Annotated in this window: 147 protein-coding genes, 1 tRNA gene, 4 pseudogenes and 1 riboswitch (1 of these 153 running past the window's edge); of the genes and pseudogenes, 77 read left to right on the top strand and 75 right to left on the bottom strand. The window is 61.5% G+C overall.

The window, feature by feature from the left end; genetic code table 11:
- The 4 genes from DTP52_RS20630 to DTP52_RS20645 all read left to right on the top strand — a co-directional run.
- Positions 1-1,618, top strand: partial view of an EAL domain-containing protein gene (locus tag DTP52_RS20630; protein WP_109754985.1) — the final stretch only. It extends 2,126 nt beyond the left edge of the window; the window shows 1,618 of its 3,744 coding nt (coding positions 2,127-3,744); its start codon lies beyond the left edge, outside the window; its stop codon occupies positions 1,616-1,618.
- A 15-nt stretch (positions 1,619-1,633) separates the two neighbouring features.
- Positions 1,634-1,710 (top strand) — tRNA-Ile (locus tag DTP52_RS20635).
- Between the two features lie 96 nt (positions 1,711-1,806).
- Positions 1,807-4,239 carry a DUF308 domain-containing protein gene (locus tag DTP52_RS20640; protein ID WP_256594271.1) on the top strand — a complete coding sequence of 811 codons (2,433 nt, stop codon included), beginning with the start codon at positions 1,807-1,809 and terminating at the stop codon, positions 4,237-4,239.
- A 36-nt stretch (positions 4,240-4,275) separates the two neighbouring features.
- A complete protein-coding gene (locus tag DTP52_RS20645; protein WP_018607342.1) occupies positions 4,276-4,737 on the top strand; it encodes an Lrp/AsnC family transcriptional regulator in 462 nt (153 codons plus the stop codon).
- Between the two features lie 22 nt (positions 4,738-4,759).
- Here the strand turns inward: DTP52_RS20645 and DTP52_RS20650 are convergent, their stop codons facing one another.
- On the bottom strand, positions 4,760-5,074 hold the full coding sequence (locus DTP52_RS20650; protein WP_109754986.1) for an XRE family transcriptional regulator: 315 nt from the start codon (positions 5,072-5,074) through the stop codon (positions 4,760-4,762).
- Positions 5,067-5,432 (bottom strand): type II toxin-antitoxin system RelE/ParE family toxin, encoded by a 366-nt coding sequence (locus DTP52_RS20655; protein ID WP_109754987.1) that lies wholly within the window; start codon positions 5,430-5,432, stop codon positions 5,067-5,069. The genes DTP52_RS20650 and DTP52_RS20655 overlap by 8 nt, the downstream gene beginning before the upstream one ends.
- A gap of 360 nt (positions 5,433-5,792) precedes the next feature.
- Between DTP52_RS20655 and DTP52_RS20660 the strand changes: the two genes are divergently transcribed.
- The 9 genes from DTP52_RS20660 to DTP52_RS20700 all read left to right on the top strand — a co-directional run bounded on the left by DTP52_RS20660 (position 5,793) and on the right by DTP52_RS20700 (position 16,196).
- Positions 5,793-7,475, top strand: coding sequence for an NAD(P)/FAD-dependent oxidoreductase (locus tag DTP52_RS20660; RefSeq protein ID WP_109754988.1), 1,683 nt, complete (start codon positions 5,793-5,795; stop codon positions 7,473-7,475).
- A 12-nt stretch (positions 7,476-7,487) separates the two neighbouring features.
- The gene (locus tag DTP52_RS20665; RefSeq protein WP_109754989.1) at positions 7,488-8,282 is read left to right on the top strand and encodes a carbon-nitrogen hydrolase family protein; all 795 of its coding nucleotides are present in this window, start codon (positions 7,488-7,490) and stop codon (positions 8,280-8,282) included.
- A 62-nt stretch (positions 8,283-8,344) separates the two neighbouring features.
- The gene (gene pqqF / locus DTP52_RS20670) at positions 8,345-10,786 is read left to right on the top strand and encodes a pyrroloquinoline quinone biosynthesis protein PqqF (protein WP_109754990.1); all 2,442 of its coding nucleotides are present in this window, start codon (positions 8,345-8,347) and stop codon (positions 10,784-10,786) included.
- A 170-nt stretch (positions 10,787-10,956) separates the two neighbouring features.
- On the top strand, positions 10,957-11,031 hold the full coding sequence (gene pqqA, locus DTP52_RS20675) for a pyrroloquinoline quinone precursor peptide PqqA (RefSeq protein ID WP_003177660.1): 75 nt from the start codon (positions 10,957-10,959) through the stop codon (positions 11,029-11,031).
- 80 nt (positions 11,032-11,111) lie between these two features.
- The gene (pqqB, locus tag DTP52_RS20680; RefSeq protein ID WP_109754991.1) at positions 11,112-12,023 is read left to right on the top strand and encodes a pyrroloquinoline quinone biosynthesis protein PqqB; all 912 of its coding nucleotides are present in this window, start codon (positions 11,112-11,114) and stop codon (positions 12,021-12,023) included.
- A 212-nt stretch (positions 12,024-12,235) separates the two neighbouring features.
- Entirely contained in the window at positions 12,236-12,988 is a 753-nt protein-coding gene (gene pqqC / locus DTP52_RS20685) for a pyrroloquinoline-quinone synthase PqqC (RefSeq protein WP_109754992.1), read from the top strand.
- Positions 12,985-13,260 (top strand): pyrroloquinoline quinone biosynthesis peptide chaperone PqqD, encoded by a 276-nt coding sequence (pqqD, locus tag DTP52_RS20690; RefSeq protein WP_109754993.1) that lies wholly within the window; start codon positions 12,985-12,987, stop codon positions 13,258-13,260. Before pqqC ends, pqqD begins: the two co-directional genes overlap by 4 nt.
- Positions 13,232-14,401 (top strand): pyrroloquinoline quinone biosynthesis protein PqqE, encoded by a 1,170-nt coding sequence (gene pqqE, locus DTP52_RS20695; RefSeq protein WP_109754994.1) that lies wholly within the window; start codon positions 13,232-13,234, stop codon positions 14,399-14,401. Before pqqD ends, pqqE begins: the two co-directional genes overlap by 29 nt.
- Positions 14,367-16,196, top strand: a complete 1,830-nt coding sequence (locus DTP52_RS20700) for a S9 family peptidase (protein ID WP_109754995.1) — start codon at positions 14,367-14,369, stop codon at positions 16,194-16,196. Before pqqE ends, DTP52_RS20700 begins: the two co-directional genes overlap by 35 nt.
- A 137-nt stretch (positions 16,197-16,333) precedes the next feature.
- Here the strand turns inward: DTP52_RS20700 and DTP52_RS20705 are convergent, their stop codons facing one another.
- From DTP52_RS20705 to bioB, 11 genes are all read right to left on the bottom strand, one after another.
- Positions 16,334-16,492 (bottom strand): YqaE/Pmp3 family membrane protein, encoded by a 159-nt coding sequence (locus DTP52_RS20705; protein WP_038436734.1) that lies wholly within the window; start codon positions 16,490-16,492, stop codon positions 16,334-16,336.
- 344 nt (positions 16,493-16,836) lie between these two features.
- Positions 16,837-18,615: an acyl-CoA dehydrogenase C-terminal domain-containing protein gene (locus DTP52_RS20710; RefSeq protein ID WP_109754996.1), complete on the bottom strand. Its 1,779-nt coding sequence runs from the start codon at positions 18,613-18,615 to the stop codon at positions 16,837-16,839.
- A 203-nt stretch (positions 18,616-18,818) separates the two neighbouring features.
- On the bottom strand, positions 18,819-20,615 hold the full coding sequence (locus DTP52_RS20715) for an acyl-CoA dehydrogenase C-terminal domain-containing protein (RefSeq protein ID WP_109754997.1): 1,797 nt from the start codon (positions 20,613-20,615) through the stop codon (positions 18,819-18,821).
- A gap of 92 nt (positions 20,616-20,707) precedes the next feature.
- Entirely contained in the window at positions 20,708-21,997 is a 1,290-nt protein-coding gene (locus DTP52_RS20720) for a GGDEF domain-containing protein (RefSeq protein WP_109754998.1), read from the bottom strand.
- 242 nt (positions 21,998-22,239) lie between these two features.
- Positions 22,240-24,045: a phenylacyl-CoA dehydrogenase gene (locus DTP52_RS20725; RefSeq protein WP_109754999.1), complete on the bottom strand. Its 1,806-nt coding sequence runs from the start codon at positions 24,043-24,045 to the stop codon at positions 22,240-22,242.
- Between the two features lie 275 nt (positions 24,046-24,320).
- Positions 24,321-24,617 carry a pyrroloquinoline quinone biosynthesis protein PqqE gene (locus DTP52_RS20730; protein WP_109755000.1) on the bottom strand — a complete coding sequence of 99 codons (297 nt, stop codon included), beginning with the start codon at positions 24,615-24,617 and terminating at the stop codon, positions 24,321-24,323.
- 119 nt (positions 24,618-24,736) lie between these two features.
- Positions 24,737-25,417, bottom strand: coding sequence for a dethiobiotin synthase (bioD, locus tag DTP52_RS20735; protein WP_109755001.1), 681 nt, complete (start codon positions 25,415-25,417; stop codon positions 24,737-24,739).
- On the bottom strand, positions 25,414-26,226 hold the full coding sequence (bioC, locus tag DTP52_RS20740; protein WP_109755002.1) for a malonyl-ACP O-methyltransferase BioC: 813 nt from the start codon (positions 26,224-26,226) through the stop codon (positions 25,414-25,416). The genes bioD and bioC overlap by 4 nt, the downstream gene beginning before the upstream one ends.
- Positions 26,219-26,950 carry an alpha/beta fold hydrolase gene (locus tag DTP52_RS20745; RefSeq protein ID WP_109755003.1) on the bottom strand — a complete coding sequence of 244 codons (732 nt, stop codon included), beginning with the start codon at positions 26,948-26,950 and terminating at the stop codon, positions 26,219-26,221. The genes bioC and DTP52_RS20745 overlap by 8 nt, the downstream gene beginning before the upstream one ends.
- Entirely contained in the window at positions 26,943-28,121 is a 1,179-nt protein-coding gene (gene bioF, locus DTP52_RS20750) for an 8-amino-7-oxononanoate synthase (RefSeq protein ID WP_109755004.1), read from the bottom strand. The genes DTP52_RS20745 and bioF overlap by 8 nt, the downstream gene beginning before the upstream one ends.
- 161 nt (positions 28,122-28,282) lie before the next feature.
- Positions 28,283-29,338, bottom strand: a complete 1,056-nt coding sequence (gene bioB / locus DTP52_RS20755) for a biotin synthase BioB (protein ID WP_109755005.1) — start codon at positions 29,336-29,338, stop codon at positions 28,283-28,285.
- A gap of 90 nt (positions 29,339-29,428) precedes the next feature.
- Here bioB and DTP52_RS20760 point away from each other — a divergent pair, with 90 nt between their 5' ends.
- The 5 genes from DTP52_RS20760 (at position 29,429) to rarD (ending at position 35,218) form a co-directional block, all read left to right on the top strand.
- Positions 29,429-30,169, top strand: coding sequence for a ComF family protein (locus DTP52_RS20760; RefSeq protein ID WP_109755006.1), 741 nt, complete (start codon positions 29,429-29,431; stop codon positions 30,167-30,169).
- A 56-nt stretch (positions 30,170-30,225) separates the two neighbouring features.
- Positions 30,226-30,990, top strand: coding sequence for a TOBE domain-containing protein (locus tag DTP52_RS20765; RefSeq protein ID WP_109755118.1), 765 nt, complete (start codon positions 30,226-30,228; stop codon positions 30,988-30,990).
- A 66-nt stretch (positions 30,991-31,056) separates the two neighbouring features.
- Positions 31,057-32,958: a PhoX family phosphatase gene (locus DTP52_RS20770; RefSeq protein WP_109755007.1), complete on the top strand. Its 1,902-nt coding sequence runs from the start codon at positions 31,057-31,059 to the stop codon at positions 32,956-32,958.
- Positions 32,959-33,128: 170 nt separating this feature from the next.
- Positions 33,129-34,103, top strand: a complete 975-nt coding sequence (locus tag DTP52_RS20775; protein ID WP_109755008.1) for a serine/threonine protein kinase — start codon at positions 33,129-33,131, stop codon at positions 34,101-34,103.
- A gap of 227 nt (positions 34,104-34,330) precedes the next feature.
- Positions 34,331-35,218, top strand: coding sequence for an EamA family transporter RarD (gene rarD, locus DTP52_RS20780; protein ID WP_109755009.1), 888 nt, complete (start codon positions 34,331-34,333; stop codon positions 35,216-35,218).
- Positions 35,219-35,432: 214 nt separating this feature from the next.
- On the opposite strand, the gene DTP52_RS20785 is transcribed toward rarD, so the two are convergent.
- Positions 35,433-35,954: a glycine cleavage system protein R gene (locus tag DTP52_RS20785; protein WP_109755010.1), complete on the bottom strand. Its 522-nt coding sequence runs from the start codon at positions 35,952-35,954 to the stop codon at positions 35,433-35,435.
- Positions 35,955-36,391: 437 nt separating this feature from the next.
- Between DTP52_RS20785 and DTP52_RS20790 the strand changes: the two genes are divergently transcribed.
- Positions 36,392-38,569: a malate synthase G gene (locus DTP52_RS20790; RefSeq protein ID WP_109755011.1), complete on the top strand. Its 2,178-nt coding sequence runs from the start codon at positions 36,392-36,394 to the stop codon at positions 38,567-38,569.
- 216 nt (positions 38,570-38,785) lie between these two features.
- Here DTP52_RS20790 and DTP52_RS20795 read toward each other — a convergent pair whose 3' ends face one another.
- Positions 38,786-39,232, bottom strand: a complete 447-nt coding sequence (locus tag DTP52_RS20795; protein WP_060740319.1) for a response regulator — start codon at positions 39,230-39,232, stop codon at positions 38,786-38,788.
- 260 nt (positions 39,233-39,492) lie between these two features.
- Here DTP52_RS20795 and DTP52_RS20800 point away from each other — a divergent pair, with 260 nt between their 5' ends.
- From DTP52_RS20800 to DTP52_RS20840, 9 genes are all read left to right on the top strand, one after another.
- Positions 39,493-41,427, top strand: coding sequence for a putative nucleotidyltransferase substrate binding domain-containing protein (locus tag DTP52_RS20800; protein WP_305490392.1), 1,935 nt, complete (start codon positions 39,493-39,495; stop codon positions 41,425-41,427).
- Positions 41,424-42,131: a PolC-type DNA polymerase III gene (locus DTP52_RS20805; protein WP_109755013.1), complete on the top strand. Its 708-nt coding sequence runs from the start codon at positions 41,424-41,426 to the stop codon at positions 42,129-42,131. Before DTP52_RS20800 ends, DTP52_RS20805 begins: the two co-directional genes overlap by 4 nt.
- Before the next feature lie 385 nt (positions 42,132-42,516).
- Positions 42,517-43,035, top strand: coding sequence for an RNA polymerase sigma factor (locus DTP52_RS20810; protein ID WP_109755014.1), 519 nt, complete (start codon positions 42,517-42,519; stop codon positions 43,033-43,035).
- Entirely contained in the window at positions 43,032-44,006 is a 975-nt protein-coding gene (locus DTP52_RS20815; RefSeq protein ID WP_109755015.1) for a FecR domain-containing protein, read from the top strand. The genes DTP52_RS20810 and DTP52_RS20815 overlap by 4 nt, the downstream gene beginning before the upstream one ends.
- Before the next feature lie 260 nt (positions 44,007-44,266).
- Positions 44,267-46,705, top strand: a complete 2,439-nt coding sequence (locus tag DTP52_RS20820; protein WP_109755016.1) for a TonB-dependent siderophore receptor — start codon at positions 44,267-44,269, stop codon at positions 46,703-46,705.
- Positions 46,706-46,871: 166 nt separating this feature from the next.
- Positions 46,872-48,002 carry a PepSY domain-containing protein gene (locus DTP52_RS20825; RefSeq protein WP_109755017.1) on the top strand — a complete coding sequence of 377 codons (1,131 nt, stop codon included), beginning with the start codon at positions 46,872-46,874 and terminating at the stop codon, positions 48,000-48,002.
- Entirely contained in the window at positions 47,999-48,178 is a 180-nt protein-coding gene (locus tag DTP52_RS20830) for a hypothetical protein (RefSeq protein WP_109755018.1), read from the top strand. Before DTP52_RS20825 ends, DTP52_RS20830 begins: the two co-directional genes overlap by 4 nt.
- Before the next feature lie 204 nt (positions 48,179-48,382).
- Positions 48,383-49,681 (top strand): MFS transporter, encoded by a 1,299-nt coding sequence (locus DTP52_RS20835; protein ID WP_109755019.1) that lies wholly within the window; start codon positions 48,383-48,385, stop codon positions 49,679-49,681.
- Between the two features lie 100 nt (positions 49,682-49,781).
- Entirely contained in the window at positions 49,782-50,411 is a 630-nt protein-coding gene (locus DTP52_RS20840; protein WP_109755020.1) for a glutathione S-transferase, read from the top strand.
- Positions 50,412-50,594: 183 nt separating this feature from the next.
- On the opposite strand, the gene creD is transcribed toward DTP52_RS20840, so the two are convergent.
- The 4 genes from creD to DTP52_RS20860 all read right to left on the bottom strand — a co-directional run bounded on the left by creD (position 50,595) and on the right by DTP52_RS20860 (position 54,820).
- Positions 50,595-51,968: a cell envelope integrity protein CreD gene (creD, locus tag DTP52_RS20845; RefSeq protein WP_109755021.1), complete on the bottom strand. Its 1,374-nt coding sequence runs from the start codon at positions 51,966-51,968 to the stop codon at positions 50,595-50,597.
- A gap of 177 nt (positions 51,969-52,145) precedes the next feature.
- A complete protein-coding gene (gene creC, locus DTP52_RS20850) occupies positions 52,146-53,564 on the bottom strand; it encodes a two-component system sensor histidine kinase CreC (protein ID WP_109755022.1) in 1,419 nt (472 codons plus the stop codon).
- Positions 53,564-54,244 carry a two-component system response regulator CreB gene (creB, locus tag DTP52_RS20855; RefSeq protein WP_109755023.1) on the bottom strand — a complete coding sequence of 227 codons (681 nt, stop codon included), beginning with the start codon at positions 54,242-54,244 and terminating at the stop codon, positions 53,564-53,566. Before creB ends, creC begins: the two co-directional genes overlap by 1 nt.
- A 69-nt stretch (positions 54,245-54,313) precedes the next feature.
- Positions 54,314-54,820, bottom strand: a complete 507-nt coding sequence (locus tag DTP52_RS20860; protein WP_109755024.1) for an ATP-dependent zinc protease — start codon at positions 54,818-54,820, stop codon at positions 54,314-54,316.
- Positions 54,821-55,175: 355 nt separating this feature from the next.
- On the opposite strand from DTP52_RS20860, the gene DTP52_RS20865 reads away from it, so the two are divergent.
- Positions 55,176-56,063, top strand: coding sequence for an acyltransferase (locus tag DTP52_RS20865; RefSeq protein ID WP_109755025.1), 888 nt, complete (start codon positions 55,176-55,178; stop codon positions 56,061-56,063).
- On the opposite strand, the gene DTP52_RS20870 is transcribed toward DTP52_RS20865, so the two are convergent.
- Positions 56,064-56,639 (bottom strand): DUF2780 domain-containing protein, encoded by a 576-nt coding sequence (locus DTP52_RS20870; RefSeq protein WP_109755026.1) that lies wholly within the window; start codon positions 56,637-56,639, stop codon positions 56,064-56,066.
- Between the two features lie 301 nt (positions 56,640-56,940).
- Between DTP52_RS20870 and DTP52_RS20875 the strand changes: the two genes are divergently transcribed.
- The 3 genes from DTP52_RS20875 to DTP52_RS20885 all read left to right on the top strand — a co-directional run bounded on the left by DTP52_RS20875 (position 56,941) and on the right by DTP52_RS20885 (position 58,415).
- Entirely contained in the window at positions 56,941-57,363 is a 423-nt protein-coding gene (locus tag DTP52_RS20875) for a DUF3757 domain-containing protein (protein ID WP_109755027.1), read from the top strand.
- Between the two features lie 98 nt (positions 57,364-57,461).
- On the top strand, positions 57,462-58,037 hold the full coding sequence (locus DTP52_RS20880) for a hypothetical protein (RefSeq protein WP_109755028.1): 576 nt from the start codon (positions 57,462-57,464) through the stop codon (positions 58,035-58,037).
- A gap of 165 nt (positions 58,038-58,202) precedes the next feature.
- Positions 58,203-58,415 (top strand): cold-shock protein, encoded by a 213-nt coding sequence (locus DTP52_RS20885; RefSeq protein WP_109755029.1) that lies wholly within the window; start codon positions 58,203-58,205, stop codon positions 58,413-58,415.
- Positions 58,416-58,585: 170 nt separating this feature from the next.
- Here DTP52_RS20885 and fdhA read toward each other — a convergent pair whose 3' ends face one another.
- From fdhA to DTP52_RS20930, 8 genes are all read right to left on the bottom strand, one after another.
- The gene (gene fdhA / locus DTP52_RS20890) at positions 58,586-59,785 is read right to left on the bottom strand and encodes a formaldehyde dehydrogenase, glutathione-independent (protein WP_109755030.1); all 1,200 of its coding nucleotides are present in this window, start codon (positions 59,783-59,785) and stop codon (positions 58,586-58,588) included.
- A gap of 188 nt (positions 59,786-59,973) precedes the next feature.
- On the bottom strand, positions 59,974-60,831 hold the full coding sequence (gene purU / locus DTP52_RS20895; RefSeq protein WP_039590651.1) for a formyltetrahydrofolate deformylase: 858 nt from the start codon (positions 60,829-60,831) through the stop codon (positions 59,974-59,976).
- A gap of 183 nt (positions 60,832-61,014) precedes the next feature.
- Positions 61,015-61,647 (bottom strand): sarcosine oxidase subunit gamma, encoded by a 633-nt coding sequence (locus tag DTP52_RS20900; protein ID WP_109755031.1) that lies wholly within the window; start codon positions 61,645-61,647, stop codon positions 61,015-61,017.
- A 160-nt stretch (positions 61,648-61,807) separates the two neighbouring features.
- The gene (locus DTP52_RS20905; RefSeq protein ID WP_109755032.1) at positions 61,808-64,825 is read right to left on the bottom strand and encodes a sarcosine oxidase subunit alpha; all 3,018 of its coding nucleotides are present in this window, start codon (positions 64,823-64,825) and stop codon (positions 61,808-61,810) included.
- Complete coding sequence (locus DTP52_RS20910) at positions 64,822-65,151, bottom strand: sarcosine oxidase subunit delta (protein WP_109755033.1); 330 nt, start codon at positions 65,149-65,151, stop codon at positions 64,822-64,824. The genes DTP52_RS20905 and DTP52_RS20910 overlap by 4 nt, the downstream gene beginning before the upstream one ends.
- A gap of 14 nt (positions 65,152-65,165) precedes the next feature.
- Positions 65,166-66,416, bottom strand: coding sequence for a sarcosine oxidase subunit beta (locus DTP52_RS20915; RefSeq protein ID WP_109755034.1), 1,251 nt, complete (start codon positions 66,414-66,416; stop codon positions 65,166-65,168).
- 21 nt (positions 66,417-66,437) lie between these two features.
- Positions 66,438-67,691 carry a serine hydroxymethyltransferase gene (gene glyA, locus DTP52_RS20920; RefSeq protein ID WP_109755035.1) on the bottom strand — a complete coding sequence of 418 codons (1,254 nt, stop codon included), beginning with the start codon at positions 67,689-67,691 and terminating at the stop codon, positions 66,438-66,440.
- A 315-nt stretch (positions 67,692-68,006) separates the two neighbouring features.
- Complete coding sequence (locus DTP52_RS20930) at positions 68,007-68,711, bottom strand: TraX family protein (protein ID WP_109755037.1); 705 nt, start codon at positions 68,709-68,711, stop codon at positions 68,007-68,009.
- A 195-nt stretch (positions 68,712-68,906) separates the two neighbouring features.
- Here DTP52_RS20930 and DTP52_RS20935 point away from each other — a divergent pair, with 195 nt between their 5' ends.
- Positions 68,907-69,947, top strand: a complete 1,041-nt coding sequence (locus DTP52_RS20935; protein WP_109755038.1) for a low specificity L-threonine aldolase — start codon at positions 68,907-68,909, stop codon at positions 69,945-69,947.
- A gap of 212 nt (positions 69,948-70,159) precedes the next feature.
- On the opposite strand, the gene gbcB is transcribed toward DTP52_RS20935, so the two are convergent.
- The gene (gene gbcB / locus DTP52_RS20940; protein ID WP_109755039.1) at positions 70,160-71,260 is read right to left on the bottom strand and encodes a glycine-betaine demethylase subunit GbcB; all 1,101 of its coding nucleotides are present in this window, start codon (positions 71,258-71,260) and stop codon (positions 70,160-70,162) included.
- Positions 71,261-71,544: 284 nt separating this feature from the next.
- On the opposite strand from gbcB, the gene gbcA reads away from it, so the two are divergent.
- Positions 71,545-72,840: a glycine-betaine demethylase subunit GbcA gene (gene gbcA, locus DTP52_RS20950; RefSeq protein WP_109755040.1), complete on the top strand. Its 1,296-nt coding sequence runs from the start codon at positions 71,545-71,547 to the stop codon at positions 72,838-72,840.
- A gap of 108 nt (positions 72,841-72,948) precedes the next feature.
- Here the strand turns inward: gbcA and DTP52_RS20955 are convergent, their stop codons facing one another.
- From DTP52_RS20955 to DTP52_RS21005, 10 genes are all read right to left on the bottom strand, one after another.
- On the bottom strand, positions 72,949-74,193 hold the full coding sequence (locus tag DTP52_RS20955) for a metallophosphoesterase (RefSeq protein ID WP_109755041.1): 1,245 nt from the start codon (positions 74,191-74,193) through the stop codon (positions 72,949-72,951).
- Between the two features lie 27 nt (positions 74,194-74,220).
- Entirely contained in the window at positions 74,221-76,089 is a 1,869-nt protein-coding gene (locus DTP52_RS20960) for a hypothetical protein (RefSeq protein WP_109755120.1), read from the bottom strand.
- A gap of 157 nt (positions 76,090-76,246) precedes the next feature.
- Entirely contained in the window at positions 76,247-79,699 is a 3,453-nt protein-coding gene (locus tag DTP52_RS20970; protein WP_109755042.1) for a GMC oxidoreductase, read from the bottom strand.
- A 997-nt stretch (positions 79,700-80,696) separates the two neighbouring features.
- A complete protein-coding gene (locus tag DTP52_RS20975) occupies positions 80,697-81,263 on the bottom strand; it encodes a GNAT family N-acetyltransferase (RefSeq protein ID WP_109755043.1) in 567 nt (188 codons plus the stop codon).
- Between the two features lie 332 nt (positions 81,264-81,595).
- Positions 81,596-82,366 (bottom strand): electron transfer flavoprotein subunit beta, encoded by a 771-nt coding sequence (locus DTP52_RS20980; protein ID WP_109755044.1) that lies wholly within the window; start codon positions 82,364-82,366, stop codon positions 81,596-81,598.
- 15 nt (positions 82,367-82,381) lie between these two features.
- Complete coding sequence (locus tag DTP52_RS20985) at positions 82,382-83,602, bottom strand: electron transfer flavoprotein subunit alpha/FixB family protein (RefSeq protein ID WP_109755045.1); 1,221 nt, start codon at positions 83,600-83,602, stop codon at positions 82,382-82,384.
- Positions 83,602-85,551, bottom strand: coding sequence for a dimethylglycine demethylation protein DgcB (gene dgcB / locus DTP52_RS20990; protein ID WP_109755046.1), 1,950 nt, complete (start codon positions 85,549-85,551; stop codon positions 83,602-83,604). The genes DTP52_RS20985 and dgcB overlap by 1 nt, the downstream gene beginning before the upstream one ends.
- Before the next feature lie 169 nt (positions 85,552-85,720).
- Positions 85,721-87,781, bottom strand: coding sequence for a dimethylglycine demethylation protein DgcA (dgcA, locus tag DTP52_RS20995; protein ID WP_109755047.1), 2,061 nt, complete (start codon positions 87,779-87,781; stop codon positions 85,721-85,723).
- A 15-nt stretch (positions 87,782-87,796) separates the two neighbouring features.
- Complete coding sequence (locus DTP52_RS21000) at positions 87,797-88,327, bottom strand: 4-vinyl reductase (RefSeq protein WP_003177589.1); 531 nt, start codon at positions 88,325-88,327, stop codon at positions 87,797-87,799.
- A 79-nt stretch (positions 88,328-88,406) separates the two neighbouring features.
- Positions 88,407-89,384, bottom strand: coding sequence for a dipeptidase (locus tag DTP52_RS21005; protein ID WP_030139307.1), 978 nt, complete (start codon positions 89,382-89,384; stop codon positions 88,407-88,409).
- Between the two features lie 235 nt (positions 89,385-89,619).
- Between DTP52_RS21005 and DTP52_RS21010 the strand changes: the two genes are divergently transcribed.
- Both DTP52_RS21010 and DTP52_RS21015 read left to right on the top strand, forming a co-directional pair.
- Positions 89,620-90,021, top strand: coding sequence for a lysozyme inhibitor LprI family protein (locus tag DTP52_RS21010; protein ID WP_109755048.1), 402 nt, complete (start codon positions 89,620-89,622; stop codon positions 90,019-90,021).
- Between the two features lie 57 nt (positions 90,022-90,078).
- Positions 90,079-90,495 (top strand): DUF3010 family protein, encoded by a 417-nt coding sequence (locus DTP52_RS21015; protein WP_109755049.1) that lies wholly within the window; start codon positions 90,079-90,081, stop codon positions 90,493-90,495.
- A 155-nt stretch (positions 90,496-90,650) separates the two neighbouring features.
- Here the strand turns inward: DTP52_RS21015 and DTP52_RS21020 are convergent, their stop codons facing one another.
- A complete protein-coding gene (locus tag DTP52_RS21020; protein ID WP_109755050.1) occupies positions 90,651-91,610 on the bottom strand; it encodes a GlxA family transcriptional regulator in 960 nt (319 codons plus the stop codon).
- A 193-nt stretch (positions 91,611-91,803) separates the two neighbouring features.
- Between DTP52_RS21020 and DTP52_RS21025 the strand changes: the two genes are divergently transcribed.
- The 6 genes from DTP52_RS21025 (at position 91,804) to DTP52_RS21050 (ending at position 97,301) form a co-directional block, all read left to right on the top strand.
- On the top strand, positions 91,804-92,748 hold the full coding sequence (locus DTP52_RS21025; RefSeq protein WP_109755051.1) for a choline ABC transporter substrate-binding protein: 945 nt from the start codon (positions 91,804-91,806) through the stop codon (positions 92,746-92,748).
- 70 nt (positions 92,749-92,818) lie between these two features.
- The gene (locus tag DTP52_RS21030; protein ID WP_109755052.1) at positions 92,819-93,706 is read left to right on the top strand and encodes a 3-keto-5-aminohexanoate cleavage protein; all 888 of its coding nucleotides are present in this window, start codon (positions 92,819-92,821) and stop codon (positions 93,704-93,706) included.
- Between the two features lie 158 nt (positions 93,707-93,864).
- The gene (locus DTP52_RS21035) at positions 93,865-94,830 is read left to right on the top strand and encodes an L-carnitine dehydrogenase (RefSeq protein ID WP_109755053.1); all 966 of its coding nucleotides are present in this window, start codon (positions 93,865-93,867) and stop codon (positions 94,828-94,830) included.
- A gap of 165 nt (positions 94,831-94,995) precedes the next feature.
- Positions 94,996-95,472 carry a thioesterase family protein gene (locus DTP52_RS21040; RefSeq protein ID WP_109755054.1) on the top strand — a complete coding sequence of 159 codons (477 nt, stop codon included), beginning with the start codon at positions 94,996-94,998 and terminating at the stop codon, positions 95,470-95,472.
- Between the two features lie 20 nt (positions 95,473-95,492).
- A complete protein-coding gene (locus DTP52_RS21045) occupies positions 95,493-96,656 on the top strand; it encodes a gamma-butyrobetaine dioxygenase (protein WP_109755055.1) in 1,164 nt (387 codons plus the stop codon).
- 381 nt (positions 96,657-97,037) lie between these two features.
- Positions 97,038-97,301, top strand: a complete 264-nt coding sequence (locus DTP52_RS21050) for a hypothetical protein (RefSeq protein ID WP_109755056.1) — start codon at positions 97,038-97,040, stop codon at positions 97,299-97,301.
- Between the two features lie 115 nt (positions 97,302-97,416).
- Here the strand turns inward: DTP52_RS21050 and DTP52_RS21055 are convergent, their stop codons facing one another.
- Positions 97,417-98,520: a GlxA family transcriptional regulator gene (locus tag DTP52_RS21055; protein ID WP_039590608.1), complete on the bottom strand. Its 1,104-nt coding sequence runs from the start codon at positions 98,518-98,520 to the stop codon at positions 97,417-97,419.
- A gap of 573 nt (positions 98,521-99,093) precedes the next feature.
- Positions 99,094-100,470 (bottom strand): L-serine ammonia-lyase, encoded by a 1,377-nt coding sequence (locus DTP52_RS21060; RefSeq protein ID WP_109755057.1) that lies wholly within the window; start codon positions 100,468-100,470, stop codon positions 99,094-99,096.
- A 425-nt stretch (positions 100,471-100,895) separates the two neighbouring features.
- Between DTP52_RS21060 and DTP52_RS21065 the strand changes: the two genes are divergently transcribed.
- The 12 genes and pseudogenes from DTP52_RS21065 (at position 100,896) to yccS (ending at position 118,415) form a co-directional block, all read left to right on the top strand.
- Complete coding sequence (locus tag DTP52_RS21065) at positions 100,896-101,843, top strand: choline ABC transporter substrate-binding protein (RefSeq protein ID WP_109755058.1); 948 nt, start codon at positions 100,896-100,898, stop codon at positions 101,841-101,843.
- 71 nt (positions 101,844-101,914) lie between these two features.
- The gene (choW, locus tag DTP52_RS21070; protein ID WP_003206355.1) at positions 101,915-102,760 is read left to right on the top strand and encodes a choline ABC transporter permease subunit; all 846 of its coding nucleotides are present in this window, start codon (positions 101,915-101,917) and stop codon (positions 102,758-102,760) included.
- Positions 102,757-103,935 carry a choline ABC transporter ATP-binding protein gene (gene choV / locus DTP52_RS21075; protein WP_109755059.1) on the top strand — a complete coding sequence of 393 codons (1,179 nt, stop codon included), beginning with the start codon at positions 102,757-102,759 and terminating at the stop codon, positions 103,933-103,935. Before choW ends, choV begins: the two co-directional genes overlap by 4 nt.
- Positions 103,936-104,274: 339 nt before the next feature.
- Positions 104,275-104,895, top strand: a complete 621-nt coding sequence (gene betI, locus DTP52_RS21080; protein WP_109755060.1) for a transcriptional regulator BetI — start codon at positions 104,275-104,277, stop codon at positions 104,893-104,895.
- A gap of 80 nt (positions 104,896-104,975) precedes the next feature.
- The gene (gene betB / locus DTP52_RS21085; RefSeq protein ID WP_109755061.1) at positions 104,976-106,448 is read left to right on the top strand and encodes a betaine-aldehyde dehydrogenase; all 1,473 of its coding nucleotides are present in this window, start codon (positions 104,976-104,978) and stop codon (positions 106,446-106,448) included.
- A gap of 217 nt (positions 106,449-106,665) precedes the next feature.
- Positions 106,666-108,369, top strand: coding sequence for a choline dehydrogenase (gene betA, locus DTP52_RS21090; protein ID WP_109755062.1), 1,704 nt, complete (start codon positions 106,666-106,668; stop codon positions 108,367-108,369).
- Positions 108,370-108,602: 233 nt separating this feature from the next.
- Positions 108,603-110,045, top strand: coding sequence for a TldD/PmbA family protein (locus tag DTP52_RS21095; protein ID WP_109755063.1), 1,443 nt, complete (start codon positions 108,603-108,605; stop codon positions 110,043-110,045).
- 14 nt (positions 110,046-110,059) lie between these two features.
- Complete coding sequence (locus DTP52_RS21100; protein WP_109755121.1) at positions 110,060-111,397, top strand: TldD/PmbA family protein; 1,338 nt, start codon at positions 110,060-110,062, stop codon at positions 111,395-111,397.
- 100 nt (positions 111,398-111,497) lie between these two features.
- Positions 111,498-112,934 (top strand): annotated as a pseudogene (gene mdtD / locus DTP52_RS21105) (multidrug transporter subunit MdtD); the annotation flags it as partial.
- A 317-nt stretch (positions 112,935-113,251) separates the two neighbouring features.
- Positions 113,252-114,589, top strand: a complete 1,338-nt coding sequence (dbpA, locus tag DTP52_RS21110) for an ATP-dependent RNA helicase DbpA (RefSeq protein ID WP_232199893.1) — start codon at positions 113,252-113,254, stop codon at positions 114,587-114,589.
- Between the two features lie 187 nt (positions 114,590-114,776).
- Complete coding sequence (locus DTP52_RS21115) at positions 114,777-115,955, top strand: NAD(P)/FAD-dependent oxidoreductase (protein WP_109755065.1); 1,179 nt, start codon at positions 114,777-114,779, stop codon at positions 115,953-115,955.
- A 276-nt stretch (positions 115,956-116,231) separates the two neighbouring features.
- Entirely contained in the window at positions 116,232-118,415 is a 2,184-nt protein-coding gene (gene yccS / locus DTP52_RS21125; RefSeq protein WP_109755066.1) for a YccS family putative transporter, read from the top strand.
- 160 nt (positions 118,416-118,575) lie between these two features.
- Here yccS and DTP52_RS21130 read toward each other — a convergent pair whose 3' ends face one another.
- On the bottom strand, positions 118,576-119,313 hold the full coding sequence (locus tag DTP52_RS21130) for an ABC transporter substrate-binding protein (RefSeq protein WP_109755067.1): 738 nt from the start codon (positions 119,311-119,313) through the stop codon (positions 118,576-118,578).
- 260 nt (positions 119,314-119,573) lie between these two features.
- Between DTP52_RS21130 and DTP52_RS21135 the strand changes: the two genes are divergently transcribed.
- Positions 119,574-120,026, top strand: a complete 453-nt coding sequence (locus tag DTP52_RS21135; RefSeq protein WP_109755068.1) for a GNAT family N-acetyltransferase — start codon at positions 119,574-119,576, stop codon at positions 120,024-120,026.
- 127 nt (positions 120,027-120,153) lie between these two features.
- On the opposite strand, the gene DTP52_RS21140 is transcribed toward DTP52_RS21135, so the two are convergent.
- The 3 genes from DTP52_RS21140 to DTP52_RS21150 are packed head-to-tail and all read right to left on the bottom strand — an operon-like array spanning position 120,154 to position 123,124.
- On the bottom strand, positions 120,154-120,450 hold the full coding sequence (locus tag DTP52_RS21140; protein WP_109755069.1) for a helix-turn-helix domain-containing protein: 297 nt from the start codon (positions 120,448-120,450) through the stop codon (positions 120,154-120,156).
- Between the two features lie 4 nt (positions 120,451-120,454).
- Positions 120,455-120,958 (bottom strand): M48 family metallopeptidase, encoded by a 504-nt coding sequence (locus DTP52_RS21145; RefSeq protein ID WP_109755070.1) that lies wholly within the window; start codon positions 120,956-120,958, stop codon positions 120,455-120,457.
- A 42-nt stretch (positions 120,959-121,000) separates the two neighbouring features.
- The gene (locus tag DTP52_RS21150) at positions 121,001-123,124 is read right to left on the bottom strand and encodes a bifunctional diguanylate cyclase/phosphodiesterase (RefSeq protein WP_109755071.1); all 2,124 of its coding nucleotides are present in this window, start codon (positions 123,122-123,124) and stop codon (positions 121,001-121,003) included.
- 321 nt (positions 123,125-123,445) lie between these two features.
- Here DTP52_RS21150 and DTP52_RS21155 point away from each other — a divergent pair, with 321 nt between their 5' ends.
- The 4 genes from DTP52_RS21155 (at position 123,446) to DTP52_RS21170 (ending at position 126,799) form a co-directional block, all read left to right on the top strand.
- A complete protein-coding gene (locus DTP52_RS21155; protein WP_109755072.1) occupies positions 123,446-124,111 on the top strand; it encodes a polysaccharide lyase family 7 protein in 666 nt (221 codons plus the stop codon).
- Positions 124,112-124,391: 280 nt separating this feature from the next.
- Complete coding sequence (locus DTP52_RS21160; RefSeq protein WP_109755073.1) at positions 124,392-125,060, top strand: polysaccharide lyase family 7 protein; 669 nt, start codon at positions 124,392-124,394, stop codon at positions 125,058-125,060.
- A 328-nt stretch (positions 125,061-125,388) separates the two neighbouring features.
- Complete coding sequence (locus DTP52_RS21165) at positions 125,389-126,057, top strand: polysaccharide lyase family 7 protein (protein ID WP_109755074.1); 669 nt, start codon at positions 125,389-125,391, stop codon at positions 126,055-126,057.
- Positions 126,058-126,514: 457 nt separating this feature from the next.
- Positions 126,515-126,799 (top strand): fructose-bisphosphate aldolase, encoded by a 285-nt coding sequence (locus DTP52_RS21170; protein WP_109755075.1) that lies wholly within the window; start codon positions 126,515-126,517, stop codon positions 126,797-126,799.
- Between the two features lie 955 nt (positions 126,800-127,754).
- Here DTP52_RS21170 and fba read toward each other — a convergent pair.
- From fba to tkt, 6 genes are all read right to left on the bottom strand, one after another.
- Positions 127,755-128,819 (bottom strand): class II fructose-bisphosphate aldolase, encoded by a 1,065-nt coding sequence (gene fba, locus DTP52_RS21185; protein ID WP_003177554.1) that lies wholly within the window; start codon positions 128,817-128,819, stop codon positions 127,755-127,757.
- Between the two features lie 243 nt (positions 128,820-129,062).
- A complete protein-coding gene (locus DTP52_RS21190; RefSeq protein ID WP_109755078.1) occupies positions 129,063-129,395 on the bottom strand; it encodes an MliC family protein in 333 nt (110 codons plus the stop codon).
- Positions 129,396-129,451: 56 nt separating this feature from the next.
- Positions 129,452-129,676: a hypothetical protein gene (locus DTP52_RS21195; RefSeq protein ID WP_109755079.1), complete on the bottom strand. Its 225-nt coding sequence runs from the start codon at positions 129,674-129,676 to the stop codon at positions 129,452-129,454.
- A 31-nt stretch (positions 129,677-129,707) separates the two neighbouring features.
- Positions 129,708-130,871: a phosphoglycerate kinase gene (locus DTP52_RS21200; protein WP_109755080.1), complete on the bottom strand. Its 1,164-nt coding sequence runs from the start codon at positions 130,869-130,871 to the stop codon at positions 129,708-129,710.
- A gap of 24 nt (positions 130,872-130,895) precedes the next feature.
- On the bottom strand, positions 130,896-131,951 hold the full coding sequence (gene epd / locus DTP52_RS21205; protein WP_109755081.1) for an erythrose-4-phosphate dehydrogenase: 1,056 nt from the start codon (positions 131,949-131,951) through the stop codon (positions 130,896-130,898).
- Positions 131,952-132,117: 166 nt separating this feature from the next.
- Complete coding sequence (gene tkt, locus DTP52_RS21210) at positions 132,118-134,115, bottom strand: transketolase (protein ID WP_109755082.1); 1,998 nt, start codon at positions 134,113-134,115, stop codon at positions 132,118-132,120.
- A 291-nt stretch (positions 134,116-134,406) separates the two neighbouring features.
- Between tkt and DTP52_RS21215 the strand changes: the two are divergent.
- Together DTP52_RS21215 and metK are read left to right on the top strand one after the other, a co-directional pair.
- Positions 134,407-135,401, top strand: a pseudogene (locus tag DTP52_RS21215) (ArsR/SmtB family transcription factor).
- A 19-nt stretch (positions 135,402-135,420) separates the two neighbouring features.
- Positions 135,421-136,611 (top strand): methionine adenosyltransferase, encoded by a 1,191-nt coding sequence (metK, locus tag DTP52_RS21220; RefSeq protein WP_003177547.1) that lies wholly within the window; start codon positions 135,421-135,423, stop codon positions 136,609-136,611.
- Between the two features lie 222 nt (positions 136,612-136,833).
- Here the strand turns inward: metK and DTP52_RS21225 are convergent, their stop codons facing one another.
- On the bottom strand, positions 136,834-137,454 hold the full coding sequence (locus tag DTP52_RS21225; RefSeq protein WP_109755084.1) for a LysE family translocator: 621 nt from the start codon (positions 137,452-137,454) through the stop codon (positions 136,834-136,836).
- A 206-nt stretch (positions 137,455-137,660) separates the two neighbouring features.
- Here DTP52_RS21225 and ligB point away from each other — a divergent pair, with 206 nt between their 5' ends.
- Both ligB and DTP52_RS21235 read left to right on the top strand, forming a co-directional pair.
- Positions 137,661-139,334 (top strand): NAD-dependent DNA ligase LigB, encoded by a 1,674-nt coding sequence (gene ligB / locus DTP52_RS21230; RefSeq protein ID WP_109755085.1) that lies wholly within the window; start codon positions 137,661-137,663, stop codon positions 139,332-139,334.
- A 90-nt stretch (positions 139,335-139,424) separates the two neighbouring features.
- Positions 139,425-139,820 (top strand): DUF1090 domain-containing protein, encoded by a 396-nt coding sequence (locus DTP52_RS21235; protein ID WP_109755086.1) that lies wholly within the window; start codon positions 139,425-139,427, stop codon positions 139,818-139,820.
- 38 nt (positions 139,821-139,858) lie between these two features.
- Here DTP52_RS21235 and DTP52_RS21240 read toward each other — a convergent pair whose 3' ends face one another.
- Complete coding sequence (locus DTP52_RS21240) at positions 139,859-140,308, bottom strand: cytochrome c (protein WP_109755087.1); 450 nt, start codon at positions 140,306-140,308, stop codon at positions 139,859-139,861.
- 125 nt (positions 140,309-140,433) lie between these two features.
- Between DTP52_RS21240 and DTP52_RS21245 the strand changes: the two genes are divergently transcribed.
- On the top strand, positions 140,434-141,621 hold the full coding sequence (locus tag DTP52_RS21245; protein ID WP_109755088.1) for a murein transglycosylase A: 1,188 nt from the start codon (positions 140,434-140,436) through the stop codon (positions 141,619-141,621).
- 152 nt (positions 141,622-141,773) lie between these two features.
- Here DTP52_RS21245 and DTP52_RS21250 read toward each other — a convergent pair whose 3' ends face one another.
- A complete protein-coding gene (locus tag DTP52_RS21250) occupies positions 141,774-142,157 on the bottom strand; it encodes an MAPEG family protein (RefSeq protein ID WP_109755089.1) in 384 nt (127 codons plus the stop codon).
- Between the two features lie 42 nt (positions 142,158-142,199).
- Positions 142,200-143,033: an EamA family transporter gene (locus DTP52_RS21255; RefSeq protein ID WP_109755090.1), complete on the bottom strand. Its 834-nt coding sequence runs from the start codon at positions 143,031-143,033 to the stop codon at positions 142,200-142,202.
- Between the two features lie 196 nt (positions 143,034-143,229).
- Between DTP52_RS21255 and DTP52_RS21260 the strand changes: the two genes are divergently transcribed.
- Positions 143,230-144,390, top strand: coding sequence for an MFS transporter (locus DTP52_RS21260; RefSeq protein WP_109755091.1), 1,161 nt, complete (start codon positions 143,230-143,232; stop codon positions 144,388-144,390).
- A 402-nt stretch (positions 144,391-144,792) separates the two neighbouring features.
- Positions 144,793-146,586: a patatin-like phospholipase family protein gene (locus DTP52_RS21265; RefSeq protein ID WP_109755092.1), complete on the top strand. Its 1,794-nt coding sequence runs from the start codon at positions 144,793-144,795 to the stop codon at positions 146,584-146,586.
- A gap of 37 nt (positions 146,587-146,623) precedes the next feature.
- Here DTP52_RS21265 and DTP52_RS21270 read toward each other — a convergent pair whose 3' ends face one another.
- Both DTP52_RS21270 and DTP52_RS21275 read right to left on the bottom strand, forming a co-directional pair.
- Positions 146,624-147,505 carry a formate/nitrite transporter family protein gene (locus tag DTP52_RS21270; protein ID WP_109755093.1) on the bottom strand — a complete coding sequence of 294 codons (882 nt, stop codon included), beginning with the start codon at positions 147,503-147,505 and terminating at the stop codon, positions 146,624-146,626.
- Positions 147,506-147,639: 134 nt separating this feature from the next.
- The gene (locus DTP52_RS21275; protein ID WP_072346269.1) at positions 147,640-148,041 is read right to left on the bottom strand and encodes an acyl-CoA thioesterase; all 402 of its coding nucleotides are present in this window, start codon (positions 148,039-148,041) and stop codon (positions 147,640-147,642) included.
- A 189-nt stretch (positions 148,042-148,230) separates the two neighbouring features.
- A riboswitch (S-adenosyl-L-homocysteine riboswitch) is annotated at positions 148,231-148,337 on the top strand.
- A 23-nt stretch (positions 148,338-148,360) separates the two neighbouring features.
- Here DTP52_RS21275 and ahcY point away from each other — a divergent pair.
- From ahcY to DTP52_RS21300, 5 genes are all read left to right on the top strand, one after another.
- Positions 148,361-149,770, top strand: a complete 1,410-nt coding sequence (gene ahcY, locus DTP52_RS21280; protein WP_109755094.1) for an adenosylhomocysteinase — start codon at positions 148,361-148,363, stop codon at positions 149,768-149,770.
- A gap of 191 nt (positions 149,771-149,961) precedes the next feature.
- Positions 149,962-150,807: a methylenetetrahydrofolate reductase [NAD(P)H] gene (gene metF, locus DTP52_RS21285; RefSeq protein WP_109755095.1), complete on the top strand. Its 846-nt coding sequence runs from the start codon at positions 149,962-149,964 to the stop codon at positions 150,805-150,807.
- Between the two features lie 81 nt (positions 150,808-150,888).
- The gene (locus DTP52_RS21290) at positions 150,889-151,971 is read left to right on the top strand and encodes a hypothetical protein (protein ID WP_109755096.1); all 1,083 of its coding nucleotides are present in this window, start codon (positions 150,889-150,891) and stop codon (positions 151,969-151,971) included.
- Between the two features lie 134 nt (positions 151,972-152,105).
- A complete protein-coding gene (locus DTP52_RS21295; RefSeq protein ID WP_109755097.1) occupies positions 152,106-152,885 on the top strand; it encodes an ABC transporter substrate-binding protein in 780 nt (259 codons plus the stop codon).
- Positions 152,886-153,146: 261 nt separating this feature from the next.
- Positions 153,147-155,009 (top strand): DEAD/DEAH box helicase, encoded by a 1,863-nt coding sequence (locus DTP52_RS21300; RefSeq protein WP_109755098.1) that lies wholly within the window; start codon positions 153,147-153,149, stop codon positions 155,007-155,009.
- Positions 155,010-155,254: 245 nt separating this feature from the next.
- Here the strand turns inward: DTP52_RS21300 and DTP52_RS21305 are convergent, their stop codons facing one another.
- The 3 genes from DTP52_RS21305 to DTP52_RS21315 all read right to left on the bottom strand — a co-directional run bounded on the left by DTP52_RS21305 (position 155,255) and on the right by DTP52_RS21315 (position 158,518).
- On the bottom strand, positions 155,255-155,851 hold the full coding sequence (locus DTP52_RS21305; RefSeq protein ID WP_109755099.1) for a YceI family protein: 597 nt from the start codon (positions 155,849-155,851) through the stop codon (positions 155,255-155,257).
- Between the two features lie 32 nt (positions 155,852-155,883).
- The gene (locus tag DTP52_RS21310) at positions 155,884-156,435 is read right to left on the bottom strand and encodes a cytochrome b (RefSeq protein ID WP_109755100.1); all 552 of its coding nucleotides are present in this window, start codon (positions 156,433-156,435) and stop codon (positions 155,884-155,886) included.
- Between the two features lie 334 nt (positions 156,436-156,769).
- Entirely contained in the window at positions 156,770-158,518 is a 1,749-nt protein-coding gene (locus DTP52_RS21315) for a flavin monoamine oxidase family protein (protein WP_109755101.1), read from the bottom strand.
- Positions 158,519-158,741: 223 nt separating this feature from the next.
- Between DTP52_RS21315 and DTP52_RS21320 the strand changes: the two genes are divergently transcribed.
- Positions 158,742-160,148 (top strand): adenosylmethionine--8-amino-7-oxononanoate transaminase, encoded by a 1,407-nt coding sequence (locus DTP52_RS21320; protein WP_109755102.1) that lies wholly within the window; start codon positions 158,742-158,744, stop codon positions 160,146-160,148.
- A gap of 199 nt (positions 160,149-160,347) precedes the next feature.
- Positions 160,348-161,067 carry a 16S rRNA (uracil(1498)-N(3))-methyltransferase gene (locus DTP52_RS21325; RefSeq protein ID WP_109755103.1) on the top strand — a complete coding sequence of 240 codons (720 nt, stop codon included), beginning with the start codon at positions 160,348-160,350 and terminating at the stop codon, positions 161,065-161,067.
- A 56-nt stretch (positions 161,068-161,123) separates the two neighbouring features.
- On the opposite strand, the gene DTP52_RS21330 is transcribed toward DTP52_RS21325, so the two are convergent.
- Both DTP52_RS21330 and DTP52_RS21335 read right to left on the bottom strand, forming a co-directional pair.
- Complete coding sequence (locus DTP52_RS21330) at positions 161,124-162,026, bottom strand: transporter substrate-binding domain-containing protein (protein WP_109755104.1); 903 nt, start codon at positions 162,024-162,026, stop codon at positions 161,124-161,126.
- Positions 162,027-162,047: 21 nt separating this feature from the next.
- Positions 162,048-163,289: a D-amino acid dehydrogenase gene (locus DTP52_RS21335; protein WP_109755122.1), complete on the bottom strand. Its 1,242-nt coding sequence runs from the start codon at positions 163,287-163,289 to the stop codon at positions 162,048-162,050.
- A 105-nt stretch (positions 163,290-163,394) separates the two neighbouring features.
- Between DTP52_RS21335 and DTP52_RS21340 the strand changes: the two genes are divergently transcribed.
- Positions 163,395-164,312, top strand: a complete 918-nt coding sequence (locus tag DTP52_RS21340; protein ID WP_109755105.1) for a LysR family transcriptional regulator — start codon at positions 163,395-163,397, stop codon at positions 164,310-164,312.
- 6 nt (positions 164,313-164,318) lie between these two features.
- Here the strand turns inward: DTP52_RS21340 and DTP52_RS21345 are convergent, their stop codons facing one another.
- Complete coding sequence (locus DTP52_RS21345; RefSeq protein ID WP_109755106.1) at positions 164,319-164,936, bottom strand: hemolysin III family protein; 618 nt, start codon at positions 164,934-164,936, stop codon at positions 164,319-164,321.
- A gap of 197 nt (positions 164,937-165,133) precedes the next feature.
- Between DTP52_RS21345 and DTP52_RS21350 the strand changes: the two genes are divergently transcribed.
- The gene (locus DTP52_RS21350; RefSeq protein WP_109755107.1) at positions 165,134-166,048 is read left to right on the top strand and encodes a LysR substrate-binding domain-containing protein; all 915 of its coding nucleotides are present in this window, start codon (positions 165,134-165,136) and stop codon (positions 166,046-166,048) included.
- Positions 166,049-166,166: 118 nt separating this feature from the next.
- Here the strand turns inward: DTP52_RS21350 and madM are convergent, their stop codons facing one another.
- The 11 genes and pseudogenes from madM to DTP52_RS31410 form a co-directional block, all read right to left on the bottom strand.
- Entirely contained in the window at positions 166,167-166,931 is a 765-nt protein-coding gene (madM, locus tag DTP52_RS21360; RefSeq protein ID WP_109755108.1) for a malonate transporter subunit MadM, read from the bottom strand.
- Position 166,932: 1 nt separating this feature from the next.
- Positions 166,933-167,349 carry a malonate transporter subunit MadL gene (gene madL, locus DTP52_RS21365; RefSeq protein ID WP_109755109.1) on the bottom strand — a complete coding sequence of 139 codons (417 nt, stop codon included), beginning with the start codon at positions 167,347-167,349 and terminating at the stop codon, positions 166,933-166,935.
- 66 nt (positions 167,350-167,415) lie between these two features.
- Positions 167,416-168,336: a malonate decarboxylase subunit epsilon gene (gene mdcH / locus DTP52_RS21370; protein WP_109755110.1), complete on the bottom strand. Its 921-nt coding sequence runs from the start codon at positions 168,334-168,336 to the stop codon at positions 167,416-167,418.
- The gene (locus DTP52_RS21375; protein ID WP_109755123.1) at positions 168,333-168,953 is read right to left on the bottom strand and encodes a malonate decarboxylase holo-ACP synthase; all 621 of its coding nucleotides are present in this window, start codon (positions 168,951-168,953) and stop codon (positions 168,333-168,335) included. The genes mdcH and DTP52_RS21375 overlap by 4 nt, the downstream gene beginning before the upstream one ends.
- Positions 168,950-169,753 (bottom strand): biotin-independent malonate decarboxylase subunit gamma, encoded by an 804-nt coding sequence (mdcE, locus tag DTP52_RS21380; RefSeq protein ID WP_109755111.1) that lies wholly within the window; start codon positions 169,751-169,753, stop codon positions 168,950-168,952. The genes DTP52_RS21375 and mdcE overlap by 4 nt, the downstream gene beginning before the upstream one ends.
- Positions 169,750-170,601 carry a biotin-independent malonate decarboxylase subunit beta gene (locus DTP52_RS21385; RefSeq protein ID WP_109755112.1) on the bottom strand — a complete coding sequence of 284 codons (852 nt, stop codon included), beginning with the start codon at positions 170,599-170,601 and terminating at the stop codon, positions 169,750-169,752. The genes mdcE and DTP52_RS21385 overlap by 4 nt, the downstream gene beginning before the upstream one ends.
- Positions 170,594-170,893, bottom strand: a complete 300-nt coding sequence (locus DTP52_RS21390; protein ID WP_003206454.1) for a malonate decarboxylase subunit delta — start codon at positions 170,891-170,893, stop codon at positions 170,594-170,596. Before DTP52_RS21390 ends, DTP52_RS21385 begins: the two co-directional genes overlap by 8 nt.
- Positions 170,893-171,768, bottom strand: a complete 876-nt coding sequence (locus tag DTP52_RS21395) for a triphosphoribosyl-dephospho-CoA synthase (RefSeq protein ID WP_109755113.1) — start codon at positions 171,766-171,768, stop codon at positions 170,893-170,895. The genes DTP52_RS21390 and DTP52_RS21395 overlap by 1 nt, the downstream gene beginning before the upstream one ends.
- Positions 171,769-173,439, bottom strand: coding sequence for a malonate decarboxylase subunit alpha (gene mdcA / locus DTP52_RS21400; RefSeq protein ID WP_109755114.1), 1,671 nt, complete (start codon positions 173,437-173,439; stop codon positions 171,769-171,771).
- A gap of 278 nt (positions 173,440-173,717) precedes the next feature.
- Positions 173,718-174,074, bottom strand: a pseudogene (locus DTP52_RS21405) (DUF6124 family protein).
- Between the two features lie 584 nt (positions 174,075-174,658).
- Positions 174,659-174,773, bottom strand: a pseudogene (locus tag DTP52_RS31410) (nucleotidyltransferase domain-containing protein); the annotation flags it as partial.
- 180 nt (positions 174,774-174,953) lie between these two features.
- Here DTP52_RS31410 and DTP52_RS21415 point away from each other — a divergent pair.
- On the top strand, positions 174,954-175,445 hold the full coding sequence (locus DTP52_RS21415; protein ID WP_109755115.1) for a hypothetical protein: 492 nt from the start codon (positions 174,954-174,956) through the stop codon (positions 175,443-175,445).
- 283 nt (positions 175,446-175,728) lie between these two features.
- Positions 175,729-176,238, top strand: a complete 510-nt coding sequence (locus DTP52_RS21420; protein WP_109755116.1) for a hypothetical protein — start codon at positions 175,729-175,731, stop codon at positions 176,236-176,238.
- The last annotated feature ends 823 nt before the right edge of the window (positions 176,239-177,061 follow it).

Genomic DNA, 177,061 nt, shown 5'->3' on the forward strand with positions numbered 1-177,061 from the left:
AGCCTTCACCGAAATCACCGGCTACAGCGAAACCGAAGCCTTGGGCCATACACCTCGGTTACTGGCTTCCGGCCTGCATGACAGCGCGTTCTATGCCGCGATGTGGCACCAGTTGACGGCGGAAGGTCACTGGCAGGGCGAGATTTCCAATCGGCGCAAGAACGGCGAGCTGTACCCCAGTTGGCTGACCATCAGCGCGGTGCGCAATCGGGATCAACAGATCACCCATTTCGTTGCGGTCTTCGCCGATATCTCCAGCCTCAAACATGCCCAGGCCCGGCTCGATTACCAGGCTCACCACGATCCACTGACCGGCCTGCCGAATCGCACGCTGTTCGAAAGCCGCTTGCTGACGGCCCTCAACAGCCAGCAGGAAAACGGCGGCCAGGGCGCGGTGCTGTTCTTGGACCTGGACCGCTTCAAGCACATCAACGACAGCCTCGGACACCCGGTCGGCGACCTGCTGCTCAAAGGCATTGCCGTGCGCTTGCGCGAGCAACTTCGCGACATCGACACCGTGGCGCGCCTGGGCGGCGACGAGTTCATCATCCTGCTGCCTGGCTTGCAGCAGCCCAGCGACGCCGAGCACATCGCCCAGAAACTATTGAACTGCTTTGCCGCGCCATTCCAGGCCGGCGAGCACGAGTTTTTCATCAGCGCCAGCATTGGCACCAGCCTCTACCCACAGGATGGCTGCGACGTCGCCACGCTGGTCAAGAATGCTGACGCTGCGATGTACCGCTCCAAGGCCAAGGGGCGCAACCGGGTGGAAAGCTACACCCGCGACCTCACCGCCCAGGCCAGCGAGCGCGTAGCCCTGGAACACGAGCTGCGACGGGCGATCGAGCGCAACGAACTGTCATTATCCTTCCAACCAAAAATCAGCCTCGTCGACAACCGCCTGGTGGGCGCCGAGGCGCTGATTCGCTGGACCCACCCGACATTTGGCGACGTACCGCCGGAACATTTCATCCCCCTGGCGGAAGAAAACGGCATGATCCTGCAAATTGGCGACTGGGTACTGGAACATGCCTGCCAGCAGTTAAGTGAGTGGAACAGCACCCATGACAGCCTGGGCCCTCTGTCAGTCAACCTCGCCGGCGCCCAATTGCGCCAGCCCAACCTGTTGGGACGTATCGAACAACTGCTGCGCGAACACCATCTCAAGCCAGGCTTGTTGCAACTGGAAATTACCGAAAACTTCATCATGAGCCAGGCCGAAGAGGCCCTGACGGTGCTGCACCAGTTGAAAAAGCTCGGTGTGCAATTGGCCATCGACGACTTCGGCACGGGTTACTCTTCCCTCAGCTACCTCAAGCGCCTGCCGCTGGACATCCTCAAGATCGACCAATCCTTCGTCCGCGGCCTGCCCGACGACCCCCACGACGCGGCCATCGTGCGGGCAATCATCGCCCTGGGCCGCAGCATGCAATTCACCATCATCGCCGAGGGCGTCGAAACCCTGGCCCAGCAGCAATTCCTGAGCGAAGAAGGTTGCGAACAGATCCAGGGCTACATCGTCAGCCTGCCCCTGGGCGCCGACGAGTTTGCCGCCACGTTTCTTCGTGTGACCGTATCGGATTTTTCGGATAGCACAGCCGAGAAACCGTCGCTATAATCCGCGACCTACTGAGGGCCTATAGCTCAGTTGGTTAGAGCAGAGGACTCATAATCCTTTGGTCCACGGTTCAAGTCCGTGTGGGCCCACCATCTTGAAAGCCGCGCATTGCGCGGCTTTTGCGTATCTAGCGTCCTCCCGCTAGCATCCTTCCCGCCGATACAATAAAAATCCCATCCCTCACCGAGATGCCCATCATCGCCAGCCCCAGCCTCCCGCGACTGTTTCTTGAACTGTTCTGGCAACTTGGCATCCTTCTGGTGCCGGCCTTTTTCGTCACCGTGCTGCCGCCCCCACTGGCTTTGCTGGCCGTGGTATTCCTCGGGCTGCTGATGGGCCTTGCTGCTCGCCTGGGCTTTTTGGCGATGGGCCGAGGCATTGCCCGGGTGACGGTCGGTGCCGTGTTTGGCCTAGGTTTCAGCCTCGGCCGGGCGCTGCCCGAGTGGTGGGGCATCTTGGTGGCGATCGTCGGCATCGTTGTTGGGCTCGCCTGCGTCAGTAGCTGGGAACGGCGCCTTGGGTTGGCGCCCGTTTCCAGCAAAGGGCCGAGTGCCTGGGGTGGAAACGAGCCGATGCTGACCCCTGAAGGCGAGCCAATCCGGGTCTTCAACCACGGCGAAATCGCCATGGGTGGCCCGACTTATTGCGACTATCTGTTCCCTGACGGTGTGCTTCTACAAGGCATTGGCTCCTCGGCAGTGTTCTCCAGCGACGGGCGCTACTTCGCCGCACCGGTACCGTCCCGGCAGGCATGGGGGCTGGTGGTCCTCGACCGTCAGCAACGCCAGCTGTACCGCTGCGCCGACAGCGAGCTCTGGGAGTTGGACGCTTTTGATCTCGACCTGCTGAGCGGACGACATAGCCCACTGGTGGATAACAGCGCTCGCAAAACCCGGCTCGATGAGCTGTTGCAAACCGCCAGCGTCACCCACCTGGTGCCTGTCGCCGATCTTTGGCTGGAAGCCGACTGGCATCCTGAGCCGACCTTCGAGCGGCGCTCCGCTAATGGCCAGCAGTGCCTTCAGGGCAATATTTCTTTGCCTTCGACTTTTCGCGACTTGCCCCAGCCACTGGATCCCCTGCATTCACCGCGCTATACCATCAGCATCAATGGACAACCGTCCGGCCTGTTGATGGCGGCAGACGCGCCGTTGATATGGAGCACCGATCAACGCGCGCTAGTGTGCCTGGCTCAGGAGCAAAGCGGTGACGCGGAGGGCGACCAGTATTGGTTGTGGCAGCTCGACATCGGCTGGCGCGTCCTGCCATCGCCCTGGGTGAGGAGTGTCGCGGAACCGTCCTTCTACTGGCATCAATTGCTGAGCCTCGACGCGGACCATGTACGTATCGGCGCGTACCTCGATTATCCGCGCCCAGGTTCCGGCCGTTACGGCTATCGCCTGGACAGCATCCACGGCGATACCGAAACCCAGGCCGGCCATGACGCCCAAGGCCGCGTACAGGTCGCTGAATTCAAACTGACCCGCATGGCCATTGCGTTGCCGTTGGACAGTCGAGGAGCACGCGGTGATGCGTTGATCGAGACACAGCCGATGCTAGATGGTGCCTGCGCTCAGTTGAGCTGGCTTGGCGACAATCGCGAAGGGCTTGGGGGCTATCGCTGTCAGATCGGTGACTGGCACTTGCCGGGAAGTTGGTTGTTGGACCACCGTGTCTCAGACTGCGGACGTTACCTCGCACTACTGCCCTTCGAAAACTCAACGACCGTGACCACCCATGGCGTGATTGCGGACACGAAGGATCGACGCCTGCTGGAAGGGCCGGCGATGTGGGTGGAACGCATCCTCGATTTTCGTGATGGCCAGCTGAGCCTGGCAGTGGTTGCCGGTCGACTTGACCAGGACCTGGAGGGCAGCGCGCTGCAACGTTTCAATGTCCAGGCGCCGCAGAACGGTAGCGCCAACGCCACTTCGTTCTTTCATCCCGACGAGCGATCCCGGTTGTTCTACGACACCGTGGAACTGCAGGTAGTCGATTCACAGCTTCAGAGAATGCCACCCTGGCGCCTGGTGGATCGTCCGCAAGCCGCCAACGCCGAAGGGGACTTCATCCAGCCTGCACCCGACCACCGGGACGCCGCCTGGTTGTTCGGCAGCGAGACGGAATATGCAGACAGTTGGGTACGCGCGCAGACGCCCCGGCTCGGAGGACACCTGCTGACAGCTTCAGGCTGCGCGCTGGTCGACCTGGCACCGTCGATGATCTGGTCGACGGATAGCCGTTATCTGGCCCTGACCTGCATGGCGACCGATGTGACAGAACAGTGTGGAAACTATCGAGGCTGGCAATTGCTGCTCCTGGATATCCAGGAGCACACGTTGCGGGTGCATCCGCAGTGGCTGGGCAAGCGGCCGCTGTTTGAGAGTTTCGACGACGAACAGCTGCATGTACGCTGCTTTGAGCGTGATTGGGAAGCGCCAGACGATGACGACCCAGGCTCTGTGCAGTCGTTCCCGCGGGCTCTACTGTTGCAGTTGCCCACCGAACAATTGGTTTGCCAGGACGGTTTATGGCTCAGGCCGTCACAGATACACCTGGCCCATGCCTGGCGAACGCTGGCTTTACCTGCCATTGGCTATTTCCCACGTGAGAGCCTGTAACATGTTCGCTATCGAATGCCCGCGCCGGAGCCCACTTTGACTGACACCCGCCCTCCCGTTCTCGACGAAATCGACCGACAACTGATCGCGGCGCTGCAAATCAATGCACGGGAAAGCGTCGCCATGCTTGCCCGGCAGCTAGGCATCGCCCGCACGACCGTGACCTCACGGTTGGCGCGGCTGGAAAAAACCAAGGTGATCACTGGATACGGCGTGCGCCTGGGGCAGCGGGTGATAGACGGCGGTTTGCAGGCCTATGTCGGTATCAAGGTTCAACCGCGCTCCGGCAAGGACGTGCTGCGGCGCTTGAGCGCCATGGCCCAGGTCCAGCAGTTGTGCGCGGTCAGCGGTGAGTTCGACTATGTCGCCTGGCTGCGCACGGACTCGCCGGAGCAGCTGGACCAGTTGCTGGACCAGATCGGCAGCGTGGACGGTGTGGAGAAGACCACTACGTCGATCATCCTCAGCAGCAAGATCGATCGGGGCCAGCCCGTCTAAGCCCAGCAGGGAACAACGTCAGTTACTGTGTTTGATGGGCGAAGTTTTCGATCCTGACCTGCCCCTCCGGGAAGGTCGCGATAATCTCCAATTCCCCCCCCATGGCGCGGATGTAATTTCGTAGCGTACTGATGTACATGTCGGTACGGCGTTCCATTTTCGAGACTGCCGCCTGGTTGATATGCAGCGTCTTGGCCAAAGCATCCTGGCTCAGCTCCTGCGCCTGACGCAACTCGTGCAACGGCATTTCTGCACGCAGTTTCTGATACAGAGTCTCTGCACGAGCCCGGGAGTCAGGCGAACGACGTGCAATCAAGTCGGAAAATTTCTTAGCCATTGTCAAAGCCCTCTCTCTTCAATGCTTCCAGATGCTCGTCATAGAGACGTTCAGCCAAAGGCACACATTCCTGATACCAACGGTCCTGGCCGGTTTTGTCTCCCCCGATCAGCAGGATGGCGCAACGGCGTGGATCAAACGCATAGAGCACACGATAAGGCCTACCTGCGTGTTGTACTCGTAACTCACGAAGGTTGCCATGACGCGAGCCCTTGATATCACTGGTGTGAGGAAAACCCAGATGCGGCCCGGCATCGCCAAGCAGCATCACCGAGGCCTGCACTGAATCTTGCTCGGTCTCACTGAGACAGCTCCACCACATCTCAAATTCGTCGGTGTATTCAACGTCCCATTTCATTCAAATATGCCACCCAGGATATATAACCTCAAGGGAATAATCTTAGGAGATTCGGTGGTAGCTGCTCCTGTTGATCGCACAGACAATTGTTAAGGTAAGTTTCCGCGGGAGCGAGCGTGCTCGCGATGGCGCTGGTTCAGCCACATCTTCATGACTGACAGGCCGCTAGCGCGAGCAAGCTCGCTCCCACAGAGAACCTGTTTCGTCATTACGATTCATCAATACGTCAAAGCGACTGAAAACCGCTCAAAACGACGACATATTGTGTCTTATTAACGTGTTCCACCCTCCCTAGAATGGCTGGCATCTTTCCTATACTCAGACGCGAAGGCCGCGTCGAGTCGCCCATCAAGGTCAGCCATGAACAAGAACAATCGCCACCCAGCAGACGGTAAGAAACCCATCACCATTTTTGGCCCGGACTTTCCTTTCGCCTTTGACGACTGGATCGAGCATCCGGCTGGCCTGGGCAGTATTCCCGCCCACAACCACGGTACGGAAGTGGCGATTGTCGGTGCCGGGATCGCCGGCCTGGTGGCGGCGTACGAGCTGATGAAGCTCGGCCTCAAGCCCGTGGTCTACGAGGCGTCGAAGATGGGTGGGCGCCTGCGCTCACAGGCGTTCAACGGTGCCGAAGGGGTGATTGCCGAGCTGGGCGGCATGCGTTTTCCGGTGTCATCCACTGCGTTCTACCATTACGTCGACAAGTTGGGCCTGGAGACCAAACCGTTTCCCAACCCGTTGACCCCGGCGTCCGGCAGCACGGTCATCGACCTGGAAGGCCAGACCTATTACGCACAGAAGCTGGCGGATCTTCCAGCCCTGTTCCAGGAAGTTGCCGATGCCTGGGCCGATGCCCTGGAAGATGGTGCGCGCTTCGGCGATATCCAGCAGGCGATCCGCGACCGCGACGTGCCGCGCCTGAAGGAACTGTGGAATACCTTGGTACCCTTGTGGGATGACCGCACGTTCTACGACTTCGTCGCCACATCCAAGGCATTCGCCAAGCTCTCGTTCCAGCACCGCGAAGTGTTCGGCCAGGTCGGTTTCGGCACGGGCGGCTGGGATTCGGACTTCCCCAATTCGATGCTGGAAATCTTCCGCGTCGTGATGACCAACTGCGACGACCACCAGCATCTGGTAGTCGGTGGCGTCGAACAGGTGCCCCACGGTATCTGGAACCACGTGCCGGAACGCTGTGCACACTGGCCAGAAGGTACCAGCCTGAATTCTCTGCACCTGGGCGCCCCACGCAGCGGTGTGAAGCGCATTGCCCGCGCCACCGATGGACGTTTCAGCGTGACCGACGTCTGGGAAAACACCCGCGAATACGCCGCCGTGCTGGTCACCTGCCAGAGCTGGCTGCTGACCACCCAGATCGAATGCGAAGAGGCGCTGTTCTCGCAAAAAATGTGGATGGCCCTGGACCGCACCCGCTACATGCAATCGTCGAAGACGTTCGTGATGGTCGACCGGCCGTTCTGGAAGGACAAGGACCCGGAAACCGGCCGCGACCTGATGAGCATGACCCTGACCGACCGCCTGACCCGTGGCACCTATCTGTTCGACAACGGGGACGACAAGCCGGGGGTGATTTGCCTGTCGTATTCCTGGATGAGCGACGCGTTGAAAATGCTGCCCCATCCGGTGGAAAAACGCGTGAAGCTGGCCCTCGATGCCCTGAAGAAGATCTACCCCAAGGTGGACATCGCCGCGCGCATCATCGGCGACCCGATCACCGTGTCCTGGGAAGCCGACCCGCATTTCCTCGGCGCCTTCAAGGGCGCCCTGCCTGGCCACTATCGCTACAACCAGCGCATGTATGCGCATTTCATGCAGGACGACATGCCGGCCGAACAACGCGGGATCTTTATCGCCGGTGATGACGTCTCATGGACACCGGCCTGGGTCGAAGGCGCGGTACAGACCTCGCTCAATGCCGTGTGGGGGATCATGAAACACTTCGGCGGTGAAACTCACGCCGAGAACCCGGGTCCAGGCGATGTATTCCATGAGATCGGTCCGATCGCCCTGCCCGAATAAAAGGAGTTGTTGATGCGTGTAGCCCTCTATCAATGCCCACCGCTGCCACTGGATCCGGCCGGCAACCTGCAACGCCTGCATCAGGTGGCGCTGGAAGCCAGGGGCGCCGATATACTGGTGCTGCCGGAGATGTTCATGACCGGCTACAACATCGGCGTCGACGCGGTGAATGTATTGGCCGAGGTCTACAACGGCGAGTGGGCGCAACAGATCGCCCGCATTGCCAAGGCCGCCAGCCTGGCGATTGTCTATGGCTACCCTGAACGCGGCGAAGACGGCCAGATCTACAACGCGGTGCAACTGATCGACGCCCAAGGCGAACGACTGGCCAACTACCGCAAGAGCCACCTGTTCGGTGACCTCGATCACGCCATGTTCAGCGCCGGCGACTCGGCGCTGCCTATCGTCGAGCTCAACGGCTGGAAGCTCGGCCTGCTGATCTGCTATGACCTGGAGTTCCCGGAAAATGCCCGACGCCTGGCCCTGGCCGGTGCCGAGCTGATCCTGGTGCCAACCGCCAATATGCAACCCTACGAATTCATCGCCGACGTCACCGTGCGTGCCCGAGCCATCGAGAACCAGTGCTTCGTGGCGTACGCCAACTACTGCGGCCACGAAGGTGAATTGCAGTATTGCGGCCAAAGCAGCGTCGCCGCACCGAATGGCAGCCGCCCGGCGCTTGCCGGGCTGGATGAGGCCTTGATCGTCGCTGAACTGGACCGCCAACTGATGGAAGACTCCCGCGCCGCCTACAACTACCTGCACGATCGCCGCCCTGAGCTTTACGGCGAGCTGCACAAACATTGATAGAGGATTGAGAAAGGCCCCTGATCCGCTAGCATGAGCGCATCTTTGTCCTGGAAGCGCTCATGCCGGCCCCCGACTCCCTCCGCCCCCACACTGAAACCCTGGCCAATGGCTTGCGGGTGACGTTGCGTCATGACCCCGCCCTCAAGCGCAGCGCTGCGGTACTGCGAGTCGCAGCTGGCAGCCATGATGCGCCCCTGGCCTGGCCGGGATTGGCGCATTTGCTCGAGCATCTGTTCTTCCTCGGCACCGAGCGGTTTCCCGTCGGGGAGAACCTGATGGCCTACGTGCATCGCCACGGCGGTCAGCTCAATGCGCGCACCAGCGAACGCACCACGGATTTTTTCTTCGAATTGCCACCCGCAACCTTCGCCGACGGACTGGAACGACTGGGGGACATGCTCGCCCAGCCACGCCTGGACGAAGCCGATCAGTTGCGCGAACGAGAAGTGCTGCACGCAGAGTTCATTGCCTGGTCCCAGGATACGGCAGCCCAGCGACAGCTCGCCCTGCATGACGGCGTGTCGGCGACCCATCCGCTGCGGGGGTTCCATGCCGGCAATCGCGACAGTCTCGCGGTGGCGCAAGCCGAATTCCAAACGGCATTGCACGATTTCTACCGCAGCTTTTACCGCAGTGGCCAGATGACCCTGAGCCTGGCCGGCCCGCAAAGCATCGACACCTTGAAAGCCTTGGCGGAACAGTTCGACAGCCACATACCTGCCGGCGGAGCGGTTGCCAGGCCAGCACCGCCAAAGCTTATGGCGTCGTCCCAGAGGAGTTATCAACTGGCCCGCGAAGGTTGTCTTGACCTGCTGTTCGCCTGCGAAGATTTGCCCGTCGCCTCGCCTCAAGCCTTGGATTTTCTCTGTACATCACTGAACTCCAGCAAACCGGGAGGCCTGCTCGACACATTGCGTCAGCGCAACCTGGCTGACAGCCTCAAGGCCAACGCGTTGTATGAATTTGCCGGGCAAGCGCTGCTGCACATTGAAATCAAGCACGACAATGTTCAAGCAGCGGCGCAAATCCAGCCGTTGTTGCACGACTGGCTGGGGTTCTTTGCCGCCCAGGACGACTGGGCGCCGTTGCGCCAGGAGTTCACCGCACTGCTGCTGCGTCGCCAGGAAACAGGATCAGCCTTGCAGTTGGCCCGCTGGGACTGCGAAGGGCGTGACGGACCGCTGCTGGCAAACGACCTCGTGAGGCTCAGAGAAATCCTCAAGCAACTGCACTCCGCCGATCAGGTCACGCAGCAATGGCAACTGCCCGCGCCCAACCCGTTCCTGCACACCCCAAGCCAAGCACCTCGCGCCGGGCTGATACGCGGCCAGACCAGCGCCCATCGCGGCTTGCGAACTTTTGCCCAGGACCGCTCCCGAGGCCGACGGGAACGCTCGCCCATGCAGTTCAGCCAGGCGCTGCCGGATAACGGTCGTGAAGGCGCGGTGTACCTGCGCTGGCAACTGACGACCCAGGCACCGCTCGACTTTCAAGCCAGGCTCGACCGACACCTGCAGGACGTGCGTGAGGATGCTGGCCAGGCCGGTGTGGACGTCAGCTTCGAGTCCTGCGCCAATCAATGGCTACTGAAACTGGTCGGCTTGCAGACTCCGATACCGTTGGTGCTTGAACACGTTCTGACGAAGCTCGCGCAACCGCTACCAATGGCCCTGGCTGCTCATGAGCCCCCGCCGATACCGATTCGACATTTGTTGAAGGCATTGCCGAATCACTGCCGGCGCAACCGGCAATCGCCAGCGCTGCCATTGCCCGACAGCGATCAAAGTGTGTGGACAACGGCCCGATGGGATGGGCTGTCTATCGGTCTGTCGGCGGCCACCCAAGGGGCATTGGGCCCCGCATTGGCCAGGGTGCCGGGCATCGCGGGCGAGGAAATCAGCCTGGCGACGGAATCTCGCGGGCAACGCATCTGGAATACGCTCAAGACTCACGGGGAAGAACCGGCCGTGCTGCTGTTTTGCCCGACGCCCACCCCGGCGCTGGCCGACGAAGCCGCCTGGCGGTGGCTGGCACAGCTGTGTCAGACGCCGTTCTACCAGCGCCTGCGAGTCGAGTTGCAGTTGGGCTATGCGGTGTTCAGCGGGCTGAAGCAGATCGACGGGCAAACCGGGATGTTATTCGGCGTCCAATCACCCAACCTCTCGGCGACGCAACTGAGTGCCCACATCGAGCAATTCCTGGCCGGGTTACCGGCGCTGATCCAGCAGCTCGACGATTCATCCCTGGCCCGCCAGCGGCAAGCGCTTGCCGCCCAACTCCAGAGTACCGCCCTGCCCTTCGCCCAGGCCGCCGAACTGCTCTGGCAAGGCAAGCTGACAGGCCGCCCGTCGGATTATCTCGAGCAACTGTCCGATGCCATCGTGAGCCTGGATCGCGCCCAGCTAAAGGCAGCCGCCCAGTGTCTGATCGATGCGCAAGGAGGATGGTGCTGCCTGAGCAACGGAGCCTGCCCGGGGGAAGGTTGGCAATCGGCGCAGTGATCATTGCAGCCGCTGTAATGAGCTTTCTTTGAGAATCGCGGCGAACGAATATGTCAGATTTAGTAACATAGGCGCCTAAGCATCTGAACATCTCCGAACGGAGGTGGACTATATGTATAGGTCTCACCCGTTCCATCTAACGAAAGCAGCCCAACCAAAGGAGTATTTCCATGTCCTGGTCCAAACCCGCATATATCGACCTGCGTATCGGTTTCGAAGTCACCATGTACTTCGCCAGCCGTTGAATGCTGCAGGCGCTTAAGCACGCAGCACTACGCCTCGGTCAGCCGAGGCGTTTTTATTTCGGTTTGCAGATGGAGCAGCCATGTTCGTCCAGATTCTAGGTTCTGCCGCCGGTGGCGGTTTCCCCCAGTGGAACTGCAACTGCGCCAATTGCGCAGGTTTTCGCAACGGCAGCCTACGGGCCCAGGCGCGCACCCAATCGTCCATAGCCCTTTCCGATGACGGCGTGAACTGGGTGCTGTGCAACGCCTCTCCGGACATTCGCGCCCAGCTCCAGGGCTTCGCCCCGATGCAGCCAGGCCGGGCGCTGCGCGACACCGGCATTGGCGCCATCATTCTGATGGACAGTCAGATCGACCACACCACCGGCCTGCTCAGCCTGCGTGAGGGCTGCCCACATCAAGTCTGGTGCACCGACATGGTCCATGAGGACCTGAGCACCGGCTTTCCGCTGTTCAACATGCTGACCCACTGGAACGGTGGGTTGAGCTGGAATCGCATCGAGCTCGACCAGAGCTTCACCATCCCGGCCTGTCCGAACCTGCGTTTCACGCCGTTGCCATTACGCAGCGCCGCCCCACCCTATTCACCGCACCGCTTCGATCCGCACCCGGGCGACAACATCGGCCTGATCGTCGAAGACCTGCGCACCGGCGGCAAGCTGTTCTATGCCCCGGGCCTGGGCAAGGTCGACGGACAGTTGCTGGAGATTATGGCCGGCAGCGATTGCCTGTTGGTGGACGGCACGATGTGGGACGACGATGAAATGCAGCGCCGTGGCGTCGGCACGCGCACCGGTCGGGAAATGGGCCACCTGGCACAAAACGGTCCCGGCGGGATGATCGAAGTGCTGGAGCAGTTGCCCTTGCCGCGCAAGATCCTTATCCATATCAACAACACCAACCCGATTCTGGATGAAGACTCACCCGAGCGGGCTGAACTGGTACGCCGAAAGATTGAAGTGGCTTACGACGGAATGAGTATTGAGTTGTAGGAAAGGCGGAACCAATGTGGGGGTGAGCTTGCAGTGTGCCAGTCAAGATTGACGCTGGCTGACAGAACGCTATCGCGAGCAGGCTCGCTCCCACAGTAGTCCGAGTCGTACTGGATATCTGACTCACAGCAAAACCAGTGTGGGAGCGAGCTTGCTCGCGATGGGGCCAACCCTGACGCCACAGAACCCACGGGCATTTCCCGGAGACCGAAATGACTGACACCCCCCTGTCCCCCACCGAGTTCGAAGCGGCCCTGCGCGCCAAGGGCACGTATTACCACATCCATCACCCGTATCACGTGGCGATGTATGAAGGCCGCGCCACTCGCGAGCAGATCCAGGGTTGGGTCGCCAACCGATTTTACTATCAGGTGAACATCCCGCTCAAGGATGCCGCGATCCTGGCCAACTGCCCGGATCGGGAGATCCGTCGCGAGTGGATCCAGCGCCTGCTCGACCATGACGGCGCGCCCGGCGAGGACGGTGGTATCGAAGCCTGGCTGCGGCTGGGCCAGGCGGTGGGCCTGGATCCCGATCAACTGCGTTCCCAGGAACTGGTGCTCCCGGGTGTGCGTTTCGCGGTGGATGCTTATGTCAACTTCGCCCGCCGGGCCTGTTGGCAGGAAGCCGCCAGCAGCTCGCTGACCGAACTGTTCGCCCCGCAGATCCACCAGTCGCGCCTCGACACTTGGCCGCAGCACTACCCGTGGATCGACCCGACCGGCTACCAATACTTTCGCACCCGTCTGAGCCAGGCCCGGCGCGATGTGGAACATGGCCTGGCGATTACCTTGCAGCACTACACCACCCGCGCCGGGCAGGAGCGCATGCTGGAGATTCTCCAGTTCAAACTGGACATCCTTTGGAGCATGCTCGACGCCATGAGCATGGCCTACGAATTGAACCGTCCGCCCTACCACAGCGTGACCGCGCAACGGGTGTGGCACAAAGGGATCGCCTTATGAGTTTCGACCGCAGTAAAACCCCGCGCTGGCGCCCCGGCTATCGCTTCCAGTACGAACCGGCACAGAAGGGCCACGTGCTGCTCTATCCTGAAGGCATGATCAAGCTGAATGACAGCGCGTCGCTGATCGGCGGTCTGATCGACGGCGAACGGGATGTCGCGGCCATCATCGACGAGTTGGCCAAGCAGTTCCCGGACGTGCCGGAACTCGGTGACGACATCGAGCAATTCATGGAGGTCGCCCGTGCACAGCACTGGATCGAACTTGCCTGAGACCACCGGGCTGCCACCCAAGCCTGAAGTCGGCCTGCCGCTGTGGCTGCTGGCGGAGCTGACCTATCGGTGCCCGCTGCAATGCCCGTATTGCTCCAACCCGTTGGATTTTGCCGAGCAAGGCAAGGAGCTGAGCACCGAGCAGTGGTTCAAGGTCTTTCGCGAGGCCCGAGAGATGGGCGCCGCGCAATTGGGCTTTTCCGGCGGTGAGCCGCTGGTGCGCCAGGACCTGGCCGAACTGATTGGCGAGGCGCGCAGGCTGGGTTTCTATACCAACCTGATCACCTCCGGCATCGGTTTGACCGAACAGAAAATCAGCGACTTCAAAAAGGCCGGCCTGGACCATATCCAGATCAGCTTCCAGGCCAGCGACGAGCAGGTGAACAACCTCTTGGCCGGCTCGAAGAAAGCCTTCGCGCAAAAGCTGGAAATGGCCCGGGCGGTGAAGGCTCACGGCTATCCGATGGTGCTGAACTTCGTGACCCATCGGCACAACATCGACAAGATCGACCGCATCATCGAGCTGTGCATCGCCCTGGAAGCCGACTTCGTCGAGCTCGCCACCTGCCAGTTCTACGGCTGGGCACAGCTCAACCGCGTCGGCCTGCTGCCCACGCGGGAGCAATTGGTACGGGCCGAGCGCGTCACCAACGAATACCGCGCCAAGCTGGAAGCTGAAGGTAATCCGTGCAAGCTGATCTTCGTCACGCCGGACTACTATGAAGAACGCCCCAAGGGCTGCATGAACGGCTGGGGCAGCATTTTCCTCACCGTCACGCCGGACGGCACGGCATTGCCCTGTCACGGCGCCCGACAGCTGCCGGTGCAGTTTCCCAACGTGCGCGACCACAGCATGCAGCACATCTGGTACGACTCGTTCGGCTTCAACCGTTTCCGCGGTTATGACTGGATGCCCGAACCGTGTCGCTCTTGCGACGAAAAAGAAAAGGACTTCGGCGGCTGTCGCTGCCAGGCGTTCATGCTGACGGGGGACGCGAGCAACGCCGACCCGGTGTGCAGCAAGTCCGAACACCACGGAGTGATCCTTAAGGCGCGCGAAGACGCCGAGCACGCTACGCAAACCATTGAGCAACTGGCCTTCCGCAATGAACGAAACTCGCGCCTCATCGCCAAAGGCTGACCCTTTCAGCGCCGCCCAGGCCGTGGCCGCCGGCACCGACTTCGCCGAACTGCAGGTCGGGCCCCTCGGCTTGTTCTGGAATGAATACCGTCCCGAAGACGGCGCCTGCCGGATCTGGCATTGGCAAGATGCCAAGGCCCGCCGCCTGACACCGGACGGGTTCAGCGTACGCAGCCGGGTCTATGAATACGGCGGTGGATCGTTCTGCCTGAGCCATGACGGTGTGTTGTTCATCAATGAAGCCGACCAGCAGCTGTACCACCAATCCCTGAATGACGAGCAGCCTGTGGCGCTGACCTCGGGTGACTGCCGCTATGGGGATCTTGGCTTCGCCGACGGCCAGGTATTGGCGGTGGAAGAACAGGCCAACCAGCATCGCCTGGTGTCGATCGGGTTGGCGGATCATCAGCGACATCTGCTGGCAGAAGGCGCGGATTTCTATGCATCGCCGACCGTGAGCCCGGACGGCCGGCGGCTCGCCTGGATTGAATGGAGCCGCCCGCACCAACCCTGGACAGCAACGCGGTTGATGCTGGCCGAGCGCACTGCCCAGGGTTGGGGTGAGCCGCGCTGTGTGGCGGGCAACGATGGCGAGGAGTCCATCCAGCAGCCGCGCTTCGACGCGTCCAGTCGCCTTTACTGCCTGACTGATCGCGGTGGTTACTGGCAACCCTGGATGGAATCGCCTCAAGGCCTGCAAGCACTGCCCTCCGCCCAAGCCGATCACGCCCCGGCGCCATGGCAACTGGGTGGCCGTACCTGGCTGCCGCTGGACGAACACACCTACCTGGCGAGTTGGACCGACGCGGGTTTCGGACGTCTGGGCCTGTGCCACAGCGACGATGCCGATGAGGACTTCACCGGCACCTACACCCGCTTTCGCAGCCTGGCGCTGGATGAAAGGTTCATCTACGCCGTTGCCGCCTCACCGACCAGCCCATCGGCGATCATAAGCATTGAGCGCCATAACCACGCAGTGGCAGTGCTGGCCGGCGGCGTCGCGCCGTTGCCCATCGAACAGATCAGCCCCCCTCGAACCCTGCGCTATCCATCCGCGTCGGGTGACGCCCACGGGTTCTTTTACCCGGCCATGAATGCACCCGCGAAGCCGCCATTGGTCGTGTTCATCCACGGCGGCCCCACTTCGGCCTGTTATCCGTTGTTCGATCCGCGTATCCAGTATTGGACCCAACGTGGCTTTGCCGTCGCCGACCTCAACTACCGTGGCAGCAGCGGTTATGGCCGAGCATATCGACAGGCGTTGCATTTGAATTGGGGCGTGGTCGATGTCGAGGACGCTTGTGCAGTGGTCGCGTATCTCGACGAACAGGGCCTGATCGACGGTCGTCGCGCATTCATTCGGGGCGGCAGTGCCGGTGGCTACACGACCCTTTGCGCCTTGGCGTTCCACGATGTGTTCCGCGCCGGCGCAAGCCTCTATGGTGTCAGCGACCCTGTCGCCCTGGGGCGTGCCACGCACAAGTTCGAAGGGGATTACCTGGATTGGCTGATCGGCGACCCACAACAGGACGCCGAACGCTACCGCGCGCGTACGCCGCTGCTGCATGCCGATCGAATCCGCGTACCAGTGATCTTTTTCCAGGGCGAGCTGGATGCCGTAGTCGTGCCGCAGCAGACCCGCGATATGGTCAGTGCGTTACAGGCGAACGGCGTTACGGTCGAGGCGCATTACTATCCCGATGAGCGTCACGGCTTTCGCAAGGCTGCGAACCAGGCGCATGCGCTGGAGCATGAATGGTTGTTCTATCGCAGGGTGATGGATAGCCCCACATAGGGGAAATGCAAAATCAATGTGGGAGCGAGCCTGCTCGCGATAGCAATGGTTCAGTCAACATCTCCGAGACTGATAAACCGATATCGCGAGCAGGCTCGCTCCCACAGGTTTCCAACCAGCCTATTAATCATGCCGGTTCAGCGCTTGGCGATGATGTACACCGCATGCACGATGCCGGGGATGTAACCCAACAGGGTCAGCAGGATATTCAGCCAGAAGGCCCCGCCAAAACCGACCTGCAGGAAAACCCCCAGTGGCGGCAGCAGGATGGCGATAATGATTCGAATGATATCCATGGATAACTCCTGATTGGCGATGGCTACGTTGCCACATAGCTCATTGACCCACGACCGCTCGTCAGGGTTCAGTGAAAAACAACCAGGATGGGTGGCCGAACGGCCAAATCCGATAACGACAAAAAACGCAGGCAAAAGAAAACCCCGCCGAAGCGGGGCTTTGCAGACTGTTTCCCTGACATCCCTTTCACTCCGCCTTCCTGGCAGAATCCTACGTGTCCGTGTTGTTGCTCTGCGCATCCTGCGCGACGTCCATGTGAAGTAGATTAGCCCTGGATCCAATCTACTGATAGAGGGAAAATGCCAGCACATTGTGTAAGCGTTTGCTTACACAATGTCAGCTTTTAGAACTGCCCGGGCTCCAACAGGAACAGCGACTCGCTGCCCGCTTTCACCGAAGCACTCAGCGAGTGGATACGTGGCAGCAGACGGGCGAAGTAGAACCGTGCCGTGCCCAGTTTGCTCGCGTAGAAATCATCCTGGCTTTCTTTGCCCAAGGCAGCCTTGGCCATCAGTGCCCACATGTAGGCATAGGCGGTGTAGCCAAATGCCTGGAGATACTCCACCGACGCCGCGCCGATTTCGTTCGGGTTGCTCTTCGCCCGATCCAGCAGCCATTCAGTCAGTTCATCCAACGTACCGACCGCATCGTTCAGCGGCGTGGTGAACTCCGCCAGATCGCTGCTAGCGGTGGCGGTGAAGTGGCGGATTTCATCGGCAAACAACTTGTAGAACGCACCGCCGCTGCCGACGATCTTGCGCCCTACCAGGTCCAGCGCCTGGATACCGTTGGTGCCTTCGTAGATCTGGGTGATACGCACATCGCGCACCAGTTGTTCCTGCCCCCATTCACGGATATAGCCGTGGCCGCCGAAAATCTGTTGGCCGTGGACCGTGGTTTCCAAGCCCAGGTCGGTCAGGAAAGCCTTCGCCACCGGTGTTAGCAACGCCACCAAGTCCTCGGCGCGCTTACGGGTGGCAGGGTCCTCACTGAACTTGGCAGTATCCAATTGCATCGCCACGTAAGTGGAGAATGCCCGGCCACCTTCGTTCGAGGCTTTCATGGTCAGCAACATCCGGCGCACGTCGGGATGGACGATGATCGGGTCGGCGACCTTGTCCTTGTTTTGCGCACCGGTTGGCGAGCGGCTTTGCAGGCGATCACGGGCGTATTCGACGGCGTTCTGGTAGGAACGCTCACCGGAGGCCAGGCCTTGGATACCCACGCCCAGGCGCTCGTAGTTCATCATGGTGAACATCGCCGCCAGGCCTTTGTTCGGTTCGCCTACCAGGTAACCCACGGCTTCGTCGAAGTTCATCACGCAAGTGGCGGATGCCTGGATACCCATCTTGTGTTCGATCGAGCCGCAGTTGGCCGGGTTGCGTGCGCCCAGGCTGCCATCGGCATTGACCATGAACTTGGGCACCAGGAACAAGGAAATGCCTTTCGGGCCTGCCGGCGCGTCCGGCAGTTTCGCCAACACCAGGTGGATGATGTTCTCGGTGAGATCGTGTTCGCCGCCAGTGATGAAAATCTTCGTGCCGCTGACCTTGTAGGAGCCGTCGGCCTGGGGTTCGGCCTTGGTGCGGATGATTCCCAGGTCTGTACCAGCATGAGGCTCGGTCAGGCACATGGAACCGGCCCAGATACCGGCGTACATGTTCGGCAGGTACGCCGCCTTCAGCTCTTCGCTGGCATGGGCATTGATCGACAGGCAAGCGCCGGCGGTCAGCATCGGGTACAGACCGAAGGACAGGCTGGCGGAGTTGACCATTTCCTCGACCTGGGCCGAAACGGCCTTGGGCATGCCCATGCCGCCGTACGTCGGATCACCGCCGACACCGACCCAACCGCCTTCAGCGTAAGTCTTGTAGGCCTGTGGAAAACCTGCCGGCGTGGTGACGGCACCGTCAGCCCAGTGGCAGCCTTCTTCGTCAGCGGCGCGGCTGAGGGGGGCGATGCTTTTGCTGGTGACTTTGCCGGCTTCTTCAAGGATCGCTTCGACCGTTTCAGCGTCCACGGTGTCGGCCAGCGCCGGCAGTTGGGCCCAGAGTTTCGCGACCTCGAACACTTCATTGAGGACGAAGCGCATATCGCGCAGGGGCGCTTTGTAGTCAGCCATGGCAAACCTCGCAGGATCTAAACAGTTGGTTCGTATGAAAACGGTTTTTGCAGTGGCTGGAGTGTACCTCAACAACTTTTAAGACACATAGGGTCAACCCATGACCGTTTTGTTATTTTTAGTCACAGCATATGCTGAGGGATTTGCCGTGGCGAGGAAGCTTGCTTCCACTGGGATGGAGCAGCTCTCTCGCCACGGTTCAGTCAGAGAGCAAACAACTCCGCTGGCATCTTCATCAAGCAGTCACTTCCAGCCTCGATGGCGGCCCGATGGGCGGTCGTGCGTGGCAGCAGGCGCTTGAAGTAAAACTCGCAGGTGACCAGTTTGCCCCGGCAGAAATCCCCATCGCCGTTGCCACCGTCGAGTTGCGCCTGGGCCACCAAGGCCATGCGCAGCCACAGGTAGGCCAGGATGATGTAACCGCTGTACATCAGATAATCCACGGAGGCGGCACCCACTTCGTCCGGGTTCTTCATGGCCGCCATGCCGACCCGGGTAGTCAGCTCGCCCCATTGCTGGTTGAGGCCGTCGAGTTGCGCGACGTAATCCTTGAGCTGCGGATGTCCGGCATTCGCAGCGCAGAATTTGTGGACGATTTTAGTGAAGCCACGCAGCAGCTTGCCCTGGCTGCCCAGCACCTTGCGCCCCAATAGATCCAAGGCCTGGATGCCGTTGGTGCCTTCATAGATCGGCGCAATGCGACAGTCACGCACCAACTGCTCCATCCCCCACTCGCGAATGAAGCCATGGCCGCCGAACACTTGCATGCCGTGGTTGGTCACCTCCAGCCCGGTGTCGGTCATGAAGGCCTTGCAGATCGGGGTGAGGAACGCCAACAGGTCCTCGGCGTCCTGGCGGGCGGTTTCGTCCGGGCTCAGATGGGCGGTGTCGAGCAGTTGCGCGGTGAAATACGTCAGCGCCCGGTTGCCTTCGTTGAAGGCCTTCATGGTCAGTAACATCCTGCGCACATCGGGATGGACGATGATCGGGTCGGCGACTTTTTCCGGCGCCTTGGGACCGGTCAGCGCGCGCATCTGCAAACGTTCGTTGGCGTATTTGATCGCGCCCTGGAAGCTCGCTTCTCCCAGGCACAGGCCCTGCATGCCAGTGCCGAGCCGGGCATGATTCATCATGGTGAACATGCAGTTGAGGCCTTTGTTCGGCTCGCCGATCAGGAACCCCTTGGCTCCATCGAAATTCAGCACGCAAGTGGCCGACGCCTTGATGCCCATCTTGTGTTCGATCGAGCCACAGGAAACGCCATTGCGCGCCCCCGCCTCACCCGTGGCGTCGGGCAGGAACTTGGGCACGATGAACAACGAGATGCCTTTGGTCCCAGCGGGGGCGTCCGGCAACTTGGCAAGCACCAGGTGGATGATGTTATCGCTCATGTCGTGTTCGCCGGCGGAAATGAAGATCTTGCTGCCGGAGATCGCGTAGCTGCCGTCGGCCTGGGGCGCGGCCCGGGTCTTGATGATGCCCAGGTCGGTGCCGCAGTGGGCTTCGGTCAGGCACATGGTGCCGGTCCACTGGCCGGAGGTGAGTTTGCTCAAGTAGGTCTGTTTCTGTTCTTCGGTGCCATGGGCGTGAATCGCCGACATGGCGCCGTGGGTCAGGCCCGGGTACATGCCCCAGGAGGTGTTGCTGGAGCCGATCATCTCGCTGATGACCAGGCCCAGGGAACTGGGCAGGCCCTGGCCGCCATACACCGGGTCCGCCGCCAGCCCATGCCAGCCGCCCTCCACGTACTGTGCGAAAGCCTGCTTGAAGCCTGTAGGCGTGGTGACTACGCCGTTGTCGAAATGGCAACCTTCTTCGTCACCAGAGCGATTGAGCGGCGCCAGCACGTTCTCACAGAATCGGGCGCCTTCCTCGAGGATCGCGCTGACCATGTCCGGGCTGGCATCGTTGGCACCCAGTTCGGCGTAACGGCCATGGAAATCGAAGACGTGATCGATCAGAAAGCGCATGTCGCGCAAGGGGGCTTTGTACTCGGGCATGGTGGTTTTCTCCGGTAGCAGATCGTTTCCAACCTACTGCCGGCCACCCAAGCCCACAATCACAGTCCAGACGCTGAATGCGCCGTCATCACTCAACCCGCGGCGGCGTCCATGCGCACCGCGCCACGGCGGTTCTGCCCGAAGGCGATCACACAGTTACGCCCCGCGCCCTTGGCGTTATAGAGCGCCTGGTCGGCGGACTTGAGCACTTCTTCGGGTGTACGTTGTTCAACGCGTTCGGCCACGCCGATGCTGACGGTCACCGATACGCTGGACGCACCGGCGCCAGAGCGACGCTGACGGCCTTGTTGATCGTCCTGGGGACGGCTGTCGGGATTGCGCAGCTGGATGGCGTACGTCTCGATGGACTGGCGGATGACTTCCAGATGGGGCATGCACTCGTCGATGGTCTTGCCCGCGAACACCAGGGCAAATTCCTCCCCGCCATAGCGATACGCCCTGCCGCCACCGCCGATCTTCGACAGTTTGCTGGCGACCAGGCGCAGCACCTGGTCACCCACATCGTGACCATGGGTGTCGTTGAATTTCTTGAAGTGGTCTACGTCACTCATCGCCAACACATAGTTGCGCCCCAGGCGCTGCATGCGCTCGTTCAGCGCCCGACGCCCCGGCAGGCCGGTGAGCTCGTCACGGAAGGCCATTTGGTAGGCCTCGTGAGCGACCGCAGCGGCGATCATCAACATCACCTGGCTGCACATGATGTTCAGGGTGAACGGCAGGATGAAAGTTTTCGGCAACATCCAGAACAACCCGAGCAACCCCACCAATTGCGCGGCATGCAATGGCCGGGGGTTGCGCCAGTATTGCCAGGCCAACAGCAGGAACACGGCGGCGAACATTGGGTAGGACAATTGGATCAGGCTCATCCAGGCGCCGTGCAACGCGGGCCAGCGGATCTCCGAAAGCCACAACAGCAAGGCCTGGGGAAAACTCTGCTCCAGGGCCAATGCCACGCTGCCAAAGACCAGCAACACCGCGAACCGCGCCACCATGTCCTGGAACAGATGAGTGCGCTCCTGCCACGCCGCGAACAACCCGAACAACAGTGGCAACAACAGGCAGACAAGATGGAATACCACAGCGGCGTCTTCGCGCACCTTGCCGTTATCGCGGTAGAAGTCGGTCTGGGTATCCAGGAGGAAATAAGCGATGTATACCGTGACCATCAGAAACAGTTCACGTTGACGTCGGTAGACGGCGCAGTACGCCCCGCCCAGCAATAACACCAGCGTCGGAAGAACGTTGAACAACGAGGTGAAGAAAACGTTGAGATCCTTGACGTAGGCAGCCGCAAGTCCCGCCAGCAAAAGCAGTAACGATGGTAGGAAATGGCTTAGACGTACAGCGGAAGAACGCGGCAAGGGTAAAGCTCCGACCCGGCTGAGCAAAGATGGCATTGTGCCTGCAACTGGAGCAGTAAGGCACGCTGGATGTGACAGATGTCACACTGCCACCCCTGTAACGGCAGGAGGGAATGTTTTCTTAGGTGCTGTTTGATGAATGTTTTTCGAAATATCTCAAGATCCCACAGGGAGATTTAGGCGAACATGAAAAAGCCGCTGCTCCCGAAGAAGCAGCGGCTTTTGGAAGAACCGCGTGAGGCTTAGTAGCCCAGCGCGAAGTCCTCTTCTTTCATGTCCATCAGGTTGTTGGCGCCCGACAGCATGGCTGCCACGTGGGTACGGGTGCGCGGCAGGATGCGCTGGAAGTAGAAGCGCGCGGTCTGCAGCTTGGCGGTGTAGAAGGCTTCTTCGGTAGTACCGGCGGCGAGTTTCTCCGCAGCCAGGCGTGCCATGTCGGCCCAGAAATAGGCCAGGCAGGCGTAACCGGAGTACATCAGGTAGTCCACCGATGCCGCACCGACTTCCTCGCGATCCTTCATGGCCGCCATGCCGACCTTCATGGTCAGCTCGCCCCATTCCTTGTTCAGCGCAGCCAGGGGTTCTACGAACTCCTTGACCGCTTCGTTGCCTTCGTTGCTCTGGCAGAACTTGTGGACGATCTTGGTGAAGCCCTTGAGTGCCTCGCCCTGGGTCATCAGCACTTTACGGCCCAGCAGGTCGAGGGCCTGGATGCCGGTGGTGCCTTCGTACAGCATCGAGATACGGCTGTCGCGAACGTTCTGCTCCATGCCCCACTCAGCGATGAAGCCGTGGCCGCCGTAGATCTGCACGCCATGGTTGGCCGATTCGAAGCCGACTTCAGTCATGAAGGCCTTGGCGATCGGCGTCATGAACGCCAGCAGCGCATCGGCTTTTTTCTTCTCTTCTTCATCTACGCCGTACTTGACGATGTCGACCTGCTTGGCGGTGAAGTAGACCATCGCCCGATTACCTTCGGCGAAAGCCTTCATGGTCAGCAGCATGCGACGCACATCAGGGTGCACGATGATCGGGTCGGCAGCCTTTTCCGGTGCTTTCGGGCCAGTCAGGGAGCGCATTTGCAGACGATCGCGGGCATATTTCAGGCCGCCCTGGAAACCGATTTCGGCGTGGGCCAGGCCTTGCAGCGCGGTGCCCAGGCGTGCGGTGTTCATGAAGGTGAACATGCAGTTCAGGCCTTTGTTCGCCGGGCCGATCAGGTAACCGGTGGCCGCGTCGAAGTTCATCACGCAAGTGGCGTTGCCGTGGATGCCCATCTTGTGTTCCAGGGAACCACAGCTCACTGCGTTGCGCTGACCGATGGAGCCATCGGCGTTAGGCAGGAATTTGGGAACGATGAACAGCGAAATGCCCTTGGTGCCGGCGGGAGCGTCCGGCAGGCGAGCCAACACGATGTGGACGATGTTGTCGGCCATGTCGTGTTCACCGGCCGAAATGAAGATCTTGGTGCCACTGACCTTGTAGGAACCATCGGCCTGAGGCTCGGCCTTGGTGCGCAGCATGCCCAGGTCGGTGCCGCAGTGCGGTTCGGTCAGGCACATGGTGCCGGTCCATTCGCCGGAAACCAGCTTGGTCAGGTAAGCCTCTTGCTGCTCAGGCGTGCCGTGTTCGGAAATGGTGTTCATCGCGCCATGGGACAGGCCTGGGTACATGCCCCAGGACCAGTTGGCTTCGCCGACCATTTCGCTGACCGCCAGGCCCAGGGACTCCGGCAGGCCTTGCCCGCCGTGCTCGACGTCGTGGGCCAGGCTTGGCCAGCCGCCTTCGACGAATTGCTTGTAGGCTTCCTTGAAACCGGTCGGGGTCTTCACGCCGGACTCGCTCCAGGTACAGCCTTCGATGTCGCCCACGCGGTTCAGCGGAGCTAATACCTGCTCACAAAACTTGGCGCCTTCTTCGAGAATGGCGTCAACCATGTCCGGAGTTGCATCCTGGCAAGCCGGAAGGCTCTGATAATGCGCTTCGTAGCCAAGCAGTTCGTCACGAACGAAGCGAATATCACGCAAGGGGGCCTTGTAGTCAGGCATAGCGATAAACCTCTGCTGATGTAACCGGGAATGAACGACCGCGTGGATTTGTTGTAGCGGTCAAACAGTTGTTTGAAACATACGTTTACGCCCAAATCTTGTCAAGCGCCGATCTTTTGCCATTCGTCATCAGCTTGGGAAAAATGTCGGACACGGAAAATCCATCGCACTGAAGAACTCGCGGTGTGCGTAGGAAATATTAGTTGAGCAATAAGACGTTAGAGACAAGAACGCCGCGAATAATCGCGGCGTTTTCGTAAATCTGAAGAACAGGATCAGGCGAAGGTATCGATCAACGTACCGAGCATTTCGTCGGATGCCTTGGCCACGCTCACACCCAGTTGCACCTGGAACTTGCCTTGGGACAGTTCGACCACGTTTGCGGCCTGGTCCGACTGTTGGCTGCGATCCACCGAACGCAGGCGATCAACCTGCACTTCGGACGACTGACTGGTGACCGAGCGCTCGATCGTGGTGTTGGCAATCTGGCCGGCCGCCTGATCGACACGGTTCTGCCCTGTCTGAATCGTACTCAGACCGGCATAGAACGCGGTGTTTCCTGAGATTTCCATGGCAGAGCTCGTCTTCTTGAAGGGTCGACAGTGGCCATTGAACCAGAAGCCTGCGGAAAAGGCCCGACAAAAACACTAATGGCACAGTGCCGCGTCATAGGCAAAACCTTGGCGTGGTTTCAGTCCAGCAGGTCCAATTGAAGGTGTTCGGCCACGGCTTCGGCCGTCACGCTTTGGATTCGTGCCACCCGGCCCAGGCAAGGCGCCGGAAGTCGCTCGGCCAAGGTTGCCAGGTTTTCTTCCAGGCGCGAGGTGGCCGGGTCGATGATGTTCGCGACCCAACCGGCAAGCTGCAAGCCATCACGGGCGATCGCCTCGGCGGTCAACAACGCATGGCTGATGCAGCCCAGGCGCACGCCCACCACCAGAATCACCGGCAAGCCCAGCGCTATCGCCAGGTCGGAAAGATTGTCCTGGCCGGCCAGCGGCACTCGCCAACCGCCCGCACCTTCGATCAAGGTGAAATCGGCGCCCAGCGCCAGCACTTCGCGCATCGGGCCTAGCAACGACTGCACCGTCAACGCAACGCCCGCCTCCCGGGCAGCCAAGTGCGGCGCTATTGCCGGTTCGAACGCCACCGGATTGACCTGTGCATAAGTCAACGGTATCGAGCATTCGGCTAGCAAGGCCAAGGCATCGGCATTGCGCAGGCCCTTGGGTGTCACCTCGCAACCGGAGGCCACGGGTTTGCCAGCGGCGGTACTCATGCCAGCCTGCCGCGCAGCATGCAGCAGGCCTGCCGCGACGGTGGTCTTGCCTACATCGGTGTCGGTGCCGGTAATGAAATAGGCCTGGCTCATAGCGGTTTCTCCAAGACGGCGTAGACCACCTGATAGGTCGCGGGCAACCCCTGCGCCTGTCGAAACTGTTCGTAGGCTTCAACCAACGCCAGGATCCTCGCCCTGCCCGTCAACCCACCGGGCCGGCCAGAGTTCAGATTGTGGGCGCCCAAGGCTTTCAGCTCGTGGGTCAGGCTGCGCACATCGGAGTAATGCAACACATGGGGACAATTTTCAAGACTGAGAACATGCAGCCCGCTGGCCGCGCACAACTGTCGATACGTCTCGAATGCGCGGAAACGGTTGACGTGTACCAGGCCATCCACCTGACGCCAACTGTCGCGCAATTCGTACAAAGTGCCCACACAAAGGCTGGTAAAGGCAAAAACCCCACCCGGTTTCAATACACGATGAGCCTCACTCAGCACCGAGGCAAAATCCGCGCACCACTGCACCGCCAGGCTGGAGAACACCAAATCGCAACTCGACGCCTGCAAGGGCAGTCGCTCCGCGTCGCCGGCGACAAAATGCGCAGCTCCGCCCTGGGGACGAGCATGGTTGAGCATGCCTTCGGCGATATCCAGTGCCAGGCCGGTCGTCTCGCCGAAACGCGCGCCGAGGGCCCGGGTGAAATAACCGGTGCCGCAACCCAAGTCCAGCCAACGTTGTGGGATAAACGAAGATGGCAAGCGCCCGAGCAACTGTTGGCCCACGTCGCGCTGCAACTCGGCCACGCTGTCATAACTGGCTGCAGCCCGGGAAAACGAAGCCGCCACCTGGCGCTTGTCGGGCAAGGCACCGGGTAATTTGGGAAGAGACAAATCAGTCATCACCGGACTCATGCAAAAAAGCCTGGATCGCCCCCGCCACACCGTGCGGGTCCTCCAGAAGGAATCCGTGACCGGCCTGTTCGATCAGACCGATTTCGACATCCGGCAGCAAGACCAACAACTCACTCGCGGCTTCAGCCGGTACCAGGGCATCGAGCCCGGCAAACAGATGCAGTTGCGGACCGCGAAAGCTTTGCAATGCCTGACGGGTGTCCAGTTGCACCAGCAGTTCGAGCCCGGCCATCAATACCTCGGGCGAAGTACTCGGTGCACCGGCCAATAGCAATCGCGACAATCCACGCGGATCACTGCAGCCCTGGGCGCATAGCAAACTGAAACGCTTGAGGGTCTGGCGTGGATCGGCGGCACACCCGGCGAGAAAGCCATCGAAGGTTTCAGCGGCCATTGCACTCGGCCATTGCGCATGGGCGACGAACGAGGGATTGCTCGCCAAGGTCAGCAAGCCGCAGCAGCGCTCACCGCGCCGCGCCGCCAGCGCCGAAGCCAGCATGCCCCCCAGGGACCAACCGCCCAGCCAGACATCCTGGGGCACGGCGGCGTCCAACTCCTCGAGCCATTCATCGAGGTCGCTCGATGTCAGTGCCGGCAACGGCTCGATTTCCACCCGCAGATGTTCGTCGAGACCTTGCAGCGCCGCCGCCAATGGCTCAAGCGGCGAAATACCCAAGCCCCAACCGGGCAGCAGTATCAGTCGATCACGCATGGCTTGGCTCCGGTCCCAGTTGGGCAAAACACTCGGCCAGTGCATTCAGCAATAGCTGCACCTGGGCTTCGCTGTGGGCGGCGGTCAGGGTCACGCGCAAACGAGCGCTGCCGGACGGTACGGTGGGCGGACGGATCGCCGTGACCATCAGCCCGCGCTCACGCAGCATCTGCGACAAACGCATCGCCCGCCCCGCATCACCGATCAGGATCGGCTGGATCGGCGTGAAGCTGTCCATCAATTGCAGGCCGATCTGTTCGGCGCCGTGACGGAACTGGCGGATCAGCACCTGCAAATGTTCACGCCGCCAATGCTCGCTGCGCAGCAGTTCGAGGCTCTTGAGCGTGGCACAGGCCAGGGCCGGCGGTTGGCTGGTGGTGTAGATATAGGGACGCGCGAACTGGATCAGGCTCTCGATCAGTTCCTCACTGCCGGCCACAAAAGCGCCGGCGGTGCCGAAGGCCTTGCCCAAGGTGCCAACCAGCACCGGCACGTCATCCTGGCTCAAGCCAAAATGCTCGACGATACCGCCACCATTGGCACCCAGCGGGCCAAAACCGTGGGCATCGTCGACCATCAGCCAGGCGCCCTTGGCCTTGGCCGCACGGGCCAGTGCCGGCAGGTCGGCGATGTCGCCGTCCATGCTGAATACGCCATCGGTGACCACCAGGGTATTGCCAGTGGCTTTCTCCAGGCGATTGGCCAGGCTTTGGGCGTCGTTGTGCAGGTAACGATTGAAGCGCGCACCGGACAACAGCCCGGCGTCGAGCAACGAAGCATGGTTGAGGCGGTCTTCCAGCACGGTATCGCCCTGCCCCACCAGCGCGGTGACCGCGCCGAGGTTGGCCATGTAGCCGGTGGTGAACAGCAGCGCCCGTGGGCGGCCGGTCAAGTCGGCCAAGGCTTCTTCCAAGGCGTGATGTGGGCCGCTGTGGCCAATCACCAGATGGGAAGCACCGCCACCGACGCCCCACCGAGCCGCCCCGGCGCGCCAGGCCTCGATCACCTGCGGATGATTGGCCAGGCCCAGGTAATCGTTATTGCAGAAAGCCAGCAACGGCTGGCCGTCCACCACCACTTCCGGGCCCTGCGGGCTTTCGAGCAACGGGCGCTGGCGATAGAGGTTTTCGGCGCGACGGGCAGCCAGGCGTGCGGCGAGATCGAAGGGCATGCAGGCCTCAACTATTTAAAGACTGGCCAAAAACCTTGTGGGAGCGAGCCTGCTCGCGATAGCGGTGTACCAGTCGACACAAATGCTGAAGGTTCCATCGCCATCGCGAGCAGGCTCGCTCCCACAGTTTCTTGCATTCCAATCAGGGAATCGGTGAGCAATCAAACAGCGGCGTTGTAGAACTGCTCGCTACTCTTCTGCTCCACCAGCGCCTGCTCAATCGCCGCCTGGTGCACTTCATCGGCATGTTCTTCCCGGGCTTCGGGCTGGATACCCAGGCGGGCGAACAACTGCATGTCCTTGTCGGCTTGCGGGTTGGCGGTGGTCAGCAGCTTGTCACCGTAGAAAATCGAGTTCGCACCGGCCAGGAACGCCAAGGCCTGCATCTGCTCGTTCATCGCTTCACGGCCAGCGGACAGGCGTACATGGGATTGGGGCATCATGATCCGCGCCACGGCGAGCATGCGGATGAAATCGAACGGATCGACATCCTCGGCATTCTCCAGTGGCGTACCGGCGACTTTGACCAGCATGTTGATCGGCACCGATTCCGGGTGCTCCGGCAGGTTCGCCAGTTGGATCAGCAGGTTGGCGCGGTCGTCCAGGGACTCGCCCATGCCGAGGATGCCGCCGGAGCAGATCTTCATCCCCGAATCACGCACATAGGCCAGGGTTTGCAGGCGCTCGCTGTAGGTGCGGGTGGTGATGATGCTGCCGTAGAACTCCGGCGATGTGTCGAGGTTGTGGTTGTAGTAGTCCAGGCCGGCCTGGGCCAGCGCTTGGGTCTGGTCCTGGTCGAGGCGGCCGAGGGTCATGCAGGTTTCCAGGCCCATGGCCTTCACGCCTTTGACCATCTCCAGCACATACGGCATGTCCTTGGCCGACGGATGCTTCCAGGCCGCGCCCATGCAGAAACGGGTCGAACCGATGGCCTTGGCACGCGCGGCCTCTTCGAGGACCTTCTGCACTTCCAGCAATTTCTCTTTATCCAGCCCGGTGTTGTAGTGACCGGACTGCGGACAATATTTGCAATCTTCCGGGCAAGCGCCGGTCTTGATCGACAGCAGCGTGGAAACCTGGACGCGGTTGGCGTCGAAGTGCGCGCGGTGCACGGTCTGCGCCTGGAACAGCAGGTCATTGAATGGCTGGACGAAGAGTGCTTTGACTTCGGCCAAAGACCAGTCATGACGCAGGTTGGCAGTGGTGCTGGCGCTCATGGGCATTTCCTTGATTATGCTTGGCTGGCGCCTGGGGGATGGAATACCCACAGGCGCGACACGGATGTTCGGCATATTTAAGGAAGAGTCATGCGCTGTCAACCACGTTACAACGGACCGGTTTACATCTGGTTAAAAAACAAACAATTCTGCTTATTGTGCGGCGAAAGCACCGACACACCACAGCCTATCTGCACACCGTGTGAAAGCGAACTGCCCTGGCTTGGCGATCAATGCCGCGTCTGCGCATTGCCGCTGCCCATGGCCGGACTGCGTTGCGGACAATGTGCCTCGCAACCGCCGGCCTTCGAGCGGGTCCTGGCACCCTGGGCCTACGACTTCCCGGTGGACAGCCTGATCACCCGTTTCAAGCATCAGGCGAAGTGGCCCCTGGGCCGGCTACTGGGCGAACTGCTGGCCCAATCGCTGCAGCATCATTTCGACGAAGGCCTGGAACGGCCCGACGCACTGGTACCGGTACCACTGGCGACCCGGCGCTTGCGCCAGCGCGGTTTCAATCAGGCGGCGCTACTGGCCCGCTGGCTCAGTGGACCGTTGGCGATCCCTTGCCAAGAAAACCTGCTGCGACGCACCCAGGACACCCCCGCCCAACAGGCCCTCGACGCCAAGGCACGACGGCGAAACCTGCGCCAGGCCTTTGCCCTGGCGCCCGAGGCCGCGTTGCGCAACCGTCACCTGGCGTTGGTCGACGATGTGCTCACCACCGGTGCCACTGCCCAAGCACTGGCGGCCCTGTTGCGCGATGCCGGCGCTGCGCGGGTCGATGTGTACTGCCTGGCCCGCACGCCGAAACCCGGTGAGCCGGCTTGACGTGCCGCGCCCAAGGCGCCAACGTCCGCTCATAGCCTTGCATGCAGTTTTCCGTCATGTCCTTGCCCACGCTTCTGACCCAGCACATCGTTCGGCGACCTCAACGCATCGCCCTGTTGCAGCACATCGCCGAACAGGGCTCGATCACCCGCGCCGCCAAGAGCGCGGGCCTGAGCTACAAGGCGGCCTGGGATGCCATCGATGAATTGAACAACCTGGCGGACCAACCGTTGGTAGAGCGCAGCGTCGGCGGCAAGGGCGGTGGCGGCGCCAAGTTGTCGGAGGAAGGCCTGCGCGTGCTGCGCCTGTATCAGCGCTTGCAAGCGCTGCAGGCCCAACTGCTGGAAGCGAGCGAGGACGCCGGCGACCTGGGCCTGCTCAGTCGCCTGATGCTGCGCACCAGTGCCCGCAATCAATTGCATGGCAAGGTCCTGGGCATCGAGGCGCAAGGGCACAACGACCGGGTACGCCTGGAGCTGGCCCGGGGCCTGGTCATCGAAGCCCAGATCACCCACGACAGCACCCTGCGCCTGGAGCTGGATACCGGCACCGAAGTGGTGGCGCTGATCAAGGCCGGCTGGCTGGAATTGCACCCTGTCGAGCAAGCGGAAAAACCGGGGACCAATACACTGCGCGGCATGATCGAGCAGATCGACGCCGCCCAGGACGGCCCCAGCGAAGTGCGCATAGGCCTGCCCAATGGCCAGACGCTGTGCGCCCTGGCTGAGCCGCTTCAGTTGCAAGCGCAGAAACTGGCAGCCGGCTCACCGGTGCAAGTGACGTTTTCGCCAACAAATGTGCTGCTCGGCACACCGCTGTAGCACGCTGCAACAATAGTTTCATCGACCCGCTTTAAGGTGACTGCCAAAACCAGCAGGGAGCCTGAGATGAGCCTATTAGAAGAAAACCAATCCACCGACCTGGAAAAGATCGTCGGCCTGAGCCGTCGCAGCTTCATCAGCGCCGGCGCCCTGTGCGGCGCGGCGATGTTTTTGGGCGGCAACCTGCTGAGCCGCAGCGTCCTGGCCGCCGCCGTGAGCGAAGGCAACAGCAAGCTGCTGGGCTTTAACAGCATCGCCGCCGCCACGGCCGACACCATCACCTTGCCGCCGGGCTACAAATCCTCGGTGCTGATCAGTTGGGGCCAGCCGCTGCAGAAAAATGCCCCGGCCTTCGACCCCAGTGGCAACGGTACTGCCCGCGCACAGGAAGTGCAGTTCGGCGACAACAACGACGGCATGAGCCTGTTCCCGTTCCCCGGCGACAATAACCGGGCGCTGATGGCGATCAACAACGAATACACCAATTACCGCTACCTCTTCCCCCACGGCGGCCAGCCGCAGTCGGCCGAAGACGTGCACAAGGCCCAGGCCAGCGAAGGGGTCTCGGTGATCGAGGTCCAGCGTCGTCGCGGCCAGTGGCAGTTTGTCCAGGAATCGCGCTACAACCGCCGGATCCACGGCAACACGCCGATTCGCCTGCGCGGCCCGGCCGCCGGCCACGACCTGCTGAAAACCAGCGCCGACAAGAGCGGCAAGAAAGTGCTGGGGACTTTCCAGAACTGCGCCAACGGCATGACACCCTGGGGCACCTACCTGACCTGCGAAGAAAATTTCACCGACTGCTTCGGCAGCAGCAAGTCCGATTTGCAGTTCGATGAAGCGCAAAAACGCTACGGCGCCACCGTCACCAGCCGCGAGATCAACTGGCACCTGTTTGATCCGCGCTTCGACCTGGCAAAGAACCCCAACGAACTCAATCGCCACGGCTGGGTGGTCGAGATCGACCCGTTCGATCCGCAATCCACCCCGGTAAAACGTACCGCCCTGGGCCGCTTCAAACACGAAAACGCCGCCCTGGCGCAGACTAATGACGGTCGCGCCGTGGTGTACATGGGCGACGATGAGCGCGGCGAGTTCATCTACAAGTTCGTCAGCCGCGAACGCATCAACCCGCGCAATGCCAAGGCCAACCGTAACCTGCTGGACCATGGCACCTTGTACGTGGCGCGTTTCGATGCCGGCGACGGCAACCCGGACCATCCCAAAGGCAAGGGCCAGTGGATCGAGCTGACCCATGGCAAGAACGGTCTCGACGCCAGCAGCGGCTTCGCCGACCAGGCCGAAGTGCTGATCCATGCGCGCCTGGCCGCCAGCGCCGTGGGTGCCACCCGCATGGACCGCCCGGAGTGGATCGTGGTCAGCCCGAAAGACGGCCAGGTCTATTGCACCCTGACCAACAACTCCAAGCGCGGCGAAGACGGTCAGCCGGTGGACGGGCCGAACCCTCGGGCCAAGAACGTATACGGGCAGATCCTGCGCTGGCGCACCGACCGCGACGACCACGCCTCCAAGACCTTCTCCTGGGACCTGTTCGTGGTCGCCGGCAACCCAACGGTACACGCTGGCACGCCGAAAGCCGGGTCGTCCAACATCAACGCGCAGAATATGTTCAACAGCCCCGATGGCCTGGGCTTCGACAAAGCCGGGCGGCTGTGGATCCTTACCGACGGTGACTCCAGCAACGCCGGGGACTTCGCTGGCATGGGCAACAACCAGATGCTCTGCGCCGACCCCAACAGTGGCGAAATTCGCCGCTTCATGGTCGGGCCGGTGGGCTGCGAAGTCACTGGGATCAGTTTTGCGCCGGACCAGAAGGCCTTGTTCGTCGGGATCCAGCATCCGGGGGAAAACGGCGGCTCGACCTTCCCTGAGCACCTGCCCAACGGCAAGCCACGGTCATCGGTGATGGTGATTACCCGGGAAGATGGCGGGGTCATCGGCGCCTGATAGGACCTCATCGCGAGCAAGCTCCCACAGGGATCGGCGGTACAACCGAAGATCCACTGTGGGAGCGAGCCTGCTCACGATAGCGTCAGCACAGCCACCACCTATCTGCCTCCGTCTGCGCTACCATGCTGGGTCGGACGCGGCAGCCCTGCCGCTGCGCAGGAGTCAGCATGTCCCATCCGTTTGAAACCCTCACGCCCGACCTGGTACTCGATGCCGTTGAAAGCATCGGCTTTCTCAGCGACGCCCGCGTGTTGGCCCTCAACAGCTACGAGAACCGTGTCTATCAGGTCGGTATCGAAGATGCCGAGCCGCTGATCGCCAAGTTCTATCGCCCCCAGCGCTGGACCAACGAAGCGATCCTGGAAGAGCACAGTTTTACCTTCGAGTTGGCCGAGTACGAAGTGCCCGTGGTAGCGCCGCTGATCCACAACGGCACCAGCCTGCACGAACACGCCGGGTTTCGTTTCACCCTGTTTCCCCGTCGCGGTGGCCGGGCGCCGGAGCCGGGCAATCTGGATCAACTCTATCGCCTGGGGCAATTGCTCGGGCGCCTGCACGCGCTCGGGGCGACCCGCCCGTTCGAGCATCGTGAAGCCTTGGGCGTGAAGAATTTCGGCCATGACTCGCTGGCTACCGTGCTGCAAAGTGGTTTCGTCCCCCGCGCCCTGCTGCCGGCCTACGAGTCGGTCGCCAGGGACCTGCTCAAGCGTGTCGAAGAGGTCTACGCCGCCACGCCCCATAAGAACATCCGCATGCACGGTGACTGCCACCCCGGCAACATGATGTGCCGTGACGAGGTCTTCCACATCGTCGACCTCGACGACTGCCGCATGGGTCCGGCGGTGCAGGACTTGTGGATGATGCTCGCCGGCGATCGCCAGGAATGCCTGGGGCAGTTGTCGGAATTGATGGATGGCTACCGTGAGTTCCACGACTTCGACCCGCGTGAACTGGCGCTGATCGAACCGCTGCGCGCCCTGCGCCTGATGCATTACAGCGCCTGGCTGGCGCGACGCTGGGACGACCCGGCCTTCCCGCGCAGCTTCCCGTGGTTCGGCAGCGAACGTTACTGGGGCGACCAGGTACTGGCACTGCGCGAGCAACTGGCGGCGCTCAATGAAGAGCCGTTGAAGTTGTTCTGATTGGGCTGGGCTCCAAAAATCACTGAAGCCCTGTGGGAGCGAGCCTGCTCGCGATGGCGACAGAACAGTCACCATTTATTTATGTTGACCGACACATCGCTATCGCGAGCAGGCTCGCTCCCACAGGAGACCTGCGGCGAAGCCGATTCCCTTACAAGGTTCACAGCACAACCAGACAAATCTCCTTACAATCACCCCTTTGTTAGCTGCCTAAGCAAGGATTCTGCATGCAAGCCGCCAACCCGCGTCGCGGGTACATCCTGGGCCTGAGTGCCTACATCATCTGGGGACTGTTCCCGATCTACTTCAAGGCCATCGCCAGCGTGCCATCGGTGGAAATCATCATCCACCGCGTGCTGTGGTCGGCCTTGTTCGGCGCGGCGTTGCTGCTGGTCTGGAAACACCCCGGCTGGTGGCGCGAACTGCGGGACAATCCACGACGCCTGGCGATCCTCGCCTTGAGCGGGACGTTGATCGCGGCCAACTGGCTGACTTACGTCTGGGCGGTGAACAACGAGCGCATGCTCGAAGCCAGCCTGGGTTACTACATCAACCCACTGGTGAACGTACTGCTGGGCATGCTGATCCTCGGCGAGCGCCTGCGCCGCATGCAATGGCTGGCGGTAGGGTTGGCGGCGGTCGGCGTGGCGCAGCAGGTCTGGCAAGTGGGCAGCCTGCCGTGGGTGTCGCTGGTGCTGGCACTGACCTTCGGTTTTTATGGATTGATCCGTAAGCAGGCGCCGGTCAAGGCATTGCCGGGGCTGGTGGTGGAAACCTGGATGCTGGTGCCGATCGCCATCGCCTGGTTGCTGTTCAACCCCACGGCCACCAGTGCCCAGGCCGCGTTCTGGACCACCTCCGAAGCCTGGTGGCTGGTGGCGGCTGGCCCCGTGACGCTGGTTCCGCTGGTGTGCTTCAACGCCGCGGCGCGGCATTTGCCCTACACCACCCTAGGGTTCCTCCAGTACATCGCACCGACGCTGGTGTTGTTGCTCGCCGTGCTGCTGTTCGGTGAGCACCTGTCGTCCAGCACACTGGTGGCGTTTCTGTTTATCTGGGCTGGGCTTGCGGTGTATAGCGTCGATGCCGTGATCAGCATGCGCCGGCGCAGCTGATCAAAAAACGTACAAACCTCCACAGGCCACGCCAGACGTGGCCTGTGCTTATCCGTCCCAAGGTTATCCACAACGTGATCCCCGCCGTTTGTGTACAAGCCCTTGAAAACTGATGATTTTTTGACCACTCTCCGCAGAACCCCGGCGACCCTGGGCTGGAGCCGGGTCTCTACAGGTTATCCACAGGCAGGCGCAGTTTTTTCTTGGATAACCTTTATTGCGCTTCGTCGCTGAGCTTGAGTTCCACCATCAACTCATCGGCCAGGGTCTCCAGGCGTTCCTGCAAGGTGTCCAGCGACAGGGTCAAGGGCACCCCAAGGGTCGCTTCGGCGTGGAACAGCAACTCGTTGCTCATCGGCGCCGGACGAACCTGCGTCACCAGGCGTTCGACGTTTACCCCCTGTTCACTCAGCAATCGGGTGATATCACGCACGATGCCGGGACGATCATTGCCCACCAGTTCCATGGTGATGGGTTTCCAGCTACAGGTTTCTTCCAGGCTGCTTTCGGCAATCAATACGCGGATGCCATGGGCCGACAGCCCCTGCAAGGCTTCGATCAACTCTTCGTGGACTTCGGCCGGGGCGCTGAGCCGCAGGATCCCGGCAAATTGCCCCGCCAGTCGCGACATACGGCTTTCCAGCCAGTTACCGCCGTGCTCGGCGATGCAATCGGCAATGCGCTCGACCTGCCCGGGTTTGTCCGGGGCGAAAACAGTGATGACCAGATGGTCCATGGCGCGGCCCTCTTGTTGTGGAAGAAACAGTATAGGCAGCAGACCGTGAGCCTGAGGATTTATACCTGACCACTGTGGGAGCAAAACATCGTGTACAAACATTCAGATTTATCTGGAACAATCTGTCTGTTTTTTGAGAACATCCTGTGCCTCGTCGTGACCGTACTGCTTTAGTCGGTCGCGGAACGACGCAATTAGTCTAATTTTCACAAGCGCAATTGATCATGTAGTATGCCGCAGCAAGCACTACATAATGTTGTACCGATGTCTGCTTAAGGCCAGTCGCATCCCTGAAAAGCCCCGTCAGCAAGGCTTAACACCCAGCCGCCAGCGATGGCATGTACTGGTTCCGGGGTTTGTGGTTTAAATGTCCCGAGGCTTCATTGTCAAAATCGAAGAGCTGAAAAGCGAAATAGCTGAGCAGAGTGAGGCAAGCAATGACTGAACACGTTCAAGTCGGTGGCCTTAAGGTCGCCAAAGTCCTGTTCGACTTCGTGAATAACGAAGCCATTCCCGGAACCGGCCTCACCGCCGACGCGTTCTGGGCCGGTGCCGACAAGGTCATCCACGACCTGGCGCCGAAGAACCAAGCCCTACTCGCCAAACGCGACGATTTCCAGGCGCGGATCGACGCCTGGCACCAGGCTCGTGCCGGCCAGGCCCACGACGCCGTGGCTTACAAAGCCTTCCTGCAAGACATTGGATACCTGCTGCCAGAAGCGGCGGATTTCCAGGCCACGACGCAAAACGTCGATGACGAAATCGCCCGCATGGCCGGCCCGCAACTGGTGGTGCCGGTGATGAACGCCCGCTTCGCCCTCAACGCATCGAACGCCCGCTGGGGTTCGCTGTATGACGCGCTGTACGGCACCGACGCCATCAGCGAAGCCGACGGCGCGGAAAAAGGCAAAGGCTACAACAAGGTTCGCGGCGACAAGGTCATCGCCTTCGCCCGCGCCTTCCTCGACGAAGCGGCGCCCCTGGCGGCCGGCCCCCATGTCGATTCCACCGCGTACAAAATCGTCGACGGCAAACTGGTGGTCACCCTCAAGGGTGGCAGCAACAGCGGCCTGCGTGACGATGCCCAGTTGATCGGCTTCCAGGGCGATGCCTCGGCACCGACCGCCGTGCTGCTGAAGCACAACGGCCTGCACTTCGAAATCCAGATCGACGCCACCACCCCGGTCGGCCAGACCGACGCCGCCGGCGTCAAAGACATCCTGATGGAAGCCGCCCTGACCACCATCATGGATTGCGAAGACTCGGTCGCCGCCGTCGATGCCGATGACAAAGTGGTGATCTACCGCAACTGGCTCGGCCTGATGAAGGGCGACCTGGCTGAAGAAGTCGCCAAGGGCGGCCAGACATTTACCCGGACCATGAACCCCGACCGCGTCTACACCAGCGTCGACGGTTCGAGCGTGACCCTGCACGGCCGCTCGCTGTTGTTCGTACGCAACGTCGGCCACCTGATGACCATCGATGCGATCCTGGACAAGCATGGCAACGAAGTGCCGGAAGGCATCCTCGATGGCCTGGTCACCAGCCTGGCGGCGATCCACAGCCTCAACGGCAACACCTCGCGGCGCAACAGCCGCACCGGCTCGGTGTACATCGTCAAGCCGAAGATGCACGGCCCGGAAGAAGCCGCGTTCACCAACGAGCTGTTCGGTCGTGTCGAAGACGTGCTGAACCTGCCGCGCAACACCCTCAAGGTCGGGATCATGGACGAGGAGCGCCGTACCACGGTCAACCTCAAGGCCTGCATCAAGGCCGCCAGCGAGCGCGTGGTGTTCATCAACACCGGTTTCCTCGACCGCACCGGCGACGAAATCCACACCTCCATGGAAGCCGGCCCGATGGTGCGCAAGGCGGATATGAAAGCCGAGAAGTGGATCGCCGCGTATGAAAACTGGAACGTCGATATCGGCTTGAGCACCGGACTGCAAGGTCGCGCGCAAATCGGCAAGGGTATGTGGGCGATGCCGGACCTGATGGCGGCGATGCTTGAACAGAAAATCGCCCATCCGATGGCCGGTGCCAACACCGCGTGGGTTCCGTCGCCGACCGCGGCCGCGTTGCACGCGCTGCATTACCACAAGGTCGACGTGTTCGCTCGCCAGGCCGAACTGGCCAAGCGCGCCCGCGCTTCGGTGGACGACATCCTGACCATCCCGTTGGCGGTCAATCCGAACTGGACGCCGGAGCAGATCAAGAACGAACTGGACAACAATGCCCAGGGCATCCTTGGCTACGTGGTGCGCTGGATCGACCAGGGCGTTGGCTGCTCCAAAGTGCCGGACATCAACGACATCGGCCTGATGGAAGACCGTGCGACGCTGCGTATCTCCAGCCAACACATCGCCAACTGGCTGCGTCACGGCATCGTCACCCAGGACCAGGTGATGGAAAGCCTCAAGCGCATGGCGCCGGTGGTAGACCGTCAGAACGCCAGCGACCCGCTGTACCGGCCGCTGGCGCCAGACTTCGACCGCAACATCGCCTTCCAGGCGGCGGTCGAACTGGTGATCGAAGGCACGAAGCAGCCTAACGGCTACACCGAGCCGGTGCTGCACCGTCGCCGTCGTGAGTTCAAGGCAGCCAATGGGTTGTGATTGAGCGATAGACACGCGACACACAAAAGCCCTGATCTCTCGATCAGGGCTTTTTCATTTGCACGACCTGACTGCTTTTGTGGCGAGGGGATTTATCCCCGCTGGGCTGCGAAGCGGCCCTCAATTCTGCGCAACGATACGATCCGATGGCGAGCGCTTCGCACTCGAACGGGGATAAATCCCCTCGCCACAGGTTTCATGCATGGCAGGGAAATCTTAAAGATCCATCCCCAACTCATGCTTGACCAACCCCAACAGCTTGTCGGTATCGATCGGCTTGAGCAGAAAGTCCACCACGCTCAAGTGCATGGCTTCAATGGCATCCTTCACGTCGGCATCGCCCGACACGATGATAATCGGCAGCGCCGCCCGCTCCGACTCGCGCACCAGGCGGACCAACTCCAGGCCATCGACATTGCCCATGCGCAGATCGGTGATCAGCAGGCCTATCGATGGCTTGGTTTCCAGCATCTTGAGCGCCGTTTCGCCACTGGCAGCGGTCATGCAGTGAATCCCGTCCAACGCCAGGATCTCCGACAGCAGCTCACGAGCGTCCTTGTCGTCATCGACGATCAAGACGCGCTGCGGCGGCAGGTCAGGTTCCAGCATGACGGCACTCAGCGCCTCGCGCTCGGCGTCACTCAAAATATCGTGGTCGGACATGGTGCTCTCTACGTTCTTTAAATCGATCCCCTGGCACAGTGGTCAGACATCGTTCTGCGGCGCTTCAATGTGCACTTCGTCGGATTTTTTTCCAAGAACATTTAATGAAGATTTTTCCGACGCCTGGCGTAGGACTTTTCCGTAAGCCTGCCCCGTATGCAGCGACCTAGACTTACGTCCAATGGGCACCCCGCGCTGAGGGGCCGACCATGGCAGAACAGATCCGACCACAACAATTCGAAAAAGACTGCGTAATGGTTATGAAAAAAGCGGACGCCTTCATCCAGGCAGGGAAAACCGCGGTGTTGCAAAACATCCAGGGGACGCTGCAATTTCTCCAACGCTTTCCCCCGTTCAACCAGATGGAAAACGCCCACCTGGCCTATCTGGTGGAGCAATGCCTGCTGCGCTTCTACGCGCCGGGCGAAACCATCATCAAACCCGCCGACGGCCCGGTGGAGCATTTCTACATCGTCAAGCAAGGCCGGGTGGTAGGCGAACGTCCGCACACGGCCAAAGGTGGCACCGAAACCACCTTCGAAATCACCACCGGCGAATGTTTCCCCCTCGCCGCGCTGCTGGGCGAACGGGCCACGCGCACCGAGCATCGGGCCGGCGAAGACACGTTCTGCCTGCAACTGAACAAACAAGCCTTCATCAAGCTGTTCGCCCTGTCTGGCCCGTTTCGCGACTTCGCCCTGCGCGGGGTCAGCAGCTTGCTCGATCAGGTCAACCAACAAGTCCAGCAAAAGTCCGCACAAACCCTGGGCACGCAATATTCCCTCAATACGCGGTTGGGTGAACTGGCGATGCGTCATCCGGTGAGTTGCAGCCCGGACACCCCGCTGCGCGAAGCCGTGAAGCTGATGCACGAGCAACAAGTCGGCAGCATCGTGGTGGTGAATGAGCAGAAAACCCCGGTGGGAATTTTCACCTTGCGCGACCTGCGACAGGTGGTGGCCGATGGCTCCGGGGATTTTTCCCAGGCCATCGTCGGACACATGACCCAGGCACCGTTTTTTCTCTCGCCGGACCACAGCGCGTTCGACGCGGCCATCGCCATGACCGAGCGCCACATCGCTCACGTCTGTCTGGTCAAGGATCATCGCCTGTGTGGCGTGGTATCGGAGCGCGATCTGTTTTCCTTGCAGCGCGTCGACCTGGTGCACCTGGCCCGAACCATTCGCAGCGCTCCCAGGGTAGAGAACCTCGTGGCCCTGCGCGGCGAAATCGGCCAGTTGGTGGAGCGCATGCTGGCCCACGGCGCCTCGTCAACCCAGATCACCCACATCATCACCTTGCTCAACGATCACACCGTGTGCCGCGTCATCGAGTTGACCCTGGCTGACAAAGGCGACCCGGGGGTGCCGTTCAGTTGGCTGTGTTTCGGCAGTGAAGGCCGGCGCGAGCAGACCCTGCACACCGACCAGGACAACGGCATTTTGTTCGAAGCGCGGGACGCCGCCCATGCCGCGCAGATCCGCGGCCTGCTGCTGCCCATCGCCCAGCAGATCAACCAGAGCCTGGCCCTGTGCGGCTTCACCTTGTGCAAGGGCAACATCATGGCCGGCAACGCCGAGCTGTGCCTGTCCCGCGCCGAATGGGCCCGGCGCTTTGCGGCATTCATTCGCGAAGCGACGCCGGAGAACTTGCTGGGCTCCAGTATTTATTTCGATCTGCGGGTGGTCTGGGGCGACGAGCAAGGCTGCGAGCAGTTGCGCCGGCAGATCCTCGATCAAGTGGCCGATAACCGCTTGTTCCAGCGCATGATGGCCGAGAACGCGCTGCGCCATCGCCCGCCAGTAGGACGCTTCAGGGATTTCGTTCTGAGCCGCAAGAATGGCGAAAAGGCCACGCTGGACTTGAAAGTGCAAGGCCTGACGCCCTTCGTCGACGGCGCCCGTCTGCTGGCCCTGGCCAACGGCATCGAAGTCAACAATACCCTGGAACGCTTGCGGCAACTGGTCGTCAAGGAAGTGATCGAACCGCTCGATGGCGCGGCCTATGAAGAGGCCTATCACTTCATCCAGCAGACCCGCATGCAACAACATCAATTGCAAACCCGCGAGAACCTGCCCTATTCCAATCGCGTCGACCCTGACAGCCTCAATCACCTGGACCGGCGCATCCTGCGCGAATCCCTGCGCCAGGCCCAACGCCTGCAAAGCAGCCTGGCGCTGAGGTATCAGTTGTGAGCATTTTTTCCTGGCTGCGCCCGGCTCAGCCGCTGTTGCCGCAGATGTTGCAGCAGCGCCTGGAGCGCCTGCCCGCCCCCTCGCCGTTGGATGAACGCAGCTTACGGGAACAGCGCTGGGTGGTGCTGGACCTGGAAACCACCGGCCTGAACCTGAACAAGGATCAGGTTCTGTCCATCGGTGCGGTGGTCATCGAAGACGGCGCGATCGACTTCAGCCAGCAGTTCGAACGCACCCTGCAATGCGACAAGCAGAAACTCGGGCCGAGTGTGTTGATCCACGGTCTGGCGCCCAGCGCCATTGCCGCCGGCAGCGACCCGGCCGAGGCGCTGCTGGCGTTCATGGAGTTCGTGGGCGACAGTCCGCTGCTGGCCTTTCACGCGCCATTCGACTCCCACATGCTCGGGCGCGCCTTGAAAGACTACCTGGGCTATCGCCTGCAGCATCCGTTTCTCGATGTGGCCGACCTGGCGCCGATGCTTTGCCCCCAGGCCAATCTGCGCAAGGCGGGTCTGGATGAATGGATCGACTGGTTCAAGCTGCAAGTCTTCGACCGCCACAACGCCAGTGCCGACGCCCTGGCCACCGCCGAACTGGCGCTGATCCTGTTCAGCCGTGCCCGCCAGCAGCAGATCCACAGCCCGCTGGACCTGCAACAGCGCCTGGGCCAGTGGAAACGGCGCCAGCAGGCGCCTTCGCTCTAAATCCTCTGCTCCGAGGGTGGTTTACCTGTGGGAGCAAGGCTTGCCCGTGATGCAGGCGACTCGGTTTGGCTCTCAAACCAGGCGATACCATCGCGGGCAAGCCTTGCTCCCACAGACTCATTAGACCCACAGATCAGGTCCCGACCAGCACCAATTGCTTTCCCGCCCCCGCCTCTGCCACAATCGCGAACAATTCTCGTTACTTAAAACATCGGTGATGCTTCGTGTCGTCAGTCCCTAGTGTCCGGTCTCGCAAGTACCGTCCCTTTTTTGACGAGTGGCGGCTGTCGTCAGGCAAGGCGCCGCGACGAGTCATAGCCTGCTATGGCGAGGAGCGGCAACGCAGCATGACGGCAGCCGACGCCGTCAAAAAGGAACGGTACTTGTGAGACCGGACACGACTCCTCATAGTGATTTGGTTGGTGCGTTGTACCGTGACCATCGCGCTTGGCTATTGGGATGGCTGCGCCGCAACGTGGCGTGTGCGCAACGGGCCGAGGACCTGAGCCAGGACACCTTTGTGCGCTTGCTGGGTCGCGAGGAGCTGAAGGCACCTCGCGAACCGCGGGCGTTTCTGGTAGCCATCGCCAAGGGCCTGCTGTTCGATTACTTCCGTCGAGCGGCATTGGAGCAGGCTTACCTCACCGAATTGATGCTAATCCCCGAGGCCGAGCAGCCCTCGGTGGAAGAACAGCAAATCATCCTGGAAGACCTCAAGGCCATCGACCGCCTGCTGGGCAAACTGTCGAGCAAGGCTCGCGCAGCCTTCCTCTATAACCGCCTCGACGGTCTCGGCCACGCCGAAATCGCCGAACGCCTGGGGGTTTCGGTACCGCGGGTGCGGCAGTACCTGGCCCAAGGCATTCGCCAGTGCTACATCGCACTTTATGGTGAGCCGACATGAGCCAGGCCCACGCCAAACCGGTCTCGGCCAGCGTGCTGGACGCCGCCATTGCCTGGCAATTGTCGCTGGACTCGAGCAGCCCTCAGGAGCGCGAAGCCTTCGCCCGCTGGCATGCCGCCGACGAAGAACACGCCCGGGCCTGGCAGCAGCTGGGCATGCTCGACCAGCGTTTCAGCGTCGCAAGTGGACCGGCGCGGGCCGCACTGCTGCAATCGCGGGTCAGCATTCGCCGGCGGATCCGCAAGGTGGGCAGCGGCCTGGCCAGTGTTATCGCGGTCATCGGCCTGGCGTTGTTTGCCGGAGATCGTTACCTGCCGCTGGATTACTGGCTGGCCGACCAGCGCACCGCCACTGGCGAACAACGCACCCTGCGCCTGGTCGATGGCACGCTGATCAACCTCAACACCCACAGTGCGCTGGATGTGCGGTTCGATGACAAGCAGCGCCGCATCGTCCTGCAGGAAGGCGAGATCCTGGTAGAAACCGGCCACGGCGACCCGCGCCCGTTCATCGTCGAGACCCGCGAAGGCAACCTGCGCGCCTTGGGCACACGGTTCCTGGTCAGGCGTGAAGACGAAGGCACGCGCCTGAGCGTGTTGAAGTCCGCCGTGGCGGCACACCCGCAGGCCGCGGACACGGAACAGATCCTGCGTGAAGGCCAACAAGTACTGATGCGCCGCGACGGCCTCGGACCGACCATTGCCTTGCCCCCCGGCGCCGATGCCTGGACCCGCGGCATGTTGGTGGTGGACAACGCGCGCCTCGAAGATCTGGTCCATGAACTGGGGCGCTACCGACGCGGCTACTTGGGTGTCGCCCCTCAAGTGGCAGACCTGCGCATCACCGGCAGCTTTCCATTGCATGACACCGACCTGGCCCTGACTGCCCTGCTGCCGAGCTTGCCGGTGCAGATCGAGCATCACACGCGATGGTGGGTGGTGGTTGGACCGAGGGCCGAGGCCAAGCCTTGAGGAATCTTGCGTCAGTGGTGACCTAATTGCGAGCAGGCTCGCTCCCACAGTGGAGCGGTGTTGTACACAAAGCAGCGGCTCACTGAAGATCAACGGTGGGAGCGAGCGTGCTCGCGATGAGGCTAGTAGCCTCAACACAAAGCCAGGCAGGGCACCGGGCCCCAAGCTGAATCTAAATTATTTTCATCCAACCCTATCACTTTTCAATTTTCATCCGGCACCCAGGCAATTGAGAAATATTTCCATTCAGGAGCCGCCGTATGTCCCGCCCGCTAGACACCCTGTTGCGCCCCAGCCTGCTGGCCGTTGCCATTGCCTTTGCCGTTCCTCTCGCCAGCGGCCCGCTGCTGGCCGCCGAACAGGCCACGAGCGTGCGCACCTACAACCTGCCCGCCGCGCCACTGGCCAGCACCCTGAACCAGATCGCCAGCCAGGCCGGCCTCGCGCTGAGCCTGAATCCGTCCCTGGCTTCGGGCAAGACCTCGGCTCCGGTCCAGGGCCAGTTCGACGCCACCGGCGCATTGCGCGAGGCCTTGCGCGGTACCGGCCTGCAATTGGAGCAAAGCAGCGCCGGCACCTACAGCCTGGTGGCCGTGCCTGAAGGCGTGATGGCCTTGCCGGAAACCAGCGTGATCGGTGCCGGTGTCAGCGAAACCGCGTGGGGCCCGACCGAAGGTTACGTCGCCACCCGCACCGCCGCCGGTACCAAGACCGATACGCCGATCGTCGAACTGCCGCGCTCAGTCTCGGTGGTCACGCGCCAACAAATGGAGGACCGTTCTGTCCTCAACCTCAATGACGCCCTGCGCTACACCGCTGGCGTGCAGAGCAGCGGCTACGGCTCGGATTCGCGCAATGACTGGCTGCTGGTTCGCGGCTTCGTGCCGACTCAGTTCCTCGATGGCCTGCCGCTACCCAGGGGCAACTACATCACGCCGAAAATCGAGCCCTGGAACCTTGAACGCATCGCCGTACTGCGTGGCCCGGCCTCTTCGGTCTACGGCCAGACGCCACCTGGCGGCATGTTGGACATGGTCAGCCGTCGCCCACAGGCCGAAAGCAGCAACGAGGTCGAGTTGCAGGCCGGCAGCTACGAACACAAGCAGATCAACTTCGACAGCACCGGCAAAGTCGATGACGAAGGCCAGTTCCTCTATCGGCTCAGCGGCACCGTGCGCGACAGCAATTCCCAGGTCGATCACATCCCGGACAAGCGCTACAACCTCGCACCGAGCCTGACCTGGAACATCAACGACGACACGCGCCTGACCTTCCTGTCCCAATACACCCGCGACGACACTGGAATCACCGGGCAATTCCTGCCGCTGCAAGGTACCAAGCTGTCCTCGCCGTCGGGCAAGATTTCCCACCACAAGAACCTCGGCGACCCGGACTGGGAATTCTACGACCGTACCTACTACGCCCTCGGCTATGCGTTTGAACATCGCCTGAACGACACCTGGCAGTTCCGCCAGAACCTGCGCTACACCAAGAGCGACCTGGAAACCCAGGGCATCTCCGCCGGCGGGCAATTCTGGCCGGCGGGTCCTGATGAAGCGGTGAGCGCCGATGGCACGGTCAAGCGCAGCGCCAGTGTCGTCGACGAAGACATCAGCCAGTTCGCCGTGGACAACAACTTCCAGGCCGATTTCCAGACCGGCGCCCTCAGCCACACTTTGCTGCTGGGCCTGGACCACCAGCGCTCCAACAGCAATTCGCGCTGGTTGTGGGGTTCGACCGGCGTGCCGACCAGCAACATCCACAACCCGATCTATGGACAGGATTTCTCCAACGTCCAGTACTTCACCATGTACGACTACAACCAGAAGACCAACCAGACCGGCCTGTACGTCCAGGATCAGATCGCCCTGGACAACTGGCGCCTGACCCTCGGCGGTCGTGAAGACTGGATTCACACCGGCACCGAATTCCACAACCAGAACAACGTAACCAACACCCAGCGCGACAAGAAATTCAGCGGCAACGCGGCGTTGAGCTACGTCTTCGATAACGGTGTGACGCCCTACATCTCCTTCGCCCAGTCGTTCCAGGCGGCGGCGGGCTCGACCGTCAACAGCACCGAAGCGTTCAAACCCACCGAAGGCGAACAATACGAAGCGGGAATCAAGTACCAGCCACCCGGCACCAAGACTCTGCTGACCGCTGCGGTGTTCGACCTGACTCAGAAAAACAACTCTGTCACCGAAAACAACGTCACCCGCCAAGTGGGTGAAGTACAGGTGCGCGGCCTGGAGTTGGAAGCCTCAGGCGACGTGACCGACAACCTCAAGCTGATCGGTTCCTACACCTACAACGACAGCGAAATCACCAAGGGCACGACAGCGGAAAAAGGCAAGCGCATGGCCCAGGTGCCGCGTCACCAGGCCACCGCCTGGGCGGACTACACCTGGCATAACGGCCCGCTCGACGGTTTCGGCGTCGGCGCTGGCGTGCGTTATGTCGGCGACACCTACGGCAACACCACCAACACCGACTGGGGCCATGTCGGCTCCTACACCGTGTATGACGCCTCGGCCCATTACGACCTGGGCCGTTTGAACAAGACCCTCAAGGGGGTCACGGTAGCGGTGGACGCGAAAAACATCTTCAACAAGGACTACCTGTCCACGTGCGACGGCTTCTACTGCTACTACGGCGACCAACGCAACGTCGTCGCCAGCGTGAATTACAAATGGTAAACGGTTAGCATTTGCATACCCGCTTCAGCGGGCACTCTGTGGGAGCAAGGCTTGCCCGCGATGGAGACGACTCGGTTTCTGAAGGACCGCATCGCCTGTTTCGCGGGCAAGCCTTGCTCCCACAGATACCCATCGCCACAAGGTGTCCTTTACATCCGGATCGCTCATGAAAAGCAAAACCATTCGCCGCTGGTCCTTCGTCCACACCTGGACCAGCCTGATCTGCACGGTGTTCCTGCTGATGCTGGCGATCACCGGGCTGCCGTTGATCTTCCACCATGAAATCGAACACCTGCTGGGCGACGCCCCCCAGCTCAGGGAGATGCCGGCTGACACGCCGCCGCTGGACCTGCAACAACTGGTGGAAAAAGCCAAGGCCCATCGCCCTGGCGAAGTGGTCCAGTATTTTGGCTGGGACGAGGACGAGCCCAACGGCGTCATCACCATCATGGCGCCGACACCGGGCACCGAACCCAATTCCTCCCACACTTTCATGCTCGATGGGCGCACCGGCGAGGCCCTGGAAATGCCCTCGGCCAATGGCGGCTTCATGATGGTCATGCTGCGCCTGCACGTGGACATGTTCGCCGGATTGCCGGGCAAATTGTTGCTGGCATTCATGGGGTTGTTGTTCGTGATTGCCATCGTCTCCGGGGTGATCCTGTACCTGCCGTTCATGCGCCGCTTGAAGTTCGCCACGGTGCGCCAGGACAAATCCACGCGCCTGCGCTGGCTCGACCTGCACAACCTGATCGGCGTGGTCACACTGGTGTGGGCGCTGACCGTCGGCGTTACCGGCGTCATCGCCGCGTGCGCCGACCTGATCATCGCCGCCTGGCGCAACGACAGCCTCAGCGCCATGATCGAACCCTACCGCAACGCCCCGCCGCTGACCCAACTGGCACCGGCCACCCGTTTGCTGGACATCGCCAAGGACGTCGCGCCGGGCATGGCGCCCAGCTTCATCGCCTTCCCCGGCACGCTGTTTTCCAGCGAACACCACTACAGCGTGTTCATGAAAGGCAGCACCCACCTGACCTCGCATTTGCTGACGCCGGTACTGGTCGACGCCAGCACCCTGGAGGTCACCGCCGTGGCCGAACGGCCGTGGTACATGGACGTCATGAGCCTGTCGTTGCCGCTGCATTTTGGTGACTACGGTGGCCGGCCGATGCAGATTTTCTGGGCCACCCTCGATGTGCTGACCATCATCGTCCTCGGCAGCGGCGTTTACCTGTGGCTGGTGCGGCGCAAGGCGGCCAAGCGAGCAAGCGTTGTCGCGGAGGTCGCTTCGTGAGGCCTCGACAGTCGAGTTTCTGGAAAGTGTTTGGCGTGCCCATGGTGATCGGCGTTCTTTGCGCGGCAGGGTTGTTCAGTGCCTTGCTGGGTGACGGTTTGTGGGACGCCGTCAGTTGGCTAGGGTTGGGTATCCCTTCTGTGTTGGCGGTGTGGGGCTTGGTCCCGCGCCGCTGAGTCATCCGGGCGTGCATTGACCAGATGCACGCCCTCCTCTCTTCGTCATACGACAACTGCGGACACGCGGGTTAATTCCAGCCGCCCAGACTCTGACATATTTATTGACAAATTAATCCTTGCACTCCTATAAAGGCGCACGTTGTACGACAACTTACAACATGACATGCGACACCAAATCCAAAAATAATCGATGGTGAAGTGATGAAAATCAAAGGCATCCGCTGGTGGATGGTTGGCCTGGTCACGGCCGGCCTGATGGTCAACTACCTGGCTCGCAATACCCTCTCGGTGGCCGCTCCGACCCTGATGAGCGAAATGAACATCTCCACCGAGCAGTATTCCCACATCGTCGTGGCCTGGCAGATCTGCTACGCGCTGATGCAACCGGTGGCCGGCTACATCATTGATGCCATCGGTACCAAGATGGGTTTCGCCATTTTCGCCTTCGCCTGGTCCATCGCCTGTGCCGCGGCGGCCATGGCCTCGGGCTGGCAAGGCCTGGCGTTTTTTCGTGGTTTGCTGGGCCTGACCGAAGCCGCCGGGCTGCCGGCCGCGGTAAAAACCTCTACTGAATGGTTCCCGGCCAAGGAACGCTCGGTGGCCATCGGCTGGTTCAATATCGGCTCCTCAATCGGCGCCGTGCTGGCTCCGCCACTCGTGGTCTGGGCGATTCTGAACAGTGGTTGGGAGCTGGCGTTTCTGATCGTTGGCGGCCTGGGCGTGGCCTGGACGTTCCTCTGGCTGATCTTTTACAAGCATCCGCGCGACCAGAGGCTCTTGGGCGACACTGAGCGTGATTACATTCTCAGCGGCCAGGAAGCCCACTTCCAGGATCCGACACCGAAGAAAGGCAGCTGGAAACGCATCATCGCCAGCCGCAACTTCTACGCCATCGCCAGCGCCCGGATCCTCTCCGAGCCGGCTTGGCAAACGTTCAACGCCTGGATCCCGCTGTACCTGATGACCGAGCGGCACATGAACATCAAGGAGATCGCAATGTTCGCCTGGCTGCCGTTCCTGGCGGCCGACCTGGGTTGCGTGCTGGGTGGTTACCTGAGCCCGTTCTTCCATAAATACTGCAAGGTGTCGCTGTTCACCTCGCGCAAAATGGTCCTGCTGTTCGGTGCCTCCTGCATGGTCGGCCCGGCGTGCATCGGCCTGGTCGCCAGCCCCTACACCGCCATCGCCCTGCTGTGCATTGGCGGCTTTGCTCACCAGACTCTATCCGGAGCGCTATACGCCATCACGTCCGATTCCTTCGGCAAGAATGAAGTCGCCACCGCCACCGGCATGGGTGGGATGTTCGGTTACCTCGGTGCAGCGGCCTTCACCCTGCTGTTTGGTGTGATGGTGACAAAGATCGGCTACAGCCCGTTGTTCGTGCTGCTGGCGATCTTCGACGTGGTCGCCGCGTTTATCGTCTGGACCGTCGCCCGGGAACTCAAGCAACAACCGGCGACATCGGCACCGGCGCCGCAGGCCCTGCAACCAACCGCCTGATGCATGGCGCGACTGAGCCTCTTCGCCCGGGTCGCGCCTGCCTTGTGCGCGGCTGGACGCGCTATGCTGCGCAACAAGTCCCACTGATCGAGACACTGCCATGTCCACCCCCAGCATGACGTTGTTCCACAACCCCGCTTCACCCTTCGTTCGCAAGGTCCTGGTGCTACTGCACGAAACCGGCCAGCAAGACCGCGTGGCGTTGCAACTCAGCCAGCTCACGCCGGTCAAGCCGGACCGGGCCCTGATCGATGACAACCCATTGAGCAAGATCCCGGCCTTGCGCCTGGCCAACGGCAGTGTGATCCATGACAGCCGCGTCATCCTCGACTACCTCGACCATCAGCACGTCGGCAACCCGTTGATTCCCCGGGACGGAGCCGCCCGCTGGCGGCGCCTGACCCTGGCCTCCCTGGCCGATGGAGTCATGGATGCAGCGGTGATGATCCGCTACGAAACCGCCCTGCGTCCTGCGGAAAAACACTGGGACGAATGGCTCGATGCGCAGCGGGACAAGATTCGCCGGGCCCTGGGCCTGCTCGAAGCCGAGGCGATTGCCGAACTGGCCTGCCATTTCGACGTGGCCTCCATCAGCGTGGCCTGCGCCCTGGGCTACCTGGACCTGCGCCATCCGGACCTGGAATGGCGCAAGGCCAATCCGCAGCTGGCGGCATGGTTCGCCGAAGTGAGCTTGCGGCCTTCGATGCTCGAGACGGTGCCCAGGGTTTAGATTTGCATTGACCGTTCCGCCCTCATCGCGAGCAGGCTCGCTCCCACACTTGATCGTGTCGCCCTTTGTGGGAGCGAGCCTGCTCGCGATGGCAGCGCACCGGATCCACAGGAAACAACCCGGCAATCCGCATCACCAACACCTCTCGTAATTGCCGGTCCTCACGCAACCCCAACGACCGGCTCATTTCACCTCTCCCAAGTCAAAGCTCATGGCAGCGGCCGACTTCGACCCAACCCCGTACCAATCCAGCTTACGGGTCAACACCATGAATACGCCCAACAGGCCGAACAGCAACAGCGACCCCATCAACAGCGCATAGTCCTCGGCGCTCAACAAGCCATAGAGCAAGCCGTACAACCCTGCCAGCCCCACCGAAAACCCCAGGCCGTGGCTCACGCTACGCAGCACATGGCAGACATAAAACCCGATCAGCACCACACAGGCACTGGCCGACACCAGGTACGCCAGGGTGAAGCCGATGTGCTCCGACAGCGACAACAGCAACAGGTAAAAGAACGCCAGCGCCACACCCACCAAGGCGTACTGGACCGGGTGCACCGCCAGGCTCTTGAGCACTTCGAAAAGGAAGAAGCCGGCGAATGTCAGGGCGATGAACAGCAGCGCATATTTGATTGCCCGGTCGCTCTTGAGGTACTGGTCCACTGGGTCGATGAAGCTCACGCCGAAGGCGCGACTGCGGAACGCTTCGCAACTATCGCTGGGTTCGCAGGCTTGCAATGTTTCCAGGAGGTTGGTGGAGAAAAACGACGTCTGCCAGTCAGCGCTGAAGCCCTGCTCATTGATCTCACGATTGACCGGCAGGTAGTTGCCGATAAAGCTTGGGTGGGGCCAGTCGGCCGACAGGTGCACCTTGGTGGACTTGCCCACTGGCAGGACCTGGAACTCGCCAGTGCCTTGAAGGCGCAGGTCAAAACCGAAGGTCAGCTCAGGGCCACCCTGGGCGGTGATCATCGGCAGCGGCACATGCACCCCCTGCCCCAGCCAGCCGAGCCGAGAACCGGGCAGGAAGTCGACGGTCTGCTGGTTCAGCGTCAGGGTCAGCGCGTTCTCGATGCCACGAATATCGCTGATCCCCACGCTCAGGTACGGTTCATCGAAACGGTAATCGGCAAAGTCCTTGGCAGCGATACCGTAGCGCTCCGGCACCTTGAAACGGCCATCGATCCGGTTATCGGCGTGGAACAACCGCGCTTCGTAGATCCCCCGGGCACGGGTTTCAGTGCGGACCTGGCCGTCGAGCTCGAACTCTTCGGGCAAAAAATACAACTCGCCCGCCCGCTCGACGGTTTCCAGAAAACGCACGCCGGTTTTCTCGTTGGTGTTCCAGACTTTCACGCTCTTGCGAAACGGCACCACGATCATTGGCCCGATCAGTTGCTGGCTGTAGCTGGAACTGCGGGCGATATCCTGCAACACACCGTCGCGCAGCTCCTGGCGCTCGTCGATGAGGCCGTTGATCATCAACAGCGGGATCATCAGCAAAAGAATCAGTAGGGCAATCATGCCCAGTTTTATGGCGAGGCTGCGGTTCATGTGGGGCTCTCCCTGTTCGAATGAGGGAGAGTCTGGGGTGGTTGTGTGCTGGGCTTATGGAGAGATTATGGAGATTGTGTGGAGACTGGACGGCCCCCTTCGCGAGCAAGCCCGCTCCCACAAGGACTGCACTGAACCTGTGGGAGCGGGCTTGCTCGCGAAGGCCACGCCTCGGTTTCAGGGCAACCGCAACACCACCTCGACCCCACCCTCGACATTGCCAATCCCGAACTCCCCTCCATGCAACTGCACCACCTCCTCCACAAAGTTGAGCCCCAGGCCGGTGCTCTTGCGACCGCTGTCCGGCCGCGGCAGGGAGTAAAAGCGCTCGCTCAAGCGTGGCAGCGCATAGTCGGGAATCGGTGCGGCCTGATTGAACAGGCGAATCTCGACACGATTGCCGCTGCGCTCGGCGCTGATGCGTAGCAGACCGTTGACGGGGGTGAAGTCCAAGGCGTTTTCCAGCAAATTGCCCAAGGCCTGGCGCAACAGGAACGGCTCGCCGGTCAACGCCAGATCGGCAGCAATGCGCTGTTCAACGCTCAACTGGCGACTTTCGATCCAACCGCCGCGCGCTTCCAGCAACTCATCCATCAACGCCGCCAGCGGCACCGCGACTTCTTCTTCCAGCCCCTGGCGCTGCTCGATCTGGGCCAGGTTCAGCAGCCGTTCGATCAACTGCTGCATGCGCACGCTTTCGGTGCCGATGTTACTGACAAAGCGTTGGTGCTGGGCGGCAGGCATATCGCTTTGCAGCAGCTCGGCGGCACCGCGAATCGCCGCCAGCGGACTCTTGAGCTCGTGGGTCAGGGTATGCACGTAACGCTCGACGTAAGCCTTGCCTTCGAGCTGGGTACGCATGTGTTCCACGGCGCCCGCCAGTTGCTCGAACTCGCCGCCGCGATAATGCGGCACTTCCACCCGACGCCCCTGGCTGACTGCCTGGGCATAGGCCGTCAACCGTCGCAGCGCCGCGCTGAGCCACCAGGACAGCAAGCCGCCCAGCAACAGACCCAGGGCCACCAACCCGGCGCCATACGCCAACAGTCGCCGCTCGGTGCGATCGACATAAGGCTGCAATGAACTGTTGGGCTTGGCGACCGTGACGACACCGATGATCCGGCCGTTGTCGCGGATCGGCGCACCGACATGCATCACCGAAGACGTGGGGTCATCCGGATCGCTGCGGCTCGAACGGGCGCCGTAGTGGCCGCGCAGAGTCAGGTAGACGTCGTTCCAGCGCGAATAATCCTGGCCCACCGCCACACCACTGGAGTCGAGCACCACGATGCCCTTGGCATCGGTGACATAGATGCGGTGGCTGACCTGGTTCTTCGGCAAGCCCCAGATCGTCGCCGCCGGCTGGCGCTCGCCGTAGGCCTTGAGCAATTGCGGCCAACGATTCTGGTTGAGGGTGCCGGCCTTGAAATCGTCCCGCAGGATCTCGGCCATCAGGTTGGCCGTGTCCACCAGGGTTTCTTCAGTGGACTGGCGCACGCCAGGGCGGATTTCCTCCATCACCGTGTTGAGCACGAAATAGCCGGTCAGGGCGATAAACAGCACATACACCAGGAAAATCCGGATCCCCAGAGACATCAGCTGTGCCCCGGGCTGTAGCTGTAGCCCAGGCCTCGATGGGTCTGGATCGGTTCGGCCTCGGCCCGGACCAGGCGCAACTTGGCACGCACGCTCTTGATGTGGCTGTCGATGCTACGCTCGTAGCCAGCATCGCTGGCCACGCCCAGGGCGTCGAGCAGTTGTTCGCGGCTGAAGACCCGTTCAGGTTGTTCCAACAGACAGTTGAGCAGGCGGAATTCATGGCGGGTGAGGTTCAGCGGTTTGCCGCGATAGCTGATTTGCACGCGATCGGCATCGACCTGGAACAGCGCCATGCCCGGCTCCATCAGCGGTCGCGGCGCCACACGCTTGAGGATCGCCCGGACCCTGGCCGCCACCTCGCGGGGGCTGAAAGGCTTGACCACATAATCGTCGGCACCGATTTCCAGTCCCACCACCCGGTCGATCTCAGCATCCCGGGCTGTCAGAAAGATGACTGGAACGTCGCTGAAACGTCTGAGATTTTTACAAGTCTCGAATCCGCTGATATCCGGCAGGCCCACATCGAGGATGATCAGGTCCGCCGGCGTGCTTTTCTGATGCTCGAGGGCGGCAGCGCCGAGGCTCAGCCAAGTGGTGTCGAACCCCTCCCCTTGCAGGGCAAACACCAGCGTATCGGCAATGGCGGCTTCGTCTTCGACAATCAGGATATGAGGCATGGCTTGCGAGCCCGGCAATAAAGTTGCCGGAACGGTGCCCCAAGCCTCGGGGCACGTCAATCGGGGAAATCAGCAGTCGGGCTTGTCTGCGGTGAAGCGGCGGGCCGGGTTCACCGCTGCGCCGAACTCGCGCAGGGCCTTGGCGCCGATCAGCAATGGGTAGTTGAAGCTGCTGCGGTCGGTCAGGTTGACCTCCACCGTGCGCTTGACGTTGCCCAGGCACAGTTCCAGGTCGACCACGGGGCGCTTGGTTGGCGCGATTTTTTCGTCGTCGTCTTCATCTTCTTCGGAACGGGTCTTGATCTTGCTGATGCGGGCGATCTTGTGTTCGTAGACCTTGTTGCTCGCATCCTTGGTCGCCAGGCGGAATCGCACCCAATCATCACCGTCGCGGGTAAAGGTCTCGATGTCCTTGGCCGACAGCGAGGCAGTCAGCGCACCGGTGTCCATCTTGGCCTTGAGCACTTCGCCGCCGATTTCCGGCAACGCGATGTATTCATAGCGCCCGTACAGGGTCGGCTCGGCGGCCAGCACTGGAAGGGCTATCAGGGAAAACAGGGCGAGGACTGACTTCATGGAGTTAGGGCTTCCATTGTGGGAGTGGGGTTTTAGACCGTGGCTGCTGAATTCGTTCGGTTGATTTCGATAGCAATGGCTAAGAGAAACGCCAGCCAAGCGCGACCTCTGTGGCGAGGGGATTCATCCCCGCTGGGGTGCGAAGCGCCCCCTGAGAGCCTGACATCTCGGTACACCTGGCTATTCGAGTTGACTGTTTTGGGGTTGCTTCGCAACCCAACGGGGATGAATCCCCTCGCCACAAAAAGCCAGCCCAGTTTAGCCAAGCCCAAGTGAAACTTTCGTCCACACCGATTTGGCCTACCGCCCGAAGCTTGCTTATCATGGCCCGCCCACCCGTTTGCAAGAGTCATCTATGCGCCGCCTGCTCACCGGCTGTTTCGTCACCCTGCTGCTGTTGCTCAACACCCTGGTGCTGTTCGGCCCGCTGATGGTGTTCGCACTGCTAAAACTGGTCCTGTCCGGGCGTTTTCGCGACTACGCCTCGTGGGCGGTGATGTGGATCGCCGAAACCTGGGCCGAGATCGACAAGCTGATCTTCGCCCTGTGCATCCCCACCCGCTGGGACATCCGTGGCGGCGCGGACCTGCGCGGCGATACATCCTACCTGGTGATCAGCAACCACCAATCCTGGGTCGACATCCCCGCCCTCGTCCAGACCCTCAACCGACGCACGCCATTCTTCAAGTTCTTCCTCAAGAAAGAGCTGATCTGGGTGCCGTTTCTGGGGCTGGCCTGGTGGGCACTGGACTACCCATTCATGAAGCGCTACACCAAAGCCTTCCTGGCGAAAAACCCGGAGCTGGCCGGCAAGGACCTGGAAATCACCAAGGCCGCCTGCGAGCTGTTCAAGCGCCAACCGGTCACCGTGGTCAACTACCTCGAAGGCACGCGCTTCACCGCCGCCAAAAGCCAACAGCAACAGTCACCCTTCACCCACCTGCTCAAGCCCAAGGCCGGTGGCGTGGCGTTCGTGCTGGCGGCCATGGGTGAACAACTGGACGCGGTATTGGACGTGACCGTGGTTTATCCGCAAACGCGCATTCCCGGGTTCTGGGACTTGATCAGCGGCGCGGTGCCCCGGGTCATCATCGACATCCAGACCCGCGAACTGGACCCGGCGTTGTGGCAGGGCGATTACGAAAATGATCCGGTGTTTCGCCAGTTTGTTCAGGATTGGGTTAATCAGCTCTGGATGGAGAAGGATCGGCGTATTGCTGCCTTGCGCAACGAACGCGCCTGATCAGACGCCACTGCCAGCCCCCCAAATACCTCCCAGATTCTGCAACAACGAACTACCCACCCCCTGCTGGCCAAGGTACTGCAGGATGACCGGGGCAAACTGCCCGATCATGCCGCTGTCCATGCCCAGCGCGCTGAAGGCGTTATTCAAGTCATTGGTGTCCTTGACGTTACCCAGCAGCCCGTCGAGCAAGGCGTTTTTGTCCGATCCGCCACCGAGCAAGCCGCCCAGGCCGTTGAGCCCGCCGATGGCGCTGTTGCCGGCGATCTGATCGAGACCTGGCACGCTTTTGCTCAATTCCGAGAACTGCGGTTCGCTTAGCCGGTTCTTCGCCAGCCCCAGCATCGCACCGGCACCGCCGATGGCCTGTTCCGGGGTGATCTTGAGGTCCGAGCCCAGGGTATTGAGCAACCCGGCGGCTTTCGGTGCAGCGGCCACGGCGCCGTCCTTCTCACCTGAGTTGCCCTGCATCGCCGACATCACATTAGCCGCATCGCTGAGGCTGAACTGCGCGAAAGCCGGGCTGGCGGCCAGTGTCAACAGGCAAGACAGTGCAAAACCGCGTGAAACCTTCATCCGGGACATCCTCTTGAGCATGAAAAAGCCGCTCTTAAAGAGCGGCGTGAAGCGTGCGTTGGACTTGCGCGGACGGCGATTGTTCCTAAACGTATTACATGAATGGCCGATAGCCATTACAGAAAAATCCTCAGTGGTCGTCAGAAACGTCTGATTTACCGAAAACTGCGTCTTTTTATATAGCCAAAAGTTACCAAATATCCATACACAGTTCTAAATTGACATAAATGACAGCCAACATTGACAGTAGCCCGCCCGACCGAAGCCGTGAATCGTTGAACTGAGCCCTGGAGCCTGGCACATGAAAAAAATACTGGCTGGAGGCGCGGTCTTGCTTTTGCTGATCATCGGCCACGTCCATGCCGGTGAAATAACATGCCCCGCCGTCACTGACATTCACAGGGATATTGAATCGCTGGAAGACGTTTACACCGTCGGGGAGCGGGAAGAGCGTGAATGGAAAAGCGAAAGCCTGGTGGAGGTGGTCGACCCGACCTCGTTGCAGTTCGAAGGTGCCGAATACGTTATTCATGAGGACGATGGGGACGAACAGACAGCCCCCCGTGCGACCATCACGTGCAGATACGGGGCGATCAATCTGAAGTTGGACGATCAACAAATCCTGGAACCGGCTTTTTCAAAGTGGATGAGCAATCGCTGCGAAAGCCCGGATACCCGAATGTGCAGGTTGATGGACGGCGACTACTTCAACTTGATCTATTGATCGGCAATGGTAACCGCGTCACTGTTCCAGCACCGCCGCTCACAGCCCTCACCTGCACCATTACCGTACAGTGCGGCTTCCTCCAGCAGAGTTTGCCCATGAACGTGAAAGTCGGCGGCGCCACCCTCGCGGTCATCCTGACCGGCATGCTCATCGCCCTGGGTGTCAACGAATGCCAGCGCGGCCCGCTGAACCCGGAACTGGCCGATGGCACGAGTGAAGAGCAGAAGACCTGGCTGACCATCGAACACCGCATCAAGCGCTCTGACCCGGCCCTGACCGAGGTAAGCCGCGATCAACAAGCGCTGACCGTGCTTTACCGTCCAGGCGCTTGCGCGGAGGACTGCGAGCCCTGGGTCCCGCACATGCTGCGCGTTGTCGGCCACGGCCTGGCAGCGCTCAATGGCGCACCAGAGGGCAAGCAATACACGCAAGTGACGGTCAAGGCGCGACTGCTGACCGATGATGACGTGGAACTGGTCTATGACATGCCGGGCTTCGACGCGATCAAGACGCAACAGGATGGCTACGTCACTTTTGCCAGCATGCCCCGCAACCTGAAATTCAGCGGCGATGCCCTGGCCCAAGCGCAGAACTATTGCCAAGGCCCTAGCGCCAAAGGTTTCTACCCTGAATTCTGCGAACGGGTCGAGACCGCAACTGCCCAGCAGTAACCGTGGCGAGGGAGATTGCTCCCGCTCAAGTATTGCCTACTGTCAATGTTGACAGTAGGCAGCCGTCCATACGGCCTCTAAGCTCAGTCGTGACAACGAAAACAAGGCTCTGGGCAAACCACAGTCCCTGCGCCTTTCTTCATTCGGGCAAGCAGGACAATAAAAATGAACGACCGAATCAAAGGAACCGTTAAATGGTTTAACGATGCGAAAGGCTATGGCTTCATTACCTGCGGCAAAGGAGGCGAGGAACTGTTCGTTCATTACTCGGCGATAGCCGGCGAGGGTTATAAAACGTTGAAACAGAGGCAGACCGTTTCGTTTGAAATCGAGAAGGGGGATAAAGGCATGCAGGCCACGAGAGTGACGCCGGAATAAACGATCCGGGAGCCATCCTGAGGTGGGTGAGCGGTTGACTCCTTGTATGTTCGGTAACGTGCCAGCTATCACCTCGATCAAAAACGCTTCAGTCCTGGAAAGCCGCCGTCTGTAGGGCTGAATAAAAAGGGCGACATCTCTGTCGCCCTTTTTCCGTCTTGCCTACAACGTTATGCCGCACTGAACAACTTATGCGGATCAATCACAAACTTCTTCGGCACGCCCGCATCGAACTCGCCATAACCCTTCGGCGCGTCATCCAGGCTGATCACCTGTACGCCAACGATTTCAGCAATGTTGATGCGGTCCCACATGATCGCCTGCATCAGTTGGCGGTTGTACTTCATGACTGGGGTCTGGCCGGTGTGGAAGCTGTGGGATTTGGCCCAGCCCAGGCCGAAGCGGATGCTCAGGCTACCCATTTTGGCTGCTGCATCGACGGCGCCCGGGTCTTCGGTGACGTAGAGGCCAGGGATGCCGATTTTGCCGGCGACGCGGACCACGCCCATCAAGGAGTTGAGCACGGTGGCCGGGGCTTCGTGCTTGACGCCGTCATGGCCGTGGCCGCGGGCTTCGAAGCCTACCGCATCGACGGCGCAATCGACTTCCGGTTCGCCCAGCAAGGCAGCGATCTGTTCGTGCAGCGGGGTGTCCTGGGACAGGTCGGCGATTTCAAAACCCTGGGCCTTGGCGTGAGCCAGGCGGACCGGGTTGACGTCACCAATGATCACCACGGCGGCACCCAGCAGGCGCGCGGAGGCAGCGGCCGCCAGGCCAACCGGGCCGGCACCGGCGATGTAGACGGTGCTGCCAGGGCCAACGCCGGCAGTGACGGCGCCGTGATAGCCGGTCGGCAGGATGTCGGACAGGCAGGTCAGGTCGCGGATTTTCTCCATGGCCTTGTCGCGATCCGGCAGCTTCAGCAGGTTGAAGTCGGCGTACGGCACCAGCACGTATTCGGCCTGGCCGCCGGTCCAGTCGCCCATGTCCACGTAACCGTAGGCACCGCCGGCACGGGCCGGGTTGACGCTCAGGCAGACGCCTGTGTGTTGCTCCTTGCAGGAACGGCAGCGCCCGCAAGCCACGTTGAACGGCACCGACACCAGGTCGCCGATTTTCAGGTTCTCGACGTCGCTGCCCTTTTCGATCACTTCACCGGTGATTTCGTGACCCAGGACCAGACCGGTCTGGGCAGTGGTACGGCCGCGCACCATGTGCTGGTCGGAGCCGCAGATGTTGGTGGAGACCACGCGCAGGATGACACCGTGCTCAATCTTCCTGCCGCGCGGGTCCTGCATTTTTGGATAGTCGATTTTCTGTACTTCGACCTTGCCGTTGCCGAGATACACGACACCACGATTGCCAGACATGCTTTCACCTCGCTGTTGTTTTTATGGAACTGCGTTGCCCAGGCAGGCAGCGCGTTGATTGCTCGGGTAGTGCTTGTGTCTTGTTTCTTTGTTGTCTGTGAGGGCCTCTTCGCGAGCAGGCTCGCTCCCACATTGGATCTTTGTGTGCTCCCCTATTCCGTGGGAGCGAGCCTGCTCGCGATGTCGGCCTAAAGAACGACAGTACGATTGGCGTTCAAGAACACCCTTCGCTCGATGTGATAGCCCACGGCCCGGGCCAGGGTCAGCCCTTCGATGTCCCGCCCCTTGGCGATCAAATCCTCGGGATAGTGACTGTGGTCCACCACTTCCACGCCCTGGGCGATGATCGGGCCTTCGTCCAGGTCGTTGTTGATGTAGTGCGCCGTGGCACCGACCAGTTTCACGCCTTTGTTGTAGGCTTGGTGATATGGCTTGGCGCCCTTGAAGCCCGGCAGCAGCGAGTGATGGATATTGATCGCCTTGCCGTCGAGCTTGCGACACAGCTCCGGCGACAGCACTTGCATGTAGCGGGCAAGGATCACCAACTCGGCACCGGTGTCTTCGATCACCTGCCACACCTGTCGCTCCTGGGCCGGCTTGTCGTTCGGGTCCAGGGGGAAATGGTAGTAGGGAATCTGGTGCCAGTCGGCCAACGGCTTGAGGTCGGGGTGGTTGGAGACCACGGCCACCACGTCCATGGACAACTGGCCGATGCGCTGGCGGTAGAGCAAATCGTTGAGGCAGTGATCGGCCTTGGAGACCATGATCACCACTTTGGGCCGGTAGTTGGGTGGCGTCAGTTCGAAGACCATGCCAAAGGCTTGCGCGCGTTCGGCCAGGCCGGCACGGAAGTTTTGCTCGTCAAAACCGTCGGGCTGGCGGAACTCCACACGAATGAAAAAACGCGCCGAGAGCCGGTCGTCGAAGGAATGGTGCTCGGTGACATAGCAGCCCTGCTCGAACAGAAAGCGCGTCACCGCGTCCACCGTGCCGAGCACGCTGGGGCAGTCGGCGGTCAAGATCCATGTATCCGGGGCGCGGCTCATTGCGGTGACTCCTGTTTGTTATGGATAACCCCCCGGCCGTACACAGAACCTGTGGCGGAGGATTTATCTGTGGGAGCAAAGCTTGCTCGCGATAAAAACAACGCGGTCTATCTGGAACTCAAGCGCCTGTATCGCGAGCAAGCTTTGCTCCCACAGTTCTGCTTCCACAAGGACTGCAGTGTTTCAGGCCTGGACGCTCAAGCCATACTCAGCCGCCGCATCCTGCAACCACAACCACCAGTAATCGGAGAAGCTGCGGCGGATCACCAGTTCCCAGGTGTCTTCGCCGGTGTGGCGGATCACCAGTTGCGACTTGGCGAACACCGTACCCACGGCCTTGCCCACCGGGAAGTTGCTTGGGTGTACATCGTAGCTGGTGGATTTCATCAGCACGTCGCGCACGTTCGGGCCGGACAGTTCGAGGATCTGCTGGCCGCCGCTGACGTTGACGATCTGGATGTGCAGATCGCCCAGCGCTTCACGCAGTTTTTTCTCGGCAGCGAACTCTTCGCCACTCGGCACCACCAGCAGCCACTCGTCCGGGCCAAGCCATTGCAGGCTGGTCTCACCCTTGACGATGACGGCCAGGGCACCGGGCAATTCCAGGCCCAGGGCCTTGTGCACGCCGGCTGCGAACGCCGGGTCGTGGCCATCGCCACGAATGGTCAGGTGACCCAGGAGTTTTTTCTCGCGCACGGTCACACCGGCGTTCTTGCGGCCCTTGCCCACCAGGCTGGCGAGGTCGGCATGGTGCAGCGACGACTCGGCCTTGGCCCCGGTGGTTGGGCGTTGTTGGTACACGTTGACTGCGGTCATATGGAGCACCTGTCTGAATGCTTGTTCGACCTGCCGGTGTGTGGTGCTGTGGGAGCAAGGCTTGCCCGCGATGAACGATAACTCGGTCTTACGGCTACCGTGTCGCCTGCATCGCGAGCAAGCTTTGCTCCCACACGCCCCTCACCACAGGGCTTAAGTGTTAAATATTCTGCCGGTCGCCTTTCGGATCGAAGAACACCGAAGAAACGATCTCTGCCTCGATCACGCTGCCGTCGGCCAATGGTGCGAAGACGCGCTCGCCCATCCGCTTGAGGCCCCCCTTGACCACACCCATGGCAAATGAATAACCCAGGGAGTTGTGGGCATAGCTGGAAGTCACGTGGCCAACCATGGTCATCGGGATCGCCTGCTTGGTGTTGAACACCAGTTGCGCGCCTTCCGGCAGCCAGACATTCGGGTCAATCGGCTTGAGGCCCACCAGTTGCTTGCGGTCTTCGCGCACGCAATCTTCGCGATTCATGCCACGCCAGCCGATCCACGAGAACGGTTTGGTCCGGCCTACGCACCAACCCATGTTCAGGTCGTCCGGGGTCATCGAGCCGTCGGTGTCCTGGCCGACGATGATGAAACCCTTCTCGGCCCGCAGCACGTGCATGGTCTCGGTGCCGTACGGGGTCAGGTTGTACTTCTTGCCGGCCTCGACGATCTGCTCGAGCACGCCCATGGCGTAGTCGGCTTGCACGTTGACTTCGTACGACAGCTCACCGGTGAACGAAATGCGGAACACCCGCGCCGGCACGCCGCCCACCAGGCCTTCTTTCCAGGTCATGAACGGGAAGCCGTCCTTGTCCAGGTCGATGTCGGTGACTTCGCTCAGCAGCTTGCGACTGTTGGGGCCCGACAGGGTCATGGTCGCCCAGTGGTCGGTGACCGAGGTGAAGTACACCTTCAGGTCCGGCCATTCGGTCTGCTGGTAGATCTCCAGCCATTGCAGCACGCGGGCCGCACCGCCGGTGGTGGTGGTCATGATGAAGTGGTTCTCGGCGACGCAGGCGGTCACGCCATCGTCGAACACCATGCCGTCTTCTTTGCACATCAGGCCGTAGCGGGCCTTGCCCACGTCGAGCTTGGTCCAGGCGTTGGTGTAGATGCGGTTGAGGAACTCGCGGGCATCCGGGCCCTGGATGTCGATCTTGCCCAGGGTCGAGGCGTCCAGCAGGCCGACGCTGTCGCGCACGGCTTTGCATTCGCGCTTCACGGCGGCATGCATGTCTTCGCCGTTCTTCGGGAAATACCATGGGCGTTTCCACTGGCCGACGTCTTCGAATTCGGCACCGTTCTTCACATGCCAGGCATGCAGCGCGGTGAAACGTACCGGTTCGAAGATGTGCCCACAGTGCCGGCCGGCTACCGCGCCGAAAGTCACCGGCGTGTAGTTCGGGCGGAACATGGTGGTGCCCATCTGCGGGATGCTCACGTTCAGCGAACGAGCCGCGATGGCCAGACCGTTGACGTTGCCCAGTTTGCCCTGGTCGGTGCCGAAGCCCAGTGCGGTGTAGCGCTTGACGTGTTCCACCGACTCGAAACCTTCGCGGGTGGCGAGCTCGATGGCGGCGGCGGTGACGTCGTTCTGCAGGTCGACGAATTGCTTCGGCGCCCGTGCGGTGGCTTTTTCGTGCGGTACCTGGAACAGCGCCAGGGTCGGCTCTTCGTGACGGCTCAGGGCTTTGGGCAATACGCCCTCGACCGCTTTGAAACCGGCTTCGCTGGCTGCGCGCACGCCGCCTTCAAAACCGTCGGCCAAGCTGTCGCCGAGGCTGTAGACGCCATTCACGCCGCCGACACACACGCGCTTCTGCGGTGCTTCGCCCGGTACGAAACCGAGGATGTCTTCACGCCAGATCGGCTTGCCGCCCAAGTGCGAAGCCAAGTGAACCACCGGGCTGTAGCCGCCAGAGCTGGCGACCAGGTCGCAGTCCAACCACTCGCCGGGGCTGGTGACTTTGTGGGCGCGGACATCGATCGCGGCGACACGTGCCCCGGTGACGCGCTTGCTGCCACGCGCCTCGATCACGGCGCTGCCGGTGAGAATGCGGATGCCCTTGGCACGCGCCTCTTCCACCAACGCACCCCGTGGGTTGCTGCGGGCGTCGGCAACGGCCACCACTTGCAGGCCAGCGTCGAACCAGTCCAGGGCCACGCGATAGGCGTGGTCGTTGTTGGTGCTCAGCACCAGTTTCTTGCCCGGTGCCACGCCATAGCGGCGCACGTAGGTGGAGACCGCGCCGGCCAGCATGTTGCCCGGCACGTCGTTGTTGCCGTAGACCAGCGGGCGTTCGCAGGCGCCGGTCGCCAGCACCACACGCTTGGCGCGGACACGGTTGATGCGCTGGCGCACCTGGCCGATTGGCGCACGGTCACCGAGGTGGTCGGTGAGGCGCTCGTGAATGGTCAGGAAGTTATGGTCGTGGTAACCGTTGACCGTGGCACGCGGCAGCAGTACCACGTCCGGCATCGACTTGAGTTCAGCGACAACAGCGGCCACCCATTCGGTCGCCGGCTTGCCGTCCAGGCTCTCGCGGGAGTCGAGCAGGCTGCCGCCGAACTCTTCCTGCTCGTCGGCCAGGATCACCCGTGCGCCGCTGCGGGCCGCAGCCAATGCCGCAGCCAGGCCAGCAGGGCCGGCGCCGACAATCAGCACGTCGCAGTGACGGTTCATGTAGTCGTAGGTGTCCGGATCGTTCTCGGTCGGCGAGCGACCTAACCCTGCGGCCTTGCGGATGTACTTCTCGTAAGTCATCCAGAACGATTGCGGGTACATGAAGGTTTTGTAATAGAAGCCCGGCGGCATCAGCTTGCCGCCGACCTTGCCGAGAATCCCCATCATGTCGTTGTTCACGTTCGGCCAGCCGTTGGTGCTGGTGGCGACCAGACCCTGGTACAGCGCCTGTTGCGTGGCACGTACGTTAGGGATTTGCGTGGCTTCGGTGGCGCCGATCTGCAGCACCGCGTTCGGCTCTTCGGCACCGGCGGCGAAGATGCCGCGCGGGCGGGAATACTTGAAGCTGCGACCGATGATGTCGACACCGTTGGCCAGCAGTGCAGCGGCCAGGGAATCGCCTTCGAAGCCTTTGTAGGTCTGGCCGTTGAAGGTAAAGCTCAGCACTTTGTTGCGGTCGATCCGTCCGCCGTTGGACAGGCGATTGATCTGGCTCATACCTTCTCTCCCAGAGCCTGTGCGGCCGCTTTCGGACTGTCAGCCTTGTCGGTGAATTGCGGCTTTTGGCCGATCTTGTAGGTTTCGAGAATCTCGTAGGTCACGGTGTCGCGAGTCGCGTTGAAGTACTGGCGGCAACCGGCGGCGTGAATCCACAGCTCGTGGTGCAGGCCGCGCGGGTTATCGCGGAAGAACATGTAGTCGCCCCACTGCTCGTCGGTGCAGGCGTTGGGGTCCAGCGGACGCGGGATGTGCGCCTGGCCGGATGCATGGAATTCCTCTTCGGAGCGCAGTTCGCCGCAGTGAGGACAGAAGATGTGCAACATAGGGATTTCTCCTGTTAGTGGGCGACGGCAGCAGCGCCGTGTTCGTCGATCAGTGCACCGTTGTGGAAACGGTCGATGGAAAACGGCGCGGCCAGTGGGTGCATTTCACCCTTGGCCAGGCTTGCAGCGAAGACGTTGCCCGAGCCCGGGGTGGCCTTGAAGCCGCCGGTACCCCAACCGCAGTTGAAGAACATGTTCGGCACCGGGGTCTTGGAGATGATCGGGCAGGCGTCCGGCGTGGTGTCGACGATGCCGCCCCACTGGCGGTTCATGCGCACCCGCGACAGCACCGGGAACATCTCGACGATGGCCTGGATGGTGTGCTCGATCACCGGGTACGAACCACGCTGGCCGTAGCCGTTGTAGCCGTCGATACCGGCACCGATCACCAGGTCACCCTTGTCGGACTGGCTGATGTAGCCGTGCACGGCGTTGGACATGATCACGCTGTCGATGATTGGCTTGATCGGCTCCGACACCAGCGCTTGCAGCGGGTGGGATTCGATCGGCAGGCGAAAGCCCGCGAGCTTGGCCATGTGCCCGGAGTTACCGGCCGTCACCACGCCGACGCGCTTGGCGCCGATGAAGCCTTTGTTGGTTTCCACACCGATGCATACGCCGTTTTCCTTGCGGAAACCGATCACTTCGGTCTGCTGGATCAGGTCCACGCCCAACGCGTCCGCCGCCCGGGCAAAGCCCCAGGCCACGGCATCGTGACGGGCCACGCCGCCGCGACGCTGGACGGTGGCGCCCATCACCGGGTAGCGGGTGTTTTTCGAACAATCCAGGTACGGGATCTCGTCGGCCACTTGCTTGGCGGTGAGCAATTCACCGTCCACGCCGTTGAGGCGGTTGGCGCTGACGCGACGCTCGGAATCACGGATGTCCTGCAGGGTGTGGCACAGGTTGTAGACGCCACGCTGAGAGAACATCACGTTGTAGTTCAGGTCCTGGGACAGGCCTTCCCAGAGTTTCATCGCGTGTTCGTACAGGTGCGCCGATTCGTCCCACAGGTAGTTGGAACGCACGATGGTGGTGTTGCGCGCGGTGTTACCGCCGCCCAGCCAGCCCTTCTCGACCACGGCCACGTTGGTGATGCCATGTTCCTTGGCCAGGTAGTAGGCGGTCGCCAGGCCATGCCCGCCACCGCCGACGATGACCACGTCGTAGACTTTTTTCGGCGTCGGCGTGCGCCACATCCGCTGCCAGTTTTCGTGATGGCTGAGAGAGTGTTTGAAGAGGCCGAAGCCCGAATAGCGTTGCATAGTCATTACTCCAAAACCGACTCAGCGATAAACCGGGAAGTCCGCGCACAGGGCCGCTACTTGCTGGGCAACGTTGGCCTCGACATCGGCATCACCGAGGTTGTCGAGGATGTCGCAGATCCAGCCGGCCAGCGTGACGCACTGGGTAACCTTGAAGCCGCGGGTGGTCACCGCCGGGGTGCCGATACGCAGGCCCGAGGTCACGAACGGCGATTGCGGGTCGTTCGGCACGGCGTTCTTGTTGACGGTGATGTGGGCGCGGCCCAGGGCGGCATCGGCGTCCTTGCCAGTCAGGCCCTGACGGATCAGGCTGACCAGGAACAGGTGGTTATCGGTGCCGCCGGACACTACATCGTAGCCGCGCTTGATGAACACGCCAGCCATGGCCTGGGCGTTATCGATCACTTGCTGCTGATAGGCCTTGAAGCCTGGCTCCGCCGCTTCCTTGAAGCACACCGCCTTGCCGGCGATCACGTGCATCAGCGGGCCGCCCTGGGCACCCGGGAATACCGCGGCGTTGAGCTTCTTCTCGATTTCTTCGTTGGCCTTGGCCAGAATCAGGCCGCCACGTGGACCGCGCAGGGTCTTGTGGGTGGTGGTGGTGACCACATCGGCGTACGGCAGCGGGTTCGGGTACAGACCAGCGGCGACCAGGCCCGCGACGTGAGCCATGTCGACGAACAACAGGGCACCGACCCTGTCGGCGATCTGGCGGAAGCGTGGGAAATCCAGGGTCTTGGAGTAAGCGGAGAAACCGGCCACGATCATTTTCGGCTTGTGCTCGACCGCCAGGCGCTCGACTTCGTCGTAGTCGATCAGGCCGGTGGTGGTGTCGATGCCGTATTGCACCGCGTTGTAGAGCTTGCCCGAGGACGACACCTTGGCGCCGTGGGTCAAGTGACCGCCGTGGGCCAGGCTCATGCCCAGGATGGTATCGCCAGCCTGCAGCAGGGCCAGGTACACGGCGCTGTTGGCCGAAGACCCGGAGTGCGGCTGGACGTTGGCGTAATCGGCGCCGAACAGTTGTTTGGCGCGCTCGATGGCCAGGGCTTCGACTTTGTCGACGTGCTCGCAGCCACCGTAGTAGCGCTTGCCCGGATAGCCTTCGGCATACTTGTTGGTCAGGCCGCTGCCCTGGGCCTGCATCACGCGCTTGCTGGTGTAGTTCTCTGACGCGATCAGCTCGATGTGATCTTCCTGGCGTTGCTCTTCGGCGTTCATCGCCGCCAGCAGTGCATCATCGTAGCCTTGGATTTGGTCTTGCTTGCTGAACATCGCGTCTCTCCCAGCGGCGGCGGTGCGCCTTTCGTCTCGGTGAGGCACGGACCGTTCGGTCGTGCCCTTTGGATGCGATGGTATGGCTGGCGCAGGCATGTCAAATGCCTATGGACGCCACGCAAAGGTGCGTTTACGACATGCGCTCAAAGAGTCGGAGAGCAAGGGCTGCGGGATAGCACTGTGGGAGCAAAGCTTGCTCGCGATCCAGGCGCCTCGGTTCATGGGAGACCGCGTCGCTTTCATCGCGGGCAAGCCTTGCTCCCACAGGCATTGTTCCCACAGCTTTGCTCCCAAAATGCTGCTCCCACAGGGCTATGCGGCGATCTGGCGAACCGCGAGCAACAGCAAAAAATGCGCGGGATACAGACCGTAGGCCCAGCGCCGCATGGGCGGTGGATGAAAACGACCAGCCTGTCGTAAAAGCATCAACCCAAGCCATGGCGCGATCAGGCAAGCCACCAGGCCCCACAACGCCACCCCATCCCCCAGCCATGCCGCGCCATACAACACCCGCCATTGGTTGGCCGCCACGCAAACCAGCCCCGGCAACAAGGCCATGTACAAGGGACGCCTGAAGACCAGCAGCATCGCCAGCGGCAGCAGCACGCCAAAGAAGCCGAACATCAGCTGCGACGAAAACAGCGCCGCCAGCAGCAACGCCGCCACGGCCAGGCATCGGGCTTCCAGGGTGGGCGTTTGCCAACAACGCGCCACAAGCAACCCGAGCACCAGCGTCGGCATGACGTTCAGTGTGGAAGGGTCGAGAATGAACAAGCGGTAGGGGATCTCGCTGACGGCACTGAATAACAGCAGCCAGCCCAAGTACCGCCATGGAGCAGCGCTGGCACCACTGCGCGCCAGGTTCGCCGCCATCGCCAAGCAGAACCATGGGAACGCCAACCGCCCCGGCACATAGAGCAAATCGACGGAAAAACCGACATATCGCAGATGATCGAAGACCATCGACAAAAGCGCCAACCACTTGAGCAGGTCCAAGGCACCGTCACGCCTGCTCATGAGTAAAGCGACTCGATGACCTTGTGATTTCCTGACAGAAACATCCGGTGTGTTCCCTCGCTAATCTTGGGTAAAGTGCGCACCAGTATCGACCACGGCGCTGTGGACCCAAGCACGCCGAACCTTGGAACGCCCCATCCGGGCGTTCCGCCAGGGATCTCTTTATCCAGGACTCTCTATATCAGGAGCAAGGCCATGACCGACAAGAGTCAACAGTTCGCCAGCGACAACTATTCCGGCATTTGCCCCGAAGCCTGGGCGGCCATGGAAGAAGCCAACCAGGGTCACCAACGCGCGTACGGCGACGACGAATGGACCCACCGCGCAGCGGATGATTTCCGGGCCTTGTTCGAAACCGACTGCGAAGTGTTCTTTGCGTTCAACGGCACGGCGGCCAACTCCCTTGCCCTGTCCTCGCTGTGCCAGAGTTATCACAGCGTGATCTGCTCGGAAACCGCCCACGTCGAAACCGACGAATGCGGCGCACCGGAATTTTTCTCCAACGGTTCCAAGCTGCTGGTGGCGCGCACCGAAAACGGCAAGCTGACCCCCGAGTCGATCCGCGAGATCGCCCTCAAGCGCCAGGACATCCACTACCCCAAGCCACGGGTCGTGACCCTGACCCAGGCCACGGAAGTCGGCAGCGTCTACACCCCGGATGAAATCCGCGCCATCAGCGTCACCTGCAAGGAACTGGGGCTGAACCTGCACATGGATGGCGCGCGGTTTTCCAACGCCTGCGCCTTCCTCGGCTGCTCCCCGGCCGACCTGACCTGGAAGGCCGGCGTGGACGTGTTGTGCTTCGGCGGCACGAAAAACGGCATGGCGGTGGGCGAAGCGATCCTGTTTTTCAACCATGACCTGGCCGTGGATTTCGACTATCGCTGCAAACAGGCCGGGCAACTGGCCTCGAAAATGCGCTTCCTCTCCGCGCCCTGGGTCGGCTTGCTGCAGAACCAGGCCTGGCTCAAGCACGCCCGCCACGCCAACCACTGCGCCCAATTGCTGGCGGAACTGGTCAGCGACATTCCCGGCGTGGAACTGATGTTCCCGGTCCAGGCCAACGGCGTGTTCCTGCAACTCTCGGAGCCAGCCATCGCCGCACTGACCGCCAAGGGCTGGCGCTTCTACACCTTCATCGGCAAGGGCGGCGCACGCTTCATGTGTTCATGGGACACGGAAGAGGCGCGGGTAAGGGAATTGGCGGCGGATATTCGGGAAGTGATGGCGGGCTAGGAAGACAGGCTCAAAGCCTGCCCAGCCCATCTGTGGAAGAGGTCTATCTGTGGCGAGGGGATTTATCCCCGCTGGGCTGCGAAGCAGCCCTAAAACCTGCGGATGCGGTGTATCAGGTTAACCGAATTGACTGCTTTGGGGCCGCTTCGCGGCCCAACGGGGATAAATCCCCTCGCCACAAGATCTTCAGCGCCCACCAGTGAGAGTGCTGATCAAAACTCGATCCGCACATCCCCCTTCGGCACGCTGCAGCACGACAGGATGTAACCCTCGGCCTCGTCGTCTTCGGTGATCCCGCCGTTGTGGTCCATTTCCACTTCCCCGCCCAGCTTCAACACCTTGCAGGTGCCGCAGATGCCCATGCCGCAGGCCTTGGGGATCATCATGCCGAGCTTGGCGGCGGCGGCGTGTACGGTTTCTCCCGGTCCCACGCGGATGCTCTTGCCCGAGGAGGTGAACTCCACCAGGTGCAGGTCTGCCGCATCGACTTGCGGAGCGTCAGCCGCTTGTTCGGCCTGTTCCACGGCGTCGGCGCGAGCTTCCGGTGGCGTGGCGCCGAAGGACTCCTCGTGGTAACGCTTCATGTCGTAGCCGGCGGCTTCCAGCAGGCGCTTGACCGCGGTCATGTACGGGGTCGGGCCGCAACAGAACACTTCGCGTTCGAGGAAATCGGGCACCATCAATTCCAGCATCTTGTGGTTCAGATAACCGCGATACCCGGCCCAGGGCTCGCCCAGGCCATGTTTTTCACAGATCAGGTGCAAGCTGAAGTTGTCGATCCGCGACGCCATGTGTTCCAGCTCGCGGTGGTAAATGATGTCCTTGGGCGAGCGGGCGCTGTGGATGAAGGTCATGTCGACATTGGCGTTGGTGTCGTAGAACCAGCGAGCCATGGACATGCACGGCGTGATCCCCACGCCACCGCTCAGGTACAGGACTTTCGGGCTCGGGAAATCGATGGCGTTGAACAACCCCACCGGCCCGTGCACCGCCAACTCCTGGCCTTCATGCAGGGTGTCGTGCAACCAGTTGGACACCTTGCCCCCCGGCACGCGCTTGATGGTCACCGAGAAACTGTAGGGCACCGACGGCGAGCTGGAGATGGTGTAGGAGCGCATGATCGGCTGGCCTTCGATTTCCAGCTCCAGGGTGACAAACTGCCCCGGCTTGAAAAAGAACATGATCGGCTGGTCGGCCATGAAGCAGAAGGTGCGCACATCCCAGGTTTCCTGGATGACTTTGACGCAACGTACGATATGTCGGCCATTGGCCCAGGTCTGGGTCGTGACCGGGTTCAGGAAATTATTGGACATGCTGATCTCCACGGCCGACTGCCGGCCTTCATGATGGCGATTGTGCGCAGGCGCCTGGGTGACCATTTACCTATCTGCGACATTCACATACTTATCGCGACCAGCCCCCAACTACCGGGGCTAGCGCGTCGGGAACAGATTGGGCCATGTCGCCCATGGATAAGGTTGCGCCCCTGCGCGGCCCCACACTCGCCTCAACAGACAAACACAATTTTCTGCCTTGCGTAGCACAACCGATCAGCCACTTTTTTGATGGTCACGTAGAGGGCCATGAGGATAAAACGATGGACGTCACCACCACCCTGAGCCTGGGCGATCCGCTGGAACCCGCACGCAAGGCCACCGCACAGATGCTGCAGGAGCGCGAGCGTACCTTCTCGCTGCCACAACCGTTCTACTCCGATGAGCGCCTGTTCGATATCGACATGCAGGAAATCTTCCAGAAAGAGTGGTTGATCGCCGGCATGACTTGCGAAATCCCGGCCAAGGGCAACTACCTGACTCTGCAAGTCGGCAAGAACCCGATCATCGTCATTCGTGGCGCCGACGGCGTGGTGCATGCTTTCCATAACGTCTGCCGCCACCGTGGTTCGCGGCTGTGCACCAGCGACAAGGGCAAGGTCGCCAAGCTGGTCTGCCATTACCACCAGTGGACCTACGAGCTGGACGGTCGTCTGCTGTTCGCCGGTACCGAGATGGGCGCCGACTTCGACATGAAGCAGTACGGCCTCAAGCCCGTGAACGTGAAGACCTCTGGCGGCTACATCTTCATCAGCCTGGCCGAGAACCCGCCGGCCATCGATGACTTCCTGTCGACGCTGAACCATTACATGGAACCGTACGACATGGAGAACACCAAGGTGGCGGTGCAAACCACCTTGATGGAAAAGGCCAACTGGAAACTGGTGCTGGAAAACAACCGCGAGTGCTACCACTGCGGCGGTTCGCACCCGGAACTGCTCAAGACCCTGCTGGAATGGGACGACGTCACCGACCCACGCGCCGACCAGGCGTTCAAGGACCATGTGGCCGCTTCCGCCGCCGCCTGGGAAGCCGAGAAGATCCCTTACGCCCACGCCAGTTTCGGCCTGCGTAACCGCATCGTGCGCATGCCGCTGCTCAAGGGCACCGTGTCGATGACCATGGACGGCAAGCAGGGCTGCGCCAAGCTGATGGGGCGCATCAAGAACCCGGACCTGGGCTCGATGCGCATCCTGCACCTGCCGCACTCGTGGAACCACTGCATGGGCGACCACATCATCGTGTTCACCGTGTGGCCGATCAGCGCCCAGGAAACCATGGTCACCACCAAGTGGCTGGTGCACAAGGACGCGGTCGAAGGCGTGGACTATGACGTGGCACGCATGCGCCAGGTCTGGGACGCCACCAACGACCAGGACCGTCGCCTGGCCGAAGAAAACCAGCGCGGTATCAACTCCACCGCCTACCAGCCAGGCCCGTACTCCAAGACCTATGAGTTCGGCGTGGTGAACTTCGTCGACTGGTACAGCGAGCGCATGCTCAACAACCTCGGGGCCGAACCGGCACCTTACCTCAAGGGTGTTCCAGTCCAGGGCTGACAACTAAAAGCATCGCGAGCAGGCTCGCTCCCACAAGGGATCTTTGGCACACCGAAGATCAAATGTGGGAGCGAGCCTGCTCGCGATAGCGGTCTCCCATTCACCCGATTACTGTGAAGACCACCGCACCGAACCATCCTCCCCATAAAACGTCTCGACAATCTCCTCCCCTTTCAGTTGCACCTTCACATACCCATTCAACACCCGCAGCGGATACGCCTCGTCTCCCGCCAACTGGGTTTCCGACCACAACACCCGCACATGCCCGTTCAGCTCGCTGGTGGTGCCATAGGGAATCGCCCCGTGCCCAGCGCAACGCGCATGCAATCCGCCTTGCGGCGCATAGCAGATGCCGTTGTGCAGATGCCCCCAATACCAGTAATCCGGCTCGCGCCCCAGGGCGTCGCACACCGGTTGGTAAAGTGCAGTCTTGTTGTGCCCGGAAATATCGAAGCCCTGGTGATGACTGAGCACCATCAGCTTCTTGCGCTTGGGCAGGGTTTTCATCCACTCGATCTGCTGCGTATTGAGAGTGCCGTCCATGTACAGGTTCATGGCGTCCGAGGCATAGGCAGTGTCCAGGCCGACCACGAGCCAGTCGTCGTTGTACAAGGCGAAGTAGCTGGTGCCTTGTTGCACCGGGAAACGCTTGGCCAGTTCCTTGAAATAACCGTGGGCACCGCTGTACATCTCGTGGTTGGAGTTGAGGGTGAACGAGCCCTGCTTGCCCTGGGGCCAGCCGGCCATGTCGACGTCTTCCTGGGAATGGGTCCCGGCGTAATACACATCGCCCAGGTGGATGGTGAAATCGGCCTCGGCCAGCTGCATCTGATTGGCCACGGCCACCGCCGGTGCGTGACTGTCGAAAGGCCCGGTGCCCCAGTCGCCGGCAATGGCCAGCACCACGTCGCTGTCCATTTTCACCAGCGCCGGGTTGGTGGCGAACGTTGCGTGATGGCGCAGGTTCTCGATCCACTTGAGCAGCGCCTCGCTCCACAACAGGTCCAGCAGTTCCCATTTGCGACAGCCGAGCAAGGTGCCGTCCTTGAGTACCTGAGTAGGGAGCTCGGCGACGGTTTGCGGCAAGGGGCTGGGATTGCCGATCTTGAGGATCGACAAGCCATGGGCCAGTTCCCACGGTACGGCCGGTTCATCGTCCGGCAGCTCACCATGCTTGATGACGTATTGCGCCTGGTCGTGACCTCGCTGCAGCAGCTTGACGATGGCCTCGAACTCTTCGGGTTCGAGCTCGTTGACGAGTTTCTGCCAGGACATTTCCAGCCGCGTGACCAACCCGTGCAGGCGGACCTTGACCTTGTCGAACTCATGTTCCCAATGGTGCAGTAATGACATGTGAACGCTCCTTCGCAATGCCCCGGGCTACAGGGTCTTCATGAATTCGATCAGGGCTCGCTTGTCGACGTCCGACAGCTGCGTGCCATACAGGTGGCCGCCGTTGTGGTTGCCTTCCAGGCGGGTGTCGTATTTGAAATCCGCCGACGCCTTCATTTGCGCGCCGCTGGTGATGAAGCCGACCTTCTCCTGGTCGTAGATGTCGGAGCCGGTGTAGAACACCTGCGGACGTTGTTCCGGCGCTTGCAGCAGATCCCACAGGGTCGGCACCGAGCCATTGTGCAGGTACGGCGCACGCAGCCAGATGCCGTCGGTAGGCGTGTTGCTGTAGTTCTGGGTCTTGCGGTAGGCGCCGAAGTCGAACGGTGGTTTCTTGAAGCCGTGGAACGCTGCCACCAAGCCCGTGGTGAAGGAGTTCAGGCGATGGGGATCGGTGCCCAACTGGTCGATGTTGGTAGTGACCTGGCCGGTGTCGCTGCGGCCGAAGTCATGGCAGCCGGCGCAGTTTTTCTCCCAGATCGGCTTACCTTGGGCGACTTTGGCCTGGTCCAGGGCGAACGGCCAGGCCGGGGCCTTATGGCCCAGCAGCCAGTTGGTCACCCGGTTGAAACTCGGCGGCAGCACCGATTCCGGCGTTGCGCCCACGGCCATGGCCGCTGCGTAGTTGCGCTCGTGGATCTTGTTGTTATTGCCGTCCCAATGCAGGTACATCGACTCGCGGGGCTTCTGGTTCCAGACCTGCGGCAGATCCACGGTGCCGATGGTGGAGTCATCCGGGAAGCCGAACACCACCATTTTGGTCGGGTTGAAGGTGTCGGTCCGCCCAGGGCCTTGGGCCGGACGCAGTTTCTGCCAGGCGTAGGACTGCTTCTGCTTGAGCAGCGCGCTCTTGGCCATCGGGATGATCAGGTAACGGTTGTAGAGCTTTTCGAAAAACCCCAGTTGGAACTTGCTGTTGATCGCCGCCATGACCGCATCGGGGGTGAATTTCGGGTCGCTGGCGCAATCGTAGGCGAACCACTGGAAGGCTTGCAGTTGCAAGGTATTGGCCGGCGCGCTGGCGACCGGAATCGCTACGTCACTGGCATTGGCCCGGTAGGAACCGGTATGGCACAGAGCGCAGTTGGGCTCCACGGTGGGGTAGCCGAGCTGCCGCTTGGCCATGCCGATGGGCAGGTCGTTGCCGTTTTCATAGAGGAAACCGAACACCTCGTAACCGCCCGGCTTGGGCAGTTTTTCCGGGCACATCTGCGGCAGTACGGCAAACAGGTAATAGGGAATCCGCGCCTCGATGCCCAGGCCGATGGCGGCGTATTTGTAATGGTCTTCGTCTGAGGCGAAGTCCGGTTGCGGCACTTCCCGGATCATCTGGTACCAGGTCTGGTAGCCAATGAAACCCAGCAGCGCTACCACCAGCAACGTGCCGACCTTGAATCCGTGGCTCTGCCAGCGCAGCGCCCAACCGGCGCGCCATTCCCGCCACCCGGCGCAAAGCAAGGCCAGCGGACGATTGACCTTCGGGCTGCCCAGGTACAACAGCACGCCCAGGATCAGGAACATGCTCAGGTCGCCCATCAACATCGGCACGAACAACGAGCCCTGGTTGTTGGTGTTGATCAGGTAGATCCAGAACACCACCGCCACCAGCCGCGACAGCACGCACAACCACGAATGCACCACGAAACGTGGCGCGTTGAACCCCGAGGGCATGTAGAACAGGCTGATCCCCACCAGCAACATGCCGGCGTTCTCCAGCCAGGGATCGGACAATACGGGTGGCAGGCCGATCATGGACGTCAGCAACGCCGGCGCGAACAGCGCCGGGATCGCGAAGAACATGTTCATGACAATCCCGACCCAGATGATGCGTTGGAACCAGCGGATGTAAGTGTTCATGGGCATCCTTTTTCCTTATTCCTGACTCGCCACAAAACCCATGTGGCGAGGGAGCTTGCTCCCGCTGGGCCGCGTAGCGGCCCCCAAGACTTCAAAAGCGACGACTGCTTCGCAGCCGAGCGGGAGCAAGCTCCCTCGCCACGGGTCAGTCGCGACTTCAGCCCAACGCGGTCTTCTCCAGGTGCCCAAGGATGATCGGATACACATCCACCACCGCATCCTTGCCGAACATGCAGTCGATGTGACCGTACCCCGGCACTTCATGGCGGCTGAACAACTGCGGGCCATGCATCTCGCACAGTCGCTCGTAGGTCTTGAGGGTGCTTTGCGGCAGGTAGCACTGGTTGTCGGCGCCGCTGATGAAGCAGATCGGCAGCTTCAGCCGATCGAAATGCGGCATGTAGACGTCATTGCCCTTGAAGTCCACCAGATGCCCCTTGCGCACGATCAGCGCCAAGTGCTCGAAGGTCTGAATGTTCGACTCGCCGAACAACTCATGCAGGTTGTCGTGCAGGGTTTCGTTGAGGGTGTCGTGGCGGTACAGCGACGCATACATGAAGGTGATGCGATGGCAGACCGGGTTGGTGCAATAGCCCTGGGCCTCGATCCGGGCATAGCCGTTGAGGGCCTTGTCGTAGAGTTTGTTGAACCAGCTTTCCTTGGTGTCGGCGTAGGCCGTGAGGGACTTGATGCCGATGGCATCGAGCATCCCCGGCAAGTGCAAACCGGCCTTCAACCCGGTGGCGGTGGCGACCACCGTGTCGGCGGCGATCTGCGAGCAAACCACCGAACGCACCCCTTGCAAGCCTGCCAGCATCGACATGAAGAACGTCGTCGCGCCATAGCAATGCACCACGCACTGCACGTCACGGGCCAGGGTCGCTTGCTGGATCTGCTCGATGGCGGCCTTGAAATCGTACTGGGCCACCTGGTCGCCGTTCCATTCATGCTTGCTGGCCGGCAGCAGGATACTCACGCGCAAATCCAGCAGCCAGACGTCGTACTCGTACTTGCACAGGTACTCCAGCAGGTTGGTGTGGATGGTGTCGGTGGAGAAAATATTCGAGCCCACGCCCAGGCCATGGACCAACATCACCGGGCCTTTGGTACCGGCCTGGTAACGGGTCAGGCGCAACTCGACGTTGTCTTCGGTCTGGAAGAAATGCACCACCGGTGCCGGCGCAACCAACGGCCGTTTCAAGCGGGGCGGCGCATCCGGGTTGAAGTAGACGTCGCCGGCGAAAACCCCGCCGTAGCTTTCCCACAGGATCCCGGCGAAGAACTTGCCGAACCGCGCCAGTGCCTCCACACGCTCACGCTCGTTACGGGCGTTGAGCACTTTCATGGTGGTCATCTGCTTGGCGAAGTCGGCCGGCAGAATGTGCATCACCCCGGAGCCGATCACCGCGCCGGTCTTGTCCGGCCCGCGATAGAGCGTGACGTAAAGGGTGCTGGTGTCGTGCCAGATGTTCAGCACACCGTTGTCCTCGGGCACGGTCTTGAAGGCGCTGAAGTAATAATCGCTGCCGTCTTCGGCGGTCAGCTTCATGTCGTAGTTCATGTGCCGCACGCCAACCTGCTCCTGGTACTGCTCGAACAGATTGAATACGCCGTTGCTGGCGACCAGCGGCTGCGACGACAGCAGCGGTGCATCGAGGGTGCCCACCAGGGTCGCGGCGTGCTCCGGTTCCTTGATCAGGCGATTGAGGTCGGCGGCAGTGATGGTCAGGGTGAATTCGATCGGCGAGTTGTCGGCCTTGCCCCGCTTGGCCGCCGCTTCGTACAGGCTGAGGTCGGTGCCCTGGGCTTGGGTGAAGGCGGTAGAAAAGTAGCCCTTCATGGTTTCGGTGAATTGCACGCCGAGTGTCGGCGCCGCCACGGGTTTGCTCGGGGCCGAGGGCAGCGTGTAGTCAATGATCCAGCCCCGATCCGCCGCCAGCAGTCCCATGTTGCGCTCGCTCACCGCCGAGATGGTCAACAGTGGGTTGACCGCCAGGGACGTCGGGATCACTGCGCCGTCGCTCACGTACAGGCCTGGGTAGACATCGGTACCGCTGGCGCCACTGAACACCTGGCCCTTGTGGTTGACCACTCCTTGCGTCGCATCTTCGCCCATCACACAACCGCCCAACGGGTGGACCGAGACGATGCTGTGCTTGAGCAGCTTGGTCCAGATCGGATTCTCGACCCAGATCCCACCCAGGGCCTTGGTGCTCTGGTGCAGGCGTTCATTGCCGAGGGTGACGTTTTCCTGTTCGCCGACGCCTGGCCAATCGATGCGCAGTTGGTCCTTGTTATCGAGCAGCATGCGGCCCTTGGCGTTGTCATGGCTCATGATCAGGTAGGTCTGCATGTTATGCAGCGCACCATGGTAGGGGCCGCGCAGGAAACTCTCGGCTTCCCGGCCCTTGTACTTGAGGCTGGCACCGAAGCCGGTATCGGTGGGCACGCCGATCATCCCGGCGAATGCCGCCATGCTCGGCACCATGGCTGAGCCAAGGGCACCGGGAATCGAACCTTCCTCGATGACCATGCGGCTGCGCCAGTCGCCTTCGGTACGCATGTCGATGATTGAGGTAATGCACGGTCCCACCGGTTCCAGCTCCTTGGCCGAATGGGCGCCAAAGCCGATGCCGTTGATGACCTGGTCGCAGTTGTGGCCGAAACCGAGGATGTCGCCATTGCCGCTCATGTTCTCGCCCAACTGGCTGGACATCGACAGGCCCTTGTCTCGCGAGCGCAACATGATTTCGGTGGAACCCAGGGTACCGGCGGACACCACCACGATATCGGCCCGCACGAACAGGGTCGGCGCCGAGAACATCTCGCGGCCACTGTCCAGGTATTGGAAGTGCACGATCCAGCCATCGCCGTCGCGTTCCAGGTGCCGCACCTCGGCCTGGCAGAAAATCTCTGCGCCGTGGTTCCAGGCATCCGGCAGGTAGTTCATCAGCGTGGTGTTCTTGGCCTTGTTGTTACAGCCCGAGACGCAATCGCCACAGCCATTGCAGGGCAACTGTTCGACGCCGACGTGGTTGAGGTTGTTGGGCAGCTTGTCGAAGGTCACGTTGATCGGCGGCTTGTAGAAATGCGCGCCTTGCTTGAGGTAGTCGGCCGACTTCTTGTGGGCGTCGAGCTTGGGCAGGTTCGGCTGCGAAGCCGGATAAGGATTGGGCTTGAGCATCTCCCGGGCCCGGGCGTAGCCGTCCTTGAGCAGCGTGTCGCGGTGTTCGCGCACCGCCTGGGGCCAGCGCGGGTCCTCGAACACACCGGGCTCCGGCTCCAGCGCAACGTTGGCATTGATCAGCGAAGTGCCGCCCAGGCCACAACCGACCACCACGTTCTGCTGGGCGTTGACGTGCAGGTCGAACAGCCCGGTACGCGAACCGATGTGCCCATCCGGGTCGTGGACTTGCAGTTCCTCGGTGGCCGCCACCAGGGTGTTGGGGTATTCGCCGGGCTGGATTTCCCGGCCACGCTCCAGCAGGCAGACCTTGCGCCCGGCCCTGGACAGGCGCGAGGCAGCAATGCCACCACCGTAGCCGGAACCGATGACGATCACGTCGTAGTGCTCCTGGATATCACTGATGGGGGTCGAGATCCGTGTCATGTTCAAGTCCTCTCAGGCAGATGGGGCAACTCTGCGGTTGCCTGCAAATCGACAGGCGCACGAACGCCTGGCCACCGTCCCTTGCAGGGTCCGGCGGCAGTCAGCGGTGCTACAGGGGGAAAACCCGGGCGCTATAGACGCGCACGCTGATTGGCGGCGCGTCGATGAATGCGTTTATGTAAAGAGGTGGGAGATGCCGGGACACAGGTCACCGGTGAGAGCGGGTGCAAGCGGGGGGCCTTGCTATCCATCATGTGTTCTCCCTGAACCTGATGTGGATAAAGTGCGATGTCCTTGTGCCATGGAAGTGAAGACAGCCGACAGACCCTCGTCAAGGGTGTGCCTTAGAACTGTATGAAATTTGATCTATCGCGATTTGCGCTATGCAAACCGTGGCTTGTAGCGTTCGGCGAACAAGTTATCCACACGACCACCCACAGCAAATGGGGACAAGTGTGGGTATGCCCGGTATTTTTTCAGCGACAAAGTGAATAAAAACCGTGACTTATGGACAATGATGGTTTTTCCGGGCTGCCGGTTGCTTTTTGATCAATTGCCTGCAAGCCTTTCCCAACAAGGCCTTTAGAGGTAAGCGAACACCTTATCCACAGAAGAGCCAACAGTGTTTGGGGGTAATTTTGACGATTCTGTGGAAAACCCTTTGGACGGCTTGTAAAGCGGGGTTTTCCCGGGGTTTTCCTGATAAAAACGGCCAATCGATCATTTTATGATCAATCCACTGAACGCCCCGGCCCGTATGGCTTGCAGCGTAGAGCGAACATCTTATCCACAGAAGCGCCAACAGAGATTGGGGGCAAGTTGGTGCTGGAACTGCCTCTTACTCACAGATAAAAACCAATAAAAACCGTGGGTTAGGCTGACTGTTTTTTGAGCGAAGGCCTGCAGGGCCTGATTTGCATGGGGTGCAGCGAGGGGCGAACAGGTTATCCACAGAGGCGCACACAGGGATTGTGGGTAAGCAATCCTCCTGTGGGTCTCAAGGCCGATGCATGAGGTACGCCTCCCCCGTCACCCGAATCATTGGATGCGGGACAACCTGACAGGTCTTGACGATGCCAAAGCCATGGCGCTCATAGAACCGGCGGGCGCCGGTATTCGCGGCGTAGTCGATCAGGCTCAGGCCGTTGAGCGCCAGTTGATCGGCCCGCTGTTGCGCCCGTTCGAGAAAGCGCGCGCCGAGGCCCTTGTTGCGCCAGCCTTCATGCAGGGCCAGGCTTGAAATGTAGAGGGTATCGGGGACTTCCATGTCGGCGTAGGGCGCCAGGATCGGATCGGTGGTGGGAGTTGCCAGCGGATCATCACGTGTCACATAACAATGCATCATGCCGATGACCCGTCCGCCGGCTTCTGCGATAAGGCAGTTCTGATAGGAAAAATCGACATCCTCGCGGGCATAACGAGCAGCACCCACGTCCAGCAAGTCCTGCCCTGGCTCCGCTAATTGGCTCCAGATGTAATCCGATGCGCCCTCTGAGGAAATCCGGAACAAACGAGCGATCTCCCGGGTATCCGTGGGCAAGGCTGGACGAAATTCAACTTCCATTGATATGGCTCCTTTGGCTGACAAGCGGTTTTCTTACGCGCAGGTTTGAGGCGCGGCAACACGTCGGGACAGCGGTTTTATGGCTGGATGTTGCGGCAGGTCAGGTTGATCGTTTTTTAAGCGAAGGCTCGAAAGGCCTGATTGGCGCGGTGTCCGGGTAGGACCGAACAGGTTATCCACAGAGGCGCGAACAGGGATTGTGGGTAAAAACCGCAACACCTTGTGGGAGTGAGCCTGCTCGCGATGAGGCCATGCCAGTCAACATGGATGTGAATGTAAGACCGCTATCGCGAGCAGGCTTGCTCCCACAAGGGTTTGTGGTGAGCCTGGATTTAGCGAACCACCCCTTCCTCCACCAACAACTTGAGAATCGCCTCGGCCCCCGCCTCCGCGCTCACGCCCTTGAGCACTTGCCCGCCTCCGCCACTGGCCTTGGCCGTGGCGGCTTTCATGCGGTCGGCGCCGCTCTTGGCCTTGATCACTTTCAAGCGTTTGGGCCGTGGTTTGGCCGGTTGCAGGGTTGCCACCGCCAGCAGGGTGTCGTCGATCACCTCGACTTCCTCGGCATGCAACGCCCCACGCCGGGCCGGGCCGTAGGCGCTTTGCCGAGGTTTTGGCGCAGCGTTATCCACAGTGGCCAGAAACGGCAGGCGCACTTTGAGGCGTCGGCGTTGCCCACGCGGCAAGGCTTGCAGCACCAGGGCCACGCCGCCGTCGATGGACTCGACCTGAGCGAGCCCAACCACCAGCGGCCAACCCAGATTCTCGGCCAGCAGGAACGGCAACATGCCCGAGCCTTCGCCGGTTTCCGCCTGGCTGCCGGTGAGCACCACTTGGGCGCCGGCGTCACGCAGGTAGTCAGTCAGGGCTGGCAACGCATCAGCGCCGACGGGGTTTTCCAGGACGTGGAGTTCGTCCAGGCCCATGCCCAGGTAAGCCCGCAGGGCCGGTTCGGCCACGTCGCCTGCGTGCAGCACTTGCAGGTCATTGCCAGCCAGTTGCAGGCCCAGCTCCACGGCCCGGGCGTCCTGTTCGGCACGGCGGGGCCGACCGGAGGTGGGGTGAGCGCCGATGGACACCAGGCTGATCACTTGAGTACTCATGATTGAATCCTTAGCTTAAGCCGCATCGCGCTTGGCTTCGTTGCGGTAAGCCTCTACCGCCGCGATCAAGGCCTGGAGAATCGCCGCGCTGTCGCCGATCACCGACAGGTCTGCCCGTTTGATCATGTCGCAGCCCGGGTCGAGGTTGATCGCCACCACTTTGTCGCAGGCACCGATACCTTGCAGGTGCTGGATCGCCCCGGAAATCCCCACGGCCACGTAGACCCGCGCCGTGACCCAGGTGCCGGACGCGCCGACCTGACGGTCGCGAGCCATGAAGCCGTCGTCCACCGCCACCCGCGAAGCGCCTTCGGTAGCGCCCAGGGCCGCAGCGGTCTTGTGGAAAAGCTCCCAGTCCTTGACCCCGTTGCCGCCGGAGAAAATGAATTCGGCCTCGGCCATTGGGATCGCCCCCGGGTCCACCGCCACCGCGCCAAGATCCTCGATGCGCGACAAACTGCGCGCCACGCTTGTGGATAACTCCACCGGCAGGGCTTCGTGACGGGTTTCGCTGACCGGCTCGGCGCATTCGGCCGCTGCCAGGATCAAGCGCGCCAAGGGTCGGGCCAAGTCTTGCAGGCCCGCGCCGGCACGGCCGATGCATTCCTCGCCCTTGACCTGCCAGACCCGCGTCGCCGGGCGTTCGCCCAGGGCCGCGGCAAAACGCCGGCCCAGTTCGCCGCCACCGGTGCGGCTGTCGGGCAGCAGCCAATGGCGTGGGTTGAATTGGTTATCCACAGCCCGAAGGCCTTGCACCCGTTGTTCCGGTGCATAACCGCTGAATTCCTCGCCTTCCAATACCAGCAAGCGGTCGACACCGGCCGTGGCGAAGGCGTTTTCCTTGTGCTCGCCGAACACCACCGCCAGCACCGCGCCTTCCGCGCCGGCAAGCTGATGGGCCAGGCCCAACAGGTCGCGGTCGTGGCTGCTGAGACGGCCACCGACCATGTCCGGAACGACACAAATGTGGAACGCCGGTTGCGGTACTTGATGCAGCGGCAGTTGCACTTCGGTGGCGGCGGTACGTTTGGTCGCCCCCCCCTGCTGGGCACCGCTACGGTCGATGCGCTTGATGCCGTTGGGGCCGATGAAACCGACGCCATGAACGTTCTTGCGAATGACGCCGTTCGGCCCCATCCAGCTGTGCTGTACCGGTTGCATGGCCGCATGCAACGGGTGCAGGCGGTTGCGGGCGATCCACTCGGCGCGAGGGTCGCGGCGGATGATGTCGCTCATTAATGCACCTCCGCGGGTTCACGTTTGGCTGGGGCCACGGGCTTGCTCTGGGCCGCGTCTTCCAGCAGCGCATCGGCCACCAGTTCGGCGATGTCCTTGATCATCGGTCGAGGTTCGACCACACCTTCAAGCATCGCGGTGCATTGTGGACAACCCACGGCCACCAGCTCGGCACCGGTTTCGCGGATGTCTTCCATGCGCATGTCGGGGATCCGCTGCTTGCCCGGGATGTCGGTGATCGGCGCACCGCCGCCACCGCCGCAGCAACGGGAGCGGAAACCGGAACGCTGCATTTCCTTGACCTCGATACCCAGCGAACGCAGTACTTGGCGCGGCGCCTCGTATTCGCCGTTGTAGCGGCCCAGGTAGCACGGGTCGTGATAAGTCACGCTGTCGCCCTTGTGCTGGCCAAGGTTCAGCGCGCCGGCGTCGATGATTTCCGCCAGGTAGGTGCTGTGGTGTTGCACCAGGTAGTTGCCATCGAAGGCGCCGTATTCGTTTTTCAGCACGTGGAAGCTGTGGGGGTCGCAGGTGACGATGCGGTTGAAGCTGTACTTGGCCAGGGTCTGGATGTTGCGTTTGGCCAACAGCTGGAAGGTCGCTTCGTCACCCAGGCGCCGGGCCACGTCGCCGCTGTCGCGTTCTTCGAGGCCAAGCACGGCGAAGTCGACTTTCGCGGCTTTGAGCACTTTGACAAAGGCGCGCAGGGTGCGTTGGTTGCGCATGTCGAAAGCACCGTCGCCAACCCAGAACAGCACGTCGGTGGATTTCTTTTCGCTAAGCAGATTGAGGTTCAGGTCCGCCGCCCAGTTCATCCGTCCGCCCGGGGCGAAGCCGCCCGGGTTGTCGGTGGCGATGAGGTTTTCCAGGACCTCGGCGCCCTTGTTCGGCGTCGCGCCTTTTTCCAGGGTCAGGTGCCGGCGCATGTCGACGATGGCATCGACGTGCTCGATCATCATCGGGCATTCCTCGACGCACGCCCGGCAGGTGGTGCAAGACCACAGGGTCTCGGCGTCCACCAGGCCGTTGACGATCGGCTGGTGCGGATTGCCGCTGTGTTCGCCCACCGGTTTACCCGGATACGGGCTGCCGGCGAATTTCGCATCGGTGCCGCCGGCCAGGCCGACGACCATATCCTGGATGAGTTTCTTCGGGTTCAGCGGCTGGCCGGCGGCGAACGCCGGGCAAGCAGCCTCACACTTGCCGCACTGCACGCAGGCGTCGAAGCCCAGCAGTTGGTTCCAGGTGAAGTCCTTGGGTTTTTCCACACCCAGCGGTGCGGCGGGGTCGTTCAGGTCCAGCGGCTTGAGACCGGTGGAACGGCCACCGCCAAAGCGCTCGGCACGGCGGTGCCAGGCCAGGTGCAGGGCCCCGGCGAAGGCGTGCTTCATCGGCCCGCCCCAGGTCATGCCGAAGAACAATTCCGAGACGCCCCACAGCACACCGACACCCAGGATCGCCGCCACCAGCCAACCGCCGAAGTTCTCCGGCAGGATGCCCGCCACCGGCAGGGTCACCAGGAAGAATGACGCCGAGAAGGCCAGCAGGCTTTTCGGCAGGCGCATCCACGGTCCCTTGGACAAACGGGCCGGCGGATTGCGTCGACGCAGGTAGACGAAGATCGCACCGACGAACATCACCGCCGACATCAACAGCAACGCGTAGCCGAGCCAGCGGTTATGCAGGCCAAAGCCGTGGACCAGGATCGCCAGCACCACCGACGCCACCGCACCACCGGCCGTGGCCACGTGGGTATTGGCAATGTATTTGTCCCGCGCCACCACATGGTGCAAATCCACCATGTAGCGCTTGGGCATGGCGAAGAGGCCGCCGATCAGGTCGACCTTGGCCGGTCGGCCCCGGCGCCACATGTTTACCCGCCGCAAGGCGCCGAGGACAGCGAGGCCCAGGGCAGCGAACAGCAGGATGGGGAGAAGGGTGTTCAGCATGGTGAAGCTCCCAAAGACCTCAGGTCTTGCAGGCACAGAAACCTGGATGTCTTGCTCGATTCCTGTGGGAGCAAGGCTTGCCCGCGATGCAGTCGACTCGGTCAGTCAGATGCTGCGCGTCGCATTTTTCGCGGGCAAGCCTTGCTCCCACAGGGTTATCCACAAGCCGTTAGAAATCCTTGCACAACCGCAGGGCGTCGTAGATGGCAGCGTGGGTATTACGCTGGGCCACGCAGTCGCCGATGCGGAACAGCAGGTAGCCCTCGCCGCTCTGCTCCAGGCACGGTTGGGGCTTGATCGCGAACAGGGCTTCGACGTCGATCTGGCCCTTGTTGCGCGACCCTTCCTTGAGCGCGTAGTAGATTTCTTCGTCCGGCCGCACGCCGTTTTCCACCACCACCTGGTCCACCACACGTTCTTCCTTGGCACCGGTGTATTCGTTCTCCAGCACCGCCACCAGCTTGTCGCCTTCGCGGTAGACCTTCTCCAGCATCATGTCCCCGGTCATGATCACTTCCTTGGGGTACATGCTGCGGTAGTAGGTAGGGAACGACGTCCCGCCAATCGCCACGCCCGGCTTGATGTCGTCGGTGACGATCTCGACCTGGCTGCCCTTGTCGGCGAGGAAGTCGGCCACCGACATGCCGGTGAACTCGCAAATGGTGTCGTAGACCAGCACGTTCTTGCCTGGCGCGACCTTGCCGTCGAGCACGTCCCAGCTGCTGACCACCAGCCCTTCGGCGGCGCCCCAGTGCTCGTTCTGCTCCAGGTTCGGATGCCCGCCGACAGCCAGTACCACCACATCTGGACGCAGGTCCATGATGGTCGCCGCATCAGCCGCCACGCCCAGGCGCAGGTCGACTTTCAACCGCGCCAGCTCCAGTTGGAACCAGCGGGTGATACCGGCGATCTGGTCCCGTTGCGGAGCCTTCGAGGCCGTGGTGATTTGCCCGCCGATGAATTCTTTCTTCTCGAACAGGGTCACGTCGTGCCCACGTTCGGCGGCCACACGCGCCGCTTCCATCCCGGCCGGGCCGGCACCAACGACCACCACCTTGCGTTTCGGCCCGGTGGACTTCTCGATGATGTGCGGCACGCCCATGTATTCACGGGACGTCGCGGCGTTCTGGATGCACAGCACGTCCAGGCCCTGGTACTGGCGGTCGATGCAGTAGTTGGCGCCGACGCACTGCTTGATCTGGTCGATCTGGCCCATCTTGATCTTGGCGATCAGGTGCGGGTCGGCGATATGGGCGCGGGTCATGCCGACCATGTCGACGTAACCGCCCTCCAGGATCCGCGTGGCCTGGTTCGGGTCCTTGATGTTCTGCGCGTGCAGGACCGGGACCTTGACCACTTCCTTGATACCGGCGGCCAGGTGCAGGAACGGCTCCGGTGGATAACTCATGTTCGGGATGACGTTGGCCAGGGTGTTGTGGGTGTCGCAACCCGAGCCCACCACGCCGATGAAGTCCAGCATGCCGGTGTCATCGTAGTACTTGGCGATCTGCTTCATGTCCTCGTGGGACAAGCCGTCCGGGTGGAATTCGTCACCGCAGATGCGCATGCCCACGCAGAAGTCGTCACCGACCTCGGCACGCACGGCTTTCAACACTTCCAGGCCGAACTTCATCCGGCCTTCGAAGGTGCCGCCCCATTCGTCGGTACGCTTGTTGACCCGCGGGCTCCAGAACTGGTCGATCATGTGCTGGTGCACGGCGGACAGTTCGACACCGTCCAGGCCACCGGCCTTGGCCCGGCGCGCCGCCTGGGCGTAGTTGCCGATCACCCGCCAGATTTCTTCCGGCTCGATGGTCTTGCAGGTGGCGCGGTGCACTGGCTCACGCACACCGGATGGCGACATCAGCGTCGGCCAGTTGAAACCATCCCAGCGCGAGCGCCGGCCCATGTGGGTAATCTGGATCATGATCTTGGCGCCATGCTTGTGCATGGCGTCGGCCAGGTTCTGGAAGTGCGGGATGATGCGGTCAGTGGACAGGTTCACCGAACTCCACCATTCCTGCGGGCTGTCGATGGCGACCACCGACGAGCCACCGCAAATCGCCAGCCCGATGCCGCCCTTGGCCTTTTCTTCGTAATACTTCACGTACCGGTCGGTGGTCATGCCGCCGTCGGTGGCGTAGACCTCGGCGTGGGCGGTGCTGAGCACGCGGTTGCGGATGGTCAGTTTGCCGATCTGGATCGGCTGGAACATTGCTTCAAAAGCCATGGCGCAATCCTCGACTTACAACGGCTTGACGATGAACAGGCCGTCGTCGTGGCCTTCTTCGGAACCGCCATAGACCTGTTCGGCCACGGTGCGGATCTTGCTGCCGCGAGCGGCCAGGATCTGGTCCATGGCGCCGGCGAACCAGCCGGTGAACATGTAGTCGACCTTGCGCCCGACCTTGCCGTACACATAGACGAACGCCGAGTGTTCGAGCTTGACGCTGGCGGTGCCTTTGTCCAGGTCGATGTCCTGGATCTTGAACAGACCCCAACCACGCTGGGACAAGCGCTTCATGTAGTGCTCGAACACCGCGACACCTTCCAGGCCATGGCATTCGGCTTCTTTTTCACACCAGTGCCAGGCGGATTTGTAGCCGGCCTTGTAGAGAATCTCGGCATAGGCGTCGGCGCCCAGGACTTCCTCGATGCCCATGTGGTTGTTGACGAAGAAGTGACGCGGCACGTACAGCATCGGCAGGGCGTCGGAGGTCCAGACACCGGTTTCGCTGTCGACTTCGATAGGCAGTTGCGGGGCGATCTTGGCCATGAAAACTTGACTCCGGAAATTCGTGGTATTGCCTGCGGCGCAGAGGGCCGCAGGTAGAGGATTAGCGGTGCGGTGGCGGTTACTCGCCCCAGACGTCCTTCAAGACGTTGACCCAGTTTTCGCCCATGATCTTGCGCACCACCCGCTCAGGATGGCCGCGCTTGAGCAGCGTCTCGGTGAGGTTCGGGAACTCGCCCACGGTGCGGATGCCCAGGGGGTTGATGATCTTGCCGAAGCTGGTCAGACGACGGGCGTAGCCCTTGTCGTGGGTCAGCATTTCGAAGAAATCCTGGCCGTGGCCCTGGGTGAAGTCGGTACCAATGCCGATGGCGTCTTCGCCGACGATGTTCATGGTGTATTCAATGGCTTCGGCGTAGTCGTCGATGGTCGAATCGATGCCCTTGGCCAGGAACGGCGCGAACATGGTCACGCCAACGAAGCCGCCGTGGTCGGCGATGAACTTCAGTTCCTCATCGGACTTGTTGCGCGGGTGCTCTTTCAGGCCGGACGGCAGGCAGTGGGAATAGCAGACCGGCTTCTTCGATTCGAGGATGACTTCTTCGGAAGTCTTGGAACCGACGTGGGACAGGTCGCACATGATGCCGACCCGGTTCATCTCGGCGACGATTTCACGGCCGAAGCCCGACAGGCCGCCGTCGCGCTCATAGCAACCGGTGCCGACCAGATTCTGGGTGTTGTAGCACATCTGCACCACACCCACGCCGAGCTGCTTGAAGATCTCGACGTAGCCGAGCTGGTCTTCGAAGGCGTGGGCGTTCTGGAAGCCGAAGATGATGCCGGTCTTGCCTTGTTCCTTGGCGCGACGGATGTCGGCGGTGGTTTTCACCGGGATCACCAGGTCACTGTTCTCGCGGATCAGTTTCTGGCTGGCAACGATGTTGTTGATGGTGGCCTGGAAACCTTCCCACACCGACACGGTGCAGTTGGCTGCGGTCAGGCCGCCCTTGCGCATGTCTTCGAACAGGTCGCGGTTCCACTTGGCAATGATCAGCCCGTCGATAACGATGCTGTCGGCGTGCAATTCGGCTGGGCTCATCAGGCAGTCCCCTTTTGTCAGCGATTCATGCGCCGAATCGTGTGCCGGCGCTTTGGGGCCAGCATATGCCTGAGGGCCGTGGCGACCGGGTGCAAAAACGACAGGGGAATTGCCGAAAGCGTCAATCCGCGACAATGGGCTATGCCCGGCCCACCCTGCCCGTCTGTTCTTTACCCGACGCTTGCGCCAGAATCCGCTGCATCACTGGCTTTCACTGGACTCGAGCGGCGACGCAATGAAATCAATCTTCCTGGCTTTGGCACTGATCAGCACCGTCGCACACGCGACCGAAGACACCGAACCCAACCCCTGCGACGCCGTGGAAAACGACGTCCAGACCCTGGCCTGCTCGGCCTACGGCAAAACCGCCGCCGAACAACTGCTCAATGAAAACCTGCAAAGCCTCAACGAACGCCTGCAAACCCGCTACGCCAGCGACAAGGCCCAACTCAGCGACATCACCGCCAAGATCAAGAACGCCCAACAGCTGTGGCAAAAACAGCGCGACGCCGACTGCGCCATCGCCGCCTTCCCGGCCAAACCCGGCAGCGAAGCCTACAAAATCGCCGAAAACGACTGCATGGCCCAGGTGAGCGACGATCGGTCGGAGTTTTTGGAGTCGATAGGGCAGGAGTGATGCGTCAGGAGCCGTTCCGCGCGGTAAGCTGCGCGCATCATTGGTAAAGGGACTCACATGAAAACCTGCGGCATCGAAATCAAAGGCAGCGAAGCGATCATCGCCGTGGCCTCGCTGGATCAACAGACGCTGACCCATATCGTCCTCAACACCAAGAAAATCGCCCTGGACGACGATGACGAAGCCGCCAACGTCAAGGCCTTCGCCGCTCAGGTGCGGGCGTTCGTGGTGGATAACGGTATCGAACGCATCGCCATCAAGAAGCGCAGCAAGAAAGGGGAATTCGCCGGAGGGCCGACGACGTTCAAGATCGAGGGGGTTTTCCAGTTGCTGGAGGGCTGCGAGGTGACGCTGCTGTCGCCGCAGACCATCAATGCGCAGAGCAAAAAGCATGACTTCGCCCTGCCGGCGACGCTGAACAAGTATCAGCATGAGGCTTATAAGGCAGCATGTTCGGCGCTGGTGAAGAAATAGATCTTTCCAACCGGACACAGTACCTGTGGCGAGGGAGCACCCAGGCTCCTGAGCATCTTGGCCACCACCTCCAACTTCGAATCGGTGAGTTTTATACTCAATTATGACGACAGGTATAATTTATAGTCGCGAGCATAATTGAGTATAAAACCCTGTCAAACCAGCTCCCGTCCATCCCCCTGCCGCCGCCGATCCTCCCGTGGGCAGCGCGCGAACCGTGCCCGATAGCTGCGAGTGAAGTACGACGGTGACTCAAAACCGCAGGCAATGCTCACTTCCAGCACGCTCATGTCGGTCTGACGCAGCAATTGCCGGGCCTTTTCCAGGCGCAAGCGCAGGTAGAAATTGCTCGGGGTGTCGTTCAGGTGCAGGCGGAACAGCCGCTCGAGCTGGCGGCGGGTAACGCCAATGGACTCGGCCAGTTCAAGGGTACTCAGGGGCGGTTCGCTGTGAGTTTCCATCTCGCCGATGACGTGCACCAGCTTCTTGTTGCGAATGCCGTAGCGGCTGGCGATTTCCATGCGCTGGTGGTCTTTGCGCGGCCGGATGCGCCCCAGCACGAACTGTTCGCTGACCTGGATCGCCAGTTCCGAACCATGGGCCTGGCCGATCAGATCAAGCATCAGGTCGATGGACGCAGTGCCGCCGGCGCAGGTGATGCGGCGGCGATCGATTTCGAACAGTTCCTGGGTCACGCTGAGCTGTGGATAAGATTCCTTGAACGCCTCGATCGCTTCCCAATGCAAGGTCACGCGGTGCCCTTCCAACAGGCCCGCCTCGGCCAGGACCACGCTACCGGTGTCGATGCCGCCGAGGGTCACGCCTTCATTGTCCAAACGATGCAGCCAACGCTCCAGGGCCGGGGTGGCGAATTTCAGCGGTTCGAACCCCGCCACCACCCAGAGCGTCGCGCCCTTCTTCAATGGCTCCAGTGCAGCATCGGCGTTGACCGACATGCCATTGCTCGCCAGCACCGCCCCACCATCGGCGCTCAGCACATGCCAGCGGTACAGCTCGCCACGAAAACGATTGGCGACCCGCAACGGCTCGATGGCCGAAATGAAGCCGATGGCCGAGAAACCCGGCATCAACAAGAAGTAGAAATCCTGGGACATGGAGCGCACTCGGTTGACGGGCAGCGTGCGGACCTTGATACGCCAGTTGCAAGCGACGTTCAAGCGTACAGGTCGCTGCAGTGCAAGAGCACGTCGCCGCTGTGCGTTTTGCCCCGCCCGAGGCTGCGTAACTTGGCATCACCGGCGCGCAGACTCCGGGCCCCATAACAATAAGCTGCCGAGGAACCTGACAATGAAACGACTGATCAGCTACTGCGTTCTTGCACTCAGCGCTACCCAACTCCTGAGCCCGGCCGCCATGGCAGCCGAGCCCGCCGCGTGCCAGAACGTGCGCCTGGGCGTGGTCAACTGGACCGACGTCATCGCCACCAGCGCCCTGACCCAGGTGATGCTCGATGGCCTCGGCTACAAGACCAAGCAAACCAGCGCCTCCCAGCAAATCATCTTCGCCGGCATCCGCGACCAGCGCCTGGACCTGTTCCTGGGCTACTGGAACCCGCTGATGACCCAGACCATCACCCCGTTCGTCGAGGCCAAGCAGGTCAAGGTGCTGGAACAACCCAGCCTCAAGGATGCCCGCGCGACCCTGGCCGTGCCGACCTATCTGGCCGACAAGGGCCTGAAGACCTTCGCCGACATCGCCAAATTCGAAAAAGAACTGGGCGGCAAGATCTACGGCATCGAGCCTGGTTCCGGCGCCAACACCCAGATCAAGGCGATGATCGCCAAGAACCAGTTCGGCCTGGGCAAATTCCAGCTGGTGGAGTCCAGCGAGGCCGGCATGCTCGCCGCCGTGGACCGCGCCGTGCGCCGCAAGGAAGCCGTGGTGTTCTTTGGCTGGGCACCGCACCCGATGAACGTCAACGTGCAAATGACCTACCTCACTGGCAGTGACGACGCTCTCGGCCCGAACGAAGGCATGGCCACCGTATGGACCGTCACCGCGCCGGACTACGCCCAGCAATGCCCGAACGTTGGGCGCTTGCTGAGCAACCTGACCTTCACCGCCGAAGACGAGAGCCGGATGATGCAACCGCTGCTCGATCACAAGGACCCGCTGGAGTCGGCCCGGCAATGGCTCAAGGATCATCCGCAAGACAAGCAGCGCTGGCTCGAAGGCGTGACCACCTTCGACGGCAAGCCCGCTGCCGACAACCTGAAGCTGACCAGCAACTGATCAACCTTTATCCCCCTGCGCAGCACCCATGGCTGCGCAGTGACTCATCACGCCTGAAGGAATCCGCACCATGAACCACGACGTCATCATCACCTGCGCACTCACCGGTGCTGGCGACACGACCGCCAAGAGCCCGCACGTGCCGGTCACCCCGAAACAGATCGCTGCCGCCGCCGTCGAGGCGGCGAAGGCCGGGGCCACGGTGGTCCACTGCCACGTTCGCGATCCGCAGACCGGCAAGTTCAGCCGCGATGTGGCGCTGTACCGCGAAGTGATGGAGCGCATCCGTGAGGCGGACGTCGACATCATCGTCAACCTCACCGCCGGCATGGGCGGCGACCTGGAAATCGGTGCCGGCGAACGACCAATGGAGTTCGGCCCCAACACCGACCTGGTGGGGCCGTTGACCCGCCTGGCCCACGTCGAAGAGCTGTTGCCGGAAATCTGCACCCTGGATTGCGGCACCCTGAACTTCGGCGACGGCGACACCATTTACGTCTCCACCCCGGCGCAACTGCGGGCCGGGGCCAAGCGCATCACTGAACTGGGGGTCAAGGCCGAGCTGGAGATCTTCGACACCGGCCACCTGTGGTTCGCCAAGCAACTGATCAAGGAAGGCCTGCTGGACAACCCGCTGTTCCAACTCTGCCTGGGCATCCCGTGGGGCGCGCCGGCTGACACCACCACCATGAAAGCCATGGTCGACAACCTGCCGGCGGATGCCGTGTGGGCCGGCTTCGGCATCGGTCGCATGCAAATGCCGATGGCCGCCCAGGCGGTGCTGCTGGGAGGCAACGTAAGGGTCGGGTTGGAAGACAACCTCTGGCTGGACAAAGGCGTGCTCGCCACCAACGGCCAACTGGTGGAGCGCGCCAGCGAAATCCTCAGCCGCCTCGGGGCGCGGGTGCTCACCCCGGCTGAGGGGCGCAAGAAAATGGGACTGACCCAGCGCGGCTGACCAAACACTTATCTCCCCCTAGGGACACAACCTGTGGGAGCAAGGCTTGCCCGCGATGACGGTATGTCAGTCGACATCCCTGTTGAATCTACTGCCGGCATCGCGGGCAAGCCTTGCTCCCACAGGGGATCACCGAACTATTTTTTCAGGACATCACTATGAGCTTCATCACCGACATCAAAACCTTCGCCGCTTTGGGCAGCGGTGTGATCGGCAGCGGCTGGGTCAGCCGCGCCCTGGCCCATGGCCTGGACGTCGTCGCCTGGGACCCGGCACCCGGCGCCGAAGCGGCGCTGCGCAAACGCGTCGCCAACGCTTGGGGCGCGCTGGAAAAACAAGGCCTGGCCCCTGGTGCTTCGCAGGATCGGCTGCGCTTTGTCACGACCATCGAAGAATGCGTACGCGACGCCGATTTCATCCAGGAAAGCGCCCCCGAGCGCCTGGAATTGAAACTCGAGCTGCACGCCCAGATCAGCGCCGCCGCCAAGCCGAACGCGCTGATCGGTTCCAGCACATCGGGGCTGCTGCCGAGCGAATTCTACGAAGGCGCCACCCACCCGGAACGCTGCGTGGTCGGCCACCCGTTCAACCCGGTCTACCTGTTGCCACTGGTGGAAGTGGTGGGCGGCAAAAACACCGCGCCCGAGGCCGTGCAGGCGGCGATGCAGGTGTACGAATCCCTCGGCATGCGGCCACTGCACGTACGCAAGGAAGTACCCGGTTTCATCGCCGACCGCCTGCTCGAGGCGCTGTGGCGCGAAGCCCTGCACCTGGTCAACGACGGCGTGGCCACCACCGGCGAAATCGATGACGCGATCCGTTTCGGTGCCGGCTTGCGCTGGTCGTTCATGGGCACGTTCCTGACCTATACCCTGGCTGGCGGCGATGCCGGCATGCGGCACTTCATGGCCCAGTTCGGCCCGGCGTTACAGCTGCCGTGGACCTACCTGCCAGCGCCGGAGCTGACCGAGAAACTGATCGACGACGTAGTGGACGGGACCAGCGCGCAACTGGGCAGCCACAGCATTTCGGCCCTGGAGCGCTATCGTGATGATTGCCTGCTGGCGGTGCTGGAAGCGGTGAAGACCACCAAGGCCAAGCATGGAATGGCCTTCACCGAGTAACCCCTGGCTTTTTGGGGCCAGCCTATCTGGCCTCATCGCGAGCAGGCTCGCTCCCACAGGGGATTTTCTGGGTGAAATAATAGTGTTCACACCGCCAAATCCCTGTGGGAGCGAGCCTGCTCGCGATAGCGCCAGCCCAGTCACCTCAATTGTCGGACCTGAATCATGCCCACCCTCACCACCTACCAAACCCGCATCCTCCCGGAATGGGTCGATTACAACGGCCACCTGCGCGATGCCTTTTACCTGCTGATCTTCAGCTACGCCACCGACGCGCTGATGGACCGGCTCGGCCTGGACAGCCAGAACCGCGAGGCCAGCGGCCACTCGCTGTTCACCCTCGAACTGCACCTCAATTACCTGCACGAAGTGAAGCTCGACGCCGAAGTGGAGGTGCACACGCAAATCATCGGCCACGACGCCAAGCGCCTGCACCTCTACCACAGCCTGCATCTGGTCGGTGGCGATAAAGAGCTGGCCGGCAACGAGCAAATGCTGCTGCACGTCGACCTGGCCGGCCCGCGCTCGGCGCCCTTCACGGAACCGACCCTGGACCGCCTCAAAGCCCTGCTCGACCAACAAGCCGACCTGCCGACTCCGGCGTACATCGGTCGGGTCATCGCCCTGCCTCCCGCCCGATAAGCCTCGAACAGGAGATCGCCATGAACACCGCTGCCGCTTTTGCCGACTTCCGCCGTTATCCCCTGATCTTCGCATTGACCGCCGCAAGGCCCTTGGCCGACCGGGTGCAAGTCACCTGGGCCGACGGTCGGACCAGCCCCTTTCATCATCAATGGCTGCGGGACAACTGCCCTTGCCCCCAATGCGTCTACAGCGTCACCCGCGAGCAGGTGCTGGAGATCATTGATGTACCCGAAGACTTGGCACCCGCCGCAACCCGCCTCGACGACGAAGGTTGCCTGTGCGTGGATTGGCAGGACGGCCACCAGAGCCGTTTCGACCCGGGCTGGTTGCGCGCCCATGCCTACGACGACCAATCCCGGGCCGAACGCCTGGCGAACAAGCCCAAAAGCCAACTATGGCGACGTGATCTGCAATTGCCGGTATTCGACTACCGGACGCTGATGGACGATGCCGATGCCTTGCTGCAATGGCTGCTGGCGGTGCGCGACATCGGCCTGACCCAAGTGCGCGGCGTGCCCACCGAACCCGGTTCGCTGAAGCTGATCGCCCAGCGCATTTCGTTCATCCGCGAAAGCAACTTCGGCGTGCTGTTCAATGTGCAATCCAAGGCCGATGCCGACAGCAACGCCTACACCGCTTTCAACCTGCCGCTGCACAGCGACCTGCCAACCCGGGAGCTGCAACCGGGGTTGCAGTTCCTGCATTGCCTGGTGAATGACGCCGAGGGTGGCGAAAGCATTTTTGTCGACGGTTTCGCCATCGCCGAGGCCCTGCGCCAGGAAGATCCCGAGGCCTTTGCTGCGCTGTGCGAAATCCCGGTGGAGTTTCGCAACAAGGACCGCCACAGCGACTACCGCTGCCTGGCGCCGATCATCGCCCTGGATGCCCTGGGACAGGTTGCGGAAATCCGCATGGCGAACTTCCTGCGCGGGCCGTTCGACACCTCGGTCGAGCAGATGCCCAGGCTTTACCGCGCCTATCGCCGCTTCATCGCCCTGACCCGCGAGGCACAATTTCGTTTGGTACAGCGCCTCGAACCCGGCCAGCTTTGGTGCTTCGACAACCGCCGCACCCTCCATGCCCGCAACGCCTTCGACCCAGCCACCGGGGCCCGGCATTTCCAGGGGTGCTATGTGGATCGGGATGAGTTGTTGTCGCGGATTCTGGTGTTGCAAAGGTAGACCGCGTCATCGTTCATCGCGAGCAGGCTCGCTCCCACAGGGTTCTGTGCCGTTCACAAAATTCAATGTGGGAGCGAGCCTGCTCGCGATAGCGGTCTTTCCGGCAACCCATCTCCCCCCGATTCACCGAGGCAAAAAAATCCCCGATCAAGCCGTGACAGGATCGGGGCAGGTGCGTTACTGGAGGAGCTGTCGCGCGAGGGTGACCAAACCATCGTGAATCAGCTTGGAGTCAGTGTGCCCAGTCCAGGCCCGTGCAAGTTAGCCGAAAACGACGCCTCCATAGTCATTCATGACATGGCGACCATTTGCCCTTGCCGCCGCTTCGGGTGGCTACCAGAATCGAGACACGACCCCAATCCCTGAACAAGGAAAAGCGTCATGATGTACGCCGATTTGATCGACCAGGAAGACCTGCTGGGCCACCTCAAGGCCCTGGGGCTGCAAATACCCAGCGGCTCCACCGCCGAACAGGCGTGCGAGTGCGCGGTACGTGGGCTGGACAGGGCCCGCGCCAATGATTTGCGGCGCATGGTCAAGGACATGTACACCAGCAGCGCCACCATCCTGCCGGCTGTGCGTCAGGCGATCGATAAGCAGCTGTTGCCGGCTCTGATGGAGTATCAGCAGAACCACAGCGGCTGATAAACCAAATCGCGAGCAAGCTTTGCTCCTACGGATCTCCGGGGAGCACGCTGTCTACTTCACCCAGAAGACTTCCCGTGGGAGCAAAGCTTGCTCGCGATGAAGGCGCCTCGGTCTAGAGCCTCACACTGGCAAACGTCGACTCATTGCGCGCCTGGCTCAACGCCGACAGCGGGCCTGACAGCGGCGACAGCACCAGCGCCTGTGGCAGCGGCATCATCGCCACCTGTTGCGTGGTGTTGGAGCCTACGCGTTCGTCACGCGGTGGAATGCCGAAGTATTCGCGGTAGCACTTGGAGAAGTGCGGGGTGGAGACAAAGCCGCACACCGAGGCCACCTCGATGATCGACATCGGCGTCTGCTTGAGCAGTTGCCGCGCGCGAATCAGCCGCAACTTGAGGTAATAGCGCGACGGCGAGCAATGCAGGTACTTCTGGAACAGCCGCTCCAACTGACGGCGGGACACGGCGACGTACACCGCCAGTTCGTCCAGGTCGATCGGCTCTTCGAGGTTGGCTTCCATCAGCGCGACGATTTCCTGCAACTTCGGCTGGTTGGTGCCGAGCATGTGCTTGAGCGGCACACGCTGGTGATCCTGCTCGTTGCGGATGCGCTCGTAGACAAACATTTCCGAGATCGCTGCCGACAGTTCGCGACCGTGATCGCGGCTGATCAGGTGCAGCATCATGTCCAGCGGCGCGGTGCCGCCAGAGCTGGTGAAACGGTTACGGTCGAGGGTGAACAGACGGGTGCTCATCGAGACCCGAGGGAAGGCTTCCTGCATCGCCGCCAGGCATTCCCAGTGCACGCTGCAATCGAACCCGTCCAGCAGGCCGGCGCAGGCCAGGGCCCAGCTGCCGGTGCAGACCGCACCGAGGCGACGGGATTGACGGGCCTGGCTCTGCAGCCACGACACGTGTTCACGGGTGACAGTGCGCTGGATGCCGATGCCGCCACAGACGATGACAGTGTCCAGGGACGGCGCCTTGTGCATGGAGGCGTCGGGGGTGATCTGCAAACCGTCGCTGGCCCAGACCTGGCCGCCATCGACGGTGAGGGTGGTCCAGCGATACAGCTCGCGACCGGACAATTGGTTAGCCATGCGTAGCGGTTCTACCGCGGACGCCAGGGAAATCAGCGTGAAATTGTCCAGCAGCAAAAAGCCGATGGATTGAGGCGCACGGTTCTGGGGTTGAGCCCCGGAGTTGGACGTCGTCATCGCGGTATCTCCTCACACAAAGCGGGTAATGGCCTCAGGCGGAGGCTCTTGTTATTGCCATCATTCTCTTGCCGAGACGGGGCTTTATCGGGATAGAGCAATTGCCATGCCTAAAATTGAATGCGTGTTCAATAAATCCTGAAAACGACATCGCGGCCTGTCTATATAAGGCGTGTGTCGAGTGCGGGTTATAAGCGCCATCAGTGGCGGCAGGCACCTGTCACAGCGGGCTGTGAGCAGATCGGTAGCACTTGTGGGAACTGGGCTGCGCCGCTTGCGCGACGAGTATCACCACAGGTACGGACGACGGACGGTCGAGGGGCGTATGGAGGCAAACCCGACAACCGGTGTCTTGTCTGTTTGCGACGCGCTAAAAGGTGGCGCGTTTGCGGATGGGTGTTCATTTTACGAGCGATTTTCGATCTCGTGAATAAAGGGAATCTGTGTGGGAGCAAAGCTTGCTCGCGAGGACAGTATGTCTGTGGACATCCATGTTGAGTCCACTGCCGCCATCGCGGGCAAGCCTTGCTTCCACAGGGTCCCTCTTGTCACAAAGGGTTGTGCGAACGCAGCTCAGCACTCCACCGCACTGACCGCCAAGCCGCCGCGCGAGGTCTCTTTATATTTGTCATGCATGTCGGCACCGGTATCGCGCATGGTGCGGATCACCCGGTCCAGGGAAATGAAATGCTGGCCATCCCCGCGCAGAGCCATTTGCGCGGCGTTGATGGCTTTCACCGCGGCAATCGCGTTGCGCTCGATGCAGGGCACCTGCACCAGGCCACCCACCGGGTCGCAAGTCAGGCCCAGGTTGTGCTCCAGGCCGATTTCCGCCGCGTTGCACAGCTGTTCCGGCGAGGCCCCGAGGATCTCCGCCAGGCCTGCCGCCGCCATGGCGCAAGCCGATCCCACCTCGCCCTGGCAACCGACTTCGGCACCGGAGATCGACGCGTTCTTCTTGCACAGGATCCCGACGGCCGCCGCACCGAGGAAATAATCCACGACGTTGGCATCGGTGACCGCTTCGCTGAATTTCATGAAGTAATGCAGCACCGCCGGAATGATCCCCGCCGCACCGTTGGTCGGCGCCGTGACCATGCGCCCACCGGCGGCGTTCTCCTCGTTGACCGCCAGGGCGAACAGGTTGACCCATTCCATGGCACTGAGGGTCGAGCCAATGACATTGGGTTTGTTCAGCTCTTGCAGGCTGCGGTGCAACTTGGCCGCACGCCGGCGCACATTCAAACCGCCGGGCAGGATGCCTTCATGCTTGAGGCCCTGTTCGACGCAATCCTGCATGGCCCGCCACAGTTTCATCAGGCCGCTACGAATCTCATCCTCGGAACGCCAGACCTTTTCGTTGGCCAGCATCAACTCGGCCACCCGCAAGTTGTGGGTACGGCACAACTCAAGCAATTCTTCGGCGCTGGAGAAATCGTAAGGCAGCTCAGTGCTGTCCAGATCCACTACGCCGCTGGAGGCCTGGGCCTGATCGACGACAAAGCCACCGCCAACCGAGTAATAAGTGTCACGGTGAAGTTCGCCGTCGGCGCCCTCGGCCACCAGGGTCATGGCATTGGGATGGAATGGCAGGTTCTCGTCGATCAGGCGCATGTCCCGGGACCAGATGAACGGCACCGGCAGGCGACCGTCGAGCAGCAAGGTATGGGTTTCGCGCAGCCGCTCGATACGCGGGCCGATCTGCGACGGGTCGATTGCGTCCGGCCACTCGCCCATCAAGCCCATGATCACGGCGTTGTCGCTGCCGTGACCGATACCGGTGGCCGACAGCGAACCGAACAACTGCACCTCGACCCGACGCACGTCATTGAGCAGGGCCTTTGCCTTCAGTGTTTCAACGAACAGCGCCGCCGCACGCATGGGGCCCACGGTGTGGGAGCTGGACGGGCCGATACCGATTTTGAACAAGTCGAAAACGCTGATTGCCATTGCCGATAACCTCCAGAACAGGCACATCCGGGCGCAGGAGCGTCCGGTGACGGAGCTGCTACGCTCAACGCCGGGATGGCCGCATCATCCGGTTTTTACCTGGGGGCCCGACGTCTGACACCGACGCAATCATGCCTGGCAGCGCCGCCCCTTCCCGACCCCGGTTTTGCGCCGTTTTTCTGCGTGTCAGAGGTCCTCCAGGGGCGGAAAAAATCTGTAAACGACGTCACCAACACTGGATGCGACCATCCCTGTACTGGATACGACCCACCCTGTAGGCGTCAGATTTGCACTGGTACATGATCGGTTACGGCTCGTTTGCAAGGCCGCGTGTCAGAGAGTGCCCACGCGCCACCAACCGCAACATCCAATTAAGCGCGGTTGTCCTGACAGGACACTGCCGATAAAACACCAGGAGTCCACCCATGAAAGGTTCCACGTCGTTGTTGTTGGCCGCCATGCTGAGTCTTCCGATGCTGGCCAACGCTGCTGAACCCGAACAGTGCAAAACCGTCAACTTCTCCGATGTCGGCTGGACCGACATCACCGTGACCACCGCCACCACCAGCGTGGTGCTCGACGCTCTGGGCTACAAGACCAAGACCACCATGATTTCCGTGCCGGTGACCTACAAGTCCCTGGCCGACGGCAAGAACATGGACGTATTCCTCGGCAACTGGATGCCGACCATGGAAAACGACATCAAGGCCTACCGCGAAGCCGGCACCGTGGACACCGTGCGCACCAACCTCAAGGGCGCCAAGTACACCCTCGCCGTGCCCCAGGCCTTGTATGACAAGGGCCTGCACGACTTCGCCGACATCCCCAAATTCAAGAAAGAACTGGACGGCAAGATCTACGGGATCGAACCCGGCAACGACGGCAACCGCCTGATCCAGAGCATGATCGAAAAGAACGCCTTCGGCCTGAAAGACGCCGGCTTCAAAGTCGTCGAATCGAGTGAAGCGGGCATGCTCTCGCAGGTTGACCGCGCCGCCAAGCGTGGCACCGATGTGGTGTTCCTCGGCTGGGCGCCACACCCGATGAACACCCGCTTCAAGATCCAGTACCTGACCGGCGGCGACGACTTCTTCGGCCCCGACTTCGGTGCCGCGACCGTGGCAACCAACACCCGCAAGGGCTACAGCCAGGAATGCAGCAACGTTGGCCAGCTGTTGAAAAACCTGGAGTTCACCGTCGACATGGAAAGCACGCTGATGGGCAACGTGCTCGATGACAAGATGAAGCCTGAGGCCGCCGCCAAGGCCTGGCTGAAGAAAAACCCACAGGTACTCGATACCTGGTTGGCTGGCGTGACCACCATTGACGGTAAACCTGGCCTGGAAGCCGTGAAAGCCAAACTTGCGCAGTAACTGCTTATGTTATGCCGGGCGGGTTCGCTCGCCCGGGCTGTTTATTCCCTTGCATGCGGACGTTCACTACCATGCTCATTGATCAGAAAATACCTTTAGGCCAGTACATCGCCGGCTTCGTTGAATGGTTGACGCAACACGGCGCCAGCACATTCGACGCAATCGCGCTGTTCCTGGAAACGATGATTCACGGCGTGACGTTTGCGCTGACCTGGTTCAACCCGTTGGCCCTGATCGGCCTCATCGCGCTACTGGCGCATTTCATCCAGCGCAAATGGGGCCTGACCGTATTCGTCATCGCGTCTTTCCTGCTGATCCTCAACCTGGGTTACTGGCAAGAGACCATGGAAACCCTCGCCCAGGTGCTGTTCGCGACCCTGGTTTGCGTACTGATCGGCGTGCCGCTGGGCATTGTTGCCGCGCACAAGCCGATGTTCTACACCCTGATGCGCCCGGTACTCGATCTGATGCAGACCGTACCGACCTTCGTTTACCTCATTCCTACCCTGACCCTTTTCGGTCTGGGTGTGGTCCCGGGCCTGATCTCCACGGTGGTGTTCGCGATTGCCGCGCCCATCCGCCTGACCTACCTGGGCATCCGCGACGTTCCGGACGAACTGATGGACGCCGGCAAAGCCTTCGGCTGCTCCCGTCGCCAACTGCTGTCGCGTATCGAACTGCCCCATGCGATGCCGAGCATCGCGGCCGGTATCACCCAGTGCATCATGCTGTCGTTGTCGATGGTGGTGATCGCCGCGCTGGTGGGTGCCGATGGCCTGGGCAAACCCGTGGTCAACGCACTGAACACCGCTGATATCGCCCTGGGCTTCGAAGCCGGCCTGGCGATCGTATTGCTGGCGATCATGCTCGACCGAATCTGCAAGCAACCCGACGCCAAAGTAGGGGGTGACGCATGAGCATAATTCGTTTTGAAGACGTTGACGTGATCTTCGCCAGGGATCCGCGCGAGGCCCTCAAGCTGCTCGACCAGGGCATGACCCGCAACGAAATCCTGAAGAAAACCGGACAAATCGTCGGCGTGGAAAAAGCCAGCCTGGACATCGAGAAAGGCGAAATCTGCGTGTTGATGGGCCTGTCCGGCTCCGGCAAATCCAGCCTGCTGCGCTGCATCAACGGCTTGAACACCGTCAGCCGCGGCAAGCTGTTCGTCGAGCACGAAGGCCGGCAGATCGACATCGCGTCCTGCACCCCCGCCGAACTGAAGATGATGCGCACCAAGCGCATCGCCATGGTGTTCCAGAAGTTCGCCCTGATGCCTTGGCTGACAGTGCGCGAGAACATCAGCTTCGGCCTGGAAATGCAGGGCCGCCCGGAAAAGGAACGGCGCAAGCTGGTGGATGAAAAGCTTGAGCTGGTGGGCCTGACCCAGTGGCGCAACAAGAAGCCCGACGAGTTGTCCGGCGGCATGCAGCAACGGGTCGGCCTGGCCCGCGCCCTGGCGATGGACGCCGACATCCTGCTGATGGACGAACCCTTCTCCGCGCTCGACCCGCTGATCCGTCAGGGCCTGCAGGACGAACTGCTGGAGCTGCAACGCAAGCTGAGCAAGACCATCGTGTTCGTCAGCCATGACCTGGACGAAGCCCTGAAGCTGGGCAGCCGCATCGCGATCATGAAAGACGGCCGGATCATCCAGTACAGCAAGCCGGAAGAAATCGTACTGAACCCGGCGGACGACTACGTGCGCACTTTCGTCGCCCACACCAACCCGCTCAACGTCCTCTGCGGTCGCAGCCTCATGCGCACCCTGGACAACTGCAAGCGCATCAACGGTTCGGTGTGCCTGGACCCGGGCGGCGACTCCTGGCTCGACCTGGCCGAGGGCAACACCATCAAGGGCGCCCGGCAGAACGGCGCGGCGCTGGACCTGCAAAACTGGGTACCCGGCCAAGCCGTCGAGGAACTGGGCCGCCGTCCGACCCTGGTGGACTCCAACATCGGCATGCGCGACGCCTTGCAGATCCGCTACCAGACCGGCAACAAACTAGTGCTCCACGATAATCAGAAAGTCGTCGGGATCCTGGGCGACAGCGAGCTGTACCACGCACTGCTCGGCAAGAACCTGGGCTGAGCCCACAGACAAAAACGCCGCGAGATGTTCGCGGCGTTTTTGTTTGTGTGGTGCTAACGGCTAACAACTCTGGGGCTGCTTCGCAGCCCAACGGGGCGGTGCGACGTTTCGCTAAATCCCCTCACCACAACAGTATTCCAGCTATCAAGCGCATTAAGCCTACATGCCAACCGACGAGTGTTATAAAGACATCCCCAAAAGTCCTCGCCCCGGTAAACAGCGACGACTTGTCATAGAATTTATTTTTTGTTGATTGAACGTTCAATCAAAACAAAATAGACTGGCTTTCATTCCGGCAAACGACATTCGTGCGCCGGATGGCCTAAGGAGATGTGCTAGATGCCCAAGGTCGGTATGCAACCCATCCGCCGTCAACAATTGATCGAAGCCACGCTGCAAGCGGTCGATCAGGTCGGCATGGGGGACGCCAGCATTGCGCTGATCGCCCGTTTGGCCGGTGTTTCCAACGGGATCATCAGTCACTACTTTCAGGACAAGAATGGCCTGATCGCGGCCACGGCCCAGTACCTGATGACTGTCCTGAGCGAGAACGTCACCGCGCGCCGCCAGGCGCTCGAGGACTCGAGCCCACGGGCTCACCTGAAGGTGATCATCGAAGGCAACTTCGACGCCAGCCAGGTCAACGGCCCGGCAATGAAAACCTGGTTGGCCTTCTGGGCCACCAGCATGCATCACCCGTCATTGCACAGGTTGCAGCGGATCAACGACCACCGCCTGTACTCCAACCTGTGTTGCCAGTTCCGCCGCGTGTTGTCCCTCGATGAGGCCCGCAGCGCGGCACGGGGCCTGGCCGCGCTGATTGACGGTTTGTGGCTGCGCGGAGCGCTGTCGGGAGACGCGTTCGATACCGCCCAGGCGCACCGGATCGCTTACGAATACATGGATTTCCAACTGGCCAAGGCAGGGGTATCAGAGCACACAGAACCGCTCGGCTCCTGAACCGTCGCCGAACCGCGTAGTCAGCTATAGACGACACGCTCGGTGGCCAGCCAACCACTTTATGCACTTGCGAGGACTTTATGGCCCGTTTCGAACTGCAAAAACTCTACATCGATGGCGCGTACAGCGATGCCAGCGGCGATGCCACTTTCGAAGCCATCAACCCTGCCAACGGTGAAGTTCTTGCCCAGGTGCAGCGCGCCACGTTCGAGGACGTCGAGCGCGCCGTGGTCAGCGCCGAGAAGGGTCAGAAGGTCTGGGCCGCCATGACCGCCATGCAGCGTTCGCGCATCCTGCGTCGCGCGGTGGAAATCCTGCGCGAGCGCAACGATGAGCTGGCCGCCCTGGAAACCCTCGACACCGGCAAGGCTTATTCCGAAACCCGCTATGTCGACATCGTCACCGGCGCCGACGTGCTGGAATACTACGCCGGCCTGGTGCCTGCCATCGAAGGCGAGCAGGTGCCGCTGCGCACCACGTCGTTCGTCTACACCCGTCGCGAGCCCCTGGGCGTGGTGGCCGGTATCGGCGCGTGGAACTACCCGATCCAGATCGCCCTGTGGAAATCCGCCCCGGCCCTGGCAGCCGGTAACGCGATGATCTTCAAGCCGAGCGAAGTCACCTCGCTGACCACCCTGAAACTGGCCGAGATCTACACCGAAGCCGGCGTTCCAGCGGGTGTGTTCAACGTACTGACCGGCAGCGGCCGCGAAGTCGGCACCTGGCTGACCGAACACCCGCGCATCGAGAAAATCTCCTTTACCGGCGGCACCGACACCGGCAAGAAAGTCATGGCCAGCGCCTCGAGTTCTTCGCTCAAGGACGTGACCATGGAACTGGGCGGCAAGTCACCGCTGATCATCTTCGACGATGCCGACCTGGATCGCGCCGCCGACACCGCGATGATGGCCAACTTCTACAGCTCCGGCCAGGTCTGCACCAACGGTACCCGCGTGTTCGTGCCGAGCCACCTCAAGGCCGCCTTCGAGGCCAAGATCGCCGAGCGCGTGGCGCGCATCCGCATCGGTAATCCAGAGGACGAAAACACCAACTTCGGCCCGCTGGTGAGCTTCGCCCACATGGAAAGCGTGTTGGGCTACATCGAGAAAGGCAAGGCCGAGGGCGCGCGCCTGCTGTGCGGCGGCGGGCGCTTGACCGACGGCGAATTGGCCAAGGGCGCGTTCGTCGCTCCCACCGTGTTCACCGACTGCACCGACGAGATGACCATCGTGCGTGAAGAAATCTTCGGCCCGGTGATGAGCATCCTCACCTATGAAACCGAAGAAGAAGTGATCCGCCGCGCCAACGACACCGACTTCGGCCTGGCCGCCGGCGTCGTCACCCGCGACCTGAACCGCGCCCACCGCGTGATCCACCAGCTCGAGGCCGGTATCTGCTGGATCAACGCCTGGGGTGAATCGGCGGCTGAAATGCCGGTTGGCGGCTACAAGCAATCGGGCGTGGGCCGGGAGAACGGCATCAGCTCGCTGAACAACTTCACACGCATCAAATCGGTACAGGTCGACCTGGGCGATTACACGTCGGTGTTCTGATCCGACATGAGGCCTTGAGTGAACGCCGTTGTGGCGAGGGGATTTAGCGAAACGTCGCACCGCCCCGTGGGGCTGCGTAGCAGCCCCTCTCAAGCCCCCCTCATTCTTCAGACAAACCCAGTCGCTGATTTACGACTGTTGCGCAGCCGAACGGGGATAAATCCCCTCGCCACAGGCAACCGCGACCTGAACCCAATTCAAAAAGAGGGTGCATTTCATGTCCCAAGAATTCGATTACATCATCATCGGTGCCGGCTCGGCCGGTAACACCCTGGCCACTCGCCTGACCGAGGATGAAGGCGTCACCGTCCTGTTGCTTGAAGCCGGCGGCCCGGACTATCGCCTGGACTTCCGCACGCAAATGCCCGCCGCCCTGGCCTTCCCGCTGCAAGGCCGGCGCTACAACTGGGCCTACGAGACCGACCCGGAGCCGCACATGAACGGCCGTCGTATGGAATGCGGGCGCGGCAAGGGCCTGGGCGGTTCGTCGTTGATCAACGGCATGTGCTACATCCGCGGCAACGCCCTGGACTATGACAACTGGGCCAAGCTGCCGGGCCTGGAGGACTGGACCTACCTGGATTGCTTGCCGTATTTCCGCAAAGCCGAAACCCGTGACATCGGCCCGAATGACTATCACGGCGGTGATGGCCCGGTCAGCGTGACCACGCCCAAGGCCGGCAACAACCCGCTGTTCCACGCCATGGTCGAAGCCGGCGTGCAGGCCGGTTACCCGCGTACCGAAGACCTCAACGGCTACCAGCAGGAAGGTTTCGGCCCTATGGACCGTACCGTCACGCCCAACGGCCGTCGCGCCAGTACCGCGCGCGGTTACCTGGATATCGCCAAGAAGCGCTCGACCCTGACCATCGTCACCCACGCCCTGACCGACAAGATCCTGTTCGAAGGCAAGCGCGCGGTCGGCGTACGTTACCTGGTGGGCGCGGCCGAAGAGCGCGTCGAAGCCCGGGCACGCAAGGAAGTGCTGCTGTGCTCCGGCGCCATCGCCTCGCCGCAGATCCTGCAACGCTCCGGCGTCGGTCCGGCCAAATTGCTGGAAAGCCTCGACATCCCGGTGGTCCACGACCTGCCAGGCGTCGGTGAAAACCTGCAGGATCACCTGGAACTGTACCTGCAATACGCCTGTACCCAACCGGTCTCGCTGTACCCGTCGCTGCTCTGGTACAACCAGCCGGCCATCGGTGCCGAATGGCTGTTCAACGGCACCGGCATTGGCGCCAGCAACCAGTTCGAGGCTGGCGGTTTCATCCGCACTCGTCCGGAATTCGATTGGCCGAACATCCAGTATCACTTCCTGCCGGTGGCGATTAACTACAACGGCAGCAACGGTGTGAAGGAGCACGGTTTCCAGGCACACATGGGCTCCATGCGTTCGCCGAGCCGTGGGCGGATCCAGGCCAAGTCCAAGGACCCACGCCAGCACCCGAGCATCCTGTTCAACTACATGGCCACCGAACAGGACTGGCAGGAGTTTCGCGACGGCATCCGCCTGACCCGCGAGATCATGCAGCAGCCGGCGCTCGATCCGTTCCGGGGTCGCGAGATCAGCCCGGGCATCGAGGTGCAGACGGACGCGCAACTGGACCAGTTCATCCGTGAACACGCCGAAACCGCGTTCCACCCGTCCTGCTCGTGCAAGATGGGCACCGATGACATGGCGGTGGTGGACGGCGAAGGCCGCGTGCATGGCATGCAAGGGTTGCGCGTGGTCGATGCCTCGATCATGCCGATCATCACCACCGGCAACCTGAACGCGCCGACGATCATGATCGCCGAGAAAATCGCCGACAAGATCCGTGGCCGCAAACCCCTGCCACGCAGCACTGCGCCGTACTACGTGGCTGGTGATGCGCCGGTGCGTGGTAAGCCGATGCGTGAAGTGGGGCCTATGGCGCAGTAAGACATCACACCGCCATCGCGAGCAGGCTCGCTCCCACAGGAGGATTGGTGGTGGCCGCAGATTTTGTGGTCACCAAAGATCCACTGTGGGAGCGAGCCTGCTCGCGATGGCACCCGACCTGGCATCGTAAATCCCCATCTTCCTTGATCCCTCCCCCACCCCAGGCCTACTCTAGAGCCACCGCGTCAATACGCCACACGCCGCTGCACCGCCACTCCAGACAAGGAGGTTCCATGTTCGACTTCCACCCCCGGCTCAAGCAGCGTTTTGCTGCCTTGCGCACGGGCGCTGAATTCTTTTCCCTGCGTTACGTGCGCGAGTCCGGCCAGCACTTGTCGGTGCGCAAGAATGTCGCCGAACCGCCCAGCCTAAGCCGTGATGAAGGTGCGATGCTCACCGCACGGGTCAACGGGGTCGAGGCGTATGCCGCTACCAACGACCTGTCCCAGGCCGGCCTGCAAGCGGCGCTGGAACAGGCCGAACGACACGCTCGCGGGCTCAAGCCCCACGCCCTGCTCGACCTGCGCGAGCAAGCGGTGTCCAGCGACCGCGCTGATTACTTCTCGCCGAATTTCGACCAGACCTTTCCTGCCCTGAGCGACTGCTACCAATTGCTCGGCGACGAATCGGCCGCAGTCCCCCAGGACGAACGCCTGGTGAACTGGCAGGCCAGCATCGGCCTGACCCAGGTCGAACAGATCTATCTCAACAGTGCCGGCGCTGAACTGCGCCAGGCCCAACGCTTCATCTACCCGGCCCTGGAAGTCACCGCCTTCGACGGCCACGACAGCCAGACCCGCACCCTGGGGCGGGAAAATTTCGGCCAGCAAGGCGGCTTCGATGTGATCAGCCGCTGCGGCCTGATCGGTGCCGGGCTGAAAATCGCCGATCAGGCCTTGCAACTGCTGATGGCGCCGAACACGCCGCAAGGCCCCCGTGACCTGCTGCTGATGCCCGACCAGATGATGCTGCAGATCCACGAGTCCATCGGTCATCCGCTGGAACTGGACCGCATCCTGGGAGACGAGCGCAATTACGCTGGCACCAGTTTCATCAAGGCCAGCGACTTCGGGCATCTGCAATATGGCTCCAGCCTGCTGAACGTCACCTTCGACCCGGATATCCCCGAGGAATTGGCCAGCTACAGCCATGACGACGAGGGCACTGCCGCCAGCAAACAGTTCCTGATCCGTGATGGCCTGCTGCTGCGGCCATTGGGCGGTGCGCTGTCGCAATTCCGCGCGGGCCTTGCCGGTGTCGCCAACAGCCGCGCCTGCGGCTGGAATCGTCCGCCCATCGACCGCATGGCGAACCTGAACATCGAACCTGGCGACCAGCCCCTGGAGCAACTGATCCAGGGCACCGAGCACGGCGTGCTGATGCGTACCAACCGCTCCTGGTCCATCGATGATGCCCGCAACAAGTTCCAGTTCGGCTGCGAGTGGGGCCAGTTGATCGAGAACGGCGAGCTCAAGGGCGTGGTGAAGAACCCCAACTACCGCGGCATTTCCGCGCAGTTCTGGAAGAGCCTGCGCGCCGTGGGCGATGCCAGCACCTTCCAGGTCCTCGGCACGCCGAACTGTGGCAAGGGCGAACCGAACCAGGTCATCCGCGTCGGCCATGCCTCGCCGGCCTGTGTGTTCAGCAACGTTGATGTGTTTGGGGGAGATGCCTGATGAGCTCCGAAAATATGAGCACCGTCAAGAATCAGGCCGAGGCATTCAAGGTTTTGGTCGACTGGCTGCGCGCTGCGCTGCATGAGCCTGAACAGTTCACCCTCGGCTACGCCGCCGAGTCCTCGGCCTTCGTGCGCTTCAACCACGGCAAGGTGCGCCAGGCCGGGCAGGTGCAACAGGCCAATGTCAGTTTCAAACTGATCGACGACGGCCGCCACGCCGACCTGCAGATCACCTTGTCCGGCAACACCGAGACCGATCTGCAACGCCTGGCCGAAGGCCTGCAACAGCTGCGCGAAACCTTGCCGTTGCTGCCCCGCGATCCGTATCTGCTGCTCAACCCCAACCACTGGCAGAGCCATAACGTGCAGGACCATCCGTTGCCGGATACCGAGCAGGCCGTGGCTGAAATCACTCGCGCCGCCGCAGGCCTGGACCTGGTGGGTTTCTACGCCGCCGGGCCCATCAGCCGAGGCTTCGCCAGTTCCTCGGGCGCGTTCGGCTGGCATCAGGCCAACAGCTTCAACTTCGATTTCAGCCTGTTCCATGAAAACGGCCAGGCAGTGAAAGCCAGCTACGCCGGGCATGCCTGGAGCAGCGAAGGATTTGCCCGGCGCTTCGAGCAGGCCCGCGAGCAATTGGCGTTTCTCGGCCGCCCGCTGCGCACGCTGGCGCCCGGCGAATACCGCGCCTACCTGGCACCGGCCGCCCTGGAAGAAATCATGGGCATGCTCAGTTGGGGAGGATTCTCGGCCCGGGCGATTGCCAGCAAGCAGAGCCCGTTGCAGAAGTTCTACGCCAACGAAGCCAGCCTGAGCCCCGACGTATGGCTGAGCGAGCAGGTCAGCGGCTCCTTGAGCCCGGCGTTTTCCGACGAAGGTTATCCCCGCGATGACCTGGCGCTGATCGCCAGGGGCACGGCCAACGCACGGCTGGTCAACTCCCGCAGCGCCGCCGAATACGGCCTCGCCGCCAATGGCGCCAGCAGCTACGAGTACCCCACCGCGCTGGACATGCAGGGCGGGCAACTGGCGCAAAAAGACATCCTCGAACAACTTGGCACCGGGCTGTACATCAGCAACCTCTGGTACCTGAACTACTCGGACCAACCGGCCGCCCGCCTGACCGGCATGACTCGCTTCGCCACGTTCTGGGTCGAGAACGGCCAGATCGTGGCGCCGGTCAGTACCATGCGCTTCGACGACAGCGTCTACAGCCTGCTCGGCTCACAACTCGAAGGCCTGACCCGGGAGCGGGAACTGCTGCTCTCGGCCAGCACCTACAGCCAGCGGGCCACGGCTTCGATGCTGTTGCCGGGGGCGCTGGTCAAGCGGTTGACCCTGACCCTGTAAAAAGCATCGCGGGCAAGCCTTGCTCCCACAGGATGTGCGCCATGCATGTGGGAGCAAGGCCTGCCCGCGATGAAGCCACCATCAACACCGGACACAAACAAGAGGTCCCATGCCCAACCGCGCACCGCTCGACGCCGTCACCGCCCGCTGGCTTCCTTGGGTCGTGGCAATCGCCTTCTTCATGCAGTCCCTGGACGGGACCATCCTCAACACCGCCCTGCCCGCCATGGCCAGTGACCTGGCGGAAAACCCGTTGCGCATGCAGGGCGTGATCATTGCCTACATGCTCACCGTGGCGCTGCTGATCCCTGCGTCGGGCTGGGTCGCCGACCGCTTCGGCACCAAGAAGATTTTCTTCGGGGCGATCCTGTTGTTCAGCTTCGGCTCGCTGCTGTGCGCCCTGTCCAATTCGTTGAGCATGCTGATCGGTGCGCGAGTCATCCAGGGCCTGGGCGGTGCATTGATGCTGCCGGTGGGCAGGCTGGTGGTGCTGCGGGCGTACCCGCGCTCGGAGTTGGTGCGAATCATGGGCTTCATCACCATTCCCGGCCTGCTCGGCCCGCTGATCGGGCCGACCATGGGCGGCTGGATGGTGGAATACCTGACCTGGCACTGGATCTTCATCATCAACCTGCCGGTGGGTGTGATCGGCTGTTATGCGGTATGGAAGTTCATCCCCGACCTGCGCGGCAGCGAGCGAACGCGGTTCGATGGGTTGGGGTTCCTGCTGTTCGGCGCGGCGATGGTGCTGATCACCATTGCCATGGAGGGCCTCGGCGAACTGCACCTGCCGCACCTGCGGGTGATGTTGCTGCTGTTCGGCGGCATGGCCTGCCTGGCGGCCTACTGGCTGAGGGCCGGGCACGTCGAGAACGCGCTGTTCCCACCGTCGCTGTTCAAGACCCGGACCTTCGCCGTGGGCATTCTCGGCAACCTGTTCGCCCGCCTGGGCAGCGGCGCCCTGCCGTTTCTGGTGCCCTTGCTGCTGCAAGTGGCCCTGGGTTATTCACCGTCCCAGGCCGGCATGAGCATGCTGCCCCTGGCGGCGGCGGCAATGGTCGCCAAGTCCGTGGCCCGGCCGCTGATCGAACGCCTGGGCTATCGCATCGTCCTGACCGGCAACACCCTGGCCCTGGGCCTGATGCTGGCGAGCATGGGCCTGGTCAGCGAACAGACGCCGTATTGGCTGCTGCTGGCGCAACTGGCGGTGCTGGGGGCAATCAACTCGTTGCAATTCACCGCGATGAACACCGTGACCCTGATCGACCTGGACGACGCCAGTGCCAGCAGCGGCAACAGCCTGTTGTCGGTGGTGGCGCAACTGTCCCTGAGCCTGGGCGTGGCCTGCGCCGGCGCCTTGCTCGGCGGCTTCACCGCCCAGGTTGGCAACGACGGGGTGGAGACGGTGCTGGGGGCGTTCCAGCTGACGTTCGTGACGGTGGGGATCATGGCGATGCTGGCGGCGACGATTTTTTCCCAGTTGTCGAAACAGGATGGGCGGCGGGTCAAGCGGCCGGATGAGCATATCGAGCATTAAGCCGAGCTCGGCGAGCTTTTGTGGCGAGGGGATTTATCCCCGCTGGGTTGCGAAGCAGCCCCAGAGCTGTCACCTCGGTAAGACAGGCAGAACGTATTCACTCTTTTGGGGGCTGCTGCGCAGCCCAGCGGGGATAAATCCCCTCGCCACAGATTGAACACCCGCCACAGTTGTGATCGGCCAGAGGCCCCACAGCTCGTCCAGAACTTTCGAAGAAAGTGGCACGAGGCTGCTACACTGCGCGACATTTTGTTTTGCAGGCCAGTCCCGTGACCACCATTGCCACCGCTTTTAATACTTTGCCGCTGTCCGCCGCCATGCTGGCTAACCTCGAATCACTCGGTTATGCCCAGATGACGCCGATCCAGGCGCAGAGCTTGCCGGTGATTCTCAAGGGCATGGACCTGATCGCCCAGGCCAAGACCGGCAGCGGCAAGACCGCGGCCTTCGGCATCGGCCTGCTGAACCCGATCAACCCGCGTTTCTTCGGCTGCCAGGCACTGGTGATGTGCCCGACCCGCGAGCTGGCCGACCAGGTCGCCAAGGAAATCCGCCGCCTGGCCCGCGCCGAAGACAACATCAAGGTCCTGACCCTGTGCGGTGGCGTGTCCTTCGGTCCGCAGATCGCCTCCCTGGAACACGGCGCCCACATCATCGTCGGCACGCCGGGACGCATCCAGCAACACCTGCGCAAGGGTTCACTGGTGCTCGACGGCCTCAACACGCTGATCCTCGACGAAGCCGACCGCATGCTCGACATGGGTTTCTACGACGCCATCGAAGACATCATCCAGCAGACCCCGGAACGCCGCCAGACACTGCTGTTCTCCGCCACCTACCCGGTGGGCATCAAGCAACTGTCGTCCAAGTTCATGCGCAACCCGCAGCAAGTGAAGGCCGAGGCGTTCCACTCCGACGCGCAGATCGAGCAGCGTTTCTACGAGATCTCTCCCGAAGAGCGCATGGACGCGGTGGTCAAGGTGCTGGCGCATTTCCGCCCGGCCTCCTGCGTGGCGTTCTGCTTCACCAAGCAGCAGGTCCAGGAAACCGTCGACCATCTGACGTCCAAGGGCATCTCCGCCGTCGGCCTGCACGGCGACCTGGAACAGCGTGACCGCGACCAGGTGCTGGCGATGTTCGCCAACCGCAGCACCTCGGTGCTGGTGGCCACCGACGTGGCGGCCCGCGGCCTGGACATTGATGCCCTGGACATGGTGATCAACGTCGAACTGGCCCGGGACTCGGAAATCCACATCCACCGCGTCGGACGCACCGGTCGCGCCGGCGAGAAAGGCATCGCCATCAGCCTGGTGGCGCCATCCGAAGCCCACCGCGCCCAGGCCATCGAGCAACTGCAGAAGTCGCCCCTGAGCTGGGACCAACTGGACAACCTCAAGTCCCAGGGCGGCGGCCCGCTGCTGCCAGCCATGAGCACCCTGTGCATCGGCGCCGGGCGCAAGGACAAGGTCCGCCCCGGCGACATCCTCGGTGCCCTGACCGGCGAGGCCGGCATCCCCGGCGCCCAGGTCGGCAAGATCGCGATCTTTGATTTCCAGGCCTACGTGGCCGTGGAGCGCGGCATCGCCAAACAGGCCCTGCAACGCCTGAACGATGGCAAGATCAAGGGCCGGTCGTTGCGGGTGCGGATCCTGTAATCCAATCGCCTGACAAACAGAGATCAAACTGTGGGAGCGAGCTGTGTGGGAGCAAGGCTTGCCCGCGATGAAAACGCCGCGGTCTCTTGAGGACTCCAGCGCCTGGATCGCGAGCAAGCTTTGCTCCCACACAGCCCGCTCCCACAGTGGTTTTCGGTGAAATTAGAATTTGTGAGAGGACACCGTTTTGCGCTCTACCGAAGTCGTGATCATTGGCGCTGGCGCCGCGGGGTTGATGTGCGCGCTGACCGCCGCCGCGCGCGGGCGGCAGGTGATGTTGCTGGACCACGCCAACAAGGCTGGCAAGAAAATCCTCATGTCGGGCGGTGGACGCTGCAATTTCACCAACATGTACACCGAGCCGGGCAATTTTCTCTCGCAGAACCCGCACTTCTGCAAGTCGGCCCTGGCCCGCTACACCCAATGGGACTTCATTGCCCTGGTGGCCAAGCACGGCGTGCCTTATCACGAGAAAAAGCTCGGCCAGTTGTTCTGCGATAACAAGTCCAGCGACATCCTCGGCCTGCTGCTCGATGAATGCGACCAGGCGGGCGTCAACCTGCACCTGGACACCTCGATCACGCAGATCGAAAAAACCGACGGCGGCTACCTGCTGCAAACCACCCTCGACACCATCGCCTGCCAATCCCTGGTGATCGCCACGGGCGGGCTGTCGATCCCGACCCTGGGGGCGACCGGTTTCGGTTACCAGGTGGCCAAGCAGTTCGGTCACCAACTGCTGCCGACCCGTGCCGGGCTGGTGCCGTTCACCATCACCGACCAGCTCAAGGCGCTGTGCACCGAGCTGTCAGGGACATCGGTGGATTGCCTGGTGAGCTGCAACGAGCAGAGCTTTCGCGAGAACATCCTGTTCACCCATCGCGGCCTGAGCGGTCCGGCGATCCTGCAGATTTCCTCGTTCTGGGAGCCGGGGGACACGGTGCAGATCAACCTGCTGCCTGACCACGACGTTCCGCAATGGCTGCAACAGCAGCAGGCCGAACGCCCCAACAGCGAACTGAAAACCCTGCTGGGCGAGCTGTTCACCAAGAAAATGGCCAACCTGTTGGCCGACACCTGGTTCGTCTCCAAACCCATGAAGCAATACACCCACGCGGAACTGGCGGACATCGCCGAGAAACTGGCATGTTGGAACCTCGTCCCCGCCGGCACCGAAGGCTACCGCACCGCCGAAGTCACCCTGGGCGGCGTCGACACTCGGGAAGTCTCGTCCAAGACCATGGAATCACTGAAAAGCCCCGGGCTGTATTTCATTGGCGAAGTGCTGGACGTCACCGGGCACCTGGGCGGGTTCAACTTCCAGTGGGCGTGGGCTTCGGGATACGCTGCCGCGCAATACGTCTGAGCCCAATCGATGCTGAGCCTGCTTTTGTGGCGAGGGAGCTTGCTCCCGCTCGACTGCGCAGCAGTCGCAAAACAGGCACCGTGCTCTATCTGAAAGAGCGCGCGTAGACCAAAGGGGCTGCTTCGCAGCCCAGCGGGAGCAAGCTCCCTCGCCACAGATAAAGTGGCCTCAGGTGTCCCCCGGAACACTTTTTGCTGTCAGATGTGATCGCCGCCATTGCGTCGGCGTCATTACTGCCTCAATTTAGCGTCATTGCCCGTCAGGCCCGTGCACTTCATGTCATCGAACTCGTTTAGCCAGTCTTTGCGTCGCCTTTGGGCGTTGGATAAGTTCAGTTATAGCGTGCGGGTGTTCATCGCCCTGACCGGCAGCATGGGGCTGTGCTGGTATCTCGATGAGATGGCATTGCTGATCCCCCTGTTCCTGGGCATCATCGCCAGCGCCCTGGCCGAGACCGACGACGGTTGGCAGGGCCGCCTCAACGCGCTGGCCGTGACCCTGGTGTGTTTCACCGTCGCGGCGCTGTCGGTGGAGTTGCTGTTCCCCTACCCCGTCCTGTTCATCATCGCCCTGGCCCTGGCGGCCTTTGGCCTGACCATGCTCGGCGCCCTGGGTGAGCGCTATGGCGCCATCGCTTCGGCCACGTTGATTCTTTCGGTCTACACCATGATCGGCGTGGACCAGCGCGGTGGCGCGGTCACCGACTTCTGGCATGAACCCCTGCTGCTGGTCGCCGGTGCCGCGTGGTACGGCTTGCTGTCGGTATTGTGGCAGGCATTGTTTTCCAACCAACCGGTGCAACAAAGCCTGGCGCGGCTGTTTCGTGAGCTGGGGCGCTATTTGAAACTCAAATCGTCGCTCCTGGAGCCGATCCGCCAACTGGACATCGAAGCCCGACGCCTGGAGCTGGCCCAGCAAAACGGCCGGGTGGTCGCTGCACTCAACAGCGCCAAGGAAATCATCCTGCACCGCGTGGGCAACGGCCGGCCCGGGTCGAAAGTCAGCCGCTACCTGAAGCTGTACTTCCTGGCCCAGGACATCCACGAACGCGCCAGCTCTTCGCACTACCCCTACAACGCCCTGGCCGAGGCCTTCTTCCACAGTGACGTGCTGTTCCGCTGCCAGCGCCTGCTGCGCCAGCAAGGCAAGGCCTGCCAGGCGTTGGCCGAGTCGATCCAGCTACGCCAGCCGTTCGTCTACGACGACACCTTCGCCGAGGCGCTCAACGACCTGCACGCCTCCCTCGAACACCTGCGCATCCAGAGCAACCCGGCCTGGCGCGGCTTGTTGCGTTCGTTGCGGGCACTGTCGGTGAACCTTGCCACCATGGACCGCCTGCTCAGCGACGCGAGCAACCCCGACGCCCTGGCCGACGCCACCGACAGCAGCCTGCTCGACCGCTCGCCGCGCAGCCTCAAGGATGTCTGGCTGCGCTTGCGCACTCAGCTCACGCCCACCTCGCTGCTGTTCCGCCATGCCCTGCGCTTGCCCCTGGCTCTAAGCGTGGGTTACGCCGTGGTGCACATGATCCACCCGTCCCAGGGCTACTGGATCATCCTCACCACGCTGTTCGTGTGCCAACCCAACTACGGTGCCACCCGGCGCAAGCTCGGCCAACGGATCATCGGCACGGCCATCGGCCTGACGGTGGCCTGGGCGTTGTTCGATCTGTTTCCCAACCCACTGGTGCAATCGAGCTTCGCCATTGCCGCCGGGGTGGTGTTCTTTACCAACCGCACGACCCGCTACACCCTGGCAACTGCCGGGATCACCATCATGGTGCTGTTCTGCTTCAACCAGGTGGGCGACGGCTACGGGCTGCTGCTGCCGCGGTTGTTCGATACCCTGCTCGGCAGCCTGATCGCCGGGCTTGCGGTGTTCCTGTTCCTGCCCGACTGGCAAGGTCGGCGGCTGAACAAGGTGTTGGCCAACACGCTGACCTGCAACAGCATTTACCTGCGCCAGATCATGCAGCAATACGCCGCCGGCAAAAGCGACGACCTGGCCTACCGCCTGGCCCGGCGCAACGCCCACAACGCCGACGCCGCGCTGTCCACCACGTTGGCGAACATGCTCATGGAGCCGGGGCATTTCCGTAAGGAAGCCGATGTGGGGTTCCGCTTCCTGGTGCTGTCCCACACGCTGCTCAGTTACCTGTCCGGCCTGGGTGCCCACCGAGGCACCGAACTGCCGGCGCAGGTACGCGAGCAACTGATCGACGGTGCGGGGGTGAAATTGGCGGCAAGCATCGACGAAATTGCCCAGGGCCTGGCGAGTAAAACGCCGATTGTGGTCCAAAGCGACGAGGAGGAGGCCCTGGCCAATGAGCTTGAGCAGATGCCCGATGAAATCGACGAAGGCCAGCGCTTGGTGCAGACGCAATTGGGGTTGATCTGTCGGCAACTCGGTCCATTGCGGACCTTGGCGGCGCATTTGGTCAAGGACACCAGCGAGGCTTGAGGCTTGAGGCTTGAGGCTTGAGGCTTGAGGCTTGTGGCGGTTAGGCGGGCCTCATCGCGAGCAGGCTCGCTCCCACAGTGGATTGTTGGCGTACATAGACCTTGTGTTACAGCAGGTCCATGTGGGGGCGCGCCTGCTCGCGATAGGGGCGGCTCAGGCCCTACATCCCATGTGCCTTCAACAACCGCGCATAACTCCCATCCGCCTTCATCGCCGCGATCTCCCGGTCAAACCCGGCCACGATCTGCTCATGCTCCGGGCTCTTCAGGCTGACCAGGATGTGCAGGCTGTTTTCACTCAATGGCTTGGGCAGGAATTCCACGGCGCTACGCACCTTGGCCGATTCGCGGGCCAGGTAATAGCGCGCGACGTATTCGTCCTCCAGGGTCAACTTCACGCGGTCGGCCGCCAGCATGCGCACCGCCATCGCGAAGTTGTGCACAGGAACTTTCTGCATTTGCGGGTCTTCGTCGAAGTCCTTGGAATAGGCATAACCGCGGACCACGGCGATGGGATAGGCGTGCAGCTGTTGCAGGCTGTCGAACTGGATCGATTCGTCCTTGCGCTTGATGAAGCGCACGCGGTTGAGCAGGTATTCGGCCGAGAACTGGCCGATTTGAGTGCGCTCCTCGCTGTACCAGGCGTTGACCAGCACGTCATAGCGGCCCTCGCTGATACCCAGCATCGCCCGGGCCCAGGGCACCTGTTCGAAGTCCGTGGCATAGCCGGCCCGCGCCAGGGCCGTGGCGACGATATCAGTCGCCAGGCCGCCATTGACCAGCGTGGAATCGGTAAAGGGTGGCCAGGCATCGGCGACCAGACGCAGCTTTTGCGCGCAAGCCTCGTAGCTCAGCAACAGCAACCCGATCAATGCAAGAGCTCGATGCAATCGCGGCATGCCAAACATCCTTGACGGGTTCAAAGCCCGGTTTGTTTTTAGCCGAAACCCAACGGATATCCTCAGACATCCGGTCCTAACATTAGCTCATTGCAACCGCTACGCAGCGCTGTCACGAAGATTACACAAAGAAGACAACGCCGCGACAGGGGAATGATGGCATTTTGGTCTTTGTCACAGATTTTCCAGCCACCCGAGGAAAGAGACTTCCGGGCAAAGCACGCTTAATATCGGCATCAGGTTCTTCAGGAAATTCCAAAATGGATATCGAATGGGTCTGCAAACATCACAGTGACCTGAGCAAGGAGCAGCTGTACGCCATCCTCAAACTGCGTGCCGAGGTGTTTGTCGTCGAACAGAACTGCGCCTACCCGGACGTCGATGGGCTGGACCTGGAAGGCGACACCTGCCATCTGATGGCCTGGCAGGACAACCACCTGGTGGCCTACCTGCGTTTGCTCGATCCGCACTCGCAGAACAGTGACGTGGTGATCGGACGGGTAATCATCGCACCGCAAGCGCGCGGCCAGGGACTAGGCCACACACTGATGGAAGAGGCGCTGAAGCAGGCCGAGAAACATTGGCCCGGCACGTCGATCTCATTGTCGGCCCAGGCGCATTTGCAGGGGTACTACGGGCGGTATGGGTTTGAGGTGGTGGGTGTGGAATATCTGGAGGATGGGATTCCACACATCGGTATGCATCGGCCCTGAGAATGCTTTCGCGAGCAGGCTCGCTCCCACAGTGGATCTTCAGTGAACACAAAATCTGTATACGAAGATGAATAAAATGTGGAAACGAGCCTGCTCGCGAAGGGGCCCGCACCGACACCGACATAACTCAGGGATACTCCAGCACCGCCTTGATCCGCTGCAAATTCCCCTCGATCCACCCCCGATCGATCGCCCCCCAATCGCGAATCCGATAACGCCCGGCATGATTGCGTGCGCCCTGCTCCTGCTCGAACTCACAAATGATATCCAGGTCAGCCAGCGCGGCGACGGTGTCCTGGGCGGTGCGCCGTGGCATGCCGGTGGCTTCGGTGAGAGCCGGGATGTTGCTGGCCACGCCGCTGTCGATCAGGTACGCCACATACAAACGACGGTAGAAGCTGGTCTTGGTCTTGCTGACGTCCATCGGGTCATTCCTTGTGGGGTTGCAGGTCCCGCCAGGTCAGGTACACCCGCAGGTCGAATTCCAACTGGTGATAGCCCGGCAGCATGTGCTCGCAGAGTTGGTAGAACGCCTTGTTGTGGTCCGACTCCTTGAAGTGCGCCAGTTCGTGCACCACGATCATGTTCAGGAACTCGGGCGCCGCGTCCTTGAACAGCGCAGCGATGCGGATTTCCTTCTTGGCCTTTAGCTTGCCGCCCTGCACCCGCGATACCGCCGTGTGCAGGCCGAGGGCGCGGTGGGTCAGGTCCAGGCGATTGTCGAACAGCACCTTGTCGATGGCTGGCGCGTTACGCAGGTATTGCTGCTTGAGATCCAGCGCATAACTGTACAGAGCCTTGTCGCTCTGGATCGGATGCCGCCCGGGATAGCGCTGTTGCAAGTAATCGCCCAGACGGTCCTGGGCGATCAATTGCTGCACTTGGGCTTGCAGGGCGGCGGGATAGGCCTGGAGGTATTTGAGCGCGGTCATCAAGAGGCAACACTGTCACAAGAGGCCGCTAGTGTAGCGAATTCAGGCCTGCACCGCGCTCCAGTCGAATGGTGTGGCGAAGGCATTGGTGTCTTCGGCCATCAAGGGCCGCGCCACGAGGAACCCCTGCACGTACTCACAGCCATGGGCCTGCAACCACCGATATTGCTCGTGGGTTTCCACCCCTTCGGCAATCACCCGCAAGCCCAGTTGCGTACACAGGTCGATCACCGAGGCGGCCAACGCGGCATCCCGGGGCGACCCTGGCAGGCGGGCAATCAAGTGTCGGTCGAGCTTGAGCGTATCGAGCTCAAGGTCGCGCAGATGGGTCAGTGAGCAAGGCCCCGAACCGAAGTCATCCAAGGCCACGCGCACCCCGAGGTGGCGCAGCAGGCGCAATTGCTTTTGGGTTTCATCGGGATTGCGCATCAGCGCGTCCTCGGTCACCTCGACCTCCAACTGTCGAGGCTTCAAGGCATGGCGTTCCAGGACCTGGCGCAACTCGGTCACCAGGTTTGGCATGCCGAACTGAGTACTGCTCAGGCTCACTCCCAACACCAGGTCATCAGCGAACAAGCGCTCCCAGACTTTGCGCTGGGCAGCGCTGCGATGATAAATCCAGCTGCCCAGCCGACTGATCAACCGCGCCTCTTCCAGCAAGGGCAGGAACAGGCCCGGCGGAACATCGCCGACGCTGGGGTGCTGCCAGCGCAACAACGCCTCGAACCCGCGAATCCGCCCGTCGACGATACTCACCTGCGGCTGGTAGACCATATTGAAATCGCGATTCTCGATGGCCGAGCGCACGCTCTCTTCGAGCATCAGCCGTGAACGGGCTCGACCGTTCATTTCGTGGTCGTAAAAACGGTATTGCTGGCGACCGGCACGCTTGGCTTCGTACATGGCGATATCGGACGCCCGCAGCAACCCATCGAGATTGGCGCCACAATCCGGGTACGTCGCGATACCGATGCTGGCCCCCAGGGCCACGTCCATGCCTTCGATCTGCTGGCAGATCGCGACTCGCTCGATAAGCTTCTCTGCGATCTTGGCCGCCTGCTCGGGAAATTCCAGGTCCAGCAGCGCCGTGAACTCGTCCCCGCCCAGCCGCGCCAGGATATCGAATGGCCGCAGGCACGCCTTCAACTGCTCCGATACCCAGCGCAATACCCGGTCGCCGGCATCGTGCCCCAGCGAGTCATTGACCCGCTTGAAGCCATCGAGGTCCAGGTACAGCAGCACCCAGTTGCTCTCCAGTCGCTCGCTGCGCATCAACAGGTTTTCCGCGGTCTGGTAGAACCCGCGGCGGTTGAGCAATCCGGTCAGCGGGTCTGTGACAGCCTGGTATTCGAGTTGCTGATGCAAGTGGCGCACCACGGACATGTCCTGGAGTGTCACCACCATCGCTTTCTGCTCCGAGGGCAACGGCGCACAAGACAAGGCCACCGACACCTGTTGGCCGGGTGCAGTGCGCAGGACTGCATCATGCAAACGCCAGGTTTCACCACGACGGTAGGCGTTGTGGATATCGGAATCGATCCATTCGGGGATGTGCGGTTTCTGCAGGAAATCCAGGAACGGCATGTCCTGCAAATGCTCGGCGGTGGCATTGAGCAAGCGGCAGGTCGACGGGTTGGCGAAACGAATACACCCATTCTCATCCACCACCAGGATGCCTTCGGCGGCGTTGTCCAGCACCGAGGCGTTGAAAGCCCTGGCCGCTTCGAGATCCTGGCTCAGGCGCTGCAAGGCCCGGCGATTGCGCTGGTGCTCGAGCAACGCCTGGACCTTGGGCTTGAGGATCTGCGGATCGAAGGGTTTGAACAGGTAATCCACGGCGCCACTGGCGTAGCCCTTGATCACCGCATCCTGGGATTGTTCGTTGGCGGTCAGGAAAATGATCGGCGTGAGCCGCGTGCGCTGGCTGCCGCGCATCAGGCGCGCCACTTCGAAACCGTCCATGTCGGGCATCTGCACATCCAGCAGAACCAGGTCGATGTCATGTTCGAGCAGCAGGTTAAGCGCCTCGACCCCCGAGGACGCGGTCATGACTTGCCAATCCTGACGCTGCAACAAGGCTCGCATGCTGAGCAGGTTTTCAGGGTAATCATCAACAATCAAAAGGACAGAGCTGTCTTCGCCGAGCGGTGGTTGCGCGCATTCCATGCTGCTTCTCTTATCGGGCGCCACGTCCGTTTTTACGTAGCAAAGCGGACAAATACTGTCCCCTCACTCTAGACCGGGATTTTGAAAAGCAGTAGGTGTCAACGCGCCATCATCCAGGCAAAGCCCGAAATAGCCGACTAACGGTCACCCTCCTCGGGCACAGAAACTGCAAAGACATCTTCGACAGACAATTGACGTCAGTCATCCGCCGGACGGTTATCAAAAAATTTCCCTTCTGCGTGATTAATCCGCCCACAAGCTCGGGCTAGAGCCTCTCGTTGGGCGTTCAGCATTTTCACTCCCGTTACGTAGGATCCGATCATGATTGATCTCGCCACCTGGAACCTGAGCATCCCCGAAGGTAGCCCACCGACGACCATCGAAACCTCTCAACTGGTGCAAGGGTTCCAGAACCAGTATTTCCATGCCGACTCCGGCACGGTGTTTTTCTGGGCACCGGTAACCGGCGCCACGACCGCCAATGCTATTTATCCGCGCAGTGAACTTCGTGAAACCTACAGCAACGGTACCTTGCGCAATTGGCTGTACTCGGCGGCGGACAACAAGCTGGCTGCCACCCTGGCCGTCAGCCAGGTGCCCAGCTCCGGCAAGGTCGTCATTGGTCAGATCCATACCAAGGACAGCACCAGCCCCCTGGTGAAGCTGGAATACCAATACAAGACCTACAGCTCCACCGGCAACATTGTCGCCAAGGTGCGCATGCGCCCCGACGACGAATCGGGTCAAGTCATCACCATCGCCACGGGCATAAAGCTCAACCAGTCCTTCTCTTACCTGATCCATCTCAGCCCCGCCGGCGTCCTGACCATCAATGGTGCGGGTTACCAGTGGAGCTCCCCCATCAGTTCCACTTGGAGCGACAAGCCGCTGTACTTCAAGGCGGGCGTGTACGTGCAGGACAACACCGGTTATCCCACCGAAGGCGGGACCGTGACGTTCAGCCTGCTGGATATCGATCACCTCTAGACGCTTTGCGGGGCGCCAGGGCAGCAACGCAATGCTGCCCGCCCACGCGACCCTATCAATTCGAAATCGTTCAGTGCGAGCTTGAAACTGCCGACTAACGGTTGCCTATCCAGGCACAGATGCTGCAAATGACCTATTCGACGAACAATTGACGTCAAACATCCGCCGGATGGTCATTCAAAAATCTCCTTCCTGCGTGATCAACACACCCCAAATGCTTGGAGTAGAGCCTCCCGCTTTGGTCCTCAGCACTTTTACGCCCGTTACGCAGGATCCGACCATGATTGATCTCAACACCTGGAACTTGAGCATCCCCGAAGGCAGCCCGGCAATGACCATCGAAACGCCGCGGCTGGCGCAAGGCTTCAAGGACGAATATTTCCATTCCGACACCGGCACGCTGTTCTTCTGGGCGCCGGTGACCGGCACCAAGACTGCAAACGCGATTTATCCGCGCAGCGAACTGCGGGAAACCTACAGCGACGGCACCCTGCGCAACTGGCTGTATCCGGCGGCGGACAACATCCTGCGTGCCGCCGTCACCGTCAACCAGGTGCCCAGTAGCGGCAAGATCGTGATCGGTCAGATCCACACCAAAGACAGCACCAGCCCGATGGTGAAACTGGAGTACCAATACAAGGCCTACAGCTCCACCGGAAATATCGTCGCCAAGGTACGCATGCGTCCTGATGACGAAACGGGCCAGGTCATCACCATTGCCACCGGCGTGAAGCTCGACCGCAGCTTTACCTACATGATCCACCTCAGCCCGAAGGGCGCGCTGGGCATCAGTGCGGCGGGTTACAACTGGAGAACCACTATCGACCCGTCCTGGAAGGTCAAACCGCTGTATTTCAAGGCGGGCGTGTACGTGCAGGACAACACCGGCTACACCACCGAAGGCGGAAAGGTGACGTTCAGCCAGCTGGATATCGACCACAACATCTGATCGCTTTTCCTGGCGCCATGGCAGCACGGATGCTGCCTGTGCCCTCCCTCACCCTTGGATATTCGCGCCTCAAGCGCCATCGAACACAGGCCGTGTGTGCGGTGCCATATCGCCATCGTTCAAAAAAATTCCGCTTTAACCGACTAACGGTCACTTGTCTCGGGCACCAAACCGGCAAACGCCACTCTGACGGTCTGCTGACGTCAACCCTCCGCCGGACCCACGTGGAAAACGTTCGATCCCGCTTCCTCCTGGCGCCAGCGAAAGCGCGTCCTAGAGCCTTCGGCTGTGGCGTAAATCATTTCTTATGTACAGAAAGGATCCGAGCATGGTCGATCTTGCAACCTGGAACTTGAGCATCCCCGAGGGCAGCCCGCCGAAAACCATTGAAACGCCTCGGCTGGTGGATGGGTTCAAGGATAAATATTTCAACTCAGAAGGCAGCACGGTGTATTTCTGGTCACCGGTCACCGGCACCAAGACTGAAAACGCGATTTATCCGCGCAGCGAATTACGAGAGACTTATAAAGACGGCACCTTGCGCAATTGGTTGTATCCCGATGCCGACAATAAATTGAGCGCGACCCTGGTGGTCAACCAAGTCCCCAGCAGCGGCAAGATCGTTATCGGTCAGATTCATGCCAAGGACAGCAGCAAGCCCATGGTGAAGCTGGAGTACCAATACAAGGATGCCAGCAACACCGGGGACATTGTCGCCAAAGTGCGCATGCGCCCCGATGATGACGAAGGTCGGGTCATTACCGTCGCCAACGGTGTGAAACTTAATCAGGCCTTCAATTATCGGCTCCACCTCGACCGTACCGGTGACCTGGGCATCACTGCGGCGGGTCGTAGCTGGTACACCACCGTCAGCGCCAAATGGAAGGTCAAGCCGTTGTACTTCAAGGCTGGGGTGTATGTGCAGGACAACAGCGGCTATACCAGCGAAGGTGGGAAAGTGACGTTCAGCAAGCTGGATATCGATCACAACACTTAAAAAGTGCTTCCGAAAATCTCGTAGGAAACATCCCCTTGTGGCGAGGGGATTTATCCCCGCTGGGCTGCGCAGCAGCCCTCTCCTTTCGTCAGACCTACCGCATGCGCCGGTTTTGCGGCGGCTGCGCTCCAGAGCGGGGACTAGCTTCCTCGCCACAAGAGCCCGGTGCGTCCTACAGGTCGATTTTGGCTTCGAGAATCTCCTCTATAGTTCGGTGGGTCTGCTGGCTTTGGTCGGTGGGCAAGGGTTTCGCAGCCCCAGTGAGTTAGAATCACGACCGTCAAAAATCGGCGTAGGGGCATCCTGCCTACGTTCGGCTTTTTATGGCGGCTGTGTGTGGGAGATCTTCGGGTCTGCCGGGTGCTAACTCCTCGGTCTGCGAACCCGCACATGGCTGCCACCCATTTGTTTCGCAGCAAACAGTGGCAAATACTTTTTCTTGAGTTAGAGGTTTGTCATGAAAGCCGAACAATCGCTTAGTCGCTTCACCCCTCTCACCCCGATCGCCACCACCCAACCTGTCCTGTTCATCGACAAAACCGTCCCGCTAACAGAGCTTCACGCCTGTGCCAGCGAGCGCCTGCATGCCACCCTCGATTACTTGACGCTCATGGCCTGCGCCAGCCTGCGAGACTCGGCCGCCAGCGACTTCAATACCCTTACCAATGTGGCTCGGATCCTGGTCCAGGATGTCACCGACGTGTTTGGCGTCATTGAACAGCGCGGCCTCGAAGACCAATAAAGATCCCTGTGGGAGCGAGCTTGCTCGCGATAGCGCTGGATCAGCGGCAGAGATGTTGGCTGACACGGCGCTATCAAGATCTGTGTGTATATCCGTTGCTGCGGTAACGGCCACTTAGGGTTCCGCTCTTACAGCGGGTCACTTTCGAAAAGCGCGAAAGTAACCAAAGCGCTCCTGCCCCACCACTCGGTGCCTCGCCTAGGCTCGGCATGCCCTCACTCCGGCATTGCTCCGTGGGCCCGCCGCGAAGGGCCATCCATGGCCCAGCGCGGCTATCCCGGCATCCATGCCGGGATGCCCACTGCGCAATGCCTGCGTTCGGCCATCGTGGTTAACGGGGCGCCAAAATCTACGTCCATCGCGAGGCGGCCTGATAGCCGGCCTGGCTCTTGTGGGGTGTACACCCATCAGACCTGTTTGGGCTGGACCTGTTTGAGCAGGACCTGTGGGAGCAAAGCTTGCTCGCGAGGCGGCCTTATAGCCGACCTGCTCTTGCGGGTGTACCCAGTCCAATTGTGGGAGCGGGCTTGCTCGCGAAGGCTGCGGTACATTCAGCATTGATGCAAGCAGGCCCACCGCTTTCGCGAGCAAGCCCGCTCCCACAGGAGAAACGCAGTCCCACCAAGAAACAGGTCGGCTATAAGGCCGCCTCGCGGTGGACGTAGATTTTGGCGCCCCGTTAACCACGATGGCTGAACGCAGGCATTGGGCCATGGATGGCCCTTCGCGGCGGGCCCACGGACCAATGCCGGAGTGAGGGCATGCCGAGCCTAGGCGAGGCACCGAGTGGTGGGGCATAAAGCGTTTTGCTTACTTTTGCGCTTCTCAAAAGTGAGCCGCTGTAAGAGCGGAACCATAAGTAGCCGTTACCAAAGAAACGGATATACACACAAAACCCTGAAGCCCAAAAAATAAAAAACCCGCATCACTGCGGGTTCTTTAATAACGCGAAAGCTTAGTTAACCTTAGCGTTCAACTCACCTTTCAGATACCGCTGATACATCGCTTCCAACGAGATCGGCTTGATCTTGGAGGCGTTGCCGGCAGTGCCGAACGCTTCGTAACGCGCGATGCACACGTCGCGCATGGCCGTCACGGTCGCGCCGAAGAACTTACGCGGATCGAATTCGCTCGGGTTGGTCGCCATCAAACGACGCATGGCACCGGTGGACGCCAGGCGCAAATCAGTATCGATGTTGACCTTGCGCACGCCGTACTTGATGCCTTCGACGATTTCTTCAACCGGCACGCCGTAGGTTTCCTTGATGTCGCCGCCGTACTGGTTGATGATCGCCAGCCACTCCTGCGGAACCGAGGAAGAACCGTGCATCACCAGGTGGGTGTTGGGGATGCGCTTGTGGATTTCCTTGATGCGGTCGATGGCCAGCACGTCGCCGGTAGGTGGCTTGGTGAACTTGTAGGCGCCGTGGCTGGTGCCGATGGCGATGGCCAGGGCGTCGACCTGGGTCTTCTTGACGAAGTCCGCGGCTTCTTCCGGGTCGGTCAGCATCTGACTGTGATCCAGCACGCCTTCGGCGCCGATGCCATCTTCTTCACCGGCCATGCCGGTTTCCAGCGAGCCCAGGCAACCCAGCTCACCCTCTACCGAAACGCCGCAGGCGTGGGCCATGGCGACGGTCTGCTGGGTGACGCGTACGTTGTACTCGTAGTCGGTCGGGGTCTTGCCGTCTTCGCCAAGGGAACCGTCCATCATCACCGAGCTGAAGCCCAGTTGAATGGAGCGCTGGCAGACGTCAGGGCTGGTGCCGTGGTCCTGGTGCATGCACACCGGGATGTGCGGGAATTCTTCGATCGCCGCCAGGATCAGGTGACGCAGGAATGGCGCACCGGCGTATTTGCGGGCACCGGCCGAAGCCTGGACGATCACCGGAGAGTCAGTCTTGTCAGCGGCTTCCATGATGGCGCGCATCTGCTCAAGGTTGTTGACGTTAAAGGCTGGAACGCCGTAGCCGAACTCGGCTGCGTGGTCCAGCATCTGACGCATGCTGATAAGTGCCATTGTGTCTCTCTCCCGGTCGAGGGTCGTTAATCGTGCCAGCCTGCCGGAGCGGCGGCGGCTATTCAAGTCATTGCGGATCGGGGGTGACCCCGGCCTGCGTGTTCGGTGAAACAAAATCTCGAAACTATAGAGGCCCCTGTGGGAGCGAGCCTGCTCGCGATGAGGGCCTAACAGTCAACATCTCTGGCGCCTGATACATCGCTATCGCGAGCAGGCTCGCTCCCACATTGGCTATCTATTGAATCAGTCAGCCTTACAGCCACGCCCAATCAAGTCATTGGTGGCAACCCAGTACACCAGGCCTTCCTCACCCTTGACGTGAAACGCCAGCATGTCATCGCTGTACAGCGAACCTTCGGCTCCCGGCTCAAGCTTGAGGCGATAAACCTTATCGGCACCGCCCAGGCGTACGTCGACTTCCTTGCGGGCCGCATCGGCGTAGCGCCAAAGCACCTTGGCCTCGCTGTCACAGGTCCAGGTCGTCCAACCTTCAACAGGTTCGGCGGTGTGCAAGAAGTCCAACTGCGCACAACCACCCAGCAATGCCAACGCCACGACGGCGATCAAGCCTTTCATCCGTGTTCCTCGACTGACGGCACACGCCGCCAGCCCTGAGTTAAGAGTCAGACCCGTCAAGGACAACCATGTTCCTTGACCGGGGTTTGCGTCTCGTATTTGTCCAGGCCATCCGGTCCGGAACGCTTGTTCAGCACCGGGTTGGTCTCGGCCTGCCAGTCGGCCTGGTAGCAGCCCTCTTCAGGCGCCGGCGTCCCGGTTTCCGGGGCCGTTGCCTTTGGGCTGCTCGAACAGGCCACCAACATCGTCGCGGCCAGCAGCAACGTGAACGTCTTGACCATCAGAACACTCCTTTGCCTGGTCAACGCAGCGTCAGGCCTTGGCCCGGCTTTCCAGGACTTCCACGGCAGGCAGCACTTTACCCTCGACGAATTCGAGGAAAGCACCGCCACCGGTAGAAATGTAGGAGATCTGTTCGGCCACGCCATATTTGTCGATGGCCGCCAGGGTGTCGCCGCCACCGGCGATGGAGAACGCAGCGCTTTCGGCGATGGCCTGGGCCAGCACCTTGGTGCCGTTGCCGAATTGGTCGAACTCGAACACACCGACCGGACCGTTCCACAGGATCGTCTGGGAGGATTTCAGCAGTTCGGCGAAGTTGGCCGCGGTTTGCGGGCCGATGTCGAGGATCATGTCGTCCTCGGCCACGTCAGCGATCAGCTTGACGGTGGCGGTGGCACTTTCGGCGAATTCCTTGGCCACGACCACGTCCACTGGCAATGGCACGCTGACCTTGGCGGCAATTTCCCGGGCGGTGTCCAGCAGGTCCGGCTCGTACAGGGATTTGCCGACCGGGTGACCGGCAGCGGCGAGGAACGTGTTGGCGATGCCGCCACCGACGATCAACTGGTTGCAGACCTGGCTCAGGCTGTTGAGCACGTCCAGTTTGGTGGAGACCTTGGAGCCGGCAACAATGGCGGCCATCGGCTGGGCCGGCGAACCCAGGGCCTTGCCCAGTGCTTCCAGTTCGGCGGCCAGCAGCGGGCCGGCAGCGGCGACTTTGGCGAACTTCGCCACGCCATGGGTCGAGCCCTCGGCGCGGTGGGCGGTGCCGAACGCGTCCATCACGAACACGTCGCACAGGGCAGCGTATTGCTGGGCCAGTTCGTCGGCGTTCTTTTTCTCGCCCTTGTTGAAGCGCACGTTTTCGAACAGCACGACATCGCCGGGCTTCACGTCCACACCACCCAGGTAGTCAGCGACCAGTGGCACGTCACGGCCCAAGGCACGGCTGAGGTAATCGGCTACCGGCTTGAGGCTGTTTTCCGCCGAGAACTCGCCTTCGGTCGGACGGCCCAGGTGGGAGCAGACCATCACGGCCGCGCCTTTTTCCAGGGCCAGCTTGATGGTCGGCAGCGAAGCCAGGATACGCGCGTCGCTGGTGACGACACCGTCCTTGACGGGGACGTTGAGGTCTTCGCGGATCAGTACGCGCTTACCTTGCAGATCGAGGTCGGACATCTTCAACACGGTCATGGGTCGCAATTCCTGGGTAACTGTTTAGAGAGCAGGTTTTTTAGAAGCGGTTTGCAGGTAATGCTCGGCAACGTCCAGCATTCGGTTGGCAAACCCCCATTCGTTGTCGAACCAGGCCAGGATGTTCACAAGCCTTGGCCCGGAAACACGGGTCTGGCTGGCATCGACGATGGCCGAATGCGGGTCATGGTTAAAATCACAACTGGCGTGAGGCAACTCGGTGTAGGCCAGAAGGCCTTTGAGCGGGCCGCTGGTGGCGGCTTCGCGCAGGATCCGGTTGACCTCGGTGGCGTCGGTATCGCTCACGGTCTGCATCGTGATATCGAGGCAGGACACGTTGACCGTCGGCACCCGCACGGCTTTGGCCTGAATTCGCCCGGCAAGTTCCGGCAACAGCCGTTCAATGCCGCGCGCCAGACCAGTGGACACCGGAATCACCGACTGGAACGCCGAACGAGTGCGACGCAGGTCCTCGTGGTGATAGGCGTCGATCACCGGCTGGTCGTTCATCGCCGAGTGGATGGTGGTGATCGACACGTATTCCAGGCCGATTGCCTGGTCCAGCAGGCGCAACAGCGGCACGCCGCAGTTGGTGGTGCAGGACGCGTTGGACACCAACAGCTCGTCGCCGCTCAGGCAATCCTGGTTCACACCGTAGACGATGGTGGCATCGACATCCGCCTCGCTGGCCATTGGCTGGGAGAACAACACCCGTGGCGCACCGGCCGCGAGGAAGCGCTGGCCGTCTTCGCGGGTGTGGTAGGCACCGGAGCATTCGAGCACCAGGTCGACGTCCAGGGACGCCCAGTCGATGCCTTCGGGGGTGGCACTGCGCAGGACTTTCACGCAGTCGCCATTAATATGCAGACAATCGCCCTCGACCCGCACTTCACCGGGAAACCGGCCGTGGGTGGAGTCAAAGCGTGTCAGGTATTCGATGCTGGCCATGTCGGCCAGATCGTTGATGGCCACGATCTCGAACCCGGCCTTGGCCCCTCGCTCGAACAACGCACGCAAGACGCAACGACCAATCCGGCCGTAGCCGTTGAGTGCAACTTTGTAGGGACGCGGTTGGGGCATGGGGGTTCTCTGACCAGGGTTAATCCATGGAAGCGCTGGATGTTCCGCACTCATCGCGGGCAAGCCTTGCTCCCACAGGATGGCATTTTCCCAATGGGAGCGTGCACATCCTGTGGGAGCAAGGCTTGCCCGCGATGGCATCAGAACAGGCGATACATTCCTGGACTTAGTCTTCCAGCAGCTCTTCAGCCTGACCCAGGATGTTCTCCAGGGTGAAGCCGAACTCCTCGAACAACGCCGGCGCAGGCGCCGATTCGCCGTAGGTGGTCATGCCGATCACGCGGCCTTCCAGGCCCACGTACTTGTACCAGTAATCGGCGTGAGCAGCCTCGATGGCGATCCGCGCACTAACCTGCAGCGGCAACACCGCTTGCTTGTAGCCGGCATCCTGGGCATCGAACACGCTGGTGCAAGGCATGGAGACCACACGCACGTTGCGGCCCTGGGCGGTCAGCTTGTCGTAGGCCTGGACGGCCAGGCCAACTTCGGAACCGGTGGCGATCAGGATCAGTTCTGGCTCGCCGATGCAGTCCTTGAGCACGTAGCCACCGCGGGTGATGTCGCCGATCTGGTCGGCATCACGGTTCTGGTGCTGCAGGTTCTGGCGGGAGAAGATCAGCGCCGACGGGCCGTCGTTACGCTCGATGGCGTACTTCCAGGCCACTGCCGATTCCACCGCATCGCATGGGCGCCAGGTGTCCAGGTTCGGCGTGCAGCGCAGGCTGGCCAGTTGCTCGATCGGCTGGTGAGTCGGGCCGTCTTCGCCCAGGCCGATGGAGTCGTGGGTGAACACGTAGAGCACGCGTTTTTTCATCAGCGCCGACATGCGCACGGCGTTGCGGGCATATTCCATGAACATCAGGAAAGTCGCGCCGTACGGCACCAGGCCGCCGTGGAGAGCCACGCCGTTCATGATCGCGCTCATGCCGAACTCGCGCACGCCGTAGTACATGTAGTTGCCGCTGGCGTCTTCGGCGCTGACGCCTTTGCAGCCTTTCCACAGGGTCAGGTTGGAGCCGGCCAGGTCGGCCGAACCGCCCAGCAGTTCCGGCAGCAATGGGCCGAAGGCGTTCAGGGTGTTCTGGCTCGCTTTACGGCTGGCAATGGTTTCGCCCTTGGCGGCGACTTCAGCGATGTAGGCCGAGGCTTTTTCGGCGAAGTCGGCTGGCAGCTCGCCGCTGAGACGACGGACCAGTTCGTTTGCCAACTCAGGGAATTCGGCGGAGTAAGCCGCGAAACGCTGGTCCCACTCGGCTTCGAGCGCACGACCTTTTTCCTTGGCATCCCATTCGGCATAGATGTCGGCCGGGATTTCGAACGGACCGTGGTTCCACTTCAACGCGGCGCGAGTCAGGGCGATCTCCTCGGCACCCAGTGGCGCGCCGTGGCAGTCTTCCTTGCCTTGTTTGTTCGGCGAACCGAAGCCGATAGTGGTCTTGCAGCAGATCAGGGTCGGCTGGGCGCTCTTGCGGGCCGTCTCGATGGCGGTCTTGATCTCTTCCGGATCGTGACCGTCGACGTTGCGGATCACCAACCAGTTGTAGGCTTCGAAGCGCTTGGGGGTGTCGTCGGTGAACCAGCCTTCGACTTCGCCATCGATGGAGATGCCGTTGTCGTCATAGAAGGCGATCAGCTTGTCCAGGCCCAGGGTGCCAGCCAGGGAGGCGACTTCATGGGAAATGCCTTCCATCATGCAGCCATCACCCAGGAACACGTAGGTGTGGTGATCGACGACGTTATGCCCTGGGCGGTTGAACTGCGCCGCCAGGACTTTTTCGGCCAGGGCAAAGCCCACGGCGTTGGCCAGGCCCTGGCCCAGCGGGCCGGTGGTGGTTTCCACGCCTGGGGTGTAGCCGTATTCCGGGTGGCCCGGGGTGCGGCTGTGCAGCTGGCGGAAGTTCTTCAGGTCATCGATCGACAGGTCGTAGCCGGTCAGGTGCAGCAGCGAGTAGATCAACATCGAACCGTGGCCGTTGGACAGCACGAAGCGGTCACGGTCGGCGAACGATGGGTTGCTCGGACTGTGCTTGAGGTAGTCGCGCCAAAGCACCTCGGCGATATCCGCCATACCCATGGGGGCACCGGGATGGCCGCTGTTGGCTTTCTGCACGGCATCCATGCTGAGGGCACGAATGGCATTGGCACGCTCACGACGGCTGGGCATCGCTGTTCTCCTGCGGGTATTGAATCGAGAATGAATAAAACGAAACTGAAAAAGGCGAGCATTTTCCCTCACCCACCCGCCCCGGGGCAATGACAGATAGTCATCCTTGGGCGTTTTTCCGGTGGATAAAGTCGCATTCACCAGGTGAAACCTTTCCGCTGGTGGTTTGTAGAGTCAAGCACGGGTGGAGAAGTGCCATTTATCGAGCAATATCAAAACTTTTTGATATTGAACTTGCGATGATCCAAACCCCTCACTAGACTGCTTCACCATGAAACAGACTGCCTCATCATGAACTTACCCGCGCCCTCCATTCGCCATGACGACTGCGATGAGCTAGCGGCCCTTTGCAAGGCCGGCGGCGATCCGTTGCGGCTCAATGTATTGCGCGCCCTGGCCAACGACTCGTTCGGCGTGCTGGAACTGGCACAGATCTTCGGCATCGGCCAGTCCGGCATGAGTCACCACCTCAAGGTCCTGGCCCAGGCCGACCTGGTGGCGACCCGTCGGGAAGGCAACGCCATTTTCTATCGCCGCGCCCTGCCCCACAGCGATCTGCTGGGTGGCAAGCTGCACGCGGCGCTGCTGGACGAAGTGGACGCGCTGCCCCTGCCGACCGACGTGCAGGCTCGCATCGCCCAGGTACACGGGCAACGGGCCGCCGCCAGCCAGGACTTCTTCGCACGGGTCGCCGAGAAATTTCGCGCCCAGCAGGACCTGATCGCCGGCTTGCCGCAGTACCGCGAAAGCGTTGTGGCGCTGCTCGACAAACTGAGCTTCGAACCCGCGGCCACGGCGATCGAAGTCGGCCCCGGCGATGGCGCCTTTCTGCCGGAGCTGGCGCGACGCTTCAGCCAGGTGACGGCGCTGGACAACAGCCCGGCCATGCTCGAACTGGCGCGCCAGGTTTGCGAGCGCGAGGCCCTGGCTAATGTCAGCCTGCAACTGGCCGATGCACTGGATGGCATGAGCCTGCAGGCCGACTGCGTGGTATTGAACATGGTGCTGCATCATTTCGCCGCGCCGGCCGACGCACTCAGGCACATGGCCGGCCTGCTGCAACCGGGCGGCAGCTTGTTGGTGACGGAGTTATGCAGCCACAACCAGAGCTGGGCCAGGGAGGCCTGCGGCGATCTCTGGCTCGGGTTTGAACAGGACGACCTGGCCCGCTGGGCCACCGCTGCGGGCCTCGTGCCCGGGGAAAGCCTCTATATAGGCTTACGTAATGGTTTCCAGATCCAGGTTCGCCACTTTCAGCGGCCACTGGCGACACTCACCAACGGTAACTTGTAGGAAAACATCGAGATGAGCGAATACTCCCTTTTCACCTCCGAGTCCGTGTCTGAAGGGCATCCGGACAAAATCGCCGACCAGATTTCTGATGCGGTGCTGGACGCCATTATTGCTGAAGACAAGTTCGCCCGCGTGGCGTGCGAGACTCTGGTGAAAACGGGCGTGGCGATCATCGCCGGCGAAGTCACTACTTCGGCCTGGGTCGATCTGGAACAGATCGTCCGGGACGTCATCCTGGGCATTGGCTACAACAGTTCCGACGTCGGCTTCGACGGCGCGACCTGCGGCGTGATGAACATCATCGGCAAGCAGTCCCCCGACATCAACCAAGGCGTCGATCGGGCCAAGCCTGAAGACCAGGGCGCGGGCGACCAGGGCCTGATGTTCGGCTATGCCAGCAACGAGACCGACGTACTGATGCCGGCCCCGATCACCTTCTCGCACCAGTTGGTTCAACGTCAGGCCGAGGCTCGTAAATCCGGCCTGCTGCCTTGGCTGCGCCCGGACGCCAAGTCCCAGGTGACCTGCCGCTACGAAGGCGGCAAGGTAGTCGGTATCGATGCCGTCGTCCTGTCGACCCAGCACAACCCTGATGTGTCCTACAAAGACCTGCGCGAAGGCGTGATGGAACTGATCGTCAAGCACGTGCTGCCTGCCGAGTTGCTGTCCAAGGACACCCAGTTCCACATCAACCCGACCGGCCAGTTCATCATCGGCGGCCCGGTGGGCGACTGCGGCCTGACCGGGCGCAAGATCATCGTCGACAGCTACGGCGGCATGGCCCGTCACGGCGGCGGTGCGTTCTCCGGCAAGGACCCATCGAAGGTCGACCGTTCGGCGGCCTATGCCGGGCGTTATGTGGCCAAGAACATCGTGGCCGCCGGCCTGGCCGAGCGCTGCGAGATCCAGGTTTCCTACGCCATTGGCGTGGCGCAGCCTACGTCGATCTCGCTGAACACCTTCGGCACCGGCAAGATCGGCGATGACAAGATCATCAACCTGGTCCGCGAAGTGTTCGACCTGCGTCCATATGCCATCACCACCATGCTCGACCTGCTGCACCCGATGTACCAGGACACCGCCGCCTATGGTCACTTCGGTCGTACGCCGCAGACCAAGACCGTGGGTGACGATACCTTCACCACCTTCACCTGGGAAAAGACCGACCGCGCCGACGCCCTGCGCGCCGCTGCCGGCCTGTAACACCCACGTGTAAAGAAAAGCCCCTGGCGACTTGATCGCCAGGGGCTTTTTCATGCCTGGTGCTTGACCACTCAAAGGGTAAATTCATACCGGGGCCTTGTGACGATGGAATTTATCTGTGGGAGCAAGGCTTGCCCGCGATGAGGACAACTCGGTCCCTGTGGTAATGAGGCGCCTGTATCGCGGGCAAGCCTTGCTCCCACAAAATTCCCTCGCCGAAGCTCAAGATCGCCGCGCCACCAGCAAAAACGAAGCCGCACTGGCCAACAAGCCCGCACACAGCCGATTGAACAGCCGCTTGCCACTGGGCCGGGCGAACAACCGTCGCGCGTAAATCCCCATGTAGCAATACAACCCGATGGCGATGCACTCCAACGCCAGGAACAGGCCACCCAGCACGGCGAATTGTTGGGTGACGGTGCCTGTACGGTCGACGAACTGCGGCAGGAACGCAGTGAACAACAGGATCGCCTTCGGATTACCGATCGCCACCAGGAACTCCTGGCGCGCCAGGCCGGCCCTGCTCATCGACGCGACCGCCGCTTCGCTGCCAGCCTCGGGTTGGGCCCGCCACAATTGCACGGCCAGGTAGAACAGATAACCGGCACCGACAAGCTTGATCCCCAGGAACAACAGCTCCGAGGTATGCAGCACGGCGGTGAGCCCCACCGCGGCCAGGGCAATCATGATCGCAAAGGCCACCAGCCGACCGAGGCCACCGCTACACGCGCGAACGAAGCCATAGCGCGAAGCATTACTGATGGACAACAGGTTGTTCGGCCCCGGCGCCATGTTCAGCGCGAAGCAGGCCGGAATGAAAACGGCGAGGGTCGTCAGGTCCATCGGAACACTCCTGGCAGAGGCGAAACGAAGGTCCATTCTGCACCGGCCCTTGAGGGGTTCAAGGGACAGTTGCGCGGCTAAATCGTGCCGCACTGTACCGCCGCGACTTTGCCATCAAGCCTCGCAAAATCCGGTAACGCACTCGGACTCGCACCTCGAGCTACTGCAACTAGTCTTCAAGCACACCACCAAGCAAGGATGCTTCGATGCTGCCGTTATCACGCACAATCGCCTGTTTCATATTCATCACCGGCCCCGCCATTGCGGCGCCCTGCCCCGACTGGCCCACCGACCGCGCCCAGACGGAGATCGCCGCACTGCAACAGCGAATCGACGAGTGGGACGACACTTATCACCGCTACGGCCGCTCGCTGGTGGCCGACGAGCTTTACGATCAGTCCCGCTTGAAACTGGACCAATGGCGCAATTGCTTTGGCCTTGAAGCACCCGCCACCCCCTTGCGCCCGGGAGCGGGAAAAGTACCGCACCCGGTTGTTCATACCGGCCTGGACAAACTCAAGGACGCCGACGGTGCGAGAGCCTGGTTGCATGACCGGGAGGACGTCTGGGTCCAACCGAAAGTCGATGGCGTGGCGGTGACATTGGTCTATCGTGGAGGCCGCCTGCATCAGGCGATCAGCCGCGGCGACGGGATTCAAGGACAGGACTGGACCTGGGCTGTGCACAAGATCAGCAGCATCCCTCAACGGCTGCGCCAGCCTTTGGACGTGCTTGTCCAGGGCGAGCTGTACTGGCGGCTCAACAGCCATGTCCAGGCCGACAATGGCAGTCTCAATGCCCGGTCGACCATAGCGGGCCTGATGGCGCGCACAAATCTGACGGTGCAAGAGGGGACGTACATCGGCCTGTTTGTCTGGGACTGGCCCGACGGGCCGCATACCCTGCCCGAGCGGATGGCCGCGTTGAGTGAGCTGGGCTTCGCCAACACCCTCGATTACAACCAACCTGTCCGGACCCTCGCTGACGCCGAGCGCTGGCGCGACCATTGGTATCGTACGCCGCTGCCTTTCGCCAGTGACGGGATCGTCCTGCGCCAGAGCCGCCGGCCACCCGCCAAACGCTGGCAGGCTCGGGCACCGTTCTGGGCCGTTGCCTGGAAATACCCATACGCACAAGCCCTGGCCGAGGTGCGCAAGGTGCACTTCAAGGTCGGTCGCACCGGGCGCATCACGCCCGTACTGGAGCTTGAACGCATCCGGCTCGACGACCGGTGGATTCGTCGGGTAAGTGTCAGTTCCCTCAAGCGCTGGGAGGAGATGGACATCCGTCCCGGCGACCAGGTGGCCATCAGCCTGGCCGGGCTGACCATCCCGCGACTCGACAGCGTTGTACTGCGCAGTGTCGAGCGCCAGGAGGTCAACGCTCCGTTGGCCGACGACTACCACGTCCTGAGTTGCTGGCAAGCGACGCCCGGCTGTGAAAGCCAGTTCCTCGCACGCCTGAACTGGCTCAGCGGCAAGCACGGGCTCGCCCTGCCCCATGTCGGTCCCGGCACCTGGGAAAAACTCCTGGCTGCAGGTCGACTCCACGGTTTGCTGGATTGGTTGACCCTTGATGCCGCCGAGCTTGCTAACATTGGTGGCTTCGGCGAACGCAGTAGCGCGCGCCTGCTCGCCAGCCTGGACAGCGCCCGGCAACGCCCTTTCGGGCAATGGCTCAAGGCCCTGGGCCTGCCGCCGGTCGGTGAGGCCCGGCTGGAAGGGCCGTGGCAGGTGCTGGCCGAGCGAAATACCGAACAATGGCAAGCCGAAGCCGGCATCGGACCGGGACGCGCCGCGCAATTGAGCGCATTTTTTCGCGACCCGCAGGTGCTGGCCTTGAGTGAGGAATTACGCACCGCCGGGGTCGACGGTTTTTAATCCGGGCCCCGCGTGGTTGAACCCAAGGGGCAAGCATGCGTTCCAACAGCGCATCTGTACCGACCGCTCGCGATTTTTTACGGAGTTGCTATGAATTTCCTGTCCCCCGTTGCCCTGCTGGTTTTATGCAGCGCCATGGCCGCCCCCTTGATGGCGGACGAGCAAGCCCCGGAGCTCACCGGCTGCGCGGCCAAGCGCCAGGGCATCATCAACCAGATCGAACTGGCCAAGTCCCGCGGCAACCAGGACCAGCAGGCAGGCCTGGAAACCGCGCTGAGTGAAGTCACCACCCACTGCACCGATGCGTCCTTGCGCAAGGAGCGTGAAAACAAGGTGCTCGATGCCAAGCATGAGGTCAGCCGACGTCAGGCCGACCTGGAAAAGGCCATGAAGAAAGGCGACGCCGAGCGGATCAACAAACGCAAGGACAAGCTGGCAGCCTCCCGCAAGGAACTGCAGGAAGCGGTGGATGAGTTGGATAAGTAAGCGGCAAGCTCACAGCTCTGCGCTTGCAGCTGTTTTATTCAATGATCCCGAAATTCCTTATGACAGGCACTGCACGCATCCTCGACCTTCTGGACCGCCGGCCCCAGGTAACTGGCCTTGTAGGGCTGGATTTTGCTGGCGGTCACCAATTCACCGGTGGCGGCTTCAAGATTGCGCGCCAGTTCCTGGAAGCGCGCCTGTTTTTGCCAGACTTCATCCCGGGCGCTGGTGTGGTCTTGCTCGCGTACCTGCGGGAAGTGTTTCCACGGCTCATGGGACAGCTGATCCAGCTGCACCGCGCCGTCGGCAAATCGTGCGCCATCGAACGGGACGCGGCCGCGCAACATGCCGCCCAGCTCTTCGCTGGTCTTGAGCATCTGCTTGAAGATCGCCTTGCGCTGGCCCAGGGGAGAATTGGGATCGACGCCGCCACAGGCGGACAACATCAGGCAGGCCAGCGCTGCCATGGAAAATCGTTTTACAAACATCTTGGCCTCGGGGCAGGAAACGGCGGTTAGTATCCTCGGGTCATCGGTAAAGACCAATGGCCCTATCAACAATACGGGTTGTTCGAGCGCCTGACAGCGTCCGAATGACTGCAAAGGAAATCTTCATGAACAGCCGCATCAAGACCTGGCACAAAGGCCTGGCATTGACCCTACCGCTGATCGCACTGTTGGCCGGTTGTAATCGCGGCGAAAAGGTCGAAGAGCCTCAGACCCATGCCCTCGCCACCTATGTCAGCGCACCGTGGGAAGCGTTGCCGTCGGTGTCCGATGCGGACTTGCTGGCCGGTTTCAGCTCCTGGCGCAGCGCTTGCACCCGTCTCAAGACCGATGCGACCTGGGGCCCGACCTGCGCAGCAGCGGCCAAGGTGCCGCAAACCGCACCGGATGTTCGCAATTTCCTGAAACAGAACCTGGACGTCTACGGCCTGCGCTCGGGGGACAACAGCCCCAATGGCCTGATTACCGGCTACTACGAACCGGTATACCCCGGCAGCCTCACCCAGACCGCTACGGCGAACATCCCGGTCTACGGTGTGCCCGACGACATGATCATTGTGTCGCTGGACAGCATCTACCCTGAGCTCAAGGGCAAACGCCTGCGCGGCCGCCTCGAAGGCCGGGTGCTCAAGCCGTACGACGACGCGGCCACCATCGAAACCAACGGGGTCAAGGCACCGGTCATCGCCTGGCTGACCGACCCCATGAACCTGCAATTCCTGCAAATCCAGGGCTCGGGACGTATTCGCCTCGATGATGGTCGCCAACTGCGCATCGGTTATGCCGACCAGAACGGCCACCCTTACCGCCCCATCGGGCGCTGGCTGGTCGAACAGGGTGAGCTTAAGAAAGAAGACGTGACCATGGGCACCATCAGTGCCTGGGCCAAGGCCAACCCGAACCGTATTCCTGAATTGCTCGGCAGCAATCCCAGCTACGTGTTCTTCAACCGCAACCCCGACAGTAACGAAGGCCCGCGAGGCTCGCTGAATGTACCGCTGACCGCCGGCTACAGCGTGGCGGTGGACCGCAAGGTGATTCCGCTGGGCAGCCTGTTGTGGCTATCCACCACTCGCCCCGACGGCAGTCCCTTGAACCGGCCGGTCGCCGCCCAGGACACTGGCGGCGCGATTGCTGGCGAAGTGCGGGCGGACCTGTTCTGGGGCACAGGCGAGGCGGCAGGGCAATTGGCCGGGGACATGAAGCAACAAGGGCAGATCTGGATGCTGTGGCCCAAGGGCATGGCGTTGCCATCGGTGCCGCAGGTGGCGAACGCGGTTAGCGCCAATCCCTAAGAGATGTGTTGATTGTCCCTGCCCCATCGCGAGCAGGCTCGCTCCCACAGCTGATCTCCAGTGGACACATATTTTGTGTACGGCTAGATCCATTGTGGGAGCGAGCCTGCTCGCGATAGGACCTCACAGAGGCTAGGTCTCAACCGCCAGGCTCAGACCGAAACAAAAAAGAAACTCAAGACCAACCCCACCCCCACGAACCACACCAGCGACCGCAAGATGGCCCAGTCCGCCAGGTAGCAAATGATGTAGAGCAGGCGACTGGTGATGAACAACACCGCCAACACGTTGATAGTCACCAGCTCGGCATTGCCGGCCAGGTGTGCGACGATCACGGCGGCGGCGAAAAACGGGCTGATTTCGAAGCTGTTCAGTTGCGCGGCGTATGCCCGCCGGGGAGCGCCTTCGAGCGAGTCCAAAAAGTCCCGGGGGTCGTGGTTATCCTGCAACCGGTATCTCCCACCGGCCTTGGCGATCCCGACACACAGGTAAGGCAGGAGAAAAGCAATCAACACACACCACAGGGCAACCGTCATACGCACTTCCTTTTCGAGTTTTTAGAGAGAATCGAGCGCCAGTCAGGCTTTCATCACCAGCATGCCAATCAACACCAAAGCGCAAGCTAAGAGCCGCGGCCGGCCAAAAGGTTCTTTCAGGTAGCGCATGCCGAACAGCACCACCAGGATCACACTGATCTCCCGCAGCGCCGCTGCTTCGGCAATCGACCCCAGTTGCATGGCCCACAGCACCAGAGCGTAGCTGAACAAAACGCAGAGTCCGACCGCCAACCCCAACCGCCATTGCTCGCGCCAAAACAGCAAGAACGCCGGTCGCTTGCCGACCAACGCCAGCAACGGGTACGGCCAGGCACTGAGCAGCGTGAGCCAGACCAGGTAATCCAGCGGATGGGACCAACGCCGCAAGGCGTGACCGTCGATAAAGGTGTAGCAACCGATGCACAGGCCGATCAGCGCCACCACCGGCAACATCGACCAGGGCAATCGCTCGCCACCACCGCCCTGCCACAACAGGCAAAGCATGCCGAACGGGATCAGTAAAATGCCGATGATCTGCTGGATCGTCAGTGCTTCACCGGCGAAAATAAATGTCAGGGCCAACACCACCAGCGGCGACAGGCCGCGCATCAACGGATAGACCAGCCCCAGGTCACCGACCCGATAAGCCTGGATCAGCAGATAGCGATACAACAGCTCGAACAGCGCCGAGGCCAGGATCCACGGCCAGATCTCCAACGGCGGCACGGCCACGAAACCCAAGGCCAACGCGACGAACAGCAAGGCGACACTGTCCATGCACGCCACCACCAGCAAACGCTCGCCACTGAACTTGATCAGCGTATTCCACGCCGCATGCAACAGCGCCGCCACCAACACCAAGGCCGTTGCAATCACGGCACGCTCCTTATTCCATTCAGAGAATTGATTCGCCATCCATCCGCGGCCGTTTATACTGCAAGCGACCACGCCGCACTCAGTTGCGCATACACCTATTCCAATAATTTCGCTGTTGCCCCGTTCACTCGAACCGGTGGTGTCGGCATGCGTATGCCTGATCAGAGCGTCAAGACTACAGACAGAGACCTTGCGCATGCCACTCGCCTTGCTTGCTTTGGCCGTCGCCGCTTTCGGCATCGGCACGACTGAATTCGTCATCATGGGGCTGTTGCCCGATGTCGCCCGTGACCTGGCGGTGAGCATTCCCCAGGCCGGGTTGCTGATCACCGGCTATGCCCTGGGCGTGGTGTTCGGCGCTCCGATCCTGGCCATCGGCACCGCCAATATGCCGCGCAAGGCGACGCTGCTGGGCATGACCCTGATGTTCATCCTCGGTAACGTCCTCTGCGCCCTGGCGCCGAACTACACCACGCTGATGGCCGCGCGAGTCATCACCGCGCTGTGCCATGGGGCGTTCTTTGGCATCGGCTCGGTAGTGGCGGCCGGGTTGGTGGCGCCGAACAAACGGGCCCAGGCCATTGCGATGATGTTCACCGGCCTGACCCTGGCAAACGTGTTGGGCGTGCCGTTGGGCACGGCCTTGGGCCAATACGCCGGCTGGCGCTCGACCTTCTGGGCGGTATCGGTGATCGGGGTGATCGCAGCCATCGCCCAATGGGTCTGGCTGCCCAAGGAAATCCCCATGGACAAGGCCAACCTGGCCAGCGAGTTCAAAGTCCTGGGCAAGGTCAACGTATTGCTCGCTCTCGGCATGAGCGTGCTGGCCTCCACCAGCCTGTTCAGCGTGTTCACCTACATCGCGCCGATCCTTCAAGACATCACCGGTGTCAGTCCCCATGGCATCACCATCATGCTGCTGTTGTTCGGCGTTGGCCTGACGGCGGGCAGTTTCCTCGGTGGGCGCCTGGCCGACCGACGCCTGCTGCCCTCGCTGGTGGGCATGGCCCTGGCCGTGGTGCTGGTGTTGGCCGCGTTCAGCCAGACCAGCCAGTCGGTGATTCCGGCGGCGATCACCCTGGTGCTGTGGGGTGTCTTCGCCTTCGCCCTGTGCCCGATCCTGCAATTGCTGATCATCGACCAAGCCCACGAAGCACCGAACCTCGGCTCTACGCTGAATCAGAGCGCGTTCAATCTCGGCAACGCGGCTGGGGCGTGGATTGGCGGGTTGGTGGTGGCCAGTGGTGCGGATCTGGCGGATCTGCCATGGACCGGGGCGTTGGTCGGAGGCCTCACGGTGTTGACTGCCTTATTCTTTATCTACCGACAACGTCGTTCGGTGGCAGTCGCTGTTTGAGGGGCTGAGAAATCTGCCCTGCCCGTGAGCGAATAGGCGACGCTTTCAGTAAGACTTTGTCCCCATCCGTGCGAGCTGTTTTACCTACTTTCCAAAAGCCTTGTTCCAGAGCGCTTTTCATTGAAATCCGCCGAGTGCTGTTTGCAGCCGGCGGATGTTTGTCCAATTGAGTCGCCACGCAATAATCCCTCGGATTTTGCTTAGAGTTCGGTCCCCCACGGGTACAAGGAACGAACCAGAATGCTAGCAATCTCGCAACAGCCCCCTCCCCGTAGCTCTTTTGAGAGCACAGACCAGATCACAAGACCAGCGAATCCTGGAGATGACTGCCTATTGGTAGACCGCGCGACAGGCCGGTCGATATCCATCATTCGACATGGCGACGGTAGTGTCGAAGTCACCATGAATCGCCCCCCCATTACGGACTTGGTCCTGAGTGGCGGTGGCGCCAAGGGGGCGGCTTACTCCGGACTTGTCGAAGCCCTCGAAGCCAACGGTCTCATGGGTAATATCAGAACGATTTCAGGCTCCTCTGCAGGGGCCATATCGGCCGCCGTACTCGCCAGCGGCATGAGTCATGCGTGTTTCGACCAGATCCTTGACGATATTCCCCTCACGTCCTTGCTCGACAGCACCCACCCTATCGTTAAAACACTCCAGAACGCCTGGTCGAAGCTGGGCGAAAAACTGAAAAGCGTTCCGCTGGCGCAATTGTTGTGTGATCTGTTGCCACGCCTGGGCTCCAAGGGGATACCGCTGGAGAATCTGATCCGGGAGAAATCCTGCGCGGCGCTTTTGCAACGCTGCGACGATCACTCGGAACCTCTCTCCGAGAAAGCGCAACAAGCCATTGCCAATGTGAGACAGAACCAATACGTCACCTTTGCTGACCTGGCAGTCCTGAGCAAAGAGATCCCACAGATCAAGACCGTGGAAATCACCGGCACCGCCATGTTCGAGGAAGGCACGCAATTGGTGGTGTTCAGCGAGAAGACCACGCCGAATATGGACATTGCCGTGGCCGCGCTTATCTCCGCGTCGCTGCCGGTCGTCTTCAGCAAGCCGACCCAGCAAGGGCTGCCATTCCAACAGAACGATGAGAAACGTATTGAAACCACGGCATTTGCCGATGGCGGCATTCTGAACAACACACCGGTACCTGACATCTATAATCCGGCGACCTCCATGAGCCCGATCCCGGACAGCGAGTCTTTGATCCTGGTGTTCGAGTCTGAAGAATCGGACCAGGAAAACCAGCGGGGTACGGGCATCTCGGCCCTGATCGACAGCGTTCTCAAGGCCCCCCATACGGCTAGCGCCGCGTGGAATGCCAAGCAACTGAAGCGCTTTGCCGACCAGATCGTCGTCGTACCGCTGAAAACCGAAAAAGGCGATTACCGTGGCCTGTTGAGTGGAACGGTCAATTTCGGCATGTCCGAGGAGATCAAGAATTATCTCCAGGAAGAGCTGCGCAAGGTTGTCCAAAGCTATCTGGACGAGCGCTACGCCACGCAGCAAACCTTTGCATTTGTCTCGATCGAGGACGCCCTGCTGGCGTTGAGCGACAAGGATTTCGAACCGCTGAGCGCAGAACTGGAAGACGACAAAGCCTGCACCGAGGTGATTGCCTTCAGGCGCCACGCACAACAGGCGTTGACGCAATTGAAGGAAGCGATCCAAGCGGCCAACGAAACACCTTCTAAGCTTGAACCCACCTCGCAAATGCACATGGCCATCAGGGCCCTCGACCAACTTGCGGATCAACCCGGCAAGCTGCAATGGCTAGCTAAACGCCTCAATCACGGCAATGACCCGGACTTCATGCAATTCCTGCAGGCCGCCGCCGAGTGGGACAAAGGCGCGACCAGCGCCATTTCCGAGGTGACCCGTCACGCCGTCGAGCAAATGCACCAGCAGGACATTGCCACGCGCATCCATAACGTCGTGCAAAACGTGCTGCATCCCACACTCTTCCGCAGCGGCCAGCCCAGTGCAAACATCAAGCTGATAGAAGGGGCAATCCGGGACCTTCAGGAAGTGCAAGATCCAAAGAGGTTCAACAATTCACTGGCGCAGAGGATCGCGTTCAACAAAGCACTCGAACGGGTCATCGCCAACTACAGGTCGCGCTACATGGGAACGCTTGATCCGAAGTCAACAACCCGCAAGACCCTGAGCAACATGCTATTCAATTAACGCCAACCACGCCGGGAGCCTGCGATCAGGCTCCCATTCATTCCGAGTCGCCACGCGGCCTTGCCGCTCCTGACGGCTTATCTTTGGGCGGGCCGACTTCGCTACGAATCTGCGCATGACTGATCAAAGCGAAGATAAAACTCCCACCGACGATATTGCCCGCCAACGTCGGCCCGGCAAACACCATCCAGAAGTCCTCCCACGACAACTGACCGGCAAACACCAGGTAGGACACTTCCGCCGAGCCGACGACGATGTGAGTGAAATCCCCCAGCGCCATGAGATAAGTGATCAGAATGATGATCCACATCTTGGCGCTTTCCATGGAGGGGATCATCCAGACCATGGTGGCGATCATCCAGCCGGAAATGATGCCCTTGGCAAACATCTGGCCGGTGTCGTTTTCCATAACCTTGCGGCCGATCTCCAGGAAAGCCTGGTCAGTGCGCTGGTCGAAAATCGGCAGGTGCAACATCACGTAGGCCACCAGCAAGGTGCCACACAGATTGCCCACCAGCACCACGCCCCAGAGCCGGATCAACCGCCCGAAATTGCCCAGGGTGGGCTTGCTCATGATCGGTAGCACCGCGGTCAGGGTGTTTTCGGTGAACAATTGCTGGCGGGCCAGGATCACCGCGAGAAAACCGGCGCAATAACCGAAGCTGGCGATGACCTTGAAGCCTTCGTGGTCCGGCAGCCGGGAGTTGAGCAACCCCATCGCCATCAGTGACAGGCCCATGGTCAACCCCGCCGCCAGGGCCGACCACCAGAGCGCAGCGATACTGCGCTCAAGTTCCTGGTTGCCCTGGGTGCGGATGATTTCATGCAACACGGCAGCCCGCGGCGGCTGGTTGCGGTCGACTTCGTGCTGTTCCTGAGCCGAGAGATCAGGGGTCTTGCCGTCTTTATGGGTGTCCATACAGCTCCTGAACCGGTGGCGTGATGTACCTACGACACGTGGCGTTCGGAGCTGTTCAGTCTCCCACAGGGGATGGACGTCCCATGCCTTACCCGAACCAGTGTGGGAGCCTGCACGCGATGGCGCCGCCGATCTCACTCGACAACATCATCCTTGAACTGATCCTTGACGTATTTGATCTCGGTCCGCCCATGAGGCGCGGGCAAACCGTCCTCACCAAGGTTGACGAAAACCATCTTCTCCACGGTCAGGATGCTCTTGCGGGTGATTTTGTTGCGCACCTCGCAGGTCAGGGTGATGGAGGTGCGGCCAAATTCGGTGGCGGTGATGCCCAGCTCGATGATGTCGCCCTGGCGCGAGGCACTGACGAAGTTGATTTCCGAAATGTACTTGGTGACCACGCGCTGGTTGCCGAGCTGGACGATGGCGTAGATCGCCGCTTCTTCGTCTATCCAGCGCAACAGGCTGCCACCGAACAGTGTGCCGTTGGGGTTGAGGTCTTCGGGCTTGACCCATTTGCGGGTGTGGAAATTCATGTTCACTCCTGAGCGCCTGGCCGATGAATGGCTGCATCATGGCAGACCCGGCAGGCAGGCTCTACATCGCGGCCCCTATAACGATCATCGGCAATTTTGATTTGCCGACAGAAACCCTTTTGGAAGATCCGGTTAGCCCGTTATAATCGCCCCGCTTTACCGGTCCACGCTTTGGACCGTTCCCGCCACCTGTCCGAGGGGCGCTGCAGCAGGCTCGACCTGTCAGGCTCGGATGGGGCGTTGTTCGTACGGGGCTCCCCATACGGACACTAAACGCACAACGGCGCCCATTCGCATACATTACGAATGGAGGCTCTTCATGAGCGCTGTTATTACGCCTGCCGCTTTTACCGATTACAAAGTCGCCGACATGTCCCTGGCTGCCTGGGGCCGTCGCGAAATCATCATCGCCGAATCCGAAATGCCAGCCCTGATGGGCCTGCGCCGCAAGTACGCCGGCGAGCAACCGCTCAAGGGCGCGAAGATCCTCGGCTGCATCCACATGACCATCCAGACCGCCGTGCTGATCGAAACCCTGGTTGCCCTGGGTGCCGAAGTGCGCTGGTCGTCCTGCAACATCTTCTCGACCCAGGACCAGGCCGCTGCCGCCATTGCCGCTGCCGGTATCCCGGTATTCGCCTGGAAAGGCGAAACCGAGCAAGAGTACGAGTGGTGCCTGGAGCAAACCATCCTCAAGGATGGCCAGCCATGGGACACCAACATGATCCTCGACGACGGCGGTGACCTGACCGAGCTGCTGCACAAGAAATACGCGGCCGTGCTGGAAAACGTCCACGGTGTGACCGAAGAAACCACCACCGGCGTACACCGCCTGCTGGACATGCTGGCCAAGGGCGAACTGAAGATCCCGGCCATCAACGTCAACGACTCGGTCACCAAGAGCAAGAACGACAACAAGTACGGCTGCCGTCACAGCCTCAACGACGCCATCAAGCGCGGCACCGACCACTTGCTGTCCGGCAAACAGGCCCTGGTGATCGGCTACGGTGACGTGGGCAAGGGTTCGTCCCAGTCCCTGCGCCAGGAAGGCATGATCGTCAAGGTGTCCGAAGTCGACCCGATCTGCGCCATGCAGGCCTGCATGGACGGTTTCGAACTGGTTTCGCCGTTTATCGACGGGATCAACGATGGCACCGAAGCGAGCATCGACAAAGCGCTGCTGGGCAAGATCGACCTGATCGTGACCACCACCGGCAACGTCAATGTCTGCGACGCCAACATGCTCAAGGCCCTGAAAAAGCGCGCCGTGGTCTGCAACATCGGTCACTTCGACAATGAAATCGACACCGCTTTCATGCGCAAGAACTGGGCATGGGAAGAAGTGAAGCCACAGGTGCACAAGGTTCACCGCACCGGCACTGGTAGCTTCGACCCACAGAACGACGACTACCTGATCCTGCTGGCCGAAGGCCGCCTGGTGAACCTGGGCAACGCCACTGGCCACCCAAGCCGCATCATGGACGGTTCGTTCGCCAACCAGGTCCTGGCCCAGATCTTCCTGTTCGGCCAGAAATACGCCGACCTGTCGCCAGCCCAGAAAGCCGAGCGCCTGACCGTGGAAGTACTGCCCAAGAAGCTCGACGAAGAAGTGGCCCTGGAAATGGTCCGCGGTTTCGGCGGTGTGGTCACCAAGCTGACCAAGCAACAGGCTGACTACATCGGCGTTACCGTCGAAGGCCCGTTCAAGCCGCACGCTTACCGCTACTGATCGGTTCTATTGCCTGCTCTCCCTGTGGGAGCGGGCTCTTTGTGGGAGCGAGCTTGCTCGCGATGCAGACACCTCGATTAAGCTGTCAGGCCGAGGCGATGCCAATCGCGAGCAGGCTCGCTCCCACATGAGTCCGCTCCTACAAGGAATGTGCAGGCCTCCCAGGCTTACGCGTTTCCAAGGATATGACCATGTCCCAAGACCGTCGCTACAGCTTCGAGTTCTTCCCGACGAAGACCGATGCTGGGCATGAAAAACTGATCGCCACTGCCCGTCAGTTGGCCAGCTACAACCCCGACTTCTTCTCCTGCACCTATGGCGCTGGCGGTTCGACCCGTGACCGCACCCTAAACACCGTGTTGCAACTCGAAAGCGAAGTCAAAATCCCCGCCGCCCCTCACCTGTCCTGCGTGGGCGACAGCAAGGACGATCTGCGCAGCCTGTTGACCCAATACAAGGCCGCTGGCATCAAGCGCATCGTCGCCCTGCGTGGCGACCTGCCGTCGGGCATGGGCATGGCTAGCGGCGAGCTGCGCCACGCCAACGAACTGGTGAGTTTCATTCGTGAAGAAACCGGCGAGCACTTCCACATCGAAGTGGCTGCGTATCCGGAAATGCACCCGCAAGCGCGCAACTTCGAAGACGATCTGCGCAACTTCGTGCGCAAGGCCAATGCTGGCGCCAACAGCGCGATTACCCAGTACTTCTTCAACGCCGACAGTTACTTCTACTTCGTCGAGCGTGTACGCAAGTTAGGGGTCGACATCCCTGTCGTGCCGGGGATCATGCCGATCACCAACTACAGCAAGCTGGCGCGTTTCTCCGACGCGTGCGGTGCAGAAATCCCACGCTGGATCCGCAAGCAGCTGGAAGCCTATGGCGACGACGCCTCGAGCATCCAAAGCTTCGGCGAGGAAGTCATCACGCAAATGTGTGAGCGTTTGTTGCAAGGCGGCGCACCGGGGCTGCATTTCTATACCCTTAACCAGGCCGAGCCGAGCCTCGCGGTATGGAACAACCTCAAGCTGCCACGCTGATGACTTGATGCGCTGGTACAAGAGGCCTTGGCGAAAACCAAGGCCTTTTTTTTTAAGCACATATCTGGAGGATTGCAGTAGATGCCCAATGGTCACAGGCTAACGACCCCACAGCTCATTTATCTGGTCTACGGGGCCGAAACCTATCACCAGGAAGCGTTGTTCAGCATCGCCAGCGCGTTGGCCGGCCTGCGCAAGACGCCGGACGAAGCATTGGATATCCAGGTGTTCACCGACAATCCCGCACCGTACGAAGGGCTGCCGGTGCGTTTGCGCCCGTTGGACAACGAGACCCGCCAGGCCTGGATCGAACCCCACGGCTATCACTTCCGCGCCAAGCACGTGGTGATGCAGAAAGTGCTCGAAGAAGCCGAAGTAGCGCTGCTGATCGACACCGACACTTTTTTCCACTGCTCCCCCCTCGAACTGTTCCGCCGCGTCCGGCCTGGCACGCTGCTGTGCAACGCTTTCGGCCTGACGTATGGCGCCAACAAGGATTCCGGGCTGTACCTGACACTGGCCGATACCCTGCGCCAGCGGCAATTGGCAGACGACGACATGCCGTTGTTGAACTCGGGGGTCATTGGCCTCAACTGCGCGGATACCGCGGTCCTGGATCGCTCCCTCGCCCTGATGGATGAACTGTATCCATTGGCGCAGGGTGCCTACACACTGGAAGAATTCTGTCTTTCGGTAGCGGCCTATCGCTCGGTGCAGGTGCGCGAATGCCCGGACCTGATCCATCATTACTGGAGCCGCAAGCAACTGTTCCGCGCCAAGACCAAAGCCTGGCTCGACAAACACCGCGCCGCGCCGGTTTGCCAACGGGCCCTGGATGAAACCGGGCAAGTCACTGCCACCCTGCCCCGGCCGCCGGCCTTCCAACGCCTGGCCTACAAGGTCGTTACCCTGGCGCTGCCCAATCATAAACGCCAATTCATGCGCGAAATCCTCTATGGCTGCTACCGCCACACCAACCAGTTCGACCAGGCCTGCGCGCCGGTCTGGTGGGAAAAAGCCCTGGAGAACGTCGAACACCGCCTGGAAAAACCGTTGCAGGACCATGAGCTCAAACGCTGGCTCAATCATCCGCTGATTCGCCTGGTACTGGGTGAGCGCCGCGTAGCCATCTATGAGCACTTGATGCAGGCAAAGGACAATTAGCAGCCTGCGTGGCTAGTTCGTTAGTTCAAATTCGGATGCCAGAAGTTGAACTGACTGGAATAACCACACAGGCCACGAGGGCGCAGGCCAGAGCGCTCTAGCTATTTGATGAGCTCTCGTCGTAACCTCAGGCCATGCCCGTCATTGTCCAGCTGCTGACCGCCCTTCTCCTCCTGTGCCTGAGCATGACTGCCCGGGCCGAGAAGTTGCGCATTGTCACCGAACCCTGGGCCCCGTATGTCTACGAAGAGCAGGGCAAGATGCTAGGCCTGGACTACGAAACCACGGCCATCGTGTTCAAGCGCCTGGGCATCGACGTGGAATGGCAGTTCCTGCCATGGAAGCGTTGCCTGGTGATGCTGGAGCAGGGGCTGGCGGACGGTGCGCTGGACATTTTTCACAGCGATAAGCGCGATGCCATGCTGCTTTACCCCAGCGAACCGCTGTCGGACGTGGAGTTCGTGATGTTCTACGCCAATGCCCGGCCCCATCCGTTTCGTACCCTCGATGACTTGGGCGGCCTGACCATCGGCACCTCGCCCGGTTATCTGTACAGCCAGGCTTTCAGTGAGTCGACCCTGTTCACCCGTGAAACGGCGCCCACCCACGAAGCCAATTTCGGCAAGTTGCAACTGGGGCGGATCGATCTGCTCATCACCGACCGCAGGGTGGGCCGGCATGTACTTGAACAAATGCGGTTGGGCGACCAGATTACCGAAAACCCGACGGTTGTGAGCCGTCAAAGCCAATACCTGGCGGTGCGGCGCAACGCCGGGATGGATTTGCTGGTGCAACGCTTCGGTGCCGAACTCAAGCGTTTCAAGCGCGAACCGGCCTATGCCGAACTGAGCGCCCGTTACGGCGCCGGCCCGATTGCCAAGGTCGCCTCGCCCGGTCAGGCAACGCTGAAATAAACCGTTGAGCAGCGGGAAAGCGGCGCGCGGCGTTTGCTCTGTTATACTCCGGCCTTCCCGCCAGGCTCACGCCCGGACGCCCGGCCTTGCAAAAGGCATCCCGACACCGCTACAGCGCAGCCTACAGCCCGCGCGAGCCTTGTCCGGACCCGCCTTTGAGGCCCGGCAGGACCGGACGGGATGACGTCTTTTTGTTGAACGTCGTTCGCGCCAGGCAAGACTATCCCATTGGGCCAGGCCCTCACTAAAACAGGATTACTCATGTCCTTTGCTTCCCTCGGTCTCTCCGAGGCTTTAGTCCGCGCCATCGAGGCCGCCGGCTACACCGAGCCTACCCCGGTGCAACAGCGGGCCATCCCCGCCGTGTTGCAAGGTCGCGACCTGATGGTCGCGGCGCAGACAGGTACTGGTAAAACCGGCGGTTTCGCCCTTCCGATCCTGGAGCGGTTGTTTCCCAACGGTCACCCAGACAAATCCCAGCGTCATGGCCCGCGCCAACCGCGCGTACTGGTCCTGACCCCAACCCGCGAACTGGCGGCCCAGGTCCACGAGAGCTTCAAGATCTATGCTCGCGACCTGAAGTTCGTCAGCGCCTGCATTTTTGGCGGCGTCGGCATGAACCCCCAGGTCCAGGCCATGTCCCGTGGCGTCGATGTACTGGTGGCCTGTCCCGGTCGCCTGCTGGACCTGGCCGGCCAGGGCAGCGTCGATTTGTCCCACGTCGAAATCCTCGTGCTGGACGAAGCCGACCGCATGCTCGACATGGGCTTTGTCCATGACGTGAAGAAAGTGCTCGCCCGCCTGCCCGCCAAGCGGCAGAACCTGCTGTTCTCGGCAACGTTCTCCAAGGACATCACCGACCTGGCTGGCAAGTTGCTGCACAACCCGGAGCGCATCGAAGTCACGCCGCCGAACACCACGGTCGAGCGCATCGAGCAACGCGTATTCCGCCTGCCGGCCAGCCACAAGCGCGCCCTGCTGGCGCACCTGATTACCGCCGGTGCCTGGGAACAGGTCCTGGTGTTCACCCGTACCAAGCACGGCGCCAACCGCCTGGCCGAGTACCTGGACAAGCACGGCCTGCCGGCAGTGGCGATCCACGGTAACAAGAGCCAGAACGCCCGCACCAAGGCCCTCGCCGACTTCAAGGCCGGCGAAGTACGCATCCTGGTAGCCACCGATATCGCGGCCCGTGGCCTGGACATCGACCAGTTGCCCCACGTGGTCAACTTCGAGCTGCCAAACGTCGATGAAGATTACGTTCACCGTATCGGCCGTACGGGCCGGGCCGGTCGTTCGGGCGAAGCGATCTCGCTGGTCGCGCCGGACGAAGAAAAGCTGCTCAAAAGCATCGAGCGCATGACCAAGCAGAAAATTGCCGACGGCGACCTGATGGGCTTCGATGCCAGCACCATCGAGGCCGAGAAGCCTGAAGTGCGCGAACGTCCGGATGTGCGCAATCCGCGCAATGCCCGTGGCCCACGTGGCGACGGCCCGAATGGCGGCGGTGGCGGCGGTGGCCGCAAGGACAAAGGCAAGGACAAGGGCAAGGAAAAACCGGCCAGCAACAGCCGTGGCGAACGCCCAGCCCGCGAACAGAAGCCCCGCGAAGGCACTCCAGCCCGTGAGCAGCAGCGCCCAGTCCCACGCGCCGCAGCCGATCGTGCCCCGGACGAGTTCCTGGACGACGACATCGACAACTTCGGTAACCGCGTCGACTACGTGCCGCAGCAGAAACCGGCCCAGGGCCGTGGTCGCCGCCCAGGCGCACCGGCACAGGGCGCGGGTGCAGGCGCTCCGCGCAGTGGCCAGCCACAGGGTCGCCAGAACGGCCCGCGCAACAGCAACGGCTCGTCCACCGGCACTCCGCCGGCCAAGCGCAACGGCCCACGCAACGGTGCCCCGCGTGACGGCCAGGCTCGTCGCGATGACACCCGCCCGCGCCGCCCGGCCCGCGACGACCAGCCGCGTCAGGAACCCGCCGTGCAGAACCCACGCAGCAACCAGCCGAAGATCATGCACAAGGAATCGAAAGCCGATCGCTTCCCGACGCCTGAGCAGCTGGATCAACTGCCTAGCCGTCCACGGGGCGAGAAACCGGCATTGCTGACGCGTAATCGCTGAGTTTTTCCAAGCCTTGAAAAATGCCCCGGGTCTCGCGACCCGGGGCATTTCATTTGATGGACTCTGATCCAACCCTGTGGGAGCGAGCCTGCTCGCGATAGCGGTGGGTCAGTCACCGCTCTTTTCATGTACCGGCCTCATCGCGAGCAGGCTCGCTCCCACAGGGACACTGTGTTGTCGAAATCCGCGTAATAAAAAACGCCCCTGATCGCAAGACCAGGGGCGTTTTTTGTCAGGCGCGAAGATTATTTCGCTTTGACACCTTCAAACGAGACATACAGTTCGACCGCATCGGAAGTTGGACCCAGGTCTTTCTGCTTGCCGAAGTCCGAACGCTTGATGCTGGTGGTGCCTTCGAAACCGGCACGGTAACCGCCCCATGGGTCCTTGCCTTCACCCAGGAAAGTGGCCTTGACCACGACCGGCTTGGTCACGCCCAGCAGGGTCAGGTTGCCGGTCACGTCGGCCGTTTCCTTGCCATCGGCGTTCTTGCCGGTGGACTTGACGCTGGTGGAAACGAAGGTGGCCTTGTCGAATTTGCCCACGTTCAGGAAGTCAGCGCTGGCAATGTGCTTATCGCGTTCGGCGTGGTTGGTGAATACGCTGGCGGTGTGCACATTGAACTCGATCTTGCTGTCTTCAGGCTTGGCAGCGTCGAAGCTGAACTTGCCGTCGATGTCCTTGAAGGTACCGGTGATGTAGCTATAGCCCAGGTGGCTGATCTTGAAGTCAACGAAGGCGTGCTGGCCTTCCTTGTCGACCACGTAGTCGGCAGCCATGGCCTGACCGGCCGACAGCAGGGCAGAACCGATTGCCAGGGCGGCGAGCGTCTTTTTCAACATGCTTTCTATTCCTTTGGAGTCGAGGTTGAACATCAGGCTTGGCGTCCCAGCATGCGCTTGAGGGTCGCGTCACGGTCGATAAAGTGGTGTTTCAATGCAGCCAACGCATGAAGGCCGGAAAAAATTACCAGCGCCCATGCCAGGTACAGGTGAATCTGGCCGGCGACGTCTGCCTGATCGGGCAGTCCGGACACCAGCGCGGGTACTTCAAACAGGCCAAACACCGGAATCCCGACACCGTCTGCGGTGGAAATCAGGTAACCGGCAATCATCACGGCGAACAGCCCGAGATACAGTGCGCTATGACCGAGCTTGGCGCCGGCGCGAGTCAGGCGACCATAGGTTTCAAGGGTCGGTGGCGGCGGGCTGACGAAACGCCAGAGCACTCGCAGCAACATGACCGCCAGCAACACCAGGCCAATGCTCTTGTGCAGGTCCGGTGCGTCTTTGCGCCAGGCGCTGTAGTAATCCAGGCCAACCATCCACAAGCCCAGGGCGAACAGCCCGTACACCGCCAGCGCCACGCCCCAGTGCAGAGCGATACTGACCCAGCCATAGCGAGAAGAGGAGTTGCGTAGCTGCATTGCTCATATCCTGTAAAAACTGCGATCAAGACTAGCGAGTTATCTATCGATTTAAAGCGGAAAATTTCGCTTTGAAATATCGAGAAATACGATGATCAGTCTGGAGGGGGTGGGTTAAGGAAAGATTAAAGCGATACATCGGTATGTCATGAAGGCATCGGGGTGCCAGATGCGGCCCCATCGCGAGCAAGCCCGCTCCCACAGGGGATTTTTGGTGAGCACAGAATCTGCGCTCACTTCGATCAAAACTGTGTGAGCGAGCTTGCTCGCGATAGCGGTTTTGCAGGCAAAAAAAAGCGCGGCAGATACGCCGCGCTTTTTTTATCGCCAAGTTTTACTGCGCCTTGGCCTCGGTCGCTGCCGGTTTTGCCGTGGCAGGCTTCTTCGCCGGTGCGGCTTTTTTCACCGGTGCTTTTTTAGCCGGGGTCTTGGCCGCAGGCTTTTTGGCTGCGGGTTTAGTGGCCGCTTTATTGGCCGGCTCAACCTTGGCCGGGGCAGCTGGTGCAGGTGGTTCCACCGGTGCCGGCGCAGGAGCGGGTGCAGGTGCTGGAGCAGGCGCTACCGGCTCCGGTGCCTTGACTGGCTCTGGCTTCTTGTCGTCATCCGAGCCACCAAACAGATTGCTGAAGAAGTTGCCCTTCTTCGCTGCCACCGCGCCTGCCGCTGCTGCCGTCGCAGCCGGAACGACCTTGGCCGGTTCGAACGACTTGCCTGCCGCCAGGTCTTCAACCTGGCTGGCCGCCCGCTGGCCGCTACGCAGCGCGCCTTCCAGGGTGCCCGGGTACAGGGTGTCGGTATGCTCGCCGGCAAAGGCTATGCGCTGCAATGGCTTTTCCCACAGGCGCCAGTACTTGCTGATCTGGCCCGGGCCGAAGGCCAGGTAGGCGCCACCCGTGGACGGGTCGGTGCTGTAGCGACGGATTTCATAACCGGTGAACGCGCCACGGGCCTGTGGATAAAACGCGTGCAGGCGGATCAGCACCTGATCGACCATCTGCTTGTCACCAAAGGCCTGCATCACCCGGGCGTTGTCGCCGGACAGGTTGATGACCACGTTGGCACCGCCCTTCATGGCCGGTTCGATCCACATCATGCCCAGGCCGGCGTTGCTGTAGATCTCGCCCGACATACGCGCCTTGCTGTCCCAGACCGGGGTCTTGAACTTGAGCATGATCTGGTCGCGCCAGCCGTAGTTGGTGCCCTTGATCGCGCCTTGATGCTGGGCGTCCAGGGCCGGGGTCAGCTGGATCTTGTTCAGCGCTCGCAGCGGCACCGCCAGCACCACGTAGTCAGCCTGGTAGCCAACGCTGCCGACCTTGACGGTCACACCGTCCTTGTCTTGAGAGATGGCCGACACCGGCGAATTGGTCTTGATGGTCTTCAGTTGCTTGACGAACGCCTGGGCCAGGGTCGGACTGCCGCCAAGCAGGCGCGAGGCCCGCAGGTCGCGGTCGGACACGCCACGATAGACGCGGTTCTGCTGGGCGAAATACAGCAGCGACAGGCGCGACGGCTCGTCATAGCGGGTGCGGATTTCCTGGTTCACCAACTGCCGCGCCGTGGCCGGCAGTTGCAGACGATCGAGCCAGTTGGACACGGTGATCTGGTCCAACGCGTGCAGCGTATTGGTAGCCGCCGGGTTCTGCGGGTCTTCGATGGAACGCGCCAGGTCGTCCAGGGTGGTTTCGTAGCGCTTGAGGGCTTCGGCGGTGGCCGGCTGTTTGGTCGCCAGGTCCGCGGCGGTGAAGTAGGTGCCGTCGATCAGGTAGCTGGGGGTGCGCACGAATTCCGGGGCCGGCGTGGTGCTCAGCTTGAATGTGGAGACGTACTTGTTCAGCACCGGCTGCGTCTTCTCGTTGCCGATCCACTCGCTGGTGGCCATGCCCGAACGCCCGCCCAGGTCCGGCTTGGCCTCCAGCAGCGTCACCGCCCAGCCCTTGTTCTGCAACTCATAGGCGGCCGTGAGCCCCGCCAGGCCGCCGCCGATGACGATGGCCGTCGGTTGTTTGTCCTTGGCCAGCGCCGCAACGCTGAACAGCCCTATCATCACCAGCGCACAGGCGCGCAGCCAACCAGCAGACATTCAACGAACTCCGGATTAAAACGTAGGAAATTTCAGTTTTCGAGCCTGTCGGCTCAGAGAACGGCGAAGAATACGTCAGCCATCAAAACGCCGCCAGCGACGTCTATCGCCTCATTCAAAGTAGCCGCGATGACACAATGGGTTGTCCCCGGGGCCGCCATTGCATAGGCTTGCGCGATTGTTTTGCCCGCGCCCGCCGCGAGCCGCCTCGAGGAGACTGTACATGGGCCTGAATAACCAGTGGATGCAACGCGATCTCGCGGTGCTGTGGCATCCCTGCACCCAGATGAAAGACCACGAACAGCTGCCGCTGATCCCCATCAAGCGCGGTGAAGGCGTGTGGCTGGAAGACTTCGAAGGCAAGCGCTACCTCGATGCCGTCAGTTCCTGGTGGGTCAACGTGTTCGGCCACGCCAACCCGCGCATCAACCAGCGGATCAAGGACCAGGTCGATCAGTTGGAGCACGTGATCCTCGCCGGCTTCAGCCATCAACCGGTGATCGAGCTGTCCGAGCGCCTGGTGAAAATGACGCCCGAGGGCCTGACTCGGTGCTTCTACGCCGATAACGGCTCGTCCTGCATCGAAGTGGCGATGAAGATGAGCTTTCACTACTGGATCAATCGCGGCCGGCCGGACAAGAAGCGCTTCGTCACCCTGAGCAACAGCTACCACGGCGAAACCATCGCGGCGATGTCGGTGGGCGATGTGCCGTTGTTCACCGAAACCTACAAGGCACTGCTGCTGGACACGATCAAGGTGCCAAGCCCCGACTGCTACCACCGCCCCGAAGGCATGGGTTGGGAAGAGCATTCACGCAACCTGTTCGCGGCCATGGAGCAGACCCTGGCCGAGCACCACGACACCGTCGCGGCGGTGATCGTCGAGCCGCTGATCCAGGGCGCTGGCGGCATGCGCATGTACCACCCGGTGTACCTGAAGTTGCTGCGCGAAGCCTGCGACCGCTATGGCGTGCACCTGATCCACGATGAAATCGCCGTCGGCTTCGGCCGCACCGGGACGATGTTCGCCTGCGAACAGGCCGGTATCACCCCGGATTTCCTCTGCCTGTCCAAGGCCCTGACCGGCGGTTACCTGCCGTTGGCGGCGTGCCTGACCACCGACGAGGTCTACAACGCGTTCTACGACGACTACCCGACCCTGCGTGCCTTCCTGCATTCCCACAGCTACACGGGCAACCCATTGGCCTGCGCCGCGGCCCTGGCGACCCTGGACATCTTCGAAGAAGACAACGTCATCGAAAACAACCAAGCCCTGGCCCAGCGCATGGCGAGCGCCACCGCGCACCTGGCCGACCACCCGAACGTCGCCGAGGTGCGCCAGACCGGCATGGTGCTGGCGATCGAGATGGTCAAGGACAAGGCCAGCAAGACCGCCTACCCGTGGCAGGAACGGCGCGGCCTGAGTGTGTTCCAGCATGCCCTGGAGCGCGGTGCGCTGTTGCGACCGCTGGGCAGCGTGGTGTATTTCCTGCCGCCGTATGTCATCACCCCGGAGCAGATCGACTTCCTGGCAGAAGTGGCCAGCGAAGGCATCGACATCGCCACCCGGGACAAGGTCAGCGTGGCGGTGCCGAAGGATTTTCATCCGGGCTATCGCGATCCGGGCTGACCCCCCGGTGTTCTTGTCGGAATACTGTTGTGGCGAGGGGATTTATCCCCGCTGGGCTGCGCAGCAGCCCCAAATGCAGGCAACACGATTTGCCTGAAGCATCGGAGCGTCCGGTTTTAGGGCTGCTGCGCAGCCCAACGGGGATAAATCCCCTCGCCACAGACCCTCATTGCACTTTTAACCTTTTCAGAGATCCAGCATGAGACTGTCCCGCTTCTTCATCGACGCCCCCCTGGGCCTCGGCGACCACGAACTGCCCGAAGCTCAGGCCCACTACATCGGCCGGGTGCTGCGCATGGCCGAGGGCGATGCGGTGCAGGTGTTCGACGGCTCGGGCCAGGAGTTTCGCGGCACGCTGGCCGAAGTCGGCAAGAAACGCGTGCGGGTGCAATTGGACGAGCAGTTCGCCGGCCAACCTGAATCGCCGCTGCGCATCCACCTCGGCCAGGGCTTGTCCCGGGGCGAGCGCATGGATTGGGCGATCCAGAAAGCCACGGAGCTGGGGGTCAGCGAGATCACGCCGATTTTCAGCGAGCGCTGCGAAGTACGCCTCAAGGACGAACGCGCCGACAAACGCCTGCTGCACTGGCGCCAAGTGGCGATCAGCGCCTGCGAGCAGTGTGGACGCTCGACCGTACCGGTGATCCACCCACCGCTGCTACTGGCTGACTGGCTGAAACAGACCGAGGCCGAGCTGAAGCTGGTACTGCATCCGGTGGCCGAGCCGCTGGTCAGCCATGCCAAGCCGTCGAGCCTGGCATTCCTGATCGGGCCCGAAGGCGGGTTGTCGGAAGCCGAAGTCGAACAAGCCAAGACCGCCGGCTACTACGCCGCCCGCCTCGGCCCCCGCGTGCTGCGCACCGAAACCGCGCCCGTGGTGGCGCTGGCAGTGGCGCAGCAGTTGTGGGGGGATTTCTAAGGCTCCGCGACCACTGAAGATCAATTGTGGGAGTGGGTCGTGGATGTCCGTGCGGCCTACTGCACCGGCTCGCTGGTCGGCTTGGCAATGATCGCCTTCAATTCGCTGGTCATCGGGAACTCCAGGTTCAGGCCCTTGGGTGGGATCGGCTTCTGGAACCAGCGGGCGTAGATCTCGTTGATCTCCCCCGATTTGTACAAATCGGCCAGGGTCGCGTTGACCAGCGCCAGGAATTGCGGGTCGTCCTTACGCAGCATGCAGCTGTAGATTTCCCGCGATTGCTCCTGCCCCACCACCACCCATTTGTGCGGGTCGCGGGCCTTGGCCCGTTCGCCGTAGAGCAGCGCATCGTCCATGTAGAACGCCGCCGCCCGACCGGTCTCGAGCATCTGGAAGGACTCGCCGTGGTCCTTGGCACTGATGATGAACATCTCGGCGTTGTTGTCCTGGTTGTAGCTTTTCAGGAAGCGTTCGTTGGTGGTACCGGCGGTGGTCACCACATTTTTGCCGCGCAGGTCGGCAAAGCTGTGGATGCCGCTGTCCTTGGCCGTCAGCAACTGGCCCTTCACATAGATGAAGCCATAGGAAAACGCCACTTGCTTCTGCCGCTCGGCCGTCACCCCGGTCGAGCCGCACTCCAGGTCGACGGTACCGTTCTGCACCAGTGGGATACGGGTCTGGGACGTGACCAGGTTGTACTTCACGTTCAGTTGCGGCAACGCCAGTTGGGTCTTGATGCGCTCGACAATCTTGCCCGCCAGTTCCACCGAGTACCCCATCGGCTGGCCGCTGCTGTCACCGACGTAGGAAAAGGGCACCGAGGCGTCACGATAGCCCAGGGTAATGCTCCGGCTGCTGGCGATTTTGTCCAGCGTGCCGGCCGGGGGCGCTTCGTTGGCAAGGGCCTGGACGCTTAGCAACAGGCTCAGGGTGCAGCCGATCAACGTGATTTTTTGCATTGTTATTCTCCGTTGGATGGGTCAGGCGGCGCGGGGCGTCAAGCCCTGCAAGTCGATGGAGGGTGTGTGCTGGCGGATCAGCTCGCTGAGCAAGCGAGCGCTGCCACACGCCAGGGTAAAGCCCAAGGCCCCATGACCGAGGTTGAGCCACAGGTTACGGTAGCCAGTGGCGCCGATCAGCGGCACGCCGCTGGGGGTCGCCGGGCGCATGCCGGCCCATTCGACGGCGCGCTGGTAATCCCCAGCCTGGGAGAAGGCTTCCTGGGCCTGGCGCTTGATCAGGGCCAGGCGCTTGGGGTCCGGCGTCGGGTCGAAGCCGACGATGTCCACCATCGCCGCGACTCGCAGTTGTTCGCCGATGCGAGCGTAGACGACCTTGCGGTCGTAGTCAGTGATGCTCAACTCCGGTGCCCGATGCTGTGGGCCAATAGGCACGGTCAGGCTGTAGCCCTTGAGCGGATACAGCGGCATCCGCACGCCAGGCACTGCGAGCGCGGCACTGCGATGGCCGGCGGCGATCACCAATTGCTCCACCGGGAGCCGCTGCCCGTCCAGCGCGATGGCGCGCACCGCGCCGTCGGCGTGTTCGATGCCGCTCACCGGCTGCCCCAACAGGAACTCGCAACGCCCCGAAGCCCGCAGACGTACCGCCAATTGCTGGCAGAAGGCATGGCAATCGGCGACTTCCTCATCCGGCGTGTAGATCCCACCCACATATGGCACGCCGGCCAGGGCCGGCTCCAGGTTCGCGCACTCGTTGGGGCCAAGCACCTGCTGATGGGTGCTGTCCGCCAAACCCTGCCGCGCACGCTGGAAATGCCTCGCGTCGCGAAACGTCACCAGCTTGCCATTGCGCCGCCAGTTGAAACCGTCGAGGCGGTCGTCCTCGCGCCAGCCCTGCAAGGTTGCCTGGCTCAACAACGCCAGGCGCAACAGGTGGGCGCCGTTGCGCCGGTTGACCGAGGTCCGGCAGGCGCCGATGAACGCGGCCATCCAGCGCCACTGTGCCGGGTCCAGACGCGGTCGCAACTTGAGTGGCGAATCACCGCGCAGCATCCAGCCCAGTGCCTGCCAGGGCACCCCGGCGTCCGCCAGCGGGGTGACGTAGCGATACGACAACTGGCCGCCGTTGGCAAAACTGGTTTCGCTGCCCAAGGTTTCCCGGGCCTCCACCAGCGTCACGTCGACGCCATCGCGCACCAATGCATAAGCCGTCGCCAGCCCGACCACGCCACCACCGATGATGCAAACCCGCTGAGCCATGTCCATCTCACATCCGTTTTCAATGGCTTGAGGTTAGGGCCAGGTGACAGGCCGCGAACAATGAATAAAGATGGACTCCCTATAAACAAAGGTTATGGGTTCGCCATGCGTCTTCGCCATATCGAGATCTTCCAGGCCATACGCCAGACCGGCTCCATCAGCGGTGCCGCTCAACTGCTGCATGTTTCGCAACCGGCGGTGACCAAAGTGTTGCAGCATGCCGAGCAGCAATTGGGGTTTGCGTTGTTTCTGCGGGTGCGCGGCAAGTTGCAGGCCACGCCTGAAGCGCTGGAGCTGGAGCGCGAGGTCGATAAAGTCAGCGAGAGCCTGCAAGGTGTCCGACGTCTCGCCCAAAGCCTGCGGCGCGAGCCGGGCCACAGCCTGCGGATCGGTGCGACACCGGCCCTGGCCCTGTCGCTGCTGCCAGCGGCGATTCATCAATGGACGCGCCGCTACCCGGACATCGTCTGCGAGTTGTCCAGCGCCCACAGCCGCGAACTGGTGCAAAACCTGTTGATGCGCGAAATCGACGTCGCCCTGACCCTGCAACCGCCCGATCATCCGGGCCTCAAGGCCCAGGCCCTGGCCAGCGGCGTACTGGTGGCCCTGGCGCCAAGCGGGCATTGGACCCAAGCACAGGTGGGGCAGCCGATGCCGTTGCAGGCGCTGGCCGGCGCACCGTTGATCGGCCTGTCCAGCGCCGACCCGCTCTCGGCCAAACTGGACGGCTATCTCAAGGCCGTGGAACCACCGCCGCGCATCAGCATCGCCGTGCAGACGTATTCACTGGCCCGCGCCATGGTCGAATCCGGTGCCGGGCTGGCGGTGATCGACCCGTTCACGGCGCTCGGCGCCTCGAGCACCCGTACGGCAATCCGACCGTTGTCGCCACCGCTGCCCATTTCCCTGTATGCCGTGACCCGGGCCAATGAGGCCCCGGCGCACACCCTCGGCGCATTGCTGGAAATTTTTGCCGGCCAGGCCCAGGCGCAACTGGACCGCCTGTTCGCGGTGGCCGGTTGAACCTGACTAGAGGACGTAGAACAGAATCGCCACGAAGTGCAGCAGGCTGCCGGCGATCACGAACAGGTGCCAAATCCCGTGGGCGTGGCGCAGCCGGTGGTCGAGGGCAAAGAAGATAATGCCCACGGTGTACAACACGCCGCCCGAGGCCAGCCAGGCGAACCCGGCGCTGCCCAGGGCCGCCATCAAGGGCTTGACCGCCACCAGCACGATCCAGCCCATCACCGCGTAGATCACGATCGACAGGATCCGCGCTTCGGAACGCGGCTTGATCTCCTGCAAGATCCCAATCAGCGCCAACCCCCAGACAATCCCGAACAAACTCCAGCCCCAGGGCCCGCGCAGGGTCACCAGGCAGAACGGGGTGTAGCTGCCGGCGATCAACAGATAGATCGAAAAGTGATCGACCTTCTGCATGATTTCTTTTTTGCGCCCGCGCACGCTGTGGTAAACCGTCGAAGCGCTGTACAGCACCAGCAGGGTGAACCCGTAGATCGCCACGCTGACGATCTTCCACGGATCGCCCGCCATCCCGGCAATCACCAGCAACCACACCGCCCCGATAAAAGCCGCCACCGCCCCGACCAGGTGCGTCCAGGCATTGAGTCGTTCGCCGTGATACATCCAATCCCACCTCACATTCCAGAACAGACGCCAAGGCTCAGGCTTGGCGCGGCAAAGTGCAATGTTTTGCTTGCTGTGGGAGCAAGGCTTGCCCGCGATGAAGGTAACTCGGTTTCTGCAAAACCGAGTCGCCTGTTTCGCGAGCAAGCTTTGCTCCCACAGGGCACAATCGGGCAATACGAATAAGAGTCCGCCCCATGCTGATCGACGAAGAATTGACCCTGAAGAAACTCGAGGTGTTCCTGGCCTTCATGCGCACCGGCAACTTGGCGCGAGCGGCGGCTGAATTGCAGACCAGCAACGTCAGTGTGCACCGGGCCATTCACTCGCTGGAAAGCGCCCTGCGCTGCCCGTTGTTCAAGCACGAAGGCCGCAACCTCACGCCGCTGGAGAGCGCCTATGTGCTGGAAGAACGGGCGCAGAAACTGATCCAGGACGTGGTCGAAAGTGTACGCCTGACCCGCGAAGCCGCCGGATTCTCCGCCGAGCGCTTCAAGTTGGGCTCGCTGTATTCGCTGACGGTCAAGACCGTGCCGCAACTGATCATGGGCCTGAAAATCCGCCGCAGCGAACTCAATATCGATCTGATCCTGGGTTCGAACATCGACCTGCTGTACAAACTCAAGAACATGGAAGTGGACGCGATCCTGATTTCCCTGGATGACAGCGTGAACGACCCGGACTGTGAGCATATCGCGCTGTTTTCCGATGACATCTTTCTTGCCACACCGGCGGATTCGCCCTTTGCCCAGCGCAGCGAAGTCGACCTGGCCGAGGTCCGCGACGAGACGTTCATCACCCTGACCCAGGGCTTCGCCACGCACCAGGACGGTATCCGGGTGTTCAAGCAGGCGGGGTTCGAGCCGAAGGTGGCGATGCAGGTCAACGACATCTTCACCCTGCTGAGCATGGTCAGCTCCGGGGTGGGCTATGCGTTGCTGCCGGGCAGGATCGCGGCGGTGTATGAAAACCGGGTGAAGCTGATCCCGTTGCAGGAAAAGTACCGGTTGCAGCAGCACATCGGCGTGGTGTTCCTCAAGGCCAAGGAGCGGGATCCGAACCTCCTGGCGTTGTTGGCCGAATGCCGGATGTATGCCAATCGCCAGGCTTGAAACCGAGTCGCCCCCATCGCGAGCAGGCTCGCTCCCACAAGGGATTTGTGAACACCGATCCAATGTGGGAGCGAGCCTGCTCGCGATAGCGTCAGAACAGGCGATACAAATTCGGAACCTAGCCGACAATCCCGCGCACAATGAAGTACAGCAACGAAGGCCCCAGCAAACAGCCAAGCCCGGTATGGAACGTCGCCGTCAACGCGCCATACGGCACCAACCGCCGGTCCGTCGCGGCCAGGCCGGCAGTCACGCCGCTCACGGTCCCGGCCAGGCCGCCGAAGACCATGGCCGAGCGCGGATTGTCCAGGCCCATCCAGCGCGCCGCCATGGGCGTGCCGACCATCACGATGATCGCCTTGATCAAGCCGGTGGCAATCGACAACGCCATCACATCGGACGTGGCGCCAATCGCCGCCCCGGTCACGGGGCCGACGATATAGGTCACCGCACCCGCGCCAATGGTGGTCATGCTCACCGCATCGCGATAACCGAACACCCAGGCAATGCTCGCACCGACGATGAAGGGCAGGATCGTGCCCAGCAGCAACGCGATGGCGCCAATCATCCCGGCCTTTTTCGCTTCGGTGGCCTGCACCTCGAACGCCGTGGCCACGATGGCGAAGTCACGCAGCATGGCGCCGCCCATCAAACCGATGCCGGAAAACAGCGACAGGTCCGCCAGGCCTTTTTGCCCGCCGGTCATGGTGCCGCCCACCCAGGCCAGCACCAGGCCGATGACGATGGCAATCGCCGAACCGTGGACCCGCCCATAGGTCAGGCGCTTGGACAATATCACCGACACCCACATGATCACGCCGACGAACGCGAACGCCGTGATCAAACCGTTATGTTCCAGGCCTTTCTCGATGAGATCCCACATATCAGCGGCCTCCTACTGGGGTGCCGAGGGGCGTGACTTCCGCCGGCTCATCGGGCAAGGGTTCGCCTTTGTGGGTCCGGCTGATCAGCGTAATGGTGCAGCCGCAGAGCACCACCGAACCAATGGCCGCCAACACCGCCACCGGGCCGCCGTGCAAGGCCGTGACCACGTTCTGTTGCGCGGCCATCGCGACCACCACCGGAATGTACATGGCGCCCCAGAAGCCGACGCCCATTTCGCATTCCTTGGTCATGCCGCCGCGTTTTTGCATCCACAGCCGCGCACAGATCAGCAGGATCATCGCAATGCCGACCCCGCCGACGTTGGATTTGACGCCGAGCAACACGCCGAGCAGGTCGCCCATGATCACCCCTGCCAGCGTACAGATCGCCAACAGCGCCACACCGTAAATAATCATTGTTGTAGTCCTCAAAGTGCATCGTCGAAATTGTTGTTTTTGTAATTCGCAGCCTGAGTCGGGGGTCTAGGGTTGGCGGCTTCCCTCCTCACGTAACAGCGCCTGCAGGGTATCGAGCCGGGCACCGTCGAAGGCCATGACCGTGCCTTGCTCGAACACTCGGCGCGCCAGCCCGGTCAGCACCGCACCGGGCGGCAGTTCGATTTGCAGCCTTACGCCGCGTTCATAGGCGCTTTGCACCGTGCCGCGCCAATCGACGACACGGCACATGTTGAACGCCAGGTCGTCGCGTAGGGCCTCGGGGCTGATCACCGGTCGAGCGCGGCTGCCGCTGAGATAGCCCAGGGTGGGCGCTTTCAACGTCACATCGGCAAACGCTTGGGCCAATGCTTGCGCCGGAGCCTCCAGCAACGGGCAATGGGACGGCACGCTCACCGCCAGCCGACAGGCCTTCCCGGCACCCAGGCTTCGCGCCTGTTTGGCAACGCTGCTCATGGCCTCGTCGCTGCCGGCAATGACCACCTGATTATCGGCATTGATATTGGCCAGGTAGACCGGTGTGCGGTCGCTGTGTACCTGTGCCAGCAACGCTTCCACTGCCGCGAGATCGAGGCCGATGATCGCGGTCATGCCGTAGCCTTGCGGATACGCCCGCTGCATCAACTCGCCGCGCAAGCTGACCAGTCGCAACGCCTCGTCAAACCCCAGCGCACCGGCCACCACCGCCGCCGGGTAGGCACCGATGGATAGTCCTGCCACATAGTCCGGCGCAGGCGCCTGTTCCAGCAAACGACGGGCCGCCGCCACGCCGGCGATCAGCAGGCATAGCTGCACGGCGCGGGTCGATTGCAAGGCCTCGGCGCTGTCCAGTAGCAGGACGTCCTCGCCGAGCACGTCGTTCGCCTCGTCCAGAATGTGCGGCGCAAGTCCATGGAGCATGCCTGCTCGCTGCGCACCCTGGCCGGGAAAGACCAAGAGGCTGCTCACGCGACCTGCTCCACTGAAGATTGCCAAGGATCGCTCACCAACCGGGCCTGAAGATCATCCTTGAGCAAGACCCGGCGCGACAAACCCGCCCATTCGCGCAGGGCCACGGCGCCGCAAGGCGTTTGCAACTGCATGTCCACGGCGCATACCGAAGCATCCAGATGCGCCAGCAACTCCCTGGCCTGGAGACGATCCAGACAGTGCGGCGTGCGCAGGATCAAATCCAGGTCACTGCGTTCATGTAGCGCCTCGATCCCCGTGGCGAGCTCGAACCCGGCGCTACCGCTGACGCCCCAGGTCCAGCCGCTGGCGTCGAGCAGCGGGCGCAGTCGGGACAGCGCTCGCAGGGCTGGCAAGTCGCGAGTCGACGCAACGTGACAAAGGTCTTCTGGCCTGACGCGACGGGCAATCGCCGTGATCGCCATCGACGCTGCATAACGCTGCTCGCGCAAGCGCCCACGCACGCCGACCGCGATTCGATCCGGCGTCGTCAGCGCGCGCCGAACCACCACAGGTTGACCGGCGGTGATCGACTCGACCACCCAGGCCGGCGCATCCGCTGGCAACTGCTGCGAGGTCATCCCCCACAGCAGGTCATGGGCCAGAAACGTACTCACCACTGCTCTCTCAGCAGTTGGCGAACCCGGCTCGACGCGATGCGGTTGAACGCACCCAGACGTCCACTCAGATCCCGCGGCCCCGCCTCTACATCGTCAATCGCCTGGAGCAGACACGCCGTCACCCGCTCCAGATCCTCCGCCAACGGCTGTTCAACCTGCTCCACCGACAAGGTTTCCCAAAGCAATCCCAGGCTGGCGAAGCTGTCGATGTCATAGGCCATCGGTGGCACGCTGGCGGCCAGGGCTTCAAGCTCCTCGACGCTGCGCAGGGTCACCCGCGCCGCCGAGGCCTTGCCCATGGCGTGGACCATCACGCCCGGGTCGCGCAGGGCAATCAGTCGGTTGGCCTGGTAGCCGTGGGCCAGAAACGCCCCCGACATGGCCTTGCCCACCAGCAAACCGATCACCGGATGCCCGGCCAACCGCGCCCGGGCATAACTGTCCGCCGCGCCGGCCAAGGCCTGATGAATGCCCAGGGCTTCTTCGCGTCGGCCATAGGCCTGGCTCGGCACATCGACGATGGCTATCAGCGCCCGCTTGTGGGAAGCATCGCGGTCGGCGTCGATCGCATCATCCACGGCTTTGGCCAGGCCCCAACCCTCCAGCAAACCGACTTCGCCGTTGCGCGCCCGGGGAAAACGACTGTCGGGATCGGCCACCACCGCCAGCAAGCGCACGGTTTGCTCGCCCAACCGGGTGTCAGCGACTTTCAACGAAGCAGGTAAACCCTCCAGCGGTTTGGCACCGCCACTCAAGGCCTCGAACCAGCGCAGGCCCCGCAATGAATACGCACTCATGGACGTTCTCCCTGATACAGCTGGCGAACCGTTGCCGGTTCGATTTGCACGTCAGTGTCCAGCCGCGCCAGGTGTTGCAGGAATAGCTCGGCCTGGCCGCTGCGGTGTGACGCGGGCACGCCCAGGTGCAGCAATTGGCTGACCCGTCGACGGATCTGCAGCACGTCATCGGCGACGTAGCGATCCACCAGCCCGGTCGCGAAACGTTGCTCACCGCCGGTCAGGCTCCAGATGAACGGCCGGTCGCGGGAGTCGTATTCGTCGAGGCCGGCTTCCTGTTCGATCACTTGGGGACCGTTCAGGCCCAGCCGTGCTTCCCGGGTCACCAGCAGATAACTGCACAGCCCGGCGGCAATGGACATGCCGCCAAAGCAACCGACGCTGCCGGCCACCACACCCACCACCGGCTGATACTGACGCAGATCGACTATCGCCGAATGAATCTCGGCAATCGCCGCCAACCCGAGGTTGGCCTCCTGCAAACGCACGCCACCGGTTTCCAGCAGCAATACGGCGCGGGTCGGGATGCCCTTGCGGTTGTCTTCGGCGGCCAGCTCCAAGGCACCGGCAATCTTCGCCCCGCCGACTTCGCCGAGGCTGCCACCCTGAAACGCGCCTTCGATGGCGGCGATCACCACCGACAGGCCATCGAGCGAACCCTTGGCGATCACCACGCCGTCATCGCTTTGCGGCACCACGCCCTGGCGCAACAGCCAGGGCGACATGATTCGCTGGAACGGGTCGAGCAGTTCGCGGAAGGTACCGTCATCGAGCAAGGCCTTGGCCCGTTGCCGGGCGCCGAGTTCGACGAAGCTGTGTTTGTCGAGCAGCGCTGCGCTGTCAGTCATGGCCGATCTCCTCGAAGCCTTGTTCCAGGCGCAGGCGCACCACGCCGGGGGTGGCGCCGAAATCGTGGATGTCGATGGACAGGGCCGGTGGCGTCTGGCCGTCGAACATGCGAGCGAACAGGTGCTGCCAGCGTTGTTCGCTGCCGTTGACCGAGGTCTGCACCTGAATCGTCAGCTTGCCCGCCAGCCCCGGCTCGATCAGCACTTCCAGATCGCCCGAGCCGACGCAGCCCACCAGTGCCCGGCCCCGTGGCGGCTGCCCGGCGGGGAATTCAAAGGATAAGGTTTCCATCAGCACACTCCAGGGAAGAGGCCATCGCCGCGTTCGATACGGTCGAGGAACAGGCAGGCGGCGAGCAAGTCGGCAGCGCCGCCGGGCGAGGCGTTCAAGGCAATCAGTTGTTGGTCGAGCGCGTGCAACTGGCGGCGACCGCCCAGGCTCGCACTGCCACCGGCATCGAGAACCGCTTTGGCGCCGTGCTGCATGGCTTGCAGGCCCTTTTCACCGGCACGGTAGAGCACGCAGGTGTCGGCCAGCGTGGTCATGATCGCCAGCAAGGCATCGAGCCGGGCGTTCTGCTCACCCGCCCCCGCCGCGCGACTGCGCTTGAGTTGCGGCAAGCCCAGACCGGTGACGGCCGGAAACGCCAATTGCGCTTCTTCCCGGGCACCGCGTACGCCGTAGCGTTGGGCGACCTGGGCGCCGTGGCTCAAAGATTGAGGCGCGTAGCGGTCATTGAGCAGGGCCAGGCGGGCGGCCCGTAGCGTAACGGCACTGGCAACGCTGGATTCAGGCTCCAGCGCCGCCGCCGCGACCAGCAAGCCCAGGGCCCAGATCGCACCCCGGTGGGTGTTCACGCCGTTGGTGGTCGCGAGCATCGCCGCTTCACCCTCACGGCCGATCCGCCCAAGGGCTTCACGCAACGGCACGCCGATCTCGCCACAGCCAAGAGCGGCGTCGGCCATTTCCTTGAATGCGGGCCACAGCGACAGCGCCGAGGCATGCATCAGGCCCAGGTGCAGATCGGTGTGGGCGCCATTGCCGCGCCGGTCCACCAAGGCCGGTTTAGGCGACAGGTCGGCTTCGTCGATCAGCGCATCCACCGCCATATCCGCCAGGCGCTCGGCCAAGGAGAGTTTTTTCGGTTGCAGGTTGAAGGCGTGCATTTACCAGCTCCTGAACTTGGCGGGCGGGTTGTAGAGGCCACCGGACCACTCCACCAGATCGGCCACGCTCTTGGCCGCGAGCAGCTCACGAGTGGCGTCGGTGCGGCGGATACCGAGGTCTTCGGGCAAGGCGACCAGCCCTTCGCGGCGCATGCGCGCAGTGTCTTTCGGGTTGTGGCGCAGGCCGATGGCGGTGACCCCGGCCACGGCGGCGATCATCGCCTGGCGCTCCTCAAGGGAGCGGGCCTTGTACAGGTAGGCGATGCCTTCCTCGGTGAGCAGGTGGGTGACGTCGTCGCCATAGATCATGATCGGCGCCAGAGGCATGCCGGCTTTTTTTGCCACGTCCACCGCGTCGAGGGTCTCGACGAACGTCGGTTTGCCGCCCTCCTGGAACGTCTCGACCATCTGCACCACCAGCTTCTTGCCGCGTTCGAGCAACGGCGCCTCGCCGTCGCCGTGACGCATGTCGAGCCAGGCCGGCGTACCGTGACGACGACCGCGCGGGTCGTGGCCCATGTTCGGCGCCCCGCCGAAACCGGCCAGGCGACCACGGGTCACGGTGGAGGAATGACCGTCGCCATCCACTTGCAGAGTGGCGCCGATGAACAGGTCCACCGCGTACTGCCCGGCCAGTTGGCAGACCATGCGGTTGGAGCGCAGCGAGCCGTCGCGTCCGGTGAAGAACACGTCGGGACGGGCGGCGATGTAGTTTTCCATGCCCAACTCAGTGCCGAAGCAATGCACGCTTTCGACCCAGCCGCTTTCGATGGCGGGGATCAGGGTCGGGTGCGGATTGAGGGTCCAGTTGCGACAGATCTTGCCCTTCAGGCCGAGGGACTCGCCGTATGTCGGTAGGATCAGCTCGATGGCGGCGGTATTGAAACCGATGCCGTGATTGAGGGACTGGACGTTGTGTTTTTCGTAGATCCCACGAATCGCCATCATCGCCATCAGCACGTGCACAGGCTTGATGTGGCGCGGGTCGCGGGTGAACAACGGCTCGATGTAGAAGGGCTTGTCGGCCACCACCACGAAATCGACCCAGGAGGCCGGGATATCCACCCGAGGCAGGTCACTGACGTCATCCACCAACTGGTTGACCTGGACAATGACGATACCGTCACTGAAGGCCGCCGGTTCGATCAGCGCCGGCGTGTCTTCGGTGCTGGGGCCGGTGTAGATATTGCCGGCGCGGTCGGCCATGAAACCGGCCGAGAGCACCACGTTGGGGATCAGGTCCACCACCAGTCGGGCATAGAGCTCGATGTAGGTGTGGATCGCGCCGATCTCCAGCAGACCGTCTTCGAGCAACTGGCTGATGCGCAGGCTCTGGGTGCCGGCGAAGGAAAAATCCAGCTTGCGGGCGATGCCGCGTTCGAAAAGATCCAGGTGCTCGGAGCGGCCGACGCTGGGCATGATCATGTGCAGATCGTGCAGCTTCGCAGGGTCGACTTTGGCCAGTGAGCGCGACAGAAAATCCGCCTGCTTCTGGTTGTTCCCCTCCAGCACCACACGGTCGCCAGGCAGGATCAACGCCTCCAACGCCGCAACGATTTTGTCGGTGGGCAACACCACACCGTCGGCAAGCCCCTTCACCAGCTCGAGACGCCGCTGCTTTTCGCCGCGCCGCCGCGTCCAGCGCGAGTCGGGGGATATTGTTGTTGTCATGACCACTCCACGGGTTCGCTGTCGTGGGGGTCACATTAGGAGTGTTGGGGCGAGGGTATCAATCAAGCTTAGCGGCGGATCATTACGGTTGGAGTAATGGTTTGCGAGAAACACAAATCAAAATGGGGGAGCTTGCTCGCGATAGCGGTGGGTCAGACCACATCAATGCTGACTGTTCTGCCGCCATCGCGAGCAGGCTCGCTCCCACAGGGGGTAGGGGTGGATTCGAATTCTGTGGCGAGGGGGTTTGTCCCTTCGCCACAAGAGTGCGCTCGACTTTAGCGCGGGTCGACAATGTCCAGCGCCCGATGGGCCAGCAACTCGCTGAGTTCGATCATCTGCTGGATGCCGAGGGCAAAATGCCGGGGCGAACCTTCAAGGTCGAAAGCCAGCTCGTTGAGCATGACATTGGCGGAGGCGAGGGTTTCGCTGAGGTTGGACAGGAGGCATTCGCTGTCGAGGTCATCCACGACAGTGAACAGTTGGCCTGGGGGTTATTTCTTTTTGGTTTGAGGTTTGGGGTCGAGATAGAAACTGAGGGCGCGCTCGGCCGCTTCATCAAGCTTTTGCGAAGCTTGGCCGGCATGGGCTGAGGTGGGATCGGTTTCGGGAGGATTGGGTGTGGCTTTGAACATAGGGTGACACTCCGTTTACTGGTTGGAGCTGCCACGTTCGTTTCCAAGCGAGGGGGTGGCAGCCGTACGCAGGTTGGAAAACCGGGGTAAACGAGCCCGGCAGACCCGAAGGTCTCCCGCGCACAGCTGCCATAACGAAAGCATGGTCAAAAAACGACCGCAAGCATACGTTATGAAGGGCGCTTTCGCGCCGTCTACTTATCGGATTTCCAAGCCCGGCCGCTGAATTTGCAACGACGGGAAAAGCCTAGCGACAGCCCTTCCCACCCGGCAACCGCCAGAGCTCGTCGGAAAAATCAACTTGAGTCAGGAAGTGTGTCCGACCATTCCCACAACGCTTGGTCGGCTGTCAGGCCGCCATCGCGAGCAGGCTCACTCCCACACTGGTTTCGGTCGTTTATAAGATCAGTGCCCATCGCCAATCTTGTGGGAGCAAAGCTTGCTCGCGATAGCGGTGGGTCTAATTGCATCAATGCTGAATGTGCCGCCGCCTTCGCGAGCAAGCTTTGCTCCCACAGGTCCTGCTCAAACAGGTCTATATGTACTCAGCCAACAAAATCCTGCTCCCACCGGATCGTCGGCTACAGGCCTTCGCCGATCAGCAGGAGATCCATGTCACTGGGATGCGTTGGCCTGGCCTTTGGCAATGGAGCCGTAGACGAACGCCCAGCTCAGTTGTCTGGAAAACGGCTCCAAGGCTTAGCGCTGGTATAGAAGCTTTGATCGGGCTGACCGAAACCGCTTGTCGGTTAACCGCTTCGACCTGTCAACCCTGACAGTAGCCAAGCAGTCCTCCCCGACGCCTACTAAACCCTGCTGCGATTGTTTATGTCCGGTTTCAAGGGCTGGTCGACAGCGCAAATGACCGGAGACATCAATATGAAATTTCCTGATGAAACTGACTTCGAATCGAATGGGCGAAATGGGTGGGAAAATGGCGAAGAAATCACAGGAGAACTTATTACCGTAGATGGGAATACTTTCTGGAAAGGTGAACTGAAGCCCCTAGTCTCCTTTCCGACCTTCAGAGCATCTCTGAAGAAAAAATTCACGTTTCAGACCAAAGAAGAAAGAACCGATTTGTACTGTATATCCTTTAATTATCGTGTCCATAAACTCGAAGATGACGAGGCAAGACTCCTTGTTCTTGCGATCGCCATGGGGAACCCAAGAACCTCCTTCAATTTAGATAACGATTTGGATGAGAACACTGAAGTAGACAAATGGCTGCTGGCGACGACGGAGACGACCCCCAACCAGTGGTTCGCGCGGTCAAACGAAATAATTCAGATTGGCACGCGTGGCGGTATATCCGAGACAAGATCCCGTCGAATAGATATCGATAATATCTATGTTTGGAAACAGACCTAGTGCAGATAAATCTGGGCCCCCCTCAAGGTAACTCGCGATGGCGGCACACTTCGCCTTCGCGAGCAGGCTCGCTCCCGCAAAGCGTCATGTGATTGCATTCGAATGAGCGAAGCGGCCCTCAGGCAGCTCTTCCCATACGCAGCCGTTTGTCGGATTGCAGCTCTAACCTGTCAACCCTGACAGTAGCCAACCCACCGGCCTCAGCGCCGAATAGGTTGCGCCGCGATCTTCAATGCCCGGACTCCTCGGGCAGGATCACAAGCGCTGTGGCGGGAGAAACAGCATGAACCACGACAAGTATGGGCACGACTTTCAAGATGGAAAACGCAACGGCTGGGAAAATGACATTGGGTCCCCGGATGGGGTACTCAAATCGGAAGAAGGCCCAGGGGGCAAGAATACTTTCTGGTCCGGCAAGCTGGAGTACAGGCCTCCAAACATATTCCTGCCCTCTCTCGCCAAGATGTTTACCTTTCCGGGCCCAAGGCAGGATGACCCAAAACCGGAGAAAGGTTTTCTTTTTACCTCCTTCAGATACAGAGTTCACCCACCGGAGGCGGGGGAAGCCACAACGATCAGGGTCATTGTTACAGCGAACGTATCGCTGGGTTATAACGCCTTCTATATAGATCCGAACACGCCAACCGGTGTGTGGCTCCAAACTGATCCCATCGGCGTTCGCTACTCTGGTACCAAGGCCCATATCGTGATCGGTACGAATGCCGCAGAGCCCGGAGTGTCCCGTAAGTTTGACCTCGATAACATCGAGGTTGTGCGAGTTCCCGATAAATAGAAACTCAAGAACGGTCGCCTGGTTTGCGGAGGTTTTTACCCAGCGGAGCCAATTCCCTCGCCGCGGGCTTTCGGCACCCCGAGTTTCAAGTTGAAATACCCTCCCACAGGAGGAACGCGGTCGCCCAAAACCAGGTCGGCTATTAGGCCGCCTCGCAGTGGACATAGATTTTGGCGCTCCATTAACCACGCTGGCCGAACGCAGGCATTGTGGAGTGGGCAACCCGGCATGGATGCCGGGTTAGCCGCGCTGGGCCATGGATGGCCCTTCGCGGCAGCCCACGGAGCAATGCCGGAATGAGGCACACCGAGCCTAGGCGAGGTGCCGAGTGGTGGGGCAAAAGCGCTTTGGTTACTTTCGCCTGGGCCGGCATTCCGGCTTTTCGAAAGTGACCCGCCGTCAGGGCGGCCCCCTAAGTCGCCGTTACCGCAGCAATGGATATGTACTCAATCAACAAAACCCTAGCCGACTGCCAGGCCGCCATCGCGAGCAAGCTCGCTTGTATGTTTAGACTTGAAGGGGTGGGCGGGACTAAAAGCTCGATTCCGACTCTAGCCAGTACGGACCGTGGGAGACTTCTCGTTCCGCCCTTTCTACCTAAAGCGCCGATAAGGAATTCATCGGTAAAACCGACGATAGAGGCAAGCCAGCGCAAAGGTAGACCCCGACAAGCACCTAAACCCTAGCTCCGAGGATTCGTCATGACAATCCTTAACTCACCAACGGTTATTGGTATCGATGTAGCGAAGGCCGAAATCGTCGTTTACCGCGAAGACCTGAAAATCACTCAAGCCATCGCCAACCACCGCGAAGCTCTTGGCCG

The organism is Pseudomonas sp. 43mfcvi1.1, assembly GCF_900115935.1.
Classification (GTDB): Bacteria; Pseudomonadota; Gammaproteobacteria; order Pseudomonadales; family Pseudomonadaceae; genus Aquipseudomonas; species Aquipseudomonas bijieensis.

Coding starts and splice junctions, on each gene's coding strand:
- DTP52_RS21335 (WP_109755122.1), bottom strand. CDS start 163,289: ATGGCTCAGCGGGTTTGCATCATCGGTGGTGGCGTGGTCGGGCTGGCG.
- DTP52_RS21310 (WP_109755100.1), bottom strand. CDS start 156,435: ATGCAGCTACGCAACTCCTCTTCTCGCTATGGCTGGGTCAGTATCGCT.
- DTP52_RS21300 (WP_109755098.1), top strand. CDS start 153,147: ATGTCCTTTGCTTCCCTCGGTCTCTCCGAGGCTTTAGTCCGCGCCATC.
- bioD (WP_109755001.1), bottom strand. CDS start 25,417: ATGAGCCAGGCCTATTTCATTACCGGCACCGACACCGATGTAGGCAAG.
- DTP52_RS20655 (WP_109754987.1), bottom strand. CDS start 5,432: ATGAAATGGGACGTTGAATACACCGACGAATTTGAGATGTGGTGGAGC.
- DTP52_RS21260 (WP_109755091.1), top strand. CDS start 143,230: ATGCCACTCGCCTTGCTTGCTTTGGCCGTCGCCGCTTTCGGCATCGGC.
- tkt (WP_109755082.1), bottom strand. CDS start 134,115: ATGCCCAGCCGTCGTGAGCGTGCCAATGCCATTCGTGCCCTCAGCATG.
- DTP52_RS20900 (WP_109755031.1), bottom strand. CDS start 61,647: ATGACCGCAGTCAACGTGTACCAACAACGCCCAACCACCGGGGCCAAG.
- DTP52_RS21050 (WP_109755056.1), top strand. CDS start 97,038: ATGATGTACGCCGATTTGATCGACCAGGAAGACCTGCTGGGCCACCTC.
- DTP52_RS21155 (WP_109755072.1), top strand. CDS start 123,446: ATGATTGATCTCGCCACCTGGAACCTGAGCATCCCCGAAGGTAGCCCA.
- DTP52_RS21065 (WP_109755058.1), top strand. CDS start 100,896: ATGAAAGGTTCCACGTCGTTGTTGTTGGCCGCCATGCTGAGTCTTCCG.
- DTP52_RS20770 (WP_109755007.1), top strand. CDS start 31,057: ATGAGCCTATTAGAAGAAAACCAATCCACCGACCTGGAAAAGATCGTC.
- DTP52_RS20930 (WP_109755037.1), bottom strand. CDS start 68,711: ATGAGCAGGCGTGACGGTGCCTTGGACCTGCTCAAGTGGTTGGCGCTT.
- DTP52_RS20820 (WP_109755016.1), top strand. CDS start 44,267: ATGTCCCGCCCGCTAGACACCCTGTTGCGCCCCAGCCTGCTGGCCGTT.
- bioF (WP_109755004.1), bottom strand. CDS start 28,121: ATGCCCTTCGATCTCGCCGCACGCCTGGCTGCCCGTCGCGCCGAAAAC.
- DTP52_RS20860 (WP_109755024.1), bottom strand. CDS start 54,820: ATGAAGTCAGTCCTCGCCCTGTTTTCCCTGATAGCCCTTCCAGTGCTG.
- DTP52_RS21305 (WP_109755099.1), bottom strand. CDS start 155,851: ATGTTGAAAAAGACGCTCGCCGCCCTGGCAATCGGTTCTGCCCTGCTG.
- epd (WP_109755081.1), bottom strand. CDS start 131,951: ATGCCCCAACCGCGTCCCTACAAAGTTGCACTCAACGGCTACGGCCGG.
- betA (WP_109755062.1), top strand. CDS start 106,666: ATGTCCCAAGAATTCGATTACATCATCATCGGTGCCGGCTCGGCCGGT.
- madM (WP_109755108.1), bottom strand. CDS start 166,931: ATGTGGGATCTCATCGAGAAAGGCCTGGAACATAACGGTTTGATCACG.
- DTP52_RS21000 (WP_003177589.1), bottom strand. CDS start 88,327: ATGGCCAAGATCGCCCCGCAACTGCCTATCGAAGTCGACAGCGAAACC.
- DTP52_RS21295 (WP_109755097.1), top strand. CDS start 152,106: ATGCCCGTCATTGTCCAGCTGCTGACCGCCCTTCTCCTCCTGTGCCTG.
- DTP52_RS21420 (WP_109755116.1), top strand. CDS start 175,729: ATGAACCACGACAAGTATGGGCACGACTTTCAAGATGGAAAACGCAAC.
- DTP52_RS20985 (WP_109755045.1), bottom strand. CDS start 83,602: ATGAGCGACATCATCCGCCGCGACCCTCGCGCCGAGTGGATCGCCCGC.
- DTP52_RS20870 (WP_109755026.1), bottom strand. CDS start 56,639: ATGAAGGTTTCACGCGGTTTTGCACTGTCTTGCCTGTTGACACTGGCC.
- DTP52_RS21135 (WP_109755068.1), top strand. CDS start 119,574: ATGGATATCGAATGGGTCTGCAAACATCACAGTGACCTGAGCAAGGAG.
- DTP52_RS21165 (WP_109755074.1), top strand. CDS start 125,389: ATGGTCGATCTTGCAACCTGGAACTTGAGCATCCCCGAGGGCAGCCCG.
- DTP52_RS20935 (WP_109755038.1), top strand. CDS start 68,907: ATGACCGACAAGAGTCAACAGTTCGCCAGCGACAACTATTCCGGCATT.
- DTP52_RS20725 (WP_109754999.1), bottom strand. CDS start 24,045: ATGCCTGACTACAAGGCCCCCTTGCGTGATATTCGCTTCGTTCGTGAC.
- DTP52_RS21225 (WP_109755084.1), bottom strand. CDS start 137,454: ATGGACCTGACGACCCTCGCCGTTTTCATTCCGGCCTGCTTCGCGCTG.
- DTP52_RS20795 (WP_060740319.1), bottom strand. CDS start 39,232: ATGTCCGACCACGATATTTTGAGTGACGCCGAGCGCGAGGCGCTGAGT.
- DTP52_RS20970 (WP_109755042.1), bottom strand. CDS start 79,699: ATGACACGGATCTCGACCCCCATCAGTGATATCCAGGAGCACTACGAC.
- DTP52_RS20785 (WP_109755010.1), bottom strand. CDS start 35,954: ATGGACCATCTGGTCATCACTGTTTTCGCCCCGGACAAACCCGGGCAG.
- DTP52_RS21095 (WP_109755063.1), top strand. CDS start 108,603: ATGTTCGACTTCCACCCCCGGCTCAAGCAGCGTTTTGCTGCCTTGCGC.
- DTP52_RS20715 (WP_109754997.1), bottom strand. CDS start 20,615: ATGCCCGAGTACAAAGCCCCCTTGCGCGACATGCGCTTTCTGATCGAT.
- purU (WP_039590651.1), bottom strand. CDS start 60,831: ATGAGCCGCGCCCCGGATACATGGATCTTGACCGCCGACTGCCCCAGC.
- DTP52_RS21045 (WP_109755055.1), top strand. CDS start 95,493: ATGAACACCGCTGCCGCTTTTGCCGACTTCCGCCGTTATCCCCTGATC.
- DTP52_RS21320 (WP_109755102.1), top strand. CDS start 158,742: ATGGGCCTGAATAACCAGTGGATGCAACGCGATCTCGCGGTGCTGTGG.
- pqqC (WP_109754992.1), top strand. CDS start 12,236: ATGACTGACACCCCCCTGTCCCCCACCGAGTTCGAAGCGGCCCTGCGC.
- DTP52_RS20840 (WP_109755020.1), top strand. CDS start 49,782: ATGTCCACCCCCAGCATGACGTTGTTCCACAACCCCGCTTCACCCTTC.
- DTP52_RS20960 (WP_109755120.1), bottom strand. CDS start 76,089: ATGAACACTTACATCCGCTGGTTCCAACGCATCATCTGGGTCGGGATT.
- gbcA (WP_109755040.1), top strand. CDS start 71,545: ATGGACGTCACCACCACCCTGAGCCTGGGCGATCCGCTGGAACCCGCA.
- DTP52_RS21025 (WP_109755051.1), top strand. CDS start 91,804: ATGAAACGACTGATCAGCTACTGCGTTCTTGCACTCAGCGCTACCCAA.
- DTP52_RS21240 (WP_109755087.1), bottom strand. CDS start 140,308: ATGTTTGTAAAACGATTTTCCATGGCAGCGCTGGCCTGCCTGATGTTG.
- DTP52_RS21315 (WP_109755101.1), bottom strand. CDS start 158,518: ATGTCTGCTGGTTGGCTGCGCGCCTGTGCGCTGGTGATGATAGGGCTG.
- fdhA (WP_109755030.1), bottom strand. CDS start 59,785: ATGTCTGGCAATCGTGGTGTCGTGTATCTCGGCAACGGCAAGGTCGAA.
- DTP52_RS20705 (WP_038436734.1), bottom strand. CDS start 16,492: ATGGATATCATTCGAATCATTATCGCCATCCTGCTGCCGCCACTGGGG.
- metF (WP_109755095.1), top strand. CDS start 149,962: ATGTCCCAAGACCGTCGCTACAGCTTCGAGTTCTTCCCGACGAAGACC.
- creC (WP_109755022.1), bottom strand. CDS start 53,564: ATGTCTCTGGGGATCCGGATTTTCCTGGTGTATGTGCTGTTTATCGCC.
- DTP52_RS20875 (WP_109755027.1), top strand. CDS start 56,941: ATGAAAAAAATACTGGCTGGAGGCGCGGTCTTGCTTTTGCTGATCATC.
- DTP52_RS20760 (WP_109755006.1), top strand. CDS start 29,429: ATGCGCTGTCAACCACGTTACAACGGACCGGTTTACATCTGGTTAAAA.
- pqqF (WP_109754990.1), top strand. CDS start 8,345: ATGCCGGCCCCCGACTCCCTCCGCCCCCACACTGAAACCCTGGCCAAT.
- DTP52_RS20955 (WP_109755041.1), bottom strand. CDS start 74,193: ATGTCATTACTGCACCATTGGGAACATGAGTTCGACAAGGTCAAGGTC.
- DTP52_RS21100 (WP_109755121.1), top strand. CDS start 110,060: ATGAGCACCGTCAAGAATCAGGCCGAGGCATTCAAGGTTTTGGTCGAC.
- creD (WP_109755021.1), bottom strand. CDS start 51,968: ATGAACCGCAGCCTCGCCATAAAACTGGGCATGATTGCCCTACTGATT.
- dbpA (WP_232199893.1), top strand. CDS start 113,252: ATGCTGGCTAACCTCGAATCACTCGGTTATGCCCAGATGACGCCGATC.
- creB (WP_109755023.1), bottom strand. CDS start 54,244: ATGCCTCATATCCTGATTGTCGAAGACGAAGCCGCCATTGCCGATACG.
- DTP52_RS21325 (WP_109755103.1), top strand. CDS start 160,348: ATGAGACTGTCCCGCTTCTTCATCGACGCCCCCCTGGGCCTCGGCGAC.
- DTP52_RS20700 (WP_109754995.1), top strand. CDS start 14,367: ATGAACGAAACTCGCGCCTCATCGCCAAAGGCTGACCCTTTCAGCGCC.
- DTP52_RS20980 (WP_109755044.1), bottom strand. CDS start 82,366: ATGAGTACTCAAGTGATCAGCCTGGTGTCCATCGGCGCTCACCCCACC.
- DTP52_RS21385 (WP_109755112.1), bottom strand. CDS start 170,601: ATGACTGACAGCGCAGCGCTGCTCGACAAACACAGCTTCGTCGAACTC.
- betI (WP_109755060.1), top strand. CDS start 104,275: ATGCCCAAGGTCGGTATGCAACCCATCCGCCGTCAACAATTGATCGAA.
- DTP52_RS21345 (WP_109755106.1), bottom strand. CDS start 164,936: ATGTATCACGGCGAACGACTCAATGCCTGGACGCACCTGGTCGGGGCG.
- DTP52_RS20660 (WP_109754988.1), top strand. CDS start 5,793: ATGAACAAGAACAATCGCCACCCAGCAGACGGTAAGAAACCCATCACC.
- DTP52_RS20825 (WP_109755017.1), top strand. CDS start 46,872: ATGAAAAGCAAAACCATTCGCCGCTGGTCCTTCGTCCACACCTGGACC.
- pqqB (WP_109754991.1), top strand. CDS start 11,112: ATGTTCGTCCAGATTCTAGGTTCTGCCGCCGGTGGCGGTTTCCCCCAG.
- rarD (WP_109755009.1), top strand. CDS start 34,331: ATGCAAGCCGCCAACCCGCGTCGCGGGTACATCCTGGGCCTGAGTGCC.
- DTP52_RS21245 (WP_109755088.1), top strand. CDS start 140,434: ATGAACAGCCGCATCAAGACCTGGCACAAAGGCCTGGCATTGACCCTA.
- ligB (WP_109755085.1), top strand. CDS start 137,661: ATGCTGCCGTTATCACGCACAATCGCCTGTTTCATATTCATCACCGGC.
- DTP52_RS21035 (WP_109755053.1), top strand. CDS start 93,865: ATGAGCTTCATCACCGACATCAAAACCTTCGCCGCTTTGGGCAGCGGT.
- DTP52_RS20910 (WP_109755033.1), bottom strand. CDS start 65,151: ATGTTGCACATCTTCTGTCCTCACTGCGGCGAACTGCGCTCCGAAGAG.
- DTP52_RS20665 (WP_109754989.1), top strand. CDS start 7,488: ATGCGTGTAGCCCTCTATCAATGCCCACCGCTGCCACTGGATCCGGCC.
- DTP52_RS21150 (WP_109755071.1), bottom strand. CDS start 123,124: ATGGAATGCGCGCAACCACCGCTCGGCGAAGACAGCTCTGTCCTTTTG.
- DTP52_RS21130 (WP_109755067.1), bottom strand. CDS start 119,313: ATGCCGCGATTGCATCGAGCTCTTGCATTGATCGGGTTGCTGTTGCTG.
- DTP52_RS21015 (WP_109755049.1), top strand. CDS start 90,079: ATGAAAACCTGCGGCATCGAAATCAAAGGCAGCGAAGCGATCATCGCC.
- DTP52_RS21160 (WP_109755073.1), top strand. CDS start 124,392: ATGATTGATCTCAACACCTGGAACTTGAGCATCCCCGAAGGCAGCCCG.
- DTP52_RS20975 (WP_109755043.1), bottom strand. CDS start 81,263: ATGGAAGTTGAATTTCGTCCAGCCTTGCCCACGGATACCCGGGAGATC.
- DTP52_RS21415 (WP_109755115.1), top strand. CDS start 174,954: ATGAAATTTCCTGATGAAACTGACTTCGAATCGAATGGGCGAAATGGG.
- DTP52_RS21190 (WP_109755078.1), bottom strand. CDS start 129,395: ATGAAAGGCTTGATCGCCGTCGTGGCGTTGGCATTGCTGGGTGGTTGT.
- choV (WP_109755059.1), top strand. CDS start 102,757: ATGAGCATAATTCGTTTTGAAGACGTTGACGTGATCTTCGCCAGGGAT.
- DTP52_RS21265 (WP_109755092.1), top strand. CDS start 144,793: ATGAATCGCCCCCCCATTACGGACTTGGTCCTGAGTGGCGGTGGCGCC.
- DTP52_RS21250 (WP_109755089.1), bottom strand. CDS start 142,157: ATGACGGTTGCCCTGTGGTGTGTGTTGATTGCTTTTCTCCTGCCTTAC.
- DTP52_RS20765 (WP_109755118.1), top strand. CDS start 30,226: ATGTCCTTGCCCACGCTTCTGACCCAGCACATCGTTCGGCGACCTCAA.
- DTP52_RS20865 (WP_109755025.1), top strand. CDS start 55,176: ATGCGCCGCCTGCTCACCGGCTGTTTCGTCACCCTGCTGCTGTTGCTC.
- DTP52_RS21270 (WP_109755093.1), bottom strand. CDS start 147,505: ATGGACACCCATAAAGACGGCAAGACCCCTGATCTCTCGGCTCAGGAA.
- mdcE (WP_109755111.1), bottom strand. CDS start 169,753: ATGAGTGCGTATTCATTGCGGGGCCTGCGCTGGTTCGAGGCCTTGAGT.
- DTP52_RS21390 (WP_003206454.1), bottom strand. CDS start 170,893: ATGGAAACCTTATCCTTTGAATTCCCCGCCGGGCAGCCGCCACGGGGC.
- DTP52_RS21040 (WP_109755054.1), top strand. CDS start 94,996: ATGCCCACCCTCACCACCTACCAAACCCGCATCCTCCCGGAATGGGTC.
- madL (WP_109755109.1), bottom strand. CDS start 167,349: ATGATTATTTACGGTGTGGCGCTGTTGGCGATCTGTACGCTGGCAGGG.
- DTP52_RS21005 (WP_030139307.1), bottom strand. CDS start 89,384: ATGAGCCCAGCCGAATTGCACGCCGACAGCATCGTTATCGACGGGCTG.
- DTP52_RS21140 (WP_109755069.1), bottom strand. CDS start 120,450: ATGGACGTCAGCAAGACCAAGACCAGCTTCTACCGTCGTTTGTATGTG.
- DTP52_RS21290 (WP_109755096.1), top strand. CDS start 150,889: ATGCCCAATGGTCACAGGCTAACGACCCCACAGCTCATTTATCTGGTC.
- DTP52_RS20880 (WP_109755028.1), top strand. CDS start 57,462: ATGAACGTGAAAGTCGGCGGCGCCACCCTCGCGGTCATCCTGACCGGC.
- pqqD (WP_109754993.1), top strand. CDS start 12,985: ATGAGTTTCGACCGCAGTAAAACCCCGCGCTGGCGCCCCGGCTATCGC.
- DTP52_RS20800 (WP_305490392.1), top strand. CDS start 39,493: ATGAAAAAAGCGGACGCCTTCATCCAGGCAGGGAAAACCGCGGTGTTG.
- DTP52_RS21200 (WP_109755080.1), bottom strand. CDS start 130,871: ATGACCGTGTTGAAGATGTCCGACCTCGATCTGCAAGGTAAGCGCGTA.
- DTP52_RS21350 (WP_109755107.1), top strand. CDS start 165,134: ATGCTGATCGACGAAGAATTGACCCTGAAGAAACTCGAGGTGTTCCTG.
- DTP52_RS21275 (WP_072346269.1), bottom strand. CDS start 148,041: ATGAATTTCCACACCCGCAAATGGGTCAAGCCCGAAGACCTCAACCCC.
- DTP52_RS21030 (WP_109755052.1), top strand. CDS start 92,819: ATGAACCACGACGTCATCATCACCTGCGCACTCACCGGTGCTGGCGAC.
- DTP52_RS21340 (WP_109755105.1), top strand. CDS start 163,395: ATGCGTCTTCGCCATATCGAGATCTTCCAGGCCATACGCCAGACCGGC.
- fba (WP_003177554.1), bottom strand. CDS start 128,819: ATGGCACTTATCAGCATGCGTCAGATGCTGGACCACGCAGCCGAGTTC.
- DTP52_RS20710 (WP_109754996.1), bottom strand. CDS start 18,615: ATGGCTGACTACAAAGCGCCCCTGCGCGATATGCGCTTCGTCCTCAAT.
- yccS (WP_109755066.1), top strand. CDS start 116,232: ATGTCATCGAACTCGTTTAGCCAGTCTTTGCGTCGCCTTTGGGCGTTG.
- ahcY (WP_109755094.1), top strand. CDS start 148,361: ATGAGCGCTGTTATTACGCCTGCCGCTTTTACCGATTACAAAGTCGCC.
- gbcB (WP_109755039.1), bottom strand. CDS start 71,260: ATGTCCAATAATTTCCTGAACCCGGTCACGACCCAGACCTGGGCCAAT.
- DTP52_RS21060 (WP_109755057.1), bottom strand. CDS start 100,470: ATGGCAATCAGCGTTTTCGACTTGTTCAAAATCGGTATCGGCCCGTCC.
- betB (WP_109755061.1), top strand. CDS start 104,976: ATGGCCCGTTTCGAACTGCAAAAACTCTACATCGATGGCGCGTACAGC.
- DTP52_RS21145 (WP_109755070.1), bottom strand. CDS start 120,958: ATGACCGCGCTCAAATACCTCCAGGCCTATCCCGCCGCCCTGCAAGCC.
- bioB (WP_109755005.1), bottom strand. CDS start 29,338: ATGAGCGCCAGCACCACTGCCAACCTGCGTCATGACTGGTCTTTGGCC.
- dgcB (WP_109755046.1), bottom strand. CDS start 85,551: ATGCTGAACACCCTTCTCCCCATCCTGCTGTTCGCTGCCCTGGGCCTC.
- DTP52_RS20745 (WP_109755003.1), bottom strand. CDS start 26,950: ATGCGTGATCGACTGATACTGCTGCCCGGTTGGGGCTTGGGTATTTCG.
- DTP52_RS20885 (WP_109755029.1), top strand. CDS start 58,203: ATGAACGACCGAATCAAAGGAACCGTTAAATGGTTTAACGATGCGAAA.
- DTP52_RS21020 (WP_109755050.1), bottom strand. CDS start 91,610: ATGTCCCAGGATTTCTACTTCTTGTTGATGCCGGGTTTCTCGGCCATC.
- DTP52_RS21195 (WP_109755079.1), bottom strand. CDS start 129,676: ATGGTCAAGACGTTCACGTTGCTGCTGGCCGCGACGATGTTGGTGGCC.
- DTP52_RS21010 (WP_109755048.1), top strand. CDS start 89,620: ATGAAATCAATCTTCCTGGCTTTGGCACTGATCAGCACCGTCGCACAC.
- metK (WP_003177547.1), top strand. CDS start 135,421: ATGAGCGAATACTCCCTTTTCACCTCCGAGTCCGTGTCTGAAGGGCAT.
- DTP52_RS20640 (WP_256594271.1), top strand. CDS start 1,807: ATGCCCATCATCGCCAGCCCCAGCCTCCCGCGACTGTTTCTTGAACTG.
- DTP52_RS21235 (WP_109755086.1), top strand. CDS start 139,425: ATGAATTTCCTGTCCCCCGTTGCCCTGCTGGTTTTATGCAGCGCCATG.
- DTP52_RS20650 (WP_109754986.1), bottom strand. CDS start 5,074: ATGGCTAAGAAATTTTCCGACTTGATTGCACGTCGTTCGCCTGACTCC.
- dgcA (WP_109755047.1), bottom strand. CDS start 87,781: ATGGCTTTTGAAGCAATGTTCCAGCCGATCCAGATCGGCAAACTGACC.
- DTP52_RS21170 (WP_109755075.1), top strand. CDS start 126,515: ATGAAAGCCGAACAATCGCTTAGTCGCTTCACCCCTCTCACCCCGATC.
- DTP52_RS20835 (WP_109755019.1), top strand. CDS start 48,383: ATGAAAATCAAAGGCATCCGCTGGTGGATGGTTGGCCTGGTCACGGCC.
- glyA (WP_109755035.1), bottom strand. CDS start 67,691: ATGTTCAGCAAGCAAGACCAAATCCAAGGCTACGATGATGCACTGCTG.
- mdcA (WP_109755114.1), bottom strand. CDS start 173,439: ATGACAACAACAATATCCCCCGACTCGCGCTGGACGCGGCGGCGCGGC.
- DTP52_RS20815 (WP_109755015.1), top strand. CDS start 43,032: ATGAGCCAGGCCCACGCCAAACCGGTCTCGGCCAGCGTGCTGGACGCC.
- bioC (WP_109755002.1), bottom strand. CDS start 26,226: ATGACTGATTTGTCTCTTCCCAAATTACCCGGTGCCTTGCCCGACAAG.
- DTP52_RS20905 (WP_109755032.1), bottom strand. CDS start 64,825: ATGAGCCAGATCAATCGCCTGTCCAACGGCGGACGGATCGACCGCAAC.
- DTP52_RS20775 (WP_109755008.1), top strand. CDS start 33,129: ATGTCCCATCCGTTTGAAACCCTCACGCCCGACCTGGTACTCGATGCC.
- DTP52_RS20790 (WP_109755011.1), top strand. CDS start 36,392: ATGACTGAACACGTTCAAGTCGGTGGCCTTAAGGTCGCCAAAGTCCTG.
- DTP52_RS20915 (WP_109755034.1), bottom strand. CDS start 66,416: ATGCAACGCTATTCGGGCTTCGGCCTCTTCAAACACTCTCTCAGCCAT.
- DTP52_RS21330 (WP_109755104.1), bottom strand. CDS start 162,026: ATGCAAAAAATCACGTTGATCGGCTGCACCCTGAGCCTGTTGCTAAGC.
- DTP52_RS21055 (WP_039590608.1), bottom strand. CDS start 98,520: ATGACGACGTCCAACTCCGGGGCTCAACCCCAGAACCGTGCGCCTCAA.
- choW (WP_003206355.1), top strand. CDS start 101,915: ATGCTCATTGATCAGAAAATACCTTTAGGCCAGTACATCGCCGGCTTC.
- DTP52_RS20730 (WP_109755000.1), bottom strand. CDS start 24,617: ATGGAAATCTCAGGAAACACCGCGTTCTATGCCGGTCTGAGTACGATT.
- DTP52_RS21395 (WP_109755113.1), bottom strand. CDS start 171,768: ATGCACGCCTTCAACCTGCAACCGAAAAAACTCTCCTTGGCCGAGCGC.